Origin of the sequence: Dechloromonas sp. CZR5, assembly GCF_008711155.1 — a bacterium.
Lineage (GTDB): Bacteria > Pseudomonadota > Gammaproteobacteria > Burkholderiales > Rhodocyclaceae > Azonexus.
The window spans coordinates 396849-623790 of the sequence record NZ_VUYQ01000003.1 but is presented as its reverse complement, the minus strand read 5'-3'; the positions used below and the strand labels follow the sequence as shown (position 1 = coordinate 623790).

The 226942-nt window shown below is 58.8% G+C and carries 218 protein-coding genes, 8 tRNA genes and 1 pseudogene (2 of these 227 only partly in view); 117 read left to right on the top strand and 110 right to left on the bottom strand.

Going from position 1 to position 226942, the window contains the following annotated elements:
• The 4 genes from prsK to F1002_RS11840 all read right to left on the bottom strand — a co-directional run.
• On the bottom strand, nt 1-1307 hold the 5' portion of the coding sequence (gene prsK, locus F1002_RS11855) for an XrtA/PEP-CTERM system histidine kinase PrsK (RefSeq protein ID WP_150429219.1). 805 nt of this gene lie to the left of the window's left edge; 1307 of the gene's 2112 nt are visible here — the first part of the coding sequence; its start codon is at nt 1305-1307; its stop codon lies beyond the left edge, outside the window.
• Between the two features lie 41 nt (nt 1308-1348).
• Nucleotides 1349-2734 (bottom strand): TIGR03013 family XrtA/PEP-CTERM system glycosyltransferase, encoded by a 1386-nt coding sequence (locus tag F1002_RS11850; protein WP_150429218.1) that lies wholly within the window; start codon nt 2732-2734, stop codon nt 1349-1351.
• Between the two features lie 393 nt (nt 2735-3127).
• Complete coding sequence (locus tag F1002_RS11845) at nt 3128-4375, bottom strand: pyridoxal-dependent decarboxylase, exosortase A system-associated (RefSeq protein WP_150429217.1); 1248 nt, start codon at nt 4373-4375, stop codon at nt 3128-3130.
• 22 nt (nt 4376-4397) lie between these two features.
• Nucleotides 4398-5999, bottom strand: coding sequence for an acyl-CoA ligase (AMP-forming), exosortase A system-associated (locus F1002_RS11840; RefSeq protein WP_150429216.1), 1602 nt, complete (start codon nt 5997-5999; stop codon nt 4398-4400).
• A gap of 81 nt (nt 6000-6080) precedes the next feature.
• Here F1002_RS11840 and F1002_RS11835 point away from each other — a divergent pair, with 81 nt between their 5' ends.
• The 18 genes from F1002_RS11835 to F1002_RS11750 all read left to right on the top strand — a co-directional run bounded on the left by F1002_RS11835 (nt 6081) and on the right by F1002_RS11750 (nt 25415).
• Nucleotides 6081-6332: a phosphopantetheine-binding protein gene (locus F1002_RS11835; protein WP_191090382.1), complete on the top strand. Its 252-nt coding sequence runs from the start codon at nt 6081-6083 to the stop codon at nt 6330-6332.
• Between the two features lie 5 nt (nt 6333-6337).
• Entirely contained in the window at nt 6338-7165 is an 828-nt protein-coding gene (locus tag F1002_RS11830; RefSeq protein ID WP_223879561.1) for a hydrolase 2, exosortase A system-associated, read from the top strand.
• Nucleotides 7158-8000, top strand: a complete 843-nt coding sequence (locus F1002_RS11825) for a hydrolase 1, exosortase A system-associated (RefSeq protein WP_150429215.1) — start codon at nt 7158-7160, stop codon at nt 7998-8000. The genes F1002_RS11830 and F1002_RS11825 overlap by 8 nt, the downstream gene beginning before the upstream one ends.
• A complete protein-coding gene (locus tag F1002_RS11820) occupies nt 7970-9037 on the top strand; it encodes a GNAT family N-acetyltransferase (protein WP_150429214.1) in 1068 nt (355 codons plus the stop codon). Before F1002_RS11825 ends, F1002_RS11820 begins: the two co-directional genes overlap by 31 nt.
• Before the next feature lie 37 nt (nt 9038-9074).
• A complete protein-coding gene (locus F1002_RS11815; protein ID WP_150429213.1) occupies nt 9075-10520 on the top strand; it encodes a chondroitinase-B domain-containing protein in 1446 nt (481 codons plus the stop codon).
• Between the two features lie 115 nt (nt 10521-10635).
• The gene (locus F1002_RS11810; RefSeq protein ID WP_150429212.1) at nt 10636-11829 is read left to right on the top strand and encodes a glycosyltransferase; all 1194 of its coding nucleotides are present in this window, start codon (nt 10636-10638) and stop codon (nt 11827-11829) included.
• Entirely contained in the window at nt 11829-12008 is a 180-nt protein-coding gene (locus F1002_RS11805) for a hypothetical protein (RefSeq protein WP_150429211.1), read from the top strand. The genes F1002_RS11810 and F1002_RS11805 overlap by 1 nt, the downstream gene beginning before the upstream one ends.
• Entirely contained in the window at nt 12001-12813 is an 813-nt protein-coding gene (locus tag F1002_RS11800) for a glycosyltransferase family 2 protein (protein ID WP_223879560.1), read from the top strand. The genes F1002_RS11805 and F1002_RS11800 overlap by 8 nt, the downstream gene beginning before the upstream one ends.
• 10 nt (nt 12814-12823) lie before the next feature.
• Nucleotides 12824-14047: a TIGR04063 family PEP-CTERM/XrtA system glycosyltransferase gene (locus F1002_RS11795; protein ID WP_150429210.1), complete on the top strand. Its 1224-nt coding sequence runs from the start codon at nt 12824-12826 to the stop codon at nt 14045-14047.
• Nucleotides 14040-15392: a putative O-glycosylation ligase, exosortase A system-associated gene (locus F1002_RS11790; protein WP_150429209.1), complete on the top strand. Its 1353-nt coding sequence runs from the start codon at nt 14040-14042 to the stop codon at nt 15390-15392. The genes F1002_RS11795 and F1002_RS11790 overlap by 8 nt, the downstream gene beginning before the upstream one ends.
• Nucleotides 15385-16353, top strand: a complete 969-nt coding sequence (locus F1002_RS11785) for a polysaccharide deacetylase family protein (protein ID WP_150429208.1) — start codon at nt 15385-15387, stop codon at nt 16351-16353. Before F1002_RS11790 ends, F1002_RS11785 begins: the two co-directional genes overlap by 8 nt.
• A complete protein-coding gene (locus tag F1002_RS11780) occupies nt 16350-17600 on the top strand; it encodes a glycosyltransferase (protein WP_191090381.1) in 1251 nt (416 codons plus the stop codon). Before F1002_RS11785 ends, F1002_RS11780 begins: the two co-directional genes overlap by 4 nt.
• Nucleotides 17593-18678, top strand: coding sequence for an acyltransferase (locus tag F1002_RS11775; protein WP_150429206.1), 1086 nt, complete (start codon nt 17593-17595; stop codon nt 18676-18678). The genes F1002_RS11780 and F1002_RS11775 overlap by 8 nt, the downstream gene beginning before the upstream one ends.
• A 39-nt stretch (nt 18679-18717) precedes the next feature.
• Entirely contained in the window at nt 18718-20400 is a 1683-nt protein-coding gene (locus F1002_RS11770; protein WP_150429205.1) for a hypothetical protein, read from the top strand.
• 22 nt (nt 20401-20422) lie between these two features.
• Nucleotides 20423-21079 (top strand): GNAT family N-acetyltransferase, encoded by a 657-nt coding sequence (locus F1002_RS11765; RefSeq protein WP_150429204.1) that lies wholly within the window; start codon nt 20423-20425, stop codon nt 21077-21079.
• A gap of 12 nt (nt 21080-21091) precedes the next feature.
• Complete coding sequence (locus F1002_RS11760) at nt 21092-22555, top strand: oligosaccharide flippase family protein (RefSeq protein ID WP_191090380.1); 1464 nt, start codon at nt 21092-21094, stop codon at nt 22553-22555.
• The gene (locus tag F1002_RS11755) at nt 22552-24261 is read left to right on the top strand and encodes a hypothetical protein (RefSeq protein ID WP_150429202.1); all 1710 of its coding nucleotides are present in this window, start codon (nt 22552-22554) and stop codon (nt 24259-24261) included. Before F1002_RS11760 ends, F1002_RS11755 begins: the two co-directional genes overlap by 4 nt.
• Before the next feature lie 20 nt (nt 24262-24281).
• Complete coding sequence (locus F1002_RS11750) at nt 24282-25415, top strand: N(5)-(carboxyethyl)ornithine synthase (RefSeq protein WP_150429201.1); 1134 nt, start codon at nt 24282-24284, stop codon at nt 25413-25415.
• Nucleotides 25416-25418: 3 nt separating this feature from the next.
• Here F1002_RS11750 and F1002_RS11745 read toward each other — a convergent pair whose 3' ends face one another.
• The 17 genes from F1002_RS11745 to F1002_RS11665 form a co-directional block, all read right to left on the bottom strand.
• The gene (locus F1002_RS11745) at nt 25419-26351 is read right to left on the bottom strand and encodes an AAC(3) family N-acetyltransferase (RefSeq protein WP_191090379.1); all 933 of its coding nucleotides are present in this window, start codon (nt 26349-26351) and stop codon (nt 25419-25421) included.
• Nucleotides 26344-27537: a hypothetical protein gene (locus F1002_RS11740; protein WP_150429199.1), complete on the bottom strand. Its 1194-nt coding sequence runs from the start codon at nt 27535-27537 to the stop codon at nt 26344-26346. Before F1002_RS11740 ends, F1002_RS11745 begins: the two co-directional genes overlap by 8 nt.
• Before the next feature lie 66 nt (nt 27538-27603).
• On the bottom strand, nt 27604-28932 hold the full coding sequence (locus F1002_RS11735; RefSeq protein WP_150429198.1) for a right-handed parallel beta-helix repeat-containing protein: 1329 nt from the start codon (nt 28930-28932) through the stop codon (nt 27604-27606).
• Between the two features lie 17 nt (nt 28933-28949).
• Nucleotides 28950-30071: a TIGR03088 family PEP-CTERM/XrtA system glycosyltransferase gene (locus tag F1002_RS11730; RefSeq protein WP_150429197.1), complete on the bottom strand. Its 1122-nt coding sequence runs from the start codon at nt 30069-30071 to the stop codon at nt 28950-28952.
• A gap of 2 nt (nt 30072-30073) precedes the next feature.
• On the bottom strand, nt 30074-31966 hold the full coding sequence (locus F1002_RS11725; protein ID WP_150429196.1) for an XrtA/PEP-CTERM system amidotransferase: 1893 nt from the start codon (nt 31964-31966) through the stop codon (nt 30074-30076).
• Between the two features lie 2 nt (nt 31967-31968).
• Nucleotides 31969-33507: an exosortase A gene (xrtA, locus tag F1002_RS11720; RefSeq protein WP_150429195.1), complete on the bottom strand. Its 1539-nt coding sequence runs from the start codon at nt 33505-33507 to the stop codon at nt 31969-31971.
• Nucleotides 33508-33517: 10 nt separating this feature from the next.
• Nucleotides 33518-34714, bottom strand: coding sequence for a TIGR03087 family PEP-CTERM/XrtA system glycosyltransferase (locus F1002_RS11715; RefSeq protein WP_150429194.1), 1197 nt, complete (start codon nt 34712-34714; stop codon nt 33518-33520).
• A 2-nt stretch (nt 34715-34716) separates the two neighbouring features.
• Nucleotides 34717-35751 carry a FemAB family XrtA/PEP-CTERM system-associated protein gene (locus F1002_RS11710; protein WP_150429193.1) on the bottom strand — a complete coding sequence of 345 codons (1035 nt, stop codon included), beginning with the start codon at nt 35749-35751 and terminating at the stop codon, nt 34717-34719.
• A complete protein-coding gene (locus F1002_RS11705; RefSeq protein ID WP_150429192.1) occupies nt 35748-36593 on the bottom strand; it encodes an XrtA system polysaccharide deacetylase in 846 nt (281 codons plus the stop codon). The genes F1002_RS11710 and F1002_RS11705 overlap by 4 nt, the downstream gene beginning before the upstream one ends.
• Nucleotide 36594: 1 nt before the next feature.
• Entirely contained in the window at nt 36595-37764 is a 1170-nt protein-coding gene (gene wecB / locus F1002_RS11700) for a non-hydrolyzing UDP-N-acetylglucosamine 2-epimerase (protein WP_150429191.1), read from the bottom strand.
• Nucleotides 37751-38857 (bottom strand): XrtA/PEP-CTERM system-associated ATPase, encoded by a 1107-nt coding sequence (locus F1002_RS11695; protein WP_150429190.1) that lies wholly within the window; start codon nt 38855-38857, stop codon nt 37751-37753. The genes wecB and F1002_RS11695 overlap by 14 nt, the downstream gene beginning before the upstream one ends.
• 4 nt (nt 38858-38861) lie before the next feature.
• The gene (locus tag F1002_RS11690) at nt 38862-40502 is read right to left on the bottom strand and encodes a TIGR03016 family PEP-CTERM system-associated outer membrane protein (RefSeq protein WP_191090378.1); all 1641 of its coding nucleotides are present in this window, start codon (nt 40500-40502) and stop codon (nt 38862-38864) included.
• Complete coding sequence (locus tag F1002_RS11685; RefSeq protein WP_150429188.1) at nt 40474-41442, bottom strand: XrtA-associated tyrosine autokinase; 969 nt, start codon at nt 41440-41442, stop codon at nt 40474-40476. Before F1002_RS11685 ends, F1002_RS11690 begins: the two co-directional genes overlap by 29 nt.
• A 2-nt stretch (nt 41443-41444) precedes the next feature.
• Complete coding sequence (locus F1002_RS11680; RefSeq protein ID WP_150429187.1) at nt 41445-43004, bottom strand: XrtA system polysaccharide chain length determinant; 1560 nt, start codon at nt 43002-43004, stop codon at nt 41445-41447.
• Between the two features lie 66 nt (nt 43005-43070).
• A complete protein-coding gene (locus tag F1002_RS11675) occupies nt 43071-43673 on the bottom strand; it encodes an XrtA/PEP-CTERM system exopolysaccharide export protein (protein ID WP_150429292.1) in 603 nt (200 codons plus the stop codon).
• A 146-nt stretch (nt 43674-43819) separates the two neighbouring features.
• Nucleotides 43820-45046 (bottom strand): ABC transporter permease, encoded by a 1227-nt coding sequence (locus tag F1002_RS11670; protein ID WP_150429186.1) that lies wholly within the window; start codon nt 45044-45046, stop codon nt 43820-43822.
• Nucleotides 45046-46269, bottom strand: a complete 1224-nt coding sequence (locus F1002_RS11665; protein WP_150429185.1) for an FtsX-like permease family protein — start codon at nt 46267-46269, stop codon at nt 45046-45048. Before F1002_RS11665 ends, F1002_RS11670 begins: the two co-directional genes overlap by 1 nt.
• Before the next feature lie 109 nt (nt 46270-46378).
• Between F1002_RS11665 and F1002_RS11660 the strand changes: the two genes are divergently transcribed.
• Nucleotides 46379-47239, top strand: coding sequence for a ThiF family adenylyltransferase (locus F1002_RS11660; protein ID WP_150429184.1), 861 nt, complete (start codon nt 46379-46381; stop codon nt 47237-47239).
• Here F1002_RS11660 and F1002_RS11655 read toward each other — a convergent pair.
• The 4 genes from F1002_RS11655 to F1002_RS11640 all read right to left on the bottom strand — a co-directional run bounded on the left by F1002_RS11655 (nt 47228) and on the right by F1002_RS11640 (nt 51548).
• Nucleotides 47228-48265, bottom strand: a complete 1038-nt coding sequence (locus F1002_RS11655; RefSeq protein ID WP_150429183.1) for a hypothetical protein — start codon at nt 48263-48265, stop codon at nt 47228-47230. The genes F1002_RS11660 and F1002_RS11655 overlap by 12 nt on opposite strands.
• Nucleotides 48266-48349: 84 nt before the next feature.
• Entirely contained in the window at nt 48350-49201 is an 852-nt protein-coding gene (locus tag F1002_RS11650; protein WP_150429182.1) for a THxN family PEP-CTERM protein, read from the bottom strand.
• Nucleotides 49202-49370: 169 nt separating this feature from the next.
• Entirely contained in the window at nt 49371-50729 is a 1359-nt protein-coding gene (locus F1002_RS11645; protein WP_223879559.1) for a DUF1302 family protein, read from the bottom strand.
• Between the two features lie 6 nt (nt 50730-50735).
• Nucleotides 50736-51548 carry an ABC transporter ATP-binding protein gene (locus F1002_RS11640; protein ID WP_150429181.1) on the bottom strand — a complete coding sequence of 271 codons (813 nt, stop codon included), beginning with the start codon at nt 51546-51548 and terminating at the stop codon, nt 50736-50738.
• A 48-nt stretch (nt 51549-51596) separates the two neighbouring features.
• Between F1002_RS11640 and F1002_RS11635 the strand changes: the two genes are divergently transcribed.
• Together F1002_RS11635 and F1002_RS11630 are read left to right on the top strand one after the other, a co-directional pair.
• The gene (locus F1002_RS11635; RefSeq protein WP_150429180.1) at nt 51597-52391 is read left to right on the top strand and encodes an outer membrane lipoprotein-sorting protein; all 795 of its coding nucleotides are present in this window, start codon (nt 51597-51599) and stop codon (nt 52389-52391) included.
• A gap of 15 nt (nt 52392-52406) precedes the next feature.
• Complete coding sequence (locus F1002_RS11630) at nt 52407-53852, top strand: mannose-1-phosphate guanylyltransferase/mannose-6-phosphate isomerase (RefSeq protein ID WP_150429179.1); 1446 nt, start codon at nt 52407-52409, stop codon at nt 53850-53852.
• On the opposite strand, the gene F1002_RS11625 is transcribed toward F1002_RS11630, so the two are convergent.
• Entirely contained in the window at nt 53853-54224 is a 372-nt protein-coding gene (locus tag F1002_RS11625) for an Mth938-like domain-containing protein (RefSeq protein WP_150429178.1), read from the bottom strand.
• 108 nt (nt 54225-54332) lie between these two features.
• Here F1002_RS11625 and F1002_RS11620 point away from each other — a divergent pair, with 108 nt between their 5' ends.
• Nucleotides 54333-55580, top strand: a complete 1248-nt coding sequence (locus F1002_RS11620) for a pyridoxal phosphate-dependent aminotransferase (RefSeq protein WP_150429177.1) — start codon at nt 54333-54335, stop codon at nt 55578-55580.
• A 2-nt stretch (nt 55581-55582) separates the two neighbouring features.
• Entirely contained in the window at nt 55583-56893 is a 1311-nt protein-coding gene (locus tag F1002_RS11615; protein WP_150429176.1) for a homoserine dehydrogenase, read from the top strand.
• A gap of 63 nt (nt 56894-56956) precedes the next feature.
• Here the strand turns inward: F1002_RS11615 and F1002_RS11610 are convergent, their stop codons facing one another.
• Nucleotides 56957-58399, bottom strand: a complete 1443-nt coding sequence (locus tag F1002_RS11610; protein WP_150429175.1) for a PLP-dependent aminotransferase family protein — start codon at nt 58397-58399, stop codon at nt 56957-56959.
• Between the two features lie 190 nt (nt 58400-58589).
• Between F1002_RS11610 and F1002_RS11605 the strand changes: the two genes are divergently transcribed.
• From F1002_RS11605 to thrC, 4 genes are all read left to right on the top strand, one after another.
• On the top strand, nt 58590-58925 hold the full coding sequence (locus F1002_RS11605; RefSeq protein ID WP_150429174.1) for a hypothetical protein: 336 nt from the start codon (nt 58590-58592) through the stop codon (nt 58923-58925).
• 106 nt (nt 58926-59031) lie between these two features.
• A complete protein-coding gene (locus F1002_RS11600) occupies nt 59032-59307 on the top strand; it encodes a DUF2249 domain-containing protein (RefSeq protein ID WP_150429173.1) in 276 nt (91 codons plus the stop codon).
• Nucleotides 59308-60432: a hypothetical protein gene (locus tag F1002_RS11595; protein WP_150429172.1), complete on the top strand. Its 1125-nt coding sequence runs from the start codon at nt 59308-59310 to the stop codon at nt 60430-60432.
• A gap of 32 nt (nt 60433-60464) precedes the next feature.
• The gene (gene thrC, locus F1002_RS11590) at nt 60465-61892 is read left to right on the top strand and encodes a threonine synthase (RefSeq protein WP_150429171.1); all 1428 of its coding nucleotides are present in this window, start codon (nt 60465-60467) and stop codon (nt 61890-61892) included.
• A 172-nt stretch (nt 61893-62064) separates the two neighbouring features.
• Here the strand turns inward: thrC and F1002_RS20985 are convergent, their stop codons facing one another.
• From F1002_RS20985 to F1002_RS11525, 14 genes are all read right to left on the bottom strand, one after another.
• Nucleotides 62065-62202 (bottom strand): hypothetical protein, encoded by a 138-nt coding sequence (locus F1002_RS20985; protein WP_191090377.1) that lies wholly within the window; start codon nt 62200-62202, stop codon nt 62065-62067.
• Between the two features lie 66 nt (nt 62203-62268).
• Complete coding sequence (nadC, locus tag F1002_RS11585) at nt 62269-63132, bottom strand: carboxylating nicotinate-nucleotide diphosphorylase (protein WP_150429170.1); 864 nt, start codon at nt 63130-63132, stop codon at nt 62269-62271.
• A gap of 32 nt (nt 63133-63164) precedes the next feature.
• Nucleotides 63165-64661, bottom strand: a complete 1497-nt coding sequence (locus F1002_RS11580) for an NAD(P)H-hydrate dehydratase (protein ID WP_150429169.1) — start codon at nt 64659-64661, stop codon at nt 63165-63167.
• A gap of 9 nt (nt 64662-64670) precedes the next feature.
• Nucleotides 64671-65570 carry a histone deacetylase gene (locus tag F1002_RS11575; RefSeq protein ID WP_150429168.1) on the bottom strand — a complete coding sequence of 300 codons (900 nt, stop codon included), beginning with the start codon at nt 65568-65570 and terminating at the stop codon, nt 64671-64673.
• 24 nt (nt 65571-65594) lie between these two features.
• Nucleotides 65595-66452 carry a tetratricopeptide repeat protein gene (locus F1002_RS11570; protein WP_150429167.1) on the bottom strand — a complete coding sequence of 286 codons (858 nt, stop codon included), beginning with the start codon at nt 66450-66452 and terminating at the stop codon, nt 65595-65597.
• Between the two features lie 18 nt (nt 66453-66470).
• Nucleotides 66471-67145, bottom strand: coding sequence for a hypothetical protein (locus F1002_RS11565; RefSeq protein WP_150429166.1), 675 nt, complete (start codon nt 67143-67145; stop codon nt 66471-66473).
• Nucleotides 67145-68224, bottom strand: coding sequence for a beta-ketoacyl synthase N-terminal-like domain-containing protein (locus tag F1002_RS11560; RefSeq protein ID WP_150429165.1), 1080 nt, complete (start codon nt 68222-68224; stop codon nt 67145-67147). Before F1002_RS11560 ends, F1002_RS11565 begins: the two co-directional genes overlap by 1 nt.
• 8 nt (nt 68225-68232) lie before the next feature.
• Nucleotides 68233-68502: a phosphopantetheine-binding protein gene (locus tag F1002_RS11555; RefSeq protein WP_150429164.1), complete on the bottom strand. Its 270-nt coding sequence runs from the start codon at nt 68500-68502 to the stop codon at nt 68233-68235.
• Entirely contained in the window at nt 68499-69716 is a 1218-nt protein-coding gene (locus F1002_RS11550) for an ABC transporter permease (protein WP_150429163.1), read from the bottom strand. Before F1002_RS11550 ends, F1002_RS11555 begins: the two co-directional genes overlap by 4 nt.
• 3 nt (nt 69717-69719) lie before the next feature.
• On the bottom strand, nt 69720-70631 hold the full coding sequence (locus F1002_RS11545; RefSeq protein WP_150429162.1) for an ABC transporter ATP-binding protein: 912 nt from the start codon (nt 70629-70631) through the stop codon (nt 69720-69722).
• A complete protein-coding gene (locus F1002_RS11540) occupies nt 70631-71620 on the bottom strand; it encodes a BtrH N-terminal domain-containing protein (RefSeq protein ID WP_150429161.1) in 990 nt (329 codons plus the stop codon). Before F1002_RS11540 ends, F1002_RS11545 begins: the two co-directional genes overlap by 1 nt.
• Complete coding sequence (locus F1002_RS11535; RefSeq protein ID WP_150429160.1) at nt 71620-72015, bottom strand: hypothetical protein; 396 nt, start codon at nt 72013-72015, stop codon at nt 71620-71622. Before F1002_RS11535 ends, F1002_RS11540 begins: the two co-directional genes overlap by 1 nt.
• Nucleotides 72005-73156, bottom strand: a complete 1152-nt coding sequence (locus F1002_RS11530; protein ID WP_150429159.1) for a beta-ketoacyl-ACP synthase III — start codon at nt 73154-73156, stop codon at nt 72005-72007. Before F1002_RS11530 ends, F1002_RS11535 begins: the two co-directional genes overlap by 11 nt.
• Complete coding sequence (locus F1002_RS11525; RefSeq protein ID WP_150429158.1) at nt 73140-74090, bottom strand: dialkylrecorsinol condensing enzyme; 951 nt, start codon at nt 74088-74090, stop codon at nt 73140-73142. Before F1002_RS11525 ends, F1002_RS11530 begins: the two co-directional genes overlap by 17 nt.
• A gap of 158 nt (nt 74091-74248) precedes the next feature.
• Between F1002_RS11525 and F1002_RS11520 the strand changes: the two genes are divergently transcribed.
• From F1002_RS11520 to F1002_RS11485, 8 genes are all read left to right on the top strand, one after another.
• A complete protein-coding gene (locus F1002_RS11520) occupies nt 74249-75886 on the top strand; it encodes a CTP synthase (protein WP_150429157.1) in 1638 nt (545 codons plus the stop codon).
• Entirely contained in the window at nt 75886-76722 is an 837-nt protein-coding gene (kdsA, locus tag F1002_RS11515) for a 3-deoxy-8-phosphooctulonate synthase (RefSeq protein WP_150429156.1), read from the top strand. The genes F1002_RS11520 and kdsA overlap by 1 nt, the downstream gene beginning before the upstream one ends.
• Nucleotides 76722-77030, top strand: a complete 309-nt coding sequence (locus F1002_RS11510; protein WP_150429155.1) for a DUF1330 domain-containing protein — start codon at nt 76722-76724, stop codon at nt 77028-77030. Before kdsA ends, F1002_RS11510 begins: the two co-directional genes overlap by 1 nt.
• A gap of 36 nt (nt 77031-77066) precedes the next feature.
• Nucleotides 77067-78350, top strand: a complete 1284-nt coding sequence (gene eno / locus F1002_RS11505) for a phosphopyruvate hydratase (protein WP_150429154.1) — start codon at nt 77067-77069, stop codon at nt 78348-78350.
• Nucleotides 78351-78356: 6 nt separating this feature from the next.
• On the top strand, nt 78357-78641 hold the full coding sequence (gene ftsB / locus F1002_RS11500; protein WP_150429153.1) for a cell division protein FtsB: 285 nt from the start codon (nt 78357-78359) through the stop codon (nt 78639-78641).
• An 85-nt stretch (nt 78642-78726) separates the two neighbouring features.
• Nucleotides 78727-79197 (top strand): peroxiredoxin, encoded by a 471-nt coding sequence (locus F1002_RS11495; RefSeq protein WP_370452163.1) that lies wholly within the window; start codon nt 78727-78729, stop codon nt 79195-79197.
• Nucleotides 79198-79319: 122 nt separating this feature from the next.
• On the top strand, nt 79320-79814 hold the full coding sequence (locus F1002_RS11490) for a peptidylprolyl isomerase (protein ID WP_150429289.1): 495 nt from the start codon (nt 79320-79322) through the stop codon (nt 79812-79814).
• 271 nt (nt 79815-80085) lie between these two features.
• Nucleotides 80086-80826, top strand: coding sequence for a 3-ketoacyl-ACP reductase (locus tag F1002_RS11485; protein WP_150429152.1), 741 nt, complete (start codon nt 80086-80088; stop codon nt 80824-80826).
• A gap of 38 nt (nt 80827-80864) precedes the next feature.
• Here F1002_RS11485 and F1002_RS11480 read toward each other — a convergent pair whose 3' ends face one another.
• Both F1002_RS11480 and mutS read right to left on the bottom strand, forming a co-directional pair.
• Entirely contained in the window at nt 80865-81827 is a 963-nt protein-coding gene (locus F1002_RS11480) for a metallophosphoesterase (RefSeq protein WP_150429151.1), read from the bottom strand.
• Nucleotides 81824-84427 (bottom strand): DNA mismatch repair protein MutS, encoded by a 2604-nt coding sequence (gene mutS, locus F1002_RS11475; protein ID WP_223879557.1) that lies wholly within the window; start codon nt 84425-84427, stop codon nt 81824-81826. The genes F1002_RS11480 and mutS overlap by 4 nt, the downstream gene beginning before the upstream one ends.
• A 168-nt stretch (nt 84428-84595) precedes the next feature.
• Between mutS and F1002_RS21510 the strand changes: the two are divergent.
• Nucleotides 84596-84841, top strand: a pseudogene (locus F1002_RS21510) (integrase arm-type DNA-binding domain-containing protein); the annotation flags it as partial.
• 311 nt (nt 84842-85152) lie between these two features.
• Here F1002_RS21510 and rdgC read toward each other — a convergent pair.
• Nucleotides 85153-87573: a recombination-associated protein RdgC gene (rdgC, locus tag F1002_RS11470; RefSeq protein ID WP_223879575.1), complete on the bottom strand. Its 2421-nt coding sequence runs from the start codon at nt 87571-87573 to the stop codon at nt 85153-85155.
• Here rdgC and F1002_RS21235 point away from each other — a divergent pair.
• Entirely contained in the window at nt 87463-87693 is a 231-nt protein-coding gene (locus tag F1002_RS21235; RefSeq protein ID WP_223879577.1) for a hypothetical protein, read from the top strand. The genes rdgC and F1002_RS21235 overlap by 111 nt on opposite strands.
• Here the strand turns inward: F1002_RS21235 and F1002_RS11465 are convergent.
• The 5 genes from F1002_RS11465 to F1002_RS11445 form a co-directional block, all read right to left on the bottom strand.
• Nucleotides 87690-88841: a recombinase RecT gene (locus tag F1002_RS11465; protein ID WP_223879556.1), complete on the bottom strand. Its 1152-nt coding sequence runs from the start codon at nt 88839-88841 to the stop codon at nt 87690-87692. The two genes, F1002_RS21235 and F1002_RS11465, sit on opposite strands and share 4 nt — an antisense overlap.
• Nucleotides 88842-89007: 166 nt before the next feature.
• Complete coding sequence (locus F1002_RS11460; RefSeq protein WP_150429149.1) at nt 89008-89352, bottom strand: hypothetical protein; 345 nt, start codon at nt 89350-89352, stop codon at nt 89008-89010.
• Complete coding sequence (locus F1002_RS11455; RefSeq protein WP_150429148.1) at nt 89349-89639, bottom strand: hypothetical protein; 291 nt, start codon at nt 89637-89639, stop codon at nt 89349-89351. The genes F1002_RS11460 and F1002_RS11455 overlap by 4 nt, the downstream gene beginning before the upstream one ends.
• Before the next feature lie 620 nt (nt 89640-90259).
• Nucleotides 90260-90496, bottom strand: a complete 237-nt coding sequence (locus F1002_RS11450; protein WP_150429147.1) for a hypothetical protein — start codon at nt 90494-90496, stop codon at nt 90260-90262.
• 75 nt (nt 90497-90571) lie between these two features.
• Entirely contained in the window at nt 90572-91135 is a 564-nt protein-coding gene (locus tag F1002_RS11445; protein WP_150429146.1) for a hypothetical protein, read from the bottom strand.
• 98 nt (nt 91136-91233) lie between these two features.
• On the opposite strand from F1002_RS11445, the gene F1002_RS21505 reads away from it, so the two are divergent.
• Nucleotides 91234-91452 carry a helix-turn-helix domain-containing protein gene (locus F1002_RS21505; protein WP_150429145.1) on the top strand — a complete coding sequence of 73 codons (219 nt, stop codon included), beginning with the start codon at nt 91234-91236 and terminating at the stop codon, nt 91450-91452.
• Here F1002_RS21505 and F1002_RS20980 read toward each other — a convergent pair.
• The gene (locus tag F1002_RS20980; protein WP_191090387.1) at nt 91421-91792 is read right to left on the bottom strand and encodes a hypothetical protein; all 372 of its coding nucleotides are present in this window, start codon (nt 91790-91792) and stop codon (nt 91421-91423) included. The genes F1002_RS21505 and F1002_RS20980 overlap by 32 nt on opposite strands.
• 111 nt (nt 91793-91903) lie before the next feature.
• On the opposite strand from F1002_RS20980, the gene F1002_RS21230 reads away from it, so the two are divergent.
• The 9 genes from F1002_RS21230 to F1002_RS11400 all read left to right on the top strand — a co-directional run bounded on the left by F1002_RS21230 (nt 91904) and on the right by F1002_RS11400 (nt 98900).
• A complete protein-coding gene (locus tag F1002_RS21230; protein WP_223879555.1) occupies nt 91904-92920 on the top strand; it encodes a DUF1376 domain-containing protein in 1017 nt (338 codons plus the stop codon).
• Nucleotides 92917-93570 (top strand): DUF6475 domain-containing protein, encoded by a 654-nt coding sequence (locus F1002_RS11430; protein ID WP_150429144.1) that lies wholly within the window; start codon nt 92917-92919, stop codon nt 93568-93570. Before F1002_RS21230 ends, F1002_RS11430 begins: the two co-directional genes overlap by 4 nt.
• Complete coding sequence (locus tag F1002_RS20975) at nt 93571-93750, top strand: hypothetical protein (RefSeq protein ID WP_191090376.1); 180 nt, start codon at nt 93571-93573, stop codon at nt 93748-93750.
• Nucleotides 93732-94094, top strand: coding sequence for a helix-turn-helix domain-containing protein (locus tag F1002_RS11425; RefSeq protein ID WP_150429143.1), 363 nt, complete (start codon nt 93732-93734; stop codon nt 94092-94094). The genes F1002_RS20975 and F1002_RS11425 overlap by 19 nt, the downstream gene beginning before the upstream one ends.
• Before the next feature lie 13 nt (nt 94095-94107).
• The gene (locus F1002_RS11420; RefSeq protein ID WP_223879554.1) at nt 94108-94542 is read left to right on the top strand and encodes a DUF1064 domain-containing protein; all 435 of its coding nucleotides are present in this window, start codon (nt 94108-94110) and stop codon (nt 94540-94542) included.
• Nucleotides 94539-95066 carry a terminase small subunit gene (locus F1002_RS11415; RefSeq protein ID WP_191090375.1) on the top strand — a complete coding sequence of 176 codons (528 nt, stop codon included), beginning with the start codon at nt 94539-94541 and terminating at the stop codon, nt 95064-95066. Before F1002_RS11420 ends, F1002_RS11415 begins: the two co-directional genes overlap by 4 nt.
• Before the next feature lie 2 nt (nt 95067-95068).
• Nucleotides 95069-95821, top strand: coding sequence for a DNA replication initiation control protein YabA (locus F1002_RS11410; RefSeq protein WP_150429141.1), 753 nt, complete (start codon nt 95069-95071; stop codon nt 95819-95821).
• Nucleotides 95818-96225, top strand: coding sequence for a hypothetical protein (locus F1002_RS11405; protein ID WP_150429140.1), 408 nt, complete (start codon nt 95818-95820; stop codon nt 96223-96225). Before F1002_RS11410 ends, F1002_RS11405 begins: the two co-directional genes overlap by 4 nt.
• A 191-nt stretch (nt 96226-96416) precedes the next feature.
• Entirely contained in the window at nt 96417-98900 is a 2484-nt protein-coding gene (locus F1002_RS11400; RefSeq protein ID WP_150429139.1) for a hypothetical protein, read from the top strand.
• Nucleotides 98901-99424: 524 nt separating this feature from the next.
• On the opposite strand, the gene F1002_RS11395 is transcribed toward F1002_RS11400, so the two are convergent.
• From F1002_RS11395 to tig, 6 genes are all read right to left on the bottom strand, one after another.
• A tRNA-Val gene (locus tag F1002_RS11395) sits at nt 99425-99500 on the bottom strand.
• A gap of 61 nt (nt 99501-99561) precedes the next feature.
• Nucleotides 99562-99834, bottom strand: a complete 273-nt coding sequence (locus F1002_RS11390; RefSeq protein WP_150429138.1) for an HU family DNA-binding protein — start codon at nt 99832-99834, stop codon at nt 99562-99564.
• A 166-nt stretch (nt 99835-100000) separates the two neighbouring features.
• Nucleotides 100001-102415, bottom strand: coding sequence for an endopeptidase La (gene lon / locus F1002_RS11385; protein WP_150429137.1), 2415 nt, complete (start codon nt 102413-102415; stop codon nt 100001-100003).
• 70 nt (nt 102416-102485) lie between these two features.
• Entirely contained in the window at nt 102486-103736 is a 1251-nt protein-coding gene (clpX, locus tag F1002_RS11380) for an ATP-dependent Clp protease ATP-binding subunit ClpX (protein ID WP_150429136.1), read from the bottom strand.
• 13 nt (nt 103737-103749) lie between these two features.
• The gene (clpP, locus tag F1002_RS11375; protein WP_150429135.1) at nt 103750-104379 is read right to left on the bottom strand and encodes an ATP-dependent Clp endopeptidase proteolytic subunit ClpP; all 630 of its coding nucleotides are present in this window, start codon (nt 104377-104379) and stop codon (nt 103750-103752) included.
• A gap of 67 nt (nt 104380-104446) precedes the next feature.
• Entirely contained in the window at nt 104447-105751 is a 1305-nt protein-coding gene (tig, locus tag F1002_RS11370) for a trigger factor (RefSeq protein WP_150429134.1), read from the bottom strand.
• A 166-nt stretch (nt 105752-105917) separates the two neighbouring features.
• Here tig and F1002_RS11365 point away from each other — a divergent pair.
• Nucleotides 105918-105993 (top strand) — tRNA-His (locus F1002_RS11365).
• A 57-nt stretch (nt 105994-106050) separates the two neighbouring features.
• Nucleotides 106051-107520 carry an aminoacyl-histidine dipeptidase gene (locus F1002_RS11360; protein WP_150429133.1) on the top strand — a complete coding sequence of 490 codons (1470 nt, stop codon included), beginning with the start codon at nt 106051-106053 and terminating at the stop codon, nt 107518-107520.
• A gap of 9 nt (nt 107521-107529) precedes the next feature.
• On the opposite strand, the gene F1002_RS11355 is transcribed toward F1002_RS11360, so the two are convergent.
• From F1002_RS11355 to dapC, 6 genes are read right to left on the bottom strand one after another with little or no spacing between them, the layout of a single operon-like run.
• Nucleotides 107530-108399 carry a fused MFS/spermidine synthase gene (locus F1002_RS11355; protein WP_150429132.1) on the bottom strand — a complete coding sequence of 290 codons (870 nt, stop codon included), beginning with the start codon at nt 108397-108399 and terminating at the stop codon, nt 107530-107532.
• 9 nt (nt 108400-108408) lie between these two features.
• On the bottom strand, nt 108409-109305 hold the full coding sequence (prmB, locus tag F1002_RS11350) for a 50S ribosomal protein L3 N(5)-glutamine methyltransferase (protein WP_150429131.1): 897 nt from the start codon (nt 109303-109305) through the stop codon (nt 108409-108411).
• On the bottom strand, nt 109302-110435 hold the full coding sequence (gene dapE, locus F1002_RS11345; protein ID WP_150429130.1) for a succinyl-diaminopimelate desuccinylase: 1134 nt from the start codon (nt 110433-110435) through the stop codon (nt 109302-109304). The genes prmB and dapE overlap by 4 nt, the downstream gene beginning before the upstream one ends.
• Nucleotides 110436-111623, bottom strand: a complete 1188-nt coding sequence (locus F1002_RS11340; RefSeq protein WP_150429129.1) for a PilT/PilU family type 4a pilus ATPase — start codon at nt 111621-111623, stop codon at nt 110436-110438.
• A 27-nt stretch (nt 111624-111650) separates the two neighbouring features.
• Nucleotides 111651-112466 (bottom strand): 2,3,4,5-tetrahydropyridine-2,6-dicarboxylate N-succinyltransferase, encoded by an 816-nt coding sequence (dapD, locus tag F1002_RS11335; protein WP_150429128.1) that lies wholly within the window; start codon nt 112464-112466, stop codon nt 111651-111653.
• Between the two features lie 17 nt (nt 112467-112483).
• Nucleotides 112484-113674, bottom strand: a complete 1191-nt coding sequence (gene dapC / locus F1002_RS11330; RefSeq protein WP_150429127.1) for a succinyldiaminopimelate transaminase — start codon at nt 113672-113674, stop codon at nt 112484-112486.
• A 58-nt stretch (nt 113675-113732) separates the two neighbouring features.
• Here dapC and F1002_RS11325 point away from each other — a divergent pair, with 58 nt between their 5' ends.
• Both F1002_RS11325 and F1002_RS11320 read left to right on the top strand, forming a co-directional pair.
• The gene (locus F1002_RS11325) at nt 113733-114113 is read left to right on the top strand and encodes a hypothetical protein (RefSeq protein WP_150429126.1); all 381 of its coding nucleotides are present in this window, start codon (nt 113733-113735) and stop codon (nt 114111-114113) included.
• A 145-nt stretch (nt 114114-114258) separates the two neighbouring features.
• Complete coding sequence (locus F1002_RS11320; RefSeq protein ID WP_150429125.1) at nt 114259-114675, top strand: hemerythrin family protein; 417 nt, start codon at nt 114259-114261, stop codon at nt 114673-114675.
• A 9-nt stretch (nt 114676-114684) separates the two neighbouring features.
• Here the strand turns inward: F1002_RS11320 and F1002_RS11315 are convergent, their stop codons facing one another.
• Both F1002_RS11315 and F1002_RS11310 read right to left on the bottom strand, forming a co-directional pair.
• Nucleotides 114685-114999: a hypothetical protein gene (locus F1002_RS11315; protein WP_150429124.1), complete on the bottom strand. Its 315-nt coding sequence runs from the start codon at nt 114997-114999 to the stop codon at nt 114685-114687.
• Nucleotides 115000-115011: 12 nt separating this feature from the next.
• Nucleotides 115012-115485: a nucleoside deaminase gene (locus F1002_RS11310; RefSeq protein ID WP_150429123.1), complete on the bottom strand. Its 474-nt coding sequence runs from the start codon at nt 115483-115485 to the stop codon at nt 115012-115014.
• 109 nt (nt 115486-115594) lie between these two features.
• Here F1002_RS11310 and smc point away from each other — a divergent pair, with 109 nt between their 5' ends.
• From smc to F1002_RS11245, 13 genes are all read left to right on the top strand, one after another.
• Complete coding sequence (gene smc, locus F1002_RS11305) at nt 115595-119104, top strand: chromosome segregation protein SMC (RefSeq protein WP_150429122.1); 3510 nt, start codon at nt 115595-115597, stop codon at nt 119102-119104.
• A 23-nt stretch (nt 119105-119127) separates the two neighbouring features.
• Complete coding sequence (locus F1002_RS11300; protein ID WP_150429121.1) at nt 119128-120396, top strand: cell division protein ZipA C-terminal FtsZ-binding domain-containing protein; 1269 nt, start codon at nt 119128-119130, stop codon at nt 120394-120396.
• Nucleotides 120396-122783 (top strand): NAD-dependent DNA ligase LigA, encoded by a 2388-nt coding sequence (gene ligA / locus F1002_RS11295; RefSeq protein ID WP_150429120.1) that lies wholly within the window; start codon nt 120396-120398, stop codon nt 122781-122783. Before F1002_RS11300 ends, ligA begins: the two co-directional genes overlap by 1 nt.
• Entirely contained in the window at nt 122780-123649 is an 870-nt protein-coding gene (gene galU / locus F1002_RS11290; RefSeq protein ID WP_150429119.1) for a UTP--glucose-1-phosphate uridylyltransferase GalU, read from the top strand. Before ligA ends, galU begins: the two co-directional genes overlap by 4 nt.
• A complete protein-coding gene (locus F1002_RS11285) occupies nt 123650-124198 on the top strand; it encodes a hypoxanthine-guanine phosphoribosyltransferase (protein ID WP_150429118.1) in 549 nt (182 codons plus the stop codon).
• Nucleotides 124195-124899 carry a bifunctional 2-polyprenyl-6-hydroxyphenol methylase/3-demethylubiquinol 3-O-methyltransferase UbiG gene (locus tag F1002_RS11280; RefSeq protein ID WP_150429117.1) on the top strand — a complete coding sequence of 235 codons (705 nt, stop codon included), beginning with the start codon at nt 124195-124197 and terminating at the stop codon, nt 124897-124899. Before F1002_RS11285 ends, F1002_RS11280 begins: the two co-directional genes overlap by 4 nt.
• A gap of 1 nt (nt 124900) precedes the next feature.
• Complete coding sequence (locus F1002_RS11275) at nt 124901-125671, top strand: S-methyl-5'-thioinosine phosphorylase (RefSeq protein WP_150429116.1); 771 nt, start codon at nt 124901-124903, stop codon at nt 125669-125671.
• Between the two features lie 147 nt (nt 125672-125818).
• On the top strand, nt 125819-126058 hold the full coding sequence (locus F1002_RS11270; RefSeq protein ID WP_150429115.1) for a hypothetical protein: 240 nt from the start codon (nt 125819-125821) through the stop codon (nt 126056-126058).
• A gap of 15 nt (nt 126059-126073) precedes the next feature.
• Nucleotides 126074-126256 carry a hypothetical protein gene (locus F1002_RS11265; protein WP_150429114.1) on the top strand — a complete coding sequence of 61 codons (183 nt, stop codon included), beginning with the start codon at nt 126074-126076 and terminating at the stop codon, nt 126254-126256.
• Nucleotides 126253-126864, top strand: a complete 612-nt coding sequence (locus F1002_RS11260) for a paraquat-inducible protein A (protein ID WP_223879553.1) — start codon at nt 126253-126255, stop codon at nt 126862-126864. Before F1002_RS11265 ends, F1002_RS11260 begins: the two co-directional genes overlap by 4 nt.
• A complete protein-coding gene (locus F1002_RS11255) occupies nt 126861-127517 on the top strand; it encodes a paraquat-inducible protein A (protein WP_150429113.1) in 657 nt (218 codons plus the stop codon). The genes F1002_RS11260 and F1002_RS11255 overlap by 4 nt, the downstream gene beginning before the upstream one ends.
• A complete protein-coding gene (locus F1002_RS11250; protein WP_150429112.1) occupies nt 127489-129096 on the top strand; it encodes an intermembrane transport protein PqiB in 1608 nt (535 codons plus the stop codon). The genes F1002_RS11255 and F1002_RS11250 overlap by 29 nt, the downstream gene beginning before the upstream one ends.
• Complete coding sequence (locus F1002_RS11245; protein WP_150429111.1) at nt 129093-129683, top strand: membrane integrity-associated transporter subunit PqiC; 591 nt, start codon at nt 129093-129095, stop codon at nt 129681-129683. Before F1002_RS11250 ends, F1002_RS11245 begins: the two co-directional genes overlap by 4 nt.
• 34 nt (nt 129684-129717) lie before the next feature.
• Here the strand turns inward: F1002_RS11245 and F1002_RS11240 are convergent, their stop codons facing one another.
• On the bottom strand, nt 129718-132276 hold the full coding sequence (locus F1002_RS11240) for a [protein-PII] uridylyltransferase (protein ID WP_150429110.1): 2559 nt from the start codon (nt 132274-132276) through the stop codon (nt 129718-129720).
• Nucleotides 132276-133076, bottom strand: a complete 801-nt coding sequence (gene map, locus F1002_RS11235; RefSeq protein ID WP_150429109.1) for a type I methionyl aminopeptidase — start codon at nt 133074-133076, stop codon at nt 132276-132278. The genes F1002_RS11240 and map overlap by 1 nt, the downstream gene beginning before the upstream one ends.
• 114 nt (nt 133077-133190) lie before the next feature.
• On the opposite strand from map, the gene rfbD reads away from it, so the two are divergent.
• The 17 genes from rfbD (at nt 133191) to F1002_RS11150 (ending at nt 149002) form a co-directional block, all read left to right on the top strand.
• A complete protein-coding gene (gene rfbD, locus F1002_RS11230) occupies nt 133191-134102 on the top strand; it encodes a dTDP-4-dehydrorhamnose reductase (protein WP_150429284.1) in 912 nt (303 codons plus the stop codon).
• Nucleotides 134103-134293: 191 nt separating this feature from the next.
• The gene (rpsB, locus tag F1002_RS11225) at nt 134294-135040 is read left to right on the top strand and encodes a 30S ribosomal protein S2 (protein WP_150429108.1); all 747 of its coding nucleotides are present in this window, start codon (nt 134294-134296) and stop codon (nt 135038-135040) included.
• A 60-nt stretch (nt 135041-135100) separates the two neighbouring features.
• On the top strand, nt 135101-136000 hold the full coding sequence (gene tsf / locus F1002_RS11220) for a translation elongation factor Ts (RefSeq protein ID WP_150429107.1): 900 nt from the start codon (nt 135101-135103) through the stop codon (nt 135998-136000).
• Between the two features lie 15 nt (nt 136001-136015).
• The gene (gene pyrH / locus F1002_RS11215; protein WP_150429106.1) at nt 136016-136732 is read left to right on the top strand and encodes a UMP kinase; all 717 of its coding nucleotides are present in this window, start codon (nt 136016-136018) and stop codon (nt 136730-136732) included.
• A gap of 10 nt (nt 136733-136742) precedes the next feature.
• On the top strand, nt 136743-137300 hold the full coding sequence (frr, locus tag F1002_RS11210) for a ribosome recycling factor (RefSeq protein WP_150429105.1): 558 nt from the start codon (nt 136743-136745) through the stop codon (nt 137298-137300).
• Between the two features lie 27 nt (nt 137301-137327).
• A complete protein-coding gene (uppS, locus tag F1002_RS11205) occupies nt 137328-138086 on the top strand; it encodes a polyprenyl diphosphate synthase (RefSeq protein ID WP_150429104.1) in 759 nt (252 codons plus the stop codon).
• Complete coding sequence (locus F1002_RS11200) at nt 138079-138900, top strand: phosphatidate cytidylyltransferase (protein WP_150429103.1); 822 nt, start codon at nt 138079-138081, stop codon at nt 138898-138900. The genes uppS and F1002_RS11200 overlap by 8 nt, the downstream gene beginning before the upstream one ends.
• Complete coding sequence (gene ispC / locus F1002_RS11195) at nt 138897-140087, top strand: 1-deoxy-D-xylulose-5-phosphate reductoisomerase (RefSeq protein ID WP_150429102.1); 1191 nt, start codon at nt 138897-138899, stop codon at nt 140085-140087. Before F1002_RS11200 ends, ispC begins: the two co-directional genes overlap by 4 nt.
• Nucleotides 140084-141451: an RIP metalloprotease RseP gene (gene rseP / locus F1002_RS11190; protein WP_150429101.1), complete on the top strand. Its 1368-nt coding sequence runs from the start codon at nt 140084-140086 to the stop codon at nt 141449-141451. Before ispC ends, rseP begins: the two co-directional genes overlap by 4 nt.
• Nucleotides 141452-141454: 3 nt before the next feature.
• Nucleotides 141455-143740, top strand: coding sequence for an outer membrane protein assembly factor BamA (gene bamA / locus F1002_RS11185; protein ID WP_150429100.1), 2286 nt, complete (start codon nt 141455-141457; stop codon nt 143738-143740).
• A 9-nt stretch (nt 143741-143749) separates the two neighbouring features.
• Nucleotides 143750-144259: an OmpH family outer membrane protein gene (locus F1002_RS11180; protein ID WP_223879574.1), complete on the top strand. Its 510-nt coding sequence runs from the start codon at nt 143750-143752 to the stop codon at nt 144257-144259.
• Nucleotides 144259-145299 carry a UDP-3-O-(3-hydroxymyristoyl)glucosamine N-acyltransferase gene (lpxD, locus tag F1002_RS11175; RefSeq protein WP_150429282.1) on the top strand — a complete coding sequence of 347 codons (1041 nt, stop codon included), beginning with the start codon at nt 144259-144261 and terminating at the stop codon, nt 145297-145299. Before F1002_RS11180 ends, lpxD begins: the two co-directional genes overlap by 1 nt.
• Before the next feature lie 4 nt (nt 145300-145303).
• Nucleotides 145304-145738 (top strand): 3-hydroxyacyl-ACP dehydratase FabZ, encoded by a 435-nt coding sequence (gene fabZ, locus F1002_RS11170; RefSeq protein WP_150429099.1) that lies wholly within the window; start codon nt 145304-145306, stop codon nt 145736-145738.
• Between the two features lies 1 nt (nt 145739).
• Nucleotides 145740-146510 (top strand): acyl-ACP--UDP-N-acetylglucosamine O-acyltransferase, encoded by a 771-nt coding sequence (gene lpxA, locus F1002_RS11165; RefSeq protein WP_150429098.1) that lies wholly within the window; start codon nt 145740-145742, stop codon nt 146508-146510.
• 1 nt (nt 146511) lies between these two features.
• Complete coding sequence (lpxB, locus tag F1002_RS11160) at nt 146512-147660, top strand: lipid-A-disaccharide synthase (protein WP_150429097.1); 1149 nt, start codon at nt 146512-146514, stop codon at nt 147658-147660.
• On the top strand, nt 147648-148238 hold the full coding sequence (rnhB, locus tag F1002_RS11155) for a ribonuclease HII (RefSeq protein ID WP_150429096.1): 591 nt from the start codon (nt 147648-147650) through the stop codon (nt 148236-148238). Before lpxB ends, rnhB begins: the two co-directional genes overlap by 13 nt.
• On the top strand, nt 148235-149002 hold the full coding sequence (locus F1002_RS11150; RefSeq protein ID WP_150429095.1) for an RNA methyltransferase: 768 nt from the start codon (nt 148235-148237) through the stop codon (nt 149000-149002). Before rnhB ends, F1002_RS11150 begins: the two co-directional genes overlap by 4 nt.
• Nucleotides 149003-149090: 88 nt before the next feature.
• Here F1002_RS11150 and F1002_RS11145 read toward each other — a convergent pair whose 3' ends face one another.
• Nucleotides 149091-149639 (bottom strand): peroxiredoxin-like family protein, encoded by a 549-nt coding sequence (locus F1002_RS11145; RefSeq protein ID WP_150429094.1) that lies wholly within the window; start codon nt 149637-149639, stop codon nt 149091-149093.
• A gap of 145 nt (nt 149640-149784) precedes the next feature.
• Here F1002_RS11145 and F1002_RS11140 point away from each other — a divergent pair, with 145 nt between their 5' ends.
• From F1002_RS11140 to F1002_RS11130, 3 genes are all read left to right on the top strand, one after another.
• On the top strand, nt 149785-150627 hold the full coding sequence (locus tag F1002_RS11140; RefSeq protein ID WP_150429093.1) for an AraC family transcriptional regulator: 843 nt from the start codon (nt 149785-149787) through the stop codon (nt 150625-150627).
• Nucleotides 150628-150740: 113 nt separating this feature from the next.
• The gene (locus F1002_RS11135; RefSeq protein ID WP_150429092.1) at nt 150741-151121 is read left to right on the top strand and encodes a thioredoxin family protein; all 381 of its coding nucleotides are present in this window, start codon (nt 150741-150743) and stop codon (nt 151119-151121) included.
• 6 nt (nt 151122-151127) lie between these two features.
• Nucleotides 151128-151856 carry a cytochrome c biogenesis CcdA family protein gene (locus F1002_RS11130; RefSeq protein WP_150429091.1) on the top strand — a complete coding sequence of 243 codons (729 nt, stop codon included), beginning with the start codon at nt 151128-151130 and terminating at the stop codon, nt 151854-151856.
• Between the two features lie 78 nt (nt 151857-151934).
• Here the strand turns inward: F1002_RS11130 and F1002_RS11125 are convergent, their stop codons facing one another.
• The 8 genes from F1002_RS11125 to F1002_RS11090 form a co-directional block, all read right to left on the bottom strand.
• The gene (locus tag F1002_RS11125; protein WP_150429090.1) at nt 151935-152753 is read right to left on the bottom strand and encodes a pyruvate, water dikinase regulatory protein; all 819 of its coding nucleotides are present in this window, start codon (nt 152751-152753) and stop codon (nt 151935-151937) included.
• Nucleotides 152754-152764: 11 nt separating this feature from the next.
• On the bottom strand, nt 152765-155539 hold the full coding sequence (ppc, locus tag F1002_RS11120; protein ID WP_150429089.1) for a phosphoenolpyruvate carboxylase: 2775 nt from the start codon (nt 155537-155539) through the stop codon (nt 152765-152767).
• Nucleotides 155539-155985 (bottom strand): universal stress protein, encoded by a 447-nt coding sequence (locus F1002_RS11115; protein ID WP_150429088.1) that lies wholly within the window; start codon nt 155983-155985, stop codon nt 155539-155541. Before F1002_RS11115 ends, ppc begins: the two co-directional genes overlap by 1 nt.
• Nucleotides 155986-156113: 128 nt before the next feature.
• Complete coding sequence (locus tag F1002_RS11110; protein WP_150429087.1) at nt 156114-157934, bottom strand: L-lactate permease; 1821 nt, start codon at nt 157932-157934, stop codon at nt 156114-156116.
• A gap of 139 nt (nt 157935-158073) precedes the next feature.
• Nucleotides 158074-160845, bottom strand: a complete 2772-nt coding sequence (locus F1002_RS11105) for an FAD-binding and (Fe-S)-binding domain-containing protein (protein ID WP_150429086.1) — start codon at nt 160843-160845, stop codon at nt 158074-158076.
• Between the two features lie 98 nt (nt 160846-160943).
• A complete protein-coding gene (locus tag F1002_RS11100; protein ID WP_150429085.1) occupies nt 160944-162386 on the bottom strand; it encodes a LutB/LldF family L-lactate oxidation iron-sulfur protein in 1443 nt (480 codons plus the stop codon).
• On the bottom strand, nt 162386-163054 hold the full coding sequence (locus F1002_RS11095) for a lactate utilization protein (RefSeq protein ID WP_150429084.1): 669 nt from the start codon (nt 163052-163054) through the stop codon (nt 162386-162388). Before F1002_RS11095 ends, F1002_RS11100 begins: the two co-directional genes overlap by 1 nt.
• Nucleotides 163051-163836 (bottom strand): (Fe-S)-binding protein, encoded by a 786-nt coding sequence (locus tag F1002_RS11090; protein ID WP_150429083.1) that lies wholly within the window; start codon nt 163834-163836, stop codon nt 163051-163053. Before F1002_RS11090 ends, F1002_RS11095 begins: the two co-directional genes overlap by 4 nt.
• A gap of 176 nt (nt 163837-164012) precedes the next feature.
• Between F1002_RS11090 and F1002_RS11085 the strand changes: the two genes are divergently transcribed.
• Both F1002_RS11085 and ppsA read left to right on the top strand, forming a co-directional pair.
• Nucleotides 164013-164780 (top strand): FCD domain-containing protein, encoded by a 768-nt coding sequence (locus tag F1002_RS11085; protein ID WP_150429082.1) that lies wholly within the window; start codon nt 164013-164015, stop codon nt 164778-164780.
• Between the two features lie 34 nt (nt 164781-164814).
• Nucleotides 164815-167190, top strand: coding sequence for a phosphoenolpyruvate synthase (ppsA, locus tag F1002_RS11080; protein WP_150429081.1), 2376 nt, complete (start codon nt 164815-164817; stop codon nt 167188-167190).
• 79 nt (nt 167191-167269) lie between these two features.
• Here the strand turns inward: ppsA and F1002_RS11075 are convergent, their stop codons facing one another.
• Nucleotides 167270-169291: a tetratricopeptide repeat protein gene (locus F1002_RS11075; protein WP_150429080.1), complete on the bottom strand. Its 2022-nt coding sequence runs from the start codon at nt 169289-169291 to the stop codon at nt 167270-167272.
• A 266-nt stretch (nt 169292-169557) separates the two neighbouring features.
• Between F1002_RS11075 and F1002_RS11070 the strand changes: the two genes are divergently transcribed.
• Nucleotides 169558-169764 carry a hypothetical protein gene (locus tag F1002_RS11070; protein WP_150429079.1) on the top strand — a complete coding sequence of 69 codons (207 nt, stop codon included), beginning with the start codon at nt 169558-169560 and terminating at the stop codon, nt 169762-169764.
• On the opposite strand, the gene F1002_RS11065 is transcribed toward F1002_RS11070, so the two are convergent.
• A complete protein-coding gene (locus F1002_RS11065) occupies nt 169739-170761 on the bottom strand; it encodes a PEP-CTERM sorting domain-containing protein (RefSeq protein WP_150429078.1) in 1023 nt (340 codons plus the stop codon). The two genes, F1002_RS11070 and F1002_RS11065, sit on opposite strands and share 26 nt — an antisense overlap.
• 360 nt (nt 170762-171121) lie before the next feature.
• On the opposite strand from F1002_RS11065, the gene F1002_RS11060 reads away from it, so the two are divergent.
• Both F1002_RS11060 and F1002_RS11055 read left to right on the top strand, forming a co-directional pair.
• A complete protein-coding gene (locus F1002_RS11060) occupies nt 171122-171550 on the top strand; it encodes a DUF4160 domain-containing protein (protein ID WP_150429077.1) in 429 nt (142 codons plus the stop codon).
• A complete protein-coding gene (locus F1002_RS11055) occupies nt 171547-171996 on the top strand; it encodes a DUF2442 domain-containing protein (protein ID WP_150429076.1) in 450 nt (149 codons plus the stop codon). Before F1002_RS11060 ends, F1002_RS11055 begins: the two co-directional genes overlap by 4 nt.
• Nucleotides 171997-172078: 82 nt before the next feature.
• Here F1002_RS11055 and F1002_RS11050 read toward each other — a convergent pair whose 3' ends face one another.
• From F1002_RS11050 to F1002_RS11025, 6 genes are all read right to left on the bottom strand, one after another.
• The gene (locus F1002_RS11050; protein WP_150429075.1) at nt 172079-172405 is read right to left on the bottom strand and encodes an AzlD domain-containing protein; all 327 of its coding nucleotides are present in this window, start codon (nt 172403-172405) and stop codon (nt 172079-172081) included.
• Nucleotides 172402-173130: an AzlC family ABC transporter permease gene (locus F1002_RS11045; RefSeq protein ID WP_223879552.1), complete on the bottom strand. Its 729-nt coding sequence runs from the start codon at nt 173128-173130 to the stop codon at nt 172402-172404. The genes F1002_RS11050 and F1002_RS11045 overlap by 4 nt, the downstream gene beginning before the upstream one ends.
• A 33-nt stretch (nt 173131-173163) precedes the next feature.
• A complete protein-coding gene (locus F1002_RS11040; protein ID WP_150429074.1) occupies nt 173164-174393 on the bottom strand; it encodes a uracil-xanthine permease family protein in 1230 nt (409 codons plus the stop codon).
• Entirely contained in the window at nt 174393-175025 is a 633-nt protein-coding gene (upp, locus tag F1002_RS11035; protein WP_150429073.1) for a uracil phosphoribosyltransferase, read from the bottom strand. The genes F1002_RS11040 and upp overlap by 1 nt, the downstream gene beginning before the upstream one ends.
• Nucleotides 175026-175128: 103 nt before the next feature.
• Nucleotides 175129-175620 (bottom strand): flavodoxin family protein, encoded by a 492-nt coding sequence (locus F1002_RS11030; RefSeq protein ID WP_191090374.1) that lies wholly within the window; start codon nt 175618-175620, stop codon nt 175129-175131.
• 28 nt (nt 175621-175648) lie between these two features.
• On the bottom strand, nt 175649-176059 hold the full coding sequence (locus tag F1002_RS11025; protein ID WP_150429072.1) for an FKBP-type peptidyl-prolyl cis-trans isomerase: 411 nt from the start codon (nt 176057-176059) through the stop codon (nt 175649-175651).
• Nucleotides 176060-176236: 177 nt separating this feature from the next.
• On the opposite strand from F1002_RS11025, the gene F1002_RS11020 reads away from it, so the two are divergent.
• From F1002_RS11020 to def, 3 genes are all read left to right on the top strand, one after another.
• Nucleotides 176237-177499: a threonine/serine exporter family protein gene (locus F1002_RS11020; protein ID WP_191090373.1), complete on the top strand. Its 1263-nt coding sequence runs from the start codon at nt 176237-176239 to the stop codon at nt 177497-177499.
• Between the two features lie 152 nt (nt 177500-177651).
• Nucleotides 177652-178941, top strand: a complete 1290-nt coding sequence (locus F1002_RS11015) for a malonyl-CoA decarboxylase (RefSeq protein ID WP_223879573.1) — start codon at nt 177652-177654, stop codon at nt 178939-178941.
• 59 nt (nt 178942-179000) lie between these two features.
• Nucleotides 179001-179522: a peptide deformylase gene (gene def / locus F1002_RS11010; protein ID WP_150429069.1), complete on the top strand. Its 522-nt coding sequence runs from the start codon at nt 179001-179003 to the stop codon at nt 179520-179522.
• Between the two features lie 8 nt (nt 179523-179530).
• Here def and F1002_RS11005 read toward each other — a convergent pair whose 3' ends face one another.
• The gene (locus F1002_RS11005; protein WP_150429068.1) at nt 179531-180412 is read right to left on the bottom strand and encodes a DMT family transporter; all 882 of its coding nucleotides are present in this window, start codon (nt 180410-180412) and stop codon (nt 179531-179533) included.
• Nucleotides 180413-180575: 163 nt separating this feature from the next.
• Between F1002_RS11005 and F1002_RS11000 the strand changes: the two genes are divergently transcribed.
• The 9 genes from F1002_RS11000 (at nt 180576) to F1002_RS10960 (ending at nt 188787) form a co-directional block, all read left to right on the top strand.
• Complete coding sequence (locus F1002_RS11000) at nt 180576-182501, top strand: ATP-dependent DNA helicase (protein WP_223879551.1); 1926 nt, start codon at nt 180576-180578, stop codon at nt 182499-182501.
• Nucleotides 182498-183619, top strand: a complete 1122-nt coding sequence (locus F1002_RS10995) for a hypothetical protein (protein ID WP_150429067.1) — start codon at nt 182498-182500, stop codon at nt 183617-183619. Before F1002_RS11000 ends, F1002_RS10995 begins: the two co-directional genes overlap by 4 nt.
• 17 nt (nt 183620-183636) lie before the next feature.
• Nucleotides 183637-184143 (top strand): molybdopterin-guanine dinucleotide biosynthesis protein B, encoded by a 507-nt coding sequence (gene mobB / locus F1002_RS10990; protein ID WP_150429066.1) that lies wholly within the window; start codon nt 183637-183639, stop codon nt 184141-184143.
• On the top strand, nt 184137-185345 hold the full coding sequence (gene glp / locus F1002_RS10985; protein WP_191090372.1) for a gephyrin-like molybdotransferase Glp: 1209 nt from the start codon (nt 184137-184139) through the stop codon (nt 185343-185345). Before mobB ends, glp begins: the two co-directional genes overlap by 7 nt.
• On the top strand, nt 185342-185590 hold the full coding sequence (gene moaD / locus F1002_RS10980; protein WP_150429065.1) for a molybdopterin converting factor subunit 1: 249 nt from the start codon (nt 185342-185344) through the stop codon (nt 185588-185590). Before glp ends, moaD begins: the two co-directional genes overlap by 4 nt.
• A 14-nt stretch (nt 185591-185604) precedes the next feature.
• The gene (gene ylqF, locus F1002_RS10975) at nt 185605-186504 is read left to right on the top strand and encodes a ribosome biogenesis GTPase YlqF (RefSeq protein ID WP_150429064.1); all 900 of its coding nucleotides are present in this window, start codon (nt 185605-185607) and stop codon (nt 186502-186504) included.
• Nucleotides 186505-186605: 101 nt separating this feature from the next.
• Nucleotides 186606-186681: transfer RNA gene (locus F1002_RS10970), tRNA-Asn, on the top strand.
• Between the two features lie 350 nt (nt 186682-187031).
• Complete coding sequence (locus F1002_RS10965; protein WP_150429063.1) at nt 187032-187571, top strand: DUF2726 domain-containing protein; 540 nt, start codon at nt 187032-187034, stop codon at nt 187569-187571.
• 139 nt (nt 187572-187710) lie between these two features.
• Nucleotides 187711-188787 (top strand): DUF4062 domain-containing protein, encoded by a 1077-nt coding sequence (locus F1002_RS10960; protein ID WP_150429062.1) that lies wholly within the window; start codon nt 187711-187713, stop codon nt 188785-188787.
• A gap of 373 nt (nt 188788-189160) precedes the next feature.
• Here F1002_RS10960 and F1002_RS10955 read toward each other — a convergent pair whose 3' ends face one another.
• A complete protein-coding gene (locus F1002_RS10955) occupies nt 189161-189532 on the bottom strand; it encodes a hypothetical protein (RefSeq protein WP_150429061.1) in 372 nt (123 codons plus the stop codon).
• Between the two features lie 408 nt (nt 189533-189940).
• Between F1002_RS10955 and F1002_RS10950 the strand changes: the two genes are divergently transcribed.
• Together F1002_RS10950 and F1002_RS10945 are read left to right on the top strand one after the other, a co-directional pair.
• Nucleotides 189941-190972, top strand: a complete 1032-nt coding sequence (locus F1002_RS10950; RefSeq protein ID WP_191090371.1) for an ABC transporter substrate-binding protein — start codon at nt 189941-189943, stop codon at nt 190970-190972.
• A 13-nt stretch (nt 190973-190985) separates the two neighbouring features.
• Nucleotides 190986-194126: a PAS domain-containing hybrid sensor histidine kinase/response regulator gene (locus F1002_RS10945; protein WP_191090370.1), complete on the top strand. Its 3141-nt coding sequence runs from the start codon at nt 190986-190988 to the stop codon at nt 194124-194126.
• A gap of 44 nt (nt 194127-194170) precedes the next feature.
• Here F1002_RS10945 and F1002_RS10940 read toward each other — a convergent pair whose 3' ends face one another.
• Both F1002_RS10940 and F1002_RS10935 read right to left on the bottom strand, forming a co-directional pair.
• Nucleotides 194171-194413, bottom strand: a complete 243-nt coding sequence (locus F1002_RS10940; protein WP_223879550.1) for a hypothetical protein — start codon at nt 194411-194413, stop codon at nt 194171-194173.
• Nucleotides 194389-194829 (bottom strand): rhodanese-like domain-containing protein, encoded by a 441-nt coding sequence (locus F1002_RS10935; RefSeq protein ID WP_191090369.1) that lies wholly within the window; start codon nt 194827-194829, stop codon nt 194389-194391. The genes F1002_RS10940 and F1002_RS10935 overlap by 25 nt, the downstream gene beginning before the upstream one ends.
• Nucleotides 194830-194950: 121 nt before the next feature.
• On the opposite strand from F1002_RS10935, the gene F1002_RS10930 reads away from it, so the two are divergent.
• Nucleotides 194951-195502, top strand: a complete 552-nt coding sequence (locus F1002_RS10930; protein ID WP_150429057.1) for a YaeQ family protein — start codon at nt 194951-194953, stop codon at nt 195500-195502.
• Nucleotides 195503-195565: 63 nt separating this feature from the next.
• Here the strand turns inward: F1002_RS10930 and hflX are convergent, their stop codons facing one another.
• Together hflX and F1002_RS10920 are read right to left on the bottom strand one after the other, a co-directional pair.
• Nucleotides 195566-196909 (bottom strand): GTPase HflX, encoded by a 1344-nt coding sequence (hflX, locus tag F1002_RS10925; RefSeq protein WP_150429056.1) that lies wholly within the window; start codon nt 196907-196909, stop codon nt 195566-195568.
• A gap of 98 nt (nt 196910-197007) precedes the next feature.
• A complete protein-coding gene (locus F1002_RS10920; protein WP_150429055.1) occupies nt 197008-197724 on the bottom strand; it encodes a zf-TFIIB domain-containing protein in 717 nt (238 codons plus the stop codon).
• Nucleotides 197725-197885: 161 nt separating this feature from the next.
• On the opposite strand from F1002_RS10920, the gene F1002_RS10915 reads away from it, so the two are divergent.
• Nucleotides 197886-198596 (top strand): class I SAM-dependent methyltransferase, encoded by a 711-nt coding sequence (locus F1002_RS10915; RefSeq protein WP_150429054.1) that lies wholly within the window; start codon nt 197886-197888, stop codon nt 198594-198596.
• 6 nt (nt 198597-198602) lie between these two features.
• On the opposite strand, the gene F1002_RS10910 is transcribed toward F1002_RS10915, so the two are convergent.
• Nucleotides 198603-200501: a U32 family peptidase gene (locus F1002_RS10910; protein WP_150429053.1), complete on the bottom strand. Its 1899-nt coding sequence runs from the start codon at nt 200499-200501 to the stop codon at nt 198603-198605.
• A gap of 6 nt (nt 200502-200507) precedes the next feature.
• Nucleotides 200508-201329 carry an SAM-dependent methyltransferase gene (locus F1002_RS10905; protein ID WP_150429052.1) on the bottom strand — a complete coding sequence of 274 codons (822 nt, stop codon included), beginning with the start codon at nt 201327-201329 and terminating at the stop codon, nt 200508-200510.
• 111 nt (nt 201330-201440) lie between these two features.
• Here F1002_RS10905 and F1002_RS10900 point away from each other — a divergent pair, with 111 nt between their 5' ends.
• On the top strand, nt 201441-201719 hold the full coding sequence (locus F1002_RS10900; RefSeq protein WP_150429051.1) for a hypothetical protein: 279 nt from the start codon (nt 201441-201443) through the stop codon (nt 201717-201719).
• A 257-nt stretch (nt 201720-201976) separates the two neighbouring features.
• The gene (locus F1002_RS10895; RefSeq protein WP_150429050.1) at nt 201977-202369 is read left to right on the top strand and encodes a hypothetical protein; all 393 of its coding nucleotides are present in this window, start codon (nt 201977-201979) and stop codon (nt 202367-202369) included.
• 85 nt (nt 202370-202454) lie between these two features.
• Here the strand turns inward: F1002_RS10895 and ettA are convergent, their stop codons facing one another.
• The 3 genes from ettA to F1002_RS10880 all read right to left on the bottom strand — a co-directional run bounded on the left by ettA (nt 202455) and on the right by F1002_RS10880 (nt 205451).
• A complete protein-coding gene (ettA, locus tag F1002_RS10890; RefSeq protein WP_150429049.1) occupies nt 202455-204119 on the bottom strand; it encodes an energy-dependent translational throttle protein EttA in 1665 nt (554 codons plus the stop codon).
• Between the two features lie 109 nt (nt 204120-204228).
• Nucleotides 204229-204858, bottom strand: coding sequence for a hypothetical protein (locus F1002_RS10885; protein ID WP_150429048.1), 630 nt, complete (start codon nt 204856-204858; stop codon nt 204229-204231).
• Between the two features lie 32 nt (nt 204859-204890).
• Nucleotides 204891-205451, bottom strand: a complete 561-nt coding sequence (locus F1002_RS10880; protein WP_150429047.1) for a polymer-forming cytoskeletal protein — start codon at nt 205449-205451, stop codon at nt 204891-204893.
• A gap of 338 nt (nt 205452-205789) precedes the next feature.
• Here F1002_RS10880 and F1002_RS10875 point away from each other — a divergent pair, with 338 nt between their 5' ends.
• The 4 genes from F1002_RS10875 to F1002_RS10860 all read left to right on the top strand — a co-directional run bounded on the left by F1002_RS10875 (nt 205790) and on the right by F1002_RS10860 (nt 209649).
• The gene (locus tag F1002_RS10875) at nt 205790-207193 is read left to right on the top strand and encodes an ATP-binding protein (RefSeq protein ID WP_150429046.1); all 1404 of its coding nucleotides are present in this window, start codon (nt 205790-205792) and stop codon (nt 207191-207193) included.
• On the top strand, nt 207183-207725 hold the full coding sequence (locus tag F1002_RS10870) for a permease (RefSeq protein WP_150429045.1): 543 nt from the start codon (nt 207183-207185) through the stop codon (nt 207723-207725). The genes F1002_RS10875 and F1002_RS10870 overlap by 11 nt, the downstream gene beginning before the upstream one ends.
• Nucleotides 207722-209128, top strand: a complete 1407-nt coding sequence (locus tag F1002_RS10865) for a sigma 54-interacting transcriptional regulator (protein ID WP_304522907.1) — start codon at nt 207722-207724, stop codon at nt 209126-209128. Before F1002_RS10870 ends, F1002_RS10865 begins: the two co-directional genes overlap by 4 nt.
• 179 nt (nt 209129-209307) lie before the next feature.
• Nucleotides 209308-209649 (top strand): BON domain-containing protein, encoded by a 342-nt coding sequence (locus F1002_RS10860; protein WP_150429044.1) that lies wholly within the window; start codon nt 209308-209310, stop codon nt 209647-209649.
• Between the two features lie 36 nt (nt 209650-209685).
• Here the strand turns inward: F1002_RS10860 and F1002_RS10855 are convergent, their stop codons facing one another.
• The gene (locus F1002_RS10855) at nt 209686-209952 is read right to left on the bottom strand and encodes a biotin/lipoyl-containing protein (RefSeq protein ID WP_150429043.1); all 267 of its coding nucleotides are present in this window, start codon (nt 209950-209952) and stop codon (nt 209686-209688) included.
• A gap of 65 nt (nt 209953-210017) precedes the next feature.
• On the opposite strand from F1002_RS10855, the gene F1002_RS10850 reads away from it, so the two are divergent.
• From F1002_RS10850 to F1002_RS10835, 4 genes are all read left to right on the top strand, one after another.
• Nucleotides 210018-210094 (top strand) — tRNA-Arg (locus F1002_RS10850).
• Between the two features lie 45 nt (nt 210095-210139).
• A tRNA-Arg gene (locus tag F1002_RS10845) sits at nt 210140-210216 on the top strand.
• A gap of 45 nt (nt 210217-210261) precedes the next feature.
• Nucleotides 210262-210338, top strand: a tRNA-Arg gene (locus F1002_RS10840).
• A gap of 45 nt (nt 210339-210383) precedes the next feature.
• Nucleotides 210384-210460 (top strand) — tRNA-Arg (locus F1002_RS10835).
• Between the two features lie 713 nt (nt 210461-211173).
• On the opposite strand, the gene F1002_RS10825 is transcribed toward F1002_RS10835, so the two are convergent.
• From F1002_RS10825 to F1002_RS10810, 4 genes are all read right to left on the bottom strand, one after another.
• The gene (locus tag F1002_RS10825; protein WP_150429041.1) at nt 211174-211356 is read right to left on the bottom strand and encodes a hypothetical protein; all 183 of its coding nucleotides are present in this window, start codon (nt 211354-211356) and stop codon (nt 211174-211176) included.
• Nucleotides 211357-211513: 157 nt separating this feature from the next.
• On the bottom strand, nt 211514-212122 hold the full coding sequence (mobA, locus tag F1002_RS10820) for a molybdenum cofactor guanylyltransferase MobA (RefSeq protein WP_150429040.1): 609 nt from the start codon (nt 212120-212122) through the stop codon (nt 211514-211516).
• Complete coding sequence (locus tag F1002_RS10815; protein ID WP_223879549.1) at nt 212101-212475, bottom strand: DsrE family protein; 375 nt, start codon at nt 212473-212475, stop codon at nt 212101-212103. Before F1002_RS10815 ends, mobA begins: the two co-directional genes overlap by 22 nt.
• A complete protein-coding gene (locus F1002_RS10810; RefSeq protein WP_150429038.1) occupies nt 212468-212902 on the bottom strand; it encodes a glycine cleavage system protein H in 435 nt (144 codons plus the stop codon). Before F1002_RS10810 ends, F1002_RS10815 begins: the two co-directional genes overlap by 8 nt.
• A gap of 225 nt (nt 212903-213127) precedes the next feature.
• Between F1002_RS10810 and F1002_RS10805 the strand changes: the two genes are divergently transcribed.
• A complete protein-coding gene (locus tag F1002_RS10805; RefSeq protein ID WP_150429037.1) occupies nt 213128-213346 on the top strand; it encodes a YdcH family protein in 219 nt (72 codons plus the stop codon).
• 68 nt (nt 213347-213414) lie between these two features.
• Here F1002_RS10805 and F1002_RS10800 read toward each other — a convergent pair.
• The 11 genes from F1002_RS10800 to F1002_RS10750 all read right to left on the bottom strand — a co-directional run bounded on the left by F1002_RS10800 (nt 213415) and on the right by F1002_RS10750 (nt 226164).
• Nucleotides 213415-213510: transfer RNA gene (locus tag F1002_RS10800), tRNA-Sec, on the bottom strand.
• Nucleotides 213511-213515: 5 nt separating this feature from the next.
• Nucleotides 213516-215408 (bottom strand): selenocysteine-specific translation elongation factor, encoded by a 1893-nt coding sequence (gene selB / locus F1002_RS10795; RefSeq protein WP_150429036.1) that lies wholly within the window; start codon nt 215406-215408, stop codon nt 213516-213518.
• A gap of 4 nt (nt 215409-215412) precedes the next feature.
• The gene (locus F1002_RS10790) at nt 215413-215964 is read right to left on the bottom strand and encodes a flavodoxin family protein (protein ID WP_150429035.1); all 552 of its coding nucleotides are present in this window, start codon (nt 215962-215964) and stop codon (nt 215413-215415) included.
• Between the two features lie 38 nt (nt 215965-216002).
• Entirely contained in the window at nt 216003-216335 is a 333-nt protein-coding gene (locus tag F1002_RS10785; protein WP_150429034.1) for a YnfA family protein, read from the bottom strand.
• Nucleotides 216336-216392: 57 nt separating this feature from the next.
• Entirely contained in the window at nt 216393-217727 is a 1335-nt protein-coding gene (locus F1002_RS10780; RefSeq protein WP_150429033.1) for an NAD(P)/FAD-dependent oxidoreductase, read from the bottom strand.
• A gap of 118 nt (nt 217728-217845) precedes the next feature.
• The gene (selA, locus tag F1002_RS10775) at nt 217846-219243 is read right to left on the bottom strand and encodes an L-seryl-tRNA(Sec) selenium transferase (protein WP_150429032.1); all 1398 of its coding nucleotides are present in this window, start codon (nt 219241-219243) and stop codon (nt 217846-217848) included.
• A 45-nt stretch (nt 219244-219288) separates the two neighbouring features.
• Complete coding sequence (fdhE, locus tag F1002_RS10770; protein WP_150429031.1) at nt 219289-220200, bottom strand: formate dehydrogenase accessory protein FdhE; 912 nt, start codon at nt 220198-220200, stop codon at nt 219289-219291.
• A 148-nt stretch (nt 220201-220348) separates the two neighbouring features.
• Nucleotides 220349-220969, bottom strand: coding sequence for a formate dehydrogenase subunit gamma (locus F1002_RS10765; protein WP_150429030.1), 621 nt, complete (start codon nt 220967-220969; stop codon nt 220349-220351).
• Nucleotides 220966-221862: a formate dehydrogenase subunit beta gene (gene fdxH / locus F1002_RS10760; RefSeq protein WP_150429029.1), complete on the bottom strand. Its 897-nt coding sequence runs from the start codon at nt 221860-221862 to the stop codon at nt 220966-220968. Before fdxH ends, F1002_RS10765 begins: the two co-directional genes overlap by 4 nt.
• Before the next feature lie 12 nt (nt 221863-221874).
• The gene (fdnG, locus tag F1002_RS10755) at nt 221875-224940 is read right to left on the bottom strand and encodes a formate dehydrogenase-N subunit alpha (RefSeq protein ID WP_150429028.1); all 3066 of its coding nucleotides are present in this window, start codon (nt 224938-224940) and stop codon (nt 221875-221877) included.
• Nucleotides 224941-225183: 243 nt separating this feature from the next.
• On the bottom strand, nt 225184-226164 hold the full coding sequence (locus F1002_RS10750; protein WP_191090368.1) for a helix-turn-helix domain-containing protein: 981 nt from the start codon (nt 226162-226164) through the stop codon (nt 225184-225186).
• Between the two features lie 596 nt (nt 226165-226760).
• Between F1002_RS10750 and F1002_RS10745 the strand changes: the two genes are divergently transcribed.
• On the top strand, nt 226761-226942 hold the 5' portion of the coding sequence (locus F1002_RS10745) for an amine dehydrogenase large subunit (RefSeq protein WP_150429026.1). 964 nt of this gene lie beyond the right edge of the window; 182 of the gene's 1146 nt are visible here — the first part of the coding sequence; the start codon lies at nt 226761-226763; the stop codon falls past the right edge of the window.

Sequence of the window (226942 nt, the reverse complement as noted above, 5' to 3'; positions counted from 1 at the left end):
AGAATGACAAAGCCTTGCAACTCCGTGCCGACCGTCAGAGGAATGATGAGCCACGCGTTGGGTATGTCGGAGAGCCATGCCGGAATTTCCAAGTCGCCGTAACGGGCTGGGTAAGCACGAAACTCTTCCAGATTGACAACCCAGCCACTGTCCACAAGAAACCGGATAAAGGCGGTGTCGGTACCGGCTGTTCCTTCACTGGTGGGCAGGTTCCAGCGTGCCGCTTGGCGGAACATGCCCTGTGCATCGTGAAGCCATAGACTTCCCGCGGGACTTTCGACCATATAGGCCAACCCGCGAATAACCTGTTCTCCCATTGCCTGGGGATTGTCCTGTGCCGCAAGGGTTTGAGTAAAACGCAGCCATTCCTCACGGTAGTCGTAGCGGTAGGCAAAAAAATGCTTGCCAACCAATACGCGAATTTTCGCGCGCATCGACCCCGAAATCAGCATGATGCCCAGAGTCATCAGGCCTGCAAATACGAGCGCATATTGGAATGCGCGCCCCCATTCGCCACCAAAATAGCGGACGTAGTAACCAACCACAGACATCAGCAGCAGATAAAGACCTGCGGCCAGCAATGTGGCCGAATGGAAGGCTGCGCGCTGCGAGAGGCGGATTTTCGAAGTCCAGTCGCGGCCACGCTGTGACGCAATGAATAGCAGGGGCAGGGTAATGGTATGAACCAAGCCCTTCGCCATCGCTGCGTCTGTATCGATGCGCTGGAACATCAAGGCATCCGAATATAGATAGACATCGAACATCATTTGTCCAGCAAGAGCCAGACACAAGGGTTTGATATTCCAACGGGCGTCATCCGCAACATTGCGGAACAGTTGTTCAAGGAGAATCAGTCCGAGAACGGGTTTTGCCAAGCTGTGGAAGTAATAGATTCTGCTCCAGTCAGCACCTTCCAGCAGTCCGCCGATGAATAGTAGATGGAGTGTGAGACCGCCGATGATTGCCAGCGCGCAAGCGGGTATCAACCAGTTCGGCAACGATACGGCTATTGCCTTGTCTGTTGCTCCGGGAGTCAGCAGGAAATAGACAAAAGCATACCAAGCTGCGTACAGAGCGATGTCGGTTGCGGATGCAAGGAATAGGATGCCTGACTCTCGCGTTGTCAGGGCGACAAAGCTACTGCCAGCCCAGAGAGCTCCGAAAACAACCGCCACGAGCATGGCACGGGCACGGCGGCCAACGCGCCATTGCGCACCAAGTGAAACAAGGTAGCCTGCCAGGAGGCAATACCCTACGCCAGCTGTTCCGAAACTCCAGGCCAGCAAGGATGCGGTTTCGCTGTCCATACCTGTCTAGTGTGTTTCGAAATGGTGGGGCGAGAGCGAGACTATTGGGCACCCTTGCCGGTCAGAACTACGCCGACCGTTTCGAAAAGAACCAGTAGATCAAGGAACAGCGAGTGGTTCTTTACGTAGTAGAGGTCGTACTGCAGCTTTTCGGCAGAGTCTTCGACGGTGGCACCATAGTGGTAGCGCACCTGGGCCCAACCGGTGACCCCGGGTTTGACGCTGTGACGAACGGCGTAAAACGGGATTTCCTTTGTCAGCTGGTCGACAAAGAAAGGGCGTTCCGGACGTGGGCCAACCAAGCTCATGTCACCCTTTAGAACGCTGAAGAGTTGCGGCAACTCATCTACACGGATCTTCCGAATGATTCGGCCAACCTTGGTGACCCGATCGTCCTTGGCCTTGGCCCATACCGGCTTTCCATCCTTTTCCGCGTCGTTACGCATACTGCGGAATTTGATGACCTTGAACAGACGCCCATTCAGCCCAACACGTTCCTGACGATAGAGGATAGGGAAGCCATTCTCAATCACGATGGCAAGGGTTGCAATCAGCATGACCGGCAGGGCCAGGGTGATTAGGATCAAGGCACAGACGATATCGAAGAGACGTTTAACGACTGTGCGTAGTGTTCCTTGCTGAAAGCCATCTCCGAAGATAAGCCACCCAGCATAGAGGGAGTCCAATCGAATCTGGCCAAGGGTCTGCTCAAAATGGCTGGCCAGATCCAGTACCTTGATGCCATGAAGCTTGCAATCCAGCAGTTCGCGCAAGGGCATTGCACCGCCACGCCGCTCGGTGATCGCGACCACAATTTCATCGGCCTTGAGTTGTTTGGCAGTGTCTGTCAGTGACGTCGTGCGAGAAAGGACCAGATCGCTCGGAATTGCGTGCTCTTCTTCGACCGGGCTCGGGAAAAAGCCAACGATTTCTGCAGCCGGATCTGACTTGTTCAGTGCGCGCTTGACATCAAGGGCACGCATTCCAGTTCCAAAAACAAGGATTCGGCGGCTGATTGCCTTGGAGGCATTGGCACTATGAGTGGCGCTGACCCGCGTTACCAGCATGCCAAAAATGGCGGACATGGCAGACAGTTGAACGAATTCCTTGTTCAGCGAAGTCATCGGCAAGAGCGCAAAGATAGCGTAAGCCAAGGGGACGGCGAGGTAGAGCGAAAGCACTGCCCTGGCGCGGGTTTCACTGACATTACGGTTGTGGTGCCGTTCATAGAAGCCCAGCCATGCATTGACCAATAGCATGACAATCCCAAGTAAGCCGCCATAGACGACCACTTGCCTGAAATTCACAGGTAGCCCGTGACCAACCCACATGATAGCGATGATCAGACCGACGATAACAAATGACAGGTCGAATAGCATCTGCCCGACGACTCGGGCACGCATCCAGTGGTTAAAGATTCGAATCATATCGATTCTCTGACGTAGTGATTTGGCTGATTATATGGGGCACTGATCAAGATGCTCGTGGAGTATTTCACGCTGGGCTGACAGGTGATGATGGAAGCAGCGTACAGCGAGAAAGTTCTTGTTTACCGTGTTGGTGCGTTGCAGCAAAAATGAGGTCGCATTTTAGCCTGATCATTTCCCTTTGGCATTACAACTCTGTGTAGGTGTTCCTACAAACTGGGCCTGCTGGTACATGTTATCGGGGCGATTCAGCCTCCTGTTTCTCGAACTCCCTTGTCGAACAAGCCAGTAGAGTTGTGCCACCAGATCTGGTGTGGAGGAAAACTGTCATCGTGCCTTTCCGGGGGGCGCGACATGAAAAGCTGGAGTATCGATGATACTCACCGGTGTCAATTACACAACGACCTCAAGGACCGGTGGATGACCCAGAAACCCTTGGGGACTGGCGCTGGCGCCGTAGGCACCCGATTGGAAAATAACCACGAGATCGCCTATTTCGGCCTTGGGCAGCATTGCTCGGTCAGCCAATAGATCCAACGGTGTGCACAACGGGCCGACGATGCTGACGATCTCCCGAGCTTGGTTGGCCGTTCGATTGCCGATGGTCACCGGGTAGTTCTTGCGAAGCACCTGGCCGAAGTTACCCGAGGCAGAAAGGTGGTGATTGAGCCCGCCATCAACAACGAGATACGTCAGGCCGCGAGATTCCTTGCGGTCGATAACACGGGTGACATAGATACCAGCCTCGCCGACCAGATACCGTCCGAGTTCGAGCACGATTTCCGCTTGTGGCATCTCTTTGGCAGTGCGTTCCGCAAGATTGCTCAGATTATCCCCAATGCTTGCTAATCCCAGTCGCTGATCGCCGGGGAAGTAGGGAATGCCGAAACCACCACCCAGGTTCAGGAAACGCACGGGTGATGGCGCGTGGTCGGCCAAACAGCGGGCGAGTGTCCAGGATTTTTTCTGGGCTTCGCAGATGGCTTCTGCCTTGAGGTTTTGCGAGCCGGCGAAGAGGTGGAAACCTTCAAATTCGAGACCGGCAGCACCAATCTCCGCGAGCAGTTGCGGTACCCGTTCAGCGTCCACGCCGAATGGCTTTGGTCCTCCGCCCATCTTCATTCCCGAGCCTTTTAGCTCAAACTCGGGGTTGACTCTGACCGCTACGCGCGCCGGGTAGCCAAGTTCCTCCGATATGGCAGCAAGCAAGCCAACTTCCCGAAATGATTCGATATTGACCAGTATGCCGGCAGCGACCGCTTGTCGTAATTCAGTATCCCGCTTCCCTGGGCCGGCAAAGCTGATTTCATGCGGATTGGCTCCTGCATCGAGCGCGACCTTCAATTCTCCGGCGGAAGCGACGTCTATGCCATCCACCAGTCCCGCCATCAGGCCAACGACTGCGGGCATGGGATTGGCCTTCATGGCGTAATGCAGCTTGATGCCGTTGGGCAGCGCAGCGCGAAGTTCCGCCACACGTGCTTGCATTAAGCTTCGATCATAGGCATAGAACGGGGTTTGGCCGACGCGGGCGGCGACTCGCGAGAGGGGTAGCCCGTTGATCATTAACTCGCCATTGGCTTCGGCGAAATGTGTCATCGGTACGTGGGCCGGGGGAGGGAGGGTAGAGTTGTTGGTCATGGGGGGCTTGAGCGGGTGTCTGTTAGGAAGCGTTATTCTCTAGCCAGTCGATTTTCAGCGCTTTCCGGTCGATCTTGCCGTTAGCGTTTCGGGGCAACCGGTCCTCTTTGATCTCTATGCCGATAGGTACCATATATGCCGGCATACGCGATTTGCACTCGGCAAGCAGTGTTGCTTCATCCAGCTTTGTGCCGGTTGTCGGTGTGGCAACAACCCGGATGGCTTGGCCGAGGCGCTCATCATCTACACCGAAGGCGACGCACTCGCTGACGAGTTGGGTGGCATAAAGTACCTCCTCCACTTCGGTCGGGCTGACTCGATAGCCTGATGTCTTGATCATTTCATCCCGGCGACCGATGAAATATAGAAATCCCTCTTCGTCGGAACGCACGGTGTCGCCGGAAAAAACGGCAATCTCCGGAAGCACGAGTCCAGGTGCTCGTCCAGGAATGGCCATCGGCAGCGGCTTGAAACGCTCAGCCGTTTTTTCCGGGTCGTTCCAGTAACCCATGCTGACAAGGGCTCCCCGGTGAACGAGTTCTCCCGGCTCGTTTGGTGCACAAGAACTCCCATCCTCGCGGAGCACCAGGATTTCGGCATTCGGGATGGCCTTGCCAATCGAGTCCGGTCTGCGCTCGACCTCGGAGGGCGGCAAAAATGTCGAGCGGAAGGCTTCTGTCAGGCCATACATCAGGAAAGGCTTGCTGCTCGGCAATTGCCGCCGTAGGGCATTCAGTATTTCGAGCGGCATGCGCCCGCCGGTGTTTGCAAAATAGCGTAGTTGACTGGTGGCGCCTTCAGGCCAGGAGGTTTGTGCCAACTGGATATAAAGCGGAGGCACTGCTGTCAGTCCGGTGACTTTTTCGCGTTCGATGGTCTTCACTACGTCGCGGGGTAGCAAGTAATTCAGTAGCACGACCCGGGCGCCAACGTGGAAGGCAGTTGTGAGTTGGCTGAATCCTGCATCAAACGACAAGGGCAGTGCTGCGAGGAGGGTATCTCCGGCATGGTTCTCCAGATAGCTGGCCACACTTTGGGCACCGACCACCAGATTTCGGTGTGACAGGACCACGCCTTTGGGTTTGCCTGTGCTGCCAGATGTATACAGAATTGCTGCCATATCCGTGTCGATTACGCGATGCACAGATGTCTTCGGCTGCTTGATGAACGCCTGCCAAGGTAGAACAGTCAGCGTTTTTGGCAGTTCATCGATGGGGTCTGAGTATTCTGGAACGATCACGTGTCGTACCGAGGAGCAGGCATTTAACTGGTTAGCCAAAAGCGAAAGCCGTTGCGATGAGGTAACCAGGCACTGCGCTTCACAGTCTTTCAGAACGTGGGCAACCTGTTCGGGTTTCAGCAAGGGGTTGATCGGCACAAAAACGCAGCCGGCCGCTGCTGCCCCAAAGCAGGAGACTACCATTTGGGGGCATTTTTCCAGGTAGATCGCAATCCGGGCAGACCGAGGGATACCCAATGAAATCAGGCTGCTGGCGAATTGTTCCATTTGCCGGGCCAGATCCGCGTAGCAGACCGACTCGTTGCCGTAAGTCAAAGCGATTGAATCCGGGGAACGGCTGGCCGAAGCCAAAGGAAGGTGGTGTAGCAAGTTGGTCTCAAGCATGGCGAGGCGATGACCTGTGGCAGGACAAGCAGGTAATGGCCCTATAATGCCGCGTCTCAAACAAAATGTCTTGGAGCTGCCTTGAACATTGAGCAGGAAGTATTGGCCATACTTGACGATGCGATGAGCTTGAAAGGGCGGGGCTTGCAGTTCTCCCGCAACACAGTGCTGCTTGGGGCTCTTCCCGAGCTCGATTCCATGGCTGTGCTGGCCGTTGTCAGCGGACTTGAAGCGAGATTGGGCCTGACGATTGACGACGATGACATTGACGGTGCTGCATTCGCCACTGTCGGAACGCTGGTGGATTTCGTCCAGGGGCGTTTTTCGGGGTAAGTCCGTTGATACAGCGCCAAGCCTTTTTTCTCACCGCCGAAAAGGGGCAGCGCTTTTGTATTTTTACTCCATCGCTGCAGCAACCCGCGAGAGCGGCGGTGCTTTATCTGCATCCGTTCGCCGAGGAACTCAACAAGAGCCGGCGCATGGTCGCCCTGCAGGTTCGTGCCCTTGCCGCGGCGGGCTTCGATGTTCTGCAGATCGATTTGTTTGGTTGTGGCGACAGTTCCGGCGACTTCGCGGACGCAAACTGGGCGGATTGGTTGGCTGATGGCCAACTCGCGCTTGATTGGTTGCGGGAAAACTCCCGGGGGAGGCTGTGGTTATGGGGGGTGCGATGCGGAGCCCTCCTGGCTTCCGATATTGCACGCAGGCAGGGTTCCGAAACATCGTTGCTCTTCTGGCAGCCCGTTCTTTCAGGGGCAAATGTCGTCAGGGATTTTTTGCGTCTTGGCGTCGCTGGTGAGTTGATGTCCGGGCAAGGCAAGGAAAAACTCTCTGACATGCGGTCCCGACTGGCCGCAGGGCGAACTATAGAAGTAGCAGGGTATGGCTTATCCGCAGCGATGGCGGATCAATTGTCATCTGTCTCGCTGGCCTGCGGTTCAGACGGTCGGTCGAAGAGCGTTTTCTGGTTGGATATCGGCAGCGCCACCCAATTGTCGCCACCGCCTGCTGCCAAGGCTGCGCTCGAACAACTGCAAGCAGCCGGTACGGCTGTACGCTACCGTGCAATGCCGGGTGCGCCGTTTTGGCAGACCAGCGAAATAGAGCTTGTGCCTGCGCTGATCGGTGAAACGGTGGCGCTGATGACCGGAAGCGAAAATGCTTGAAGAGCGCCCGCTCGCGTTTCATTGTGGCAATGCCGAACTTCTCGGCATATTGTCCCAGCCGGGAAGCGTTACCCGGATTGGTGTATTGATCGTCGTTGGTGGGCCGCAGTATCGAGTCGGCAGTCATCGGCAGTTCACCCTGTTAGCGCGCGCATTGGCTGATGCTGGGTATGCGTGCCTGCGTTTCGATCATCGGGGGATGGGCGATAGCGATGGCGTACATCCAGGCTTCGATCAGATCGACGACGATGTACAGGCGGCCATCGACGCATTTTTTTTGGCGCTTCCGGCACTTGAACAGATTGTTCTGTGGGGGCTTTGCGATGCGGCATCTGCTAGTTTGCTGTATTTGCAGCGCAAAAATGATCCCCGAGTGGCGGGGGTGGTATTACTCAACCCTTGGGTGAGATCCGAGCAAACGCTGGCACGGACGAGAATTCGGCACTACTACGCCCAGCGTCTGCTGCAGCGTGAATTTTGGTCAAAACTGTTCAGCGGGAGGTTGTCGTTAGGTTCAACTCTGGCCGGTATTTGGTCGACGTTAAGTGCAGGATCGGGTGTTGAGGCAAAAGAGAGCGATAGCTTCCAGCAAAAAATGCGGAAAGCGTGGTGCAAGTATCGAGGTGAAACCTTGCTCCTTTTGAGCGGCGAGGATTTTACCGCGCGCGAATTCATGATTTGGTGGAATGCATTTCGTGCCGATATGCCGGGAAGGGATCGAGTAACACTGATCGAGCTGCCCGATGCCAACCACACTTTCTCGTCGCAAGCGCACCGGCAAAGTGTTGAGCAGGCAACAATCGCTTGGCTCGATACACGATTGGGCAGATCGTGAGTCCTCCAGCTTTTGTTACTCCCCTTGAGTTCTCAAACAACCTGGCTGCGCCTGACAGTTTGCGCGTCGCCAATGATCCTCATCTAACCACGGCGTGGTTTTCCTTGCTGGCGCAAACGGCTTTGCCCGAAGGTGCCGAGGTCACAAGTTTGGGTTGTCGGTCGTCGGAAAATCTGTTTTTGATGCGTACCCCGGCACAACCCGGAAAATTGCTTTCGCTGGCGACGTACTACAGCCCACTTTTCGGCTTGTGCGGTGATTCACCGGTTGATGAAGATGTTCTAAAGGAGCAGTTATCCAGCCTCCGTGGACGCAGATTCGGTTTCCATGAAGCGAGAATTCAACCGATGACGCCGGGGGCCCAGGATTGGGAGGTCGTATCCAAAAACCTGCAAGCAGCCGGCTGGATTGTTGATCGGTTCTTCTGCTTCGGAAACTGGTATCTCCCAGTGGGCGCCTTGAGTTATCAGGAATATCTCGCTCAACGGCCGGGGGCTTTACGCAGCACTATCCGCAGGGCGTACGCAAAGCTCAAAAGGCACTCGGGTTTCCAAATAGACATTATTACCGGAGGGCAAGACTTGTCCGCTGCAGTTTCGGACTACTCGACGGTATATCAAAAGAGTTGGAAGGTTCCCGAGCCGTATCCGGCGTTCATTCCTGGATTGTGTCAGCTTGCAGCCGAACAGGGGTGGCTGCGCCTCGGTATCGCGCGTCTTGACGGTAGGCCGATAGCCGCGCAGCTCTGGCTGGTAGCTTCCGGCAAGGCAATGATCGTGAAACTTGCTTACGACGGCGAATATGCCCATACGTCGGTCGGGACGGTACTCACGGCCCATTTGATGCGCCATGTGATTGACGTGGACAAGGTATCCGAAGTCGATTACCTGATGGGCGACGATCCTTACAAACGGGATTGGATGAGCCATCGTCGGGAGCGGTACGGTCTCATCGCGTTTAATCCCCGCTTTGTTGCCGGCATCGCAGGTTTGGTTCGGCATCGTTTGGGCATACTGAAAAAAGAACTTTTTCGGTAATGTGCTTGTCAGCCAACAATGCACCGGGGAGCAGCATATGATCAAGTCTCTGAGGCGATTCGCCGTTATCCTTTTCGCTAGCTTGTTTCTGCTGTTGGCGCTGATTTTTTCGGTATTTTCTTTTACCGATTTGGTGCCCAACGATATTCAGCGATACATAAAAGATGTCCTGATGCTGCGGGCGTCGCCAACGCTGGATCGTACTCCGGGAGAGCTGATTCGGCATGCGCGGCAACGATTGGCAGGGCATCCCAAGCTGGAGTTCATTGCCTTGCCGGTGCTCGACTTCGTGCAGCCATTCTACGAGCGCCCGATTCCGAACAGCATGCTGCCAATACTGGGAAAGGGCTGGAGTTCACAGGCTCGCATGGAGTCGGAGCGAGCTGATTTTCGCGTCGCCAGCGTTGCCGAGTTGCAGGGTGCGATGAAACAGGCGGTAGCCGGGCAGCGCATAGAGATTCTTCCCGGTACCTACCGCGTCAATGCAATTCTCGGGGTCAATAATCCGGGATCGGCGGAAAAGCCGATCCTAGTTTTTGCATCTCAAGCCGGTAGTGTCCTGATCGAGGTTGTTGTCAGCGAGGCATTCCAGCTCAATCAACCTTACTGGCACTTTGAGAATCTGCATATACGCGGTGTTTGCGATAACCATGACTACTGCGAGCATGCGTTCCATGTCACGGGTAAGGCCCGGAACTTCATCCTGCGAAACAACCTGATTGAAGATTTTGCAGCGCATGTCAAGGTCAATGGTTACCGCGACGACTGGCCCGACGATGGCTTGATCGAGTTGAACACCTTGCGCAATAGCGGGCCGCGTCACACCCAACGACCTGTGACCCCGATCGACATTGTGGGAGCGAGTCGCTGGCGGGTGCAGGATAACTATGTGGCGAATTTTGCAAAGAGTGATCCGCGAACGAGCAGTTTCGGTATTTTCATGAAGGGAGCAGGGTTTGGCGGGCGCATCGAGCGCAATCTGGTCGTTTGCAGTACCAGCGAGATATCAGCCCCGGGAACGAGGGTCGGGATTTCGTTCGGGGGCGGGGAGAGCGGGCAGGAATATTGTCGTGACAGGCAATGCGTTACCGAGCATGAAGGAGGACGGGCAATCAACAACATCGTGGCGCATTGCAATGACATGGGAATTGACATTAACCGAAGTGCCAACTCTTTCGTGGCACACAACACGTTGATCAATACTGGCGGGATCGATGTCCGCGGGGAGAAATCGAGCGCCATGCTGTTTGGGAATCTGTATGAGGGCTTGGTGCGAGCCAGGAAGGGCGGCAGCTTGCGCGAGGAATTCTCCGAACGCCGCAGCATGAGTGAAGTTTTTCGAAATCCCGACGCGCTCGATTTGAGCTGGGCGACACGCCCGGATCGTATCCCGAGGCACAAGCATGTTGCTGACGATTTTTGCCGAAAATCGCGCGCAGAAGGAACGCAACCGGGAGCTCTTGAAGATGGATCGGCCTGTTGATGCCGGCGTGGTTTTTTTCACGACGATTTGATCGTCATGAACGTACAATACGCCCTCGTTGCTTCAAACCTTCTGCAGGCCTGGCCGGGTATTTGGCAGGGAAACTCTATTGTTCATGGCATCAACGTTCAAAACCCTCCTGTTCTCGACCTTGTACCCCAGCAGTATTCGACCTGTTCACGGAGTGTTTGTTGAAACGCGTTTGCGCGAGTTGCTGAAGAGCGGTCGTGTCCAAAGCAAGGTTGTCGCACCGGTCCCATGGTTTCCCTCCTCAAATCCGGCTTTCGGCAGTTACGCGAAAATGGCCGCGACGCCTCGTTTCGAGCAGCGGAACGGGCTGGAGGTTTTCCACCCGAGATACTTTCTTCCTCCAAAAGTCGGGCAGAACATCGCGCCTTATGTGCTAGCCGCAGGCGCTTTGCCGACGATTCGGAAAATTATTCGCGACGGGTTTGATTTCGACCTGATCGACGCACATTTCTATTATCCCGATGGTGTCGCAGCATCAATCATTGCGGAGAAAATCGGAAAGCCGTTTATCTGCACCGCGCGAGGATCGGATATCAACCTCTATCGGCAGTTCAGGGCGCCTGCCAACTTTTTGCGCAGCACGATCACCAAGGCCAACGCCAACATTGGCGTGTGCCGAGATTTGGCCGAGCAGTTGATTGAACTCGGCGCTGATCGTGAACAGGTACACAGCATTCGGAATGGTGTCGATCTGCAGCGTTTTTTTCCGGTTAACCGCAGCGCGGCACGTCAAGCCTTGGGCATAAGGCATTCCGGGATGCTCTGGATTTCGGTAGGTAATTTGATCGAATTGAAGGGGCATCATCTGCTGGTCGATATGCTGGCAGCGCGTACTGACGCCCATCTGCTTATCGTCGGTGCAGGGCCGATGCACGCTGAACTCGAAGCGCGCGCGAAATTGCTCGGTGTTGAGGATCGTCTGCAACTTGTCGGGCAGCAGCCCAACGACAAGCTGCACTTGTGGTTTAGTGCCGCAGACGTGACCTTCCTTGCCTCCAGTCGGGAGGGCTGGGCCAATGTCCTGCTGGAGTCTATGGCATCCGGGACACCGGTCGTTGCAACGGCCGTTAACGGTACGCCGGAGGTCGTCGCCAGTGCGGATGCCGGCCAACTTGCCAAGTCGCGCGATGTGCCGGGCTTGATGGCAGCACTTGATCGACTGCTTGCGAACTATCCGGATCCTGCCGCAACACGACGCTATGCCGAGGGTTTTTCCTGGGAGGAAACCACACGGCAACAGTTGGCACTCTTCGACAAGGTTTGTGGGAGCAGGGATTAATGGAAGGCTTGCTTTACCTCATCGACGTAATCTGCGTGATTTGGCTACTGATTCTGGTTAATCGAAATGACCGTGATAATGAGGCGATGAAGCACGCCCAGTTGGGAATTTTCAGCATGAAACTGCCTGTCAACAAGACTGCTACGGTCAACGGTAACGGGGCCAAAAATAATGATTGACGTATCAGCCGTCGTTCTATCGTTCAATTCGAAGCGCTACATCGAAACCTGTGTTTGTAGTCTGATGGCAAGCTATGACGCTGCAAGCCTCAAGGGCGAGGTATTTGTCGTCGAAAATGGCTCAATCGATGGCAGTGTCGATATCCTCAAGGGCTTGCAGGCGCGGTTTGGTGAGCGTTTGAAGGTTTTTTACCTCACCGAGAATACCGGTACGACGCGCTCCCGCAATCTTGCCCTCCGTGCGGCCCAGGGTCGGTCCGTTCTCGTGCTCGATTCGGATGCCTATATGAATCCGGAGGCATTGCTTGCCATGCTGGCCTATCAGGCGGGTAACCCGAAAGCCGGACTCGTCGCGCCAAAGCTTATTTATCCGGATGGGCGTTTTCAATTGAGCGTCGACGTCTTTCCAACCGTATCGCGAAAGATCAAGCGGTACTTCGCCTTGCGTGAGCTTGAGAAGCGCGAATCGCCGGCGGAAGCCGGCCCGGTCGACTACGCCATTTCAGCCTGCTGGTTGCTGAGCAAGGCAGCCGTTGAAGCAACGGGGCTACTCGATGAACGCATCTTCTACTCACCCGAAGACGTCGATTATTGCATTCGCCTTTGGCGTGCCGGATATCAGGTTCACTACTACCCCGGGGTTTCTGTCGTCCATGACGCGCAGGAAATATCCCGGCCAAAGGGCCTGGCCGGGATAAACAAATTCACGATCCGACACGCCAAGGGGTTGTTGTATCTTTTCCTGAAGCACCGCTACGGGTTCGGGTTGAGCGCTCTGTACCGCCGGCTCCGGCGTTTTGCCTGATATCTATCCCATGAAAATTCTGCACGTTTTCGATCATTCGCTCCCTTTGCAGGATGGTTATTCCTCCCGTAGCTGGGCCATCCTCCAGCAACAACGAGCGCGTGGCTGGATTGTTTATCCGGTCACAGGTCCCCGACAAAACTCGACAGCCGACGCTGAAGAAGTTGTGAGCGGCATGACCTTTTACCGCACTGCAGATCGCCCCTCAATCTGGGGACGCTTGCCTGTCATCAAGCAATTCTGGACGATATGGCTGGTTTACGCCCGCTTGTGTCAGTTGATTCCGACTCTCAAGCCCGATGTGCTGCACGCACACTCGCCGGCATTGAATGGTGTTGCAGCCCATCTGGCGGCGAAGCGTTTTGGCTTGCCACTTGTTTATGAAGTGCGTGCTTTCTGGGAGGATGCTGCGGTAGACCAAGGTACCAGCAGCGAAGGCGGATTGCGTTATAAGCTGACCCGCGGCCTGGAAAACTATGTTTTCAAACGAGCCAACCGTGTTACGACAATTTGCGAAGGACTCAAGCGTGATATTGAAGCGCGTGGGCTTTGCAAGGCACCGATTACAGTCATCCCCAATGCTGTCGAATATGAGAGATTTTCCAAGGAAATGCCTCGGGATGAAGCTCTGGCCGCGCAATACGATTTTGTGGCCGGAAACACATTGGGATTTATCGGTTCCTTTTATGATTATGAAGGGCTGGATCTCCTGATCGCAGCCATGCCGGACCTCCTGCAGCAGAATCCGAACATCAAGTTGTTGCTTGTCGGTGGGGGCATGCAGGATCAGGTTCTACGCCAGCAAACTGAACGATTGGGGCTGCAGAGCGCAGTGATCTTTACCGGCAAAGTCCCCTTTGCCGAGGTTGAGCGCTATTACTCGGTGATCGATATTCTCGTGTATCCAAGAAAATCCCTCCGTCTCACTGAACTGGTGACACCGCTCAAACCATTGGAAGCCATGGCCCAACGCAAGGTGTTTATCGCATCTGATGTTGGTGGTCACCATGAACTGGTCGAGGATGGCGTGACCGGTGTGTTGTTCAAGGCTGACAACCGTGAAGCCTTGATCGAAGCGATTAATGGGCTCATTGGTCGGCCAGATTTTCAACAGACCCTCTGCGAAAATGGGCTGTCATTTGTTCGCAACGAGCGCAACTGGACAAATAGTGTTGCCAACTACGTACAGGTCTACGGCGGCGCTCGTCGAGTAATGGGGCGTGACGATGCGTGACATTGCGATGTTCTTCGCAATGCTAGCCTTGGTGCCACTCGCATTCAAGAACAGCTATAACGCTTATCTTTTGTGGGGTTGGACAGCGCTTTTGTCGCCTGTTTATTATCTATTCGGATTTATGCAGGGGCTGCGTTACAACCTGATTTTTGCAGCGATCGCAATCGGACTTTGGCTATTAGGGAAAGTGGATTTAAAGGGCAAGATCAGTGCCAATAGCTCTACGTTATTGTTAATTGCTTTCATGTTCCATGTGAGCCTTTCTGCTTTGTTTGGCTACGATAATAATCCGTGGAACATTCAGGTTTACGAAGGATTCATCAAGGCAATGTTTTTTGTGTTGATGATGCCAATTTTTGTCAGCACACGTCTTCGAATCCATGCATTAGTCCTGGTTATATGTTTGGCGTTGGGTTTTCATGGTGTAGTCGAAGGTCTAAAGCTTATTTCCAGCGGGGGGGCTCACAAGGTTCGTGGTATCGAAACTTCAATGTTGAGTGATAACAACCATTTTGCCGTTGGTATGGGAATGGTCCTGCCGTTGCTGATTTTTTTGATGATTCACCTCAAAACACAGATTGCAAAATATGCTGCCACTGCTGGGCTGGTTTTGACCGTACTTGCAATTGTTGCCACCCATTCTCGCGGAGGCTTTCTCTGTCTCTCCGTTGTCGGTTTATGGTATGCATTCACCGCGCGCAGAAAGGTGTTTTCCTTTTTTCTTCTGGCGGTTATTTCATTTCTGGCATTTCAAATGGCGCCTGAAGAGTGGTTCAGTCGTATAGAAACAATAAAGACTGCTGATGCTGACGAGTCATTCATGGGGCGAGTTATTGCATGGAAAGTCAGCACCGCTGTTGCACTTGCAAACCCGGTATTTGGTGGCGGCTTGCACGCAATTCAAGCTGCTCCAGTATGGCAGGAATTCATTTATAAACTGGATTTTCTTTCGTTTATATCAACACCTTTGCCGGATGCTCAGCATCCGAGAGCCGCTCACAGCATCTACTTTGAAATACTTGGTGATCTTGGTCTGGTTGGATTTTTAATTTTTATTTCAATAATCATAAATGGATTTTTGACTGCAGGTCGAATTCGGAAGCTTACGGCTGGAGAAGAGAATTTAATTTGGGCTCGAGATCTTGCCGATGCATTGAGATTGGCGCTTGTTGCTTACTGTATTGGTGGGGCTGGCGTCAGTCTGGGCTACCTGGAGTTGTTTTATGTTATTGTCATGCTGTTGGCTGTGCTCCACAAGCATATCCAGGTCTTTTCTGATGCGGCGTCGAAAAAAAGTGCCCAATCTAGTCTCTCATTGAACAGAAAAATAAATTTGGATGGTTGAGGCTATGTTCAATGCGGTAATTCGACGAAAGTTAAATAGTGCATCGAATGGTGCATTAACAATACTTCAGTACCATAAAGTCCCACTTTGCGCGCCAAAATATATTGAAGGGGAGGTACTGGCTAGCGATTTTTCCTGGGGGTTGGAGCAGTTCAAGGAGTGGTTTAATTTCCTGCCGCTTGAAGAAGCCATTCACCGTTTAAAGAGTCACGATTTACCACCGCGATCAGCGGTTCTTTCTTTTGATGATGGCTATGCTGATTGGTTCGATCATGTCGTACCAGCACTCTTGGCGCACAAAGTTCCAGCTACGTTTTTTGTAACCAGTGCTCAACTTAACTGTTCGAAGCCGTTCTGGCACGAGCGTGTCGCCGTTGCCTTGGCGAAGCGTGGGGTGGATAGGCTGCCTCATGGATTTAACTTCGCTACCGGCACAGGCGCGGAGATTGGTTTGGCTCAAACGATAATTGCAGTGCAGAACCAGCTCAAGTATTTACCCTTAGCAGAACGAGAGGCGGCAATTGCTGTACTTGAAGCCGACTTGCCATTGAGCGGAGACTATCGGCCTTTCAGATCGGCAGATCTGATTCGTCTACGCGACGCGGGCTTTCAAATCGGTGGACATTCTCGGCATCATCCTATTCTTACCTCTTGCGATGCCACTCAGGCCAAGGACGAAATTGGCGGCTGCAAAGAAGAGTTGGAAGGCATCCTCCGGGAGCCGGTAACGGCATTTGCGTATCCAAACGGCCGCCCGGACTGTGATTTCAACGCCAGTCACGTGGCGCTTGTTGAAGCTGTTGGCTACCGCTACGCAGTCACTACGGCCCCGGGCGTTTCTCGCAGCGATACAGACCTTTTTCAACTGCCACGCTTTACCCCTTGGGCGCGCTCTTCATGGAGAAGTGCATTGCAGTTTTTACGCAATATGCGTGTCTCACCCCAAATGGTGAAGGTATGAATAACAATAAAGTATTGATGATAGCTTTTCACTTCCCGCCTCAGGCTGGGAGCAGCGGGATTCAGAGGACACTCAATTTTGTCAAATATCTCCCAAAGAATAATTGGACTCCCTTGGTGCTCTCGGCACATCCCCGGGCTTACGAGAGTTGCAGTGATGATTTGCTGGCGAGTATTCCGCCTGAGGTTCAGGTCGTACGGGCATTTGCGCTGGATGCGGCCAAGCATTTTGGAATCAAACGCAAATATCCCGGGATTGTGGCCTTGCCGGATCGTTGGTCTGCATGGTGGATTGGTGGGGTGCTAAGTGGATTGCGGCAAATTCGCCATGAGAAACCCAGCGTTATTTGGAGCACTTATCCGATCAGTACTGCGCATCTGATCGGATTGACACTGAGTCGTTTGTCCGGTTTGCCTTGGGTTGCTGATTTCCGCGATCCGATGATCAATGGTGACTACCCAAGCAACCCGCTGCAGCGTCGTGTATGGCAGTGGCTGGAGCGAGAAGTGTTTCGCCATGCCAAACGCTGTGTATTCACGACCGAACGTGCTGCTGAAACCTATCGTCAGCGTTATCCGGATTTTGCTCAGAAATGTCACGTGATCGAGAATGGTTATGATGAAGAGGCATTTGCCGGGAACGTGGCCAAGAGAGATGGCGTGGGCAAAGGGCAGTTGCTGATGCTGCACAGCGGGATCATCTACCCTCGCGATCGAAATCCTGCTGCATTTTTCCAAGCCATTGCCCAGTCAATCAGTAGCCGTGCAGTTGAGCGTAGTCGATTGAAAATTCGATTTAGGGCACCGCATCACGGTAACGAAGTTGCGCAGTTGGCAGCAACTTTTGGTCTTTCGGATGTTGTCGAGATTGCTCCGCCGATCCCGTACAGGGAGGCTATCAGCGAGATGCTAGGGGCAGATCTCCTTCTGGTGTTTCAGGGAAAGCAGTTCAATGCCCAGATACCAGCCAAAATATATGAGTATCTTAGGACTGGGAAGCCAATTTTGGGCTTGGTTGATCCACAGGGAGACACGGCACGTATTCTTGGCGATTTCGATGCCTACATCGGTGCGAACATTGATTCAGCTGCCGAAATCCAACATTCTGTGGGCGTGTTCCTGGAAAGATCATCAAGCCCGGATTTCCAGCGCCAGGAAAGCGCCCGCGCATCAAGTGCATTCCGTTTCTCGAGAGGTAGCCAAGCGGTGACCTTGGCCTCCTGTTTCCAAGAGTTGGTTAGTGAATAGAACTGAAAGTAGTCCTGTTTTTCTGGACCGGAATTTATCCGTCTATCTTGACTTGGCGCGATTCATTGCTGCGATGGCAGTTCTGCTTGATCACATGAAGCAATTTGGACTTTATCCTGAGGATGGATTTTTTTCAGGATATGCACACAGTGCAGTAATCTATTTTTTTGTGTTGTCAGGATTGGTAATCGCGAATTCGACCGCAAAAGGATATGACGGGAAATCATATATTTCAGCAAGGGCTGCTCGAATATATTCTGTTGCAATCCCCGCTTTGCTTCTAAGTTTTATTTCAAAGGGGATTTTTAGTTACGGTTCTGGCCAATTTCCTGATTATTTGTCTCAGGATGTTACTTGGGTGAATTTTTTAGGCCCCATTTTGTTTTTGAATGAGTCTTGGGGGTTGGGGGCAAAGGTACCCTGGAATGGCCCCTATTGGTCGCTATGCTACGAAGTATGGTATTACATTCTGTTTGGGTGTTTCGTTTACTATAAAGGCGTTGCGCGTATTTACATTCTAGGCTTGGTATGTTTGATTGCTGGGCCAGCTATTCTGTTGCTCATGCCTATATGGTTGCTTGGGGTACGTTTGTCATCCTTAAGAAATAGCTGTTCATTGAAACGTCCGGTCTTGGTTGTGATCTTTTTTGGTAGCTTTTTCGCGGGTTATTTTATAATAAATTCAGGTGTGGATCATTTTATAAAAGATTATTTGCATAACAACATACCTGGCTTTTGGCGGTTAGGAAATTCGCAGCGGTTTGTTACCGATTATATTTTGGCGTTATGTGTTGCTGTAAACATATTTTCTACTCGATTTTTGATGGGAGGCAATTGTTTTTTTTCTGATCGCATGGTTCGATATGTTTCGGCAATTGCCGCTATGACATTCTCTCTATACATATATCACTTTCCGCTATTGAATATCCTGAAGAGAATGAATATTCATGTTGGTCAGAATGAATTTTCAGCAATTCCTGTTGTGATTTTTGTTCTAATGGCTTGCTTCGTGTTTTCGTTATTTACAGAGAAGAAATATTTGATTTTAAAGCGATGGATCGAGTCTAAGTTGGCGTAATAATATTATTAATGGCTGGTTAACCTTTTAAGTCATTCTATGCTCAATCATTTTTTTGGTTACTTTGATTTTTCAGGATCCGAAGATTGCCGCGGTAAAATAAAGGACGGGTTGCTGCGGGAAGCCACTCAAATAGTTGGCTGCTTTCAGATGGAATCCTGGCATCAGGACAGAGCATTTCTGGTTTCCAATGCGTTTACGTCTAGTAAGAAAAACTCCAAAGTCAGTGTTGCTCTCTGTGGTGATTTGGTAGACAGGGAGTCTCAAAAAGCGGTTACCGAACTTGCTTTGGGAGTAGCTGATCTTTCTGGCGAACTGATCAAATCGATGCTCAAGAAAGCAAATGGAACGTTTGCTTTCGCGGCATTAGGTGACGAGTTATGGTTAGCAACAGATTTTCTCGGAGGACGACCGCTTTTTCACACAGTTTATGAAGGAATACTAATCTTTAGTACTTCCTTTGAGCTGATAAGGTGTCTTATTCCAAAGCCTTGTACGCTGGATTTTCAGGCGGCTAGCGAAGATTTTTGCTTTGGGTATCCGTTGGCCGATAGAACGTTGGCTAAGGAGATCAAGGTTCTTCAGGGTGGAGAGTATATTCGCTGTTCTCGAGGAGAGTTTGAAGTTGCTTATTACGAGCGCTTTCCCGCAGAACTGGAGACATTTAAGACTGTCGAATCCAGCTTGGAAGCCAGTGCTTTGGCCATCAAGGCGGCTATCAATGATCGAATTCAACCAGGAGATACCCAAGCGGCCTTGCTCAGCGGGGGGTTGGACTCTCGTGTGATTGTCTCGGAGTTAGTTGATGCAGGTCATCAAGTGACTGCAGCGAATTACTCGCTTGCCGGGACATTGGATCGGATTTTCGCAGAAAAATTCTCGGAATTATCAGGTATTAATCTTCGTGTTAACGAATTCAAAAAACAATACCACTGCCTTTCTCAGGGTGAAACAACGTCATTTTCCCTGAACTCTGCCCAGCGTGGTTTGCCGCCCAAAAAAATTTTTTCCGGAGATGGTGGTGGAGAAATTTTTGGCTTTATCGAGATAAAGCCCCAGATTTTTCAGTGTACTGGTTTGAACGATTTCGTTAGTTTGATGATCCATCAGCAACCGTCCAAATATATCGCCGGCAACGAATTTAGAACTCAGGTTATAGATGCATGTCGAGATGGGTTGCGTGTTCAACTTGAGCATATTGGTTTGGAACGGGAAGTTAAGGCAGTCTATATTCTCTATATAATTAATGATCTCAGGCGACATTTGCACGAGTATTTTTCCGGGATGCTCGGTGAAACGAGGGAGTTGTTATTGCCCTATTATGATCGCCGAGTAATCAATGCAGCCCTCCGTATTCCAGTAATTAGTAAAGAAATGATCGGGCATGGTTATTATTATCGCTTATTGGGGCGTTTGTCACCTATTATAAAAATTGTTCCTTGGCAGTCCTACCCAGGTTCGATCGCTTGTCCAATCCCAGATGATGAGAATCGTGGAATTTCTCAGTGGGGATATGAGCGTGAAAATAACAAGCGTGATGCAGGCCGATGGGCGTTTTTTACCTTGAAATCAATTAATCTGTCGACGCGGAGGAATGGGGTTCATGGGATTATATTAATTATATTATGCTGTGGTGCGTTTCTTGGGTTGTATAAAAATAGTTATATATTTAAACAGCTTTTGAGAATTAATAGGTATTTTTCTTCATTCAGGTGGAAGTGATCTGTTTCTCTTGGTGAATTTTATGCTTAAGAATGTTTTTTATTACTTTAGTCGTCTTGGCTTTGTGTTTAAGATTGGCGGATATTCTTTTTTTTGTTTGGATAAAAAAATTGATTTAGTTCATGATTCGAATACTATGAATCTGCGCGAAGTTGAGAACGATGTTTCTGATAATGAGATTTTTGGATGGCTAACGATTAAAGAAGCGCGTCAGCTTATTAATAATCCGTTGCATCGCTTTTTCTTGCTTCAAGACAGTGGTGTTGTTGTTGCAAGTTGTTGGGCGCAATTCTGCGATATTGATCTAGAGTTTATTGATATCAAGGCGGCGATCCCGCAAAAATCTGTTTATTTATCGCATGTTATAGTGAAAAACGAATTCCGAGGAAAAGGCTATTCAAGCCGGTTATTGGAGCTTGTTTCGGATAAATTGCAGAGAGAAGGGTTTTGTCGGATATATATTTGTTGTGATAATCGTAATGTGTCCATCAGAAAAGTATTTGCTCGGCTTGGCTTTTATTATTATCTTGGCGTTAGATTTTTCAGACTTGGGTTGTTTCGTTTTTATACCTATTTTTCAGAGTCTGGCTGTAGCCATTCCTGCGCTAGCGTGAACCCTTTTCCGCTTGATGTTCGTTTTCTAGGTCGCACAGACAAACATGTTGCGGCTCGTGATTGAAGGGGCTGCATCTTGAAATTAGGGGATTCGCCTCTGAAGAGTGCCATTATTGTTGTTTCGTTGCGCTGGATTGATCGCCTGATCGGCTTTGTTAGTACCTTGATTCTCGCGCGATTATTGATGCCGGAGGATTTCGGACTCATTGCAATGGCATCCATAGTCATTGGTTTGGCTGAAGCGATGCTTGACGTCGGTGTCAATGTCTTTCTAATTCAAGCAAGAAATCCATCATCAGCTCACTACAATACAGGTTGGACGGTGAGAATTCTCCAAGGGTTTCTCCTGTTTTTACTTCTATCGTCGGCCTCTCCATTTGTAGCACAATATTTTGGTGACGAACGCGTTCAGTTTGTATTAATCGGTTTGGCTTTCGCAGGTTGGGTGGCTACATTTGAAAACGTTGGTGTAGTTAATTTTCAAAGGGAGATGCGTTTCTCTCAGGAGTTTCGCTACCTATTCACTAGGCGAATTTTCGGTTTTTTTGTCACCATCGGACTTGCGCTAGCGCTTCGTTCCTATTTTGCGCTTGTAATTGGTACGGTCACGATGCGTCTCTTTGGCGTCGCGTTGAGTTTTTGGATGCACCCGATGCGTCCACGGCTGAGTTTGGAAAAAGTATCGGAAATGATGGGGGTGTCGATATTTTTGATGCTTAAGAATATTTTTATGTACGTTGATGGCAATTTTCACAAGGTTCTTCTGGGAGGGGGAACAAACACGACTTCTATGGGAGGCTATACAGTCGCTTGCGAAGTGGCCGATTTACCAAGCTCGGAAGTATTGAGTCCTATCAATCGAGTCCTGTTTCCAATGCTCACCAGAGCGCGCGATGATATACACGAGCAGCTTAGAATAATGAACCTGACACAAGGGATTCATTTGTTAATCACGATTCCAGTTTCTATTGGTTTATGCTTGTTGGCCGATGAGACGGTGCGCATTCTTTTAGGTGAGAAATGGATTTTTGTCGTAGGGGCACTTCAGATCGTTGCATTTTTTAATATAACCTCTTCTGTTATTAGTGCGCCAAATTATCTGATGATGGCGAATGGTTTTTTTAAAGTAGTCATGTGGATTTCGTTTGTTCAGCTTTGTTTGTTTGGTTTTGCATTTTCGTTTAGCCCATGGCCGATTACGATGGAGAATGTCGCTTTGATGCGCTTGGTCTGTCTTGGACTTGGTACGATTTTTGGGTATTACGTATTCAAGAAGCTTGTTCCTCAAGCGCAAATAAAAGATCTTTTTGCCAATTCTATTCGTCCTGTTCTTGCGTCAATTGCAATGACGTTGTTTATCGTTTATTTTGTTTTTGGTGCTATTTCAGATCGCAACGAAGTTTCCAGATTTATGATTACAGCTTTAACCGGGGCGTTGGTATATGGTGTCACAGTAGTCTTTCTCTGGTTGCTGCAGTCAAGGCCGGCAGGGCCTGAGATGTATGTCTTTGAGCGCCTCAAGGAAAGGTTTGGCAAGTGAACACGAATGCATGCAATTTTGCTTGGCTTGAAAATAATTTCAAGGATGTTGAGTTTTTTTTCGTTGCCATGGCTATCGATGGCACGGAATTACAACTTGATATTGCAGACAATGCATGTATAGATTTAGTCAAAACGCCTGGTTTCGTTTGTTTGTCTTCGTTATCCAAACACCATTCGTCATCCTTGGCTATTGAATCAAGCGATGCTGTCACGATTTTTCGTGGCTACGAATTAGATGTTTGTATTTCGAGTTACGATGGTCGTATAACAGAAATTCATCCAAAATCGTTGGAGAATGGTGTTTTTGCCTTCATTCGTTACTGCAAGCATTCGAGATCGTTGATTGTACGATCAGATTTGTTTGGTGTATCACCTCTGTTTTATCGAATCGATAATGGCATATTTTTCCTGTCAAGCCACAACGTTCTTTTAAGGCAGCCTGGTGATGAGTTGGATACCAGTGGCGAGATTTCGCTACTCAATTATGGTTTTTCTTTTGATCAGCATACTTGCCATGTCGACATAAAACGCTTTCCTCCTGCTATGCAGGCTCGCATTGATGCGAGCGGCCGTGTTATCTGGCAGCCTTGGGGCAGTTGGAATGACTTGGGGCAAGGTGATCGTTTAATCGACGATGAGGCCGCTCAGGAGGTAGAGTCAGCTTTTCGAGAGTCCATGCAGCGTTGCATTGCGCTGACGCATGGCGATATTGTTTTGCCGCTGTCCAGTGGCTATGACTCAAGGCGGATATTCGGCTATTTGAATGAGTCGAATGTTGATTTTGAAACCATTACAGCTCAGGCCTTCAAGCGTATTGGCGACCGATACTTTGATATTGATGGCCGGTTTGGCCCCGAAGTGGCGAGGCGATTTGGACGACCAAATCGCTTGGTTCCTGCTCGGACTCCCGAAGGATTGGCGGCAGATTTGGCGCGGCGTGACCTCTTGATCGGTAGCGAAAGTCTCATGCATGGATGGTCCATGGCTCTCTTCGAGGCCTTGAGAGAGAATAGTACTGCTGCCTGTATTTACGACGGCTTGGGTGGCGACGCCTTGGGAAACTCTGGCTTCGTGTTTCCAAGGTTTCATGTCGACTATAAAAATAATATTGATATCCTGTTCAATGAGACGGCGAAGCCGGGCTTTGCTCGTGCCTTGGGATATCAGGGAGCGGTCTATGACGACTACAGAAAGGGGTATCGAGATTATTTGGATTCGCTCCCGTCGGGGCCGAATCAGTGTGAACTGGCGTTCTTGTTGCTCCGTACTCGCCGTTCGATTTCGCCTTGGATTTTAATGAACCAGGCACCTGGAAGTCTGGTTGTTTTTCCATATCTAGAACTTGGACATGTCAGAAAAACTCTGGAGTTTTATCCAGGAGAGAAATATCGGGTTTTTTTCCAAAAATATTGCCTAGAAAAATATTATCCCGATTGTTTTTCCATTCCGGGGTCACGGGCAATGCCTGCAGTCCTTCCTCCAGTTCCACAAGATTTCGCCAATCAACTTGATGCCGCCGAACGCCAATATTTATTTTCTGAAGAGATTATTGAATTAATTGGATCTCGTGTTAATGATAGAAATAAATTTTTCTTTTCTCTTTTCAGAAGCCGTTTAGCAACTAGATACAGTAAGCCGTGGCTGTTTGAGACGTTGGCGAGATATCTACGTTCAGAGACCAGAACAGGTTATTTCTTACAATAATTTATGTGGTAGAGGTGGATATGTTGCAGACAGGCATTGTCAAGACATCAAGAAAGTTATTCGAGCGGAGAGTACCCATATATCCCGAACACCTGCCATGGATAGCGCCTGAGCTACGGGAGTTTTTGGTGTTCGAGAGAGGGTATGGCCTTGATTTTGGTTATCCAGATGAATACTTTCTCGATTTGGGAGCCAAGATTGATTCTCGACAAAAAATATTGGTAAATTCGGATTTGCTGATATTTCCCAAGCCGCTTCCCGAGGATTTGCTGGAAATGCGTGAAGGGCAGGTTCTTTGGGGCTGGCCGCATTGTGTTCAGCAACATGCAATTGCCCAAGCAGCGATTGACCGAAAATTGACACTGATCGCATGGGAGGCTATGCACAGCTGGAGTCGTGGCAATGAAAAGCAGATGCACATTTTTTATAAAAATAATGAGCTAGCAGGTTATTGTGCCGTTCACCACGCACTGCAAATCAAAGGAATTGATGGTTTTTATGGGCCCAGGCGATTCGTTCTGATCCTGGGTTATGGTTCTGTGGCGCGTGGGGCAATTCACGCACTTCATAGCCGTGGTTTCAACAACATTCTGGTTTTAACGAGAAGACCTAGCCATCTGGTAGCGGACAAGCACCCGGATGTATATTTTTCAACACTCAAAAGTGTTGATGGAGTGCTTTACGCGGTTGATTCAAGCCAACAGCAGACCTTACTCAAAAAATTGATTTCGGAAGCGGACTTGATCTGCAACTGCGTGCTCCAGGATACCAATGACCCGATCATGTATGTTCAGGCCGATGAACTGGGGTTGTTCAAGAAAAATGCCATGATCGTCGATATAAGCTGCGACAAAGGGATGGGCTTCCCATTTGCGGAGCCAACTACCTTTGGCGATCCTGTCTTTACCGTTGGGGACGGGATTACCTATTATTCTGTCGATCACACACCAAGCTATCTTTGGAGCGCTGCATCGCGGGAGATTTCCAAGGCGCTTCTACCCTATCTACCGGCAGTGATGGCCGGACAAGCCGCTTGGGACGAGGTTAGCGAGCTAAGGAACGCTATTGAGATCAGAGATGGCAAGGTGTTAAACGAAAACATTCTGCGTTTTCAACACCGCGATGCGGAGTATCCCCATCGCTATCGAACCTGAAGACTATTGCACGATTGTGTCAGGTTTAATTCGAGCTAGAGTCTCTGGCGGCGTATAAATCGTGATTCCTTTTTGGGACAGCTTTTCAAGCTGTCCATAGAAATGTTCTGCTCGAATAAACCATGCTTTGGCTAGCCCAACTTGTCCGGAAAAGAGTAGCCCGCTGCACTTCAGGGACTCGTACATGAAAGACCGAAGATCGTCGCGCGATTTATAGTCGATACGGTGCGGAGTGACCTCGGGGCGATAGGGGCGTACCGGGACAAGGTAGTCCTCTCCGTTCCAGCCTTTACACGGGATTTGGTAGGTATTTTCCATCCAGACAGAAACAGGAAAGGCGTCGCCCAAGGTATCTTCAAGCAGGTGATAGAAGGTGACCGGCCCCATGGAAATTCCAATGCCGAGTACTTTGCCATTCAGCTCATGAAACCGTTGCCAAGGGGATCCTTTGCCGAAGACGGAGGGGGCCTGCTGGTGGGCTTCAGTCAGGTACTTTGCGTGCTTGCCGATGGCCGATACCGAGTGGGTCGGATGAATGCTGCGGTGAACGCCTGAAAACTGCAAAAATGCCTCAGGCAGCGCCCCCATGTTGGTGCCATGGATGCGTGGGTCAAAGACGTAGCTCTCCAGTTGGCAAGTGCCGAGGATAGAGCCGCCGGGCATGTAATAGGTCGGCAGGAGCAGTGTCCCCTCCGGGCCAACGGCATCCAGTAGCCCCTGAATGACGGCCTTTGGGCCACCGTCGACGTAGCCCAGACTTTTTAGGGACGAATGGATGAAGAGGATGTCGCCTGGTTCAATGCCCATCGTTTTCAGGTCGGCAGTGATCTGGGCGGCAGTAACGTGTGGCTGGCTTTGTTTGAGTTCTTCTTCACGACGCTTTTGCTGGACCTTGCCGATGATGCGCTTGATCGTCTTTTTCAGCCCATCAAGCATGGTCCTCTCCTTGTATGTCCATTTCGAGCAAATTGGCATCAATGAAGAATTTTGCTGCCCAGTTCAGATACTCCCACTGACCATAGTCTCCATTCACCGGGAAAGAGCCTTTGATCCCGCCCTTCTGGTCGGAAGCGCCGTCGAGTCTGATGGTGCTCCGGACGTATGCCGTGAGCTTGCGTCCAGCCTCCAGATAGGCTTGCTTGCCAGTTTCCCGGTATAGCAGGAAGAGACAGTGAGCAATCTGAACGGACCCAGTCAGACAGACGTAGTTGACCGCACCTTGCCATGATGCATCCAGCCGGCCGGGAAGACGGCCATCGGCCTGGATGGCCGGTAGCAGACCATCGGCCGTTTTTCTCGCTGCAGCCAGCAAGTCGGGACGACGGGAAAGCAGGTAGCCCTCGATGACGCCACGCAAAACGTATCCGATGGTGTGGGTCAGCGGTGCCTTTGGATTCGTCAGGCAATTGGATGCAAACCAGCCATTCGCAGCCTGTTTGGTGAGGGCCCAGTCGACTTGGCGCAGTCCCGCTTCGCCATAGCCCTGGCCAGGAGCAACCCGTTCAGCTTCAAAGAGCCCCCAGGCCACATGGGTCTCGTAGGCTTTTTCACCGGGTGCGGCAAACGGTGTCGGATGTTTGCGCCAGCAGCCGTCTGTATCGAGATCATCGCGCAGCCAGGCAGCAGCTTTGTGCATGGCTTGAAGATAGCTAGGCTCATCATATTGACGGGCGCCGGCGGCGAGTCCGAGCAGAATCTGGCCGGTGTTGAAGGTGACCGGAACCTTTGGTGTTGCATCGATCTTGCCACCTTGAAATCCACCTTCGGGAAACTGGATTTTTACGCACCAGTCGAGCATGCGACGGGCGCGTTCGTGCAGCGTTTCGTTGCCAGTACGTTTGGCAAGGTCAATGAAGGTAGGAATGATGTAGCCGGTTGTTTCGGGGTAGGAGGTTGCCCAGCCCTTGATCAGACTATAGTCGCGGGCCACGCCACCGTCGGCAGAAGCGGAGTTGTCCTGCGCGGTACAGAGCCAGGCCAGCGCCGCATTGATAGCCTCTTGATGATGAGGTGGAACGTCATGTGGCAAGCCTTGATGATCGAGTTTCTGCTCGGAAACGGCGAGTTCGGTCAATACAGGCTTGGCGGAACCGAAGAGGGCAGATTTGAGTTTGTTCAGCATGGGGGTACGGGGAAAATTGTTGAGTGGAATCTTGAGGTAGCCGGTCTGGATTTGGTAGGGGGTTTTTCACAGAGCGCTATTCTGATTCTGCGCGTTAGTATCAATCTGGATGGCCCCTGGATGGCGAACCGGCTTTGAAATATCCATCAGCCCCATGGGGTGCCGGTACTGCTGCTTTACAGTCAGGGCAGGTTTGCCTACCGCGATGGCTGTATTACGCAGGCGTGAGGCTGGTTTCAGGGCGTAATCATAGTTTTCGGGGTGGACGAACTCATCTAGCCTGACTCGCTGATTGTTCTCGTAGATGCCAGGTAGTTGGCCATCAGGTTTGGTTTTGGCGTTGGGGCGATCGGCGGGGTTCAGGGTATCGGGGCCGTGGAGAAGGTTGTTGACGGCATGGACGCTGGCCGGGCCGGATTTGAGTAGCAGGAACCAGCCGCCACTGGGACGGTTGTCGATGAGCGTATTGTTGATCAGGTAGAGGGTGTTCTCATTCCATTTGTAGCCTTCGACACCGAATGAGATCAAGTGCCCGTTGGTGGCGTTGGGGCCTTGTTGAATGATGTTGCCGATAACGTAAGCAATCCCGCCGCTGGGGAGATCGATTTCATAGCTGGCTCGACCGGTTTCGTCGGTGAGGCGATTGTAGACAATGTGGCTTTCACGGGCGCGGGATTTGACGAGCTGGCCTACATTTGCGTGATGGGAGTAGCTACCGGTCATGCGAAAGCGCTTGATACTGCCGACGTAAATATTGTGGGTCTGACCATCGCCATAGCCGTTGCGGGCAAATTCGCTATTTTCGATGTCGAGTTCCGACGTTTCGTCATTGTGGGTGAGGATGCCGTTCTCGTTGTCGAAGAATCCACAGTTGCGGATGATAAGGTGGCCTTTTTCAAAGCGGATACCGGCGCCGTTCCTGTGTTCGACCTTACTGTCGTGAAAGCTGAGATTCTCGACCGTGATGCGGCCACCGCGCACGATCCAGATTCCTTTGCGTTCAACGTGGCGCCCATTGGCAAAGAGACGGACGGGGCCGCCAACGCCGCGAATGATGAGGTTATCCTGATTCCAGATGGCGACGTCGCCTACATAGTCGCCACTGTCGATTTCGACGGTATCACCGTCACGGGCTGCACGGGCTGCAGCGGCAATCGTGGCGTAGGTTTGTCGGAGACCAACACGCAGGACTCGCTGGCCAGGGGCTTCAGCCGTACTGCTGTTGTCCGACGGAGTGACAGTGAGATTCCCATCGGTACCGCGCCGGATTTCACCCAGGTAGGCGGGCTCCGGCGGTAGACCACTGTGGGCGTTGGCCAGTTGCGGTGACAATGCAACGAAGCCAAGGGAAAACGTTAGCAGTAGGCGGGGAAGAAGTATGTCGGCAAGCCGCATGGAGGCCACATCAGGCGTCAGGAGAACAGGCGAGCATAGTCGCGCATCATGCCGTTTATGGCAAATGAATCGAGCGCTGTTTGACGCGCGGCGAGGCCGAACTGTCGCGCAAGGTCGGGTTGGCTGTGGAGTTGCCAAAGTGCGTTGGCAAGCGCCTGGTCGTCATCCGGAGAAATGAGGCGTCCGTTCTGGCCATCCTGGATGAGTTTGGGTGTGCCTCCGACAGCAGTGGCGATACAGGGTAAGCCGCTGGCCATCGCTTCTTGCAAGGTACAGGAGGTGCCTTCTGCTTGCGATGGCAGGACAAAACAATCGAGCTGGCGCAGGAGGTCGGGAATGTCATCACGTGGGCCGGGGAGCCACGCAGCGTCAAGGGCATTGCCTTCGCGCAGGATGCGTTCGACTTCACCTCGCAGGGGGCCTTCGCCGATGAGGACCAGGCGCAAGCGGTCGATGGCTTCAGGATGTTCGTGACGCAGCCGAATGAAGGCACGGGCGAGATAGGGTTGATTCTTGACGGTTTGCATGCGCCCGACGGTGCCGAGCAGCCAGTGTTTGCCGGGTTGAAAGGGGCACCCGCGAGCTGCCGGCGGTGTGCATTCGGCCGGTCGGAAGATATCCGTATCGACGCCATTGGCAATCAGCGAGCGGCGTGTGGCCGGGATGCCGATGGCGTGTTCCAGATAGTCGTTGAGATCCTTGGAGACGGCGATGTAATGGCTGACGAAAGGCTTGTAGAGTTTTCTGACCTTGATGTAACGGGGATTTGTGCCGTTCGGGTCGTGCGCATCCCAGCCATGTTCGGCGTGGATGCGTGACGGAATGCGAGCAAGCCAGCCGAGCGGAACGAGTTCAAGCGCAGCAAGGTTGCAGGTATGAAGGACGTCTGGTTTCAGTTGCCTAAGCAAGCGGTAGATCTTTGGGTACAGCGGAATGGCATGCCCCGGTTGCTTGTTCAGCGCAATGAACTGCACATCAGGACGTTCGATGCGGTCCTTGAAGTCGCTGATTGTCGTTAATGAGAGGACGATGTGCTCGTAGCGCTCTGCCGGGAGACGGTTGATGAGTTGAACGATGACGTTCTCCAACCCTCCGATGGCAAAGCTGTAGACGACGTGGACGATTCGGCGGCGCTTCATGTTCAGGCGAAGGAGTGACTCAGGAAGGCATCGAACATGAGCAGCGACCACAGCGGGGCCGAGAAGTCTCGTTGGCCGCTCTGGTGCTTTTCCAGCATGAAGCGGAGAGTTTGGGCGTTGAAGTAACCGGTTTCGGCGAGACGAGGGCCCAGAATGGCATTGCGTGCACGTTCTGCGAGCGGGCCGCGAAGCCATCGGGCAAGCGGAACCGAAAATCCCATTTTGGGGCGATACAGCACATCATTCGGCAAATGAGGCTCCATGGCTTTCTTGAGCATCCATTTTCCTTCTTGTCCCTTGATTTTCAGGCTCGATGGGAGCGTCGCCAACCATTCGACCAGGACATGGTCCATCAAAGGCTCGCGTACTTCGAGAGAGTGCGCCATGCTGGCTCGGTCTACCTTGGTGTTGATGTCACCAACAAGCCAGGTTTTGTAGTCCAGGTACTGGATGATGGCAAGCGGATCGTCCGTCTGAGCCTGATTTGCTTGTTGGCGAAACAAGTCCAAGGTGCTGTAGCCGGCCAGTTGCTGCTTGAATTCGGCGGTATAGAGCTGATCGCGCTGTTCGCTGCGCAGTAACGACACCGTACGCAAGTAAGCTTCCACAGGATCGCAGGCGAGGGACTGGAAGGTGGTTTTGGCCCGCAACGGCCGTGGAGCCCAATCGGCTTTGGGGTAGAGTCTTCCAAGCGTCCCGAACAATGGTCGACGCAGGGCAAGCGGCAAGGCACTGCGTGCGCGTTCTTCCATCATGTGCAGGCGGTATCGGCGGTAGCCACCAAAGCTTTCATCTCCGCCGTCCCCGGATAGGGCAACCGTGACATGTTGCCGGGCCAACTGGCAGACCCGATAGGTCGGAATTGCCGAGCTGTCCGCGTAAGGTTCGTCGTAAAGCCAGGCTAGATGATCAATGAGGTCGAAATCGTCGCTGTCGACAATGTCGAGATGATGTGCCGTGCGGTAGCGTTCCGCCACCATGGCAGCAAAACTGGACTCATTGAATTTGGGATCCTTGAATCCGATGGCGCAGGTGCGAACCGGGTGGGGCGAGATTTCAGCCATCATCGCAACCACCGTACTGGAGTCCACTCCTCCGGAAAGGAAGGCGCCCAGCGGCACGTCGGCAATCATCCTTAGCTGGATGGATTCCTTGAGATGTTGTTCCAGTTGGGCCAGCGCATCCGTTTCAGTGATGGGATTATCGAGGCTGAACCGGACATCCCAATAGGGACGAGGGGCCGGAATCGATTCGCCGCGTCGGATGGTGAGGGTATGGGCAGGCGGTAGCTTTTTGGCCGTCGTGTAGATACAGCGTGGGTCGGCAACATAGCCGAGGGTGAAGTATTCTTCCACCGCGAGAGGATCGATCTGACGGCGAAATGCCGGATGGGCAGTGACGACTTTCAGTTCCGAGCCGAAGATGAAGGTCCCATCGTCCAGGAGGGCATAGTGGAGCGGTTTGACACCCATGCGGTCACGGGCAAGAAATAAAGTCTCCTTGTTCCTGTCCCAAAGTGCAAAGGCAAACATGCCGCGAAAGCGATCAACGCAGGCTGGGCCCCAGCTTTCCCAAGCGTGTACGATGACTTCCGTGTCGCTTCGGGTGTGAAAACGATGGCCAAGTGCCTCGAGTTCTGGAACAAGCTGCTGGAAGTTGTAAATTTCGCCATTGAAAACGACGCAAATGCTGCCGTCTTCATTAAAGAGAGGTTGCTGCCCGGTTGCCAGGTCGATGATTGACAGGCGACGGTGACCAAGCGCAAGGCCTGGTTCCAGATGAACCCCCGCTTCGTCGGGGCCTCGATGCGATTGGATGTCGTTGATGCGGGAAATCAAGTCGCGTGAATAGTCTTGCTTGCCGCGTGTGTCGAAGAGACCGGAAATGCCGCACATGCTTATGGTGCTCCTGAGGCGTTTGCCATTTTTTTGATTTTTTCCGCGTTGGCCGTAGCAAAGCGGGTGAGACGTTCCAACGCAGTGGTGTCCATTGGGGTGTAAAGAACGACTACTGCGCCTTGATCACCTTGACCAAGAAGTTGATTGCGCGTGGTGAACAGTTTGCCTTTGACAGGACTGGCTGTGGCTTCGCCGCCGATCAGATACCAATAGATCGCCTTCAGCTTGATAGGGTTTCCGCTGGTTTGTTGGGTGAGATCTGCAATTTGAACCGGGAGGGTATTGTCACCCAACGCGATATCTCCAAGCGATTGCGAAGTGATTCGCCAATCAGGATTCTGGTAGGTTGCCAGCATGTTGGTGGAGGAGATCAGCTTTCGCTGCGGACTTTGATTCTTGTATTGGGCAATGTACAAGCCGAGAGACAGACCCTCAAACTCGACCTGTACGTTTCCTTCTGCACTTGGGTTTTGCCAGTCCGGTTTGAATTCGAAAGTCTTGGTGTTTGGAGTGGGAAACTCTGGAATGGAAAATTGCAGGGCACGGGTGGGGCGAGTATCGACATCAACCGTGAATTGACGGTAGGTCAGCGGCCCGATAACGACGAACGCTGCTAGCAGTATCGCTGTCTTGGCAAGTGCCAAAGAAGATTGCCGGGAGCGTGGCGTGGTGTTGTTTGTTATATCGGCTTCAGTCGCCATGGGGCGCACTTGTGCCCAGCGCATGGACAAGGCAAAAAGTGCCCCGATCACCAGTCCAAAAAATACCCAGCCATAGATCAGATGATCTACTCCGGCAGCCAATTTGTTACCGGAGATGTGACCCAGCATGACGATCAGGTACGCTCTGAGCCAATTAGCAATGATCGGAACGAGGAGTGCGGCCAGCATGAAAATGAGGCGGCGCTTGGTACTCGTGAAGTTAAGATAGGCAAAGAGAGTTCCAACCATGAGTGAGGCGATGATGTAGCGAATGCCGCTACAGGCTTCAACGACCGACCAGTTGCCGGAAGGAATAACAAACTGCAAACCTTCCCGGTAGACCGGAATGCCCGAGACTCGAAGGGCCAGAACGGTGAAGTCGGCAGTCCAATTCATGAGCTTTGGCATCATGAACTCGCCAAAGGGAATGGCGAACAGCAAAAAAAACAATGGGAAAGCAAGCCTTTTGGCAAGCGGTATACCAATCAGGGAGACGATGGTGACGATGACGATCAACCCGAGTGCTGGTTGGGTTACAGCGTTTACCGCTGCCAACTCCCCCAGCAGCCACAGAAAAACAAGCGGAATTGTGAGAAGCGTCAGGAGATGGCAGGGTTCGGGGGAATGCCTGGAAAGTTCCTTGCGCTCACTCCAGATCAGCCAAAGTGCGATGGGAAGTACTGCATAGCCATGCGCATAGGTATCCGAGGTATCCCAGAGGTTGACGATGCTACTGAAGGTATCCAGATACCAGTATCCCAGCCACAAAAAGAGCAACAGGGAAGTGGCAATGACTGGTGCCCAATTGAGGGAGCGAGGTCTGGCGGAAGAAGTCAACAGGGAATCCTCAAGGGAGCGGCAAGTAAGGCCCGATTATGCCAATCTGATGTTCCCAATTGTAGTTGCTACAGATGCGTAATCTGGCGTTTTCGCCGGCAACCTGAGCGGCCCCTGGCGATTGAATGAACTCGTCTATGATTTTTGCGTAGTCATCCGGAGTTGAGGCGCGCCGTAGCTCGGAATCGGGAAAGTCGCTGAATACTTCATCGCATTGTCTGTCCAAGACGACGGGTTTGCCCATGGCCAAAGCCTCAAGGACTTTGTTTTGCAGGCCGCGGGAGGTTTTGATCGGGGCGACGATGATCTTTGCGTGTTTCAAATAAGGGCGGACATCGTCAACTGTTCCCGTAACCGAGACATGCTGACTTTCCAGGGCTTGGAGTTGTGAAGTAGGGGAGCGCCCGACAATATAAAAGCGAATAGCCGGATGGCGACTGACCAACAGTGGCATAACTTGATATATGAACCACTGGGCTGCCTGATCGTTGATCCAATAACTCATGGTACCGGTGAATACGATCGGGATTTCATCTTCAGCGTAAGGCGATGGGAGTTCGTGCCTCGCGTCGAAGTAGGCGGTGTCAACGCCATTTCGAATTACATCAACGTGGAAAGCATTTTCTGGCGACAATCTGCAGAATGCGCGTTTTTCCTCTTCGCTGACGAAGAAGGTACGAGTCGATTTTGCAGAAATTCGGCGTTCGTAATTGAGCAGAACTTCACTTTCCCGGGAAAATAGCCATTTCATTACGCCACGCTGGGTTTTTGAATAGGCTTTCCATTTGAGCGAGTCAACATCGACGAGGTCCAGAAAGATTGGCAAGCGTGTCTTCGTTTCGACGTATTGAGCCATTCCTGAACAAAAAACGATTGCGGCTTCAATGTTGTGATTCTGGATCGTTTCGGATACCCAACGTTGCATTTTGGCATCACGAAAGTAACGGACTGTTAGAGGGTCGCCAGACAACAAGCCATTGAGTGCTCGTAGGCGGGCCGCTGCCGGGGACAATTGGATCGCCTTGATATCTGCGCAGAATTCCCGCAAGGCCGGGATATAGCTCAGATCGGCCGCATCGTCGACGAACGTCCCCAAAAATATCTTGTGATCTCGGGATAGGTATTTTAGAAGGTGAAAGGAGCGAAGCTTGTCACCTTTGTTCGGCGGATATGGAATACGGTGAACAAGGTACAGCAGATTTGCCATGTTCAGCCAAGATTACGCACAAGATACGGGCCAATGGCATTGGCAATGGGGATCGGCAAGCGTTGCCACAGGGCGATGAACAGACGATATTTAGGATTCATCGGATTGTTTTGGGGAATGCCATCACGATTCAGCAGCACATACTCGTAGTTCAGTTGCTCAGCTTCGAATTCCCACAGTCTTTTGAATTCGAAAGATCCTGTCCCTTTTTTGCTGCGTCCGAGATCGAAAATACGACATCCGCGTGTGGCTGCACGCTTCATGAGCTCCCAGTACTTGAGATCGTTAGCCGCCAGGTTTCGCGCTGACGCTTTTTCTCCCGCATAGTAGGCCATGACGCGATCCCGGAAATAGAACGAAAGAATGGCCGAGACAGGTGCTCCGTCCTTGCTGCGGATAGTCAGAATTTCGCACTTGTCCTGAAAAACCCGTTTCAGCTCGGAAAAGTAGCGTTTGGGTAGGGCGGGCGTTCCGTGGTCACGAACGTTTTCAGCGTAGACAGGGAAGAACTCATCGACGCTGTCATCCTGTGTGGCATACAAGCCAAGCTTGATAGCTTTTCGCACCATATTGCGGCGTTTCTGCGGGATACAGAGCATCTTTTCGTCAAGAACGCTCGGGATTGTCCTTACGAAGGTGACGTAAAGATCCTGCGTCGGCCAATCGGGATGCTTGGGCTGAATATTGCGAAACTCTATGTGCTCCACGCCAAGTTGATTACCCAGATCGATTGCAGCCTGCTCCAGTGCTTGCGATGCTTCAGGAGAAGTAGCTGCAACGCCACCGTAAACCGCAAAAGGCAGTGCAACGAGTGCATTTCCAAACAGTCGGCTATTGACGTGTGCCAGCGGGAGGACGCCCACAATTTGGCTCTCCGTTTCCGCATACAAGAAATAGCATCGATGGCGGAAAACGCCGGAAATCAATCGTTGCCACCCGGACAGATGAAAAAAGGTGGCATCGGGGCAGCTTTCTACGAAGCTATCCCAAATTTGCGCCTTGGCGGCGTCATCTTGCTGAAGTTGCCGGACAATCATTGGTGAGAGGTTGGGTCAAGATAGATATGATCCATCCTTCCCCATTCGAAATCAGCCAAGAGGCGACGTAGCTTCCCTTCCATTCTGTCCAGATTTACGTAATGACGAAACCTGGTTTTTGCGCTGACTCCCGGAACACGGGGTTGGTGGGCATCGATTTCCCAAGGGTGGAAGTAAAACACAGCGGATAGATTCTCCGTGGTGTTTATGCGCCGTATCATCCAGGCAGAGAGGTTGTAGGGCAGAAGCCGGAAAAAGCCGCCTCCGCTGGCTGGCCAGTTTTTTTCAAACATCCTCAGCGTGGTGGGAGGTATCTCCAACAGGCTGCCCCTTTTGTGGGCCTGCCGAGGCGCATCGGGCATGCCATAGTGGTCATGCTTGACCGGGTAGATGCTTGAACTGTACAGGTAACCGGCACGCTCCAGACATTCGAATGCCCAAAGGTTCTTTTCCCCAATTGAGAAGCTCGGGGCGCGATAACCCTTCACGACGACACCCGACAAGTCCTCAAGAACAAGTTTTGCGACGTGGATATCGGAGTAGAAGCTCTCGGGGGTTTGGTCACTTGCTCGTTCATGACCATAACCATGACTGGCTATTTCATGACCGGCAGAAACGATCTGGCGAACGATGCCTGGATAGCGCTCCGCAATCCATCCAAGCGTAAAAAAAGTCGCTTTGGTTGCGTGCTCATCGAGCATGGCGAGAATGCGGTCAATATTCTGCTCAACGCGGCATTCCCTGCTATTCCATTCGCTTTTGGGAATGTGAGGTGCCAACGCCGATACCTGGAAATAATCCTCGACATCGATCGTCAGCGCATTGACAGGGGAGGCTGACATGTCAGGCGGTTGCGACAGATCTGGCCAACAGCCAATTACTTAGATCTTCTGCAATACGTTGCGCAGCACGGCCATCCCAAAGTTCCGGGATACGTCCGCGCTTGCCGTGTCCAGAGAGGGTTTCTTCGGTCATGCGACGAATGAGCGGAATGTCACGCCCGACCATGGTATTGGTGCCCTGTTCGACCGTGATCGGCCGTTCCGTATTCTCGCGCATGGTGAGGCAGGGAACCCCTAGCGCAGTGGTTTCTTCTTGCAGGCCGCCAGAGTCCGTAAGCACAATCCGGGCTGAGGCCATCAGGCCAAGCATTTCAAGATAGCCCTGTGGTGGCAGCATGATCATGCTGGGCGTATCAATCAGCTGCTGCAGGCCAAAACGCTCAATGTTGGTCTTGGTACGCGGGTGTAGGGCGAAGACCAACGGTAGTTTCTCGGAAATCCTTCGCAGTTCGGTCAGAAGCGATGAAAGGGTATCTGCGTGATCGACATTGGATGGGCGATGCAGCGTCACCAGCCCATAACCTTCAGATGTTGCGATGCATTCCGGGTCAATGCCATGCTCTTGTAAAGTGTTCGCAGGATCTCGCGCGAATTTCTTGTTCTCCAAGAGTGAGTCAATCATGACGTTGCCGACGAAACGAACCCTGTCAGCGGAAACTCCCTCAAGCTTGAGATTGCCTTCGGCACTACGTTCCGTGGTGTATAGAAGGTCGGCGATCTGGTCGGTTAGAACGCGGTTGATTTCTTCCGGCATCCCGCGGTCATAGCTACGTAGTCCGGCTTCGACGTGAACGACGGGAATGTTTTTCTTCACTGCAACCAAAGTGCAGGCAAGCGTCGAATTGACGTCACCTACGACCAGAATGCAGGAGGGTTTCCTCTCATCGATAACAGGTTCAAACCGCTTCATCACTTCAGCTGTTTGAACAGCGTGAGACCCCGACCCGACTTCCAGATTGATATCCGGCTTGGGCAGTCGGAGGTCATCGAAAAGCTTGTCGTTCATGTCTTTGTCGTAATGCTGGCCGGTGTGAACCAACAGCGTCGGAATGGCGGGCACATTCTCCGAAAAGGCTCTCAGGATTGGGGCCATTTTCATGAAGTTGGGACGGGCTCCGACTACACAGATAACGGGGCCCAAGCCTTGGGGCCACTGGTCAGGTTTCGACATTTTCTTTGACTTTCAAATTATCGGCAGAAAGGTTGCCGCTATGAAGCAGCCTCTCCATCAGATTCAGGGTGGCGCTATTGATTCTTTCGAGTTGCAGCAGACTTTGCTCGAGACGGGCAAGCCGTTCCGCAACATGCTCGGCATTGAGGACAGCCAGCAATTGTTCGGGGGGGAGGGCTGCCGACATGCCTGATCCGAGCGACGCGTTGTTGACGAACTGCGCGTTGGTGCTGGATGGCGAAACCAGATTGGCTTGTGGGGAAATCTGGGTTTCCCCGCCGATTGTCTCCTCAAAAATCTCTCTGGCTACTTCTTCTACATCCAGAGCATTGAAACTGTCTTGCTGGTTGAGGAAACCAAACAACAACAGGCGGTCGCACACGGAATTGATACGACGCGGAATGCCACTGCTGGCCTTGAAAATTGCCTCGAAGGCCGAGGTGGCAATCTTTGGACTTTCCTTGGCACCTGCTAATTTGAGGCGATGCTCGATGTATGCTTGGGTCTCAATGACATCCAGAGGGCCGATATGGCAGGCTGCGATGACGCGTTGACGAAATTGCATCATGTGCGGACTTTGCAGAATCTGACGAAATTCCGGCTGGCCGATCAAGAAGCTTTGCAGTAATGCCTGATTGCCGTACTGGAAATTGGACAGCATGCGAAGTTCTTCGACCGCACGGGTAGTGAGATTCTGTGCTTCATCCACAACCAGCAAGCATCGCTTTCCCTTTGTCGCCATGCTGATTAGGAAGGCTTCCAGCGACATCAGGACGTCCGATTTGGCTACATCCTTGGTACGTAGCCCAAATGCCGCACCAACCAGACGCAATGTATCGTCAGCATCCAGTTGGGTACTGACCAGTTGAGCCGCGACCACTTTCTCCGGATCCAGACTTTCGAGCAATCCACGGACGATAGTCGTTTTTCCGGCGCCCACTTCACCAGTAATTACAATGAATCCTTCATTTTGGTGCATGCCGTATTCGAGATAAGCCTGCGCCCGGCGATGCTGCTTGCTGCCAAAGTAGAAAGTGGGATCTGGATTCAGCTGAAAGGGTTTGCTGTTCAGGCCGTAAAAAGCTTCGTACATGCGTTCAGTAGGTGTAGGTCACGGTACCGATCAGAGCGTTTTCCTTGAAGGAAATTGTCCCATCGGATTGTGTGTGGCGAATACTCACGGAGCCAGTGGTTTTTGCGCCGAGTTTAGTAGCCAGATTCAACTGGTATTGGTTAGTTTTTGTTCTGAGAGAGTTGCTACCTATCCCTGTGCTTTCCTGGCGAGACAACAACGCATTCAGCGTGGATAGCGAACTGACCTGGTGGGAATAATTGATGATGAAACCCTCCTGCCGAATCTCCGATGCACGGGAGAAGTCGTCAGTCGTTGCCGCGGCAGCCAAGGTTGATTGGCTCAGGTTACGATTTAACAAGAGGGTGATGGAGTTGCGTGCGCCGAGAAGAACAAGCGCCAATTGTTGCCGACGCTGGATGGTGGCCCGTGAAGCCAGAAAACTGCTGGTGACCTGCGCATTGGGGTCGAGCGTTGGACGTGTCAGGAAGAAACTCTGAATTGCAGCAGTTCGAGCAGGTTCCGGCAGGCCGGCATATTGCGCAGCAATCACGCTGTAGAGGCTACCGTAGCCTTGGCTGGCAAACTGGTTGGGTAGCACCGAAACATCGCGTGTATCGCTGAACTGAATGCTACTCTGCGGGAAACGGTGCGAGATGTTGATGTTATGACCATCACCGAAAAAGCGCCGTTCCTTGAATGCGGAAAGCTGGGTTCGTTCGGTGGGATTCCAGTCAAATCCGTAACCGTGCGTGGTTCGGTCCTGTTGATCGATTGAAGCGTAGTTGTTTTGTTCCCAGCCACCAGAGCCAACGATACGGAACTGCGGTGTGATTGCGTAGGTAAGTCGAGCGTTCAGGCGACTGGCATCGGTTTGGCGTCCAGTGCTGTAATCGACGCTCTGAGTACTAGCGTCTCCAGACCACTGTAGGTTACTGAATGGTGTGCTTCCCTTGACTTGGCCGGCCCACTCGGAGACATCGATGTTTGCAACCCTGCTGGCATCGGAACGGGTGGTTGATCGGTTGTAGCGCAGCGAATAATCAACCATGCCTCCAAGTTGGCCTCGCAAAGACGGGGTGAGGCCGAACGTTCGGGTTTCTGTCGAATTAGCGTTGACTGTGGTGGTGCCGGGCGATTGTGCGCCGAACGCCGATATCGATTGTTGCGCAATCCGGGCATTGGCGTCTATGAACACCCAGTTGTCGACCGCCTCCAAGGTGGCGAAACTGTTCAGGTTATTCTGTGTGCGACTGTGATCCGATTTGGCATACATCTGGGCATTTAGGGCGTAATCCAGATAAGCCTTGAGCCGAGCCGATTGACCCTCAATGCGTATTCCTGGGGTCAGCTGAGTAATCAGGTCCCCTTCCTTGTTTCCCTGGGCTCGATTGAGGGCTGCATTGTCGGTTAGCGTTTCCGTCAAACCAATTCTCGGTTTGATCGACCATGCACGAGTCAAGGTGCCGGTCTCATTGGTCTCCGATGCCGGCGCGCCAATGGTCTGATTGGTCTGTGGGGCACTACCAGCGGGGATTCCACCACCGAGGTTGGTAATTGTTCCTGGGGTGGTTTGTGCAAAAACCGAAGTTGTTACAACGCCAAGTACCAGCACGGTAAGCTGATTGATTTTTGTGCTAACCATTCTGACCATATCCGTAGCCATACCCATACTCATACCCGTAGCCAGCAGAAGCACTCTCTCTGGATTGATTGAGGACCATCATTTTGACCGGACAGGATTCAATCGTCCCTACAGCCTCCCTGACAGCAGATTGGGCTGTCTGGCCGGCATGAACAACCAGGACCACTTGCCCCATATGAGTTGCCAATGCCCTGGCTTCGGTTGTCAGGAGCAGAGGAGGGGAGTCGAAAATGATAATCCGGTCCGGATAGCGATTGGCCATGTCATGCAGCAGTCTGACCATGGCAGCACTGGCAAGCAATTCTGTCGCCCGCTGGTGTTGAGTGCCACTAGGGAGAAGAGAGAGTTTTTCAATGTTGGTCCGGAGCAGGACGTCAGAGATGTCAACCGAGTCCTGGTCAACAACATCCAGCAAACCAGAAGCGGGTGGGAGTCCGAGCATGTTTAGGACTGACGGGCGAGCAACGTCAGCGTCGACCAGCATGACCGTATTGTCCAGTTCCATCGCGATACTGATGGCAAGGTTGATGGCCGTAAAGCTCTTGCCCTCCCCAGGTAGTGCACTCGTTACCATGATCAGGTTGCCATTTGGGACACGCGGTACACCCTTGCCCATGGCGTTGGCGATCAGTGGCCGCTTGATTACCCGATACTCATCGGCCATCTTGCTGCGAGTTGCATTGGGAACCAGAAGTCCTGCGCTGGCGATGGCGTCGAGATTGATATCGACTTTCTTTCTGAGGCTGGCTTTAGGGGGGGGCGAAGGAAGAGGGGGCTCCGGAGCCTTTTGAGGCTTGAACAGCGGAGAATCCGGTCTGTTTGGCGAACCATCTTCTAGCCGATAGCGGTCAGGGCGATCGACCGGAAGTGGTGCATTGATTTTTTGCGGCTGCTCTGGAAATTCGGCGCCTGCCTGACGCAGTTGTTCCAGACGTTTCGCAGCTTGTTCAATGAGGCTCATGGTCAGGCTCCTGCTGCGCGCTTGGCAAGAAAGCTCAGGGCGGCAACGCCAGCGCCATAGCTGACGAACAATCCGGCCGTGGCCGCGATGAAGCGGCGGAGACTTGCACGCTCCTGCTTGATACGAGCCTCATTGGGTAGGAGTGAAACAGTACCGAGGACCTGTAGTCCTGTCGCATCACGAAGGGTTTTGGCGTCGAAAAATACTGGTCGAATCTGGCTGGCAGCAAAGGCGGCAAACAGTCCTGCAACAAGGGCAGCTACCAACCCTCCCGGAAAAAGAAGCATACGGTTGGGAGCAACAGGGTTATTCGATGCACGCGGTGGGTCAATCAGGCGGAAATCTGCTACAGAGCCGGTAGAGTCGAGATCGCCAGAAAGCTCGGCACTTTCTCGCCGGCTTACCAGTTGTTCATAGTTTTTCTTATGCACGTCGTAATCGCGATTTAGCTGAACGTATTCAGCTTCGATCTGGGGGGCTGTCTTCATCATTTCTTTCTGACGTGATGCCCGACCTTCGTATTCGCTGACACGGGCACGAAGCGATGCAACGGCTGCTTCTGAGGTTGCTAGTGAGCGCTTCAGTTCCATACTGGCAGCACCACTACCGGCGAGAAGAGAAGGATTCGTCGCGGCAGCCTTGCGTAATTCAGCTACTTCTCGGCGCTTTTGATCCTCGAGTTCCTTGATCACGCGGCGGGTGTTCAGTACATCGGGGTGCTGCTCGGTATATTTCTGTAGGAGCGTGTCCAGATTCCGCTTTTGAGTTTCAATGCGGCCATCCAATTCAGGCATCGATACTCCTGCACCATCGGAGTCTCCGCCACGCCCCATACTGTCGCCGAGAATTTGTCGTTTTAAGGCGTCGCGGGACTGTTCTGCTTCGCGCAATTCGAGTTTGGCCTGGGTCAGCAGATTGTTCGTTTCCGCAAAGCGACCCAACGAGTCCTTGCCTTCTGTCGTCTGAAACTCGATGTTCTTGACCTTGAACTCTTTGAGGCGTGTCTCGGCTTCCGTCAGCTTGGCTTCAACGGACTTGATCTGATCATCAATGAACTTGCGTGCCGACTCGGAATCCTGGCGCTTGTTTCCCAGACTCGACTCGACAAAAATCGAAACTAGCGCTTGTACGACTCTTTGCGCACGCGCCGGGTCGGTATCGCGATATGAGAGGGTGTACAGGTTATCGCGGCCTACACCCTGAATCTTCAAGGATTGGGTGAGCGACTCGATGAGTTCCTCCTGCTCCGCTTTCCCTTTGATGTTCAGATCGAGATCCGCCATCCGGATAACTTTCTCAACGTTGGGTCGGCTGATCAGGGTGCGGCTAAGCATCATAATCTGCTGGTCAACGTTTGGCTGTACAGCTAGACCAGCCATCAGCGGCTTCAGAATCGACTGAGTATCGACAAAAATTCGTGCAGAGGCTTCATAGCGGTCGGGAATGCGGAGGATGACGCCGGCGGCTACTGCTCCGACAATCCAGGCTGCCAGCATTCCAAGCCGACGATGTTTCCAGGTCGCACGCAATATCGCCGATAGCTGGCGAAGAATCTCATCCATCTAGATGTCCAGAATCAAAGCCGCTCTCGATCACGTGATCGGAGCGGCAAATTTAATAACTGAGAGTTAGAACCAGCTTTGCGGAATGATCAGGACATCGCCCGGCTTCATCTCCACGTTGGCAGACACATCGCCACGTTTGACGAGGTCTTTCAGTCGAACGCTGTATTGGGCGTTGTTCTCAGAGGTACGCAGGATGGAAGCCTTGTTTCCGTCAGCAAAATCGGTAATGCCGCCCACGGCAATCATGACATCCAGGAGGGTCATCTTCTGCTTGTACGGGAGAATTTGCGGTTTGGTAGCTTCGCCAATAACGCGAATCTGCTCGCTGTAGGGGCCGACAAAGCCAGTGACAATCACAGTTACCACTGGGTCACGGATGAACTTCGCAAGTTCCTTTTCGATTTCCCGGGCGAGGGTGGTGGAGTCCTTGCCCATGGCATTCAGATCGTCGATCAGCGGTGAAGAAATCTTTCCGTCGGGGCGAACCGGAACCGACATCGACAACTCGGGGTTGCGCCATACGACAATATTCAAATTGTCACCGGGGCCGATTTTGTAGCTGTAATCGGCGGATGCCGCTGCAGATGGTGCTGCCGGGTGAGAACCGCAGCCGACAATTGCAAGTGATGCGGCAGCGATCGCCAGCCATTTGAGTACATTTTTCATGGGATTCATCGTATTGGACATTTCATTTTCCCGGGCAAAGATGATCGTTAAGCTGGATCAGGCAACCAACAGGCATAATGATAGCGGAACTCCGCTAGGTTGTAGTGAGGGTAAAACGATTCAATCGGAAGTATTTCACGATCATGTTAGATGCCGTGACGCAGTGCTTCGACGATGTCCGCCTTGGCGGCTCGTCGTGCAGGAATGATGGCGGCAAGCATGGAAGCGATAAAACCGACGGCACCAGCGGTTAGCACCGAGGTCGAATCCAGTCGAATCAGTGCGGTATAGCCGAGATTTGCATTCGGTGGGGGCGGCATTGGAATGCCAATTGCCGAAATGCCTAACGCAGCAAGGCAACCCAGGATGATGCCCAGGAGGCCGCCGAGAAGGCCCAGCCAGAAACTTTCAATCATGATCAATCGGAACACCCAATCGGAACGGTCCCCAATCGCCCGCATGGTGCCAAACTCCCGTGTTCTCTCAAAAAGGGTCATGTTCATGCTGTTTATGACGCTGAGCAGGACCATGATCAGGATGATCAGGCGCAAGACACCAAACTGCCGGTCATACAGATCGACTGTTTTTTCGTAGAAGTCGGAAAGCGCATACCAAGGGGTTACGTCAAGCCCCTGATTGGCTAGTTGTTGCTTCATTGACGCCACAGTAGAGCTTGTTGACTCCGTATCGCTTAACTGAACCACCAGCAAATGTATGCCGTCGGTATCCATGAGTGTCTTGGCGACGTCGAGTGGAATACGTACTGCGCGGGAATCAAATTCTTTGGAGAAACTCTGAAAAATACCGACAAGCTCGAAATCCAGTGTGTTCACTGCCCCGGCTGCCAAAGTCATAACGATGGTGACGCGGTCACCGATTTTCAGGCCCAGAGACTTTGCAACTCCGTCGCCGACGACAATGCCATCATGGTCGGTGCCGGTAAGTGCCCGTCCCTCAATGTAGTTCAGGAATGTGCCGAGCTTCGCTTCGCCATCCGGTTCTATTCCTTCGCCGACAATACCCAGGTCGCGCCGCCCATTATTGATTACTCCAGTAAAGCCAAGTCGTGAAATGGCTTGATCAATTCCCGGTATCTGGCTTGTCAGTTTTGATTTGAGTTCATCACCATCCTTGATCAGGAATTTTTCCGGTGCCCGCGTTTTGTTCTCGCTGTAGCCGACGCGTGTAATCTGAATATGACCTGTTTGGGAATGGATAATCGCCTTGCCCAGTTGAACGAAGATATCGTTGACGAAGCCACCGGCCAGGATTAACCCTGAGACGCCAATGGCAATTGCTGCCAAGGTGGCAGCGGTGCGCACTTTCTGGCGAAAGATATTGCGGAGAGCTAAAGAGAAAAGAGTTTTTTGCACTACTGATTTGTGCGCAATGCGTCAACAATATTTAAGCGGCTCGCTTTCCATGCAGGCATGAGACTGGCAAGCAAGGTGGTAATGGTCGAGAGGGCAAGGGCATCAAGTACTAACTGTGTGGTTATTATGATTTGGCCGGTAAATCCCCGGGCCATCCCGGGCGGTGGGGGCATTGGTATGCCAATGAACGAAATCAATTCTGCCAAAAAAATAGCCGACATAACACCAATCAAGCCGCCTGCAATACCAAGCAATAAACCTTCAAGCAAAAATTGCATCCATATCTCGCGACTGCGCACACCAACGGCAAGGATGGTGCCGATCTCTGTTGTGCGCTCAAGTACGCTCATGGTCTGGATATTGGATATCGTCAGTACGATAATGAGCCCGATAATGATTTTGATGATCTCTACCTGTTTGCTGAACAGCACCACGGTTTTGTTATAAAAATCAGCTAAATCACTCCATGGGACCAGTTGAAAGGTTTCTGAAGGCAAAACCGATCTGATTTTCTTGATTGTGGTTGCAGTGCCATCGGTATCTTCCAGAAGTCCCACCCAGGAAGTTGCACCATCTACACGCATTAATTTTCGAGCTAAAGGAATCGGAATACGCAGAGCGTAATTGTCGAATTCTTTGTTGATCGTGTAAAAAATCCCTGCGACGGTAACTTCAATTGCGTTGGCGCCACCGTTGGCAGCGGTAGCCAAGAGCACAATCTGTGAGCCTGGCTTGGCTCCCAGGTTTTTGGCTAACCCCTCCCCAAGAATGACCGATTTGTCCTCCAAGCCACTCAGATCATTGCCTTCGGAGATAGTTATTCGGCTACTAATCGGTCGCTCACGAACCGGATCAATTCCTTCTCCGGAGAAGGTTACGGTTGTATCACCGAGACTGGCAAGTCCAAAAAAAACAAGGCGCGGTGTCAGGCTTGTTAATCCTGGGTGCGCAGCTACCAATGATTCCTGTTCCGACTGGGCTGGTAACAGGAAATTGTAGGGATCAGACAGGCCTTTTTCAAAATAGCCTGGACGTACAATTTGAAAATGTCCGAGTTGGGAGTGAATTGTCGCCTCCCGCATGTCCTGGAAAATCCAGTTGATAAATCCCCCTGCTAGCAGAAAGGCTACTACGCCCCCGGCGACCGTTAAGGCAGCCACGGTTGTCCGGCTGCGATTCCGGAGTAAATTCAGAACTGCAAGACGAATAAGTGTCTGGAGCACGGACGCAGCCTGCGATTAAGGGTAAGGCGATTGTATCGTGGTAGAGATAGAATGCCAGTGTTCGGATTGAATTTGATTCTTTTGTGATGCTTGAGCAGAGGGGGATTGCATGAGCAACTTTGATTACGCGCAGGCTTTTTCCAGAAATATTGGTTGGGTTACTGAGGCGGAGCAAGCGCGTCTCCGAGAAACGCGGGTTGCCATCGGTGGTCTTGGCGGTGTCGGCGGGGTGCATTTGTTGACTCTTGCCCGCTTGGGTATCGGCAAGTTTTCAATCGCGGACTTCGATGTCTTTGATATCGTTAATTTCAATCGCCAGGTTGGTGCGCTGACCTCGACCATTGGCCGGTCGAAACTGGAGGTCCTTTCGGAAATGCTTCGCGACATTAATCCGGAGGTCGATCTCAAAGTATTTCCCGACGGTATCAATCAGAGCAATATCGATAGCTTTCTCGAGGGGGTTGATGTCTACGTCGATGGTTTGGATTTCTTTGTTTTTGACGCTAGGCGTGCCACTTTTTCTGCTTGTGAGTCGAAGGGGATTCCGGTTGTAACGGCTGCACCGCTTGGCTTGGGGGCTGCGCTGGTTGTTTTTGGTCCGGGGAGTATGTCTTATGAGGAGTATTTCGGTTTCAAGAGCTGCCGAAATGAGCTTGACCTTGCAATAAATTTTCTCATTGGATTATCTCCCGCGATGCTGCAGCGAGGCTATGTTGCTGACATGAGTCGAATCAACCTTCGGGAGCGGCGAGGCCCATCATGCATTGCTGCTTGCCAGCTCTGTGCGGGCGTGGCGGCGGTTGAGGTCCTCAAGCTGGCGTTGAGGCGTCCTGGTATTCGGATGGCACCTTGGGCAAGCCAATTCGATTCATATCGAATGAAATATATTCGTACATGGCGTCCGTGGGGGGCTAAAAACCCCATTCAGCGGCTAATGGGTTTTCTGGTCAGGCGGCAGTTAGGGCTGTAACGAATCGAACTGGGATTCGAGTATGAACGAGTCTGCGTTCTTGCGCTTCGAGCGCTCGGGATGGGCGGTGGGGTATCCGATACGCAGGACGATATGTGGTAGTTCATCAGCCTCAAGATTCAAACCATTGCGAGAGAGAGCGAGAGCTTTCTTCGCAAGTCCAACGGCCGTTTCGTCAAGTTCGCTTCTTTGCAAGCGGTGCGCAATGTCAGTGATGACATAGTAAGGGTGTACCGCCAGGCCTGCTTGGTTGAGAGTTGTCCAAATCTCGGCCAGCGTATGGCCCGCTTGCCAAGTTAGCGCCGGTTCTTGTTTGCTGGAGATTACGATCAGAGCGGGTGCGTTTCGCACTGGCAGGCTATCGATAAAGGCCATGATCTTTGAAATCCCCAGCAAATTCAGGGCTGACATTCGCGGCCAAGAGGAAATAAATTTCATGAACGCCTTTCCGCCGGGGGGAAGATGTAGCGTCCTCAGATCTAGGCCATCGCCTGTTTCGACTTCAGATGGTGACCACCGTAGGCTGGAAAACAACCATTTGTGAAGTTCTTCGTTTTTGAAGCGAAGTTCTGAACAGATTTTTATTGCCTCAGCAATTTTCCGGATAGAGGCGGGCTCAGAGATGAATTGGAGTCTGATTTGATTGTCAGCTGCAATTTGCTCGATGGGTGAGTTGTTTATCGAGCCGATAAAAGGGTGTCGGTTGGTGTGTCGCTGGCGAAGTGCACTTTCCGTTGACTCATTAATCCAGTCTGGTGGTGCAAACGATAGCCGCCAGTTTCCGGCTGTATCAATTGATGACAATGTGTTATTCGTTCCACAGATTTGCTCAAGGTTGTAGCTGAGGGCACCGGTGCTCAACAAGGTTGCATGGCCTGTCGGACCGAACAAATCCTTCGAGCCTGCGTGGTGATAGACAACCTCCCAGTGGTCGCCAGCGTTTACAAATCGCCAGGGTTGCGAGTTGTCTGCTGACGGTGCGGTCACTGCCAGATCAATGGTGCGCTTGACGATTTCAGAGATCATGGCCCATTGTATTCAACGTACTGATAAAGAAAAACCCCCTGTGTTTGCACAGGGGGTCTTGATAAAGCCAGGCGGTAGTTGGGATTATTGTTGCTTGCGGCGGCGCGTTGCAACAAAGCCCAGCAGGCTGGCGCCAAGAAGACCCAGCATTCCCGGCTCAGGAACCTTCTGAATAGACAGAGAGGCGCCTTTTGTCGTGACTTGATTTTCCTCGGTGGTGAAGCCGAGGCAACCATTGGCGGCACCAGCTGCAGCACACTCTGCGTTGGTGAGCAAACCAAATCCATCGAGCTGCAACTTCACGTTGTACCAGTCGTCAGGAGAGGCGGTCAGTTTGATCAATTGGTTGAGGCTGTAGTCGGCGCCAATTGTCAAACCGGTTCCTGTAATGTCAAGCGTAAAGATATCGCGGCAAGGAATGGCACTTGCCGATGCGCAGGTGCCGGCAACGTTTTCCGTTTCCTTGAAGTGGATTGCAAAAGAGAGCGAGGTGCCGAGGTTCGGGCCAACAAACGGGCTAATCGGCTGCAGCGTGATGACATCGAACAGCGTCGCTTGCTTGAGGTATGCGCCGGTAACGGGCATGTTGGTATGGCTGAATTCCACAGTCTGAACCGGAGCTGCTCCTGTGTTCAGGTTGCCTGCCCATTGGCCGTTGGTTCCACCGGACACCGAAATCGAACTGGGGGTGTACGGTGCATTCCAGTTGCGGCCCCAAGACAACGTGGAGGGCATGTTCAATACCGGATTGATGTCGGATGAGTCGGTCGGGGTGACGCCATTCTCCCATGTCCAGCTCTGGAAGCCGGAGTTTACGGATGCAGACCAGGTTGTAATAGCGGGTAGCGCGTGTGCGCTCATGGCAGCAAACAAGCCTGCCAGCAACGAAGTGCCGATTGCGATGCGCTTCAGGGGGGTGGAAGAATTCCGGATCATGATCGCTCCTTAATGTTGTTTAAAGCCGACTTAGTCAGTCTGTGCTCTGGTCTCTATTAAGCAATCGGCATGCCATGTTTTTATTTTATTGATTTTAAAAGAATAATTTGTTTGTTTTTGGAGGTGGTGTGGTGTGGTGTAAAAAAAATCGACACTTACCGCTATGTCTTCAGAAAGAGTGGCGAACCTCTGAGTAGACTCTATCTTTTTGGTCATATCGCCCGAACAAGCCCGTGGCGGCCCCGTTAAAAACGTCAGCACCAAATACCCAACGCCAGTTACGTTGGAAGTTCCAGGTCATTCTCGGTCGGAAAAGCCAGTCGGTCCGGTTCAGGCTGGAGATGAAAAGGGCCTGAGCTTCCCAGTTGGGCACGACCTTGGTATTTACCAGCAGGCTGTAACCGTTTTCGCGCTTGTCTGAAACGATGGTTTCGTTGAAGCCGAAATACTGACGCTGGAAGATCTGAACGTTTAGGCGGCTTTCTGCGGGTAAGGTGAAATCAAGTCCGGTCGCCCAATCAAGGGTGTTCTGTTGGACAACGCCATCGCTGTCCAATGGATTTAGCGAAGTGAAACTGCGGCCACGGGTGTATACGCCTTCGGCCTTCCAGACGATATCGCCAAAGTCCTTGGCGAGTGTGCTGCCGTACTGGTGAATACGGTCGTGGCGGGCTTCGTAAATGAAGGTCTGCGACGACAAGTCGATGTTGCGATAGAAAGTCGCGTTGTTGTCAGTGCTGCGGTAATAGAACGCCGAAACGTCCCAGCCGTTCTTGAGTGTGGAAATGCGCGCTCCGTAGTTCATATTGTCGGCAGCATTTCCCGAGCGTCGTTGTTCCGGGAGGTATTTGGCTCTGAAGCCCGGCGCAACAGGTTGGTTCGGGAAAAACTCCGCCCCGGGTTTGCCGATGTTATCTACCGTCGCAACAGGAATCCACAGCAGTTCGGCATGAATGTCATTGACGAAGTACTCTGCGCGGGCGGCCCACTGCGGGGTTCTCAGCTGATCGAATTCCGGCAGGATGAATTCACGCATGTCACGTGCAGAGACAACGTCTGCAAAGAAGAGACCAACCATTTCACCCCAGACAACATGCTGGCGGCCAAGGCGAAAATCCCAGTTGCCGGCGCTGAAATCTACATAGTTTTCACGCAGCTGCACGTCCCAACGCTGGTTTTTTGCAACGTCCGGGTTGTAGAAATCGTTGATGCCGTAGGCGAAGTCGTAATCAAGACGAACGCCCAGTTTCCATTTGAGGTCGCTACCGAATTTTCCGTTGCTGTTGAGATCGGCTCGGGTACGTAATTTGGACCAGTGGGCTGGGTCCGGGGTGGTTCGTGCACCTTCGAATTGGACGAAGCCCTTGATGCCGCTACCGGCATCCTTGGCTTTGGCACCGGGGTTTGGCAAGTCGTCGCCAAACAGTGCGTCCCGGCTGAGGAGGTCGTCCTCGGCGGCTGTTGCGCCTAGGGAAAGGCAAAATGCAGCAATCAGGGTCAGATAGCGTGGTGGCATTGAGGAAGTCACGATTGTTCAGTTCCGTGCAACAGAGGAGGGGTTGAGGGGCGTTGACTGAGAATGCGGGAGTTCCGGCAGTGGGTCATCCGGGGGCTCTGGCAGGGTACGAATCCTGGCTATGTTCCAGGTTTTTTCTACTGCGTCACGGACCCCGAAGGCGGTAATGTAGCCATCTTCAATCTTCACCAAGCGATCCGCCTGATCGATCACTTTCTGGTCGTGGGTCGAGAAGATGAAGGTGGTTTTCAGGTGGCGGTTGATTTGCTTCATCAAGCGCAGGATTTCTATGCCGGTTGCCTTGTCTAGGTTGGCGGTTGGCTCGTCTGCCAATACGATGGTCGGCTTAACTGCCAGCGCGCGCGCTATGGCGACCCGTTGGCGCTGACCGCCGCTCAGTTGGTTGGGGCGACTGTTGGCGCGGTCGCTCAGACCAACGATATCGAGAAAGTATTTGACCCGTTTTTTTCGCTCGTCCGCCGAGATATCCTTGCGGCGCAGCAGGGGGTATTCAACGTTCTCTGCTGCGGTGAGTACCGGCAGCAGGTTGAAGGTCTGGAAAATGAAGCCTATCGAATGCGAACGCAGGTCGGCGAGCTGATTCTCCGTCATGTTGGAGACGTCCTGGTCGTTGATGTAGATTTTCCCCTTGTTGGGGCGATCAATGCAGCCGATGAGGTTGAGGAGTGTTGTCTTGCCGCTGCCCGATGGGCCGGAGATTGCCAGAAACACGCCAGGGTCGAATGAGCATGTAATATCATGCAAAGCCTGCACAGTCTGTTCGCCGAGCTTGAAATCCTTATATACGTGTTCGATGCGGACAACGCTCATTGGCAGTCCCCCTCGGGTGGATTTGGCAGATATTTTGGGAGAATGCACATGATTCGCTTAGGCCATCGTCGGGTGTCAACTTGGGTGTGGGTGTTGGCTTCCGGCATTCTGTTTTTGCTCCAGTCAGGGGCTGGTCTGGCGCAGGATACTACCGCTGCGTCAGCGGATGAGGCTCTTGCCCGCAGTATAGTGGATAAGGCGGACAAGGTTCGCTTTCCGGCTGAAGGCTTTCAGGTTGACATTGTAATTAATTCGCTCAAATCGGACAAAGATGCCGAGATGAGGAAATACCGTGTGCTATCGAAAGGAAATGAGAACACGGTTGTTCAGGTGACGGAACCGGCGGCGGAGCGCGGGCAGATCATTCTGATGAAGGGTCGAGATCTGTGGGTTTTCATGCCGGAGGTTTCTCAGCCTGTGCGTATTTCCCTGGCGCAGCGCTTGACCGGCCAAGTTGCGAACGGCGACTTGGCGCGAGCTAATTTTGCCGGTGACTACAACCCCAAAATTCTACGTAGCGAAACGATCGGTACCGAGCGCTATCACGTTCTTGAGCTGACGGCAGTTGATCGCAGTGTGACTTATCAACGAGTCATTTATTGGGTAAATGAAAAATCTGGGTGGCCTTTGAAGGCCGAGTTTTATTCCCTGTCGAATCGTTTGTTGAAGAAGTGCAGCTACGAAAATTTCCAGACGCTGGCAGGTCGCCTTCGTCCGACGCGTTTGGTCATGGAGGATGCCTTGCGCAACGGCGATAAATCGATTCTGGAATATAGCGAAATGAAGCTGCGTGAGTTGCCTGACAAGATTTTTACCAAGGAATATTTGAAAAAAATCGATTAATTGATTTTTTAGTTGATGGGTTTTCTCAAGGTGATTCCGGTCGTTCTTTCCGGTGGTTCGGGAACCAGGCTTTGGCCTTTGTCGCGCGAGAACCATCCCAAGCAGCTACTGCCGTTGGTGGGCGAAAGAACTATGCTGCAGGAAACGGTGGCCCGTCTTGACGGGGTGCCCGGCTTGGGCGAGCCGTTTCTGGTGTGCAACGAAGAGCATCGTTTTGCCGTGGCGGAGCAGTTGCGGCTGCTCGGCAAGCGGGGGCAGATACTGCTCGAGCCATACGGCCGTAATACGGCGCCTGCCTTGACGTTGGCGGCGCTGTGGGCGCAACGAGACGGCGATGACCCGGTTCTGGTGGTGATGCCGGCCGATCACGTCATTGTCGAGCGCGCTGCGTTCAGGGCTGCCGTTGTTCGTGCGGTTGCGCTTGCAGATCGAGGCGTAGCGGTCACCTTCGGTATTACGCCGGATTGCCCGGAGACCGGCTATGGCTACATCCAGCGAGGTGAGAGGAGTACGCTCGACGACGCGGCCTATGCCTTGGCTCGTTTCGTCGAAAAACCCGATCGCGATACTGCCCAGGCGTATCTCGATGCTGGCGACTACCTGTGGAACAGCGGAATTTTCGTGATGAAGGCGTCAGTCTGGCTCTCGGCGCTATCCGTGTGCCGTCCGGATATTCTGGCGGCTTGCCGGAAGGCATTGGGCGCGGTCAGCCAGGATGGCGATTTCGTGCGCGTTGATCGTGCAGCCTTCGAGCTGTGTCCCCCTGATTCGATTGACTATGCGGTTATGGAACGTTTGTCGGCAGGTCTGCCGGGGCTTCCCGGGGCTGCCGTGATTCCGCTGTCGGCTGGCTGGTCGGATGTTGGAGCATGGGATGCCTTGTGGAAGGTTCTGCCCAAGAGCGGCACAGGGAATGCTTGGCGGGGCGATGTCCTGCTGGAAGGGTGCTCCAACACTTTGGCTGTGTCGGAAAGCAGGCTGGTTGCCTGTGTGGGGTTGAAAGATGTCGTTGTCGTCGAAACCGATGATGCGGTTCTGGTGGCCCATCACTCGGCAACTCAGAATGTCAAGAAAATCGTCGATCGCCTGAAGGCCGAAAAGCGTGCCGTGGCGCAGTGGCACCGCAAGGTGCATCGGCCCTGGGGCTGGTATGACGGAGTCGATGCCGGCGAGCGTTTCCAGGTCAAGCGAATCTGTGTCAAGCCCGGGGCTTCGCTGTCCCTGCAAATGCATCATCATCGTGCCGAGCACTGGATCGTGGTGACGGGTACTGCCAAGGTCGTCAGGGGCGATGAAACATTCCTGGTTTCGGAGAACCAGTCGACTTACATTCCGCTTGGCGTGAAGCATCGCCTGGAGAACCCGGGCATTGCCGTCCTCGAGATGATCGAGGTGCAATCCGGGAGCTATCTGGGCGAGGACGACATCGTGCGCTTCGAGGATACCTACGGGCGCGGCTGATCAGTCGAAGAGCAGGGCGGCGGCGACCTTGCGACCCTCGGCGGCCAGGATGTTGTAGGTGCGGCAGGCAGCCTTGAGGTCCATGACGTCAAGTCCGATACCGGCGGTGGCAAAGGGGCGGAGCAGGTTGCCCGCGGGGAAGCGCAGGCGCTTGCCGGTGCCGAGCAGAATGATTTCCGTTTTCAGTGCCAGCAGTTTTTCCATGTCGGCTTCCGTGAGCGTGGCAAGCGTTGTCGACGTCCACGCCGGAACGATGGCGTCGGGCAGAAGAACCACGTTTTCGAAATATTTTTCCTGGTTGATGGTCACGAAATCGTCGCCATAGGCCGAGAAGAGGTTGATGCCGTCGGTGGTCGAAGTATGAAGTTTCACAGCTCAGGATTCCGGAAAGCCCGCTCAAATTGCGGTGCACCATGGGTATAAAGTAGGATTATACCTTTGGCCTGAATGGCCTATACGCCGCTTCGCGGGAACCATCATATGAAACACGTCAAGAAGTCCGCCAAACTCGCCAACGTCTGCTATGACATTCGCGGCCCCGTGCTGCAGAAAGCCAAGCAGATGGAGGAAGAGGGCCACAAGATCATCAAACTGAACATCGGCAACCTGGCCGCGTTCGGTTTCGATTCGCCCGAGGAAATCCAGCAGGACATGATCCGCAACCTGCCCAACGCGGCTGGTTATACCGATTCGAAGGGGATTTTTGCGGCGCGCAAGGCGATCATGCATTACACCCAGCAAAAAGGCATCAAGGGTGTGACGCTGGATGATATCTACGTGGGTAACGGCGTTTCCGAACTGATCGTGATGGCGATGAATGCGCTGCTCGATGCGGGCGACGAGGTGCTCGTGCCTGCACCGGATTATCCGTTGTGGACGGCTGCGATCAGCCTGTCCGGCGGTACGCCGAAACATTATCTGTGCAACGAGGAAAAGGGCTGGCTGCCCGATCTCGACGACATCCGGAGCAAGATCAACGCCCATACCAAGGCGATCGTGCTGATCAACCCGAACAATCCGACCGGTGCGCTGTATCCGGACGACCTGCTGTGCGAGATCATCGACATCGCCCGCCAGCATCACCTGACCATCTACGCCGACGAGGTGTACGACAAGGTGTTGTACGAGGGCGCCACGCACACATCGATCGCCTCGCTGTCGGAAGACGTGTTGACGATTACCTTCAACGGCCTGTCGAAGAACTATCGGTCCTGCGGCTACCGTGCCGGATGGATGGTCGTTTCGGGCGACAAGCGCCACGCCAAGGATTACATCGAAGGCCTCGACATGCTGGCATCGATGCGCCTGTGCGCCAATGCGCCGGGTCAGCACGGCATCCAGACCGCGCTTGGGGGCTATCAGAGCATTGACGACCTGATCAAGGAAGGCGGGCGCCTGCGTCGCCAGCGCGACATCGCACATGAACTGATCACCGCCATTCCCGGAGTCTCCTGCGTCAAGCCGAAGGCGGCGCTGTACATGTTCCCGAAACTCGATCCGAAGATCTATCCGATCAAGAACGATCAGCAGTTCATCTCCGAACTCCTGCAGGAAGAGAAGGTTCTGCTGGTGCAGGGAACAGGCTTCAACTGGGTCAATCCCGACCATTTCCGGCTCGTCTTCCTGCCGCATGAAGACGATCTGCGCGAGGCGATCGGACGCGTCGCCCGCTTCCTGGAAAACTATCGCAAGCGTCACAACACCAACCATCTCGTTAGCAAAGACTGAACATGAAACCCATCAATGTTGGCCTTATCGGCATCGGCACCGTCGGCGGCGGCACCTGGACCGTTCTCAATCGCAATGCGGAAGAAATTACCCGTCGCGCCGGCCGTCCGATTCGCATCACGGCCGTGGCCGACAAGAATGTGGAACTGGCCAAGCAGGTAACGGGCGGCACCGCCCGCGTCACCGACGATGCTTTTTCGCTGGTCAATGACCCGGAAATCGACATCATCGTCGAACTGATCGGCGGCTATGGCGTGGCCAAGGAAGTGGTCATGCAATCCATCGCCAACGGCAAGCATGTCGTCACCGCCAACAAGGCGCTGCTCGCCGTGCATGGCACCGAGATTTTCACCGCTGCCCAGCAAAAGGGCGTCATGGTGGCCTTCGAAGCCGCCGTGGCCGGTGGCATCCCCATCATCAAGGCGCTGCGCGAAGGCCTGACCGCCAACCGCATCGAATGGGCGGCCGGCATCATCAACGGCACGACCAACTTCATCCTGTCCGAAATGCGCGACAAGGGTCTGTCCTTCGACGACGTGCTGAAGGAAGCCCAGCGTCTGGGCTACGCCGAAGCCGATCCAACCTTCGATATCGAAGGCGTCGATGCCGCCCACAAGGCCACCCTGATCGCTTCCATCGCTTACGGCATTCCGGTCCAGTTCGATAAGGCCTACGTCGAGGGCATCACTAAGCTGGAAGCCTCCGACATCAAGTACGCTGAGCAGTTGGGCTACCGTATCAAACTACTCGGTATCGCTAAGCGTCGCGAGAAGGGCATCGAGCTGCGCGTGCATCCGACCCTGATTCCGGCCAAGCGCCTGATTGCCAACGTCGAAGGTGCGATGAACGCCGTCGTCGTCAAGGGCGATGCCGTCGGCACCACGCTGTACTACGGCAAGGGTGCCGGCGCCGAGCCGACCGCCTCGGCCGTGATTGCCGACCTGGTCGACGTCACCCGCCTGGCCACGGCTGATGCCGAACATCGCGTGCCGCACCTGGCTTTCCAGCCGGATGCCATGTCCAGTCTGCCGGTCCTGCCGATGAGCGAGATCGAAACCGGTTACTACCTGCGCCTGCGTGTCGAGGACAAGCCGGGCGTGCTGGCCGACATCACCCGCATCCTGGCCGATCAGGGCATCTCCATCGATGCGCTGCTGCAGCGTGAGCCGGAAGAGGGCGAGGGCGAAACCGACATCATCATCCTGACCCATGTCTGCCAGGAAAGCGCTGCCGATGCGGCGATTGCCAAGATCGAAGGCTTGCCGGCCCAGAAGGGCAAGGTCAAGCGCATTCGTCTGGAAGAGTTGCAGTAAGCGAGTCGCTTCCTGTCGATCCAACGGGCGCTGCGGCGCCCGTTTTGTTTTGCGGCTACCGGCTCAATGGCTGGCCAACTGTGCGCACAGCTCGCCGAGGCGTTTGATGGCCGCGTCGATCTCGGCGGTGTGGGGCCAGCCGCAATTCAGGCGGATGAAATGTTCGTAGCGGTTTGAATTGGAAAACATCAGTCCCGGCGCCAGCAGGATGCCTTCCGGCAAGGCTGCATCGAACAGGTGCTGCGATGAGAGGCGATCAGGCAATTCGACCCATAGCGCCAAGCCGCCATCAGGGCTGTTCATCCGGGTGCCGGGCGGGAAATAGGCCGTGATCGCTTCGCTCATCTGCTGGCGCTGTACCCTGAGTGCGCTACGCAGGCGGCGCAGGTGGCGGTCGTAAGCGCTGGAGCCGATGATCTCGGCAACGGCAAGTTGCGGCAGTTCCTCGTTGTAGTGGGTCTGGGCATGCTTGAACATCTCGACACGCGCCTGCCAGCGTCCACCGGAAATCCACCCAAGGCGCAGGCCGGGAGCCAGAACCTTGTGGAATGAGGCGCAATGGATGACGTTGCCGGTCTTGTCCCAGGATTTGAGCGCCCGCCGCGGGGTGTCCCCTTCGCAGAGCGCGCTGTAGGTATCGTCCTCGATCAGCGGGATGGCCTGCTGTTCGCAGAAATCAACCAGCCGGGCCTTGTGGCTGTCGGGCATGATGCTGCCAAGCGGATTCTGGAGATGAGGAACGACGATCATCGCCTTGATGCCGGGATGGGTTTGAACAGCCAGCTCCAGTGCTTCGAGCGATATGCCGGTGTGCGGGCTGGTGGGGATTTCCAGTGCCCGCAAGCCCAGGCTTTCGAGGATTTGCAGGATGCCGAAGAAGGTCGGCGATTCGACGGCGACGATGTCGCCTGCCTGGGTCACCGCCCGCAAGGCAAGGTTCAGTGCTTCGGTACAGCCTTGGGTGACGACGATATCGTCCGGAACGATCAGCATGCCGGCGCCCAGCGCACGCTTGGCGAGAATACCGCGAAAGCCCGCATTGCCTTGATGCGGGCCGCTATTGACCAGCAAGTCGGGGTTGCGACGCAAGGCCCGGGTGGCGGCATTCTTCAGGGCTTCGCCGGGATACAGGCCGGGTGCGCCCCGAGCCCGGGAAAAATTGGCCTTGACCGGACCTTGGCGCGTACGAGCGATGAATTCCGAGACCCGGGTATGGACACCGACATACTGGGCCGGATCGATCGGCAGGCCGGGTAGTGGCTCGGCAAGCGGCCGGCTGGCCGTTCGTTGCGGCTGCCGCACGAAGTTGCCGGAGCGCGGGCGGGATTCGAGCCAGCCCTCGCTTTCCAACTGACGGCAGACTTGCAGCGCGGTACTCAGGCTGACCGAATGGCGATCCATCAGCGTACGCACTGCCGGAAAGCGGTCGCCCTGGGCGAGCGTCCGGCTCTCGATTGCATCGCGATAGTGATTTGCCAGGCGGCGGTAGAGCGGTAGTGGGTCCATGTTTCATTTTCCTTCGGGCTGCGTCTCGCCGACAGATATAGATTCAGGAAAAATGAACCATAACAGATGTGGAATACAGGTATTTGTTTCGGTTCAGATTGCTCATTTCTGTGGCTGTTACGGTGCTCCTGCCGCGCCTACGATAGACCTGTCTCCTGGCGTTTCGGGAATCTGGACAAGGAGAGCGGAAATGGAGGACAGGCGGATGATCGGGCTGTCGGTCGGTCGAGGTGAAACAAGGCAATTCCTGCTCGAGGCCGGAAGCATGGTTATGGTCGTATCCGGGGAGGTGAACGTCGGGCAGACGACGGGCTGGCTGTGCGGCCAGGCGGTGCGGGTGAGCCAACGCCTTGTCGGCGAGGAGGTGTGGGTCGCCGAGTCTGGCGGCTGGGTTGATATTGTCGGGAACCGGAGCAGCGAACTGGCCGTCATCCCGCCAGATCGAATTTCCTTCTGGTGCAAGGCGGGGGCTTGCCTTGAGTCCTGGATTGCCCGCGTGCGGACGCGACAGCGGTCGGCGGGATAACCTCTGGCGCGGTAAGCCTATTGCGATACGGATCAAGGAATTAGCCTGCGATCCTCGGCAGAATCGCTACCGATTGCCATTCCGGCAAGCCACTCAAGGAGTTATGATGCAAACCATTCATCCCGTTCATGCCTGTGACCGTCCCACTGCCGAAGCTCTCTATCCGTTCGACGCACGCGGTATCGCCAAGCGCTTCCGTCATGCCGCCATCTTTGGCGCCCTGGATGCGCTGATGCCGGGCGAAACCATGCGTTTCTGCAACGATCACGACCCGCTGCCGCTGCTCGCCCAACTGCAGCAGCGTTATGGCCAGCACCTGAGCATCGAATACCAGCAGCGCGAGCCGGGCGCCATCGTCATCGACTTCAAAGTCATTGCCTGAGTGATACGGACAGCGAGCCTCAGCCTTCTTGCCCTGATCGCCAGCGTTGTGCTGGCACTGAGCGGCTGGGGATCGCCTCTGGCGGTGGCGCATCTGGCGTTCGCCGTCGGCATCGTGCCGCTGATCTTCGCGGCCATGATGCATTTCGTACCGGTGCTGACGCGTACCGGTGATATCGATTTCCGCATGTCCCGGCTGCCTACCGTGGTGCAGCTTGTCGGCCTGCTTGCCGTCAGCGGCATGCAGGGTTGGCTGCCCTACGATGCCGTATATGTCGCGGCGGCGTGCGATGTTGCGGCAGCGGCTGTGTTGATCCACTGGATCGCTCTGCGGGTCAGGGCGACCCTGGGTACGCCGCATCCCGGCTGGCGGTGGTACGGCGTTGCAATCGGCTGCCTGATTCTGGCGCTGGCCAGCATCCTGCTGATCCCGCTTTGGCCCAATTACTGGCATGCCCTGCGGATATTCCACCTTCACCTCAATACCTTGGGGCTGATTGGGCTCGCCGCGCTGGGGACCTTGCCGGTGCTGCTGCCGACCGCGTTGGGAAAGCCCGACCCGGAGGCTGCCGGCTGGTTGCGCCGCCGCTTGTGGCTGGTTGCTTCCGGGGCCCTGGTGGTGGCGACCGGTGCAGTGATCACCTGGCCTTTTTCGGCACCCGGCGCCATGCTGATTTTTGTCAGTGTGCTGGGTCTGGCAGGTCAGTGGGTTAGACGTTTCGGCATGCGAGCGTTGTTGAATGACGGGGTTGCCGCATCGTTGCTGGCTTCCCTGTTCGGCTTGCTGCTGGCGCTGCTGGCCGGGCTGCTGCATGGTGCCGGTTTCTTGTCGGCGCGTGCGTCTTTGTTGGCTTGGGGGGCGGGCTTTTTGTTGCCGCTGGTCAGCGGGGCGCTCAGCCAACTGCTGCCGGTCTGGCGGTGGCCCGGGCCTTCGACTCCGGAGCGCTTGGCCATGCGGCAGCGCCTGGCAGCCACCGGAGCGCTGCGCGGTGCGTTGTTCATCGCTGCGGCGCTGGCCTTGCTGGCTGGATTTCAACGTCTGGGTGGCGGATTGTTGCTGATCGCTGTTGGCCTGTTTGCCGTCGCGTTGCTGCAAGCCGTGCGCGTCCAGCGTTCAACGCGGTAAAATCGCCGTTTTTCGCTTTTCAGGTTTTCGCCATGCGCTATATCTCGACTCGCGGTCATGCCGCACCCCAGGCTTTCTGCGACATCCTCCTCGGCGGCCTGGCCCCGGATGGCGGCCTCTACCTGCCGGAAAGCTATCCGCAGATCACCCGCGCCGAACTCGATGCCTGGCGAAAGCTGTCGTATGCCGACCTAGCCTACGAAATCCTGTCCAAGTTCATCACCGACATTCCGGCTGCCGACCTGAAGGCGCTGGTTGCCAAGACCTATGCGGCGCAGGTGTATTGCCATACCCGCAACGGTGGCGATGCTGCCCAGATCACGCCGCTGACCAAGCTGGAAGACGGGCTGTATACGCAGGAACTGTCGAATGGGCCGACGCTCGCCTTCAAGGACATGGCGATGCAGTTGCTCGGCAACCTGTTCGAGTACGTGCTCGACAAGCGCGGTCAGTCGATCAACATCCTCGGTGCCACCTCGGGCGATACCGGCTCGGCCGCCGAGTACGCGATGCGCGGCAAGCATAACGTCAAGGTCTTCATGTTGTCGCCGGATGGCAAGATGAGTGCTTTCCAGCGCGCCCAGATGTATTCGCTGCAGGATGCCAATATCTTCAACATTGCCGTCACCGGCATGTTCGATGATGCGCAGGACATCGTGAAAGCAGTCTCCAACGATGCCGAGTTCAAGGCCAAGTACAAGATCGGTGCCGTCAATTCGATCAACTGGGCACGCGTCGCGGCTCAGATCGTCTATTACTTCCAGGGCTATTTCCTGGCGACCAAGTCAAACGACGAACAGGTTGCCTTCTGCGTGCCGTCCGGCAACTTCGGCAATATCTGCGCCGGCCACATCGCCCGCATGATGGGTTTGCCGATCGCCAAGCTGGTCCTGGCCACCAACGAAAACGACGTGCTTGACGAGTTCTTCCGCACCGGCGTCTATCGCCCGCGTACCTCGGTCGAAACCAGCGTCACGTCCAGCCCGTCCATGGATATTTCCAAGGCCTCCAATTTCGAACGCTTCGTGTTCGATCTGGTGGGGCGCGATCCGGCTGTCGTCAGCGAACTGTGGGCCAAGGTCGACAAGGGGCAGTCCTTCGACCTGTCTGCAACGCCGCACTGGGCCAAGATGCCGGAATTTGCCTTCATCTCGGGCAAGAGCACGCACAACGACCGCATCAAGACCATCCGCTTCGCCCAGGGGCGCTACAACGTGATGCTGGATACCCACACCGCCGATGGCCTGAAAGTGGCCATGGAGAATCGCCAGGAAGGCATTCCGATGATCGTTCTCGAAACCGCCCAGCCGGCCAAGTTCGAGGAAACCATCCGCGAGGCGCTGGGTACCGAGCCGGTCCGTCCCGCCGATCTCAAGGGGATCGAGAACCTGCCGCAACGCGTTGTGGTCATGGCGCCGGACGTTGCCGCCATCAAGCAGTTTATCGTCGAACGCGTCTGACCCTCGACTGAAACAATACCGAATCGCCCGCCATGATCTGGTGGGCGATTTTTTTTGTGCCTCGCAGGAAGTAGGGGAAGGTCAGCCGGACAAAAGTGAAGTCACACCGTTCAAAGGAAATGGCGTAACGGTATCCGGGATGGGGCGACGTTGGTCGATCGGCTGCTGCGAATTACAGGTAGATAACGGCAGGGAAAACGGCTACGGCGAGAACCAGCACTAGCCATTCGAGGTTGTGACGGGCCAGGAAGCCCGTGAAATGCAACACCAGAATCGAGATCGCGACGACATAGAACAACGCGAACAGCATGTGGTTACCCCTGAGTTTTTATATTCGATTGTCCCGGGCAATTATGACGGCAATTGCCTGAAATGCCTAGCCGACGAAGCGCATCGACAAGTCGAGGGCCTTGATGTCCTTGGTCAGGGCGCCAACGGAGATGCGATCCACGCCGGTTTCGGCGATACCGCGAATCGTTTCGAGCGTGACATTGCCGGAGGCTTCCAGAATCGCGCGGCCGGCATTGATGCGCGACGCCTCGCGCATCATGTCGAGGCTGAAATTGTCGAGCAGGATCATCGTGGCACCCGCGTTCAGCGCCACATTCAGCTCATCCAGACTTTCGACTTCGATCTGGATGAATTTGCAGCGATCCTTGGCCTGTTCGGCAACCCGCTTCGCTGCGGCCATGGCCTCGGCAATGCCACCCGCCGCGTGAATATGGTTTTCCTTGATCAGAATCGCGTCCCACAGCGCCAGGCGATGATTGCCGCCACCGCCGGCACGAACGGCGTATTTCTGGGCAATGCGCAGGCCGGGCAGCGTTTTGCGGGTATCGACGACTTGCGCCTTGGTTCCGGCAATGGCGTCCGAGTAGATGCGAGCCTTGCTGGCAACGGCGGAAAGCAGTTGCAGGAAGTTCAGGGCACTGCGTTCGGCGGTCAGCAGGGCGCGGCCGTTGCCATCGATTTCGCACAGTAGCTGGTTGGGGGCGATGCGGTCGCCATCGACACCGTGCCAGGTAACCGTTGCCGTCGGATCGCAGCGGCGCACGCATTCGTCGAACCAGGCCGTGCCGCACAGGACGCCTGCTTCCCGGGAAATCACGGTGGCCTTGACACGGCGTTCGCCCGGAACAAGGCTGGCAGTCAGGTCGCCGGCACCGACATCCTCGGTCAGGGAGGCGTCTACGTTGCGATTGATTTCGGAGGTGAGCGGGTAGTCGAATTCAATGGTCATGTCGGGCAATCGGCGGCAATGGAGGCCGCATTTTACAGGCTGTTGCCCGGGCTGACCCAGGCGTTGTAGAGATGACGGGCCGCGTCGACGACTTCCCCGGCGGTCATGCCGACCGGACCAATGCCTTGCGCGACGAGGTGGTCGGCAGCAGCGCCGTGCAGATGGACGGCAGCGAGCAGTGCAGTTTCTGCAGGCCAGTTCTGGGCCAGGAGCGCGACGATCAGGCCGCACAGGACATCCCCCATGCCGGCGGTCGCCATGCCGGGGTTGCCGGTCGTGTTGATCCACCAGCGACCGTCGGGCGCCGCGATGACGGTGCCGCAACCCTTGAGCGCAATGTAGCTGCGATAGCGATCGGCCAGATCGAGTGCGGCCTTGATGCGGTCGTTCTGTATGTCGCGCACCGAGCAGCCCAGCAGGCGGCCAGCCTCGGCCGGATGCGGCGTCAGGATGGCGGGGCCGACCCGGTTGTAAAGATTTCCTTCGAGGCGACCGTCCTCTGCCAGCAGGTTCAGCGCGTCGGCATCGAGGACCAGTTGCACGGGCGCCTTGAGCGATTGTTCGAGCAGGCGCAGCGCCTCGGATGAACGTCCGAGGCCCGGACCACAGGCCAGGGCCTGAAGATCGGCGTGCAGTAAGCTATCGGCACGGCGCAGCATCAATTCAGGCTGCTGCAGGTCAACGGCCGGGGCGTCGGAATCGAGCATGCCGAGGTAGACGCGGCCCGCCCCCAGTTTGAGGGCTGCTCGTCCGGCGAGGAAAATGGCGCCGACCATGGACTTGCCGCCGCCAAGAATGCCGGCACTACCGAAACTGCCTTTGTGGGTATTCAGGCGACGCGGCCGGAGACGGTCGGCAAAGTGACCGCGATGCAGAAGGTAGCCATCGGGTGTCGCTTCCGCAGGCGCATCGAGATCGAGGCTGGCGACACGGATTTCGCCGCAGTGATCCGGACCGTCGCCGGTGTGCAGGCCCGGCTTGTCGGCGATGAAGCTCAGGGTATGGCTGGCCTCGATACAAGGGGCATGGCCGATCCCGGTGTCGGCATTCAGCCCGGAAGGGCAGTCAAGTGCCAGCAGGGGGCAGGCATCGCGCTCGGCCAGTCGATTGGCGGATGCTATCCAGGCGGCGTACAGCCCTTCGGGCGCGCGGGCCAGCCCGATTCCGAACAGGCCATCGACGATCAGCGACCAGTGCCGGTCAGTCGGTATTTCGTCGCACGTTGTTCCACCTTCATCCGTGAAGCGCCTGTAGGCAGCCAGTGCATCGTCGGGCAGGCGCTCAGGGTTTGCGGCAAAGGCGACGCACACGTCGAAGAAGCGCTGGCGGAGCAGGCGGGCCATTTCCAGTGCGTCGCCCCCGTTGTTTCCGGGCCCGGCCAGAACCAGTATCGGACGGTTCCTGGTACTCGCCAGTTGACCGGCCCAGTCGGCAGCTGCGGCACCCGCTCTCTGCATGAGCGGCAGGTCGGCATGCCGGGCTTCGAACTGGCGTAGCGCCGGCGAGCGATAGAGGGCATCGGAAGTCATGCCCGGATTCTATCCCCAAGTGCGTTTGGCATGACGGATGGTCGATGCATGAATCCGCACCGTGTCGTCGATCTGGCGGGCATAGCCACCCGCCATGGCGATGGCGACCGCTACGCCCTCGGCGCGGCAACGGGAGAATACGCGGCGATCCCGTTCTTCCAGTCCTTCGAAAGTCAAGGCGAGGCGCCCCAGGCGATCGTCGTGATAGGGGTCGGCGCCAGCCAGGTAGATGACGAGGTCGGGGCGCGCCAGGTCGAAGGCGGTATTCAGCCCCTCGTCGAGGCGCAGCAGGTAGGCGTCATCGGTGCAGCCATCCGGCAGTTCGATGTCGAGGTCGCTTTCCTCCTTGTCGAAGGGGAAGTTGCGGGCGCCGTGCATCGAGAAGGTGAAAACGCTGTCGTCGTTGCGCAGGATGCTGGCCGTGCCGTTGCCCTGATGGACGTCGCAATCGACGATCAGCACACGCTGTGCTTTGCCCTCGGCCTGCATGGTGCGGGCGGCAACGGCGGCATCGTTGAAGACACAAAAACCTTCGCCACGGTCGCGGAAGGCATGGTGGGTGCCGCCCGCCAGATTGGCTGAAACGCCATCTAGCAGCGCTGCGCGGCAGGCGCAGATGGTGGCTCCAGCCGAGCGGCGGGAACGTTCGACCATGCCGGCGCTCCACGGAAACCCGATGGCCTTCAGGGCTTTGTCCGGCAGCTGGCCGTTGGTGATGGCCTCGATATAGGCGAAATCGTGGGCCCGCCCCAATTCCTCGTCGGTCGCGGCATGCGGCAGGTGGAAATCCGCTGCGCTGAATTCGCCGCTGGCGAGCAGGCTTTCGCGCAGCCGGGAATATTTTTCCATCGGGAAACGATGGCCGGACGGCAGCGGCAGGACGAAGACATCGGTGTAGAACAGCTGCACTGCCGATGCCTTGGCCGGGCGAAATCAGTTCAGGGTAGCGGACAGCTTGCGACGGAATTCGCGGACCAGATCGTCATACTGTTCGCCGGAAAGCGCTTCGAAGAGGGCCAGGATGGCCTTGCGGGCAGCACCTTCGTTGAAGAAGCGGTCGCGGCGAGCAACTTCGAGGGCTGCCTCCAGCGCTTCGCGGAAGCGGCTCTGGGCGGCGTAGGCCTTCGATAGTTCGAGGCGGGTGGCGTGATCGTCTGGGTTGGCTTCCAGCTTGGCTTCCAGCGGCGCTGTATCGGCGGCGCCATCAAGCAGCGCGAGGCGGGCACGCAGGGCATTGGCGCGATCGGGTTCGTTGGCGTATTCGCCGCCCAGCAGCTGCTTCGCTTCGTCATTGCGGCCGAGTTGCATCAAGACATCGACGGCATCGAGCTGAATCGCCTGATCCTGGGGATTGGCCTGGCTGGCCTGCACCAGCACTGCCAGTGCTTCTTCCAGCTTGCCTTCGGCGACAAGGGCGGCAGCCTGCTCGCGCAGATTGATCTGTTCGGGGCCTTCCGGCAGAGCGATTCGGTCAAGGAAGGCGCGAATCTGGCTTTCCGGAATGGCGCCGTTGAATTCGTCGACCAATTGGCCCTGGAAAAGCACCTTGACCGACGGAATGCTGCGCACGCCGAAGTGCTGGGCCAGTTCCGGGTTCTCGTCGGAGTTGACCTTGGCCAGGATGAAGCGGCCCTTGTATTCCTCGGCGAGCTTCTCCAGCATCGGCTTCAGCACCTTGCACGGTTCGCACCATGGTGCCCAGAAATCGACGACGACTGGCACGGTATCCGCCTGGACGAGGACTTTGGCTTCGAAATCTTGTAGGGAAACGTCAAATGCAAACTCGGACATGGTGAAGGCCTGAAAAAATTATAGTCGGGCGAATTCTACCGCCAGTCGGGGAAGGGCGGCGGATTGCAGGGTGAGGTGTGGAGATCGGCCGTCATTCAGCCATTCCCTTAAGCCTGCTGGAAAATCCGCATTATCCAGCGCGGTGGCTGTCGCATCCTCTCTCGCTATCTGGAGGCTGGCGAGTGCGGTTTCAAGAGGCCGGTCGGTGACGGTCAGCCATTGACCGCTGGCTGAATCGGACCAGTGGTCGAGTTGGGCGCAAAGCACTTGCGCGCAGCGTCCCTGATCAAGCCAGGTACAGGCCAGGCCGAGCATCAAGGCCCAGTGGCTGGCCAATTCGTTATCCAGTGGCAGGTGCGTTGCTGATCGGAGCCCCGGCAGGAATGGCTGAATCTGGGCTGCAGCAAGGGCCGGTTGGGTGGCCAGGAAGTCGTAGGGCATCGGTTCGCCGCCACCCAGGCAAACTTCATCCAGCAGGTTCTGCGTTTCCTGTCGCGGGCCGCTGATCGATTGCCAGAGCAGCAGGGTGGGGTGCTCGCGTTGCGCCTCGGGCAGGCTGGCGCAGGCGCCGACCAGTGCCAGTTGGGTCAGCGCGGCTGCGCGGCGAAGGGGTTTTCCAATGGCCGAACGGACAGCCGCGGGTATGGCATCCGGTGCGAACTGCTGGGTGACGAGGGCATTGAGGAATGCCATTAGCAGCGCTCCACGACCAAGCTGGCCAGGCCGCCACCAAAACCGATCAGATTGAGTAGCGCACGTCGCACGTCGGCGTTGCTGCGGACGGTGGTGGGGGCCAGTCCGATATCGGCATCCAGGTCCTCGTAGTTGGTAGTGGCCGGAATTTGTCCGGCGTCGAGGCTCGCCAGCAAAGTAGCCAGTTCGGCGATCCCGCTGGCGCCGAGCGTATGACCAAGGGCTGGCTTCAGCGACAGCAGGGGGGGCATGGCCTCGGTAAAGACCTGACGTAGCGCGTTGGCTTCGGCCAGGTCGCTACCCGGCGAACCGGCTGCTTGCAGCTTGATCAGCTCGATGTCGGCTGGATGGGCGCCGGCTACGCGCAGGCAATCGGATATCACGCCGGCAATCGGCCCGCCTTCCGGATCGGGGCCGGTGGTCGAATAGGCATCCAGACCATTGGCGACGCCGGCGATTTTCCATGGGCCAGTCGCGGCAGACAGCTTGATGGCGGCAACCGCTTCACCCAGCACCAGGCCATCGCGCCGGGCGTCGAAGGGCCGGCAGGCGGTGCGGGAGAGTAGTTCCATGGCGGCAAAGCCGGCCAGTGTGCTGTTGTTGGCCAGTTCGATGCCGAGGACGATGGCGTCGTCGATCAATCCAGCCGAGATCAAGGTGGCGGCCGCATCGATGGCCGAAAAGCCGGAGGTACAGGCTGTCGAGAAGCTGGTGCGCGGACCGGAGAGGACCATCCAGTCGGCGATCTGCCGGCTGAATGAGGCGCTGCCGATGGGCATGTCGAACGGGGCGCTGCGTTGTTCGAAAAGCCCGATCTGGAAGGATGACGAGGCGACAAAGAGTGGCGTATTGGGCGCGTATGGGCCGAGTTGTGCTCCGACGTGGCGTACCGCCTGCTCGGCGCGTGAGGACCAGTCATGTCCATCCAAGGGCAGGGCGAAATAGGGAAAGTGCCGTTCACCCAGCTGACGCGGGTCGGAAGAGCATTCGCCTGCCCACAGCGCCTCGCCGACGGTGCTCGGCGATGTGCCGCGAGCGCAGAGCAGGCCGCTGGCGACGATGTGGACCGCTCGCTTCATCGTTGCGTTCAGCCCCGGCTGGCCAGCCAGCCTTCCAGATGTTCGGCCAGGTTGGCGACGTTGGTCAGGATCCGCCGGGTTTCCTTGCTGTCCGGCAGGCGCAGGCCGTATTGCTTCTTGATCGCCATCGAGACTTGCAGGGCGTCGAGCGAATCGAGCTGTAGCGGTGCTTCCGGGCCGAACAGCACTTCGTCGTCGGTGATGCTAGATGGGTCGCAATCCTTGTCGCAGGCTTCGACGATCAGGGCTTTCAAGGCAAGACGGAGTTCGGCGCTCATGCGGATTGACGATGGTTGAGCCAGGTTGCGGCGGCCAGGGCGGCCACGGCGAAGGCGAGCAGTTGGAGAACGGGAGGCAGGATGGCGGCGAACCCGCCATGGCGCAGCATGACCGTGTGGAAGCCCTGCAGCCCCCAGGCCATGGGCGAAAACTCGGCCAGTGTTTGCATGGCGGCCGGCATCATGAACTTGGGCACCATGATGCCGCCGATGGCGCCCATCAGGATGTTGCCGACACCGCCGATGATCGTCGCCTGCTGGGTTGTTCTGGCCAGGCTGGCGACGAGCAGGGCGCAGGCGACGGCCGCCAGGCTGACCGCCATCGATACCAGCCACCAGTTCAACAGGCCGATGCCCTGTGGCATGACCAGTGCTTCGCCACCGAACAGCGGCACGACATAGAGCCCGACACCGACCATCAGCGCTGCCTGGATCTGGTTGACGATGAAGAAGGGCAGCAGCTTGCCGAGCAGTACCAGGCGGAAGGGCAGGCCCATGGCGGCCAGACGGCTCAGGGTGCCTTGCTGGCGTTCGACGATCAGGATGGCGGAAATCGGGATGACCACGAAGAACATGGCGAAGACCAGCCAGGCCGGCACGTTCTGCTGCACGGACGACGGCGGACGGATGCTGTGCTCGTTCTGCACGGCGACGGTGACGATCTCGTCCGGCCAGTCGCGGTCCGGTGCGTTGGCGGCGCTGGGCAGGCCGAACAGCTTGCCGGCCTGGCGCGTCAGTTCGTCGGCGCGCAGGGTGCCCAGTGCAGCGCTGGTCTGGGTTCGGAAAGCCAGTTGCAGGACGGGGTTCAGGGTCGGGTCGACGAGCAGGCCGAGCGGCTCGGTCGGCTGGCCATCGGCGCCCGCCGGGGCGAGCAGGCGTTCGCCGAAACCCTTGGGCAGTACCAGGACCAGGGCGTAGCGCCCGTCGCGAATGGCTTGCCGTGCCGTGTCAGGGTTATCGACACTGGCGATGTGGCGGAAACTGCCGGCCTTGTTCAGGCGTCGGATCAAGGATTGCGAATGCGGGCTGTTGTCGAGATCGACGATGGCGTAGCCGACATCGATGGCCGCACCGGGCATGAAGGCGTCGTGCAGCGCCATGGTCATGACCAGGATGAAAATCACCGGCATCACGAACAGGGCGGCCAGGCCGTGCCGGTCGCGCAGCAGGGCCAGGGTTTCCTTGCGCCACAGTGCCTTGAGTCGGGTCATCATCGCTTAGTCCCGAAGCGAGCGCTTGGTGAGGCGCATGAAGAGGTGTTCGAGGTTTTCTCGACCGACTTTCAGTTGCTGTACGGAGCAACCCGCATCGGCCAGGGCGTCGAGCAGGCCGGAGAGGGCCGTCGGTGTGGCCAGTTGCAGGCGGTATTTCAGGTTGCCTTCGGCGATGGCGGCATGTCGGGCAGCCAACTCCGCTGGCAGTTCGGCGCCCAGTTCCAGTTCGACGATCGATTCCTCGCAGCGCAGCAGGGCATCCAGCGCGCCTTCGGTCAGGACCTTTCCCTGATCAATGATGGCCACCCGCTGGCAGATGGCTTCGACCTCTTCCATGTAGTGGCTGGTGTAGATCACGGTGGTGCCGCTGGCCGGCAGGCCGGCGATGGCGTCGAGCAGGAAGCGGCGCGATTGCGGGTCGACGCCAACCGTGGGCTCGTCGAGGAGCAGAACCTGTGGTCGGCCGAGCAGGCCGATAGCCAGGTTCAGGCGCCGGCGCAGGCCACCGGACAGTTGTTCGGCCGGTTTGCCGGTGACTTGTTCAAGGCGGGCGAAGGCAATGGCCGCGGCGATCTGCGCCTGCCGTTCGCGTTGCGCCAGGCCCAGCGCGCCGCTGAAGAAATCGAGGTTTTCGGCGACGGTCAGCATCGGGTAGAACGCGTAATCCTGTGGTACCAGCGCAATGGCGCGCGGCTCGGCGGCACGGGCTTCGGTCAGCGGACGGCCGTTGAAGGTGATGCTGCCGCTGGTTGCTGTCTGCAGGCCGGCGAGGATGGAGATCAGGGTCGTCTTGCCGGCGCCATTGGGGCCGAGCAGGCCGAAGACGCCGCCGGCGGGGATGTCCAGGGTGACGCCATCGAGTGCCGGCGTGTCGGCATCCCGGTAGGAAAAGGAAACGCCTTCGATGCGCAGCATCACGCGGCGCGGCGCAAGTCGCGGAAGAAGGCCTGCTCGCGATCGGCGATGGCACGCAGCTTGTCGGCCAGTTTCGGTGGGTACAGCGGGTCGCGGTCGCGGATCATGCGCGCCGTGGCCAGCGCGAATTCACGCCATTCATCGCCGATGTCGATCAGTTGTTCGGCGAGCTCACCCAGCGCCGGGCGGCCGAGCAGGTCAGCCGCCTCTTGCAGGAAGCTGGCATAGATGAAGCGGAAGCCACCGCCGCCGGTGCCAATTTCTTCCTGCATGCGGACGACCTGGCCGATGAACATCTTGCTGTGGGCGGCATCGGCACCCGTATCAAGCTTCTCGATGGCCTTGGCCAGCCAGCGGATGCCACGCACGCCGATGATGGGCAACGGCGCATCGAGCATGATGCGCGTCGTCTTCGTGATGGCGGCCGGCAAGACCTTCTGCCAATCCGGCGTCTGAGGCGTACCCACCGGGTAGTAAAGCAGTCCCTTCGGCGCCAGCGCCCCCTTGGCAAAGCGGGCGCGTTGCAGGTCAGCCGGCGGGCAGGTGACGACTGTTTCGGCCACCGGGTCGGAGAGGCGGTAGTCGCCCGACGCCTCGCGGCCAAAGGCCAGAACGTTGTGGGCGTTGAAGTGGAAGCGCAGGTCTTCCGGCAGGTAGGGTAGCCAGAAGACGGAGGTCTGCAGGCCAACCAGCTTGCCTTGGTCGAGCAGTTCGTTCAGACGGGTGACGCCGGCGGCCGGGTTGCCAAAGGTCTCGAAGCGCATTTTCAGGCCGAGCGGCTTTTGCAGCCCCTTGATGATGGCTTTGGGCGGCATCCGGTAGGCGACCAGCGGCAGGCCGTTGATCTTGATGATCGGCAGGTAGGCGAAGGAAAGCGCCGAGGACAGCCCGAAGGTCATCGGCTCGGAGAGTGGCAGCCCATGGTGGCGCAACATCGCCGACATGACGCCGCTTTCGCAGTGGGAGGCCTGGCTGTGCTGGAATTCCATCAATCAACCTTCTTCAATTGCTCGACGCTGAGTCCCATGGCATCGGCGTAGGTCGCCAGCAGGGCCGGCGAGAGCCTGGCGAAAATGGCCGGGCGGAAATGGCGGCGGATGCGCCATTGCCAGATGCCGCTGGCCTGCGCCAGTAGCGGCACGTCCATGCGCACCCGGTACATGTGGTATTCGAGTGGCGAGGTCTGGCCAGCCAGCACACGCTGGCGGGCCTCTTCGGTCAGGCGCAGCAGGTCGTCGACGGCCTGTTTGGTGACGATTTCCTCGACTTCCCAGCCGGCCGACTGGACGATGTGCAGCTTGCCGTCGGCACCGCGGGCGTACATCGCCTTGCGGTGGCCGCCGAGGGTACTGTTGCCTTCCTGGGGGACTTCGCTATCCAGCATGGTCGACGGCCGTCAGGTGCATCAGCGAACCGGTGAAACGGCCGCTCTCGGGGACGAAGCAGAGCAGGCGGTCGCCGGCCTGCAGGCGACCGCTGCGGAAGAGTTCGTCGAGGATGATGAAGATCGATGCCGAGCCGGTATTGCCCTTGGTTTGCAGGTTGGTGAACCATTTTTCCGCATCGATGGCGAAGCCGGCATCGGCCATGTAGGCGGCCAGCGGCTGCCGGAAGTATTCGGAAGACATGTGCGGCAGGAACCAGTCGATCGCTTCGGCAGCCAGGTCGCGTTCTGCCCGCGCCTTGGCCAGCGGCTTGCCGAAGGTCTGCTCGACGATGGCTTCGTTGAGCAGACGGACATCCTGCTTGACCATGAAGATGGACTGTTCGGTCCATTCGTTGGCGGCGAATTCCTGCCAGCCGCGGAAGCGACCGTCGGGTGTTTTGTCGCCACCGGCATACATGCATACCGGCATGCTGTCGGCCTGCGACTGGATGTCGATCCAGTCGATGCGCAGCGACAGGCTCTCGCGACGCGGTGCGTTCTCGACCAGGAAGGCACCGGCACCGTCGGACAGCATCCAGCGCAGGAAGTCCTTCTCGAAGGCGATCTCCGGGTTGTCTTCCAGCTCGGCCACCCGATGCGTCGATTCCGGTTCGTAGTGGCGGGCAAGGAGGCCGCCAGAGGCGCGTTCCGATCCGCTGGCCACCGCTTTGCTGGCCAGCCCTGCCATGACCGCCATCGCCGCATATTTCAGGGCGCTGATTCCAGCCGCGCAGATGCCGGCCGTCGATACCACCTCGCAAGGTGGAATACGCAACTCGCCGTGCACCATCACCGCATGGCTGGGCATCAGCTGGTCGGGGCAAGAGGTGCCGCAGGCCAGCACATCCGGCGCGCCGGCGTCCAGGCGGCGAATGGCCTCGGCCGCGAGCGCCGCGTTCGAGTGGGTGAAGGTGCCGGTGGCCGGGTCGATGGCGTAGTGCCGGCTGCGGATGCCGTTGTTGCGCAGCACGACGCGCCGGGCGCGCGACGGCTTGCCGGCGATCAAGCCAAGCACCTGTTCGATCTCGTCGTTGCCTACCGGCGCGTTGGGCAAAAAGGAAGATGTGCCGGTTATATAGGCACTACCGCGACTCGTCATATTTTTCTAGATTGAATTCCTCGGACCCGCTCGGTAGTTCCAGCTGAGCGCGCAGCCCCTCCAGGCGCGATTTCAGCAGCGGGGAAAGCAACCATTGTAACAATAGGCTGGTGGGAACGACCGTCAAAACCATCACAATCAGATAAACGGAAAATACCAGCAGGATGGGGCGTCGCTGCCAACTGCCGCGTTGGCCGAAGGCGCGGATCAGCCGCGACCAGACGCCGAAGGCGCGCCGTCCGGCGCGTTCGCTGATTGCCAGCCGGGGATTGACGGTGACGGCGCGCAAGCCGGCAAGCATGGGTTGGCCGGATTTTTCGGCATTCCGGTCCAGCGCATCGGCCATGGCGCGGCCAAAACGGCTGGCGCGCCGGATTTCGGCCGGGGCGATGCCGGCGGGCGGCATCCCGAGAAAAGAGTCGCGCTTGCCGGTCAGCACCCAGCGCGGCGTCGTGATGAATGTGGCCAATGGATGCCCGCGGTCGATCAAGGCAATATGGTCGCGCAAGTTGCCGTCGGCTTCGGCAATTAGCTTCTGCATGGTTTCCTGCGCCGACAGCCACATGTTGCGGCAGGCGACCAGCGTGACGACCGGTTTGCCACGGATCAGGCATCTGCCGGCCTCGCTGCGCAGGAAGGCTGTCATCGGCAGCGCGGGGGACAGGAACCACACCTGGTAGCACAGGATGACCAGATCGAAGTCGGTGTCGGCAGCAACGCTCAATGGTTTGAGCGGCGGTGCGTCGAGTTGCACGCATTCGGGCATGGCGTCGACAAAGTCGACGATGGGCCATGGGAAGGGGTAGGGTGTGGCCGGAACCAGTGTTTCCAGATGCACGCGATGGCCGGCTTCGCGCAGTGGGCCGATCACTTGCGCGGCGATGTCGGAAAGCTGTCCGGTTTGCGAGTAATTGACGACGAGAACGTGCTTCAAGTTGGCTTCTGGCGGTGGATTCAGGGCGGATTCTAACAAACGGAAAGGGGGCGTTGTCGCTCGGTATCTATTCGATTTGAATGCCACGAAAAGTCGACGTGCTTGGGGATTTCCGAGCTTATCGGCTATGATTCTGCTTTCCCGCAGCCTGTCTTTCCATGACCAAATTTGTTTTCGTTACGGGTGGTGTCGTGTCCTCTCTGGGCAAAGGCATCGCCGCCGCGTCGCTCGGGGCCATTCTGGAATCCCGCGGCATCAAAGTTACCCACCTCAAGCTCGACCCCTACATCAACGTCGACCCCGGCACGATGAGTCCTTTCCAGCACGGCGAAGTGTTCGTGACGGAAGATGGCGCCGAGACCGATCTTGATCTTGGCCACTACGAGCGCTTCACCAGCGCCAAGATGACCAAGCGCAACAACTTCACGACCGGCCAGGTCTACGACACCGTGCTCAAGAAAGAGCGTCGTGGCGAGTACCTCGGCAAGACGGTGCAGGTCATCCCGCACATCACCGACGAAATCAAGGGCAAGGTCAAGGCCGGTGCCGAAGGTGCCGACGTGGCCATCGTCGAAGTCGGCGGTACGGTCGGCGACATCGAGTCCCTGCCGTTCCTCGAAGCCATCCGTCAGATGGGTATCGAGGAAGGCCGCAACAATGTCTGCTACATGCATCTGACGCTGCTGCCCTACATCCCGACCGCCGGCGAACTGAAGACCAAGCCGACCCAGCACTCCGTCAAGGAATTGCGTGAAATCGGTATCCAGCCGGACATCCTGCTCTGCCGCGCCGACCGTTCCATCCCGGTCGAGGAACGCCGCAAGATCGCCTTGTTCTGTAACGTGATGCCGGAAGCCGTCATCGAATGTCTCGATGCCGACTCCATCTACAAGATTCCGGGCATGCTGCACGAACAGATGCTCGACGAGATCGTCTGCCACAAGCTGAACATCCTGGCCAAGGCGGCTGATCTGACCGTCTGGGAAAACCTGATCGTTGCCCTGGAGCACCCGCTGCATCAGGTGAAGATCGCCTTCGTCGGCAAGTATGTCGATCTGACCGAGTCGTACAAGTCACTGATCGAAGCGATCAAGCACGCCGGCATCCATACCCGTAGCCAGGTCGATATCGTCTATCTCGATTCGGAAGAAATCGAAAAGAACGGTACCGGCGTTCTTGAAGATCTCGATGCCATTCTTGTTCCGGGCGGTTTCGGCCGTCGCGGCACGGAAGGCAAGATTGAGGCGATTCGTTACGCTCGCGAAAACAAGGTGCCGTATCTGGGTATCTGTCTCGGCATGCAGATGGCCGTCGTCGAATTTGCCCGTAATGTGGCCGGTCTGAAAGATGCTCATTCAACGGAATTCGTTGCCGATACGCCTTACCCGGTCATCGGCCTGATCACCGAATGGCTGGACGCTTCCGGCAAGGTGGAAAAGCGCGGCGAGGATTCGGATCTTGGCGGAACCATGCGCCTGGGGGCACAGGTCTGCAAGTTGAAGGAGGGTAGCAAGGCACGCGAGATTTACGGCGCCGCCGAAATTACCGAGCGTCATCGTCACCGCTACGAGGTGAACAACACGCTGCTTGCCCAACTGGAAGAAAAGGGCCTGATCGTTGCCGGCCGTGCACCGGGCACCGAGCTGTGCGAAATGGTCGAACTGCCGGCCGAGATCCATCCATGGTTCGTCGCTTGCCAGTTCCACCCGGAATTCACCTCCAACCCGCGTCAGGGTCACCCGCTGTTTACGTCCTACGTGAAGGCGGCGCTGGCCAATAAACAGGGCAAGAAATAATGAAACTTTGCGGTTTCGAGGCTGGTCTTGACCAGCCTTTTTTCCTGATTGCCGGCCCTTGTACCGCTGAATCCGAGCAGCTTTGCCTGGATGTGGCCGGGTATATGAAGGAAGTTTGTGCCCGGTTGGGTATCAACTACATCTTCAAGGCTTCCTACGACAAGGCCAATCGCAGCGCCGGCACCTCGGTGCGCGGTCTGGGTCTCAACGAAGGCCTGCGCATCTTTTCGGAAGTGCAGCGCCAGATCGGCGTGCCGGTGTTGACCGATGTCCATGACATCGACCAGATCGCCCCGGTGGCGGCAGTCGTCGATGTTCTGCAGACCCCGGCCTTCCTGTGTAGGCAGACCGATTTCATCCATGCCGTGGCCTCCTGCGGCAAGCCGGTGAATATCAAGAAGGGCCAGTTCCTGGCGCCGGGCGACATGAAGAACGTCGTCGCCAAGGCGCGCGAAGTGAACAATGGTGCCGACAACATCCTGGTCTGCGAGCGCGGCGCGTCGTTCGGCTACAACAATCTCGTGTCCGACATGCGCTCGCTGGCGATCATGCGTGAAACCGCTTGTCCGGTGGTGTTCGATGCCACTCACAGCGTCCAGTTGCCGGGCGGGCAGGGTACCTCTTCCGGTGGGCAGCGCGAATTCGTTCCGGTTCTGGCGCGCGCTGCCGTTGCTGTCGGCATTTCCGGACTGTTCATGGAAACCCACCCGTGTCCTGAAAAGGCATGGTCGGATGGTCCGAACAGCTGGCCTCTGGATCGCATGGAAAGTTTGCTCGCTACCCTGGTTGCATTGGATAAGGCGGTGAAATCAGCTGGATTCGAGGAACTGAAGTAATGTCGGCCAAGGGCTATGTCGTGGCTGAGGTGAAGGTGCATGACGCCGACGCCATTGCCCGATATCGCCAGTTGTCTACCGCCGCCGTCGAACAGTACGGCGGTCATTTCTTGGTCCGTGGAGGCGCTTCCGAGATTCTCGAAGGAAAGTGGTCGCCGCCCGAGCGGATGATCGTTGTTGAGTTCGAGTCGGTAGCGCAGGCCAAGCGCTTCTACGATTCGGCCGAGTATCAGGCGGCCCGCAAGGTCCGCGAACATATTGCCGAAATGAACATGCTGGTCATTTCCGGTGTTGATAATCAAGTTTAATTTGTTCTTTCAACCTTCTGAAAATAAGGAAGAAATATGAGTTCTATCGTTGATGTTGTTGCCCGCGAGATTCTGGATTCCCGCGGCAATCCCACTGTCGAAGCCGACGTTCTGCTCGAATCAGGCGTCATGGGCCGTGCGGCGGTTCCGTCCGGTGCCTCCACCGGCACCCGCGAAGCCATCGAACTGCGTGACGGCGATGCCGGTCGTTACCTCGGCAAGGGCGTGATGCAGGCTGTCGAGAACATCAACACCGAGATCTCCGAAGCCATCATCGGCCTCGATGCTCAGGAACAGGCTTTCATTGATCAAACCATGATCGATCTCGACGGCACCGACAACAAGTCGCGTCTCGGCGCCAATGCCATCCTGGCTGTCTCCATGGCCGTTGCCAAGGCCGCTGCCGAAGAATCCGGCCTGCCGCTGTACCGCTACTTCGGTGGCATGAGCCCGATGCAGATGCCGGTGCCGATGATGAACATCATCAACGGTGGCGAGCACGCCAACAACAGCCTGGATATCCAGGAATTCATGGTCATGCCGGTCGGTGCCGCCAACATTCGCGAAGCCATCCGTTGCGGCGCTGAAATCTTCCACGCACTGAAGAAGCTGCTGAACAAGAAGGGCCACTCGACCGCCGTTGGCGACGAAGGCGGTTTCGCCCCGAACCTGGGCAGCCACGCCGAAGCCCTGCAGATCATCATGGAAGCCATCGAAATGGCCGGTTACGTGCCGGGTCAGGACGTGCTGCTGGCGCTCGACTGCGCCGCTTCCGAGTTCTACAAGGACGGCAAGTACAAGTTGGCTGGCGAAGGCCTGGAGCTGACTTCCGCTCAGTTCGTCGATTACCTGGCCAACCTGGCCGATCAGTTCCCGATCGTTTCCATCGAAGACGGCATGTCCGAAGCCGACTGGGACGGCTGGAAGCTGCTGACCGACCGTCTGGGTGACAAGGTGCAGATCGTCGGCGACGACGTTTTTGTCACCAACACCAAGATCTTCAAGGAAGGCATCAAGAAGGGCATCGGTAACTCGATCCTGATCAAGATCAACCAGATCGGCACCCTGTCCGAAACCTTTGCTGCCGTTGAAATGGCCAAGCGCGCCGGCTACACCGCCGTGATCTCGCACCGCTCCGGTGAAACCGAAGACAGCACCATCGCCGACATCGCCGTCGGCCTCAATGCTGGCCAGATCAAGACCGGCTCGCTGTCGCGTTCCGACCGTATCGCCAAGTACAACCAGTTGATCCGCATCGAAGAAGACCTGGGCGATACCGCTTCCTACCCGGGCCGCGAAACCTTCTACAACCTGCGTTAATCGCGCATGCGTTGGCTGACGGTCGGCCTTCTCGCAGCCATCGGCCTGCTCCAGTACCCCCTATGGGTGGGTAAGGGGGGCTGGCTGAAGGTGTGGGAATACGACCGTCAGTTGCAGCAGCAAAAGGAAGTCACCCGCAAACTGGAAATCCGGAATGCGGGTCTCGATGCCGAAGTCCGTGACCTGAAACAAGGCTACGACGCCATCGAGGAGCGTGCCCGCTTCGAGCTGGGCATGATCAAGCAGGACGAAACCTTCGTCCAGATTCCGGAAAAAATTTCCGGGAAATAATTCTCGAATTCCCGCCAGACGCAGTAGCCACCGGTATTTGCCTCCGCTAGAATCGTTCTCAGCCGTCCCCCCCGAGGAGAACAAAATGGTGCTCAAGGTTGGCGAACAAGCCCCTGTGTTTTCATTGCCGGATGCCGACATGGAGACGATTGACCTGGCACGGTATCAAGGCAAGCACATCGTTATTTTCTTCTATCCCAAGGATGGAACGCCTTGCTGCACAAAGGAAGTCACTGATTTTTCGGATCATGAAGACGACTTTCTTCGTCATGATTGCGTTCTGCTCGGCATCAGTCGGGACGATTGCCTGAAACATGCAGAGTTCCGGGACAAGGAGGGCATCGGAATTGAGTTGTTGTCGGATACCGAAGGCATCGTCTGCAAGCAGTACGGTGTCTGGCAGGCCAAGGAAGTCGATGGCCATAAGAAATTCGGCGTTTGCCGCTCCACCTTCGTGATTGACCGCGCCGGAACCATCCGGCACGCGCTGTATAACGTCAATTACAAGGGACATGCCCTTGATGTTCTGCGTCTGGTCAAGGAGCTCAACGCCTGAGCTTTTTGGGGGCAATGTTAAAATACGCCATTAGCGCAGATTCAAGGCTTGGCAGAAGCAGGTTGCAAGACTGGCGAGTTGCCGAGAATATCCATCAATACTAGGAAAGCCACAGAATGAACATGCTGGTTGCGAAGAACACCGTTATTACGCTCGATTACCACGTCAAGGATCCAGATGGCGAGGTGGTTGATGAAGGCCGCGAGCCGCTGGTTTACCTGCATGGTGGTTATGACGATATCTTCCCGAAAATCGAGGAAGCGTTGCAGGGCAAGAAGGTCGGCGAGTCGGTTCAGGTCAAGCTGCAACCGGACGAGGCATTCGGCGAATACGATGCCGAGATGGTCCAGATCGAGCCGCGCAAGGATTTTCCGAAGGAGCTCCAGGTCGGCATGCAGTTCGAAGGAGGCCCGGAAGACGGTGGCGAAGACGATTTCGTGATCTATCGTGTGACCGATATTGCCGACGACAAGGTCGTGCTCGATGGCAATCATCCGCTGGCTGGCATGGCGTTGTTGTTTACCTGTACCGTGACAGCGATTCGCCCTGCCAGCGAGGAAGAAATCGAGCATGGGCATGTTCACCATCCGGACGAGGACGGTGAAACCTGCCACTAAGGCTGCTTTTGGGCTGGCAGAAATACCCGCTGCGGCGGGTATTTTTTTGTCTGCGATTTGTCCAGCATGCATGTGTTTGGCAGCAGGGAAATATTGCATCAGAATTATTTATTGATAAATCAATTTAACAATATGTGATTATGTATTTTGCGTTATCTATTCGCGTTATAGTCTCTGGGCGTTGTTTAACGCCTTTCCACGGATGTCCCAACACGGCATCCGTTGTTTTTGCCAGTATGTAATTAATAATTATGTGCAAGGAGCGGTAATCATGAGCAAAAAAGTTGCCTACGTGACCGGTGGCATGGGGGGGATCGGAACGTCGATTTGCCAGCAGTTGGCACGGGATGGTTTTACCGTTGTAGCCGGCTGTGGCCCGAACTCGACGCGCAAGGACAAATGGCTCCAGGATCAGAGAGCCCAGGGGTTCGATTTCATCGCCTCCGAAGGGAATGTTTCCGACTGGGATAGCACCAAGGCGGCGTTCGACAAGGTCAAGGCCGAGGTTGGCGAGATCGATGTCCTGGTCAACAATGCCGGCATAACCAAAGATGGCGTTTTCCGCAAAATGAGTGTCCAGGATTGGATGGCGGTGATCGATACCAACCTGAATTCCCTGTTCTTCGTAACCAAGCAGGTTGTCGACGGCATGATGGATCGTGGCTGGGGGCGCATCGTCAATATTTCGTCAATGAACGGCCAGCGCGGCCAGTTCGGGCAAACCAACTATTCGACTGCCAAGGCCGGCATGCATGGGTTCACCATGGCTTTGGCACAGGAAGTCGCCAGCAAGGGCGTCACCGTCAACACGGTCTCGCCGGGTTATGTCGGGACCGACATGGTGCGCGCGATTCGTGAAGATGTGCTGGAAAAGATCGTCGCCACCATTCCGGTCAAGCGCCTCGGTGAGCCGGAAGAGATTGCCTCGATCATCGGCTGGCTCGCTTCCGACAAGGCTGGTTTTACGACAGGTGCCAATTTCGCCTGCAACGGCGGAAATTACATGAGCTGATGCCTGATCCGGCGCGGCGTTCCGCTGTGGATGCCGCGCTATTCGTGCCTTGCCGGCCAGGGATGGTTTTCGAAGCGGATCGAGGCGGGCGAGTCGGAATCGATGATTCCGGTAGTCCACCCCATGAAGGGCGAGCCGAAGGTTTCCACGCGAACGAAATTGCTCAGCAGCCGACCGGTTTGATCGCGCATCGGCTGATCGATCCGGTTCATGTGCGTATCGCCATGAACGGCGACCACCTGCCCCTGGAAACCTACTGTCTCGTCGCGCAGCGTATCGAGAAATTCGCGGTATGCGCGATGCGCCAAGCCTTGCGTATGGTGCTTGAAGCCGGGATTGGCTTGAAACAACAGGACCAGGCTTCGCATATTTTCGCGTCGGGCCAGCGCAAAGTTTTCCTTGAGCCAGGCGATGGTGGCTGGATGGCGGGCTGCATAGTCGGCACGCGGTATGTCGGTCATTCCCCAGTTATTGTTGCCGCCTGGCAGATTGAAGGTGACAAAGAGCGTCGGTCCCAGGCGAAAGCGGGCGTGCTCCGGGTAGGCGCCGGGTTGCCGTTCGAGTGTCAGCGTTGTCCGGCCAAGCGATTGATTCTTGCTCCAGAACAGACTGCGCAGCTTTGCCAGTCGTTCCTGCGGGTCGTAGCCACCGTTGCTGAGACGCTCGCAGTCTGTCCATTCGTTGTCCCCGGGAACGAAAAAGAAGGGCGCGCGACTGCTGTCGAATAGCTGGAAACGATCCGTGAATACCTCATCCGAGCACGGGCTCGAGCCGGACTTGAAGTCGCCGATATGTACGATTGCGTCGACCTTGCTGTCGGCAATGGCGGAGAGCATCTTCGGCAATTCCCCCCGCTCGTGGCTGTTGTAGGGCGTATCGCCGATCAGCGCGAATCGCCAGGTTTCGGCGACGGTGGGCAAGGAGATGGTGGCAAACGCCAACGCCGGCAGCAGTCTGCGGATGATCGATCCACCAGTCTTTGCCCGGCGATTGCCGATCAACGCAGTAGCCCTTTCAAGGCGTACAGGGCGTCGAGGGCTTCGCGCGGGGTCAGGCTGTCAGGGTCGATCGTCGCCAACCGGTCGACGACCGGATGCGGTTCGGGCTCTACCGGTTCCGGCTCGCCCTGGGAAAAGAGGTCGGGCTGCAGCGGATCGATGGCGGCGCGCTGTTCGAATTCGCGCAGCTGCTTGCGGGCGGTGCGGACGACGGCAGCGGGGATACCGGCCAGTGCGGCGACCTGTATCCCGTAACTCTGGTTGGCCGGGCCTTCTTCGACGGCATGCATGAAAACGATGCGGTCGTTATGCTCGACCGCGCCGAGGTGGACGTTGGCAAGTTCCGAATACTCGTGCGACAGCCGGGTAAGCTCGAAATAGTGCGTGGCGAACAAGGTCAGGCTGCGGTTTTTCTCGATCAGATGGCGCAGGATGGCGAAGGCGAGCGCCATGCCGTCGAACGTCGAGGTGCCGCGGCCGATTTCGTCCATCAGCACCAGGCTTTGGTGTGTTGCGTGGTGCAGGATGGCTGCGGCCTCGGTCATTTCGACCATGAAGGTCGAACGCCCGGAAGCGAGGTCGTCGGAAGCGCCAATGCGGGTGAAAATACGGTCGAGCGGACCCAGAACACATGATTCGGCCGGCACGTAGCTGCCAATGTGGGCAAGCAGGGCGATCAGCGCCACCTGGCGCATGTAGGTCGACTTACCACCCATGTTCGGACCGGTGATCAGCAGCAGGCGGCGGTTGTCGGCGAGCAGGCAATCGTTGGCAATGAAGGTTTCGGCCTGATTCACCAGTTCGCCCTCGACCACGGGGTGGCGACCATTGACGATATTCAACTGCGTTTCGACGGCAAATTCGGGCTTGCACCAGTTGCGCTTCAGGGCCGATTCTGCGAATCCGGCCAGCAGGTCGAGCTGGGCCACCGCGCGGGCAATGCCTTGCAGGGCCGGGACGACCGGCAGCAGGGCATCCAGAATCGCCTCGTAGAGCAGTTTTTCCCGCGCCAGCGACCGCTCCTGGGCTGACAGGGCTTTGTCCTCGAAGGTCTTCAGCTCGGGGGTGATGTAGCGCTCGGCGTTTTTCAAGGTCTGGCGGCGGCGGTAGTCGTCAGGAATCTTGTCAACATTGGCGTGGGTGACCTCGATGTAGAAGCCATGCACCTTGTTGAATTCGACCTTGAGACTGGAAATACCGGTCCGCTCACGCTCGCGAGCTTCCATGTCAACGAGGAAGGCGCCGCAGTTGTCGTTCAGCGAGCGCAGTTCATCAAGATCGGGGTCGTAGCCCGAGGCGATGACGCCACCGTCGCGCACCTGGGCACCGGGTTCGGCGGCGATGGCACGGACCAGCAATGCGAGTGCGGTGGTGGGTACTTCCAGTTCGCCGAACAGGTGCTCAAGCAATGGCGCTGATTGTTCAGCCAGGGGGGCGCGTAGTTCCGGCAGACGAGTCAGCGACTCACGCAAGCTGGCGAGGTCGCGCGGCCGAGCATTGCGCAAGGCGATGCGCCCGGCGATACGCTCTATATCGGCCATGCCGCGTAGTGACCTGCGAACGTCGCCGGCGAGTCGGCCATAATCTTCGAGCAGCCCTTCGACCGCGCCATGCCGCAATGCAGGGATATCCCGGTCGCGCAGCGGGTGGTGCAGGGTATGCCGCAGCAGTCGCGACCCCATGCTGGTCACGCAGTTGTCGAGGAGCGAGTAGAGGGTCGGGGAGGGCTGCCCGCGCAGGGTTTCGGTCAGTTCCAGGTTGCGTCGGGTGGCGAGGTCCAGGCCCAGGAAGGCACCTTCCAGTTCGACCGTTAGCCCGCGCAAATGCGTCAGCTTTCCGGATTGCGTGGCCTGGGCATACTGCAGAAGCGCCCCGGCGGCAGCGATGGCCGGCCTTAGGCCCTCGGCACCGAAACCTGCCAGCGAGGCGACTTCGAACTGGTCGCATAGCAGGCGTCGTGCGGAGTCGAAATCAAAATACCAGTCCGGTTGCCGGGTCCGGGCCGCGTCGCTGGCGAAATTCGGCGTCCAGCTTTCGGGATAGAGAATTTCCGCTGGACGTATGCGTTCGAGCGTCGCGGGAAGCTGCTCGGCTGCTACCTCAATTAGGATGAATTCACCGCTGGCCAGGTTCAGCCGTGCAATCCCGGCTGTATTCCGGTGTGTGGTGAGGGCAAGCAGCCAGATATCCTGCTTGTCGTCGATCAGGGCAGCATCGGTCAGCGTACCGGGCGTCACGATGCGCGCAACAGCGCGTTCGACCGGCCCCTTGCTGGTGGCCGGATCACCTATCTGCTCGCAGATCACCGCCGATTCGCCCATCTTGACCAGGCGCGCCAGGTAGGGTTCCAGAGAATGAAAGGGAACACCGCACATCTTGATCGGTACGCCAGCAGACTGGCCACGCGTGGTCAGTGTAATGTCGAGCAGTCGCGCGGCCTTTTCGGCATCTTCATAGAACAGTTCGTAGAAATCACCCATCCGGTAGAACAGCAGGGTATTCGGATGGTTTGCCTTGAGCGCCAAGTACTGCTGCATCATCGGGGTATGCTTGGGTTTTTGTGTTCCTCCAAGATCCTGATTTGCGGTGGTTTTTTTATTCATTGCTCTGATCTTATTGTCTTATTTCCTGATTTCTTATTGTCAGGATTTCTTTTCCGCTCTTGTCTGCACATGACTAAACTTGCTTGTTGAGTGTAGGTTTTTCGGTGTATTTTTCGCAACCTATACCGTTGTTTCGGGTTGTGGTTAAAAACTATACCGGAGAAGCCTATGACGTTCGATGCCAGGGCAATCAAGTTGCTCTTGCCTGGCCAGCATATTACCAGTTCAGATTTTCCAGGCCTGCGCATTATTGCCGGGGCTGATGATTTGCGCACTTGGATCTATCGCTACCGCTCTCCGGTCGATGGCAAGTTGCGCCAAGTGAAAATTGGAAATTGGCCGGCTAAGTCTCTTCATCTAGCCATTGCGGATTGGGACGGTCTGAAGAAACGGCGCGATGCTGGAGAAGATCCTGCGCTTCAATCCAGGATTGCGCGGAATGAACGTCGCCTTGAGGAACAAGCCAGGCTAGAAAATGTCAGGCTGTCATCCTATACCGTGCGCGATGTTGCCCTCGACTATTGGGAGGGTCATGTCCTCAAGACCAGGAAGCAAAAAGGGGCGACAGAGGTAAAGCGCATGTTCGACAAGATGCTTGGTGAAACCGGAAATCTCCCGGCTGCCGAGATCACGCGCGCCCAGGCATTCGACCTGATCAGCGAACACGGTGCGGTAAAGCCCGTTGTGGCCGGATATCTGCGATCAGAGTTGGGGGCGGCGTGGGATTATGCTATCGACGCCGGCCGGCTGCCTGGTGAAACTCCAAACTGGTGGCGGGTTATTCTGCGCGGAAAATTGAAATCTAAGGGAAAGCGCATAGGCGGTGAGAACATTGGTACCAAGAAGCGCGTATTGACGCCGGAAGAGACTGGAAAGCTGATCAATTGGCTCCCCAATTTCACGCGCTTGATTGATGACACTCTGACGCTATACCTATGGACAGCATGTCGCGGTGTTGAAATCCTGGGGGCGGAGGGAAAGGACATCATCCAGGAGTCTGACGGCCTGCATTGGTGGGTGATAAGCGCCAGCTTGGTCGGCAGCTTGCCGGCTGCCAGGTGCGATTTGATTTCGGCATGAACTTCATCGCCGAGCGGGTGACGCTTGAAGGCGACGACGGCCTTTTCCTCGCCGCAGGCCTTCAGTTCGCAGTCGCGATCGATGGTGAATCCTTGCGGCGCATCGCCGCCAGCCAGCCAGTCGGCCATCGCCGACATCGGCGATATCTGCGTGTGCAACGGCTTGAGCGGGAATACATCAAGGCAATGCCGCAGTTGTTCGATGACTTCTTCTGCCTTGGCCTGGCTACCGGCATCGACGACAAACCATCCATTCGTCTGGTCGATCCAGACAAACGCGGTGCGCTTCTTTGTGAAGGCGCGCGGCATCAGTTCTTCGGTGACGCGCTCCTTGAGTTCGCGCATGGCTTTTCGGCCAGGCTTGAATCCTTGCTCTTCTTCCAGCTTGTCGGCGCGCTCGCGCACTTCGTCATTGACCACGGACGAGGGCAGGATGCGTTCTTCTACCTGAAGCGCGATCATGATCTGGCGGTTTCCGGAATACACAAGGGCGCCGTCGTTACGCGGCGCTATCCATCCGCGCGACATCGGCTGGTTGCTGGCGCATTTCTCGAATGCACCGCGCGCCAGTTGTTCTTCCAATTCAGCGATGCTGATATTCCAGCCGGCATGCAGGCGGTAGATTTGCAGGTTCTTGAACCACATTTTCTTGATCCTGTTTTGATGGGGTGGGGCTACTGACGGCGGGGGTGTGGAGGGAGGAGGTTTGCCGCGTTCGCCCCGTTGATCATTAATTAAGATTTTGAAATTCGAGAATCTTTGCGAGGACGTTTGTTGCTGTTCTGCTCTTTGATGGTTGACCGCCTTCGCTGCTTCAGCCTGGGAGGCTACGATCTGCTCATTCGCCTTGGCCTTGGCCTTGGCCGCGGCCTCCGCTTCGATCTTCTGGCGGTGCTCGGCAACGCGCAGCTTAATGATGGCGGAGAAGGCTTCCGGTTCCTTGGTGACGATGTGCTTCAGGTCATAGAACAGGACGTCGCCGAACTCATCAATGAATGGCGTGGCGAATTCGATATTGGTCGCGATCAGGGCAGCAAAGCGATCTGCTTCGACCTTCCCATTGGCCAGCGCCGTTTCCATTGCATCGCGCAGCGTGGCGACGGTGCGCTTACCCTTCATGCGGCCGAAGAAGTCAGCCTTGATGATGGGCATGTAGCCTCCGACCTTGACATTCAGTTTCGCTACGTAGGCGGCAAGGGCCTGCTGTCCTTCCTGCTCGATTTCGTTGCGGATGGATTGCTTCTTGTTTTCGACGGTGCGACCCAGCTCCAGGCGCTTGCTACGCATTTCCGCCTTGATGTTGTCGATCGTGCGGAACAGTTCGTCGATAGTCGATGTCTGAGCTAGTGCTTGAGACTTGACCAGTTCGAGCGTCTTCTCGCCGTTCTCCAGGAACTTGACCATGTTTTCGGCATCGGCGAAATCCTGGTCCGTCTTCAGTTCGGTGTTGATGGACTGGATACGATAGGTGACGACGGCCTGCCAATCCGTGAGGTTGGTATTGGTCACCTGGCCGACCAGTTCAACAGTCAGCGCCGGCAGGTCAGCAATGGGGGCAGCGACAGGCTTGGGCGGTTCGACGGTCGGGACGTAGTCAACCAGGTCATTCTCGAACTGATTCCAGCCTGCATCGAGGCGTTCAAACCATTCGGTATCAGGACGAATTTCAAGCCATTCGAAGTTGTCCGTAGTGCCATCGGAGCATACGAAGATCACGCGCTTGGCCCCTGTCACTTTCATGATCTGCTGGCACTGCGGCTGATGTTCTTCGGGGAGGACGCCATTGCGGAGCGACTGAGCCAGTTCGGAATTCCATTGCTTATGCTCAAACGCAGTTTCGCCATCCATCGTCAAGCCATCGCAGGAGGCCGACTGCTTGCCGAGCGAATAGGTTTCCGGGTACAAATCGTCGCCAATCATCTTTTCGACAATGGGGCGAGCCATGGCTTCAACGGCATGGCCGCGATCGAGTACGTGTTCCTGAACCCAATCGCTGAATTCCTTGGCGAGGCCGGTGTGCTTGATGCGCAGCAGTTCGCTGCGTTTCACCTTGGAGGAAAGCCCCAGCATGGCGGCTGCTTCGCTGGCGCCGTTATGTTCGAGGCGGAACTGATGCCATTCGGCAGTTCCTTGGGTGAGTGCGTGACAAATGCGTTCCATTTTGGACTCCGTAGTGGGTGGCGTTAGCCGGCGAGCTCAGCCCGGCGTTGCTTGTAGAGATTGCCGAGTTCGGCGCGCTGTTGCGGGTCTGCGACTTCGCCGATCAGGTCCGCCGCTGCATCGAGCAGATCGATATCGCCGGCCTTGTTCAACTTGTCGGATACCTGGGCGTAGGTGACGACGATTTCACCGCTGGATTGCGCGGACGGACCGGGGAATTCGAGAATCTTTTTCTGCTGATCGGCGGTCAGTGGTGCCTTGGAGTTGGCTGTAGCAATCACCTGTTGCGGTGTTTTCTTGCCCTCGGCGATCAACTTCTTCCAGCCCGGCAGGTTGCGATTGAAATCATCATCCGAGTAGCACAGCGTCTGCTCTTCGCGCATTTCCGGCTCGGTATCCAGAACGATGCCGTTTTCAATGATGGCGGCGCGGCCGGCCTCGCTGGCATGGCTGATAGCGATAGCATTGGATAGCTCGATCGACTGCGGCATGTACTTCAGCACCTGGAGCAACGGGATTTTTCTGGCGTACATTTCCCAGTCACGGAAGCTGTAGTGGCTCTTGCCAACCTTGTTGTATTTGTCGCGGTGCTTGACGATTTTAGAAACACGCCAAAGCTCGATAATCGGCATAGAGGAATCCTTTACCCAGCCGATTGAATAGGCATGCGTGATGTCATCCGGATCATCAAGGTCAGTTTCGTTATGAATGATCAGGTCGCGGCGAGCCCCATCCAGCCATGTATATTCCTGATCCTTGAAGATCACGCCGGTATATACCGTTCCACGACCAGAGCGTGACACCAGGTCGACCAGACCTTTCCAGCCTGGGACGAAGGTGCATGTGCGGCCATAGGGAACGAGAAATCCCTGGCCATTAACGCCGGGTTCCAGGCCAAGCTGGCCAGCCGTCATGATCGATGCGGCGATGCTCTTCGGATCGCACTCCTGCAGCTTTGAATTCGTGCTGAAGGAGGTGAGTGCCAGGCGTGACATGCGATCAGCGGAAAGGTGCTTGGGAATGGCCAGGGCAAGTTGGGGCTTGAACTTGTCCATGAAGCCGCTGAATGCGGCAATGGGGTTTTGGGTTGCGACACTGTTACTCATATGTTCCTCGCTGGTTGATTTTCCGATTGATCCATTTGAGGGAATCGTTTGTTGCGTTCCTTTTCCCACTCTTCAGGTGTTTGCATCCTGAAACCATTGCCAAGACGACTCGCCGGCATGGTCAGCATCGCTACCTGACCAAGCATTTCGTCCCATGACAGACCGTTGCAGCACTTTCCGTTTTCGTGAACGTCGTATCCGCACGCCCCATCTTCTACGGTGATAGTTATTGTTCTCATGATCTGGCTGCCATCGCGGAGGCCTTGATTTCCGCCCTGGCAAAACGCGCGGCGGTATCCGTGTTGGTGTAGATGCTGTACAGCGCCCGGGTCATCGCCATGTCGACGCGCTCGTCCAGACTGGCAACGTCGGAAACCCCGAACGACTTCTTCTTGCGCAGGTTGGTCAGTTGATGACCTTCCGGGGGGCGGCGAGTGGCAATCGCATAGGCTACGGTGCGGTTCGGCGCTTCGATCTCTTTGCGTACCAGGCCGAAACCATCGGAGTAGGTCGCGGTATAGACCGCTACCCGGGAAACGCAGGGGGCGCTCAACATGCCGGTGAAGTTGCAGACCATCACGCGATCCTCCACACGTTGCAGCTACGCTTCAGTTCCAGGTAGCGACCGCGAACACGATGCCATTCGCGGCGGCAGGCGATGCGGGCCAGGGTGATACGGTTGATGGTTTCCGGATCCCGAACGACGGCAAGCGCTTCTTCTTGACCGTACATCGTCACTTCGAGAGCGCGAAGTTGGAGCAATAGAAAAAACAGGGTGATCAATTTCATGACTTCCTCCTGATAGGCGCCGGATACGACCCCCGGCCTATTGGCACCTTCACGCGTGCCGTTAGCGTTGTGAGACATGGGTTACTCGCCGGTGATGCTTAGGTTGCTGCCCACAGTGATCTCCTTGGCGGGTGACTTCGGAATCAAGTTTATAAAACACTTAACCGACAAGTCAAGTGTTTGTTAAACATTTTGTGATGGGCGAAAAAAAACCGCCGAAGCGGGTTTTGGTTTTTGCGACTGGCAGGGATAATGCCAATGACACATTCAGGAGGTTGCTATGAAGTTAATCCCATTGGTCTTTGCTGTCTTACTCGCAGGGTGCGCATCTGCCACAGTTGTTCAGTCGACCCATAAGGGCGTTGTTATCAAGCACGGAAACTCGCAACCCGGGATGGATTCTGCCTTTTCCAAGGCGGCTGAAGAGTGCGGGCGTTATGGGAAAACGCCGTTCATGGTCAGTCAGTCTTGCCGAGGTCAGTGCAATACGCAATTCCGGTGTGAAGACTGATCGATATGCATATATACTTAGGCGTCTATGCCTTTAGTCTAATTGCATGTCATTCAACTATGATGTAAAAAGCAATAAAAACCCCGCATAAGCGGGGTGGGGGAGGGGAACGTACCGTCGTACATTCCGGAGTGTGATGTCGCACACTCAGGGCCGAGTGTTCTTAGCTCCTCGGAATTTCCCAGTTTTAATCGTCAAGCGCCATTTTGAGTTTGAGTTTAAAAAGCTCAAGGTTTGCTCGCTCATGTTTGACGGCATTGCCGGCCATGATAACCGATGAATGACCGTCATTGCGCTTTGTCAAAATGACTATTGCACCTTCAAATTCCCTGTCTTTTGCCTGCCGCAACGCATCTCTGATTGCATCTTTGGTTGCTTCGTGATTTGCGCGCGATAGATCGTACAACTTGACGTTCGAGGCCATTTAACAGCTCGCAGTATATTACCTAGGTAATATACCACGCGCCAAAATATTTGTGTTTTTGTTACATTTCGAGAATTATATCTTTCGTCTGTCACTTTTCCGGCGATCTGTAGATACGTCGCTGCTTTCATATTTTTTGACCAGCCCAAGGAACTCATTTTTCCCTTCCTTGTTGACGTCTTCTGGTTCGGTGTCGGATTGATCTTGCGAGCCGTTAGATTCGTTTTTGCTCGCGTATAGGTCTAGGCCAAGAATTCCATTGAGCGCATCCGGCCCTAGAGCGGATTCGTTAGACGGAAGCGATTTTCGTAATAGCAACTCCGCAGCGGTTAACACATCCTCCATGCCGCCGGCCTGATCAAGTCTTGAAATCACGGATATGAGTTTTATGGCCTGGGGCGACAGTGAATAGCTGTTTTCGGTGCCGCCTCCTGTGACTGCGTTATCAACGTCCTTGTCGAGATAACCATCACCCATCCCGTATTGATTCTCAAGCCGCCTAGCGGCTTTTTCTCCGAACGGTGCCTTACCTCTGATCAGTTGCGATAGGTAGCTCTTTTCGGCAGCCGGAATAGGCCTCTTCGAGAACCATTTTGCAAGGTTATTCCTGCGGGTGGCGGCGATTAGTTGCTTGGTCATGGGGCAAGTTTGGTTAGTGATTTCTAAACAAGCAAACACTTGACTCCGCGTTTAGTGTTTAATAAACTCCGTGGCATCTGATACGGAGCGTACATTCCATGGACTTGAAGAGCCATTTTTCGAATCTAGAACGTGGTGAAGCAGCACGAATCGCCCGAGAAATGGGTATCTCAGCATCGTATTTGTCGCAGATGGTTTCCGGTGACGCGCCGATTTCTCCTCAACGTGCTGTGACGTTTGAGAGGGTTCTTGGGGGAGCAGTCACCCGCAAGGACATTTACCCGGTTAGCCAAGGAGGCCGGAATGCCGCTCGCTGAATGGGTGCGCAACCTGGTCATGATTCGTGTGTGGGGCGTTGATCGTGTGGCCAGTATGCACGCCGATCGACTGCGCGTCGTTGCCGGAATCGGGAGAGATTGAGGCGTGACGAAACCCCGTAAAAGCCACGGCTATACCGAAGAGGAATTGCAGCGCATGTGCCAGGGAAAGCATCGCTGGCCGGATGCTATGTCCGCGCGTGCTGGTGCCATGCAATCCCTCGAGCGCCGTCCGGAAACCAAGCGCCTGTTTCACTATCGCTGCCCTGCGTGCGGCGGGTACCACCTGACGCGCACAAAGCAGTTCAACCAAGAGCCCGTCGTGGCGGAGAAATAGCATGGGTTTCGATATCGCAAAGCGCGTGCTTGTTACGCTATTCGACAGGGTTCATGTCTTGATCCTGGTGCTGTTTTCAGTTCACCCGGATGGTCGGTTTGAAGGGGCGGGTGAGTGACAACTGAACCACTGACGCCCAGCGGTTGCGACTTGCGTGGGTTCCCGTTCATGCCTCTTGATGTGGTCAGGCTTCGAGACAGCGACATTGCCGCCATTTCGTCAGGCGATGAATTCCGCTGTGCCGTGCTGTTGTGGTGCGCTTCATGGCACCAGATCCCGGCCGCTAGCCTTCCGGACGACGACATTATCCTGGCGCAACTCGCCGGTTTTGGTCGCGTCGTCAAGGAATGGAAGAAAGTCCGCGAGGGAAGTCTGCGCGGCTGGGTGAAGTGCAGCGATGGACGACTATATCACCCCGTTGTTGCGGAAAAAGCCAATGAAGCATGGGCTAGAAAGCTCGAGCAGGCCTGGAATACCGAGTGCGCGCGGATCAAGAAAATCAACCAAAGACATGAACTGACGGGCGATTCAGCCATTCCGTACCCAACTATCGAACAGTATTTGTCCCCCAACTATGAGCCTCCGAAGGCACCGTTCAAAACAACGGCGTCCCCAGGGACAAAGAAGGAATGTCCCGAGGGACAAGGTGCCGATGTCCCGGATACGTCCCTCGGGAAACGCAATCCAATAGACAGAGACAGTGGACAGAGACAGGGACAGGGAGAATTAAGTAAACAATCATCACCCGAACTTCAACCATTGGAGGGGCAGCTTGAGCCGGATGTGACGAACATTCCGGACCCGCCCCGGGCAGAAAGCCAGTGGATGATATGGTTCAATCGCGTGGCCGGTACCAGCTTCGATGCCGGCAGCCGTTTCGATCGGGAATCGTTGTGGCCGATCTTCAGGCGCTGGTGCGATAGCGGCATCACCCAGCAGCAGATGCGCGATGCGCTGACCAAGGCGCATGCCGAGGCGACTGAGCCCATTGCCTGCCTTCCGAAGTACGTCGATCGCGTCCTGGCGAACAGCCAGGCACCCAAACGTCAATCCGTACAGCGTCAATCACCAGGGCAGAAGACTGCCGAGGCGGCTGAACGTTGGCTGGCATCCCAAGGAGTCACCCCATGACGCAAGCCCGTAGCTCCGTGCGCTTTGCGCGAGCCCTCGCTGCCCTGGCCGAGTATTACGTCCGCGACCTGTCCGAAGGCGTGATCGCGCTTTACTGGCAAGGCTTGAGCAAGTATCCGGTTGAGGATATCGAAGCCGCGATCATGCGCCATCTGCAAAATCCGGACAGCGGACAGTGGATGCCGAAGATCGCCGATATCGTTCGGATGATCGAAGGGACGACGCAGAGCGCGGCAGCCCTGGCGTGGGCCAAGGTGATGCGTGCGGTTGGTGCGGTCGGTATGCACCAGTCCATTGTCTTCGATGACCCGGTGATTCACCTGGCGATTGATGACCTGGGCGGATGGCCGAAGCTGTGCCAGTGCCGCGACGATGAATTGCCGTTTTTGCAGAAGCGGTTTGAAACGAACTTCAGGGCGTACAAGACGCGCGGCGATGATATCCCGCCACACCCTCGTTACCTGTGCGGATTGAGCGATGGGGAGAATCGCATTGCCGGCTTCCCGGTGGATCCTCCGCGCCTGGTCGGTGACTTGCAGAAGGCCAAGCAGGTTTTCAGCGGTGGATCCGATGCGTCACGGCTTGCCGTCCATGTCTCGGAAGTACCGGCCTCTACGTTGTTGCGCTTGGTCGGTAAATCGGCGGCATGAATGACCGAGTATCGATCACGGAATCCGACCTTCAAGGAGGCGGTGGAGATCATCACGAATTGCTCGAGCCGGCGCGAGCAGATCAGGCAACTTCAGTTCATGGAACAAACGCAGGGCAGAGAGTTTGCCGAAGGGGTAGCGGCAAAGGTGAAGGCTTCCGGGTGGGTAAAAAAGTCGTGAATCAATCGATTTCGTTTTCCGTGGTGTCGATGTTGAGCGATATCGCCGAGTCCAGGCAGCCATCGAAGAAATCTCAGAAGTTCAACCCAAGGCCGGCCGGCGTCATCCAGCCAGGCAGCGCAACGGAAGCCGTGCTTGGTTTCCTGAAAGACTCACCGGGACTGAAGACGGAAGCGCAGATCATTTGGGCCACGAAGTTTTCCCATTCCGCTGTGTCGTGGGCGCTGCTCCGCTTGCGGGCCTGGGGAATGATCGATGCTATTGCCGATCCATCGCGGAATTCACGCTACCTGCGCTACAAAGCCACGGCCGAAGCGTCGAACCAGGTGAAATCCAATGGGTAGAAACGCGATACGCATGTCTCCCGAGCAGCTTCTGAACGTCAGGGAGCGTATCGCGGGTCGAATGACGGCGATCCAGATGCGCGACACGCCAGCCGAGAAGGTGCAGCGCAAGGGCCAGAAATACGGAAACGAGAAGGTCATCGATCGCGGACAGAAATTTGACTCGAAAGCCGAGCATCGCCGCTTTCTGCACCTCGAGCTACTTCAACGGGCCGGCGAGATTTCCGACCTTAAGTCACAGGTTGAGTTCTTGCTGATCCCCGAATTGGAAAAGCCAAGCGGCGGAAAGGAGCGGCCGACGAAATACCTGGCCGACTTCACCTACAACGACCGCCAGGGGCGATTGATTGTCGAGGATGTGAAGGGCGCTGTGACGCCTGAGTTTCGGCTGAAGCGAAAGCTGATGCTGCACGTTCATGGGATTGAGATTCAGGAGATTCGATCGTGAGTGCGAAGAACGAACACGGACTTACGCCGCAGCAGGAGAAGTTCGCTCATGAGGTAGCCAAGGGGAAGAGCCTGGCCGATGCGTATCGGGCGAGCTACAAGGCCGAGCGAATGAAGGCGGAAACCATCTATGCCAGGTCTTCCGAGCTTGCCGCCGACAGTAAGGTTTCGGTAAGGGTGCGCGAAATTCAGGCAGCCGCCGCCGATCGCGCCGAGTTGGATTCGGCCGAGATCATCCGCGAGATTCGCCGGGTAGCGATCTCCGATATCGCTGGGATCATGCACCAAGACGGCCGCGTGAAACTACCGCACGAACTGGACCCGGTAACGCGCGCCGCCGTCGCATCCTTCGAGATCGATGAATACGGGCGGATCAAGTACAAGTTTTGGGACAAGGGAAACGCCTTGGAGAAGGCGGCGAAGATCCTCGGGCTATTCGAGAAGGACAACAAGCAGAAAACCGATCCGCTCGCCGATTTGCTGGCTTCGTTGAGCGGGAATGTATTGGGACCAGTCAAGGAGTGAAAATGAACATTAGCAGAGAGCAAATACTGGCGCTTGCCGAGGTCAAGACGACCAACGTAAGCGTTGAGCTCTATGTAGCAGGCGTGAAAGCCCGTGAGTGGCTGGGTTGCGGAGACTGGAATGTTGATGCCGCACAGAAGATTGCGGATGAAATCAACGGGAAGGCTGTGATCCGCGATGAAGCGGCTATCGAAGCCTACAAGGCGGAATTGCTGAAGGGAGCCGGGGAGCCGGTTGCTTGGCTTTGCTGGTTGGACGGCGATGATGAAATGCGGATACCGGACGCCGCAATAACTGGCTACGAGCCGAAAGCGTATAAAAACAGGACTCCGTTATTCACATCCGACCAAGTAGCCACAGCAGTAGCAAGGGCAACTAAGCCGCTGGTAAGTGAGATTGAGCGGTTGAAGCGTGCGTTGAAAATTGCAAACGAACTGCTTGATCTTGACGGCCCGAGGGACGCCTTCGACGTAATAGCCGAACTCCGCACCCAACTCGCCGCCGCGCAGGAAGAAATAGCCGAGATGCGTGCCGACCATCTGAAACTTGTCGAAGAAAACCACTCTCTACGGGATCAACTCGCCAAGGCAGAGCAGCGAGTCGCTGAGGCTTGCGCTTTGACCTATCTGGAAGATTACGACCTAACAGATATTGCTGAGCGCGTCAGAGCCGGCGAATACCGCAAGTTCATGAAGGGAGTCTATCTTATCGCCGGCAATGGTCAGTATGTACGGTTTGACAAGGTGAAGCCGTGAGCAAACGCATCAAGCCTCGTTGGCTCGATCGCGCCCTGGTTATTTCGTCGCATTACCTCACGCTCTGCACGACAGAACGCGGATACCGAAAAGTGCTGAAGCACTTGAAAATCCCAAAGGAAAGCCGCCCGGCATTCGTCATCAACGACCATTCTCATGCGTCGGTTCATTTCTTCTGCGGACCTCAAGGCAAGCAAGCTGCCGTCGTCTGCATCCGTGACTTCGATGGCAAGGATACGGAAGCGGTTCAGGCCTTGATCGTCCATGAAGCCGTGCATATCTGGCAGGAGATTCGGGAACACTACGGTGAGAAGGCGCCGAGTAGCGAATTCGAGGCATACGCGATCCAGGCGCTGACCTTGAACCTGCTGACTGAATTCAACCGGCAGACGCGGGGTAAGTGATGGCCGTTTGTACCTATGACAATCCGGCGACGATGGCCAGGGAATGCTGGGAAGACGGTGTATTGCTATGCCACTACCAGTTTGATCTTCTGCGCCCATTTGCAAAAAATCCGATTCCGGCCAAAAACTTCTTCTTCGGCGCAAATATTGGTCCTTGGAAGTTGGGTCAGATGGTTGGCGATCCTGAAGCAATGGTTGGGTACCAGCTGTTCGAAAAGCTGGCCGCACTGTGGCGGGAAAAGAATCCGGCCGATGCGCTGCTGTCGCGCAATATCAATCAACAATCGGCTTCCCAGCGCGCCGAAGAAATCATCCAGAAACCGTCGGCTACCTGGCGTCCTGTCGACGCCGTGTTGCGTACCGTGACGCATGCTGTTCGCCTCGATGCGATGACTGGCACGCTCTACGACAAGGCCGGCGCGCTGATCGATCGTTTGACGCCGGAGATCGTCAAGGCCGGCGTGATCTCCGATTACGGGCTGCCTGAAGCGGTAGTTGACCGGCGTGTGATGATGCAGGGAAAGATGCGCGTTCAGTTGCGCCAGACCGGCGAACTGCTTGAAAACCTCTCGACGCTGACGCGCGCCGAAAGCCGGGTTGCCTATGAGTGGATGAACAACGCAGATCCACAAGCTGCCGCCTATTTTGAGGCGCAACTGCCGCCTGAATCGCTCAAGGTCATGGAAGAAGTAAAAGGCATGATCGATAACCTGTCCGAAGAGGCTGTCAGCCTTGGCCAACTGGATCAGGAAACGTTCAACCGCAACCGCTTTGAATACCTGCGCCGTTCCTATATCAAACACACGGCAGAACTGACCAAGAGCGAAACGGCCAGCCGCAAGCGCGCGATTGCCATCATGGGCGATCAATACAAGGGTCGCGGCATGACCGATGCCGTGGACATGGCCAAGTTCAAGAACATCGCGCCGGAATGGTGGAATCGCAAGCTGAAGAATGGCCAGGCCGACAAGCAACTGCGCGGCGAGAAGTTCGTCCGCCTGGAGCGTCGTCAAGCGTTCGGTGCCGGCGTGATGGATCTCGAGCAGGCTGCAGGTCCAGGGGAAACTAATCGTCAGCAAAAGGGCAGGCTGTTGGAGGTGATCTATTGGCCGGCGAATGAGGCTATTCCGGCCAAGTTCTCTACCTGGGAGCATGCCGGAACTTGGGAGGTGCGCGATACCAAAGGCGGAAAGCTGGTGGTGTGGCGCGACTTCACGAAGCAGGAGCGGGTGACGATGGGCGAGATTGACGAGGCGCGCTACGCGATCGCCAAGACGCTGCATGGCATGATTCACGACGTTGAAACAGGTCGTTACCTGGAATGGCTGGCCAACACCTACAGCAAGCAACTGGCTTCCGATGTGCCTGGCGATCTCGTTGAGGCATCCGAGCGCATGCGCGATACCTTCAAGCCTGGCGAGTGGGTTCAAGTCCCTGAAACCAAGATCGCCGGGACTCAGGTGCTGAAATACGGCAAGCTGGCCGGCCGCTACATTCCGGGTCCGATCTGGAATGATGTCCGTCAGACAGTTGGTTTCCGCTTCAAGCCGCTGGGAGAAACCTACGCCGCTATCCTGAGTGCCTGGAAGACGGCCAAGACGGCGCTCTCGCCGGCCGTGCATACAAACAACGTCATGGCCAACTTCGTCATGGCGGATTGGCATGATGTGACGGCCGGCCATATCGCCAAGGCCTTGCGCATCATCCTGGGGGCCAGCCAGCGCGAAGGGCGCGGGTTGATCGGACGTACAGGAAACGGACTATCGCGTGCCGGCATGCGTGATGCCGAAGCTGCGCGCGAGATCATCAACCGTTACCAAGAATCCGGGGCCAATCTCGGTAGCTGGGTTACGGCCGAAATCCAGAAGGATCAACTCGAGCCCTTGCTGGAAGCGATGGAAAAGGAACTCGGCACGCTGGGCGAAACGCAGGGCGGGCAGGTTGGGGTAATGGTTGCTCTGCAGAAGGCGCTACAACTACGCTTCCCGTCAGCCTGGGAGGCGTTCAAGCCGACCGCGGCCGGCAAGGCGATTCGGACCGAAGCAGGCTCCCTGATCGATCTCTACGAGGCCGAGGACCAGGTATTTCGCTTGGCTGCCTGGCTGCGCGCCAAGGAAGAAGGGGCCAGCGATATCGCAGCCGGCAAGGTGGCTCGTCGGTCGTTCCTGGATTACCACATCAATGCGCCGTGGGTTCAGGCTATGCGCAACACGGCATTCCCATTCATCAGCTTCACCTATCGCAGTATTCCGATGCTGCTCGAGGTCGCAGCCAAGAAGCCGCACAAGATACTGAAGCTGGTCGATCATCTGTACAAGGCTTTCGCGCCGAACATCATCATCCTGCCGGGCACCTACGCATTCTCTGGCGTGGTTGATGCCGGGTCGGGGCGTACCGATTCGTTCGGGCGTGAGCAGTCGGTACCGCAGGCGATCGGTGCCGGGTTTGGTATCAAAGTCGGCAGCTATCCAGATGATGTGCTAACGCTGAATGCTAAACGCGCCGCTGAAGCAAAGATGATGGAGATTGAGTCCAACATCACGCAACTGAAGCGCGAGTATGCCCGTAACGGCATGACGGCTGATGAATTCGCCCGCAAGGTGGATGATCAGAACCAGAAGAAGCTGAAGATCGCAAACGAGTTGCAGGAAAAATTCACCCCAACACGGAGGTAGTTGCCATGCCTGGACAAGTCATTAATCTCAACGAGTGGAAGGCCGGTCATCATCCAGTAGTGCGTTGTGCGAACGCCATGATTCGCTGCTGGTGGAGTTGGGCAAATTTATTTTGTTCGCCCTGGTACCTGAAATATAGAGGTATAGGAATTGGTGTAGGTTTTGACTTACACCGTCCTGAAACGACCATATAACGGCGTTAAGCACTCATGCATCATGGGGGTATGCTTGGGCTGCTCTTTTGATTCTTTAACCATTTGATTTTATGTAATAGTTTTTATGTTTTCCTGTGGTTTCCGGAGGGCTTCCTGAAACCAGGAAAATCTTAACGAAGATGTCTTTCTGGAATAGGGTGATTATCCCTTCAATACAGGCATCGCCCAAGTTTTGGCGGTGATTTTAAGGGCTGATCCCGGCTACAGGGGAAGCAATGGACGTTGTTTCATGTCAGTGGGAGGCGGAAAAAGAAAAACCCTGCCGGAGCAGGGTTTCGAGACTTCGTTGTACTTTGGGAGAGGACCGCTTGGTGGGTGCTGACGGGGTCGAACCGCCGACATTCGCCTTGTAAGGGCGACGCTCTACCAACTGAGCTAAGCACCCGCTCCATCAACGCAATACGTAGCCGGCTTTGTCCCGTCTTTGCGTATTGCGCCGGTGACGATTAGTTGCAGGCGTCCTTCAGGCCCTTGCCGGCGCGGAACTTCGGCGACTTGGCGGCCTTGATTTCCAGGGTCTTGCCGGTTTGCGGGTTGCGGCCGGTGCGGGCAGCGCGCTCACCGACGTAGAAGGTGCCGAAACCGATCAGGCTGACCGAGTCGCCCTTCTTCAGTGCACCGGTGATGGCTTCAACAGCGGCATCCAGAGCACGGCCAGCGGCAGCCTTGGAGATGTCGGCTTGGGTGGCGATGGCGTCGATCAGTTCAGATTTGTTCATATTGAAGTCCCCTAAAAATAGGATTTGGAGTGGTGAAAACTTTGCGAGGACGGATTTATATCTCTCGCGAAATCCTTGTGTCAAGCGGATTTTCGGTCATTTCACCGCGGGGAGGAAGGAGGGAAAGCTGCCAGAGCGCACGCCGCTGGCATCCTTCCCTTCAAAATCAATGAGTAACGACGGTCGAGGCCGCAACCGCATCGGTGGCGGCCTGGACGCCTGAATTGGCGTCGCTTTCGGCCGGCAGCGCTTCCGGCTTGTGTTCCAGTGCTCTTTCCAGAACCTGGTCGATCCACTTGACCGGTACGATCTCGATCTTGTTCTTGATGTTGTCGGGGATCTCGGTGAGATCCTTGACGTTCTCTTCCGGTATCAATGCCGTCTTCAAGCCACCACGCACGGCCGCCAGCAGCTTTTCCTTGAGGCCGCCGATGGCCAGTACCTCGCCGCGCAGGGTAATCTCCCCGGTCATGCAGACGTCGCAGCGGACCGGGATGCCGGTGTACGAGGAAACCAGCGCGGTGGTCATGGCGATGCCGGCGGACGGGCCATCCTTCGGGGTGGCTCCTTCCGGAACGTGGATGTGGATGTCGGTCTTCTCGAACGCCTCGTCCTTGATGCCCAGGCGGTGCGAGCGGGCTCGAACCACCGAGCGGGCCGCTTCGACCGATTCCTTCATCACGTCGCCCAGCGAGCCGGTGCGGATGATGTTGCCCTTGCCCGGCATGTTGGCGCATTCGATGGTCAGCAGTTCGCCGCCGACTTCGGTCCACGCCAGCCCGGTGACCTGGCCGACCTGGTTTTCCTTCTCGGCCATGCCGAAGCTGTAGCGACGGACGCCGAGGAACTTGTCGAGATTCTTGGCGTTGACGGCGATCTTCGAATCCCGTTTCTTGAGCACGAGCGTCTTGACGATCTTGCGGCAAATCTTGGAAATCTCGCGCTCGAGCGCACGAACGCCGGCCTCGCGGGTGTAGTAGCGGACGATGTCGCGAATGGCGCTCTCGGCGACCATGGCTTCCGTCTTCTTGACGCCATTGTTCTTCAGCTGCTTGGGCAGCAGGTAGCGCATGGCGATGTTGACCTTCTCGTCCTCGGTATAGCCGGACAGGCGGATCACTTCCATGCGGTCGAGCAGCGGCGCCGGGATGTTCAGGGTATTGGCCGTGGCCACGAACATCACGTCGGACAGGTCGAAATCGACTTCGACGTAATGATCCTGGAAGGTGTTGTTCTGCTCCGGGTCGAGTACTTCGAGCAAGGCAGATGATGGGTCGCCACGGAAGTCCTGGCCGAGCTTGTCGACTTCGTCGAGCAGGAACAGCGGGTTGCGGACGCCGATCTTGGTCAGGCTCTGCAGGATCTTGCCCGGCATGGAGCCAATGTAAGTGCGACGGTGGCCGCGGATTTCAGCCTCGTCACGTACACCGCCCAGGGCCATGCGGACGAACTTGCGGTTCGTCGCCTTGGCGATGGACTGGCCGAGCGAAGTCTTGCCGACACCCGGGGGGCCAACCAGACACAGGATGGGGGCCTTGACCTTCTCGACGCGCTGTTGCACGGCGAGGTACTCGACGATGCGTTCCTTGACCTTGTCGAGACCGTAGTGGTCCTGGTCGAGAATCGACTCGGCGGCGCGCAGATCCTTGCTGATACGCGTCTTCTTGCGCCACGGCAGGCCGATCAGCGTTTCGATGAAGTTGCGGACGACGGTGGCTTCGGCCGACATCGGCGACATCAGGCGCAGCTTCTTCAGCTCACTCTGCGCCTTGGCCAGGCCTTCCTTGCTCATGCCGGCGGCGGTGATCTTCTTGTCCAGTTCCTCGAGATCGGCACCTTCCTCGCCTTCACCGAGTTCCTTCTGGATGGCCTTGACCTGTTCGTTCAGGTAGTACTCGCGCTGGCTCTTTTCCATCTGGCGCTTGACGCGGCCCCGGATGCGCTTTTCGACCTGCAGGATGTCGATTTCGGCTTCGAGTTGGGAGAGCAAGCGGTCGATACGGTCGCGGATGCTCTCCATCTCGAGCACTTCCTGCTTCTGCTCGAGCTTGAGCGGCAGGTGGGCGGCAATGGTGTCGGCCAGGCGGCCGGCGTCCTCGATGCCGGCGATGGAGGAGAGAACCTCCGGCGGAATCTTCTTGTTCAGCTTGACGAACTGGTCGAACTGGGCGACCACGGCGCGGCGCATGGCCTCGATCTCGTGATCCTCGATGCCCGGCTGGACGAGCGGGGTAGCGGTGGCCATGAACACCGAAGCCTGGACGTCGATGGCTTCGACGTGGGCACGCTGGGTGCCTTCAACCAGCACCTTGACGGTGCCGTCGGGCAACTTGAGCATCTGTAGGATATTGGCCAGGCAGCCGATACGGTACAGGTCGTCGGGTTCCGGCTCATCCTTGGCGGCGGATTTTTGGGCCAGCAGCAGGATGTTCTTGCCCGACTCCATGGCCATTTCGAGGGCCTTGATCGACTTCGGACGGCCGACGAAGAGCGGGATGACCATGTGCGGAAACACGACGACATCGCGCAACGGCAGCAGCGGCAGTTCGACGGTTTCCGGGAGGGTGTTGGGGTTCGACATTACGAAGCCTTTGAAATAGGTATGTTCCCCCTAAGTGGGGGCGGGAAACCGGGTTTCAAGAGCCCCCGGCTCAGTTCGAGCCGGAAACCTTGGGCTGGTCAGCGTAAATGAGCAGTGGCGGGGTATCGCCGGTAATCATGTTCTCATCGATGACGACCTTTTCGACATTCTCCATGCCGGGGAGTTCGTACATCGTGTCCAGAAGGGCATGTTCGATGATCGAGCGCAGGCCGCGCGCGCCCGTCTTGCGTTCCAGCGCCTTCTTGGCGATGGCCGAGAGGGCGGGCGGACGGATTTCGAGCTCGACATCTTCCATTGCGAACAGCTTTTGGTACTGCTTGACCAGTGCGTTCTTCGGCTCGGTCAGAATCTGGACGAGAGCGGATTCTTCCAGCTCCTGCAGCGTGGCGACGACCGGCAGGCGGCCGATCAGCTCCGGAATCAGACCGAACTTGATCAGGTCTTCCGGCTCGGCGTCGAGCAGGATCTTGCCGTCGTCCTTGCTCTTCACTTCGGCGCCGAAGCCGATGCCGCCGCGTTCCGAGCGGTTCTGGATGACTTTTTCCAGGCCGGCGAAGGCGCCGCCGCAAATGAACAGGATGTTGGTGGTGTCGACCTGCACGAAGTCCTGGTTCGGGTGCTTACGACCGCCCTGCGGCGGAATCGAAGCGGTGGTGCCTTCGATCAGCTTGAGCAGGGCCTGCTGCACGCCTTCACCAGAAACGTCGCGGGTGATCGACGGGTTGTCGGACTTGCGCGAAATCTTGTCGATTTCGTCGATATAGACGATGCCCTGCTGCGCTTTTTCGACATCGTAGTCGCACTTCTGCAGCAGCTTCTGGATGATGTTCTCGACGTCCTCGCCGACGTAGCCGGCTTCGGTCAGCGTGGTGGCATCGGCCATCACGAAGGGGACGTTGAGCAGACGGGCCAGCGTCTGGGCGAGCAGGGTCTTGCCCGAGCCGGTCGGGCCGATGAGCAGGATATTGCTCTTCGACAGCTCGACATCGCCGGCATTCTTGGCGGTGTGGCGCAGGCGCTTGTAGTGGTTGTACACGGCGACGGACAGGATACGCTTGGCGACTTCCTGGCCGATCACGTACTGGTCGAGAATCGAACTGATCTCGCGCGGCGTCGGCAGGTCCGAACGGCCGGCCTTGGCCGCTTCTTCCGGCAGCTCATCGCGAATGATGTCGTTGCACAGCGCGATGCACTCGTCACAGATGAACACCGACGGGCCGGCGATCAGCTTCTTGACCTCATGCTGGCTCTTGCCGCAGAAGGAGCAGTAGAGCAGTTTTTCCTGGCTGCCTTTGGTCATCTGTCGTTCTCCGTTAAGCCGCTTCGCGGCGGGTCAGAACCTTGTCGATCAGGCCGTATTCGGCCGCTTCGGCCGACGACATGAAATTGTCGCGGTCGGTGTCGCGTTCCAGGCGTTCCAGCGGCTGGCCGGTGTGCTCGGCCATGATCCGATTGAGCTTATCCTTGATCGACAGGATTTCCTTGGCGTGGATGGCGATATCCGAAGCCTGGCCCTGGAAGCCGCCCAGCGGCTGGTGGATCATCACGCGCGAGTTGGGCAGGGCGAAACGCTTGCCCTTGGCGCCGGCGCAGAGCAGGAAGGCACCCATCGAGGCGGCCTGGCCGATACACAGCGTCGACACGTCCGGCTTGATGAACTGCATGGTGTCGTAGATCGACATGCCTGCCGTCACGGAACCACCCGGCGAGTTGATGTAGAAATAGATGTCCTTGTCCGGGTTTTCGGCTTCAAGGAACAGCAATTGGGCAACGACCAGATTGGCGCTGGCGTCGTTCACCGGGCCGACAAGAAAGATCACCCGCTCTTTCAACAGGCGCGAATAGATGTCGTACGCGCGTTCGCCGCGTCCGCTCTGTTCCACCACCATCGGGACGAGGCCCAGAGCCTGCGGATCCCAGTTGCCTGCGTTGTCGATATTCATGTCAGCCCTTGTGTGTTGCTTGTTGATTACGTTCAGGACGCTTGCCGCATTTGCGACAAGGTCGAGATTACTGCTTTTGGCCCATCAGTTCATCAAAAACGGCAACCTTGTCGGACACCTTGGCCTTGCTCAGTACCCAGGTGACCACGTTGTTCTCGATGGCGACGCCTTCGACTTCCTGCAGGCGTTGCGGTTGCGCGTAGTACCAGCGGATGACTTCTTCCGGCTGCTCGTAGGAGGCTGCGGTTTCCTCGACCATCGCACGAACCTGCTCCGGGGTTGCCTGGAGCTTTTCGGTCTTGACCACTTCGGCCAGGATCAGGCCCAGGGTGACACGGCGCTTGGCCTGGTCGGCAAACCATTCCGGCTGGATCGGCAGATCCTTGACCTTCATGCCGCGCTGTTCCATGTCCTGGCGGGCAGCCTGCATCAGGCGCTGGATTTCCATGTCGACCAGCGCGACCGGTACGGTGATCGGGTTGGTGGCGAGCAGGGCTTCCATGACCTGGTCCTTGATCTTGCCTTCGATACGGCGCTTCACTTCGCGCTTCAGGTTGGCTTCGATCTCGGCGCGCATCTTGGTCACGTCGCCGTCGGCGATGCCCATGCCCTTGGCAAATTCGGCGTCGACTTCCGGCAGTTGCGGGGCTTGAATCTGCTTGACGGTGATCTCGAACTGAACTGTCTGGCCTGCCAGGTCCTTGGCGTGGTAGTCAGCCGGGAAGGTCAGGTCGAACGTCTTGGATTCACCAACCTTGGAGCCCTCGACGGCGTTTTCGAAGTCCGGCAACATCATGCCTTGGCCGAGAACGAACGGGTAATCATTGGCCTGGCCGCCCTGGAACGGCACGCCGTCCTTCTTGCCGAGAAAATCGATGACGACGCGGTCTTCCTTGGCGGCGGCACGGTCGGCGTCGACGTAGGAAACGCGTTGCTTGCGCAGGATGTCGAGGGTCTTGTCCACTTCGGCGGCGCTGACTTCCAGCGTCGGACGCTCGATGTCGGAGGCGGACAGATCACCAATGGCGAATTCCGGGTAGGTTTCGAAAATCGCGGTGAATTCGAGGTGAGTGGTGCTTTCGGTGGTCTTCGGCTCGATGCGCGGATAGCCGGCAACACGGGTCTTCTGGGCGGTGACGGTCTCGCCGAAGACGCGGTCGAGTTCCTCGGACAGGACTTCGTGGCGGGCCTGGTCGCCATACTGCTGCTTGACGATGTTGAACGGCACCTTGCCCGGACGGAAGCCAGGCATCTTCATATTCTTGCCCATGCGCTTCAGGCGTTGTTCCATTTCCTTCTCGACATCGGCGATGGCGATGGAGAGATCGACGCGGCGTTCGAGTTCGTTAGCTTGTGCAGTGGTTGCTTCCATGAGTATTCCTTGTGACTACGGAGCCGAGAAAAAAATTAAGCCGATAATAATATCACGGTCGATCAAATGCCGCGCTGCCGGCGCCAATTCGGATAAATGTCGATTTTCTGCAAAAGCCTGTAGACAGAAGCGAATGAGCATCGTACAATGCGCGCCTTCTTCGACGGCGGCATTAGCTCAGTCGGTAGAGCACTGGATTGTGATTCCAGGTGTCACCGGTTCGATCCCGGTATGTCGCCCCAGATTTAAACCCCCGAAAGTCGAAAGACTCTCGGGGGTTTTCTCTTTGGAGTTTGGCGATGCCTCAGTCCTCAACTGTACCCCCGGTATTTGCCGGACTTCAGCCCGCTGCCGTGTGGGCGCATTTCGCTACCCTCTGCCGCATTCCACGGGCTTCCAAGCATGAGGCGGCCTTGCGCGCCGAGTTGCTGGCCTGGGCGCATGAGCGAGGATTGGCGGCGGAGGTCGATGCGGCAGGTAATCTGCTTGTTCGCAAGCCGGCAACGGCGGGGCGAGAACATGCTCCGGACGTAGTGTTGCAGGCGCATCTGGATATGGTTTGCCAGAAAAACAGTGACAGCGCTCACGATTTCCTGCGCGATCCGATTGTTCCGGTTCTCGAGGATGGCTGGCTGCTGGCTGAGAAAACCACACTGGGGGCCGATAACGGGATTGGTGTGGCACTGATTCTGGCCGTTCTCGACAGCCGGGATATAGCGCACGGCCCGATCGATGCCTTGTTGACGGTCGATGAAGAGGCCGGCATGGGCGGTGCGCGCGGCTTGGCCCAAGGGGTATTGCGGGGCCGCTTGATGCTGAATCTGGACACCGAGGAATGGGGTGAGTTTTATCTCGGCTGCGCCGGCGGACTGGATGTCAACGTCGAGCGTCCGGGCCGGCCGGATGCGATGCCTGACGGCTATCAGGGTTGGCAGATCGCGTTGAACGGCTTGCGCGGCGGGCATTCCGGTGTCGATATCCATGAGGGGCGCGGCAACGCGATCAAGCTGCTGGTGCGCGTGCTGCGCCGGCTGGAATCGGATTTTCCCCTGCGACTGGCGGAGTTGCGGGGTGGTACGGCACGCAATGCCTTGCCGCGCGAGGCGGCCGCTTCATTTGCGCTGCCCCGGGGGATGGGCGATAGTCTGGCTGTTGCCGTGGCGGAACTTCAGGCGCAGCTGCGCAGCGAGCTGCAAGGGATTGAGGATGAGCTGGTGCTCGCTGTTTCGCCGTGTATGCCGGATTCGCTGTTGATGCCTGACGAACAAGCGCTCTGGCTGGCGAGCTTGCATGCGGCACCGCACGGCGTGCGCTCGATGAGCCGGCAGGTGCCTGGCGTGGTCGAAACGTCGAACAATCTTGGTATGGTCAATCTGGGGCCGGCGGGCGGTTCATGCAATTTCATGGTGCGCTCGTTGCGCGATAGCTGCAGTTTGGCCCTGGCCGACGAGATCGCCAGTCTGTGGGCGCTGGGCGGTACGGCGGCGGTGAAGGATGGCTACTATCCCGGATGGGCACCGAATCCGGTGTCAGCGTTGTTGAAGGTTTGTCAGGCTGTCTATAAGCGCGATTTCGCTGCCGATTCGAGCGTTCAGGTGATTCATGCCGGCCTGGAGTGCGGCATCATCGGCGCCAAATATCCCGGGCTGGACATTGTTTCCTTCGGGCCGACCATACGCGGTGCGCATGCGCCGGGTGAGCGGGTCGAGGTGGCGTCGGTGGCCCGCTGCTGGCAACTGCTGACGGCTATCCTGGCCGAATTGCGCTGAACGGAGCGTTCAGCGCCGCCGGATGGCTTCGCGGCGGGCGAGGCCCAGCTTGCTGGAACGTTCCATCTTTTGCACGAAAGCCGGAAAGTCCAGGCCGAACTTGGCGCGCAGTTCCTTGGCGTAATTGTGCAACCAGCGCCAGCGTGGCTCGAAGTAGCTTTCCTTGAAGGCATATAGCACGTGGTTGCCGTCGTCCGGCACCGAAATGACGATTACTTGGTCGTCAAAAACGTGCATGACCTCGCCGATCAGTCCGGTGTAGCTTTCCTTTTCGCCGGCCAGGTTGATCACCAGCACCCCGTTGCCGGCCAGCTTGGCGTAAGCGTTCTCGAAGAATTCGCGGTTGGCCAGGCCGGGTGCGAAACCGGTCCTGTCGAAAGCATCGACAAGCAGGACATCGAGGCCCTTGTCGGCTGTTTCGAGAAACTCGGCACCGTCCCCGTTGATGATCTGCAGGCGGTCATTGTCCGCTGGCACCAGGAAGGTATCGCGGAAGGCAATCACCTCAGGGTCGAGTTCGACGGCGGTCATGTGCGTGCCGGGCATGCGGTGGTAGCAGAACTTGACCAGCGAGCCACCGCCCAGGCCAATCAGCGCAATGCGTTTCGGACGTGGCTGAAAGAGCAGGAAGGCCATCATCTTTTGCGTGTAGCGGATGGCCAGGTCGTTCGGTGCCTTGAGCGACATTTCGCTCTGCATCAGGCGGACGTTGAAATACAGGAAGCGCGATTTCCCGTCGTCGATGACAAAAGGCTTGGGATAGCTTTCGTCGAGCAGCTGGGCGCGCAACTCGCCAGCCCGTGCCCAAGGCGGTTCGTGCAGCAGCACCGTGCCCGTTTCGACTTCGAACGGGCTGGGCAGTTCGTACAGCTTGCTCAAGCGGCGAACTTAATCGGGCAAGTCCGCGGCGTGGAGCAGAAAGACGTATTCGTCACCGGCGGCCGTATCGAGCCAGGTAAAGGGCAGGGTCGGGTAGGCAGCTTCCAGGGCGTCGCGGTTGTGACCGATTTCGACAATCAGGATGCCGTTCTCGGTGAGATGCTTCTTTGCCTCGCGCAGGATGATGCGCGTGAAATCGAGACCGTCTTCACCCGAGCCCAGTGCCAGTTCCGGCTCGTGCAGGTATTCCGGCGGCAACGCGGCCACCGATTCGGCATTGACGTACGGCGGATTCGAGATGATCAGGTCGAACTTGCGTCCATCCAGATTCTTGAATGCGTCGGAGCGAATCAGCTCGATGCGTTCGTAAAGCCCGTAATCGGCGACATTGCGTTCGGCGACGGCAATGGCATCCGGAGACAGGTCGACGGCGGCGACTTCGGCGTTGGGGAAAGCGATGGCCGTCAGAATGGCCAGGCACCCCGAACCGGTGCATAGATCGAGGGCTGATTCGATGGCCCACGGATCGTCGATCCACGGAGCCAATTGTTCCTCAAGCAGTTCAGCGATAAAGGAGCGCGGGACGATGACTCGGTCGTCGACATAGAAACGGTGTTCGCCGAGCCAGGCTTCGTGCGTCAGGTAGGCTGCCGGCAGGCGATCCTGGCAGCGGCGATGGTAGATGTCGAGCAGTGCCTCGCGCTCATGGGGGAGCAGCCTGGCATCGAGGAAGGGTTCCAGGCGGTCGAGCGGAAGATTCAAGGTATGGAGCGTCAGGTAGACCGCCTCGTCCCAGGCGTTGTCGCTGCCATGGCCAAAGAACAGCTTGGCGGCGGTGAAACGACTGACCGCGTAGCGGAGATAGTCGCGGACGGTGATCAGTTCGGTGGTGGCGGTGGTGCTCATGCGCTCAGCGTTTGTTCGAGAATGCGCCGATAGACGGCAGATAGCTTGGGATAAGAGTCGACGGTGATGCACTCGTCGATTTTGTGGCTGGTGGCGTTGACCGGACCGATCTCCAGCATTTGCTTGCAGATGTCGGCGATGAAGCGTCCATCGGAGGTGCCGCCCGTCGTCGATAGCTCGGTTTCGATACCGCAGACCTCGCGGATGGCGGTCGAGGCGGCATCGGCCAACGGTCCGCGTCCGGTGAGGAAGGGGCGGGCGCCGAGCGTCCATTTGATCTCGTAGTCCAGCTTGTGCTTTTCCAGAATGGCGCACAGACGGGCTTGCAGCCCTTCCGGCGTGCTCGCCGTCGAGAAGCGGAAGTTGAACTTGACCTCGACGCTACCGGGCACGACGTTGGTGGCTCCGGTACCGCCGTGGATGTTGGAAATCTGCCAGGTGGTCGGCTGGTAGTACTCATTGCCCCGATCCCATTCGGTGGCGGCCAGTTCCGCCAGGGCTGGCGCAGCTTCATGGATGGGGTTGCGACCTTTTTCCGGGTAGGCGATGTGGCACTGGATGCCCTTGACGGTCAGTACGCCCGACAGTGAGCCGCGACGGCCATTCTTGATCATGTCGCCGAGGGTGTCGACCGACGTGGGTTCGCCAATGATGCAGAAATCGATGGTTTCGCCGCGTGCCTTCAGGGCTTCAACAACGATGACGGTGCCGTCGGTGGCATCGCCTTCTTCATCGGAGGTCAGCAGGAAACCAAGCGAGCCCGGAAAGTCCGGGTTGGCGGCGAGGAAAGCTTCCACGGCGGTCACCGAAGCAGCCAGCGAGGACTTCATGTCGGCCGTGCCGCGGCCATAGAGCATGCCGTCACGGATTTCCGGAGCAAAGGGTGGCGAGGTCCATTTTTCCAGCGGGCCAGTCGGTACCACATCGGTGTGGCCGGCGAAGACGAAGAGTGGTGCCTGGGTACCGCGTCGTGCCCACAGGTTGGTGACGCCATTACGGTTGATGTATTCGAGGGTAAAGCCCAGCGGTTTCAGGTGGGCACCGATGATCTCCATGCAACCGCCATCTTCGGGCGTGACGGAGTGACAGGCGATCAGATTTTTCGCCAGCTCAAGTGTGGGGTCGGACATTTATCGGGTTTCTTCGTCGTGATCGGCGAGGCTGAGCGTGAACTCCTTGAACGATGCGCCGCCTTCGTTGGTGCTGTCGAATTCCAGCGCAACGTCGGATTTCTTGTCATCCTTGCCGTTGGCCGATCCGAACTCGGAGTTGTTGATGAGCCATGACAGGTTGGTCGGCGAATCGGCATTGGCCAAGGCTTCGTCGATGGTAATGGTGCCGGCACTGTACAGATTGAACAGGTCCTGCTCGAAGGTCTGCGATCCCGGCGCGAGTGTTTGTTCCATCGCATCCTTGATGCCCTGGACTTCGCCACGCTCGATCAACTCGCTGATGTGGCGGGTGTTGAGCATGATTTCGCAGGTCGGGATACGCTTGCCGTCGGGTTTCTTGACCAGGCGCTGCGAGACGATGGCACGCAGGGCTACCGAGAGATCGAGGAATAGTGCCGGGCGGTTCTCGGCCGGAAAGAAACTGATGATGCGGTTCAGCGCATGGTAGCTGTTGTTGGCGTGCAGCGTGGCCAGGCAGAGGTGGCCGGTTTGTGCATAGGCGATGGCCGCCTGCATGGTGTCCTTGTCCCGGATTTCGCCGATCAGGATGCAGTCCGGTGCCTGGCGCATGGCGTTCTTCAGCGCCGAATGCCAGTCCTGCGTATCCATGCCGATTTCGCGCTGGTTGACGATCGATTTCTTGTGCTTGAACAGGAATTCGATCGGGTCTTCGACGGTCAGGATGTGCCCTGAGCGGTTTGCATTGCGATGGTCGAGCATGGAGGCGAGGGTGGTCGACTTGCCCGAGCCGGTGGCGCCGACGATCAGGATCAGGCCGCGCTTTTCCATGATCAGCTCGCCGAGGATGTTCGGCAGGCCGAGTTCGTCGAGGGCCGGGATATTGCCCAGGATAAAGCGGACGACAATGCTGGTCGAGCCGCGCTGGCGGAAGATGTTGACACGGAAGTTGCCAACGTTGGGGACGCCGAAGGAGAGGTTCATCTCCCAGTTCGTCTCGAAGGTCTTGATCTGGTCCGGCGACATCAGTTCGTAGGCAATCTTCTCGATCATGTCCGGCAGCATGATCTGCTGATTGACCGGGATCGTATTGCCCTGAATCTTGATGTGGATCGGCGCGCCTGCGGAAATGAAGATATCCGAGGCCTGCTTTTCGGCCATCAGCTGGAACAGTTTGTCGAGGATCATGACAAGACCTTCGTGGATTGACGGAACTTAGGCGCGCAGCAACTCGTTGATGCTGGTCTTGGAGCGGGTCTGGGCGTCGACCTTCTTGACGATGATCGCGGCGTACAGGCTGTACTTGCCGCCATCCTTCGGCAGGTTGCCGCTGATCACGACGGAGCCCGGCGGGATCTTGCCGTAGGTGATTTCGCCAGTTTCGCGGTCGTAAATCGGGGTGCTCTGGCCGATGTAAACGCCCATCGAGATAACCGAGTTCTCACCGACGATCACGCCTTCGACGACTTCCGAGCGGGCGCCAATGAAGCAGTTGTCTTCGATGATGACCGGGCCGGCCTGGATCGGCTCGAGCACGCCGCCGATACCGACGCCGCCGGACAGGTGAACGTTCTTGCCGATCTGGGCACAGGAGCCGACGGTGGCCCAAGCATCGACCATGGTGCCTTCATCGACATAGGCGCCGATATTGACGAATGAGGGCATCAGCACGGCATTCTTCGCGATGAACGCACCTTTGCGGGCGAAGGCGCCCGGCACGACACGGAAGCCGCCGGCCTTGAACTGCTCTTCGGTCCAGCCCTGGAACTTGGTATCGACCTTGTCGTAGAAGCGGACGTCGCCGGCTTCCTGGACGCGGTTATCGCGGGTGCGGAAGGAGAGCAGCACGGCTTTCTTGGCCCACTGGTTGACGACCCATTCGCCGTTGACCTTTTCAGCGATGCGCAGCTTGCCGGCGTCGAGGTCGGCAATGACCGATTCGATGATCTTGATAGCGTCGGTCGATTGGGTGGTCAGCTCGGTGCGCTTTTCCCAAAGTTCGTCGATGGTGGCTTGCAGCGGATGGCTCATGTGAAGTTCTCTCTTGGTTACAGTTGTTGTGCGAATTGGCGGATGCGCTGGGTTGCTTCGAGGCACTCAGCCAGCGAGGCAACCAGTGCAATGCGGATGAAATTGGCGCCCGGATTGACACCCTGCGATTCGCGGGCGAGGAAGCTGCCGGGTAGAACCACGACATTATAGTGTTCGAGCAAGCCGCGGGCGAACTCGGTGTCGGTGATCGGGGTTCTTGCCCACAAGTAGAAGCTGGCGTCCGGCATGCCGGTATCCAGTACCTCGGAAACCAGCGGCGTGCACGCCGCAAATTTCTCGCGATACTGGTTGCGGTTGTCTAGGACGTGGGCTTCGTCGTTCCAGGCAGCCATCGAGGCGGTCTGCACCGGGGGCGACATGGCACAGCCCTGATAGGTGCGGAACAGCAGGTATTTCTTGAGAATGGCCGCATCGCCGGCGACAAAGCCGGAGCGCATGCCCGGCACGTTCGAGCGCTTGGACAGGCTGGAGAACATGACCAGGCGTTCGTTTCCACGGCCAAGCAGCTTCGCGGCCTGCAGCCCGCCAATCGGCGGGTTGGCTTCGTTGAAGTAAATTTCCGAATAGCACTCGTCGGAGGCAATCACGAAACCATATTTGTCGGACAGCGCAAACAGCGTTTTCCAGTCCTCCAGCGACAGCACCTTGCCGGTCGGATTGCCCGGCGAGCAGACGTAGAACAACTGGACGCGCGCCCATTCGGCTTCGCTCAGCTGGCCGTAGTCGAAGGCAAAGTCGTTTTCCGGCAGGTTGTTCAGGAAGCGGGGCTCGGCACCGGAGAGGTAGGCAGCCCCCTCGTAGATCTGGTAGAACGGGTTCGGACTCACGATGAGCGGAACGTGTCCGCGACTGGGGTCAATCACCGTTTGTGCAAAAGAAAAGAGGGCTTCGCGGGAGCCGTTGACCGGGAGAATCTCCGTTTCGGGATTCAGATCGAGGCCGTATCGGCGCTGGCACCAGCCGGCAATGGCCTGGCGCAATGCCGGCAAGCCCTGGGTGGTCGGATAGTTGGCCAGGCCTTTGAGGCCGCCAGCCAGTGCGTCCATGATGAAAGCAGGGGTGGCGTGCTGGGGCTCGCCGATGGATAGCTTGATTTCCTTGTGTTGCGGGTTCGGCGTTACACCGGCAAACAAGGCACGCAGCTTTTCGAAGGGATAGGGCTGGAGTTGGGCGAGATGCGGATTCACGTCGGACATCGAATAGGTGTAAAAAGCCGATTATCGCCGAAAACGACTTGCCTGCCTCATGAACCGACGCGTTATGCTTTCCGTTGTCCTGCCGCTGCTTTTGGCGGCTTGCGCCTTTGGTTATCACGCCCGCGGCACGCTCAGCGGCATTTCCGGCGAGTTGCGCGGCAAGGCGTTTCCGGGCAATGCGCAGGGCGGCGGGCGCTTTGCGCTGGCCGATCCGGAAGGGCGACTTCGCTGCGAGGGCGAGATGGCGCCGTCGCAATCCGCAACGCCTTCAGGGAGCTGCGAGGGCGAGACGGGGCATGGGATTGTCCGCTGTAGCGACGGGCGCGTGATGGCTGCACGCTGGACTGCCATTTCGTGTCGGGCTTTTCGGGGAGATGCCGAGGATGAACAGGGCAATCGCCTTGAGTTTCGCGTTGAACGTCGGCGGTGAGGCTATCCCTAAAGGAATATTGTCAAAATTGTAATATTCGTCTAGATTTGGCATGAATCTGGCCGCGTATATAGGCGGAATTCGGGATTGCTAGCTGGGGAGGAGCATGCGTAGTTCATCACTGTCTTATTTGCCAAGCACGCTGGTGATCGATGTCCCGGAAATCGACGAGCAGCACGCGGGTCTTTTCGAGCAGCTCGAAACATTCAAGGTCTCCTGCATCGACCATAACGCCTATCAAGCCGACGAGGCCGAGGCGCTTTTTGCGACGCTGGAGGCCCATTGCCGGACCGAGGAGCGGCTCGCTCGCCAGTCGGGACTCGATTTTAGCGGGCATGGCGAAAAGCACCGGCTCATGCTGCGCGGTATCCGGAAAATGCTCAATGACATGGAAAAACCGGGGGCCGACGTGTTCAGCCTGATCCGCTATGTTGATTACTGGTTTGAAAGGCACATCCAAGAAGAGGACAGGAATCTCGGCATCAACCTGAGGCAGGTGGCATTTGCCGAGGTCGGGGAGCAGTTTGCGGATGAACTCCTGGAGCAGCGCGTCTCGGGATGAGCGCTGCCGTCAGCCGAGCAAGGTGACGCGTATTTTCTGGAACAGGCTCAGACTCGCCCACCAGAGCAGCCCCTTTTCACGAAACAGATCGCCGCTGGGCGTAAGGGTCAGTTTGCGTGCCCCGAACTCGGTGCGGCCCGTTTCGGCGATAAAGCCCGATTCCATGAGGTAACGGGCGATGGCGGGCTGGATCTGCTGCCCGCCCAGCGTCCAGCGCGACCCGTATCCTTCGTCGTCGCCGCTCAGCATCAGCATTGGTTCGCGGGCAATGAAACGCAGGACTTGCAGGGTTTCTGCGCGATGAGGGATGGTTTCGGGCAGCATCGGAATGCTGGCTCAGTAGGTAATGCGTGTCGGGTTTGCAGACCAGGCGATCAGCGGTTCCAGGGCACCCGGTAGCGGACGGTGTTCCATGACGATGCTGCGCTCGGAGAAATGCCGGTTCAACTCACCATATAAAGTGTCATCGCAAAAACCGACGGATGCGGCTTCGATCCGGCTGTTGGCGAAAACCACGCGGCCGATGCGCGCCCAATAGGTGGCCGCCAGGCACATCGGGCAGGGTTCGCTGGAGGCGTAGAGGGTGCAGCCGGTCAGGTGAAAATTGCCCAATTGCGCGCAAGCCGAGCGGATCGCGGAAACTTCGGCATGAGCGGTGGGATCATGGCTGGCGACGACCCGGTTCCAGCTTTCCGCGATGATCCGGCCGTCGCGGACAATGACCGCACCGAAGGGGCCGCCTTCGCCGGCTTCGCTGCCAAGTCGCGCCAGTTCGATGGCACGGGTGAGGAAAACATCGTCGGAGTGCATGCGCTTGCCCTCGGGGTGGCGACCGTGAAGCGTTTAAGGCGTCGGTGTCATGGATGCTATCATATGGCCCCCGCTGCGGTGCAGCATGGTGCCCCGGGCGGAATAATTCATGCGTCTGACAAAACTCAAACTCGCCGGTTTCAAGTCCTTCGTCGATCCGACTTCCGTTGCCCTGCCGGGGCAGCTGGTCGGGGTCGTCGGTCCCAATGGCTGCGGCAAATCCAACATCATGGATGCCGTGCGCTGGGTGCTGGGCGAATCCAAAGCCTCGGAACTGCGCGGCGAGTCGATGCAGGATGTCATCTTCAACGGCTCGACCAACCGCAAGCCGGTGTCGCGGGCCTCGGTGGAACTGATTTTCGACAACTCGCTGGGCCGCGCCATGGGGCAGTGGTCGCAGTACGCCGAACTGTCGGTCAAGCGCGTGCTGACACGGACCGGCCAGTCGGACTATTTCATCAACAACCTGAAGGTCCGCCGCAAGGACATCACCGATCTTTTCCTGGGGACCGGCCTCGGGCCGCGTGCCTACGCCATCATTGGCCAAGGCATGATCTCGCGCATCATCGAAGCCAAGCCGGACGACCTGCGCGTCTTTCTTGAGGAGGCTGCCGGCGTCACCCGCTACAAGGAGCGGCGCAAGGAAACGCAGGGTCGCCTGGAAGATACCCGCGAAAACCTGCTGCGCGTCGAGGATATCCGCGAGGAACTCGGTCACCAGATCGGTCGCCTGGAGGCGCAGGCCGAAGTGGCGCGCCGCTATCAGGGGCTCAATGAACAACTGGTTCGGCGCCAGCAGCTGCTCTGGCTGCTGAAGAAGCGCGAAGCGGAGGCGGAACGCCAGCGTCTGGCGCTCGAAGTCGAACGCGCGACAACCGACCTTGAAGCGCAGAGTGCGGCATTGCGCGAAACCGAGGCGCGTGCCGAGGAGACCCGCGAGGCGCATTTTTCTGCCGGCGATGCGCTGCATGCGGCACAGAGCGAGATGTATGCGGCCAATGCCGAGGTGGCGCGTATCGAGGCCGAGATTCGCCATCGCCGCGAGTCGCGCAGCCAGCTCGAAGCGCGCCTGGTGCAGTTGGAAGGTGAGTTGGCGCATTGGACGGCGACCGCCGAAAAGCTGGCCGAAGATCGCCTGCGCTGGGAGGAGCAGCAGGAGATGAACCGGCTGCGCGTCGACGAGGCCGAGGAACGTCTTCATCAGCAAATGAATCTGGCGCCGCAGGTCGAGGAAGATCACGCCCAGGCCCAGGAGGAACTGCAGCGACTGAAAACGCGCACGACGAACGGCGAGCAGAAGCTGGAAGTCGAGTTGACCAACAAGTCCCACGCGCAGCGCGCCCTGCAGGCCATCACCCAGCGCCGCGAACGCCTCCGTGAGGAAACCTTTGGCGATGCGCCGGACGAGCTCGAGCTCGCCGAGAAGGAAGAAGAACTGTCGCTGTTGCGCGAGGAACTTGCCGGCGACCAGGACCAGTTGCAGCAACTGCAGCAGGAGATGCCACAGCTTGAGGCGCGCCGCCGTGAAGCCCAGGCCGAATTGCAGCGCATCGAACGGGAGCTGGCTGCCGGCCAGGCCCGCCGTGCCGCCTTGGAACAGATGCAGGTCAAGACCCAGGCGGCCGGCAAGCTGCCGGAATGGCTGCGCCGCCATGGTCTGGAGACCGCGCCGCCCCTGTGGCAGAAAATTCATGTCGAGGCCGGCTGGGAGGATGCCGTCGAGGCAGTGCTGCGCGAACGCCTGTCGGCCATTGCCTGCGGCGACCCGGCGAAGCTCGACGAATGGCTGCACGACCGTCCCGAGGCGCGGCTGGCCGTGGCCTTGCCGGGGGGCGTGGATACGGAGCGGATTTTCCGGGCGACCGGCGGGTGTCTTGCCGAACGCATACGCTGCGTCGATGCGGGCTTGTCGGCCGTCCTCGCCGATTGGTTGTCGCCGGTGCGTACCGCCGAAACGCTGGCCGACGCGTTGGCCGGGCGTGCCGGGTTGGAGGCCGGGACGGCGATCGTGACCCGGGGCGGCGATCTGGTGACGGCGACCAGCGTCACCTTCTTTGCACCCGATGCCGGCGAACACGGCCTCCTCGAACGGCAGCGCGAGATCGAAACGCTGGCCGAGGGCATTGCCCAGGCCGAGGATCGTTCCGAGTCGCTGCGTGAGCAGCTGGCGATGTTCGACGAGCAGGTTGGCGACAAGCAGGAGGAGATGGACGAGATCCGCCAGTACGTGACGGATCGCCAGCAGCGCGTGCATGTCGTGCAGATGGATGTGTTGAAGATGACGCAGGCCATCGAGCGCTACAAGGAGCAGAAGGAAAGAATCAGCGAGCAGCTGGCCGAACTTGCCGAGGAGGAAGAGGGTGAGCGTGAGCGCGAAATGTCGGCCGACGAGCGTATCGAGGAAATCCGCGACGGTTTGAGTCGCATTCGTGTGCTGGTATCCGGTGCGCAGTCGCGCCTCGATGAGTGCGAACGGGCGGTTCGCGCCGAACGCGAACGCAATGCCGATCTCGACCGGGCACTGCGCGAGGCACAGTTCTCGCTGCGCGAGGCGGACGGCAAGCTGCAGGATGTCTTTGCCCAGCAGGCCGTGGCCCAGCGCGAGCTGACCCGCATCGAGAAGGACCGCACCCTGTGCGCCGAGCAGGTCGAGGCGGCGCCGCCGGATGTCATGGAAGGCCAGCTTCAGTCTGCGCTGGAAGCACGGCAGGCTGCCGAACTGATTCTGGCCGGAAAGCGGGACGAACTCGAAAATGCCACCAATGCCTTGCGCGCCCTCGATGAGCAGCGACTGAAGATCGAGCAGGGGCTGGAGCCGCTGCGCGTGCGTATCGGCGACCTGAAGCTGAAGGAGCAGGCGGCGGCGCTCAATACCGAGCAGTTTGCCTTGCAGTTGCTGGAGGCCGGGGCCGATGAGGGCTTGCTGCAAGCGGAGCTTGGCACGGCGCGCGCGCCCGCACTGCAGGGCGAAATCACCCGCCTGACCAATGCCATCGCCGAGCTGGGGGCGGTCAACATGGCTGCCTTGCAGGAACTGGAGACGGCCACCGAGCGCAAGGGCTACCTCGACATGCAGGCGGCCGACCTGAACGAGGCGATGGAAACGCTGGAAAACGCCATCCGCCGCATCGACCGCGAGACCCGCGATCTGTTGCAAAACACCTTCGATACGGTCAATGGGCATTTCGGTCAGCTTTTCCCGGAGCTGTTCGGCGGTGGCCGTGCCGAGTTGGTGATGACCGGTGACGAGATTCTCGACGCCGGCGTTCAGGTTATCGCGCAGCCGCCGGGCAAGAAGAACTCGACCATTCACTTGCTGTCGGGTGGTGAGAAGGCGCTGACCGCCATCGCGTTGGTCTTCTCGATGTTCCAGCTCAATCCGGCACCGTTCTGCCTGCTCGACGAGGTCGATGCGCCGCTCGACGACACCAATACCGAGCGTTTCTGCGGCATGGTCAAGAAAATGTCGGGAGCAACCCAATTCCTGTTCATTTCCCATAATAAAATCGCGATGGAAATGGCCGAGCAGCTGGTCGGCGTCACCATGCAGGAATCCGGTGTTTCGCGCGTGGTGGAAGTGGATATCGAAGAAGCCTTGAAGATGAGGGATGCTGCCTGAGGCGCTCCCGGGAAGAGATCGAGATGACCGAATTGCAGATGGGTTTGATTGGCCTGGGCGTTGCCGCGGTGGCGGGCGTGTTTGGCTACAACAAGTGGCAGGAATTCCGGCAGCGCAAGATTGCCGAGGCGATCATGAAGCCGCAGCACGACGATGTGCTGCTCGCCAGGAGCGCCAAGGCGGAGCAGGCGTCGCCGGCAGCCCAACCCACGGCGCGCAGCGAGCCGGAAATCAGGATCGACGAACCGGAGACCGCGACGCCGGCCGCGCGAGTCGAACCGATGTTCATCGATCCGACGCCGACGGAACCGTGTGACGACATGCTGCAAGCTTCGGCGGCGGATCCGATGCCCGAGCCCCCGGTGATCGATACCCCGGCCGAAACGGTCGTCGTGCCGCCTGCGCCTGTCGCCGCCGAGCCTGCCGCACCGGTCGAGGTCATCCAGGAAGTGGACGCCGGCGACGTGCCCGCCGAACTGCTCGACTCCCGCCTTGAATACATCGTGGCCATGGAGTTGGTCGAGCCGGTGTCGTCGCTCCAGATCCTGCATTCCCAGCGTTCGGCACTGCAGCGTTTGAACAAGCCAGTTCTTTGGGTCGGCTTCAACGAGAAGGCCCGCGAATGGCAGCGTCTTTCGCCGGACAGCGAACTCGATGTGCGTCGCCTGCGTGTCGGACTGCAGCTGGTCAATCGTCTCGGTCCCGTCTCCGAAGGCGATATGGTGATTTTCAGCAACGCCATGCAGGCGCTGGCCGATGAGCTGATGGCGGTGGCCGACTTGCCGCCGTCGCGCGTGCTCGATCAGGCTGCTGAAATTGATCGCTTCTGCGCCGCCGTCGATCTGGAAATAGGCCTGAACCTGGTCAGCCGCGGGGCTGCCTTTCCGGGAACCAAGATTCGCGCCCTTTCCGAGGCTGCCGGCATGGTGCTTGGCGTCGATGGTCTGTTTACGCGCTACGACGATGCGGGCCGTGCCCAGTTCAGCCTGCAGAATTTCGAGAGCACGCCATTCTCAGCCGAGGCCTTGCGTGGCATGACCACGCATGGCCTGACCTTCCTGCTTGACGTGCCGCGCGTCGATCATGGCGAACGCGTGTTCATGCAGATGGGGGAGGTTGCCAAGCGCTTTGCCGATACCTTGCACGGGGCGCTGGTCGATGACAATCGCCAGCCGTTGTCCGATTCGCAACTGGACCATATTCGTCGCGAATTCATCGGCAAGCCGCAGGCCACGATGGCCGGCTTCGGTCTGGCCGCCGGTTCGCCCCAGGCGCTACGGCTGTTTTCCTGATGGCGGCACCGCTTGCGGCAGCCGAGCGGGCAGCCTGGCTGCGCGCCGAACTGGAACGGCACAATCACGCCTACTACGTCCTCGATGCGCCGACCATTCCGGACGCCGAGTACGACAGCCTGTTCGGCGAGCTGCAGGAACTCGAGCGGCAATACCCGGTCCTGCAGGGGGCGGATTCGCCCACCTTGCGCGTCGGTGGTATGCCGCTGCCGGAATTCGCTTCGGTTCGGCATGAAGTGCCGATGCTGTCGATCCAGACTGAAACCGATACGCAGGCAAGCGGAGCGGGCAATTTCGATGCACGGGTACGGCGCGAACTCGAGTTGCCGGAGTCGGCGCCACCCATTGAGTATGCGGCAGAACTGAAATTTGACGGCCTCGCCGTCAGCCTGCGTTATGAACAGGGCGTTTTCGTGCGGGGAGCGACGCGTGGCGACGGTTCGACCGGCGAGGACGTGACGCAGAACCTGCGCACCTTGCGGCAGATTCCCCTGCGTCTCGACGGCGATGTGCCGCCGGTGCTCGAGGTGCGTGGCGAGGTCTATATGCGGCGCGACGATCTGGCTCGATACAACGCCCTGGCCGAGTCACGCGGTGACAAAACACTGGTCAATCCGCGCAATGCGGCGGCCGGCAGCATTCGCCAGCTCGACCCCGCCATCGCCGCGAGCCGGCCGCTGCGCTTTTTCGCCTATGGGGTTGGGGCTGTCGAAGGCTGGGACATGCCGCAGACCCACGCTGGCGTACTCGATGCGCTGGCCGCTTTCGGTCTGCCGGTCTGCGAACACCGAGCCGTGCTGTGCGGGGCGGATGCGTTGGCGGATTTTCATCGCCGCGTGGCGGCCATGCGTGACAGCCTGGGGTTCGATATCGACGGCGTCGTCTACAAGGTCAATAGCCTGGCCTTGCAGCGTCGCCTGGGCTTTCGCACCCGCGAACCGCGCTGGGCGGTGGCCCACAAATACCCGCCGCAAGAGGCACGGACCGTGGTCGAGGCCATCGATATCCAGGTTGGCCGGACCGGCGCGCTGACACCGGTAGCCCGTCTGGCACCGGTTTTCGTCGGCGGCGTCACGGTGACCAACGCGACGCTGCACAATGCCGACGAGGTTGCGCGCAAGGGCGGACTTTGCGTCGGCGATACGGTGATCGTGCGGCGCGCCGGCGACGTGATTCCCGAAGTGGTCGGCGTCGTTGCCGAGCGGCGACCGGCTGCCGCCCGGCCTTTCACGATGCCGGACGCTTGCCCGGTGTGCGGCGCCCACGTCGTCCGCGAGCCGGGCGAGGCGGTCACCCGCTGCTCGGGCGGTTTTTCCTGCAGCGCCCAGCGTATCCAGGCCATCCTGCACTTTGCCAGCCGGCGAATGATGGATATCGACGGTCTGGGCGAGCGCTATGTCGAGCGCCTGGTCGAGTTCGGCTATGTTCATGGGGTTGCCGATCTCTACCGGCTGACGCTGGACGACCTGCTGGAAATGAAGCGCCGGGCCGACGAGCGCGACGGGACGGTGCCGGAAACGGCGAAGGCCGGCCAGGTGCCGACGCGCTGGGCGGAGAACCTGCTGGAGGGCATCGCCGCCAGTCGGCGGCCGAGCCTGGCCCGGCTGCTTTTTGCCCTGGGAATTCGCCATGTCGGCGAATCGACCGCCAAGACTCTGGCCGACTGGCTGGGTAGCGTCGAGCGCGTGCGCCGGGCACCGGCGCCGCTGCTGGCGGTATTGCCGGACATCGGCGCAACGGTGGCGACGGCCATTGCCGATTTTTTTGCCGAAGAGCGCAACGCGCGCGCGGTGGACGATCTGCTGTGCCCGGAAGTCGGCGTGGCGCCTGCCGACGAGCATCCGCCGCACCCCGGCCTGGGCGAAAAACTGGCCTGGCGCGAACTTTATGCCGCGCTCGGCGTGCATCGCCTGACGCCCGTGCGAGCCAGACAATTGGCGGCCGTGGTCGACGGGGATACGCTGGCGGCAGAGGGAATCGATACGGCGGCTTTGTCGAGCGCCGGCATTTCCGGGGATGTCATCGATGCCTTGGCTGGATGGTTGAAAGAGCAAGGCAACCGCGGCTTGCTGGCGGCGCTGGCACGGCGTCGCAGCGAATTGCTGTCGGCCTTGCCGGCGACCCCGGCGGGGGGCGTGGCGGAGGCGCTTCTGGCCGGCAAGACCTTCGTGCTGACCGGCACCTTGCCGACCCTGAAACGCGACGAGGCGAAGGATTTGATCGAGGCAGCCGGCGGCAAGGTGGCCGGCTCAGTGTCGAAGAAGACGAATTATGTGGTGGCCGGCGAGGAAGCCGGCTCGAAGCTGGAAAAAGCCGTCGAACTGGGTGTTGCCGTGATCGATGAAGCGCAATTGAAAAAAATGCTTGAAGAGGGAGTCGAACCATGAAAAGAGTAAGAAAAGCGGTGTTTCCCGTCGCCGGTATGGGGACCCGTTTCCTGCCTGCCACCAAGGCCAGCCCCAAGGAGATGTTGCCCATTGTCGACAAGCCCTTGATCCAGTATGCCGTCGAAGAGGCGGTTGCCGCCGGCATTACGGACATGGTTTTCGTGACCGGGCGCTCGAAGCGGGCCATCGAGGATCATTTCGACAAGGCCTACGAGCTGGAAAGCGAACTGGAAGCGCGCGGCAAGAACGAGATGCTCGACTTCGTGCGCAACATGATCCCCAAGAACATCAACTGCATTTATATCCGTCAGGCCGAGGCGCTCGGTCTGGGGCATGCCGTGCTGTGCGCCAAGCCGGTGATCGGCGACGAGCCTTTCGCAGTCCTGCTCGCCGACGACCTGCTCGACGGCACGCCGCCCGTCATGAAGCAGATGACCGATACCTACGATTACTACCGTTGCTCGGTGCTGGGCGTGCAGGATGTGCCGCGCAGCGATACCAAGAGCTACGGCATCGTCGATGCGCGTCCGGTCGCCGAACGGGTGGAGCAGATCAACGCCATCGTCGAGAAGCCGAAGCCCGAGGAGGCACCGTCCACGCTCGCCGTCGTCGGCCGCTACATCCTGACGCCGCGTATCTTCCATCACCTGGAAAACATCAAGCCCGGCGCCGGGGGCGAAATCCAGCTGACCGATGGCATTGCCTCGCTGCTCAGCGAAGAGCAGGTTCTCGCCTATCGCTATCAGGGTACGCGTTACGATTGCGGTTCCAAGCTGGGTTACCTGCAAGCGACGGTGGTCTTCGGCCAGCGCCACCCCGAGGTCGGCCCGGCTTTCGACGCGTATCTGAAGAGCCTGGAGCGCTGAATGGACCTGCAAAAAGCCAGAACGATGCTGGAAAACGCCGAAGTCATCCACGACGAAGCGACGGTACAGCGTGCGGTTGATGAAGTGGCGGCGGCGATCTGCGCGCGTTTATCCGACAAGTATCCGCTGGTCCTGTGCGTGATGACCGGCGGCATCGTGTTCTGCGGCCAGTTGATGACCCGGCTGGGTTTCCCGATGGATTTCGACTACCTGCATGCGACGCGCTACGGTCCGGAAACGCAGGGCGGCAAGATTTCCTGGCGCACGGCGCCGTGGACTTCGGTCAAGGGACGATCCGTCCTCGTTGTCGACGACATCCTCGATGAGGGGGTGACCCTGGCTGCGGTCAAGGAAAGCCTGACCCGCATGGGCGCGGCGGAGGTTCTGACGGCCGTTTTCGCCGACAAGGCCAATGGCAAGAAGAAACCGATCAGCGCCGATTTTGTCGGCCTGAGCGTTCCCGATCGTTTCGTGTTCGGTTATGGCATGGATGCCGGGGGTGTCTGGCGTAACCTGCCGGCTGTCTATGCCATGAAGGATGCGGTGTGAGCGGCAAGAGCGTCGCTGAATTCCTGGCCTATTGGGAAGCCGAAGGCCAGGCCTGTGTGCGACGCGGAGATTACGACTGGATGGCCGCCCAGCTGCCTGGCCGGCGGGTTTTGGAAATCGGTTGCGGGGTCGGTTATTCGACGGCGGCACTGATCGCCCGTGGTCTCGCCGTGCTGGCGCTGGATTCGCTACCCGAATGCCTGGCGGCGACACGGGGACGCACATCGTCCAACGAACTCACCTTGATGGAGGCCGACTTGTCGGCCCTGTCCGACAGCCAGAAGGACGATATCGCGCAGTTCCTGCCCGATACGGTCGTCTGCTGGCTGATGGGGGCGCCGGCCGAGGTAACCGGCGCGACGCCGAGCGCGGCGGGGCAGCAGGCTGTGGCCGCTTATCGCGAAAGGATGCATCGTCTGGTGGCCGAACTGGCTGCCGGGTTGCCGACGGTACGCTATCTGCACTTCGTCGATCGAACGGCCATTGCCTGGCAGGCCAAGGATATCGGGCGCGACACGCTGGTTCGCTATCACAATGACAAAACCTTGGGCGGACTGCCGTTCGCAGGCGAGCGGCGTCTTGCGCTGTATCGAAAAATCGAGGAGGGCGCCGCCGGCGTGGCGCTTCTCCGCAAACCGCACCCCTCGCTGAAGAGCGTGGTGCCGACGCTGGCTTCGTTGCTGGCGGAAAGGAAGAAATAACATGTTGGCAATCATTGGTGGCAGCGGACTGACCACGCTGTCCAATCTCGACGTTTCGCATCGGGAAGTCGTGCGCACGCCGTACGGGGAGGCCTCCGGCGCTTTGGTGTTTGGACAGATCTGCGGCCAGTCGGCGGTTTTCCTGCCGCGCCACGGGTACGGTCACACGATTCCGCCGCATAAGGTCAATTACCGGGCGAATTTGTGGGCCTTGCAGCATCACAAGGTTTCCGGCGTGATTTCAGTGGCATCCGTGGGGGGGATACGGGGCGACCTGCAGCCCGGCGATATCGTCCTGCCGCACCAGATACTCGACTACACCTGGGGGCGAAATTCGACCTTTTTTGACGGTAACGGAACGCCGGTTCACCACGTCGATTTCACCGAGCCCTACGATGCCGAATTGCGTCGGCGGATTCTCGAAGCGGCGCGGGAACTGAGTATCGAGATGAAGCTCGATGCCGTCTATGCGGCAACGCAAGGGCCTCGCCTCGAAACGGCCGCCGAAATCAATCGCCTCGAGCGGGACGGTGCCGATGTGGTGGGCATGACCGGCATGCCGGAAGCGGTGCTGGCGCGCGAACTGGGCTTGCCTTATGCGGCGATCAACGTCGTTGCCAATCATGCGGCGGGTCGCGGCGACAGCGTCAACGGCATCCATTTCGAAAGCCTCGAACATGTCCTGCACGAGGCCATGGGGCGAGTGCGGACCATCATCGAACGCCTGGTCGGCTGCCAGGAGAACTGCCCGCCGATCGGCTTGTCCGTTTAGCCTTTGCGATGTTCCGGCGCACGTCCCGGCGGTGGCAAGCGTTGACGCGGCATCACCGCATAGCCCGGAGCGCCTGGAAGTCACCGGTCATTTTTCTCTATACTGTCAGCGGTGCTTCGGCATCGACACAGCGCGGAGGATCGAACGATGAAGAAAATCATGTTCACCGGTATAAAGCCGGAGGTGACCGTAGAAGCCATCGCCGCGGGCTTGGAGAAAGTCGGGCCGGTGGCCGGCGTCTCCATTATCCGCGACGGTGATCCGCAGGCGCCGGTCGTGATCGTTGAAATGGACATCAGCGACGTGCGGGCCTATCAGTTGACCACCCGGGTAACCGATCTGTGGCACGACGGCCGCATGATCAACGCCACCCTGCTGTTGCATTGATCGGCAGCCGAGCGCGTGCGCTGCCCTGAATTCTCGCCGATCAGCCTTGGCCGGCAGGCGATCTGCCCGTTGGCGCAGCGCTCTGCAGGCTTTGCCCAGGCTCAGTTTGCCTTGCCCGGTGGCGCCCGGGCCAAGGCGCCGGCGGAAAGCCCGTTGAGCGAAACGCGGCGCCGGTGCCAGGCCGAGGTGGCGGGGTGAGTACATTGCCCATCGCCTGTCATGAATGCGATCTGCTCCTGCACAAGGCAGAAGTGCCGGATGCTCGGGGCGTCATGCTGTGCCCGCGCTGCGGCGCCGAGTTGTGCCGGGTCGGCCCGGACAATTTGCAGTTCTTGCTGGCGCTGACTTGTACGGCCTTGATCCTGCTTTTGCTGGCCAACCTGTTTCCCGTCGTCGGCCTGAATATCCAAGGCCATCATGTAGACACGACGGTTTTCGGGGCTGCGCGGCAGTTGTGGCGTGACGACACGCCGATCGTTGCCGGCTTGCTCGTCGCCACGACGGTCCTGGTGCCGCTGGTCGAGTTGTCGGTTCTCGCCTGGTTGCTCTTCCCGCTCTGCTCGGGACGACGGCCGGTCGCTTTCGTGCCGCTTTTCCGCAGCCTGCAGTTGGCGCGTCCGTGGGCGATGGTCGAGGTATTCATCCTCGGCGTATTGGTCTCGCTGGTCAAACTGTCGCACATGGCCGATGTGCTGCTCGGCACCGCCATCTGGTGCTTTGGCGGCTTGATGCTGGTGCTCGCCGTGCTCAGCACGGCCTTCGATCATCGCGCCCTGTGGCAGGCCTGGGAGGAGGCGCGGGTATGAGCTGGGTGACCGCCGCCGACCGGGGCCTCGCCGTATGCGAGGTGTGCGGGAAAGTGGGGGAAATGGCGGAGAATGCCCGTTGCTCACGCTGCCAGGTACGCTTGCACAGCCGCAAGCCGCACAGCATCGAACGAGCCTGGGCCTTGCTACTGGCTGCCTTCGTGCTCTATCTGCCGGCCAATCTGCTGCCGATCATGGAAACGCGCTCCTTGTTCGGCGTGCAGCGCGATACGATCCTCAGCGGCGTGGTTTACCTGTGGGGTTCGGGCTCGTGGGTGCTGGCGATCATCGTATTCATTGCCAGTATCGCCGTGCCGCTGCTCAAATTGTTGTCGCTGAGCCTGATTCTGCTCGGCGTGCAGCGTCGGTCGCCGGAGCAGTCCCTGCAAAGCGCCCGCCTGTATCGGCTGCTCGAACTGATCGGTCGCTGGTCGATGCTCGATGTCTATGTCGTTGCCATACTGGTTGCGCTGGTCCAGGCCCAGTCCCTGGCGACGGTGGCGCCCGGCCCCGGTGTGGTGGCTTTCGCCGCCGTCGTCGTGCTGAGCATGCTGGCCACCATGGCTTTCGACCCTCGTCTGATCTGGGACGCCGGGTCCGCCCAACAACCTTCGGAAAGAACTTGTGAATCCAAGCCAAGCACAACCTCCTGAAGAACTGCCCAATGCCAGGCTCGTCCAGCGCTCGCGCTGGCACTTCGGCGTGATCTGGATCGTTCCGCTGCTCGCCATCCTCGTCGGCATTGGCTTGGCCGTGCAGGCAGTCCGCGCCCGCGGGCCGGAGGTGACGCTGCAATTCGTTGCGGCGGAGGGGCTTGAAGCGAACAAGACCCGCGTCAAATTCAAGGATGTCGCAATCGGGACAGTAACGAGCATCGCGCTGAGCGAGGATCGCAAGTCGGTGCGTGTCGTCGTGCAGATGGACAGGCAGGCGGAAGAGTTGTTGGTGGCGGACAGCCAATTCTGGGTGGTCCGCCCACGCGTCGCGGCGGGCACCATCTCCGGTCTGGCCACCTTGTTGTCAGGGGCCTATATTGCCATCGACCCCGGCAAATCCGGACAAAAGCAGCTGGATTTCATCGGCTTGGAAGTGCCGCCGCTGGTCACTTCCAATACGCCGGGTCGCCAATACGTGTTGACGGCCGACGAACTTGGCTCGCTGGACATCGGCACGCCGGTATATTTCCGGCGCATCCCGGTTGGCCGGGTGGTCGGCTACGCCATGCGCCAGGACGGCAGCGGCGTGGACGTCAGGGTATTCGTCGATTCACCTTACGATGCCTTCGTGACCAAGGCATCACGTTTCTGGCACGCCAGCGGCATGGACGTTTCCTTGAACGCCGATGGCGTCAAGTTCGACATGCAATCGCTGCTCAGCCTGGCCTTGGGTGGCGTCGCCTTTTCGTCGCCGAACGACGAGGACGACCGGCCTGCTCCACGCGCCGAAGCCGAGGCTTTGTTTACGCTGCACGCCGACCAGGCCGCTGCGTCGCGTAAACCGGAAACGCGGGTCGAGAAATATGTGCTCCTCTTCAACGAATCAGTGCGCGGCCTGACCGTGGGGGCGCCGGTCGATTTCCGTGGCTTGGTGGCTGGCGAGGTGTCGCGCATCGACCTCAACTTCGACAAGAAAAAGGCCGATTTCTACATGCAAGTCGAACTGAGCATGTATCCCGATCGTTTTGCGCCGCCGACCAGCAACAATGGGGGAGGGGTGAAGGGAGAGCCGATACGGGAGGAGATCATCGATCGCATGGTGGCGCGCGGCTTCCGCGCCCAGTTGCGCACCGGCAACTTGCTGACCGGCCAGCGCTACGTCGCGCTTGATTTCTTCAACAACGCCAAGCCGGCCCGCGTGGACTGGAGCCGGCGGCGGCCTGAGTTGCCGGTGCAGCCGGGTACCTTGGATTCGATGCAGGACCAGCTGCTGACCGTCGTCGAAACGCTGCGTACGACCTTGCAGCATGTCGATCAACTGATCGTCAAAGTCGACCGCGAAGTGGCGCCCGAGTTGACGAACACCCTGCGCGATGCGCGCAAGACGCTGGATAGCGCCGATCGCATGCTTGGCTCGGCGGACAAACTGATGGTCAACGACGCGCCCTTGCAACTGGAAATGCGCGATGCCTTGCGTGAAGTCGGCAAGGCGGCGACCGCCGTGCGCAATCTGGCCGATTTGCTGGAGCGCCAGCCGGAGGCCCTGCTGAAGGGCAAGAAGGGAGAGGACAATTGAAGCTTGAGCGCATCGCCTTGGCCGCTGGCATGCTGGCCCTCTTGGTCGGCTGCGGCACATCGCCGGCTCCGCGTTATTTCACGCTGGGCGATAGCAGTCTGCTGAGCGTTCCGCAGGGGCAGACACCGAGCATCGTCATCGCGCAGACCAACTTGCCGGAGTTGATCGACCGGCCGCAACTGGTGCTGCGGCAAGCCGACAACCGTGTCCGTATCGACGAGTGGATGCGCTGGGCCGAACCGCTCCGCCGCGATATTCCGCGCGTACTGGCCGACGAATTGGGGCGCCTGCTCGATTCGGGCCGCGTGTTGTCGTTGCCCGTGGACGGCCAGGGCTTCGATGCCGATTTCCGCTTGCTGCTCGACGTCCAGCGCCTGGAAGCGGTCGAAGGGCAGGGCGCACAGGTCGATATCGTGTGGCGCCTGCTTCCGCGGCAGGGAAAGCCTATTTTCGGACGTAGCACGTTACGCGAGAGCAGCGTGTCAAACGAGCCGGAGCAATTGGTGGCCGCTCAGCGGCGCGCCTTGAAGGCGGTGGCCGAGGATATCGCCCGGCAGGTGCGGCTGACGACGGCAAATAAATCCTGAGCCGTGCCGGCGGCGCCATTAACCCGATGCGGGGCTAGATCTTGAGCCGCTCCATCAATTCGGTTTCCAGGCGTATCCGGTTGTTGGTGTCCCGCAGATCGCCGCCGCTGATCAGAAAGACGTCCTCGGCGCGTTCGCCGAGCGTCGTGATCTTGGCGGTCTGCAGGTTGGCTCCATGTTCGGCCAGGGTGTTGGCGACCGTGTAAAGAAGGCCGGGACGGTCGGCGGCAATCAGCGAGAGGATGAAGTGTGTTCCCTTTTCATCGCTGCGGATGCTGACGTCCGGCTTGATCGGGAAATGCTTGACCTGGCGCGAGAGACGACCGGCGGACGGGATGTCGGGCGGTGACTGATGCAGCAGGCGCTGCTCCAGTTCGTGTTCGATGAACGGAACCATTTCGCGTTCGTTTTCCCGATTCTCGACATCGAGGACGACAAAGCTGTCCAGTGCGTAACCATGTGCCGTGGTGTGAATCTTGGCGTCGACGATGCTGTAGCCGGCACGGGCGAAAAAGCCGACGATGCGGGCGAACAGGTCGGGCTGGTCCTGCGTGTAAACCATGACCTGCAGGCCCTGACCTTCCTGATAGGGGCGGGCGCGGACAACGGGCTGGTTGTTGAATATCCGGTAATGCAGCGAACGGGTATGCCAGGCGATTTCCTCGGCGGAATGGCGCAGGAAATAGACGGTATCGAGCTGTTTCCACAGCCGTTCATGCACGGTGTCGGATAGCGCGAAGAAGCGCAGCAGGCGCATCGCCTCAGCCTGCCGGTCGGCAATGACACCGTGCGCTTCCGGAGTCTTGCCCTGCGTGATGTGGTGTTGGGCCTGGTAGTAGAGATCGGCGAGCAGCTTGCCTTTCCAGTGATTCCAGACCTTCGGGCTGGTGCCGCGGATGTCGGCATGGGTCAGCAGGTAGAGCGCCTGCAGGTGGCGCATGTCGCCGACCAGCTTGACGAAGCGGGCTATCACCTCCGGGTCGGTGAGGTCTTCCTTCTGTGCGACCTGCGACATGACCAGATGGTTCCGGACCAGCCAGACCACCAGTTCGGTATCTTCTTCGCTCAGTCCGTGATCGACACAGAATTCGCGGGCATCGACCGTTCCGAGTTCGGAATGGTCTCCTCCCCGTCCCTTGGCGATGTCGTGGAACAGGGCCGCGACATAGAGCAGCCAGGGGCGTTCCAGTTCGCTGACGATACGCGAGCACATCGGGTACTCGTGCGCGAATTCGCTCATCGTGAAGCGGCGGATGTTGCGCATGACCTGCAGGATGTGCTGATCCACAGTGTAGACATGGAAAAGATCATGCTGCATCTGGCCGACGATGCGTCCGAAATTCGGCAGGTAACTGCCCAGTATGTCGAGCTGGTTCATGCGCCGGAACTCGTGCACGATGCCGCGCTCGCTGGTCAGCAGCTTCAGGAAATTCGCCCGGTTGTCCGGATCGGCGCGGAATTCCGGCGTGATCAGGTCGCGTGATCGCCACAGCGCCCTGAGTGTCCGTGTCGTCATGCCGGAGAGCTCATGGCTCTCCTGCATGGCCAGGAAGCAATCCAGAATGGCCGCCGGGGTGCGCTCAAAGAGCTTGTCGTCGCGAATGTCGAGCAGGTTTCCCACCATCTGGAAATTGTCGTCGAGCGGCTGCGGTACGAGATCGATTTCCGGTGTCAGCGCCGCACCGATGTTCTGCACGATCAGGGTATTGAGCACGGTGACCGATTTTGCGTGCCGGTAATACACCTGCATCAGTTGTTCCGACGCGCGCTTCGCTTCGTTCGTGACAAAACCGAATTTCTCGGCCAGGTTGTTCTGGTAGTCGAACAGCAGGCGGTCATCGCGACGGCCGAGCATGAAATGAAGGCGGATGCGCAGGTGTCTCAGATAGTCTTCGCAGGCATCGGTCAGGCGCATGCCTTCTTCGCTGATGACGCCGTTCTGTTGAAGTTCTGCCCAGCTGGAGCCAAGCCCGGCCGCTTTTGCCATCCAGAAGATGACCTGCATGTCGCGCAGGCCGCCGGGAGATTCCTTGCAGTTCGGCTCCAGGCTGTAGGGCGTTTCGTTGAAGCGCAGGTAGCGCTCCTGTTGCTCCAGTCGCTTGGCTTCGAAGAATACCAGCGGGTCGAGGTTGCCGTGCAGGCGCTTCTGGAAGGTGGCGAACAGCTTCGCATTACCGGTCAGCAGGCGGGCTTCGAGCAATGCCGTCTGAACGGTGATGTCGCGCGCCGCTTCATCCAGGCACTCCTGGACGGTACGAACGCTGTGGCCGATCTCCAGACCGATGTCCCAGAAATGTCCGACCAGTTGCTCAAGCTTTTCCTGGGTGGTCTTGCTGACTTCCTGAGGCAGGAGGATCAGCAAATCGATGTCGGAGGCGGGAAAAAGTTCTCCCCGGCCATAGCCGCCAACGGCAGCCAGGGTCATCGAGACGGGAAAGTTGAAGGAGCGCCAGAGCTTTTCCAGGATGACGTCGACCTGGGCGCATCGGTCGCGAAGCAGGGCACGTGCGTCGTGGGTGAGTTCGTATTGTTGCTGAAGCTGCTGCTGGGTGGCCTTGACTTCCGCGCGCAGGGCAGCGACATCGCAGTTCATCAGGCGATCCAATCGGGCTTTGCCCGGCAGGCCGCCGATAGCGTCAGGACTTCGTAACCCGTCTCGGTGACCAGGATGGTGTGTTCCCACTGCGCCGACAGGCTGCGGTCCTTGGTGACGATGGTCCAACCGTCGGCCATTTCGCGAATGGCCGCCTTGCCGGCATTCACCATCGGTTCGATGGTGAAGATCATGCCCGGTTCCAAACGTGGTCCGGTGCCTGCCTTTCCGTAGTGCAGAACCTGCGGGTCTTCATGGAACTTCTTGCCGATGCCGTGCCCGCAGAATTCGCGAACGATGGAGTAGCCGTTCTTTTCGGCATGCTTCTGGATGATGGCGCCAATGTCCCCCAGGAATCCGCCGGGTCGAACTACTGAAATGCCCAGCCACATGCACTCGAAGGTGATCTCGCACAGCCGGTTGGCCTGGATTGAGCCTTCGCCGACCACGAACATGCGGCTGGTGTCGCCGTGGTAATCATCCTTGATGGTCGTGATGTCGAGATTGATGATGTCGCCGTTCTTCAGGACGCGTTCGCCGGGGACGCCGTGGCAAACCTGCTGGTTGACCGAGGTACAGATCGATTTCGGGTAAGGGTCGTAGCCCGACGGGGCATAGTTGAGCGGGGCCGGAATGCAGCCTTGGACATCGACCATGTAGTCGTGACAGAGCTTGTCGAGTTCGTCGGTGGTGATGCCGGCCTTGACGAAGGGTTCGATGTAATCGAGAACCTCTCCGGCGAGACGCCCGGCAATGCGCATTTTTTCGATTTCTTCCGGGGTCTTGATGGTGATACTCATGGTTTTTTTTCGGTACGTTAGGGATAAAGAAGGATAAATGATGGGGCTGGTTTCGCAAAGCGCAAGCCCGTGGAGATGGCATACTGTGCGGGTTTTCAGCCCATCGGGATCATGATGAGGATTCTCCTGCTCGGTAAGGATGGCCAGGTCGGCTGGCAGTTGCAGCGTTCGCTGGCGCCGCATGGCGAGGTTATCGCCTGCGGGCGTGCGCAGTGTGATTTGGCCGACTTGGGGCGTATTCGTTCCATCGTTCGCGAGTTGCGCCCCACCATCATCGTCAATGCGGCGGCGTACACCGCGGTAGACAGGGCCGAGTCCGAGCCGGATCTGGCGCATCGGATCAATGCCGAGGCACCGGGCGTGCTGGCCGAGGAGGCGGCGCGTCTTGGTGCTTTGCTGCTGCATTACTCGACAGATTATATTTTTGACGGTGCCAAGGCGGTGCCCTATGTCGAAGGCGATCTGACCGGGCCGCTGAGTGTCTATGGGCGCACCAAGCTGGAGGGCGAGGCGGCGATACAGGCCGCGGGCGGAAAATCGGTGATTTTCCGCACCAGCTGGGTATTCGGTGCGCGCGGCAACAATTTCGTCAAAACCATCCTTCGCCTGGCGCGCGAGAAAGAGACGCTGAGCGTGGTCGACGACCAGATCGGTTCGCCGACGCCGGCCGCCATGCTGGCGACCGTTACCGGTGTCGGGCTCGCCATGTTGCGCCACGGTGCTGCTCTGGAAGAGGGAGAAAGCCGTCTGTATCACCTGGCGGCGGCACGACCGGTAAGCTGGTGTGAGTTCGCCCGCACCATCGTTGCGCTGGCCGGGCAGGCCCCGGGCTTCGATCTGCGCCTGAGGCCGGAAGCGATCAATGCCATCGGCTCTGCCGACTATCCGACTCCGGCGCGTCGCCCGATGAATTCACGGCTCGACTGCCGTCGCCTGGAAAAGGACTTCGGGTTGCAAATGCCCGACTGGCAGCCCTATCTGGAGCGCATGCTGCAGTTGCTCGCCTTGAAGCAAAATGGTTATTGAGGCTTTTGGCTTCTCCGTTCTCCTGCTATAATCCGCAGGTTTTTCTCGGTCGTTTCGGCTGCGAAAAACGGTTGTCTGCATGGTGCAGGCAACCAAAATCCACACATCCGCCGATTAAGGGTGTCCGTCAAAACTCAATAATGACGGGCGTTTCCGGCGGGTGGCGGTTCAACCCTTAAAAGGAAATTGCTATGTCCGTTACCATGCGCGAAATGCTGGAAGCCGGTGTTCACTTCGGCCACCAGACCCGTTTCTGGTCCCCCAAGATGGCCCCGTACATCTTCGGCGCCCGCAACAAGATTCACATCGTCAACCTCGAAAAGACCCTGGTCAAGTACAACGAAGCCATGGCTTTCGTGAAGAAGCTGGCCTCCAATCGCGGCACCATCCTGTTCGTCGGCACCAAGCGTCAAGCCCGCGAAATCATCGGTGAAGAAGCGCTGCGCGCCGGCGCTCCTTACGTCGACCAGCGCTGGCTGGGTGGCATGCTGACCAACTTCAAGACCGTCAAGACCTCCATCAAGCGCCTGAAGGACATGGAGCTGGCTGTTGAGGCCGGCGAACTCGAGCGCATGCCGAAGAAGGAAGCGCTGACCTTCCGTCGCGAACTGGAAAAGCTGCAGAAATCCATTGGCGGCATCAAGGATATGGGCGGCCTGCCGGATGCCATCTTCGTTGTCGACGTCGGCTATCACAAGATCGCCATCACCGAAGCCGAAAAGCTGGGTATCCCGGTCATCGGTGTGGTCGATACTAACCACTCTCCGGAAGGCGTTTCCTACGTCATCCCGGGTAACGATGACTCTTCCCGCGCCATTCAGCTGTACGCCCGCGGCGTCGCTGATGCCATCCTCGAAGGTCGCAGCCAGGTGGTTGCCGACATCGTGGCAGCCGGCGGTGACGACGAGTTCGTCGAAGTTCAGGAAGCGGCTGAATAAATAAAGATGTAACGGCGGAGCTCAGGCTCCGCCAGTTTTATAAGCTCAGGAGAAAGAAATATGGCGGCAATTACCGCAGGTATGGTTGCAGAGCTGCGCGGCAAGACCGACGCACCGATGATGGAATGCAAGAAGGCGCTGACGGAGGCTGATGGCGACATGGCCAAGGCCGAGGAAATCCTCCGCGTCAAGCTGGGCAACAAAGCCTCCAAGGCCGCGGCCCGTATCGCTGCCGAAGGTATCGTTGCAGTCAGCATCTCTGCCGATGGCAAGACCGGCGCGATCATCGAAGTGAACTCCGAAACCGACTTCGTTGCCAAGAACGACGAATTCATCGCGCTGGCCAATGGCTGTGCCGCACTGGTTGCCAATCAGGGTCCGGCTGATGTCGCCGCTCTGTCTGCCCTGCCGATGGGCGAAGGTACCGTCGAATCGACCCGTTCTGCTCTGGTTGGCAAGATCGGCGAGAACATGTCCATTCGTCGCTTTACCCGCTTCGAAGCCAAGGGCAAGCTGGTTCCCTACATCCACGGTGGTGCCAAGGTTGGTGTCGTGGTCGACGTGATCGGTGGCGACGAGCAGCTTGGCAAGGATTTGGCCATGCACATCGCTGCTTCCAAGCCGAAGGCCCTGGATGCTTCCGGTGTTTCCGCCGAACTGCTCGACACCGAGCGTCGTGTCGCCATCGAGAAGGCGCGCGCCGACAACAAGCCGGAAGCCATGCTGGAAAAGATCGCCGAAGGTACCGTCCAGAAGTACCTGAAGGACGTCACCCTTTTGGCGCAAGTCTTCGTCAAGGCTGAAGACGGCAAGCAAACCATCGAACAGCTGCTGAAGGCCAAGGGCGCATCCGTCGCCGGCTTCACACTGTACATGGTTGGTGAAGGCATCGAGAAGAAGGTTGACGACTTCGCTGCCGAAGTGGCCGCCCAGGCTGCTGCTGCCGCTGCCAAGAAGTAATTGAAAGGAAAGCCGATGACCACACCCAAATACAAGCGCATCCTCCTGAAACTCTCCGGCGAGGCCCTGATGGGCAATGACGCCTACGGCATCAATCCGCAGACCATCGCGGCGATTTGCGGGGAGATCAAGGCGGTCGCCGATCTGGGCGTAGAAATCGGTGTCGTGATCGGCGGTGGCAACATCTTCCGTGGCATGGCCGGTACGGCCACCGGGATGGATCGCGCTACCGCGGATTACATGGGCATGCTCGCCACGGTGATGAACGCCATGGCACTGTCCGACGCGATGCGTCAATGCGGCCTGAATGCCCGTGTGCAGTCGGCCCTGAATATCGAGCAGGTGATCGAGCCGTACATTCGCGGCAAGGCCATCCGCTACCTCGAAGAAGGTAAGATCGTGATCTTCGGTGCCGGAACCGGCAACCCCTTCTTCACCACCGATACTGCTGCAGCACTGCGCGGTTCGGAAATCGGCGCCGAAATCGTGTTGAAGGCGACCAAGGTCGATGGTATCTACACGGCTGATCCCAAGAAGGATCCTTCGGCGACGCGCTATGACAAGATCAGCTTCAATGAAGCGATCTCGAAGAATCTCGCGGTCATGGATGCGACGGCTTTTGCCTTGTGTCGCGACCAGAAACTGCCGATCAACGTGTTTTCGATCTTCACGGCCGGCGCGCTGAAGCGCGTGGTCTGTGGTGAAGACGAAGGCACGCTGGTCTATTGCTGAGGAGAGCCAAATGATTGCAGAACTGAAGAAAAACGCCGAAAACAAGATGCAGAAATCGCTGGAGGCGTTGAAGAACGACCTCCTGAAGGTTCGCACTGGCCGTGCTCACACCGGCCTGCTCGATCATGTTCAGGTCGACTACTACGGTTCCATGGTGCCGGTGAACCAGGTCGCCAACATCACCCTGGTCGATGCCCGCACCATCGGCGTCCAGCCGTGGGAAAAGAATATGGCGCAGAAGGTCGAGAAGGCGATTCGCGACTCCGATCTTGGCCTTAATCCTGCTTCACAGGGCGAACTGATCCGCGTGCCGATGCCGGCTCTGACCGAAGAGCGGCGCAAGGAAATGATCAAGGTCGTCAAGCATGAAGGCGAGGGCGCCAAGGTTGCCATCCGCAACCTGCGTCGCGACGCCAACACCCATCTCAAGGATGCGCTGAAGAAGGGCGAAATTCCTGAGGACGACGAGCGCAAGGCGCAGGATGACATCCAGAAGCTGACCGACAAGTTCATCGTTGAAGTCGACAAGATGCTCGCCACGAAAGAGGCCGAGCTGATGCAGGTTTAAGCGGTTTCTGTCTAGATAACCGGCTGCATGGCCTTTTTTTCGAGTTCAACGCGAGACGTACCGCAAGAGGTTGTCATGCCTCGGCACGTCGCTGTCATCATGGACGGTAACGGCCGCTGGGCGAAAAAACGCTTTCTCCCTCGCGTGGCCGGCCACGTCAAGGGTGTCGAGCTGGTCCGCGAGATGGTTCGCACCTGTCTCGAACACGGTATCCAGTACCTGACCCTGTTTGCTTTTTCGTCCGAAAATTGGCGGCGTCCTCAGGATGAAGTGACGCTGTTGATGCAACTTTTCGTCAAGGCGCTTGAGCAGGAGGTAGAAAAGCTCGATCGCAATGGCGTTCGTCTGCGTGTGATTGGCGATCTTTCACGTTTCGAGCCGCGTCTGCAGGAACTGATCGACAAGGCTCAGGAGCAGACAGCAGGCAATGCGCGACTGGATTTGACCATTGCGGCCAATTACGGCGGTCGCTGGGACGTCATGCAGGCGGTTAATCAGATGGTGACGGCGCAACCCGACAAGCGCGATGGCTGGCAGGAGTCTGACCTCGAGCCCTATTTGTCGATGAACTTCGCTCCAGAGCCGGATTTGTTCATCAGAACCGGCGGTGAAGAGCGGATCAGTAATTTCCTGCTCTGGCAGCTAGCCTATACCGAACTGTACTTTACTTCGACACTGTGGCCAGACTTCGATTCCGCAGAATTTGGCAAGGCCATTGCCTCCTTTCAGCAGCGGGAACGCCGCTTTGGCCGGACCAGTGAGCAACTGGTGAAGCCGCATGCTTAAGACCCGCGTCATTACGGCGCTTGTGCTGGTGTCGTTTCTGTTGCCCAGCTTGTTCTGGTTGTCGCAATCGGCCTGGGCCTTGCTGGTTGCGGTCTTTATCGGCATTGCTGCATGGGAGTGGGGGGCGTTGCTTGGCTGGAAGTCTCCATCCCGGATTGTTCTCGGCGTGCTGTGCGGGGCGACCTGTGCGGGGCTTTCGCTGCTCGATCCGGCCGCTTTGGAGTTTCGTCTGGGGTCGGCCTGGATAGCCACGGCCTACGGACTTTCTGCCGCCTTCTGGCTCGTCCTCATGCCATTCTGGCTGAGAAGCAAGTGGGCTATCGGCGGCGTGAGCGGACTGTTGGTCGGCGCTGTCGTCCTGATTCCAACGTGGCTTGCCATGGTCCAATTGCGGGCGTTGGGTGCTGCGGCCTTGCTCGGTATCTTTGCCGTGGTCTGGATGGCGGATATTGCTGCCTATTTCTCGGGTCGAGCCTTCGGTAAACACAAGCTGGCGCCCACGATCAGCCCCGGAAAAACCTGGGAAGGTGCCGTCGGTGCCGGTATCGGTGTTGTTGTCTATGGCTTGGTGGTTCGCCAGATTTTCGATATTCAGGTACTGTCGCTGCCGCTCTGGATTGCCCTTCTCTTTGTCGTCACTGGCGTCAGCATCGTGGGCGACCTGTTCGAGTCGCTGCTCAAGCGCAAGGCAGGTATCAAGGACAGTAGCAACATCCTGCCGGGGCATGGCGGGGTGCTCGACCGTATCGACAGCCTGACGTCCACGCTGCCGGTCGCTGCGCTCTTTTTGCTGCTGCTTCAGCGTTCGGCATGACAGTTCAGAACATCACAGTTCTGGGTTCGACCGGATCGATTGGCGTCAGTACCCTGGATGTCATACGCCGGCATCCCGAGCGCTATAGGGCCTTTGCCCTGTGCGCGCATAGCCAGGTCGACAAGCTGTACGAGCAATGTCTTGAGTTCCGCCCGCATTTTGCGGTGTTGCGCGATGTCTCTTTGGCGACGCAGCTGGCAGAGCGTTGCCGTGCTGCCGGCTTGCCGACAGAGGTGCGCCATGGTGTCGAGTCGCTGGTCGAATTGTCTGCTTTGCCGGAGGTCGATTCGGTCATGGCGGCCATTGTCGGCGCTGCGGGTCTTGAGCCTACGCTGGCCGCGGCGAGAGCCGGTAAACGGGTCATGCTGGCCAACAAGGAAGTCCTGGTGATGGCGGGCGAGCTGTTCATGCACGCGGTGCGCGAGCATGGTGCCCGCTTGCTGCCGGTTGATAGTGAGCACAACGCCATCTTTCAATCCTTGCCACCGGATTTTTCTCACGGCTTGCAGGCCTGCGGTGTCCAGAAAATCTTGCTGACTGCTTCGGGAGGACCGTTCAGGAACGTGGCGCTTGCCGATCTGGAACACGTCACGCCCGAGCAGGCTTGTGCCCACCCGAATTGGGTCATGGGACGGAAGATTTCGGTCGACTCGGCAACCATGATGAACAAGGGGCTGGAGGTCATTGAGGCGCGCTGGCTCTTTGATGCGCCGCCCGAGATGATCCAGGTCGTCGTACATCCGCAAAGCGTCATCCACTCTGCGGTTCAGTATCAAGATGGCTCGGTGTTGGCGCAGTTGGGCAATCCGGACATGCGGACGCCGATTGCCTATGCCATGGCGTGGCCTGAGCGAATCGCTGCCGGCGTGGAACCTTTGGATCTGTTCAAGATTGCCCGTCTGGATTTCCAGGCGCCTGATTTCGAGCGCTTCCGTTGCCTGCAACTGGCTTACGACGCATTGCGTGCGGGAGGCACGGCACCGGCTATTCTGAACGCTGCCAACGAAGTGGCGGTGGCGGAGTTTTTGGCAGGTAAGCTATCGTTCCGCGGTATTGCCCGCCTGAACGATCAGGTTCTGCAATCGCTTCCGGCCGGGCCGGAGGGGAGCCTGGCGGATGTGATCAGTGCCGATGCCGAGGCGCGCCATCTCGCCGCCCGTCTGATACGGGAACGTAGCTTCGCGTGAACGACGTTCCGTTCTATTTGGCCGCGTTTGCGGTTGTCCTGGGTGTGCTGATCGTTGTCCACGAGTTGGGCCATTATCTTGTTGCTCGGTGGTGCGGTGTCAAGGTGCTCCGTTTCTCTGTCGGCTTCGGACGTATTCTGTGGAAGAGGCGTCTCGGCAGGGATCGTACGGAATGGGCGGTAAGCATTTTTCCGTTGGGCGGCTATGTCAAGATGCTCGACGAAAGAGAGGGGGCCGTTCCTGCGGATGAGGTGCATCGAGCATTCAACCGCCAGGGTGTGGGCAAGCGCAGCCTGATCGTGGCGGCCGGGCCGCTCGCCAATTTTGCGTTGGCCATCCTGCTCTACTGGGCCGTGTTCATGCACGGCAGCGACGAATTGTTGCCTGTTCTGGGCTCGCCCCCCGACGGGTCGCCGGCGGCCATGGCGGCCATCCATAACGGAGAGCAGGTTCGCCGGGTTGATGGACAGCAGGTTGCCACCTGGAACGATTTGCGCTGGCTGTTGCTGCAAAAGGCAGCCGATCAGTCGAGCGTCGAGCTTGAGGTGATCAACGCCAAGGAGGAGATTTCATTCCGTCGCCTCGATTTGGGGGCCGTGGCCGAGCAGGGCTGGGAGGGCGATGCGCTGGAAAGACTGGGTATTCGCTTTTATCGTCCGGATACACCGCCGGTGTTCGGCGAGGTCATTCCCGGTGGGCCGGCCGCGCGTGCCGGGCTCCAGTCCGCAGATCGGGTGTTGCGCATCGACGGTCGCGAAATCGACTTGTGGCTTGACTTTGTTGCCGTCATCCGTGAATCGGCGGGCAGGGCCGTTCAACTGGAGGTGCGCCGGGGCGATGAGATTCTCGTCGTTGAACTGGTTCCCGATCCGGTCTCCGAAAAGGGGCGAACGGTCGGCAAGATCGGTGTTGCAGTCAAGGTGGATTCGGGAAGCAGACGCGAACTACGCACTTTTGTTCGTCATGATTTCTTCGAGTCGGGCCGTCTTGCGCTGATCGAGACTTGGGACAAGTCGGTATTCAGTCTGGTCATGATGGGCAAGATGCTTACCGGGGAGGTGTCGTGGAAGAACCTCTCGGGACCGGTCACGATTGCCGACTATGCAGGGCAATCGGCCCGACTGGGCCTCGACTATTATCTCAAGTTCATGGCGCTGGTGAGCATCAGTCTGGGCGTCCTGAATCTGCTGCCCATCCCGGTGCTGGACGGTGGGCATTTGTTGTATCATATGCTAGAAGTCGTCAGGCGCAGGCCGCTCTCCGAGCGCGCAATGGAAATCGGCCAGCAGATTGGCATGTCCATTCTCTTCGCTCTGATGGCTTTCGCCTTTTTTAACGATATCTCTCGCCTGCTCCACGGCTGAATAATGAAGAAAACCCTGTTGTCCGTCATGATTGCCAGCGTGTTTGCCTCGCCGGTGCTGGCATTCGAACCCTTTACGGTCAAGGACATCCGGGTTGAGGGCATCCAGCGCACCGAAGCGGGCACCGTATTCGGCTATCTGCCGGTCAAGGTTGGCGAAACGCTGAATGACGAAAAGGCTGCACAGTCAATCAAGGCCTTGTTTGCTACCGGGTTTTTCAAGGACGTCAGGGTTGAAGTCGAAAAGGACGTGATGGTCGTCGTTGTTCAGGAACGACCAGCTATCGCAACCATCAACTTTGTCGGCCTGAAAGAATTCGACAAGGATGTCATTATCAAGGCACTGAAGGAAACCGGTATCGCCGACGGGCGGATTTTCGACCGGGCATTGCTCGAAAAGGCCGAGCAGGAATTGAAACGGCAGTATCTGACGCGCGGCAAGTACGCTGCGAATATTACGACCACCGTTACGCCGCTGGAACGAAATCGCGTCGGCATCAACTTCAATATTGAAGAAGGTTCTGCTGCCAAGATCAAGCAGATCAACATCATCGGAGCCAAGTCCTTCCGCGAAAAGGAGTTGCTTGGCCAGTTCGAATTGACCACGCCGGGTTTCCTGACGTGGTATACCAAGAACGATCAGTATTCTCGGCAGAAACTTTCGGCAGATCTCGAGAAGCTCAAATCCTTCTACATGAACCAGGGCTATCTGGAGTTTGCTGTCGAATCGACTCAGGTCTCGATCTCTCCTGACAAGCAGGATGTCTATATCACGGTGAACATTGCCGAAGGGGAGCGCTATCAGGTTTCGTCGGTCAAGGTGGCCGGAGATTTCACCCTTTCCGAAGAAGAGCTGAAAAAGCTGCTCAAGATCAAGACGGGTGACGTGTTTTCGCGTGAAAAACTGAACGAATCCACCAAGGCCATCAGCGACCGGCTTGGCAAGGAAGGTTATGCGTTTGCCAACGTCAACGCAGCACCGGAGATCGACAAGGAAAAGAACAAGGTCGCCTTCACGATTTTTGTCGATCCGGGCAAGCGGGTCTATGTGCGTCGCGTCAATGTGACCGGCAACACCAAGACGCGCGACGAGGTGATTCGCCGCGAAATTCGCCAGATGGAAGGCGGATGGTATGATGCAGACAAGGTGACGGCATCCAAGCAACGCGTGGATAAACTGGGCTTTTTCTCCGAAGTGGCCGTGGAGACACCGGCCGTCAGTGGCACCTCAGACCAGCTCGATGTCAATCTTAATGTCACTGAAAAGCCGACGGGGAACCTGATGCTTGGCTTGGGTACATCCAGTACCGACAAGGTCATCCTCTCCGGTTCGATCGCACAAAACAACTTCATGGGCAGCGGGAACAACGTTGCGATCCAGGTCAATTCGGCCAAGACTTACCGGACCTACGTATTCTCGTATACCAACCCCTACTTCACGCAGGATGGGGTCAGCCAAGGCTTCGACGTCTACCATCGCACATTCAATACCACCTCGACGACCTTGGCATATTATTCGTCATCGTCGACGGGCGGGGCGATCCGTTTCGGTTTTCCGATCGGTGAAAAGGAGTCGATCGGCGTCGGCTTGGGTCTCGACTCGACCAGCATCAAGACGTATACGCAAACGCCGCAGTATTACAAGGATTACGTCACCAAATTCGGGGAAACCAATCTGTCGGTCCCTCTGACACTGAGTTGGGCCAGCGACGGCAAGGACAGCTTCTTCTTCCCGACCAAGGGTACTTTCCAGCGTGCTTCGCTGGAGGTTGCCCTGCCGGGTGGCGATCTGACGTATTACCGCGCCAGTTACCAGCTCCAGCATTTTGTGCCGCTCAATTCGAAGTTCACCCTGATGCTCAATGGTGAATATGGCATGGCAAATGGTTACGGCGCATCCGGCCTGCCTTTCTTCAAGAACTACTACGCAGGCGGTGTGACCTCGGTTCGCGGCTACAAGGCCTCATCCCTTGGCCCGATCTATACCGATCCTTCGACGACGACCCAATACCGCTTGGGGGGTAATCGTCGCGTTATCGGCAATGCCGAGTTGCTGTGGAGTTTGCCCGGCATGGACAAGTCGTTCAGAATGGGATGGTTTGTTGACGGTGGTCAAGTATATGGCAGTGATGAGAAAGTCGACTTTGCCGATCTGCGCTATTCGACGGGCTTGTCTGCTGCCTGGATTTCGCCGATTGGTCCGCTTAAGTTCAGTATCGGCAAGCCGTTGAACAAGAAGGATACCGACAAGACCGAAGTCTTCCAGTTCCAGATGGGCACTACGTTTTAATTCAGGAGTATCAAGTTGAAAGTCAAATCCGTTGTCCTGGCATCGCTGATGTCTGCATTGTTCGTGACGGGTGCTTACGCCGCCGAACTGAAAGTGGGTTATGTGAACACGCAGCGTATCTTCCGCGACGCGCCGGCTGCGCAGAAGGCTGCCAAAAAGCTGGAAGGTGAGTTCGCCAAGCGTGATCAGGATTTGCAGCGCATGGCGAAGCAATTGCAGGGGCTGCAGGAAAACCTGGAAAAAAATTCCGTGACCATGGCGGAGAGCGAGCGTCGTTCCAAGGAAAAGGAATTCGGCGAGCTTTCTCGTGAATTCCAGCGTCGCCAGCGTGAGTTCCGCGAAGACCTGAACCTGCGCCAGAACGAAGAAAACGCTGCAGTCATCGAAAAGGCCAACAAGGCCATCAAGCAGATTGCCGAAGCAGACAAGTATGATCTGATTCTGCAGGATGTGGTGTGGGTCAGTCCGCGCCTGGATATTACCGAGCGCGTTATCAAGGCACTGTCGGAAGCGAAGTAATGGGTGTGAACGGCATATCGTTCACGCTCGCCGATATCGCCGCCCGTTTGGGCGGCGATGTGCTTGGGGATGCGCAAACACGCATCGATCAGGTCGCTTCGGTAGGCAACGCCGAGGCTGGCGATATCACTTTCCTGTCCAATCCTAAGTTCAGGGGGCAGTTGGCGAGTTGCAAGGCATCGGCAGTCATCCTGCGCGCCGATGCGGTCGACGATTTTGGCGGCGCACGCATCGTTACCGCCAACCCCTATGCCTATTATGCGCGGGTGGCGACCCTGCTGAATCCCTATCGGGCAGGTTTCTCCGGCATCCATCCTTCGGTGATTGCCGAATCGCCCATTCCGCAGAGTGCATCGCTGGGTCCGAATGTCGTGATCGGCAAGGGCGTAACCCTGGGTGAAAGCGTCGTGCTCGGTGCAGGATGTGTCGTGGGTGACGGGGTGAGCATTGGCGATGGAACGGTGTTCCATCCACGGGTGACTGTCTATGAAGACTGTCAGGTCGGCGCTCGCTGCATCGTTCATTCCGGTGCGGTGATTGGCTCCGATGGCTTTGGATTTGCTCCCGATGGACAGGATTGGGTAAAAATTCCCCAGATCGGTCGCGTGCGGGTCGGTAACGATGTCGAAATCGGCGCCAATACCACCATCGACCGGGGAGCGATCGACGATACCGTTATCGAGGATGGCTGCAAGCTTGATAATCTGGTTCACATCGGACACAACTGCGTCATTGGACGGAATTCGGTGTTGGCTGGCTGCGTTGGGGTTGCCGGCAGTACGGTCTTCGGGGAGCATTGCATCGTCGGCGGTGCCGGGATGATTTCCGGGCATCTGAACATCGTCTCGGGAACGACGATTTCCGGCGGATCGACGCTGATGAAGAGCATTGCCAAGCCCGGTGTATATACCAGCGTGTTCCCGATCGATACGCACGAGGAATGGTTGCGCAACGCATCGCATCTTCGCCGCCTGTCAAAGCTCGCAGATCGCATTTCCGATCTTGAGAAACAACTTAAACAAAAAGACATAGAGGGTTGATTAAATGGATATTCATGAAATTCTTGATCATTTGCCGCATCGCTACCCGTTTCTACTGATCGACCGTGTGGTCGAAGTCGTGCCTGGCAAATCGATTCATGCTTACAAGAACGTGACTATCAACGAGCCCTTTTTTGTCGGCCATTTCCCGCACCATCCGGTCATGCCGGGCGTGCTGATCATGGAAGCGCTGGCCCAGGCTGCTGGCATCCTGTCGTTCAAGACTGAAGGCAAGAAGCCGACCGAAAGCGACGTTTTTTACTTTGCCGGTATCGATGAGGCCCGCTTCAAGCGCCCGGTCATGCCGGGCGATCAGCTGCATCTGCATGTCGAGATCGAGCGCCAGATGCGCGGCATCTGGAAGTTCAAGGGCGAGGCCAGGGTCGATGGCCAATTGGCGGCCGAGGCCCGCCTGATGTGTGCCAAGCGGGATCTGTAACATGATCCACCCGACTGCCATTGTCGATCCGGGCGCCAGGATTGGCGCCAATGTCGAGATCGGCCCCTATTCGATTGTCGGCCCTCACGTCGAGATCGGCGACAACACGGTCATCGGTCCGCATTGCGTAATTCGCGGCCATACGCGGATCGGTCGCGACAATCGCATCTTCCAGTTCTGTTCGCTTGGTGAAGTGCCGCAGGACAAGAAATACGCCGGCGAGCCGACCCGCCTGGAAATTGGCGACCGCAACACTGTTCGCGAGTTCTGTACCTTCAATCTGGGTACTGTTCAGGATCGGGGGGTGACGTCGATTGGCGACGACAACTGGATCATGGCGTATGTGCATATTGCCCATGATTGCCAGGTCGGCCACAAGGTCACCTTTGCCAACAACGCCTCGCTGGCGGGACATGTGGTGGTCGATGACTGGGCGATTCTCGGCGGTTTTACCGGCGTTCACCAGTTCTGCCGCATTGGCGCGCACGTCATGACGGCGGTCAGCACGGTCATCCTTCAGGACGTTCCGCCGTACCTGATGGCGGCCGGCAACACGGCCCAACCCTACGGCATCAACGTCGAGGGGCTGAAGCGACGCGGTTTCAATGCCGATGCGATCACCTCGCTCAAGCGCGCCTACCGGACGCTCTACAAGTCGGGGCTGCTGCTTGAGGAAGCCAAGGCCAAGCTGGTCGAAGACGCCAAGACCCAGCCGGATGTTCAGCGTTTCGTCGATTTCCTCGAGGTCTCGAAGCGCGGCATCATTCGCTGACATGGGTAAAGCAGTAAGAATTGCCGTGGTGGCCGGGGAGGCCTCCGGGGATCTCCTCGCCAGCCATCTGATCGCGGCGTTGAAAAAGCATCTGCCGGATGCCGTCTTCTACGGTATCGGTGGGCCGAAAATGCAGGCGCAAGGGTTCGATGCCTGGTGGCTGATGGACAAGCTGTCGGTCATGGGTTATTGGGATGCGCTGAAGCACTACCGGGAAATTGCCGGTATTCGCCGCCAGCTGAAGAAGCGTCTGCTCGAATTGCGGCCGGATGTCTTCATCGGCGTCGATGCGCCGGATTTCAATCTGGGGCTGGAGACCGATCTCAAGGCGGCCGGTGTGCGTACCATTCACTACGTCAGTCCGTCGATCTGGGCGTGGCGAGGCGGGCGCATCAAGAAGATTGCCCGTGCCGTCAATCGCGTGCTGGCGCTGTTCCCGATGGAGCCGCCGCTTTACGAAAAGGAGCGGATCCCGGTGACCTACGTCGGGCATCCGCTGGCCGACATCATTCCACTGGAAACCAGCAAGGTCGCCATACGCGAAAAGCTCTCGTTGCCGAGGGATTATCCGGTCTTCGGCATGCTGCCGGGCAGCCGCCGCGGCGAGTTGGAGATGATGGCCGACACGTTTGTTCAGACCGCCAGGATCATTCGCGAGCGCTTCCTGCCGCAGGCGATCTTTGTCGTCCCGCTGGCCACCCGCGAAACGCGGCTTCAGTTCGAGGCTGCCATCTATCGGCAGCAGGCTGGCGATGTACCGTTCCGCCTGCTGTTCGGCCATGCCCAGGATGCGCTGGGTGCGGCCGACGTATCGCTTGTTGCCAGCGGCACGGCAACGCTCGAGGCGGCGTTGATCAAGCGTCCGATGGTGATCACCTACAAGATCGCCAAGTTCTCCTACTGGCTGATGAAGCGGATGGCCTACCTGCCGTATGTCGGCCTGCCCAACGTGCTGGCCGGGCGCTTTGTCGTGCCGGAAATCATTCAGGACGAGGCAACTCCGGAGAATCTTGCGGAAGCGCTGGTCAAGTTGTATGGCGACAAGGAAAACGCGGAAGCCGTTGAAGAGGCGTTTACCGATATCCATCTGCAACTGCGCCAGAATACGGCCGACAAGGCGGCGCGGGCGGTTATCGAATGCCTGAACTGATCGTTCCCGAGGGGCTCGTCTGCGGCATTGATGAAGCGGGGCGCGGACCCTTGGCCGGCCCGGTGGTGGCGGCCGCAGTCATTCTCGACCCGGCGCGCCCCATTGCAGGCTTGAACGACTCGAAGAAACTGAGCGAAAAGAAGCGCGACGCGCTGGCCGTGTTGATCCGCGAAAACGCGCTGGCCTGGTGCGTTGCCGAGGCCACGGTCGAGGAGATTGACCGCCTCAACATCCTGCATGCCACGATGCTGGCCATGCAGCGTGCGGTTGCCGGTCTGGTGCCGAGGGCGGAGCGTGCGCTGGTCGACGGCAATCGTTGCCCCCGGCTCGACATTCCAGCCGAGGCCGTGGTCAAGGGTGACGGCAAGATCGCGTCGATCGCCGCTGCATCTATCCTGGCCAAGACCGTTCGCGATGCCGGCATGCTGGCCTTGCATGCGGCGTATCCGCAGTACGGTTTCGACCGCCACATGGGCTATCCCACCGCCGCGCACTTTGCCGCACTGGAGGCGCATGGTGCGTCGCCGGTGCATCGCACGAGCTTCGGGCCGGTGGCAAGGCAGCTTTCCCTGCTGTGAAACACATCCAGTCGCGCGACAACGCTCTGTTCAAGCAGCTCAGGAAGCTGGCGGAATCCGGGCGCGAGCGCCGCAAGTCAGGCCTGACGCTGCTCGATGGCGTACATCTCGTTCAGGCCTACGAGGCTGCCTTCGGTCGTCTGGAACCCTTGATTGTCGCCGAGTCGGCGACAAGCGGCGAAGTGGCCGACTATGCCGCCGGCCGGGAAGTCGTCGTTCTGGCGGATGCCCTGATGCGCGATCTGGGTTTGGTGGATACGCCGAGCGGTCTGTTGGCCATGGCTCCGATCCCCGCTGCCCGCGAGGGTTTCCGCCCGGATCGCGATGCGATTCTGCTCGATGGCGTGCAGGATCCGGGCAATCTCGGCACGCTGCTGCGTACCGCTGCTGCCGCCGGTATCCGGCAGGCCGTGCTCTCACCGGGGTGCGCTTCGGCCTGGTCGCCCAAGGTGCTGCGTGCAGGGCAGGGCGCCCACTTTGCCCTGAGCATCCATGAGGAAGCCGATCTCCAGGCGGTGATGTCCGACTATGCCGGAACGACGGCCGTCACTTGCCTTGACGGCGCGACGTCGCTCTACGAGGCCGCCTGGTCGGGGCCTGTCGCCTGGGTATTCGGCGCCGAGGGGCAGGGCGTCAGCCTGCCGTTGATTGAATCAGCAGGCTTGCGCATTCGCATACCGATGCCGGGGGATGTCGAGTCGCTCAATGTCGCTGCCGCTGCGGCGATCTGTCTGTTTGAAGCGGTACGCCGACGGCTTGCCTGAACAGGTGTGGTGCCAGTGTTTCCGGGCTTGTTGACGATTCTTCCGGCAGTGCCGGGAAATCCTGCCTTCCCGGCACTGCCGATCGGAATCACAAGCTGTTCGGGTACTCGCCGCGCGCCGGATAATCGTTGGCGATGACGAAATCGACGGCACCCAGAAGGTCGGCGAACTGGGGGCGCGCGAAGGGCATGGTCTGCACGGCACCGTAATACAGCGTTCCATCCGGGCGGACAAGGAATACGCCGGGTTCGCTGAACAATGCAGGCTCCTCGAGTCCAATCGAGGTCTTTCCCCGCGATTCGCTGATATAGAGGCCCCACTGGCGGGCGCTCGCCATCGTCAATCCATATCCGAATTGCAGGGCGGTGGCATGGACCTTGTCAGCCATTGCCAGGCCGCGTTCCTGATCGTCGCTGCTGACTGCAATGACCTGTACCCCGCGTTTGTTGAATTCCGGGGCAAGCCGTTCCAGCTCCATCAGATATTTCGCGCAAATCGGGCAATGCAGGCCGCGATAAAACACGATCAGATCAAAGCGCTCGCCGGGATGGGCGCCGAGGACGAAACGTCCGCCCGTTGTGAGCGGGACGTTCAAGGCGGGAACTGGCTTGCGGGGCATGAGGGCTTGTGCGTTCATGATGTTTCCTTTGTGAGTGGTCGCGGTGAGTGAAGGTCTTGTCGACAGGCCCCGGGTTGGCGGACAACCCGGGGTCTTGATCGTCAGGCGTAGTGTGACGTACGATTTGATGTAATATGTTCAAAATAATTTGCAGATCGTACAAATGTCCGTTTCCTCCCGCCTCGACCGCTTGTCGGCCCTGCTTGAAGCCCTGGCTCCCCGGGTCGAACTGATCCGGGCAGAAGAATGTCCTGCCGATCCAGGCGGGGCAGCCGATCGATCGGCAACGCGCTTTCTGCAACTATACCTGCTGACCCGGGGGGAGTTGGTCCTGACCCTGCCGAATGCCGTTCGCAGCATTCCTGCCCCATCGCTCGTCATTTGTCGTTCGGATATCCGGCACCAGGTGTCAGCTGGCGAAGGAGAGGATTCCGGGCATCTGGTACGCGCCAAGGTTGTTATCGAAGGACCGGCAGGCGTATTGCTGTTCAACGAATTTGCCGAACCGGTCGTCCTGTCGCTGGCGCAGACGGATACGGCACTGAGCCAGGCTGTTGCGCTGATTTCGTCCGAGCTGGCGGCGCCGCGCTGCGGTCAGCCCGCGCTGCTGAACCGGGCCGGGGATATTCTGTTCATCGGACTGCTGCGCCACCTTGTCGCCCATCCGGCCACCGACAGCGGCCTGTTCAACGGACTGGCCGACCCGCGTATTGCACGGTCGCTGGTGGCGCTGCATAGCGCGCCACAGGAGGCCTGGACGCTGGAACGGATGGCCGCCGAGGCCGGCATGTCCCGCACGGCGTTTGCCAATACGTTTCGCGATGCCATGAACCTGACGCCAGGCAAGTATCTCGGGATACTGCGTCTGGCCATCGCGCGATCCGCCGTGGAGTCCGGGTACGGTTTGAAGAGGGCCGCCAGGGAATCCGGGTATGCCAGTTCGTCGGCGCTTTCCCGGGCGCTGTCGCGTGCGATGGATGAGGAATCCGCAAGCAGCCCGGCCTGAGCCAGCCTTGCTTCGGCACAACGGCGGGGCGGTGGCCGGTTGTGAGTGTAAGAAATTCATGCGTCGAACGACTGATTGTCGACGCTGTGTCTTTTACCTCACGGAGAAACCTCATGACCCTGTGCAAATCCCTACTCGCCATCTCGTTGCTGGCATCGGTCAATCTGGCTGCGGCGCTGGAAATAAAACCCTATTCGGCCCCTGAGCTGGCCGATCTTCAGGGAGCCGGCAAACCGGTGGCCCTGCATTTTCATGCCGACTGGTGTCCCACCTGCCGAGCCCAGGAAAAGGTCTTCAACGGCTGGAAGGGCGATCCGGCGGTGCCCGGTACGCTGCTCGTCGTCAATTATGACAACGAACGCGAGTTGAGAAAGAGCATGGGCGTGCGCAGCCAGTCCACCTTGATAGTTTTCAAGGGCAAGGCCGAAACGGCACGACTGGCCGGCGAGACCGATCCCAAGGCGCTGGCGAACGCGCTTGGCAGCGCACGGTAAGCGGTCATGGATATTTCCGTCGGCCATCTGGGACTCAGTGTGCTGGCAGGCAGCCTGACCACGCTGTCGCCCTGTGTCTTTCCGTTGTTGCCCCTGGTGGTCGGCGGGGCGGTGCAGAACAACCGTCTGGCGCCCGTCGCCATGGGCCTTGGCATGGCCACCTCGTTCGCCCTGATCGGCATCTTTCTGGGCGCCCTGGGGCCGGCGCTCGATATCGACTCGGAGAGTGTGCGCCTGTTCGGCGCCTGGATGTTGATCGTCTTCGGTCTGGCGATGCTCGTTCCCGCGCTCAATGAACGCTTTACGCAGTGGCTGGCACCCATCGCTTCCCGTGCCAACAGCGCTTCGGCCACACTGGACGGCGGGTCGCTGGGTGGTGCGCTGCTGCTTGGGGCGCTTCTCGGACTGGTCTGGAGCCCGTGTTCAGGGCCGCTTCTTGCCTCGGCGCTGACGCTGGTGGCCAGCGAAGGCGGGGCAACGCGCGGCGGGATCGTCCTCGGGTTGTTCGGGATTGGTGCGGCCATACCGCTGGTTGCCGTCGCCTACGCCTCGCAGCGGGGATTCAATGCGGCGAGGGCCTGGGTGCTGAGCCGAATCGACGGCGTCAAGAAGGCTTTCGGGGGCTTGATCCTGGCCACCGGCCTGGCGATCCTGAGCGGTGCCGACAAGTGGCTGGAGGCCAGGGTGGTGGCCATGCTGCCCGATGCCTGGGTGCGCGCGACGACGCTGTTTTGATCGCTCCGCCCCGGTTTCGGCATAAAAAAGGCGCAGTCAATGCGCCTTTTTTGTCTGATGCGGCCAGCAACGGCTCGCTTATCTCAGTTTCAGTTCCTGCAGGATGGTCGTCGAAATTTCCTCGATCGACTTGCTGGAGGAGTCGAGCCAGCGGATGCCTTCGCGGCGCATCATCTTCTCGGCTTCGGCGACTTCGAAGCGGCAATTGGCCAGCGAAGCGTACTTGCTGCCGGCGCGGCGTTCCTCGCGAATCTGGGCCAGGCGCTCCGGCTGGATGGTCAGGCCGAACAGCTTGGCGCGGTGCTTCTCCAGCGTGCCCGGCAGGCGGCCGCGGTCGAAGTCTTCCGGAATGAGCGGGAAATTGGCCGCCTTCAGGCCGAATTGCATGGCCAGGTAGAGCGAGGTTGGCGTCTTGCCGCAGCGCGACACGGCGACCAGGATGACATCGGCTTCCTCCAGGTCGCGGTCGGTGATCCCGTCGTCGTGGGCCAGCGTGTAGTTGATCGACTCGATGCGCTTCTTGTAGTCCGAGCTGTCGGCCGAGCCGTGCGAGCGGCCGACGGTGTGGTTGGACTTGCGCCCCAGCTCGGCTTCGAGCGGCGCCAGAAAGGAATCGAAATAGGACAGGCAGAAGGCGTCGGCCTGGTGCACGATGCCGGACAGGTCGGGATTGACCAGCGTCGTGAACACGATCGGGCGCATGCCGTCGGCCTCGCCCTGGGCATTGATGCGGACTACGGCATCCTGCGCCTTTTCCACGTTGTCGAGAAAGGGGATGCGAATCTGCTTGAATTCGACATCCTCGAACTGGGTCATCAGGCTGTGGCCCAAGGCTTCGACCGTCAGGCCGGTGCCGTCCGAGACGAAAAATACGGTGCGTTTGATGGGGGTAGGCATGGTGATGGATTTTAACCGCTGTTGCGCAATCCGGAGGCGATGCCGTTGATGGCCAGGTGGATGCCGCGGGCCACGCGCTCGTCGGTTTCGCCGGCGCGATAGCGCTTGAGCAGTTCGACCTGCAGGTGGTTCAGCGGGTCCATGTACGGCGCGCGCAGCTTGAGCGAATTGCGCAGCATGGCGTTGTCGGCCAGCAGTTCATCCCGTTCCTCGATGGCCAGCAGATGCTTGCGGGTGAGTTCCCATTCGGCCTTGATACGGCTGAAGATGCGCTCGCGCAACGCCGCATCGCTGACCAGCTCGGCGTAGCGCGAGGCGATGGCGAGGTCGGTCTTGGCCAGCACCATGTCCATGTTCGACAGCAGGGTGCGGAAGAAGGGCCACGACTTGAGCATCCGGCGCAGGGTGGCAAGGCCGTCGGGGTTGGCTTGCAGGTAGCCATCGACGGCCGAGCCGAAGCCGAACCAGCCCGGCAGCATCAGGCGGCACTGCGCCCAGCTGAAGACCCAGGGAATGGCCCGCAGGTCCTCGATGCGGTCGGACGCCTTGCGCGAGGCCGGGCGGCTGCCGATGTTCAGCGAGGCGATTTCGGAAACGACCGTCGATTGGCGGAAATAGGTGGTGAAGCCTGGTGTTTCATAGACCAGCCCGCGATAGGCGTTGAAGGCGCGGGCCGACAGGTCGTCCATCACGGCATGGAAGGGCTGGGCCGGCTCGATCTGGTTCTCGTGATCGGTCAGGCTGGCTTCCAGCGTGGCGGCAAGCAGGACTTCCAGGTTGCGGCGGCCGGTGTCCGGGTTGCCGTACTTGGTCGAGATGACTTCGCCCTGTTCGGTCAGGCGGATCTGGCCGGACACCGCGCCGGCCGGCTGGGCGAGGATGGCATGATAGGTCGGGCCGCCACCGCGGCCGACCGAGCCGCCGCGGCCATGGAACAGGCGCAGGCGGACGCCGTGCTGCTGGAAGACGCGGGTCAGTTCGATCTCGGCCTTGTACAGTTCCCAGCCCGAGGTCAGGAAGCCGCCATCCTTGTTGGAATCGGAATATCCGAGCATGACTTCGTGCTCGTCGCCGCGCCCGGCGATCAGTTCGCGGTAGGCCGGCAGCTGGAAGATGCCGTCCATGGTGGCGGCGCTCTTCTGCAAGTCCTCGATGGTTTCGAACAGCGGGATGATGTTGACGTCGAGGCGCGGCTTGGTTTGCGTGCCATGGCCGGGCAACAGGAGGCCGGATTCCTTGAGCAGCAGCGCGAGTTCGAGCAGGTCGGAAACGCCATCGGTCTTCGAGATGATGCAGTTGGGCAGGGCGGCGGCACCGTACTTGCCCCGCAGTTCCCGGGCGGCGAAGAAGATGTCGAGTTCGCCACGGGTTTCCTCGCTGTAGTCGATGTACGGCGAATACAGCGGGCGCGGGGTGGCGATTTCCTCGGTCAGCAGCCGGATGCGATCGCTTTCCGACAGCGCCTCGTAGTCGGGGCAACGGCCGGCCTTGAGCAGCAGTTCGGCAACCGAGCGGGCGTGCACGTCGGAGTTCTGGCGCAGGTCGATCGGTGCCAAATGGAAGCCGAAGACCTGCACGGCGCGCAGCAGGCGGCGCAGCCGGCCGCCGGCCAGCGAGGCGCTGCCGTTCAGCTTGAGCGAGATGTTGAGCACCTTGAGGTCGGCACGCAGGGCATCCGGCGTGACGTAAGGCTCGGCGCTGCCGATTTCGTGGCGGACCGGTTCGATGCCGTCGAGGAAGCGCGCCGTTGCGGCGAGGCGGGCGTAGATGCCGGACAGGGCGCGGCGGTAGGGTTCGTCCGAACGCTGCGGGGAGTGGTCGGTCGAGTGTTCGGCCAGCGCCAGCAGTTCCGGGCTCACCTTGACCAGCAGGTCGGAGAGCGGCAGTTCGCCACCCAGTTCGTGAACTTCATCGAGGTAGTGGTTCAGCGTGGCGGCCGATTGCAGGCGCAAGGCTTCGCGCAGGATGCCGGCGGTGACGAAGGGATTGCCGTCGCGGTCGCCGCCGATCCAGGAGCCGACGCGGAAGAAGGGCGGCAGCGCCCATCTTCTTTCCGGGTAGCGCTTCTGCAGCTGCTGGGTGGCCTGGATGTAGAGGCGCGGCAGTTCGGTGAAGAAGGTTTCCTTGAAGTAGGTGATGCCGTTCTTGACCTCATCGATGACCTTGAGGCGGACCGGCCGCAGCATGCGCGACTGCCACAGGGTGAGGATGGCGTTGGCCAGGGCCAGGTCGTTGTCGGCTTCCTCGTCGGGCGTCATTTGCAGCCGTTCGCGCTGGTCGAGCAGGCGGGCGACGTCGCGGTGGTTGCGGATCAGGCTCTGGCGCTGGACTTCGGTCGGGTGGGCGGTGAGTACCGGAGCGACGACGGCGTGGGCAAAGAAATCGGCAATGGTCTCCGGCGACACATCGGCGCCGGCGAGCGCGTCGAGGGCATGGACCAGGCTGCCTTCGCGCGGCGGCGAACCGGCCAGGTCGTGGGCGCGGCGCCGACGGATGTGATGCTCGTCCTCGGCGATGTTGGCCAGTTGCAGGAAGTACGAAAAGGCGCGGACGACGGATTGGGTTGTCTCGCGCGGCAGCGGGTCGAGCAGGGCGGCGAGTTCGGCCCGGGCGGCCGGATCGTTGTCGCGGGCGAAGCGTACCGCCGTCTGGCGAACGCGCTCGACAATGTCAAAAACGGCTTCGCCTTCCTGTTCGCGCACCGTATCGCCGAGGATGCGGCCCAGCAGGCGGATGTCTTGGCGAAGGGGTTCGTCCTTATTGGTGTCGAGCGCGTTCTGGGGCATTAGTGTTTCCTGACGAGAAGTACGGAGGCGTTGGAGATCTTGGCGAGTTGTTCGGCGACCGAGCCCAGCAGCAGGGTGGCCAGGCCGCGTTGGCCGTGACGGCCGATGACGATCAGGTCGACGTTCAGTTCCTTGCCTTTGTCGGCCAGGGTTTCGGAGATGCGGCGTTTCTGCGCTTCGAGCAGCAGCGCTTCGGCGTTGATGTCGCCGATATCCTTCATGGCGCTGTCGAGCAGCGACTGCCCGGCCCGCAGCAGATTGGCGATGGCCGATTCTGCACCGCCCATGTCGATCATCGCATGGCCGTGCATGTTGAGGAGCACTTCATCGACCACGTGGACAATGTAAAGCTTGGCCTGGCTGGTCTTGGCGATATGCTTGGCTTCGGCCAGTGCGCAACGCGAGGTTTCGCTATCGTCAATGGCGACCATAATGTTCTTGTACATGGCGATACTCCTTGGAAAGATGTTTAACAGGATAAAGGTACCAAGTCGTACCCTTCGGCGCAGTTAGGGAAATCCTGAGGTCAGCAGGTCGGTTCGGGGCCGGCGAGCCCCGAACCGATGTTCCCGCTTTAGTGGAAATGTACCTCGTCGTGCCCTTCGACCGGCGCTTCGAGGTCGGCGCCGACGCGACGGGCCACCAACGTGACGCAGGTGATGATGCCGACGAAGATGCCCAGCCACATCAGGCCATCCGGATTGATCGCGGCCTTGGCACCGGCGGCGACGGCAGCCGCCGCCGCGGCGACCGGCTTGACGTAGGCCGGCACGATGCCCGGGAAGACGTAGGCCCACAGCAGGTGCAGCACGCCGACGATACAGGCCATGATGATGGAGTGCTTGAAGGTGAAGCGGAAGATTTCCGATTCACGACCAACCATGCCGGTGGCGCCCGTGGCGACCGAGATGGACTGCGGCGAGATCATCTTGCCGCACACGCCGCCGCAGGTATTGGCGGACATGGCGATGACCGGGTCGATGCCCAGCTTTTCGGCGGTGACGGCTTGCAGCTTGCCGAACAGCGCGTTGGTCGAGGTGTCGGAACCGGTCATGAACACGCCCAGCCAGCCGAGGATCGCGGCGAAGAACGGGAAGGCGACGCCGGTGGTGGCGACGGCATAACCCAGCGTGATCGCCATGCCGGAGAAGTTCATGATGTAGGCGAAGCCGAGGATGGTGGCGATGGTGACGATCGGCCACTTCAGCGTCTTCAGGGTGTCGCGGGCGACGCCGCCGGCAGTCTTCAGCGAAGCGCCCATGACGACGATGGAGAAGAACCAGGCGAACAGGATCGCGGTGCCGGCAGCGGACAGCACGTTAAACTTGTAGGCGGCCGGCTTGGCCTTGCCAACCTGGTCGATGACCATCTTGTCGAGACCGGCGATCGGGAAGGTGAAGTCGAAGACCGTCTTGGTGATCTGGTCGAGAGCCTGATTGACCGGCTTGATGCCCCAGGCGCAGACGAACAGCGACAGGATGATGAACGGCGCCCAGGCACGGAAGACCTGGCCGCCGGTGTACATCAGCTTGGCCTTGCCTTCGCGTTTCGGTTCATGGTCGAAGTGCCAGCTTTCCTTCGGGTGCCAGAATTTCAGGAAGGCGACGGTGCAGATGATGGAGGCGATCGAGGCGATCAAGTCCGGCAGCAACGGGGCGGTCAGCGGCGAGTTGGCGGAGAAATACTGGGCGATGGCGAAAGAACCGCCGGAAACCAGACAGGCCGGCCAGACTTCCAGACCCTTCTTCCAGCCAGCCATCAGGACGACCAGGTAGAGCGGGACGAAGACCGAGAGAATCGGCAGGGTGCGGCCGACCATCTGGCTCAGCGCCAGATCGGGGATGCCCGATACCTGGCCGCCGACGACGATGGGGATGCCGATGGCGCCCCAGGCGACCGGCGCGGTGTTGGCCAGCAGACAGATCGAGGCGGCGTACAGCGGGTTGAAGCCGAGACCGGCGAGCATGGCGGAGGTGATGGCGACCGGGGTACCGAAGCCGGCCGCGCCTTCGATGAAGGCACCGAAGGAGAAGGCGATCAGCAGGGCCTGCAGGCGGCGGTCGTCGGAAATCGAGGCCAGCGAGTTCTTGATGACCTCGAACTGGCCGGTCTTGACCGACATGTTGTAAATGAACAACGCGGTGATGACGATCCAGCACACCGGGAAGAGGCCGAAGGCACCGCCGTACAGGGTGGCCAGACCGGCCAGTTCGAGCGGCATGCCGTAGACGAAAACGGCGATCAGAATGGCCAGGCCGGTACCGCCGAGTGCGGCGAAGTGGCCCTTCATGTGCTTGATGGCCAGGGCCCAGAACAGGAAAAGAATAGGAATGGCCGCGACCAGCGCGGACAGGCCGATGTTGCCGAGCGGGTCGACATTCATTTGCCAAGTCATACAATACACCTCATAACAAAAATGGTCAGGTTGCCGTCAGCAAGATTTGCCGATCCCTGGCGGCGACCGAGAGTTGTCACTTCTTTTTCCGGCCTTGAGTTCGCAGCTCAGGGCCGGAGTTTCTTTTGCCGCCCCCTCCTCAACAGGCCATGACGTCCTCCTTGCGCGAGCACGCTTCGAGCAGGTAGGCCACCGAACGGTAGGTCCGGCCGGTTTCGGCCGTCAGTCCGATTTCGCAGGTGCGGTTGGTGGAAACGCCGCAGGCACAATTGGCCGGCAACTCTTCGTGGATATGGCGCAGGGCGTGCTGGTTCAGTTCCGGCACGGCAAACCCGCGGTCGCCGCCAAAGCCGCAGCAGGAGGTGCTGGATGGCTCGACCACTTCCTTGACGCAAGCCTTGAGCAGGGCACGCAGCTTGCCGTCGGCACCGGTGCGCTTGACGCTGCAATTCACGTGCAGGGCGACCGGACCGGGTTGCTGGGTGATCATCAGGCGTGGCAGCAGGGCATCGTGGGCGAATTCGTGGAAGTCGTAGACCTTCAGTCGCTCGGCCAGATGTTTCTGCATGCGGGTCGAGCAGGCGCTGGCGTCCATGATGACCGGGATGCGGCCGTTGTCGGAGGACTTCATCAGCGCAGCTTCCAGCGTGTTCGACAGGTCTTCGGCTTCTTCGAGCATGCCCTTGCTGGCCAGCATCTGGCCGCAGCACAGCTTGTCGAATCCCTCCGGCAGGATGGGGGCGTAGCCGGCCCGGATCAGCAACTCCTGGACGACGTCGCCCAGTTGCTGGTCGGCACTGTCGGCCGGTCCGAAGATGCGGGCGCCGCACGTCGGGAAATAGACCACGGGATCGCCTTTGGCCATGCGCGGCGTCGGATTCTTGGCGGGCGGCGGCATTTCCTTGCGCCATGCGCCGCCGGTTACCCGGTTGACCAGGTTGTCGCCGAGGACGCCGGAAACTGCGTGGCCGATTTTCAGACCGGTACGGCTCAGGCCGGCAAAGGTGCCGAAGTAGTCGCCGGTCCACTTGTGCAGGCTGCGGGCGCGGTCGCTCAACTTGCGGCCACGCAGGCGGCGAGTCAGGTCGCCGGTGTCGATGCCGACCGGGCAGGCTGTCGAGCACATGCCGCAACCGGCGCAGGTATCGAGGCCCATGTAGGCGTAGGCTTCGCTCAGGGCTTCGGCATGTTCGCCGGCGGCAGCGCGGCGCGACAGTTCGCGCACGCTGGTGATGCGCTGGCGGGGCGAAAGGGTCAGGCGGTGAGAGGGGCACAGCGGTTCGCAGAAGCCGCATTCGATGCAACGGTCGACGATGTCTTCGGCGGCCGGCATCGGCTTCAGGTTTTCCAGGTGGGCGTGCGGATTGTCGTTGATGATCACGCCGGGGTTGAGCAAGCCGGTCGGATCGAACAGCGCCTTGATATGGCGCATCAGGTCGGTGGCCTCCTTGCCCCATTCCATTTCGACGAAAGGCGCCATGTTGCGGCCGGTGCCGTGCTCGGCCTTCAGCGAGCCGTCGTACTTGTCGACCACCAGCTTGCACAGGTCGTCCATGAAGCGGGCGTAGCGGTCGATCTCGGCCTTGTCGCCGAAATCCTGGGTGATGACGAAGTGCAGGTTGCCCTCCAGCGCATGGCCGAAGATGATGCCTTCGTGGTAGCCGTGGTGGCGCATCAGGGCCTGCAGGTCGAGGGTGGCGTCGGCCAGCGAGGCAATGGGGAAGGCGACGTCCTCGATCAGCACGGTGGTGCCGGTGCGGCGCATGGCGCCGACGGCCGGGAAGGTGCCCTTGCGTACCTTCCAGTACATCTCGCAGGTGGCCGGATCGGTCGAGAACTGTACCGGTTCGACGGTGGCGATGCCGTCCATGGCCGCCAGCACGGTGGCGATCTTTTCCTGCAGCCCGGCCGGGTTCGGTGAGCGTACTTCGATCAGCAGCGCCGCGGCTTCCTCGCCCAGTTCACGCATGATGCTCGGCAGGCCCGGCTTGTTTTCGACGGAATGGATGGCCGGACGGTCGAGCAGTTCGACGGCGGCGACCGGCTGCGGCTTGAGGCGGATCACCGCCTCGCAGGCCGAGCGGATATCCGGGAAGAAAACCAGCGCCGAGGCCTTGCACGGGTCTTCGACCACCGTCTGGTAGGTGATGCGGGTCATGAAGCCGAGGGTGCCTTCGGAGCCGATCATCAGGTGCGACAGGATGTCGATCGGGTCTTCGAAGTCGACCAGGGCGTTGAGGCTGTAGCCGGTGGTGTTCTTGATCTTGAACTTGTGGCGGATGCGGTTGGCCAGCGGGATATTGGCCCGTGTGTCGCGGCCCAGGCGCTCCAGTTCGCCGAGCAGCACGGCGTGCGATTTGGAGAAGGCGGCAATGCTGAGCGGGTCTTCGGTATCGAGCAGGGTACCGTCGGCGAGCATGACGCGCAGACCGGCCAGCGTCTTGTAGCTGTTCTGCGCCGTGCCGCAGCACATGCCGGAGGCGTTGTTGGCAGCGATGCCGCCGATCTTGGCCGCGCCGATGGAAGCGGGGTCGGGGCCAATCTTCTTGCCGAGCGGGGCCAGGCGGCGATTGACCTCGCCGCCGACCATGCCGGGGCCGACGCGGACCTGGCTGGCATCGTCGGCCAGCTCGAAGGTGGCAAACCCCTCGCCGATCAGGGCCAGTACGCCATCCGAAAGGGCCTGCCCGGAGAGGCTGGTGCCGGCGGCACGGAAGGTGATCGGCGTCTTGTGTTGACGGGCGGCAGCGAGGACCTTGCGCGCCTGGTCCTCATTTTCGATCAGCGCGATGACCTGGGGTATCAGGCGATAGAAGCTGGCGTCGGTGCCATAGGCGAGACGGCGCAGATCGTCAGCCATCACCTGGCGGTCGGGCAGGGTAGCTTGGAGGGTTTGGATCAATGCGTTCATTTCTCTTGTGTCTTATAGAGGACTTGCGGTTGCGAGCGGCGTCGCCGAGACAAAAAAATCCCGGAGGCCGGTGGTGCCGGCGCTCCGGGTAAGAGGGATTAGGGACGTTCCTTGATCAGGTCGCGCAGACGCTTGGGGGCGGGCTGCAACGGGGTGCGGACCGAAGTCCAGCCGGCCTGCCGGCGCGGGGTAAGCCAGCGGAAGCGGCTGGCCAGCCAGGAAGCGGCGCGGTACAGCGCGGGGGAGGCGTAGATTGCACTCCAGGCGCGCCAGATCGCCGAGATTCGCGCATTGTGACCGGCGCCCTGGCCACGCATCGTGGGATTGGCATGCGGTGCGGTGAAGGACTCTTCACGCAGACGGATGAGCAGTTCGGGAATGGGAATCTTGACCGGGCATACTTCGCCGCAGGCGCCGCACAACGACGAGGCGGTGGCCATGTTGGCCGTCGCTTCCAGGCCGAGCATGTGCGGCGAAATGATCTTGCCGATCGGGCCGGGGTAGGTCGTGCCGTAGGCGTGGCCGCCGATGCGGGTGTAGACCGGACAATGATTCATGCAGGCGCCGCAGCGGATGCATTGCAGCGTCTTGCGCAACTGTTCGTCGGCGTAGGCCTGGCTGCGGCCATTGTCGAGCAGCACCAGGTGTACCTCGCCCGGACCGTCCTTCTCGCCCGGCTTGCGCGGGCTGGAGATCATGTTGAAGTAGGTCGAGATGTTCTGGCCGGTGGCCGAACGGGTGAGCAGCGAGAGCAGCGGCGGCACGTGTTCGAGCTTTTCGACGATCTTCTCGATGCCGGTGATGGCGATATGGACCGGCGGTGCCGTGGTGCACATGCGGCCATTGCCTTCGTTTTCCACCAGGCACAGGGTGCCGGTTTCGGCGACGGCGAAATTGACGCCGGAGAGTCCGATGTCGGCTTCCAGGAATTTCTGGCGCAACACGTTGCGGCCGATCTGGATCAGTGCATCGACATTGTCGGTGTAGTCGACGCCCGGCACGTTTTCGTGGAACAGCTTGGCGATCTGTTCCTTGGTCTTGTGAATCGCCGGCATGATGATGTGCGACGGCTTTTCATGCGCCAGCTGGACGATGTATTCGCCCATGTCCGATTCCAGCGCGCCGATGCCGGCGGCTTCGGCGGCGTGGTTCAGCTCGATTTCCTCGCTGACCATGGACTTGCCCTTGACCATCAGCTTGGCCGAGTGCTTCTGGCAAATGCCGAGGATGATGGCGTTGGCTTCTTCCGGCGTTTCGGCCCAGTGCACCTGGATGCCGTTGCGGGTCAGGTTGCTTTCCAGCTGGACGAGCAAGTCGGGCAGCTTGGCCAGGTTGTACTGGCGGATGCGTTCGCCGAGGCGACGCAGGCTTTCCAGTTCCTCCGGATCGGGGAACTGGGCGGCGCGCTTGCTCATCAGGAAGTCCATTGCGCCTCGGAAGCTCTGGCGCAGGAACGGGTTCTCGACGACATCCTTGGCGCGGGCGCGGAAGCCGGCCGACGGCATGAAATGCAGGGCGTGCGGGGTCTGGGGGGCGTTCATCAAACGTTCTCCTCGATCATCAGCACGACCAGCTCTTTCGGGCCGTGGGCGCCGTAGGCCAGCGTCTGCTGGATGTCGGCGGTTTTCGACGGGCCCGAGATGAGCAGGGAATTGGTCGGCAGGCCGTCTTGCCAGCCTTCGGTCTGCATGGCTTCGTGGAAGGTGTTGTAAATATTGGCGGCGTCGAGCAGCACGATGTGTACTGGCGGTACCAGCGACATCAGGCGCGGCTCGTCGGCGTTCGGCCACAGGATCAGCGTGCCGGTCTCGGCAATGGCGCCACGGGCCGCGGTGAAACCGGCCGGGGTGTCGTTGAACATCGCCGGTTTCCAGTTTTCGATGGGCGTGTCGTAGCCGGGGCAGGCGATACCCAGCGGCGGCAGATCACTCTGGGCGCGGGCGCCATGCACCGTTCCCGGGGCGACCAGCAACTTGTCGATCTGCTTGGCGCTGAGCACCTCGTACAGCTTCTGCAGCCAGCCGCCGCGCGATACCGAATACACCTCGGCGTGGGCGAGCTCGATGAAGTGACGGAAGCGCTTGGCCTTGTCGGCCGTGCTTTCCTGGGTGCGGTGGTCGGCGTACCAGCCGCCGACATCGGGCAGGTCACCGGCGCTTTCGGGGGCTGTGGCCTTCAACTTGGCCAGGATACGGTCACGGGCGCTCATTGGGTGTTCTCCTTGGCGGTGCGACGGAGCAGGAAGGTGGCAATGTGTTCGCCGGGCAGGCTCGGCGTCTTGCGGCCTTCCTGCTGGTCCTTCCAGGCAGCGTGGCCGAGAATGTTCATCAGGCAGCCGCAATCGGCGCTGACCACGCGCTCGGCGCCGGTGGCCTTGAGTGCCTTGACCTTGTCCTCGACCATGGCGGCGGAGATTTCCGGCTGCTTGACCGAGAAGGTGCCGCCGAAGCCGCAGCATTCGGATTCGTGATCCTGCTGGGCCAGCTTGACCTTGGCCAGATCGCCGATCAGCTTGCGACCGGTGACATGGACGCCCATTTCGCGGCGGGCGGAGCAGGAGGTATGCAGAACGACCGTGCAGTCGCTGCCGCAGTCTTCCGGCTTGAAATTCAGGACGTCGACCAGGAACTGGGTCAGTTCATAGACGCGGGCCGACAGCTTTTCGGCGGCCGCCTTGCGTGCGGGATCGTCGGCGAAGAGCGTCGGGTAATGGTGTTTCATCATGCCGGCACAGGAGCCGGAGGGAACGACGACAGGCCAGTCGTTCGGGAACAGCGACAACTGCAGTGCGGCAACCTTGCGTGCCTCATCGGGAAATCCGCTGGTATAGGCCGGCTGGCCGCAGCAGGTTTGCTCTTCTGGAAAATGCACGCGGATACCCTGGCGTTCGAGCAGGGTGATCGCGTCCATGCCGGCGCCGGGGAAAAACTGGTCGACGACGCAGGTTGCGAAGAAATAGACGTCAGTAGGGTATGCAGATCGGCTATGCATCTTGTCTCCGTTAAAATTATTTACCGGTCAAATGGTAAGACCAGTTTTTGATCTTGGCGAAATTTTGCGTGAATACCGGTACTTAGTCAATCCTGAATAGGGAAATCCCTAGGCTTGCACTTTGTCGGATCGATGATTAGAATGCGCTGGTCTTACCAATCAATGTGGTCTTACCAATGCCGAGCAAGCTGCAGGTCCCACGCATTTCCGATGCCATCGCTGCCACGCTGGAGCGTCGCATCCTCGAAGGCTCGCTGAAGCCCGGCGATCGCCTGCCGCCGGAGCGTGAACTGGCGGTCGATCTGGGGGTGTCGCGGCCGAGCCTGCGCGAAGCGATCCAGAAGCTGGCCTCGAAGGGCATGGTGACCAGCCGCCAGGGGGGCGGAACCTATGTGACCGATGTGCTGGAGTCGAGTTTTTCCGACCCGTGGCAGGACATGATGGGCAAGCACCCGAACCTGCGCGAGGACATGCTCGAATTTCGCCGCATGCTGGAGGGTCAGGCCGCTGAGTGGGCCGCCGAACGAGCCACCGAGGCCGATCTGCAGCGCCTGGAACAGACCTTCGGCACCCTGATGGGGGCCTTCGAGTCCGATGATGCGCAGAAGCGTTCGGATGCCGACATCGCCTTCCATCAGGCCATCGGCGATGCCGCCCACAATGTGCTGATTGGCCACCTGTCCGGTGCCTTGCTCAGTCTGATGCACGACAATATCCGCCTCAACCTGGGTGAGCTGAAGAGCGTGCCGGCCGCCAACCGCCTGCTGATGAGCCAGCACGAGGCGATCTACAAGAATATTCGCGAGAACAAGCCGCAGGCCGCCCGTTCCGCTGCCGAAACGCACATCGATTTCGTCCGCGAGACCCTGGCCCAGACCCTGCGTTCCGTCGCCCGGCGCGAGACAGCCGAGCGCCGCCTGAGTACCGATTTCTCTGCTTCCTGATTTTTTGATTCGACCCCCGAAAGGACCTCTCCTCATGGAACAGCTTGTCATCCCCTTTGAAAAACTGCGCATGACCGACGTTGAACAAGTCGGCGGCAAGAATGCTTCGCTTGGCGAAATGATCAGCCAGCTGGCCGATACCGGCGTTCGCGTACCGGGTGGTTTTGCCACCACGGCGCACGCGTACCGGGTTTTCCTGGGCCAATCCGGTCTGGATGCCAAGATCAATGCGGCGCTTGACGCGCTCGACGTCGAGGACGTCAACGCCCTGGTCAAGACCGGTGCTGAAATCCGTCAATGGGTGCTCGACACGCCGTTCCCGATGGAACTGACCATCGCCATCACCGAGCAGTACCAGCGCCTGGTGGCCGAATCCAATGCCGACATGTCCTTCGCCGTGCGCTCGTCCGCCACCGCTGAAGACTTGCCGGATGCTTCCTTTGCCGGTCAGCAGGAAACCTTCCTGAACATCGTCGGCCTGGAAAACATCATGCACGCCATCAAGGAAGTGTTTGCTTCCCTGTATAACGACCGCGCCATCTCCTACCGCGTCCACAAGGGCTTCCTGCACGCCGACGTCGCGCTGTCCGCCGGTATCCAGCGCATGGTCCGCTCCGACAAGGGCGCTGCCGGCGTGATGTTCACGCTCGACACCGAATCCGGTTTCCGCGATGCCGTCTTCGTCACCTCCAGCTACGGTCTGGGCGAAACGGTGGTGCAGGGCGCCGTCAATCCGGACGAGTTCTACGTGCACAAGCCGATGCTGGAAGCCGGCAAGAAGGCCGTCGTCCGCCGCAACCTCGGTTCCAAGATGATCAAGATGACCTTCTCGCCCGAGAAGGTCGCCGGCAAGTCCACGATCACCGAGGATGTCGAAGAGTCCCTGCGCCATCAGTTTTCGATCAATGACGAAGAAGTCATGGAACTGGCCCGTTACGCCCAGATCATCGAAAAGCACTACGCTCGTCCGATGGACATCGAGTGGGGCAAGGACGGTGTCGACGGCAAGCTGTACATCCTCCAGGCCCGTCCGGAAACCGTGCAGTCCCAGGCTCACGCCGGCAAGCAGGAAAAGTTCAAGCTGAAGTCCTTCTCCAAGGTGCTCGCCTCCGGCCGCGCCATCGGCCAGAAGATCGGTGTCGGCCCGGTCCGCATCGTCAAGGATCCGAAGGAAATGGATCAGGTCAAGCCGGGCGACGTGCTGGTTGCCGACATGACCGACCCGAACTGGGAACCGGTGATGAAGCGTGCCTCTGCCATCGTCACCAACCGTGGCGGCCGTACCTGCCACGCCGCGATCATCGCCCGCGAACTGGGCATCCCGGCCATCGTCGGTTGCGGTGACGCCACCGAAACCCTGAACGAAGGCGAAGTGGTCACCGTCTCCTGCACCGAAGGCGATACCGGCCACGTCTATCGCGGCAGCCTCGATTTCGAAGTGACTACCCGTGACATCTCCGCCATGCCGGATGTCCCGGTCAAGGTCATGATGAACGTCGGCAACCCGGAACTGGCCTTTGAGTTCGCCCAACTGCCGAACGCCGGCGTCGGTCTGGCCCGTGTCGAGTTCATCATCAACAACGTCATCGGTATCCACCCGAAGGCCATCCTCGATGTCGAGCGCCTGCCGGCCTCGAAGCGCGAGGAAATCAAGCGCCGCGCCCGCGGCTACGCTTCGCCGAAGGCCTTCTTCGAAGAGAAGCTGGTCGAAGGCGTGTCCACCATCGCCGCCGCCTTCTGGCCGAACCCGGTCATCGTCCGTCTGTCCGACTTCAAGTCCAACGAATACCGCAAGCTGCTCGGCGGCGAACTGTACGAGCCGGAAGAGGAAAACCCGATGCTCGGCTTCCGTGGCGCCTCCCGCTACATCGCCCACACCTTCGAAGACTGCTTCGAAATGGAGTGCCGCGCGATGAAGAAGGTGCGCGAGGAAATGGGCCTGACCAACGTGCAGCTGATGGTGCCGTTCGTCCGTACCGTCGGCGAAGGCAAGGCCGTTGTCGAACTGCTGGCCGAACATGGCCTGAAGCAGGGCGAGCACGACCTGAAGTTGATCATGATGTGCGAAATCCCGTCCAACGCCCTGTTGGCCGATGATTTCCTGAAGATCTTCGACGGTTTCTCCATCGGCTCCAACGACCTGACCCAGCTGACGCTGGGCCTCGACCGCGACTCCGGTCTGGTCGCCAACCTGTTCGACGAACGCGACCCGGCCGTCAAGATGCTGCTCGCCATGGCTATTTCGTCCGCCAACAAGGCTGGCAAGTACATCGGTATCTGCGGCCAGGGCCCGTCCGACCACCCGGATCTGGCCGAATGGCTGATGGATCAGGGCATCGACAGTATTTCGCTGAACCCGGATACCGTGGTCGACACTTGGACTCGTCTGGCGAGCCATAAGAAGGCGTGATTGGTAGCTGACCGGATAATCCGGTTCAAATGAAAAGGCCGGGATCGCTCCCGGCCTTTGTCTTTCCAGCGTTTGCGTGTCAGCGTTTTTCCAATGAAGTACTGCCGGTGTATTCCTGCCACAGTCGCTCGACCATGGCCTTGAATGCCGTATCTTCGGGAATGGTGTGCAGGGCGATGTCGTCAAGCGTTGCCTTGTACAACTGCTCGCCCCCGTCGTCCGTACTCTTGAGTGCAGCGCGAAAAACGGTTTCCGACTCAGCAGGGTGTAGCAACAGCCACCGTACATAAGCCAGATTTCCCAGGGCCATGCCCCAGTGTGGCCGGCGGGCCAGGCAGGTTTGCAGATCTGCCTCAGCACGTTTCAAGGCATCGAGTGCTTGATCACGATTCGACCAGCCTTGCTTGGCCGTCATCAGGCGAGTAAAGCCGGCTCCATTCACTGCGTTGGCTACTATTTCGATGATTGCTGGGGCGGTGTCATCGGCGTAGGCGGCGATCAACTGGTCGTAGAGGGCGATTTCCTCGTCGTTTCTCCCCATTTTTCCGATCGTGATCGCCTTATTAAGCATAGCTCTGGCAACCGGTTCGCATAGGGCGGTGGCCTTGTCGTCGGCGTATGCAGCGATCAACTGGTCGTAGAGGGCGATTTCCTCGTCGTTTTTCCCCATTTGTCCGAGCCTGACCGCTTTGTTGCCCATGGCCTTGGCAACCTGTTCGCGGAACGCTTGTGTCTTATCGTCGGCGTAGGCGGCGATCAACTGGTCGTAGAGGGCGATTTCCTCGTCGTTTTTCCCCATTTGTCCGAGCCTAACCGCCTTGTTGCCCATGGCCTTGGCAACCTGTTCGCGGAACGCTTGTGTCTTATCGTCGGCGTAGGCGGCGATCAACTGGTCGTAGAGGGCGATTTCCTCGTCGTTTTTCCCCATTTGTCCGAGCCTAACCGCCTTGTTGCCCATGGCCTTGGCAACCTGTTCGCGGAACGCTTGTGTCTTATCGTCGGCGTAGGCGGCGATCAACTGGTCGTAGAGGGCGATTTCCTCGTCGTTTTTCCCCATTTGTCCGAGCCTGACCGCTTTGTTGAGTATGGCCTTGGCAACCTGTTCGCGGAGCGCTTGCGTCTTATCGTCGGCGTAGGCGGCGATCAACTGGTCGTAGAGGGCGATTGCCTCGTCGTTTTCCCCCATTTGTCCTAGCGTGACCGCCTTGTTGAGTATGGTTCTGGCGACCCAAGTGCGTAGGGCGGGTGCCTTGTCGTTAGCGTAAGCGGCGATCAGTTGGTCGTATAGGGCGATTGCTTCTTCGTCTCGCTTGAGGTCGCTCAGTGCCACGGCGCGATTGAATAGGGCCTGGGCCGTATTTGCTGCCCCGGCGTTGGGGACCTCGGCGGCGTATTTCCAGAATAGGGCGGCATCTTCAGATTGCTGAGCTTGGTATGCGGCAAAGGCGCGTGTGTTCCAGTCGTCAAACGAGTAATTGGCTTCTGGCTTGTCCTTGAGTTGTTTGACGCTTGCGCGTAGGCCTTCCTCATCTTCTGGACTAAGTTTGGGATTGCTGTCGGTGCCCGAGGAAATGCCGTTTTGTATGGTGTTGATGGCGGATTGGCGATGCATCTCGACATCGGCCACCGAATGAGCAATTTTTTCGAGAGCTTGCGCCACGGCATTCTCAAGGTCTCGAATTCGCTCGCTCAGTTTCTGATGGTTGTCGTCAAACCACTTTTTGCTGGTGGTTTCCGAGACGACCTCTGCTTCTTCGCGGGCTTTTTTGGTGACGGATAAATAACCAAGCAAGCCACCCAGGGCGAGAACGCCGGTGATCAGAATAGCAATCCAGCCGGTGACGACAGAAAAACGATCGACTGCGTTGCCAATGTCGCTGACCCGGCTGACCTGATCGTCAATTCGTTTGTCGAGGGCATCGAGGCGCTTTCCTTGGGCTTCGATATCTTTCTGCGCCAACTCCTTTCCGCTGTCGATCTTCAGTAGCAGCCATTCCTTCTGTGCGTCGAGTTCATCTTTGCCTATGCCGTTGCCAGAAATGGCCGGGAGGGAGAGATGGAGGAGCAGACAAAGAGCTAAAAAGCGGAGGAGCGGGGCCATGATTGCGGGTGGGCTATGACAATGGCTGCGGATTATGCCAGTCGTTCCTGGCGTTCGGATTGTCTTGGTGCAAAAGCTGCGCGGTTTGCCTTGATGGCGCGGTGATCGCCGGGATTGTTGCGTTGCTCTGGCGACGGCCATGGTCCAAGAGGGGGGGCACTTTCGGGGCGGTGCGTATGTCTGCCTTCTTCTGTATGACGGCGGTTTCGTCCTTGTTTGGGACAAAGTGTAAGTTGGACCTACGGCTAGGAAGCCTTGTAATCGTCGTGGCAATTCTTGCTGGTTGTTTGTCTGATGGAAACGAAAAGGCCGAGATCAATCCCGGCCTTTTTTTGAATGATCTTCTGATGGATCTGTTTGACTCGGGATGTCAACTTCTGGTGGTGCGGGGCAGCGAAAAAAAAGCCAAGACAGCGCGTCTTGGCTTTTTCTTTGGAAAAATTGCGGTCAGGCGACAGCGTATTTTTGTTTGAGTTTGCTGTTTGCGCCGAGCCCGATGAATGCCAAGGCAAGCAGAGCCAGGGTGCCGGGTTCCGGTACGTTGTTGTCATCACGCGTGCCAAACGGTTGAATCCAGGCGGTCTCGCCGCCCCCATTGATGTAGGCCATTTGCCAATCAATTTGCAGGGTGTCGAAAATCGTATTCTTGTTGTGAATTTCGTCATCCAGCTGCTGGTTATATATCGCGAAGGCCGCATTGTTCTGGCCGGTGTTGGTCTGTGCTTTCGGCTGACCGACTGCGCAAACCCCGTTGGCGTCCGGGAAGCCGGTAAAAACGCCACCGTTCATGCAGATAGAGCCGTGAACGTAGGCCCATGGTCCGGTATCGCCAAAGCCGGTCGCATTGGATGGCGGGAGCGGATTGGCGAGAGGATCATTGCTCAGCGCGGATCCGGTTGGCTGGAGGTAGAACGACTTGTTGTTCAGGGTGTTCTGAATGTCAACCAAGGTTATCTTTGCCCAGACGAGCAAATCAGGACCACCGTCAAGCAAGTTGGTCGCGGTACTTCCGCCCTGTGTTCCCGTTTCATTGAAGGCAAAGAAACCGACAAACTTGCTTCCGACAAACTGGGAAGCCAAGGTGCTGATGCTGGCTTGCCAACTGTTCCCATCACCGCTGGCCGGACCGTTGGTGGTATCCGTGGTCATATTGGTGAAGGTTTTGATATTGTTGGCCGACGGGGTGTTGTAGGCGTTGTCAACGCCTGCAATGTTTGTTTGGGCCTGTCCGCCGTTATTGACCCCGACGACGACGTAGTCCTTGATGCTGCCCGGTGTGGCGTCAACCGCGTAAGGGCCGGAGTTGGAGGAGCCGCCGTTCAGTAGTGTCAGGGAGTAAACCTGAAAGTCGGTGAATTGCAGGCAGTTTTGCCCATTGCAGGGGCCGGTCGGCAGGTTGATGGCGAATGCAGCTTGTGACGCCAATGCCAGTGCGCTCATCACGATGCTTTTGTTCAGGAAATTTTTCATGGAGTTCACCGTTCAAGTGATTTTTGATTGCAGATGACCAAGTGAATGCAAATACTGAACCACTTTTACAATGCATTGAATTCAAATAATAAATTAATTTCATATATTTCAAATTCGTGTTGACTGTAAGGAAATCCGACAAATGTGACATAAATTCGTAAACCGGTTACTGAGTGTTGGGTGGTCAGATTACCGTGCGTGGCAAAAAAGCGGCGTAGTTGGCCTTGAACCGAACGAGATTTTCCAGATGCGACCGAGATGGGCTTTCTTGCCGGCTCTGGCTATTTCAAGTTTCAGAGATAACCCCCGGGGAACTTCTAGGGGTAGAATCATTCAAATAAACCCAACGGTTGGATTATCTTGAAAGTCTGCACACACGACGGGCTGGACATTGCGGTATTGACCCGGAACGAGCACTGTCCGCCGCATGTCCATGTGGGAACGGAAAAATGGGACGCACGTTTCGAGTTCAGTTTCTGGCACGACGGCGTACGGCTTTGGGACGTGACGCCGGAACAGAACGAACCGAAGGCGGCAATCCTCGAGGATTTGCGGCAAGCACTCAAATTGCCGGCGAATCTGCGTCGAGCCCGAGAGCATTGGTGGTACAGCCGTTCAACGGTGTGCCTGGACAATCAATTGTGGGATACGAAGGACGACGAGATTGTGGCGCCGAAAGATAAACGCCCGAATGCGAAGAAGATTTTGTCGGCACGTTTCGACGAGCAGCGCTACAGAACGGTGTTGTGCTTGGCAGGAGAAGGAACCCCCTTGGAGATTGAGCTATGAAGACGATCAAGGCGAAAGTCCGGTTCGACGAACCGGTGACGGAGGAGGTCCTCACGCAGGCAATCGAACGCGGCCGCTTGCGGCGCAGTGCCGGCTTGCATGCCACGGGCGTGCATTACCTGCAGGCGCACCGGTCGCTGATGGTCAGTTTTGCCGATGACAGTGCGGTGGTTTTGCCGGTCAGCAATTATCCGGAACTGGCTGCGCTGAAGCTCGCCGAGTTGAAGCATCTGTCAGTCGGTTTTGGCGGTTCGGCACTCTGCCTGGCGGAACGTGACTTGCATGTTTCTATTGCCGGCCTGGTGTCGGCCAGCAAGCCGCTGATGGAGATGGCGGTTTCCATGGTTGCCGTTCAGAATGGCGGCAGCCGTAGCGAAGCCAAGACCCGTGCTTCCCGCGAAAACGGTCTGCTGGGTGGTCGTCCGCGCAAGCTCGCTGTTTCCTGAACATCCCGTACGCCTTGCCGCCGCGAAACAGGCTTGATTGTGGCCAGCACAGGGGGCATCTGCACGGATTTGTCGGTGTGCCTCAGGACGGAAAGATCGCTTTCAGACCAAGCAGCACCGCCATGCCAACGATGAACGGCAGCCACGGATTGCGCCAGCGGGTAGCGACAAGGATGGCGGCGATAGCGGCGGCGAGTTTGGGGTTGATCGGCTCGACACTGCCGCCGACCAGCAAAACATCGGGCACGACGATGGCGGCCAGTGCGGCGGCCGGGGCGTAGCGCAGTGCACGTTGCAGCGTCGGTGGCAGGCTGAAGCGGTTGCCGAGGACGATGAAGCCGGCGCGGGGCAGGGTGGTGGCCAGCCCAAGCAGGATGAAAATCAGCCACAACGACGCGTCGTAGTTCATGCGGTCTTCTTCTCCTGCCAGTGTTCGGCGGCAAATCCGGCGGCAATGCCGAGGCAGATCGCGGTGACGACACCCAGGCGCAGCGGCATGCTGCGCAGCAGCACGGCGCTGCCGCCGCCGACGATGGCAGCGACGAGCATGGGGCGTGCTTTTGCCATCGGTACCAGCAGCACGATCAGCGCGATGGTCGCCATGAACTCCAGCGACCAGCTCTTGGGAACGATACCGGCTGCGAAGATGCCGGCCAGCGTAAAGGTCTGCCACAGCAGCCAGGTCCAGACGCCGGTAACCAGATAGAAGCCGAGGCGCCAGCGCGGGTTGTCGACCTGCATCAGCTTGTCGTAACAGACCGCGAAGCTGCCGTCGGTCAACAAGTGCCCGCACAGCCAGCGCCAGCCGGTGCCGATACCGCGAAACCCCGGTGCGATGCCGGCGCTGAAGATCAGGAAACGCAGGTTGAGTGCCAGGCCGGTGGTGACGATCAGCCACAGCGGGGCGTTATCGACGATCAGCGGCAGGGTGCCGAGTTGGGCGGTGCCGGCGAAGACGATAATGTTCATGCCCATCGCCTGCAGGGGCGTGAAGCCGGCGCTGGTCATCGCCATGCCGACCACCAGCGCCCAGGGAATCAACCCGACGGATACCGGCAGGAAGGCGACAAAGCCTTCCCGCATGCCGGCGGCGAAGCCGTGGCGTTCAAAGTCCGACGGCTGCATGGGTGACATGTTTGGTATTCAAGGGCAGGGGGCGGCAGAAAGTCAGTGCGCATCAGACGATTTCGGCAGCAGGAAGTTCAGCGCCACCGCCAGCACGCCGCACAGGCTGATGCCTTGCAGCGAGAAACTGCCGATATGCACGCCCAGGCCGCCGATGCCGGTGACCAGCGTCACCGAGACGATGCACAGGTTACGCGGGCTGGCCAGGTCGACCCTGGCGTCCATCAGCGTCTTCAGGCCGATACCGGCGATGGAGCCGAAGAGCAGAACCATGATGCCGCCCATCACCGGCAGCGGGATGGTTTGCAGCAAGGCGCCGAATTTGCCGACGAAGGCCATCAGGATGGCGAAGCCGGCGGCCCAGGTCATGATCGCCGGGTTGTAGTTCTTGGTCAGCATGACCGCGCCGGTGACTTCGCCGTAGGTGGTGACCGGCGGGCCGCCGAACAGGCCGACGACGTTGACCGCCAGGCCGTCGCCGAACAGCGTGCGATGCAGGCCGGGGTTTTCGGTGTAGTCCTTGCCGGAGACCGAGCCGATGGCGAGGATGCCGCCGACGTGTTCGACAATCGGGGCAATCGCCACCGGGATCATGAACAGGATGGCGGCGAGGTTGAACTCCGGCTTGCCGAATTCCGGCACGGCGATCCAGGCGGCGTCGCGCACCTTGCTGAAATCGACGATACCGACGAACAGCGAGGCGATGTAGCCAACCGCCACACCGACCAGAATCGGCACCAGCTTGAGCAGGCCCCTGGCGCGAATGGCGGTGAGCATGGTTGCCAGCAGCGAGATCGCGGCAATGGCGATGGCGGTTTCGTAGGGGACGACCTGGGTCTCGCCCGCCTTGCCGGTCGCCATGCCGACTGCGACCTGGGCCAGACCGAGGCCGATGACCATGACCACGGGGCCGATGACGACCGGCGGCAGCAGGCGGTGGATGAAATCGACGCCACGCCATTTCACCAGCCCGGCCGCGACGTAATAGAAAAAGCTCGCCGAAGCCAGCGCACCGAGGGTCGCCGGCATGCCCCAGGTCTGCACCGAGTAGATCACCGGAGCGATAAAGGCAAAGCTGGACCCCAGATAGATCGGCACCTGGCGCTTGGTGCACAGCTGGAAAAGCAGGGTGCCGACGCCGGCGCCGAGCAGCGCTAGGCTGGGGTTGAGTCCGGTGAGCAGCGGCACCAGCACGGTGGCGCCGAAGGCGACGAAGAGGATTTGCGCGCCGGACAGCGCGGTGCGCCAGGTGGGTTCGTGGGCCTGGCTCATCACGCTTCCTTGGTGCCGAAGATCTTGTCGCCGGCGTCGCCGAGGCCGGGGATGATGTAGCCGACCTCGTTGAGGTGGCTGTCGACGGCGGCGGTATACAACTGCACGTCCGGATGGGCGGCTTCCAGCGCCTTGATGCCTTCCGGCGCGGCGACCAGCACCAGCGCCTTGATGTGCTTGCAGCCGTTGCGCTTGAGCATGTCGATGGTGGCGATCAGCGAGCCGCCGGTGGCCAGCATCGGATCGATGATCATCGCCAGGCGCTCGTCGAGCTGGCCGACGAAGCGCTCGAAATAGGGCTCGGGCATCAGCGTGTCGTGGTTGCGGGCGATGCCGACGACGCTGACCTTGGCGTTGGGGATCAGGTCGAGCACGCCGTCGAGCATGCCCAGGCCGGCGCGCAGGATGGGCACGACAGTGACCTTCTTGCCCTTGATCTGGTCGATTTCAACCGGCCCGGCCCAGCCGGCGATGGTGGTTTTTTCCAGCTCGAAATCGGCGCAGGCTTCGTAGCTGAGCAGGCGGGCGACCTCGGCGGTCAACTCGCGGAATTTCTTGGTGCTGATGTCGCCTTCGCGCATCAGGCCGATTTTGTGTTTGACGAGGGGGTGCTGCAGTTCGATGACGGGCATGGCTGTTCCCGGGCGGAAGAATAACCGCGCGAGCTTAGCCGATTCGCCTTGTCCTGCCTATGCGGGAAATCGTCAGGTGGCGCATGCGACGAACGTCGGCCGGTCAGAAAACGCCCAGCGCCAGGCCGGCGGCGATGGCACTGCCGAGTTCGGCGCAACGCGCCAGCTCATCGTCGGCGATGATCTTGGGAGCGAGGATGGCCGACGGTGTCTGGGCGTGGGTGCATACGATGAGTGGCGGTGCCACCGGCTTGAGACGCCAGCCGGTGGCGATGCGCTCGATCTGCCGGGCGGCACCGGCGCCGTCGCTGCCGGCGCAGATCAATGTGGCATAGGGCCGGCCGTTCACGCGGTCGAGCGCCGCGTAGTAGGTTCGGTCGAAGAAATCCTTGAGCATCCCGGCCATGCTGGCCAGGTTTTCCGGCGTCGCGAAGAGGAATCCATCGGCTGCCAGAACGTCATCCGCCACCGCATCGGCCGCCTTGCACAGACGCACGGCGACGCCGGGTTCCGCGCCGGCGGCATCGGCGGCGGCACGGGCCATCTGCAGCGTGCCGCCGGTGTGCGTGTGATAGACGATCAGCAGGGTCTTCACGGGCGCTTGTCTTCGTCCGGCAACGCGATCAGCGGACGACCTTCAGCAGTTCGACCTCGAAGGTCAGCGTCGCGTTGGGCGGCACGGCCGAACCGGCGCCGCGGCTGCCATAGGCGATTTCCGGCGGGCAGGTGAGCTTGGCCTTGCTGCCTTCGCGCATCTTGGCAACGCCTTCGGTCCAGCACGGAATCACCCGGTTGAGCGGGAAGGTTGCCGGCTCGCCGCGCTTGTAGGAGCTGTCGAACTCGCGGCCGTCGGCCAGCGTGCCACGGTAGTGGACCTGGACGTTGGACTGGGCGTTCGGCTGTGCGCCGGTGCCGTCCTTCAGCGATTCGTAGACCAGTCCGCTGGGCGTGCGTTCGCTGGAACCGGCGAAGGCGGAACAAGCGGCGAGGGCGATCAGGCTGCCGAAGGCAAGGGTGTGCAGGGTGTTTTTCATGGGATTTTTTCGCTATGAGGTCATGGTTACGCCGCTTTGATGGCCTGGCGCAACGCCGTGGTTAATGCGGACGCACGTTTTAACACGTCCGGCGGCTGGCTGGATATCCCTTGTCGTCCCGATGGCAGGGAATCGGTTAGAGTGTTGCCCCGATCAGATTCCCCTTCGTGCCTGACCATGTCTTCGTCCGACGATCAATCCCTTGCGCGGCTGTCCGCTTTTTTACGCGACCTGGGGCTGGCGCTTCATGTCAGCGGCGCGCCGGCGCATGATCTGGAACGCAACCTGAAAACGATAGGCGCGCGTCTCGGCGTACGGGTCGAGGGCTTTGCCGTACTCACCTTCCTCGCGCTGACCGTGGTGGCCAGCGACGGAACGCGACGAGTCGAGATGCTCCGCCTGCCAGCCTACGATTTCAACATGGCGCGCCTGATCGCCTTGCAGTCACTGGCCCGCGACATCAAGTCGGCGGAAGGGATCGACCACTACGCGGCCCGTCTCGGCGACATCATGCGCCAGCCGTCGCCCTGGTCGGGCTGGGGCATGGCGGCGATGGGTTTTTTGCTCTCGGGAGCGGTCGCGCTGCTGTTGCGCGGCGCCTGGTGGGAGATGCTCTGCGGCGGCTTCATCGGCATCCTGTTTGTCGGCGGCTACATCGGTTTCTCGCGTTACCCGCGCCTCGCGCCTGCCGTGCCGGTCATCCTGAGTGCGCTGGCGGCATTCCTGGCGCAGGCGCTGGCGCTGGTCTTTCCGCAGCAGGTGCCCTTCGTTTCGGCCGTGGCCGGCATTGTGTTCCTGTTGCCCGGCTTCATGCTGACGGTGGCCATGTCGGAGTTGGCAACCCAGAACTACCTGGCCGGCACCGGCCGCCTGACCGGGGCTTTCGTCCTGCTCTTCCTGCTGGGGGCCGGATTGGCCATCGGCACCCAGGTCGCGCTGGCTTGCCTGCCGGTCCAGGCGCAGGGGGTGCCATTGCCGCTTGCCCCGTGGGTAATCTGGGTGGCTATTGCCGCACTCGGGGTTTCCCTGCTGGCTGTGCTGCAGGCGCCGGCCTCGGCAGTGCTGGTTTCGGTTGGCGCCTGCCTGCTGGCCTGGGCCGTATTTTCGCTGCTCGACTCCCGCATGGGCGGCGTTGTCGCCGCCTTCGCGGCCGCACTGGCGGTGGCCTGCGCCGGCCATCTCTACGAATACCTGAGCCAGCGGCCGGCGGCACTCGTCCAGATACCGGGACTGATCACGCTGGTGCCCGGCAGCATGGGGTTTCGCGGAGTGCACGCCCTGATGCAGCAGGACAGCGTGGCCGGCATCGGACTGGTCACCGATATGGTGATCACCGGCGCCGTGCTGGCCGTGGGCTTGCTCCTGGCCGACAACATCATGCCGGCGCTGTTCGAGCGGTCGAGCAATGAACGGGAAACAGCCATCCCGGAAAAACCTTGATGCGTGGAGAGCCGTCGCAGCCGCCCATTCGCCGGGATTTCGCCTGACGGGATCATGGCCCGGCGCTGATTTTCCGCGTTGCTTGGGGCAAAATGACGGCACGGAGGTGAATCATGGTGGCTGGAAATCTGGTCGACAAGCTGCGCTCCCTGATGGGCGGCGGCGCTGAACGTATCGCCCTGACCGCGCGGGGTATCGAGCAATTGCGCGCGCAGTTGCGCGAATGCGCCGAAAGCCTCGGCGGCGAGGTGTCGGCAAGGAGTCGGGCGGCACGTCTGGCCGAAACTTACCTGCGCCTCAACGATGAAGGCCGGCAGCGTTTCCTGAAGCTGATCGCCCTCGAGTTCGGCCCCGATCCGGCCAAGGTGGCGAATGCTCACAAGGAGTACCAGAAGGCGGTCGGCACGCCGGACCAATGGAAGGCCGAGGCCGCCCTGCGCGGCGCCATGCGCTCGTCGCGCATCCGCATCCTGACGCAGTTCAACGCCATGCCGCAGGGGGTCAAATTCCTCGTCGATCTGCGCGCCGATCTGCTGGGCTACCTGGAAAAGGACCGGGAACTGGCGGTGCTCGACCGCGAGCTGGAATCGCGCCTGTCGGCCTGGTTCGATGTCGGCTTCCTCGAACTGCAGCGCATCACCTGGAATTCGCCGGCTGCCTTGCTGGAAAAGCTGATCGAGTACGAGGCGGTGCACGAAATTCGCTCATGGACCGACCTGAAGAATCGCCTCGATTCCGACCGCCGCCTGTATGCCTTCTTCCACCCCCGCATGCCGGCCGAGCCGTTGATCTTCGTCGAGGTGGCGCTGACCGATCACCTGGCCGACAACGTCCAGGCGCTGCTCGACGAGAGCGCGCCGGTGTTCGACAACCGCAAGGCCGATACGGCGATCTTCTATTCGATTTCCAATACCCAGATCGGCCTGCGCGGCGTGTCCTTCGGCAATTTCCTGCTCAAGCGGGTGATCGACGACCTGAAGCGCGACTTTCCCAAACTGGCCAATTTCGCCACGCTGTCGCCGATGCCCGGCCTGGCAGCCTGGGTGCGCAGGAACCCGCAGGTGCTGGCCGACATCGGTATCGAGCACTCGCTCGACGAATTGTCGAATGGCGCCTGGGCACAGGACAAGAAGCTGGTGCGCAGCCTGCGCGATCCGCTCAACCGGCTCGGCGCCCGTTATCTGGCCACCGCCAAGCAGGGCGGCGCGGAAAGCGGGCCGCCGCTCGACCCGGTATCGCGTTTCCACCTCGGCAACGGCGCCCGCATCGAGCGTCTGAACTACCTGGGCGACAGCTCCGCCAAGGGATTGCGGCAATCCTTCGGACTGATGGTCAATTACCTGTACAGTCCGGAAGAAATCGAGACCAATCTGGAAGCCTTTGCCGGCCAGGGCACGATCGCCATGTCGGCCACGGTGCGGCGCCTGGCCAGGGCCAAGTAAGCGGTGCCGGGCCGTCGTCGCTACAATCGGTGCTTGAGCTTGCACACGAGGAAGAAATAATGGCTGTTCGCGACATCCTGCGCATGGGCGATCCACGTTTGCTGGTGCCCGCCGAACCGGTTGCGGCTTTCGATACCCCCGGGTTGCACAACCTGATTGCCGACATGCTGGACACGATGGCCGCCGCCGGCGGCGTCGGCCTGGCCGCTCCGCAGATCGGCGTGGGCCTGCAGGTGGTGATTTTCGGCTTCGAGCGCAGCGTGCGCTACCCGGATGCCCCGGCGGTGCCGATGACCGTGCTGATCAATCCGTGCATCGTGCCGCTCGGCAGCGACGAGGCGCTGGCCTGGGAAGGCTGCCTGTCGGTGCCCGGCCTGCGCGGCGAAGTGCCCCGGCCCGAGCGTATCCGCTACAGCGGCTACGACCCGCTGGGCAATCGGATCGAGCGCGAGGTGGATGGCTTTCATGCGCGCGTCGTCCAGCACGAGTGCGATCATCTCAACGGGGTTCTCTACCCGATGCGCGTGCGCGATTTCTCGCGCTTCGGCTTTACCGACGTGCTTTTCCCCGAGCTGGCTTAGAGGGCCACTCAGGGCGATGGCTGGCTGAATAGCGCCAGGGCGACCACGCCGGCGATCATGAAGAGGGTCCCGATCAGCCGCGACGGGAGCAGGGTTTCGCGCAGCAGCCGCGTGCCCAGGTAAACGCCGATCAACATCGACAACTCGCGCATCGGCGCGACGTAGCTGAGCGGGGCGCGCTGCACGGCGAAGAGCACGAGCAGATAGGCCAGCGGCGACAGCAGGCCGACGGCGATGATGTACCGGCGGCTGCGCAGCCATTCGGCGTGCAGCGCCGGCAGGTTGCGCAATGCCTGCGGCGCGAGGATGACGGTGCGCAGGCCAAGGCACAGCACGTAGAAAAGCAGCGGCGATAGGCCAAGCACCTTGATGGCCCAGCCGTCGAGAACCGTATAGGCCGCGATGCACAGGCCGGTCAGCGAGCCCCAGAACAGTCCGGCGCGGGCACGTTCCGTCGCGGCGCGATGAATGCGGTGGGCGCCGGAGATCAGGAATATTCCCGTCAGTAGCGCCAGGATGCCGATCCAGCCGGCCCGGTTCGGCATTTCGCCGAGCAGCAGGATGGCTGCGGCGACCGAGAAAAGCGGCCCGGTGCCGCGCGCCAGCGGATAGACCACCGAGAAGTCGCTGTTGCGGTAGCCCTGTTGCAGCACCAGCGAATACACCGCATGCATCAGCGCACTTCCGGCGATGGCTGCCCAGGCCAGCCATGTCAGCGGCACCTGATTCTCGTGCCAGGCCCAGACCGCGAACGGCAGGGCGCCTACGCTGCTGACCACGCCGAACAGGAACACGAAGGGCAGGCCGCCCGAGGCCTTCTTGGCGAGCAGGTTCCAGGCGGCATGGCACAAGGCGCCGGTAATGACGAGGAGGAGGGCGATCGAATCCACGAAGGGGGCAGGCAGGGCAAAACGGCAGGGTAGCAAATGCAGCGATAACCGGCACCGGGAAAAGCACGCGGGCCTATGCCGGACAGAACGGGGGGCGGTGGGAAAAGCCTCGCCGGCAGGGGCCATCTGCTAGAATTGCGCCTGCTTTTTTCGGCCTTTTTCCTTGTCCTCCCTCCTCGAAATCTTCTCGCCCGACGGGCCGTTTGCCCGTGCCATCGGCGGCTATCGCGTCCGTCAGCAGCAGGTCGACATGGCCGAGCGCATCGCGGCCGCCATTCACGGCAATTCGGTCTTCATCGCCGAGGCGGGGACCGGCACGGGCAAGACTTTCGCCTACCTGGTGCCGGCGCTCAACTCGAACGGCAAGGTCATCGTATCCACGGGTACCAAGACCCTGCAGGACCAGTTGTTCAACAAGGACCTGCCGATGGTCCGCGACATCCTCAAGGTGCCGGTCAAGATCGCCCTGCTCAAGGGGCGCGCCAATTACGTCTGCCCGTATCACCTGAACCGGGCGCTGGCCGACGGCCGTTTCCTGACCCGCGAGGATGCCGCCGATGCCCGCCGCATCTCGGTCTTCACCAAGACCTCGCAGACCGGCGACAAGGCCGAGTGTGTCGAGGTCAACGAAAACTCGCCGGTGTGGAACAGCGCCACCTCGACGCGCGATAACTGCCTGGGTCAGGACTGCCCGGACTACAAGGAATGCTTCGTCATGCAGGCGCGCAAGGAGGCGATGGCGGCCGATCTGGTGGTAGTCAATCACCACCTGTTCTTCGCCGACGTGATGCTGCGCGACGAAGGCATGGCCGAACTGCTCCCCGCCTGCAACACGGTCATCTTCGACGAAGCGCACCAGTTGCCGGAAGTGGCGACCCTGTTCTTCGGCGACAGCGTGTCGACCGCCCAGGTCGTCGATCTGGCGCGCGACGCCAAGGCCGAGGGCCTGACCAGCGCCCGCGATTGCCTCGATATCCAGAGCGGCGCCAAGGCCATGGAAAAGGCGGCGCGTGACCTGCGCCTGTCGGTCGGCGTCGATGCCGGGCGCTTCTCCTACGACCAGTTGCAGGAGCGGCCGGAATTCGCCCCGGCGTTGAAACAGCTCGATGAGGAAGTGGCCAAATTCGCCGCCATCCTCGAAACCCAGGCCCAGCGGGCCGAAGGTATCGAGAAATGCTGGCAACGTGCGGTCGAACTGCAACAGCGCCTCGCCCAGTGGCAGAACCTGGCCGATCTCGGCTACGTGCGCTGGGGGGAGGCCTTCAGCCAGTCACTGCAACTGAATTCGACCCCGCTCAAGGTCGCCGACATTTTCCGCAAACAGATGGGTGGCCATCCGCGGGCCTGGATATTCACGTCGGCCACCCTGGCGGTGCAGGGCAAGTTCCACCACTACTGCGCCGAACTCGGCCTCGGCGATCCCGATTCCGCCTGCTGGCACAGTCCCTTCGACTATGGCGAGCAGGCCGTGCTCTACGTGCCGCTCGGCATGCCCGACCCGAACGCCTGGAACTACACCGAGTCCGTGGTCGACGCCGCCTGGCCTGCCGTCAAGGCGGCCAACGGCGGCGCCTTCTTCCTGTGCACCAGCCTGCGTGCCATGCGCCGTACCCACGAGCTGCTCAAGGCCAAGATCGAGGATGAGGGGCTGGACATTCCGCTGCTGGTCCAGGGTGAGGGCAGCAAGAACGACTTGCTGCAACGCTTCCGCAGTCATGGCAACTCCATCCTGGTCGGCAGTCAGAGCTTCTGGGAAGGCGTCGATGTGCGCGGCGAGGCGTTGTCGCTGGTCGTCATCGACAAGATTCCTTTCGCGCCGCCCGACGATCCAGTGCTGTCGGCGCGCATCGAGCAGATGAAGCGCGAAGGCCGCAATGCCTTCATCGAATATCAGTTGCCGCGCGCGGTGATCAACGTCAAGCAGGGTGCCGGTCGCCTGATCCGCGACGAAAGCGACAAGGGCGTGCTGATGATGTGCGATCCGCGACTCATATCAAAGCCGTATGGCCGCAAGGTCTGGCAAAGTCTCCCTCCGATGAAACGGACCCGCGAACTGCAGGTCGTCCTCGACTTTTTCGCCAATCGATGAAAACCACTTTCGATCAACTTCGCGAACGCCAGCCACAATTGTTCTCGGCGTCGGCGATCACCATCGACTCCCGTGCGATGCAGGCGATGGCCGACCTCATCGTCGCCATCGAGTCGGTCATCGCGCTGCCCGCCTTCCAGGCCCATGCGCTGGCCCAGTCGCCGGAAATCGCCCGGTTGCCGGTTGCGCCGCACAGCGTTTTCATGGGCTACGACTTCCATCTGACCGCCAGCGGCCCCAAGCTCATCGAAATCAACACCAATGCCGGCGGCGGCCTGCTCAACGCCTACCTGTTGGCGGCCCATGGCAAGGCGTCCGAGGGAGCGCGCATCCGCGATGAGTTCGTCGCCATGTTCCGCGAGGAATGGCGTTTGGCGCGTGGCGATGTTCCGTTGCGCCGCATCGCCATCGTCGATGAAAAACCTGCCGAGCAGTTCCTGGCACCGGAATTCATCCTGTTCAAGGAACTGTTCGAACAGCACGGCATCGCCGCCGTGGTGTGCGACCCGGCCGAACTGGTGCGTGACGGCAATGGCCTGAGCCACGCCGGCCAGCCCGTCGACCTGATCTACAACCGGATGACCGATTTCGCCCTTGACGCCACGGAAACCGCGACCATCCGCGCCGTGTTCGAGCAGGGCGGCGTCGTGCTGACGCCGCATCCGCGCGCCCACGCCCTGTATGCCGACAAGCGCAATCTGATGCAGCTGTCCGACGATGCGGCGCTGCAGGCGCTGGGCGTCGGTGAAACAACGCGAAACATCCTGCTCGCCGGCATTCCGCAAACCGTGGCGGTGACGCCCGAGCAGGGCGAAGCCTTCTGGGCCGAGCGCAAGCGCTGGTTCTTCAAGCCGCCGGCCGGTTTCGGCAGCCGCGCCGCCTATCGTGGCGACAAGCTGACCAAGCGGGTTTTTGAGGAAGTCCTGCATGGCGGCTATATCGCGCAGGAAATTGCGCCGCCTTCGGAGCATACGGTGGGTGAAACCATCATGAAGGCCGACATCCGCTGCTACGTCTACAACGGTCGTATCCAGCTGGTTGCCGCCCGGCTTTACCAGGGACAGACCACCAATTTCCGGACGCCGGGGGGCGGATTTGCCCCGGTCTTTACCGTTTGAACGAGTAAAATCGCGCCATGAAAGTTTTTGGCATCGCCGGTTATTCCGGTTCCGGCAAGACGACCTTGCTGGAAAAACTCATTCCCCAGCTAACGGCCCGCGGCCTCAAGGTATCGGTGATCAAGCACGCCCACCACGGCTTCGACATCGACCGACCGGGCAAGGATTCCTATCGCCACCGCGAGGCCGGTGCCAGCGAGGTGCTGCTGTCCTGCGGCGACCGCTGGGCCTTGATGCACGAGCGGCGCGAGGAGCCGGAGCCGACGCTCGGCGAACTGCTCGGCCACCTGTCGCCGTGCGATCTAGTGCTGATCGAAGGCTTCAAGCAGGAACCGGTGCCCAAGCTGGAGGTCTATCGGCCGGAAAACGGCAAGCCGCTGCTCTTTCCCGAGCGTGCGGATATCGTCGCCATCGCGACCGACGCCGATCTCGCCACCGATCTGCCGAAATTGCCGCTGAGCGATTACGCGGCGATTGCCGATTTCGTCATGAACACCATGCAATTGCAGGAACGCCCATGCTGACCTACGAACAAGCCTTGGAAAAACTTCTGGCCGCCGCCCAGCCCGTCGAGGAGGTGCGCCGCGTCCCGCTGCTCGCCGCCAGCGGCCGCGTGCTCGCCATTGCCCAGCATTCGACCGTTGCCGTGCCGCCGCTCGACAACTCGGCGATGGATGGCTATGCCCTGCGCTCCGCCGACGTGACGGCCGCCGGCGTTTGCCTGCCGGTCAGCCAGCGTATTCCGGCCGGTACGGTCGGCGTTGCGCTGCAGCCGGGAACGGCCGCCCGCATCTTCACCGGGGCGCCGATTCCGGTCGGGGCCGACGCCGTGGTCATGCAGGAGCGCTGCGAGCAGGGCGAGGGCGGTGTGGTCGTCAATCAGGTACCGCACTCCGGCGAGAATATTCGTCGGGCCGGCGAGGATATCTCCATCGGCGCCGAAATCCTGGCCGCCGGCCTCAAGCTGCGTCCGCAAGACATCGCCCTGGCCGCCTCGGCGGGGCTGCCGGAGCTGCCGGTGTATCGCCGCTTGCGCGTCGGCATGTTCTTTACCGGCGATGAGCTGGTGCAGCCGGGCGAACCCCTGCCGCCCGGCGCCATCTATAACTCCAACCGTTATGCGCTGCGCACCCTGCTCGAAGGCATGGGCTGCGAAGTGCGCGATCTGGGCGCCGTCGAGGACACGCTCGACGCCACCCGCGATGCCCTGCGCCGGGCCGCAGCCGAGAATGATCTGGTCATCACCAGCGGCGGCGTTTCCGTCGGCGAGGAAGACCATGTCAAGCCAGCTGTCGAGGTCGAAGGCGAGCTCGATATGTGGAAGATCGCCATCAAGCCCGGCAAGCCGCTGGCTTTCGGCAAGGTTCGGAAAGAGGGCGGCCATGCCTGGTTCCTCGGCCTGCCGGGGAATCCGGTGGCAGCCTTTGTGACCTGCCTGACGATGGTGCGGCCCTTCGTTCTGCGCCTGCAAGGCGTCGCCCACGTCGCGCCGCGCGTGCTGAACCTGCCCTGCGCTTCGGCGTGGACCAAGGCCGACGGCGCCCGCCTGGAATTCCTGCGCGCGCGCATCAACGAAGCCGGCGCCGTCGATCTGTATCGCAACCAGGGGTCGGCCGTGGTCACCTCGCTGTGCACCAGCGACGGCCTCGTGCTCAATCCGCCGGGTAACGTCATTGCGGCGGGCGACACCGTGCGTTTCGTCTCCTTCGCGGAGTTGCTGGCATGAGCCTCAAGATTCTGTATTTCGCCGGCCTGAAGGAAAAGCTCGGCATGCCCGGCGAAAGCATCGACTTGCCGGCCGACGTGGCGACAGTTGGCGCCTTGCGTGACTGGCTGGTCGGGCAGGGACGCGCGGCGCTGGGGACTGCCAAGAACCTGCGCTGTGCCGTCAATCAGGACATGGCGAAGCTTGATGCAGCCATCAAGGATGGCGACGAAATCGCCTTCTTCCCGCCGGTGACCGGCGGCTAATTTCAGGAACAACAATGTCCATCCAATGGTATCCGGGGCACATGACCTCGGCGCGCAAGAAGGCGGCCGAGACGCTGGCCGTGGCCGACGTGGTCGTCGAGGTGCTTGACGCCCGCCTGCCGCAGGCAAGCAGCAACCCGATGATCCACGAACTGCGCAGCTTCCGTCAGCGCCCCTGCCTGAAGCTGCTCAACAAGGCCGATCTGGCCGACCCCGAGGCGACCAAGGCCTGGCTGGCCTATTTCGACGCCCAGCCCAACGTCAAGGCCGTCGCCATTTCGTGCAAGAAGCCGGGCGATGTGGCCAGGATTCCGGCGCTCGCCCAGAAACTGGCGCCGCACCGCAACGATGCTGTCAAGCCGCTGCGCCTGATGATCATGGGCATACCCAACGTCGGCAAATCGACGCTGATGAACGCGCTGGTCAAGAAGAAGGTCGCCGCCGTTGGCGACCAGCCGGCCGTGACCAAGAGCCAGCAGCGCATCGACATCAGCAACCGCCTGACGATCTACGATACCCCCGGCATGCTGTGGCCGAAGATCGATCACCCCATCGACGGCCTGATGCTCGCCGCCAGCCACGCCGTCGGCGTCAACGCCTACATCGGCGAAGACGTCGCCACCTGGCTCGCCGGTTTCTTGCTCGAGCAATACCCGGCCCTGCTCAAGGCGCGCTACGGATTCACCATCGACGACATGGATGCCGTCGCAGTCCTCGAAGGCGTAGCGAAGAAGCGTGGCTGCATCATCAAGGGGCGGGGCGGCGAACTCGATCTCGAAAAGGCTTCTGGCATCCTGCTCACCGACTACCGTAGCGGTACCCTGGGGCGGATCAGCCTCGAAACCCCGAGCCTGCGTGCCCGACGTTCAGAGGAACTCGCCAGGCAAGCCCCCGTGGAGCCAGACGAGGCCTGAGTCTTCATTGTTTCGTGCGGGTAGATGCTTGTCGTTGCATCATCTCCAAAGTTTTGTATATAATGCGCGCCCTGTCAGCAGCAATTGCCGACAGTACCGATTCCCCGATAGCTCAGTCGGTAGAGCGCCGGACTGTTAATCCGTAGGTCCCTGGTTCGAGCCCAGGTCGGGGAGCCAACCCAATACAGATTTGGGCACTTCGCAAGAAGTGCCCTTTTTTGTTTCTGCGATAACCGCAGCCAAGGCTGCATTACCGCCAGCCATCGCCACCTGATTGCCGGTCACGCCAATCACGCTCACGAAGTGGCGCAGATACTGTTTGGCAAATCCCGCTATTCCTTCTTTCCGCTTCATGCGCAAGGCCAGGCAGAACACGTCGATTCGCTTTGGCTTGATCGTCGGTGCCGGCATTTTTCTGACGGCGCTTGTAGTCTGCCATTAGCCTTTTTGATGCTTTTCCCTTGAGGATGGAATGCAAACAGGGTACTCTTTTGTCCTAAATTAATTCCAAAACTATCGAGAGTTTCATGCGCTGGTTGCTGCTTCTAATCTTTGTTATTGTTGTTATTGGCTTTTTTGCCCTCAAGCGCCGCAACCAGTCTTCATCTGGGCAGGATGTTGAATTGCCCTATGTCTTGGGCGATAGATTGTTTACCCCGGCAGAACGCTCTTTTCTCGGCGTTCTCGATCAATCGGTCGGCTCGGACTTCCGGGTGTTCGGCAAGGTGCGCGTGGCCGATGTCATCGGTGTGGAAAAAGGAAAGCCGAAATCCGTCTGGCAACGCGCGTTCAACCGGATCAATGCCAAGCACTTCGATTTTGTCTTGTGCAGTCCAACCGACCTCAAGCCAGTCTGTGCCATTGAATTGAATGACAGGTCACATGCCCAGGAAGCCCGGAAGGGCCGCGACCAGTTTCTCGAAGATGTCTGCAGGAAGGCCGGATTGCCGCTGGTGTTCTTCCCCGCGCAACATACCTACTCATCCGTTGACGTGTGTGGAGCGATTGCATCGGCGATGCGTGGCAATGTGGAATTATCACTCGTAGAAAATCAAGCAAAGCCTTAAGGAGGGCTGGTACGGTTTTATTAAAGATCATTATTAATCCTATAGCCCCCCGTGTTACTTAGATGGGGAGCTCGAAGCTCTCTGCAGACACTATGCTAAGGAGGGTTGACTGATTACTCTTAAATAAGCGGGGCTCTAGTTGAAAAGAAAGCTACAAGTATTTATCTCTAGTACATACAGTGACTTACTAGAGGAACGCCAAGCCGCTGTCAGTGCGATATTGAAGTCAGGCCACATACCTGCCGGCATGGAGCTTTTTACTTCTGGGGATCGTTCCCAGATGTCCACCATCAAAGAGTGGATTGATGAGTCAGATGTTTACATGCTAATTCTGGGCGGACGCTACGGTTCAGTTGAAAAAACGTCTGGAATTAGCTACACCGAACTCGAATATGACTATGCACAGGAACAAGGAAAGCCGTCTTTCGCTGTCGTTATTACCGAATCAGCCTTAGAAGCTAAGATTTGTAGCAATGGCACCAGATGGGGGGAAAAAGAAAATCCAAAGGAGCTATCGCTTTTCCGCGAAAAAGTACTAAGCAATATCTCGTCATTCTTTGAAGATCACAAGGATATAAAACTGTGCGTCCACGAAAGTTTGGCAGACTTCGCAGCGAATCGGGATTTAAAGGGGTGGGTGTCAGCAGATGAGATTATTGATACAAAGCCACTCTTTGATGAGATAAAAAAATTATCGGACGAAAACAAAGCTTTAAAAGAGACTATAGCGAATTTAGAACGACGTGCTGCTACGGTTAACAAACAGGATGTCCAATCCGAAAAATTTACCGAATTGCAGAAAGTTCTAAACAAGATTGACATTAAAATTCCCGCAAACCTAGCAGACGGTGAGGAAAGAACTGTAGATCTGCTTTCTCTTTTCTTTAAAAACAAAGAGGCGATCGTAAACGGTGTCACTAACTCAGGCCAAGCATCTGAAGCGGAGTCGTTCATGTATCACAACGTCTGTCCAAAGTTGCAGGTTCATGGTCTCACCATTAACGAAAAGGTATCTGGCGTGCGGTATCGACGGAGTTGTGTATCTGCGTTGGGAAATGCATTCTTGGCGCAGATGGAACGTAAAATCGTTCTTGCAGAAAAAAAGACCGAAGCAGCGGAAGAAAAAACGTTGAATTCAGGAGAAAACGAACCTCTAGTAAATGCGCCAACCAAGAAAAAGGTGGCGAGAAAAGCCAAAATAACTCCAAAAGCATAAATTAAATTGCTGCCTTACATGAGTTATTGATGATTCTTATCATTGCCTCTTCATCTTGCGCGCCCTACAAAACTGTATGAGTTGGCGACCCAAAGTATCAATGATCTAGACCGCCCAGGCGGTCTAGATCATTTCTGGCTATGTGGGAATTTGGCTCGCATAAAAATATCTTTCAGCCATCAAGCTGAGAGCAAGATCCCGAATCCGCTCAACCCTCGTCATGCGAATGCGCGATGGCTGTTTGACGGTATTTGACCCTAGGCGGAAATTGCAGGACCCATAACAGGCGACTGCGTTTGCCTTGCTAATCGATGGAGATCAGGATCGGGTTGGCTCAAGACATGCCGGCCTGCTATGAGGTATTCCAAAGTCGTTAGCAGGCAATTGCTCCGAGCCATGCACGCGCTTCTTGCTCACTCGTGAAAAATCTCATTGGCCTGCTCTTCATCAGAGAGGAATTGCGATGAAGCTCGATCAACTCCAGATCTTCGGGGCGTTGCTGGGAGTAGATGACGGCTAGAGGAACCGATTTGAGGACCGAATCGGTTGCGGCAGCAAATAAAACGTCAGAGCGTTTTACGGTATGGTCTTCGATAGCTGTGAAATCAGAGATTTGATAGCTGAGTTTCGAAACCCGCGGATCATTGCCGATGCGTTTCGCATGCGCCAGCACATCTTCGCCGGTAACTACGCCGAAGAATCTTGAATAAACTCCGCGCTCTTCCCATTTCATTTCGTATGGCATCGATAACTCCTAAAGGATGGCAAGTTCCTTGGCTACCTTTCCAGATTCACGGCGAATCAATGTCGATGGTGCTGCTTGATTGATGAAGCATACTCTGGAGGTATCCGTGTTGTCAGGTAGTGGCTACGGCAAGTGTTTGAGCTGTGCAGGGCAGTTGCCGCTACCGGTTTGCCCTCCGGTGTTCGCATCGTCAACTTTCGCTTTTGGCTGCCGTTGCCGAATCCTGTCCCGGTGAAATTGCACTGATTGGATTGTTTTTGGTCGGGTGAGGCCAGATTTATGCCATTTGCTTGCTGTTATCGCTTGTTCAATGTCTTGCATGCTTGTAATCTGATAAAAATTCCAGAAGGAGCGTGCATGGGCGTTTTTGGTGATGGCCGATGGTTTATTGCGATAATGGCGTTTGTGATGTTTTTGCCATGTTCGCAGGCTTTCGAGTCCTATGTCGACAAATATGGCCTGAATCGGAATTCGCCGGCCATCGACATGGGCGTGCAGCCACTTGGCGTGCCTTCCGGTGTCTTGAGTTCAGTCATGCGACGGGATCGGATTCTGCTCGAGAAGCTCAAGGGCATGGGGAATCCGCTGCTGACCTACCCTTTCCAGCGTGGGGCCGACATGTTGCCCGCGCTGGCCGACGGCCGTCTCGATGCCGCCTTGCTGGGTGACATGCCGACCTTGATGTCCGCCGCTTCCGGCAAGGTGTTGATCGTCGGGCTGGTCAAACAGTCGCCGACCGCGATTGTGGCGCGTGGCAGGGCGCAAGTCGGTGCATTGGCCGGCAAGCGTATTGCTTATGTCGAGGCCTCCAGTGCGCATCAGACGTTGTTGCAGGGCCTGTCTTCTGCCGGGTTGTCGGAAAAGGATGTCAAGTTGGTTCCGATGCGCGTGGATGAGATGCCGGCGGCGCTGGAACGCGGCGAGATCGAAGCGTTTGCCGCCTGGGAGCCTGCCCCGTCTGTCGCGCTTGCCAATAGTGGCGCCAATCGGATCGTTTTTCGAGGTTCCAGTACCGACTATTTCGTGATTTCCAGGGTGGCTGCCCAGCGCTCGCCGCAGGCTGTGAACGTCTTGGTTGCGGCCTATGTTCGCGCCATCGAATGGTTGCGTGTCTCTCGGCATAACCAGGAAAAGGCGGCGCAATGGGTCAAGGACGATGCCGAGGCGTTCTCCGGAAAGAAGAGTGACATTTCCCTTGAGCAGATTGCCGGAATTACCCGAAAAGAGTTGTTGAGCATTCCCTCGGCGCCGCGCATCATCGTCAATCCGCGTGCACAACCGCCGTTGAAGGTTGCCTTCGATTTCCTGAAGGGCTTGGGTAAACTGCCGGCCGATGCCAGTTGGGCCAATGTCGAGTCGGCCATGGACAACGATATCCTGCCCAACATCATGGCCGATGCCCGTTTGTCCGAAACAGGGCGTTTCGATTATCCGGAGTAAGCGGCGAGTTTCGATGCAACAATCTTTCTCGGTACGTATCACACGATATTTTGGCGCGCTGTTTGTCGTGCTGATGGGCTGTACCCTGATGTTGTGGTACTTCGGATTCCCATTGCTCGGCATGAACGGTGCCAGTACGCAGCGCCTGATCGAGGCCAGCCGCTTGCTGGAGATTTCAGCTGACCATGCACAGCGGAGTTTCGGCAGCAAGCTGATGGAGCGACGCGGTGACATGATGGTGTTGTCGGAGAATTCCGGGCTTGGCCAGCAGTTTACCCAGGGCTCCCCGAACATTCAGGCAACTCTCGACCGGTTGTTCGACCGTTTGCAGCGCGCCTATCCGGACCGCTACGTCGAGTTGTACGCGATTGATCCTGCCAGCCTGGAGGTAGTCGGCTCCGGTTCCGGAAAGGGGCTGGGTGAGGTTTTCTTCGATCCGGAGCTGGCTCGTTCGGTTACTCAGGTGGGTATTAGCGAACTGATCGATCAGGTCATGTGGAACGGGCGCAGCCATCTGATCATCATGCGGCAGGTTCGGGGTGTACAGAGCGATGGACCGAATACCGGCCACCCGGTGGGCATTCTGGTTGCCATCCTCGATGCGGCCTATTTGATTTCCGGTAGCGAAGAGGCTGTTTCGACCCTGCAAGGCAGCGAAACCATCGTATTCGACGGTCAAGGGCAGCCTATTGTTCACGCTCGGAAACACACGAACCTGGTTGAGGCGATTTCCCGCGTGGCGCCCGGTTTCGAGGGCAGTCTGACGCTGACCGATGCGAAAGGAAATGACTATCTGGCGGCGTTCAGGTTTTTACCGCTCAGCGGAACGCAGGGAAACACGTTGGTCATGGTCCAGAGCAAGGCGCAAGCCCTGGCTGGTTTGAAAGGCGGAGCGATCAACCTGGGCATAGCCGGGTTATTGCTGTGCCTTGGGGCGCTGCTTCTGGTGCGGATAGTGGCGCAGCGGATGGCCGCACCCATCGCCCAGCTCGCGACGGACGCCCATCGCTTGGGCGGTGGCGAATTGGCAGTACGCACGAACGTCAATTCCGGCGATACAGCCGAAATCCATCAGCTGTCGTCGGCATTCAACCAGATGGCAGAAGCGATCCAGCGGTCGCATGCGTCGCTTGAGGGGAAAATCCACGAGCGCACGGAGGCGCTGCGGCACGAGCGCGATAACGCCCAGCGTTATCTGGATGTCGTCGATGTGCTGATTCTCGCTCTCGACGTCAATGGCCGGATCGCGATGATCAACCGCAAGGGTGCCCAGATGCTCGGCCTGCCGGCGGAGGATCTGGTCGGCATGGACTGGTTCGAACACTTCCTGGCGAACGATCATTCGGCAGCGCCCCGTTTGGCCTTTGATCGGCTGATCTCCGGCAAAGGGGTTTTGCTCGAGCAGTATGAGAACAGGATTGTCGATAGCCAGGGTCGGGAAATCCTGGTTGCCTGGCGTAGCGTCCTGCTGCATAGCGAATCGGGAGAAATCGTCGGTGCGTTGTCGTCAGGCGAAGACATCACCGCCCGTCGGGCAGCCGAGGAAGCCTTGCGGGAGAGCGAGCAGCATTTCCGTAACCTTGCCAACAGCGGTTCGGCGCTGATCTGGACGTCGACGCGTGACAAACTGTGCGATTACTTCAACGATTCGTGGTTGCGCTTTACCGGCCGAACCTTGGAGCAGGAGCTCGGGTACGGTTGGGCAGAGGGGGTTCACGCGGAGGATTACCAGCGCTGCGTGGATAGCTATGTCACGCACTTTGACCAGCGATTGCCGTTTTCGATGGAATATCGCTTGCGTCACGCCGATGGCAGTTATCGCTGGCTGGCCGATCTGGGGAGTCCGCGCTTCAACAGCCGGGGCGATTTCATCGGCTATATCGGGTTCTGTTACGACATTACCGAGCAAAAGGCGGCCGGCGAGGAACTGGAGCGCTACCGGCATCATCTGGAGATACTGGTCGAGGAGCGGACGGCCGAATTGGTTCGAGCCAGGGATGCGGCCGAATCGGCCAGCCGCGCCAAGAGCACCTTCCTCACCAACATGAGTCACGAGTTGCGCACGCCACTCAACGGCATCATGGGCATGATTACGCTCGCCAGGTCGCACATGATCGATCCGGTTGGCAGGGAGCAATTGGACAAGGCCAAGGTCGCAGCGGACCATCTGCTGTTGGTGATCGGCGATATCCTCGATATTTCAAAGATCGAAGCCGAGCGCATGACCCTGGAGCGGGTCGATTTCAAGCTGATACCGGTGTTCGAGAACCTGATCAGCCTGATGGGCCACAAGGCGCGGGCGAAGGGCTTGGAGATGCTGACCCATGTGCCGACGGAGCTGTCCGACCAGGTGTTGCAGGGCGATCCCCTGAGGTTGGGGCAGGTGCTGATCAACCTTTCCGGCAATGCGGTCAAATTCACCGAACAGGGATCGATCTCCATTGATGTGACTATTCTCGACAACACACCCGACGACATGCTGTTGCGCTTTGCCGTGCGGGACACCGGGATCGGCATTTCGGAGGCGGACAAGGGGCGGCTGTTCTCGGCGTTCGAGCAGGCCGACAGCTCGATGACGAGGCTGTATGGAGGTACCGGGCTGGGGCTCGCCATCAGCCAGCACCTGGTCAATCTGATGGGGGGGCAGATCGAGGTTGAGAGTACGCGCGGGAAAGGCAGCGTATTCCAGTTCGCGGTCCGTTTTCCCAAAGGTAGCCAGATGCCGGAGAAGGGCGGGAGCGACGAAACCGCGGCCCTCGATCGTCTGCGCCGCGATTATTCAGGCACCTCGTTGCTGCTCGTCGAGGATGAACCGATCAATCAGGAGGTCGCCAGAATTCTGCTTGAAGAGGCGGGAATGCGCGTGGACATTGCCGAAGATGGCCGGCAGGCTGTCGATATGGCAGGAAAGCATGCTTACGCTGCGATCCTGATGGATATGCAGATGCCGAAGATGAGCGGGGTGGAGGCAGCGATCGCGATTCGCGAGCAGGGAGGAAAGGTGCCCATTGTCGCGATGACCGCCAATGCCTTTGCCGAAGACCGCGCGCAGTGCCTGGAGGCGGGCATGAACGATTTCCTGACCAAGCCCGTCGATCCGGAACATTTTTACGAAATCTTGCTGAAATGGCTGGCCGCTGACCGGGAGGCGTAAGCCCGGTCGGTGGCAGTGCCGCTAGCAAGCCCGGGGAGGGCTCGTCAGGCGGGTGCCGTGGCGATGCTGGCGGCCGGCAGCCAGCATTGCCAATGACCGCAGGCGGAACGTGCGCGGCGTTCCGAGCCATTCCAGGGGCCGCCCTGGCAGAGTCCGGTGCTGGTTTCGGATTCGATGAGGACGATATCCGGTGTCTGTCCGGGGTAGCGCAGGCCGCTCCAGCGTTGGCAACTGGCGCAGCGCTTGCGTTCGACAGCCTGGGCTAGCAGGTCTTTGCCGTCTTGCATGAGGCAATCGTCGGCGCAGCCGGCGAAACCGGACCGCCGGCCCCGATCCAGCCCTTGATCCCCTGCTTTACGTTGTAGACGGTGGCGTAGCCGGCTTGCTGCGACAGGAATTGGCTTACTGGCTTGGTACGGTTGCCGGTGCGGCAGATGACGATGACCGGTTCGTTCGGCTTGGCGATGGGTTTGACCTTTTCCAGCCAGGCTGCGGCGTCGTAGCGCCCCTTGTCGTCGAAGAAGGTGAGGAGCTTGCTGCCGGCCACAATGCCGGTCTCCTCCCATTCGCTCTGCAGGCGAATGTCGATGACCGGTACTCCGCTACGGCTCAGTTGTTCGAGCTGGGCGTTGTCGATGTCGATCACCTCGGCGCGGGCAATCGTGCAGAAGGCGAGCAGGCAGGCAAGAATCGACAGGCGCATGGAAAAACCCTTTTCATCAGGAAACGCTGATTGTACCGGTTTCCATCCTCTTTCCATTGAGTCGTTTTTGCCTGCCAGGTTCCCGGCTCGTGGGATAATCCGCCCTTTTTCCGGGGCTGGCATGGCGCTCAAATCCACGATTTTCAAGGTAGAACTTCAACTGGCAGACCTTGATCGCTCGCATTTCGGCGACTATTCGCTGACCATCGCCCGTCACCCCTCGGAAACCGACGAGCGGATGATGGTTCGTCTTCTTGCCTTTGCCCTGAATGCCTCGGAGGCGCTGGTTTTCGGGCGCGGTCTGTCGACGGAGGATGAGGCCGATCTCTGGGAAATGGATCCCACGGGTGCCATCGAGCGCTGGATCGATGTCGGGCTGCCCGATGAAAAGGATGTTCGCCGCGCCTGCAACCGTTCGCGCCATGTGGTCGTGCTCAGCTATGGCGGCCGTTCCGCCGAAATCTGGTGGCAGCAGACTTCCGGCAAGGTTTCGGGCCAGAAAAACCTGCGCGTCCTGGCGCTCTCGGTCGAGGAAGGGCAGGCACTGGCTGCACTGGCCGAGCGCACCATGCGCCTGCAGTGCACCATTCAGGATGGGATCGTCTGGCTGGGCGGCGACGAAGGCCATGTCGAACTGAAGCCGAAAGTCCTGCTGGCACCCGAAGCGGCCTAGCGCATCTGGGAGGCTTTCTGCTGATTCTTGCCATGGCCTTCATGGCCGTAGCGTTATCTGCAGTCAGTTCCTCGGCGGGAGTTTCTCGCTCACTTCCTTAAGGACCGAGGCTTCACCACGGACCCGGAAATAGGCGCCGTCGGCGTCGGCCCGTTCCTCAAGTACCTCGCATTGCGCGTAGATCTGCCCGCGCAACTGCTGGGCCGACCAAGGCAGGAAGAGTTCCGCCTCGACCAGGTCTTGCTGGAAAAAAGCGACGATGGCGGCCCGCAGCCTGGCTACTTCGTCAGGGCGCCGGGCGCTCATCACGATGCAGTCGGGGTATTTTTCGCGCAAGGTGGCCGTGCATTCCGCCTGTGCAGCCTCGTCGCCGACATGGTCGATCTTGTTGAAGACGCGAAGGCGCGGCACGTCATCGGCGCCGATCTCGGCCAGGACGGCGTTGGTGACTTCCAGCTGGCGTTCGAAACCGGGGTCGCTGGCATCGATGACATGCAGCAGCAGGGCTGCATCCAGCGCTTCGTCGAGGGTCGATTTGAACGAGGCAACCAGACCGTGCGGCAGGTTCTTGATGAATCCGACCGTATCGCTGACCAGTACGCGCGGTACGCTTTCCGGGTGCAGCGCGCGTACCGTGGTGTCCAGGGTGGCGAACAGTTTGTTGGCGACGAGCACTTCGCTGCCGGTGAGCGCGCGCATCAACGTGGATTTGCCGGCATTGGTGTAGCCGACCAGCGCTACGCCGGCCAGGCCCTGGCGTTCCTGGCGTCGGGCGCGTTGCGTCTTGCGCTCGACTTCCATGGCAGCTATTTCAAGCTGCAATTCGGCGATACGGTCGCGAATCTTGCGGCGATCCATTTCCGTGTGCGATTCGCCGGCCCCGCGACCGCCGACACCACTGCGTTGCCGGCCTTGCGGTCCCGCCAGCTTGGCCATTTCGCGCAGGCGCGGCGCCATGTAGCCGAGACGGGCAATCTCCACCTGGGCCTTTGCCGCGCGCGAACGGGCATTGCGATGAAAGATCTCGAGGATGACCATGGTCCGGTCCATGACCTCGCAACCGGCTTCCAGTTCGAGGTTGCGTGCTTGCGACGGCGAAATTTCGTGATCGACCAGGATGGCTTCGATGGGCCCCAGGTGCGGCGTGGGCGGGTAGGAGGTGTCGCCGATGGCGGCTTCGCCGCGAATGAAGTGATGTATTTCCTGGCGCTTGCCGATGCCGAGGTAGCCGGTGGTGTCGAAGCTGCCGCGTTTTTGCGTGAAGGTGTGGATGACCTTGTAGCCGAGCGTCTTGGCCAGTTCGCGCAGTTCGGCAATCGATGCCTCGAACTCGGTATCGCTGACGTGGGGCAACTGTACCGCTGCCACAACAGCGTAGATGGGTTTTTCCTGGACTTCTTTTTGCATGCGGGGATGGCTGTGCCGAAAAAGGTAAGGGCGGAGTGTAACCGCCATTCCCCGGCTTTCCGCATTTGTTGGCGCCGGGTGCCGTCAGGCACGCGGGGTCAGCGTCGAATCACCTGCCAGACCAGCTCGAAACCGGCCGATACCAGGTCGATCACATCGACGAGCCCGGTTTCCGTCTCGGCATTCTGTCTTCGCTGGCGCGATTCAGCCCGTTCGCGCATCACGATGGCGTCACCCAGGGCCTCGACATCGCGTGTCGTGCGTCGCGTTTCGGCATGCTGGAGGCGAGCCAGCGCCTTTTCGACGGCATCGGCATCGAGAATCGCAATCGGGGCGGAGCAGTGCCTGCACGCGTGATCCTGGCGGATATCGACCGGTGCGCCGCAGCCGGTGCAGCGCACCACGCCCACCTTGGCCGACAGCTCGTTCACCTCGGCAGGCGACAATTGACGGACAAAACCCTTCTCGATCATGAATTGCGCGAAGGTCGTGAAGCGCCCATGCTTTTGCAGGCAGCGATGGTAGTTGAATTTGCCGCCATGCTTGGCGACATCCAGCCCGTGCAGCAGCTTGTCGTCGCAACGCGGGCAATTCAAGGGCGCACGCAACGGCAGGCGTTGATCGTCGCGATGCTGATGGATCAGCTTGAACAGTTCGACGATGCCCCCCGGCGTCAACTGCACGCTCTCGAATTCATCGAACCAGATGCCCTGGCAGGGGAAGCACAGATCGATCGTCACTTCGCCATGGTGCATCCGCTCGAAGCGGTGCTTGGTCATGGTTTGGCGGCAGGAGGGGCAGGGTAGCGGTTTCATGGTGACGGCAAAACGGTTAGCGGCGGGGCTTGCGCCATTCGGGAGCGAGATCGTGACTATAACGCAAGCATATGGCCGGCTTGTCGCCAATGAAAATGGACGGAATACTCAGGATCATCATCCGTTAATATTCCGGTTCATCTCTCCCGTATGGAAATACCATGAAAATCGCCGATCCCGACCAGGCCGACTTGGTCAACGAAATCAGACTGATGCTCGATGAACTGCCGTTCGATGCAGCGACGGTTCTCGAATTGGGCTGCGGTCGGGCCGAGAAGACCCGCTTGCTGGCGGAAACCGGCCGACCGCGCGAGGTCGTGGCGCTGGAGGTCGATAACATCCAGCATGCCCGCAATCTGGAAATCACCGACCTGCCTACGGTGAGTTTCCGCCACGGCGGTGCCGAGGCCATTCCGGCCGACGACAACAGTGTCGATATCGTGCTGATGTTCAAGTCGCTGCATCACGTGCCGATGGAACATATGGATCAGGCCCTGAGCGAAATCGCCCGTGTGCTCAAGCCCGGCGGCATGGCCTGGATTTCCGAGCCGGTCTATGCCGGCGATCTGAACGAGGTTTTCCGGCTGTTCCACGACGAGAAGATTGTGCGCGAGGCCGCATTCGCAGCCATCTGTCGCGCCGTGGAGGAGGGTCGCCTGCTGCTGGAAAAGGAATTGTTCTTCAACACCCGCAGCTTCTTTGAAAACTTTGCGCAGTTCGACCAGCGCATGATTCAGGTTACCCACTCCAACCATCGGCTTTCCCCGGCCCTCTACCAGCAGGTCCGGGAAAAGTTCGAAAGCTACCTGACGCCCGAAGGCGCGACCTTCCTCAATCCGCAGCGGGTGGACCTGCTGCGCAAGCCAGGCTGAGCGCCGTTAGCCGCAGGAAGCCTGGCGGATGGCGCCGAGGTTGAGCTTGACGCCTTTCTTCATCTTGCCGATGACGTGCATCTCGCAGGCCTTGCAGTCGAACTTGAGGATCAGCTTCTCGCTGCCGTTCATCAGCGTCATCGGGTCCGGCTTCAGGTGCTTCACTTCCTTCGGGCACAGGTTGAAGCTGTAGCGCAGGCAGTGGCGGGTGATCATCAGCGACACCATGCCCTTCTCGTTGCCAGCCTCGTAGGCTTCCTCGATCAGCTTGACGCCATGCTTCTCGTAGAACTGGCGGGCCTTGGTATTGAACACGTTGCCGAGGTAGGTCAGTTCATCCTGCGGGTAGGGCACCGGGTCGGCTGCCGGTTGGGCGCGCGGCGGGCGCTGGTAGCCGGCTTGGCGGGCGGCTTCGAGCTTCTCGGTGGCCTCCCGGCGTAGTGCGTTCACGGCACCGACCGGCAGGAACCAGGCCTGGGTCAGATCCAGTTTGACCGGCTCGGCGACAAACATGGTGTTGCCGAACTTGCCGAGGTTTTCCTGTAGCTTGGCCAAGGCCTGTTCCGGATTCTGGGCCAGTTCGCTACCGATCTTCTCGCTGCGCGGCAGTTCGGCAGTGGCACTTACGCCGTCCTCATCGGTCAGGGTCAGGACGAAGGTGGTGTCGGTTTCCGACAGCACCGGCTTCACCGACACGCGACGGTCAGCCGAATTCTTCTCCAGTGCGCGTTCGAACTCCTGGTCGCGGTTGCGGAACAGGGTCGCGCCTTCAGTTAGCTCTTCCGGAATTTCAGCCGGGAAGAGCTTGTCGCCCTCCGCACGGTTGATGCGCATGCCCATCACGTCGCCGTTGGCATCGTGGAAGCAGACGCCATCGCCGTTGTGGAACGCCTGTTCGCTATTGACGACGATCCAGCCGTCGCCGATTTCGACAACTTCGCCGATCAGTTCGCCGACGAAGGCCGGCGTGTCGAAGGCGCCGATATCGTCCTGGCGGCCACCAGCGAAGTAGTCGGTGTAGCCGCGGTTGAAGGTCTTGTCCGGCTGCGGTTCGAAAGTGTAGGTGCTGCGGCCACTGGAGGCACGGCAGTATTGCGGGTTGGCGGAGATGATTTCGTCGAGCAGCTGGCGGTAATGTGCCGTGATGTTCTTGACGTAGGAGAGGTCCTTCAGGCGGCCCTCGATCTTGAACGAGCTGACGCCGGCCTCCACCAGGGCGAGCAGGTTCTCGGTCTGGTTGTTGTCCTTCATCGACAGCAGGTGCTGGTTCTCGGTGATGACCTTGCCTTTTTCGTCGACCAGCGTGTAGGGCAGGCGGCAGGCCTGCGAGCACTCGCCGCGATTGGCGCTGCGTCCGGTATGGGCATGGCTGATGAAGCACTGGCCGGAATACGCGACACAGAGCGCGCCGTGCACGAAATACTCGAGGGCCAGCGTCGTTGCATCGGCCACTTTCCCGATTTCGTCGATGCTCATCTCGCGGGCCAGCACGATCTGCGAGAAACCCGCGTCTTCGAGGAACTTCGCCTTGGCCGGGTTGCGGATGTCGGTCTGCGTGCTGGCATGCAGCTGGATGGGCGGCAGATCGAGTTCGAGCAGGCCCATGTCCTGGATGATCAGCGCATCGGCGCCGGCCTCGTAGAGTTGCCAGGCCAGTTGCCGGCTATCTTCGAGTTCCGAGTCGTGCAGGATGGTGTTGAGCGCGACGAAGACCCTGGCGCGATAGCGGTGGGCGAAATCGCACAGGCGTTTGATTTCGGCGACATCGTTGCCGGCACCGTAGCGGGCGCCGAAAGACGGGCCGCCGATATAGACGGCGTCGGCGCCGTGCTTGATGGCCTCGATGCCGAAGTCGGCGTTCTTGGCAGGGGCGAGGAGTTCGAGCGGGTGTTGAATGCGAGTCATGGCGCCTTAGTACGTAAAACGCGGGGCAAGTTCTTGAATATTGAACTCGCGCAAGATGGCTTCGGCGCGTTCGCGGGCATTTTTCCGGGGATGGTTGCGCTTCGAGGCGATGATTAGTTCGTTCTTCATCGAATGCTCCCAGCCGACCAGTTCGGTGACGGTGACGTCGTAGCCGTGCGACTCGAGCAGCAGGCAGCGCAACACGTTGGTCAGGTGGCTGCCCAGTTCGCGCGTATGGATGGGGTGTCGCCAAAGTTCGGAGAGCGGAGTTTTGCCCAGCGAATCGTTCTTTTTGGCCCGCATCGTGGCGGCCACTTCGGCCTGGCAGCAAGGGACGAGGACGATATGGCGGGCATTGCGCGTCAGGGCGAAACGGATGGCATCGTCGGTCGCCGTGTTGCAGGCGTGTAGCGCGGTGACGACATCCACGGCGCCCGGCAGCTCGGTCGACGACAGCGAATCCTCGACTGTACAGGCCATGAAGCGCATTCGTGGAAAGCCAAGCCTGGCGGCCAATTCGCGGGATTTTTCGACCAGTTCGGCACGTGTTTCGATGCCGACGATCTCGCCGCTGGCACGTTCCTTGAAGTAGAGGTCATACAGGATGAACCCGAGATAGGATTTTCCGGCACCGTGATCGACCAAGGTTTCCGCATTTTCGAGCAGTGGCTCGATGAACTGATAGAGGTGATAAACCTGCTTCAGCTTGCGGCGCGTGTCCTGGTTGAGCTTGCCGTCGCGCGTCAGGATGTGCAATTCCTTCAGCAAATCAATGGATTGGCCGGCGCGGATTTCCGGAATGTCGGCGGGGGTGTTCTGCTTTTTCATAGGCGTGATTATCGCATTTCGAAAGCTATAACTTTTGTGTCAACCGAATCGAAATTGCGTCGTTATTAGGCTCATGGTGATCAAACACCGCATACCTACGGAGATAGTCAAATGGGCAGTCTGAGCAACGAATCCTTCGAACAATTCCTGGATTCCCTGAAGAAAGCCGGTATCACGATTTCCAACGAAGCCGAGCTGCGTGAGCGCCTGGCTGAAGCACAACGCTGGCGTTTCGCCTTCCAGACTCTGGCTGCCAATGGCAAGACCATCGGTATCTGCTTCGAGGATCATTCCGAAGGCCGCAACGGCGCCGAGATCGATCGCGCGTTCAGCGAGTTCCAGTTTTCCGAAAAGACCAAGGCAGTTTTCTCTGCCAGCTTGAAGCACTAATAAAAACTTAGTACATTCCCATACGCAGCTTTCGCTCTTCGCGATGGCGGGGAGCAAAAAAGGACGGGCGCCGAAACGGCGCCCGTTTTGCGTTCTGCCGCCGCTGTTCTGCGAACCGTACATCAAGCCGGCATGTCCGACAGGCAAGCGATGCCTTCAGTTTGTGGCAAGTATGCATAAACCGGCAACGCCCTCGGGATTCGATTGAGTGACGCACCGGGCGGTTCGTTCTGATCCATGAGAGGATTTCGTCTTTGATGGAGGAAGAAGCGATGAGTGACGAATCGAAAGAGGCCACGGATGCGAAAGCTGAATCCAAATCCAAAGGGGCCATCCATAACCTCGAAAAACCGACCCTGATCATTGCGGCGGCAGCTCTCGTTTTTTCGCTCGCCAATACAGTCCTGCTGGTGTTGAATCCGACCGCCAAGAAAGTCGAGCAGTTCAACGAGGAAATGAAGACGGAGGTGGCGGATAGCATCAATACTGTCCACAAGAAAATCGACGGGTTGCGCAGTGCGGAAGTGGAATGGCAGTCGGTGCTGAAAAAAGCCAGTGCCAATCCCGACGCGGTCTACAAGATCGTGAATACCAAGGACGGCTATCTGACGCTGACCGAGATCAGTTCGCCGGCGGGCGAGGGCAAGTAGCCTGAGCGCTTCGGATGACACAAAGCAAACAGGGCGCCGGAGGGCGCCCTGTTTGTTTGAAGCCTGATTATCCCGCAGGCGAGGGTCAGCGCGTGATCGGCTTGTAGCGGATGCGCTTCGGCTTGGCACCTTCCTCGCCCAGGCGCTTGCGCTTGTCTTCCTCGTATTCCTGGTAATTGCCCGGGAAGAAGGTCCATTGCGATTCGCCTTCGGCGGCCAGGATGTGCGTACAGATACGGTCGAGGAACCAGCGATCGTGCGAGATGACCAGTGCGCAACCTGGGAATTCGAGCAGGGCGTCTTCCAGCGCGCGCAGGGTTTCGACGTCGAGGTCGTTCGACGGTTCGTCGAGCAGCAGGACGTTGCCGCCGGCCATCAGCGTCTTGGCCAGGTGCAGGCGGCCACGTTCGCCGCCGGAGAGGTTGCCGACCAGCTTGCCCTGATCGGCGCCCTTGAAGTTGAAGCGGCCGATATAGGCGCGCGACGGCATCTCGAACTTGCCAATCTGCAGGATGTCGCTGCCCTGGGCCAGTTCGTCGAAGACCGTTTTCGAGCCGTCGAGGCAGTCGCGCGACTGGTCGACGTAGGCCATCTTGACCGTCTGACCGATCTTGACTTCGCCGGAGTCCGGTTGCTGCTGGCCGGTGATCATCTTGAACAGGGTCGATTTACCGGCGCCGTTCGGACCGATGATGCCGACGATGGCGCCCGGCGGGATGCTGAAGCTCAGGTTGTCCATCAGCAGCTTGTCGCCGAAGGACTTGGTGACGCCGTCGAATTCGATGACCTGGTCGCCCAGGCGCTCGCCGACCGGAATGAAGATTTCCTGGGTCTCGTTGCGCTTCTGATATTCGTGGCTGGACATTTCTTCGAAGCGGGACAGACGGGCCTTGGACTTGGCCTGGCGTGCCTTCGGATTGGAGCGAACCCACTCCAGTTCCTGTTTCATCGCCTTCATATGGGCGTCGATCTGCTTGTTTTCGGTTTCCAGGCGGGCTTCCTTCTGCTCCAGCCAGGAAGAGTAGTTGCCCTTCCAGGGGATGCCGTGGCCGCGGTCGAGTTCGAGAATCCACTCGGCAGCGTTGTCGAGGAAGTAGCGGTCGTGGGTAACGGCGACGACGGTGCCCGGGAAGCGGACGAGGAACTGTTCCAGCCATTCGACCGATTCGGCGTCGAGGTGGTTGGTCGGTTCGTCGAGCAGCAGCATGTCGGGTTTTTCGAGCAGCAGCTTGGCCAGCGCGACGCGGCGCTTTTCACCGCCGGACAGGTTGCCGATCACGGCATCCCAAGGCGGCAGGCGCAGTGCATCGGCGGCGATTTCCATCTGGTGCTCGGTATCCGAGCCGGCGGTGGCGATGATCGCCTCCAGGCGGGCCTGTTCCTCGGCCAGTTTGTCGAAGTCGGCGTTCTCGTCGGCGTAGGCGGCATAGACCTCGTCCAGCTTGGCCTGTGCCTGCATGACTTCGCCGAGGGCGGATTCGACTTCTTCCTTGACCGTCTTGGCCGCGTCGAGTTGCGGTTCCTGCGGCAGGTAGCCGATGGAGACGCCAGCCAGGTGCTGGACCTCGCCGTCGTATTCCTTGTCCACGCCGGCCATGATGCGGAGCACGGTCGATTTGCCGGCGCCGTTCAGGCCGAGCAGGCCGATCTTGGCACCGGGGAAGAAGGACAGGGAAATGTCCTTGATGATCTGACGCTTGGGCGGGACGATCTTGCTGACCCGCAGCATGGACATGACGTATTGAGCCATTTGCGCTTGCCTGAAAGGAAAATAATCAAAGGGCGAAGTCTACGGGGCTTCAGCGCAAATAACCAGCCTTCGTTCAACGAAGGCTGGTGATACAAGGGCGGTAGGCGGGTCAGTAGTGGAAGTTGGCGAGCGTACGATGGAGAAGTACGGCAGGCGCATCGACGCGGGGACAGGTGCGCAGGCTACCGATATGCTGGAAGCCCATGGTTCGCCGGTAGTAGCCGGCGTGGCGCGGATTGACTTCGATGACCACTTCGGTGCCGCCAAAAACTGCGCGTACGTACTGGTAGGTGGCTTTGAACAGGGCATTGAGCAGTTCGGGGTCGTGACAGTCGAGGTCTACCGCCAGGCGAGTGACTTCGCAGACCACCCGCGACGGACCGCGCAAGCGGGTCAGTTCGTCCTGGTAGAGGCCATCGGCGAGCAGGCCCGCGGCCGAGTCGCGGGAAGCGGTCGCCGTGGCGACCAGTTCGCCAGCGAGCCAGGCACCGATGGTGACATGGTTGGGGTCGGCTGGCTGCAGGCGGTTGGGCGCGAGGCGGTAGCCGCGCCAGGTATACATACGACGGACCAGACTGCTGCAGGCGCGAAGTTGGGCGTAGGTGACGGCGGGTGCGATGATCAACTCCGGTACGGCGACCGGAACTGCGATGTCGGAAGAGGGGCCTGCTTCGTCTGCCAGGAGCTGGGTGCCCAACAGATTGGGAAGCAGGGTGTGGAAGGATAATGCATCATGCATAGCGGTCATTCTATGGGGAGCCTATAAAGTAATCAACCGGCGACTGCGCTGAGCGGCAGGACCGGTTCGTCGCGCTGCTGGCGCTGGGAGGATCTTTCGGAGGAGAGCGCGTTGATGTCGCCGCACAGCTCGCCGCCTTCGTCGATGACCAGCTTGCCGTAGCGAATCTTGCCGCTAACCTTGCCGGTGGCGTGGATGATCAGTTGCGAGCGTGCCGTCAGTTCGCCTTCGAAGCTGCCGTGAATCTCGGCTACGTCGATGCTCACCTTGCCGGAGAAGGCGCCTTTGTCGGCGATGCGGATGACCCGGCTGTCCATGGTGGCTTCGACGCGGCCTTCAACGACCAGTGTGTCGCAGTCGAGTATTTCTGCGCCCTTGAGCTTGACCTCGGGGCCGACGATCAGGCGGGCAGCTACCGGCGTTTCGGTTTCGCCGGCGGTCGTTTTTCCGTCCTCGGAGGCGGCGGGAGCATCGGTAACAACCTTGGGCTCGGGCACGGCACCGGCGAGACCGTTGCCCGATCCAAGAACGCTACGGACGTCCTTGCGGGTGATGCTGTCGTTGCGGGTGGTGATGGTCGGTTTGCTGAACATGGAAACTCCCGTGATGAGGTTTTTGACAAAAAATCGTCCCGACCTCCATTGCGATATCCGTGCCATGTCAATAAATTTCAAATAAAACAGTTGATTAGGTTGTTTAATTAAACTCGATTCAAGAAAAAAACGGTGTGGATGTCGGCAAATGGCGACAGTTTTTTTTGGCCTTTCCCGGAAAGTCGTCTAGGCTTGAAAAATGTCTTGTCGTTAAAATGCGACACGATCTTAGTTATTTGATTCGTATAAGAAATTTTTCTGTGTTTCAAGGCTTTGTCCAAGTCGGGCAAGCGCTGTCGGCCGCTAAACTGGGTGGGAGTTTTCAAATCAACACACAAATGAATCGCATTTCCTTCCGCCAGGGCATGTTGCTCGGCTTCACGCTGATCGTCCTGCTGCTGGGCGGGGTGGCGATACAAAGCTGGCTGGTTGTCGAAAGACTGGTCGACCAGAGCCGGCGCAGCAGCGATCAGGCCATACAGCTCACTGCGGCCATTCAGGAATTGGGCGAACGGACAGTCGATATCGAACGGAGCGCCCGCCAGTATCTTGTTCTCGACAATCCGGTATTTCGCCAGCGTTTCGACGAGTATCTGGCGCAGTCGTTGACGCTGGTCGATCGGCTCGACGGCATGGCTGCCGAACCCCTGCCGCCCTTGCTCGGCGGCTGGCGCATGGTGGCCGAGGCGCTGCGCAGCGGGCTGGAGCAGAGCATTCCACAGGGCGAGATCATTCCCCTGTTGTCGCGCATGGCCGAATTGAACGGGTTGCTCAAGCAGGCGGGGCAGCGCTGGGTCGAGGAGCAGAACCGCAGGACGCTGGATGAACTGGATGCGGCTCGTCTCAAGCTGGGAGGGCGTATCGGGCTGGCACTGCTCGGCGCGCTGTTGGTCGCGCTGGCCATGGGCTGGTGGCTGGTGCGCCCGGTGCGCCATCTTGAACAGGCCATCGTGCGCCTCGGTGCCAGCCGGTTCGATGCGCCGATCACTGTTGGCGGTCCGGACGACTTGCGCCAGCTCGGCAAGCGCCTCGACTGGTTGCGCCAGCGTCTTGCCGAGCTGGAGGCTGATCGCGAGCGCGCCTTGCGCCACGTGTCGCATGAACTCAAGACCCCGCTCACCGCATTGAAGGAGGGCGTTTCTCTGTTGCGAGAGGAGGTCCCGGGGCCGCTCGAGGAAGCGCAGCGCGAGGTGGTCGATATCCTGCAGCATAACGTGCGGGGCCTGCAGGAGCAGATCGAAAGCCTGCTCACCCTGAATGCCGCGGCCTTCGAGGCGCGCCGCCTGCAGTTGGCGCCAGTCAAGCCCAGAAAGCTGCTGGCCGGTGTCGTTCAGCGTCGGGAGCTGCACAGCCAAGCGCGCCAGTTGAAAGTTGTGGTGGAGGCGTCCGAGCAGGCGGTGACGCTGGATGCCGAGAAAATGGCTGTCGTTCTCGACAACCTGTTGTCGAATGCCATCGACTTTAGCCCGGACAATGGCGAAATCCGCCTCGTGGTCACTCGCGCCGACGGCCTGTGCCGCTTCGAGTGCATCGATCAGGGGCCGGGGATTGCGGAAGAGGACCGCCAGCGAATCTTCGATCCGTTTGTTCAGGGCCAGCGTGTTGCTCCGGCGCCGCGTCAGGGTAGCGGGGTGGGCCTGTCCATCGTGCGCGAACTGGTGCGTGCGATGGGGGGCAGGGTATATCTGGTGCCGCAGGAAAGCGGTGCCCATTTTTGTGTGGAAATTCCCGATGAGCAGTAAAACCGAATTGATGCGTCGCGGGCTGTGTGGCCTGTCGATGGCCGCCCTGCTGGCAGGTTGCATGGCATTGCCGATCAATGCCAAGAAGACGGCCCGTGCCGACGAACCCACCCTGGAAGCGGCTCTTGGCTATTACCAGGGACTCGCCAGAATGACGCCGGCCGAACTAGGGCGTGAGCGCTCCATCCTCGTCGCCGTACCGCAAACGCCTTATACCCAGGTCCGCATGGCCATGCTGCTCGGCCATCCCCGTGTGCAGCAGGACCTCAACAGAGGGCTGGCATTGCTCGACAGCGTACTCAAATCCAGTGATCCGGCAGCAGCCCCTTTCCAGCCTCTGGCTCGGCAGGTGGCGGACAATTATCTTGAACGCCTGAAACTCGAGAACCAGATCGACAGGCAGGGGCAGCAATTGAAGGACAGCCAGCGCAAGGCCGGTGAGCTGCAGGACAAGCTCGACAGCCTAGCCGACATCGAGCGTACCCTGACGCCTCGGCAGCGTTCCGGCAAACCGGACGGGAGCAAGCGATGAGGCAGGTATTGCGCGGCGAAGGGGCCCATGTGCTGGTTGTCGACGATGACGAGGATATTCTCCGCTTGCTCACCATGCGCCTGAAGGCGCGCGGCTTCAGGGTGACAGCGGTTGGTTCGGCCGAACAGGCGTTGGCGCGGGTGGCTGTCGATTCACCGCGCGTCGTGGTCAGCGATATCCGCCTGCCGGGGCAGGATGGCCTGGCACTATTCGAGGAGATCCGCCGCACGCGGCCGACCTTGCCGGTCATCCTGCTTACTGCACACGGCAATATTCCGGATGCGGTCGATGCGACCTCGCGCGGTGTTTTTGGCTACCTGACCAAACCCTTCGACAGCCAGATACTGCTTGAAAAGATCGACCGTGCCCTGCAGCTCTCCGAGCCGACACAGCCGGTCGGCGAGGCGGCGATGGCGGCCGGCGAGGGGGGCGATGCGTGGATGGAGGGCGTCATATTCCGCAGCAGCCGAATGGCCGCCCTGATGGCCGATGCGCGCATGGTCGCCACTTCGGATGCCAGCGTGCTGATCCGCGGTGAAAGCGGTTCCGGCAAGGAGGTGCTGGCGCGCGCCATCCACCGGGCCAGTCCGCGCGCCAAGGGGCCGTTTGTCGCCATCAACTGTGGCGCCATTCCGGAACAATTGCTGGAGTCCGAACTCTTCGGTCATGCCAAGGGCGCCTTCACCGGTGCTGCCACCAGCCGCGTCGGCCTGTTCCAGACCGCCAACGGCGGCACGCTCTTTCTCGACGAAATCGGCGACATGCCGCTCGCCCTGCAGGTCAAGCTGCTGCGCGTGCTGCAGGAGCGTGTCGTACGTCCGGTCGGCACGACCAAGGCCGAGCCGGTCGATGTCCGCCTGCTCTCGGCAACCCATCGCGACCTCGATAGCGCCATGGCGCAGGGCTTGTTTCGCGAGGACCTCTATTACCGTCTCGATGTCGTGTCGTTGACCCTGCCCCGGCTGGAGGAGCGGCGTGAGGATATTCCGCTGCTGGCGGCCCATTTTGCCGGCCTGCTCGCCGTCAAGTACGGCAAGCCGATCAACGGTTTCGCGCCGGATGCCCTGGAGGCGCTGGCCACCGCTTCGTGGCCCGGCAATGTCCGGCAACTGTTCAACGTCGTCGAACAAAGCTGCGCGCTGACGTCGACGCCGCTGATCCCTGCCGCGCTGGTCCAGCGTGCGCTGCGTGTGCCGGCCATGGATGCATTGACCTACGCCGACGCCAAGCAGCGTTTCGAGCGCAACTACCTTGTTCAGCTGCTCAAGCTGACCGATGGCAATGTCGCCGATGCCGCCCGTATTGCCGAGCGCAACAGGACCGAGTTCTACCGCTTGTTGCAAAAGCACGACCTGACTCCGGCCATGTTCCGTAGCGAAGGCGACTCCCAAGCCGAGCGCTGATTTCGCCGCTGCACCCTTGTCGAGAAAAAACGCCGTGCGGCGATATGTCGCCGGCGCACGACGCCAGGTGCGTCTTGTTACCCTCAAATATTTCACTACCTATTGAATTTATTGAGTAATTTTATTCTGGCACGAAGATCGCGATAGGGCTGGGTACTCACTACAAAAAGGGAATCAATATGCTCAAATCCAACATCTATGTCGTCGCGCTGGTTGCCGCAGCGACTTTCGCCGGGCTCGGCCTGTCATCCGCAGCAACCGATGATCCGCAAGTGCTCGCCGCGATGGTGGCCAATAACGAAGCGCAGGACGCCGCACTGGGCGAGCGGGTCGAAACCCTGTTGCGTACCGACATCGGCCTTGCCGGTTCGAAAATACGCGTCTTCTCCAATGCGGCTGTGATCACCGTGGCCGGCACGGTTCCCGATGAACACGCCTTGCGTCGGGCGCTCGATCTGGCCAGCGGAGTGCGGGGCGTGCGCGAAGTACGCAACGCGATGGAGGTCTACGTCCCAAAGTGAAGAAAGAGGGTGGGACGGGGTGGCTGGCCGCGTTGTTCAGGCAGTTTCCAGCGTTATTAGCAGCGCGTCCTCATCGACCGTATCGCCCTCTGTAACGTGAATCGCCACGACGCGACCGGCGTAGGGGGTAGGAATGTCCAGTGCCACCTTGCCGGTCTCCAGCGTCAGGATGTTGTCGTCGCGCTGGACTTCTTCGCCCACGGTAACCAGCAATTCCAGAATGAACACGTTGCCGCTGGCGCACGAACCGCAACTTGACCAGCATTCGGGGTACTTCGGCATTCGGACTGAAATGGTGGACATCGGCTTTTTTCCCGAAAACCCTTGCATTCTACGCCTGGCCACGTATAATGCGCCGCTCTGTCAGCGCGCCCGTAGCTCAGTTGGATAGAGTATCTGGCTACGAACCAGAGGGTCGGGCGTTCGAATCGCTCCGGGCGCGCCACAGAACCTTTTCAAGCCGATCTTGTTCGGTTTGATTTTTGGCAGCGCGCCCGTAGCTCAGTTGGATAGAGTATCTGGCTACGAACCAGAGGGTCGGGCGTTCGAATCGCTCCGGGCGCGCCACAGAACCTTTTCAAGCCGATCTTGTTCGGATTGATTTTTGTCAGCGCGCCCGTAGCTCAGTTGGATAGAGTATCTGGCTACGAACCAGAGGGTCGGGCGTTCGAATCGCTCCGGGCGCGCCACAGAACCTTTTCAAGCCGATCTTGTTCGGTTTGATTTTTGGCAGCGCGCCCGTAGCTCAGTTGGATAGAGTATCTGGCTACGAACCAGAGGGTCGGGCGTTCGAATCGCTCCGGGCGCGCCAAACCAAGATGAAATAAGCCACTTCGATTGAAGTGGCTTTTTCATTTGTGCGGCTGGATTGTTCGCGTTCGCGGCTATTCAGGCATTCCGGGCTTCCGGCAATGCGAGTCCTGAAACGGCCCCTTGACGATTTCCCAGCCATCGCCGGGAGAGGTTTGGGAGCATATGTCGTAGTCGGCCGAGTTGCTATGCCATTTGTACCAGGGGGCGGGGCCGGCCCAGAGGGCGAACGAACTGCATAGCGCAGCGAAAAATACGGCGATCTTCATGGGCTCTTCTCTGGTGGTCAATATCTGGGCGGGAACTATAGTGTGCCAGATTGTTTTCTGGCTTGCGTGTTGCTCAGGTTTTGCCACGCCAGGCGAGGCGATCGATGCTTGTCGGCCGCCGAGCGAGAGAAAGCCAGCTGCTGAGGCTGTTGCTGCGCTTGCTGGCGCGGTTGCTGGCGACGATCGAATGACACTTTTCCCATGCGGTCTCCCAAATACTTTTTGAGTGTAGATCGTCACGACAAGTTTGCAAGCTTACCGTCGTACGATGCTAACAGCGGAGACAGCCGTTCCCGGCGACAATCAACAATCCGTGGCGGCGTAGATGTCGCTTCGTATCGGGTTGCTCAACGGACTCGGGCCAGCTGCCATACCGAGCAGCGATCAAAGTCAGCCGAGCAACGCTTGTTGGCGCAGACCGATCAGACGATCCCGCGCGTCGCGATCAAGCTTCGATGCGGGAGATGACGACAGCGCTTTGCGGAATCTGGTAGTCGGCCGCCAGCTGGGTGCGGGCGATATCCTCGATAGCCTGGTCTTCGCAGGCGATGAAGTGGCGGGCGCCGCAGAAATCCTGCGGAATGCCGGCGCGATCCTGGGTGATGCGGTAGTGCACCTTGACGTTCATTTGCTGTTTACCTTTTATGTCTGTTTTTTGATCCTGCGCGCGCAGTTTAGGCGCGATTTTTTGCGACACAATAAGGGTTTTCCACAGGTTGGAGAGTCGTTTATGCGACGTGCTTGCACGGTCCTTGGCAAGTGTTGTGTACTTGCATTTCCGTCGCTTAGCGCGGGGCGTCGAAACGCTGCAATTCTTCGCGGGTATTGATGTTTTCGAAGGCCGAGGCAGCGTCGTCGAAGGGAACTTCGACGGTCTTCAGGGTGGCGTACCAACGATCGAATTTACGCTCGCCACTTTGCAAATAGGCCGTCAGGTGCGGTAGAACGTCACGCTTGCACAAGCAGAACACCGGGTGTGGCTGGTCGAAGGTGCGGGCAACGGCCAGGTCGGCATCGGCGGTTCGCATCGCTGCGGCGAGCCGCGACACCAGATCGCTCGGTAGAAATGGGGAGTCGCAGGGGGCGGTGGCAACCCAGGGGTGACTGGCTGCCGACAGGGCCGCATGCAGGCCTGCCAATGGGCCGGCGAAGTCAGGAATCTTGTCGGCGACGACACGGTAGCCAAATTCGGTGTAGCGTTCAGCATTCCGGTTGGCATTGATGAGCAGTTCATCGACCTGGGGCGCCAGGCGTTCGACCACCCAGGCGCTCATCGGGCGCCCCTGGAGTTCCTGCAGTCCTTTGTCGACGCCGCCCATGCGGCGCCCCTGTCCGCCGGCGAGAACAACACCGGTGATGGGCGGGCAGGTCATCAATAGATCAGCGTGCGCCATGCCGGGTCGAGTGCGCGGGCAACGAAGGCGGTGGCGCCGGCAGCCCGCGCCTGCGGAATCAGCGCCTCATTCTCGGCTATCCATCCGGCACGGGCCATGCCGCAGGCGAAGAGCGGGATGTCTTCGGCGATGACCTCGCGCAGGAATTCGCCGATCGATTTTTCACGGGCTGCCGTGGGATAGAGCGTGTCGGCCACACCGTCAGACAGCAGGCGTACCGCCGGGCCGGCGAAATGGATTTCGACCTTGGCATCGAGGGCGCGCGCAGCCAAGGCGTGGACCAGCGGTGTCGAATACAGCTCGGGGCGTTCGGTGCTGGCTGTGCAGATCAGGATGGCCAGCTGGTCACTCAAAGCAGGCATCCGGCTCGATCTTGAGGATGTGTCGGCGATAGGCTGCCGCATCGACGAGGGTTGCCTTTTCGGCTTCCCAGTCGGTTGGCTGGGCGCGCACCATCCAGCCGTCGCCGTAAGGCTGCTTGTCCACCAGGGCCGGATGTTCTTCGGCGGCCTCGTTGCCCTCAAGCAGGATGAAGGAGATGGGGGCGTGGACGGCGAGCACGGTCTTGCGGCATTCGACCGTGCCCAGGCCCTTGCCGAGGGCAACCTGCGCGCCTTTCGGCTTGGCGGTAAATGCGATGATTTCGCCCGCGATAAAGATGCCGAAACTGGTCGCTCCGATCAGTACCTCGCCGTTTTCCTCTTCCCGGACCCACATATCGTGGGCGGGGCAGTAAAGACGATCGTCGGGCACGCTGCCGTGGAAGGGATGGTGAGCCATTGGCGAAAGGGAATTGGATGGATGCGGAAGTTTAACCTTACTGCAGCCTGCCACGCAGCTTTCCAGCGCTAGAAACGGACACCCGCAGTCGGGGTGGCAGTGATTTTCGCGAGAACGAACCGTTGTCGAGCAAGCAGAATGTTGACGCAGCGCAATACGTCACCCCGAGTTGCCTGCTAGGGTGAGGCTGTCTGTTTCGAAATCATCAACCATGAGAGTTAGCCTATGTTTCCTGAGTATCGTGATCTGATTACCCAACTGAAAACAACTGACCGCCACTTCCTCAACCTGTTTGAGCGGCACAACGATCTGGATCAGAAGATCAAGAATCTGGAGGCGCATATCGAACATGCGACGCAACTGGAAATCGAGGCGCTGAAGAAGGAAAAACTGGCGCTGAAGGACGAACTGTACGGCCTGTTACGTCGGGCCGCTACGGCCTGATGCATCCGAAACCCCGCTGCGGCGGGGTTTTTCTTTTATGTACCGGCAAATTACCGGTGCATGGTTATTGGCGGAAGAGAGCAGGAGTCGAACCTACCCAAACCTGTTTGACAGGTCCTGCCGGTTTTGAAGACCGGCCGCCCCACCGGGGAACGATCTCTTCCGTTGTTCATGCGCCGAATTGCTGCGGATTGCCGCGCAATACGTGGGTATCGCGGACCCGGCGAGTGTAGCCGATACGATCGAAAAATTCGAGGATGTGGATGGCGACTTTTCGGCCGCCGCCGATTTCGTCGCGCAAGGGAGCGGCGCGGGCCATTCCGTCCCGGGCATTGATGGCGGCGACCCGTTTCGCCAGGTCGGCGACCGCGGTTGCGGTGAAATAGTGATCGTGCGCTACCGGGTAAGCCTCGCCGATGCGGGCGACGCGCTTGAACAGGGCGCGTACGGTGTCTTCCGGCACGCCGGTGGCCTTGGCCACGTCGCGTACGCGCGGCGGGCCATAGGGGGTGGCATCGAGGAGCGGCTTGAGCGCTTGCCACAGGTCGCGGTCGGTGGCGGCCATCTGAACGCGGTGCTCCGGAAGGTGCAGCCAGGCGTTCGTCTGGGCGATACGCGCTTCGGCCAGCGGAGCGGCGAGCAGTGCATCGAAGGCCGGACGGCCGAGGGTGGGCAAGGTCAGGCGGCGCAGGCGGTCGCGCTCGACACCGGGCATGTCGGGAGCGCGCTCGTGCTCGGCGGCGAGGGCGGCCAGCAGGCGCTCCTCCAGGGCTTGCCAGTTGCTTGCCGAGAAGGCGGTGTTGCCGACCAGGCGGAGACCCAAATCATCGGCCAGGATATGCAACGCGGCCGCGTCGAGATTGCGGTTCTGTGCGTAGGCCGAGAGTTCGACGCCGGCTGCTTGCTGGCTGGTGGCCAATTGCAGGGCGGTCGCCGGATTGTCGTCGGCCAGTGCGGCAAGCATGGCCAGGCGTTCCGGGCTGCGTTTCTTGCGATGGGGCGGGAAGATGTCGAGAACGCGGCCGCCACCGATGGTGTGGCGGGCGGAGGCGTCGCGCAGGATGAAGCGGTCGCCGGACAGCGCGCCGATATCGCGCTCCAGCGTGATTTGCGCCCAGTGTTCGCTGCCGGGCCGAATCTCGTCAGCGCCAAGCAGGGCGATACGAGCAGGTACGTCTTCGGCGCCGAGATGGAAGTGGACTTGCGTCCAATGCTTGAGCGGCGGCTGACCGGGGAGGATGCGGATCGTCGCGTCGAGACGATGGGTCGGCGCATGCAGCGGAGGCGCGAGCAGCCACATGCCGCGTTCGACCTCGGCCTTTTCGATGCCGGCCAGGGCCAGCGCTATGCGTTGGCCAGCGTGGCCCGATTCGGCGGGCGCGTCCTGAACGCGCAGGCTGCGGACGCGAGCCGCCTTGCCCGGTGGTGAGAGCAGCAGTTGATCGCCGACTTTTACCGCGCCGGAAAAAGCGGTGCCGGTGACGACGGTGCCGGCGCCGGAGAGTGTGAAACAGCGGTCGATGGCAAGGCGGAAGCCGCCTTGACGGGTACGTTCTCCGATTTCCGCGGCCACCTCGTCAAGATGGCCGCGTAGCGCTGCGATCCCCTGGCCGGTGACGGCGGCGACCGGGAAGAGCGGTGCTTCGGCCAGCGTCGTGCCGGCGAGCAGGTCGGCAATTTCGGCCATGGCCTGCGCCTGGCGTTCGGGCGACACGCCATCGATCTTGGTCAGGGCCACCGCACCCCGGCGGATGCCGAGCAGCTCGATGATGTCGAGGTGCTCGCGGGTCTGCGGCATGGGGCCGTCGTCGGCGGCGATGACGAGCAGTGCGAAATCGATGCCGGTGGCGCCGGCGAGCATGTTGTGGATCAGCTTTTCATGGCCGGGAACGTCGATAAAGCCGAGCGTGCCGCCCGTCGGCAACGGGGTGTAGGCATAGCCAAGGTCGAGCGTGATGCCGCGAGCCTTCTCTTCCTTGAGCCGGTCGCAGTCGACACCGGTCAGTGCCTTGACCAGCGTGGTCTTGCCATGGTCGATGTGGCCGGCGGTGCCGATGATCATGGGTTCAGGTGGCCTGGAAGAAGGTGCCGGCGGCAGCGAGCGCGGCTTCGTCAGCCAATACGGCGTCCGGCGCGCCTCCCTTGCCCCAGAGCGGTTCCTGCCACTGCATGCCGAGGAATTCGGCGCACAGGCGGTAGCTGTCGAGCATCGGTTGTGCCTTTTCGCGGTTTCCACTGGTGGCGATGACCCACAGGCGCTTGCCGGCCATGCCTTCCTTGAAATTGAGGCCGGGTATGCGTAGCCAGGCGCTCCAGTGGTCGAGGTAGGTCTTCAGCGGCGAGGGCGCGGAAAACCAGTAGACCGGTGAGACGAAGACCAGATCGGTCGCCGCCAGCGTAAGGTCGAGTAGCGGCTTGGCCTCGCCGACAGGCATCGGGTAGGTGCCGGCGGTGTGGCGCAGGTCTATGAAAGGGGGAAGTTCCAGATCGGCGAGCTTGCACCAGGTTTGCTGCGCGTCGGCGGAGAGCGCTTTGGCGGCGTGTCTGGCCAGTTTCTCGGTATTGCCGATATGACCGGGTTCGCGGGTGCTGGCGTTGAGAAAGAGAAAGTGGGACATGATGGAAGGAGGGGAGGGCTGGCGTGGGCTCTATTGTGTCAGCTTGTTGCCGGTTGTAGTGCGATGATCGCCATGCCGCACAGGGCGACGACGGCCCCGGCGATATCCCAGCGCGTCGGCGTCAAGCCGTCGACGCAATACAGCCAGGCCAGCGCAACGGCGATATACATGCCGCCATAGGCCGCGTAGGTGCGTCCGGCGGCGGTCGGATGCAGGGTCAGCAGCCAGGCGAAGACGGCCAGCGAGAGCGCCGCCGGGAGCAGCAGCAACGCGCTCTTTCCTTGTCGCAGCACGAGCCAGGGCAGGTAGCAGCCGACGATCTCGGCCAGGGCAGTGACGGCGAAGAGGCCGGCGATGCGCAGCAATTCCACGGTTTTCTCCATAAGGCGGGGCGACGGTGGAAAGACCGCCGCCCGCGGCCCGGGTTCTCAGCCAAACATGTCCTCGTACATGCGTCCGGCCCAGGCAAAATCCTCGGTGACCAGTTCGTCGCGACGCAGGTTGTCGTCGTCCTGATCCTGAATGATGACGCCCTTGTCGTTGACGTAGTACTTGAAGCGGACGGCAATATCTTCGCGCGGTTCGGTATTGACCATCATGAAACAGAGGTTGTCCGGCAGATCGTACTTCGGCGTACGGCCCTTCACCCGTTCGGCGATGTACTTGGCCACGATCCGGGCGTGGGCGTTGGCGACGTGCCCGGCCTTCGGATAGAAACGGAACTGGGGCGACACGATGCCGACCGAGTCGCCGATCACGTAGACGTCCGGATCGTCCTTCATGTTCAGGAAGAAGGGATCGACGCCGGCCCAGCCCGTTGGCTTGCCTTCCTCGTTCTTGCCGATGACGCCGGCCTTCCAGGCCATGTCGCCAGCCTGGTGCGGGGCCATCAGGATGGCGTGGTCGAATCTGAAGTCGCCGGCGGCGGTCTTGATCTTCTTGTTGAACGGATCGACTTCGCTGATCGTTGCCTTGGGCACGTAGACGATCTGGTCCTTGTAGAGGTTGGCAAAGGCTTCCTGGAAACCGCCGGTAATCGGCGCCGGGCTGGGTTTCGGATCGAGGATGATGACCTTTCCGTTGATCTTGCGCTGCTTGAACAGGCCGGCGATCAGGCAGGCGCGCTCGTAGGGCGATGGCGGGCAACGATGGGGCGGCGGTGGCAGCGTCATCACCAGGTCGCCGCCCTGGAAGTTCTGGATGCTCTGCTTGAGCCGGAAGTGCTCGGCGCTCGGAATGTAGGCCGCCGGGAACATCGCCTTGGTGTAGTCAGCCGCCTTGCGGTCGTTGCCGAACCAGGTTTCGTAGTTGTAGCGGATGCCGCTGCCGAGGATCAGGTAATCGTAGTCGATCCAGCCCTGGGCGGTGATCACGCGCTTTTTCTCACGCTCGAAAGCGGTGACTTCGGTCTGGATGAAGGTGTAGCCGTACTTCTGGGCGACCGGCAGGTAGCTGAAGGTGAGGAACTGGGCGTCGACGACATCGACCAGCCATTTGTTGCTCATCGGGCAGGAGAAGAAGACCGGATTGCGCTCGAGGAGAACCACATCCAGGCTCGAGTCGAGCTTGCGCAGGTGCTTGGCCGCGGTGACGCCGCCCCAGCCGCCGCCGCAGATGACGACGCGCTTGCCGGTGGCTTTCGGCAACAGCGGGTCGGACTGCATCTGGATCAGGAAGGGCAGCGGGCTGGTCGGCGCGGCAATGCTTGCCGTTGCGCCCAGCGCCGCACCGGCGGCGAGGAACTGTCGTCGATTGATGGTCATGATGTCGTCTCCATTGGTTGAACCATCCGGGCACGGAGATGCCAGGATTTACAGGTGCGCCGTTGCCGACGCGGGTGAGGACGGCAGGCGGTACGCAGACCGCCGTGCGAGGCCGTACTCAGAATTGCAGCGCTTGCAGCTGGGCGACGAAGCGCGCTTCGTCCTTCGCCTCCAGGCAACGCAGGTCGAGATGATAAGCGTCGTTGCGGATATAGCCGATGACCGGGGTCGGCAGGCCACGGAAGGCGGCTTCGATGGCGATCAGCGCCTTGCCCGGTTTTTTGGCCGTTGGCCGGCAAACCAGTGCGGCGGAGGGCAGGCGTTCGACAGGCAATGCACCGCTGCCGATCTGACTGCTGCACGCGTCGATAGCGACCACGGCCTGGCCGGCGAGGGCGGCTTGCATGGCGGGGAGTACCCGTTCGGCGAGCGCCGTGATGTCCGGCAGCGGCCGGGTGAGCAGGCGCAGCGTCGGCAAGCGCTCGGCCAGGCGATCGGGGTCGCGATAGAGGCGCAGGGTGGCTTCCAGCGCGGCCAGCGTTGTTTTGCCGACACGCAGGGCGCGCTTCAGCGGATTCTTCTTGATCTTGGCGATCAGGTCCTTGCGACCAACAATCAGCCCGGCCTGAGGTCCGCCGAGCAACTTGTCGCCGGAGAAGGTGACAATGTCGGCCCCGGCGGCCAGGGCCTGTTGCGGCGTCGGCTCCGGGGGCAGGCCGTAGGCGGCGAAGTCGGTCAGGGTGCCGCTACCCAGGTCAACGACAAAAGGTAGGCCGGCCGCGTGGGCGATGTCGGCTACGGCCTTTTCATCGACCGACTTGGTGAAACCGGTCACTGCATAGTTGCTGGTGTGGATCTTCATCAGCAGGGCGGTTTTCGGGCCGATGGCTTCGGCGTAGTCCTTGTCGTGCGTGCGGTTGGTGGTGCCGATTTCGTGCAGGCGGACCTGGGCACGGCGCATCACGTCAGGGATGCGGAAGGCACCGCCGATCTCGACCAGTTCGCCGCGCGAGACAACGGCTTCCTTGCCCTGGGCCAGCGCGTTCAGGCACAGCAGAACCGCCGCCGCGTTGTTGTTGACGATGGTGGCAGCGACGTTCGGGTCGCCGCCGGCCACCAGCTCGGCGAGCAGGCCGGAGACGAGGTCGTCTCGGTCGCCGCGACCGCCGGAGGCAAGGTCGTATTCCAGCGCGCAGGGCGCTCGGGCAGCGTCGACCATCAGGGCGATGGCTTCCTCGGCCAGTTGGGCTCGGCCGAGGTTGGTATGGAGCACGGTACCGGTCAGATTGAAGACCGGGCGCAGATTGGCACGGCCGGCATCGCCGGCCCGGCGCCTGATGGCGGCGAGCAGGGTGCTCTCTTCGGGTAGCGGCAGGCCGTGTTTCAAGCCTTCGCGGGCGGCGGCCAGTTCGGCGCGGACGCAGCCGGTGACCAGCTGGCGGCCGTGGATTTCGATCAGTTCAGGGATTTGCTGCAGGACGCGGTCGACCGCGGGAAGGCGTTTATTGTCGTTCATGGCTTTCACCCGAACCGGGCAGAAAGGTTAAGAAAATGGCCGTGGTCAGCCGCTATGGGCGCCGATCAGCAGCAGGTTGGGGCCGGAGCGCTCGTACCCCGCTTCGTCGACCAGCATGTCGAGGGGCAGGGTGGCAAGGTCGTCGGCGACCGGATCGACATTCGGGTCTTTTTCCTGATAGACGATCTTCAGGTAGCTCTTGCAGGCGTCGCAGGTTTCGGCGCGGACGGCGCCCTTGCTGCCTTCGATCTCGTGCAGGGAGACTTCCTTGTCGGTATCACAGGTTGTGCAGGTAGCGCGTGGCACGTTCCATTCGGTGTTGCACAACGAACAGTGCAAGTAGCGCAGGTTGTTGATGGTGGCGCCGAGGCGAACGACGCTGGCTACCGGCAGGCTGCCGCAGCAGGGGCAGACGCCATGGGCATCGAGTTTCTGCAAATGGCGGGCGTCGAGCTGGCTGGCCATTTGGGTGAAAACGACTTGCAAGGCCGCGGCAACGAAGGGCAATTCCGCAGCATGGGCCATGTCGGGTTCGCCCTTGAGCAGCATGTCGGCCAGCTGTTCAAGTTCGGCTTCCGAGGCGGCAAAAATTTTCTTCAGCGTCGCTTGGGCGCCTTCCGGGGCATCGGCCTCCAGGCGTTGCACGATTTGCTGCAGGGCAAAGCGCCAGGCAGCGGGGCGGACCAGCGAAGCGGCGTTCAGGGGCGGCATGCCATGCGTGCGCGATTGTTCGAGCGCTGCGGCGTCGGGCAGGGCGATGGTGGGCAGACCTTTGAGGACTTCGTGCTGGGCCTGGCTCAGGTCGCCCAGAAACAGCAGCCAGTCGGCGAGGCTGTGCTGGTCGGCCAGCGCGTTGAAGCGGGCTGCCCGGTCGGCGAACAGGGTGGTGGTGACCGGTAGCAGGATGGGAGCGGCTTCTTCCGCCGGGGGATGGAAATCGATCGGTTGGCTGTGCATGGGGTCGTTTTGTTCTGTTTATCCGGTCAGTACCGAAAGGGAGTATTTCAAAAAAACCGGGGGATGCGAATTGTTTTTCGCAGAGCCCCCAAAACGCAAGGTAAAACGGTAAGGTCTCTCCCGTCTGGGCGGGAGAGACCGGTGTGGCTTATTTGCCGGTGACCTGGCGGTACCAGCCACGGTGATGTTGCTTGGCCCAAGCGCGGGTGACCGTGCCGTACCACATGGCGCGGATGGTGCCCTTGACCCAGATGGCGGCATAGACGTGGACCATGATCAGGGCGATCATGACGGCGCCGGCAGCGGCATGCACGACGGCACCGAGGCGAACCAGGGTGATGTCGAAGCCGAACCAGGCACGCCAGATGAACAGGCCGGAGACCGTCATCAGCAGCATGCACACGGCCAATGCCCAGAACATGACTTTCTGGCCGCCGTTGTACTTGCCCTGTTCCGGCATGTCGTGGTCGTTGCCGTCCACCATGTTCTTCGCCTTGGCCAGCCATTCCTTGTCCGCCGGGGTCATCTTGTTCAGATGCTTGAAGCGGATGAACAGCCCGAGGAAGGACAGCGCCATCAGCACCCCGAGGTAGGGGTGGATGATGCGGGCCCAGGTCGGGCCGCCGAACAGCTGGGTCAGCGGGAAGAACGCCGGGTGGAAGAAGGCCAGTCCGGAGAGGGCGAGCAGGATGAAGCTGATGCCCACCACCCAGTGATTGGCCCGTTCCTTGGGCTCATAGCGCTTGAGGTCTTTCGGATCGCGGATCATTTTGCTTCCTCCTTGTCTTCAGCCTCGATCTCGTCCTCGATCTCCTTCGAGACCTCGTTCGGACCCTTGGTGACGTAGTGGAACAGGCTGCCCAGTGCAACGCCGGCCAGGGCCAGCGTGGCGAGCGGCTTGGCGAAGCCCTTCCACAGGGAGACGAGCGGGCTGATCGACGGATTTTCCGGCAGGCCGGCATACAGGTTCGGCTTGTCCGCGTGGTGCAGCACGTACATGACGTGCGTACCGCCCACCCCTTGCGGGTCGTACAGGCCGGCCTGGTCGTAGCCACGTTCCTTGAGGTCGGTGACGCGCTTGGCCGCGTAGTCCTTCATGTCCTCCTTCGAACCGAACTGGATCGCTCCCGTCGGGCAGGCCTTGGCGCAGGCCGGAGCCTGGTTGACGGCCACACGGTCGGAGCACAGCGAGCACTTGTAGGCCTTGCTGTCTTCCTTCGAAATGCGGGGGACATTGAACGGACAGCCGGTCACGCAGTAGCCGCAGCCGATGCAGTTTTCCTGATGGAAATCCACGATGCCGTTGCTGTACTGGATGATCGCGCCCGGGGCCGGGCAGGCCTTCAGGCAGCCGGGGTCGGCGCAGTGCATGCAGCCGTCCTTGCGGATCAGCCACTCGAGCTTGTTGTTCTGCTCGACCTCGGTGTAGCGCATGACCGTCCACGACTTGGCCGACAGGTCCATCGGGTTGTCGTACACCCCGTGGCAGTTGCCGACTTCGTCGCGAATGTCGTTCCACTCCGAACACGCTACCTGGCAGGCCTTGCAGCCGATGCAGGCGGACACGTCGATGAGCTTGGCGATTTCGATGGTCTCCCGCACGTGCGTGGAGGGCGTCGTCGTCGCGGAGCGCTGTTTGATATCTAGCGATTGCAGTGCCATATCAGCTCTCCCTTACGCTTTCTCGATGTTGACCAGGAACGCCTTGTACTCCGGCGTCTGCGTATTGGCGTCGCCCACGAACGGTGTCAGGGTGTTGGTGATGAAGCCGGGCTTCGTCGCTCCCTTGAAACCGTAGTGGATCGGAATGCCGATGGTGTGCACCTTCTTGCCATCGACATCGAGCGCCTTGATGCGCTTGGTCACTACCGCCACACCCTTGATGAAGCCACGGTTGGAGCGGATCTTGACCTTGTCGCCGACCGCGATACCCTTTTCCTTGGCCAGTTCCTCGCCGATTTCCACGAACTGTTCCGGCTGCATGATCGCGTTGATCTTGCTCTGCTTGGTCCAGTAGTGGAAATGCTCGGTCAGGCGGTAGGTGGTCGCTACGTACGGGAAGTCCTTGGCCGTGCCGAACGCTTCCATGTCGCCCTTGTACACGCGGGCCGCGGGGTTGGCGCGGGCTTTCGGGTTCTTCGGGTGCATCGGGTTGGTGTCGAGCGGGCTTTCGAATGGCTCGTAGTGCTCGGGGAAGGGGCCTTCGGCCATCAGCCCGAGACTGAACAGGCGGCCGACGCCTTCACCGGTCATGATGAACGGCATGACATTCTGGTCGGGCGCGGCATCCGGACGCATGTCGGGGATGTCGTTGCCCCCCCACTTGTCGCCCAGCCACTTGAGTACGGTGCGCTTCGGATCCCACGGCTTTCCGGAGAGGTCGGCCGAGGCGCGGTTGTACAGGATGCGGCGGTTGACCGGCCAGGCGAAGCCCCAGTTCAGCGTCTGGCCGAGGCCGGACGGATCGCTGTTGTCGCGGCGGGCCGAGTTGTTGCCGGCCTGCGACCAGACTCCGCAGTAGATCCAGTTGCCACAGGTGGTCGAACCGTCGTCGCGCAGCATGGCGAAGCTCGGCAACTGCTCGCCGGCCTTGACCAGCACCTTGGTCGGATCCTTCGGGTCGAGCACGTCGGCCAGCGCCTTGCCGTTGAACTCCATCATCAGTTCTTCCGGAGACGGCTTGGTCGGGATGCGGTAGGCCCAGGTCAGCTTCTGGATCGGCTCCGAGTAGGCGCCGCCATCCTTGGCATACATCTCCTTCAGCTTCAGGAACAGGTTGGCCAGGATTTCGGTATCGTCCTTGGCGTCACCCGGACCGTCGGCAGCCTTCCAGCGCCACTGGATGACACGGCCGGAGTTGGTGAAGCTGCCGGTCGTTTCGGCAAACAGCGTGGCCGGCAGGCGGAACACCTCGGTCTTAATTTCCTCGGGCTTGACGTCGTTGAACTCGCCGTGCGGCTTCCAGAACTCGGAGGTATCGGTCGCCAGCGGATCCATCACCACCATGTACTTCAGCCTGGCCAGCGCGTCGCCGACCTTCTTCTTGTTGGCGACGGAGGCGAGGGGGTTGAAGCCCTGGCACAGGAAACCGTTGATCTTGCCCTGGTACATCTGGTCGAAGATCGACAGCACGTCGGAAGCACCGCCCAGCTTGGGCATGAAGTCGTAGGCGAAGCCGTTGTCCTTGTTGGCTGCATCGCCCCACCAGGCCTTGTGCAGGCTGACGTACCACTTCGACAGGTTCTGGCCGAAATTCATCTGGCCCGGACGCAAGAGCTTCGGCGTCTTCTTGTCGAGGAAGGTCTTCAGGTCGGGTTCGGCATCGGTCGGCACCGCCAGGTAGCCCGGCAGATTCTGGGCGTACAGCGCGAAGTCGGTGATGCCCTGGACGTTGGCGTGGCCGCGCAGTGCGTTGATGCCGCCACCGGCCATGCCCATGTTGCCGAGCAGCAGCTGGATGATCGCCATGCAGCGGATGTTCTGGGAACCGACGGAGTGCTCGGTCCAGCCCAGCGCATACAGGTTGGTCATCGTCTTGTTCGGCGCAGCCGTTTCGGCGATGTACTCGCAGACTTTCAGGAAGGCTTCCTTCGGCGTGCCGCAGACCTGTTGCACGACGTCCGGCGTGTAGCGGGCGTAATGGGCCTTGAGCATCTGGAAGGCGCAACGCGGATCCTGCAGCGTTTCATCGACCTTGACGAAGCCGTCGGCGCCCATCTGGTAGGACCAGGTGGCCTTGTCGTAGCTGCGTTTTTCCTCGTTGTAGCCGGCGAAGATGCCATCGTCGAAGGTAAAGCCTTCGTTGATCAGGAAGGACGCGTTGGTGTACGCCTTCACGTAATCGTGATGGATCTTGTCGTTGGTCAACAGGTAATTGATGACGCCACCGAGGAAGGCGATGTCGGAACCCGGACGGACCGGCGCATAGAAGTCGGCCACCGATGCGGTGCGGTTGAAGCGCGGGTCGACGACCACGAGCTTGGCCTTGCGGTTTTTCTTGGCTTCAATTGCCCACTTGAAGCCGCAGGGATGCGCTTCAGCGGGGTTGCCGCCCATGACGAAAATCAAGTCAGCGTTCTTGATGTCCACCCAGTGGTTGGTCATCGAACCACGCCCAAAACTCGGAGCCAGACTGGCCACCGTGGGAGCGTGTCAAATGCGCGCCTGGGTATCGATCGAGGTCATGCCCAACGCACGGGCCATTTTTACGGTCAGGTAACCGGCCTCGTTGGGGGCTGCCGACGATGCGAGCAGTGCGGTGCTGGTCCAGCGGTTGACGGTCACGCCATCCTTGTTCTGGGCCATGAAATTGGCATCGCGGTCCGCCTTCATATGCTTGGCGATGCGGTCGAGGGCTTCCATCCAGGAAATCTTCTTCCACTCGTTGCTGCCGGCTTCGCGCACTTCCGGCCACTTCAGGCGATTGGCGCTCTGCACCATGTCGCGCAGACCGGCGCCTTTCGGGCACAGGGTGCCACGGTTCACCGGATTGTCCGGGTCGCCTTCGATGTGGATGATCTCAGCCGGGGTGTTCTTGGACTTGTCCCCCGTCGAATAGATGAGTACGCCGCAGGACACCGAGCAGTACGGACAGATGTTCCGTGTCTCGGTGGCGCGGGCCAGCTTGAAGGTGCGTACTTCCGCCTGGGCTGCTGTCGGCGAGAAGCCCATCAATGCGATGGACGACCCACTGAGCCCGGCGGAGCAGACCTTGAAAAACTGCCGCCTGTTCATGTTCATTTAGGTTTTTCCTCCTTATGCGACTCCGTGTCGCAATGGGAACAAGCAGCAAGGAGCAGGCCAGTTTTTGTAAGTCATTGAACGATGGGAAATCGGCTTGCCATGACTCCACCAAGAGGTGGGACATTTTGTCCTTTTTGTTGTTGGGTGGGACATTTTGTCCCTTTTTTTTGGAATGCCATAAGTCAATACCGATGGCCGGCATCGTACAGGCACGAAAATGGGGAGCTGTCAGTGGTGTGCTTACTGGTGCGTCTGGCGCAAGGTGTCGGAGGGTAGTTCGCCGAACAGGGCTCGGTATTCGGCGGCAAAGCGCGGCAGGTGCCAGAACCCCCACTTGGCGGCGATATCCCTGATCTGCTGGCCGCTGCCATCGGGGTCGCGCAATGCACGCCGGACGCCATTAAGACGCAGCGAGCGCAAGTACTGGACAGGGTTGATGTCCAGTGCGTCCTGAAAGCAGTAATTGAGCATGCGCCGGCTGATATTCAGCTTCTGGCAGAGCTCGGCGACCGTGATCGGTTCGGATGTATGGGTCATCGCATAATCGGTCGCCTCGCGGACCACCTGGAAGCGTCCGGCAAAGGAGCGGGTGGGCAAGGGGGCACGGTTGGAGGCCTGCAATACTTCGGTGAGATGGCCGATGATGGCCGAGCTCATCGCCCTCTGTACCTGCGGGTAGCGGAGCAGCGACGGCTCGAAGCTGGCCGGGTCGAAGATGGCGAGCAGGCAGTTACGCAACTCGCTGAGCCGATTCTGGTCGGCAACCATTACGGTCGGGGTGTTCGAAAAAAGGCTGGGCAGGCTTTCCTGGCCTTCTGGGTACATCGTATCGAGCAGTGCTTCCTTGCGGATGGCGAGGGCGACGATGTCGAATTCCTCGGGGGAGGTCAGGGAGAATTCCTGGCCACTATGGAAGGTCAGCATCGAGTCGCGGGTCAGGACTTGCCGGGAAAACAGGCAGCCTCCCCTCATGGTGACCGGAATCCCGACGACGAAACAGCCATCCCATGAGATACCACTCTGCGCTATTGAGCGATTGGTTGTCTCGCGAAAGATTTGCAGGCCCTTGAACCGGATATCGACGACTCGCCCTTCAAAGTTGCCCGGCGACAGCTGGTTGTAGGTTTGTTCCCAGCCTAGCAATGATTCGGCGTGCTCATCCGAATCACGGGTTGTGCGATTGAAAAACGAGTAAGTCGTCGACGAGGCTGAAAGGGGCATGGATACACCTGGTATGAATGGCTGGGCCAACGTCGTCATGACTGATTGGAGCGGCCTCTATGCGGTTCAGGATAGTTCAGAATTTCGCATTGGGAAATAGGTTTTGATTGGTGACATCCGGATTTTTCCAATTTCGGCTACGGCTTGTTTTCGGGTCGAGACTGTGGATTGCTCGATATGCACCACATCGGGGCATTTTTATGGGTTGATGCACACATTTCCGGTTCGTTCGGTTGTTTAAAAATCATTTAAAAACAATTGGATAATTTATTTTATCGATCGCTTGTGGAACACACTCAAAGTCCATGTCTCTTTATGCAAAACCGATGCCAGTCGCTGTGACGGGCAAACGACCTCAGCTCTTCAGGAAATTGCCGCGAGTAAGCGCGAGATGATCATCGCCGCTTTGATTTAAGTCGTGTTTTTTCAGGTTTTCTATCGTCTTTTCCGAAAATGGATATCAAACCGGGGTTTTGAACGGTTTCGGTTCCGATTTCGGATACCGCTTTCCAGTTCTCCGCCAACACAATTTGAGCCATCGAACGGGACAGTTTTTTGTTCCGCTCCCGATTCAAATAGAAAAAAGGAGGTCGCTGGTGATACCCAAGAGAATTGCATTACTTACCGTCGTCGCCGCCCTGGGGGGCAGCCTGACGGCTCACGCTGAACTGCCGCTCGACCAGATCACGGTCGCGAAGATGCCGGCTCCGCATCCGTACCGTTTGTACTTCACGGATGTGAACATTCCCTCGTTGCTCGACGGCAAGATGACCATCAT

What these genes read in the sequence shown, in the direction of transcription:
- kdsA (WP_150429156.1), top strand. Translation starts at nt 75,886, where the DNA reads ATGAAACTTTGCGGTTTCGAGGCTGGTCTTGACCAGCCTTTTTTCCTG.
- F1002_RS11040 (WP_150429074.1), bottom strand. Translation starts at nt 174,393, where the DNA reads ATGAGCCAGGCCCACGAACCCACCTGGCGCACCGCGCTGTCCGGCGCG.
- F1002_RS11630 (WP_150429179.1), top strand. Translation starts at nt 52,407, where the DNA reads ATGGGTTTTCTCAAGGTGATTCCGGTCGTTCTTTCCGGTGGTTCGGGA.
- F1002_RS11565 (WP_150429166.1), bottom strand. Translation starts at nt 67,145, where the DNA reads ATGGCATTCCTCAATGCCCTCGTCACCCAGCAGTTCGCACCGGATGCC.
- F1002_RS11315 (WP_150429124.1), bottom strand. Translation starts at nt 114,999, where the DNA reads ATGCTGCCCGAAACCATCCCTCATCGCGCAGAAACCCTGCAAGTCCTG.
- fdhE (WP_150429031.1), bottom strand. Translation starts at nt 220,200, where the DNA reads ATGCACAGCCAACCGATCGATTTCCATCCCCCGGCGGAAGAAGCCGCT.
- F1002_RS11805 (WP_150429211.1), top strand. Translation starts at nt 11,829, where the DNA reads ATGGAAGGCTTGCTTTACCTCATCGACGTAATCTGCGTGATTTGGCTA.
- F1002_RS11745 (WP_191090379.1), bottom strand. Translation starts at nt 26,351, where the DNA reads ATGCTTGATGGGCTGAAAAAGACGATCAAGCGCATCATCGGCAAGGTC.
- F1002_RS11495 (WP_370452163.1), top strand. Translation starts at nt 78,727, where the DNA reads ATGGTGCTCAAGGTTGGCGAACAAGCCCCTGTGTTTTCATTGCCGGAT.
- F1002_RS11800 (WP_223879560.1), top strand. Translation starts at nt 12,001, where the DNA reads ATGATTGACGTATCAGCCGTCGTTCTATCGTTCAATTCGAAGCGCTAC.
- fdxH (WP_150429029.1), bottom strand. Translation starts at nt 221,862, where the DNA reads ATGGCACTGCAATCGCTAGATATCAAACAGCGCTCCGCGACGACGACG.
- F1002_RS10945 (WP_191090370.1), top strand. Translation starts at nt 190,986, where the DNA reads ATGCAACAATCTTTCTCGGTACGTATCACACGATATTTTGGCGCGCTG.
- mutS (WP_223879557.1), bottom strand. Translation starts at nt 84,427, where the DNA reads ATGAATAAAAAAACCACCGCAAATCAGGATCTTGGAGGAACACAAAAA.
- F1002_RS11050 (WP_150429075.1), bottom strand. Translation starts at nt 172,405, where the DNA reads ATGAACTACGACGCGTCGTTGTGGCTGATTTTCATCCTGCTTGGGCTG.
- F1002_RS11705 (WP_150429192.1), bottom strand. Translation starts at nt 36,593, where the DNA reads ATGTCAGCCTCCCCTGTCAATGCGCTGACGATCGATGTCGAGGATTAT.
- F1002_RS11455 (WP_150429148.1), bottom strand. Translation starts at nt 89,639, where the DNA reads ATGTCTCACAACGCTAACGGCACGCGTGAAGGTGCCAATAGGCCGGGG.
- F1002_RS11390 (WP_150429138.1), bottom strand. Translation starts at nt 99,834, where the DNA reads ATGAACAAATCTGAACTGATCGACGCCATCGCCACCCAAGCCGACATC.
- ftsB (WP_150429153.1), top strand. Translation starts at nt 78,357, where the DNA reads ATGCGTTGGCTGACGGTCGGCCTTCTCGCAGCCATCGGCCTGCTCCAG.
- F1002_RS10930 (WP_150429057.1), top strand. Translation starts at nt 194,951, where the DNA reads ATGGCGCTCAAATCCACGATTTTCAAGGTAGAACTTCAACTGGCAGAC.
- F1002_RS11145 (WP_150429094.1), bottom strand. Translation starts at nt 149,639, where the DNA reads ATGAACGCACAAGCCCTCATGCCCCGCAAGCCAGTTCCCGCCTTGAAC.
- F1002_RS10825 (WP_150429041.1), bottom strand. Translation starts at nt 211,356, where the DNA reads ATGAACGTCAAGGTGCACTACCGCATCACCCAGGATCGCGCCGGCATT.
- F1002_RS11090 (WP_150429083.1), bottom strand. Translation starts at nt 163,836, where the DNA reads ATGCATAGCCGATCTGCATACCCTACTGACGTCTATTTCTTCGCAACC.
- F1002_RS11730 (WP_150429197.1), bottom strand. Translation starts at nt 30,071, where the DNA reads ATGAAGCGCCGCCGAATCGTCCACGTCGTCTACAGCTTTGCCATCGGA.
- hflX (WP_150429056.1), bottom strand. Translation starts at nt 196,909, where the DNA reads ATGCAAAAAGAAGTCCAGGAAAAACCCATCTACGCTGTTGTGGCAGCG.
- pyrH (WP_150429106.1), top strand. Translation starts at nt 136,016, where the DNA reads ATGACCACACCCAAATACAAGCGCATCCTCCTGAAACTCTCCGGCGAG.
- F1002_RS10920 (WP_150429055.1), bottom strand. Translation starts at nt 197,724, where the DNA reads ATGAAACCGCTACCCTGCCCCTCCTGCCGCCAAACCATGACCAAGCAC.
- F1002_RS11725 (WP_150429196.1), bottom strand. Translation starts at nt 31,966, where the DNA reads ATGTGCGGCATTTCCGGTCTCTTCGACACACGCGGCAAGCAAGACTAT.
- F1002_RS11600 (WP_150429173.1), top strand. Translation starts at nt 59,032, where the DNA reads ATGCAAACCATTCATCCCGTTCATGCCTGTGACCGTCCCACTGCCGAA.
- F1002_RS11310 (WP_150429123.1), bottom strand. Translation starts at nt 115,485, where the DNA reads ATGCACTCCGACGATGTTTTCCTCACCCGTGCCATCGAACTGGCGCGA.
- tsf (WP_150429107.1), top strand. Translation starts at nt 135,101, where the DNA reads ATGGCGGCAATTACCGCAGGTATGGTTGCAGAGCTGCGCGGCAAGACC.
- bamA (WP_150429100.1), top strand. Translation starts at nt 141,455, where the DNA reads ATGAAGAAAACCCTGTTGTCCGTCATGATTGCCAGCGTGTTTGCCTCG.
- F1002_RS11615 (WP_150429176.1), top strand. Translation starts at nt 55,583, where the DNA reads ATGAAACCCATCAATGTTGGCCTTATCGGCATCGGCACCGTCGGCGGC.
- fabZ (WP_150429099.1), top strand. Translation starts at nt 145,304, where the DNA reads ATGGATATTCATGAAATTCTTGATCATTTGCCGCATCGCTACCCGTTT.
- F1002_RS11270 (WP_150429115.1), top strand. Translation starts at nt 125,819, where the DNA reads ATGAAGAAAATCATGTTCACCGGTATAAAGCCGGAGGTGACCGTAGAA.
- ylqF (WP_150429064.1), top strand. Translation starts at nt 185,605, where the DNA reads ATGTCCATCCAATGGTATCCGGGGCACATGACCTCGGCGCGCAAGAAG.
- F1002_RS10940 (WP_223879550.1), bottom strand. Translation starts at nt 194,413, where the DNA reads ATGCAAGACGGCAAAGACCTGCTAGCCCAGGCTGTCGAACGCAAGCGC.
- F1002_RS10965 (WP_150429063.1), top strand. Translation starts at nt 187,032, where the DNA reads ATGCGCTGGTTGCTGCTTCTAATCTTTGTTATTGTTGTTATTGGCTTT.
- F1002_RS11610 (WP_150429175.1), bottom strand. Translation starts at nt 58,399, where the DNA reads ATGGACCCACTACCGCTCTACCGCCGCCTGGCAAATCACTATCGCGAT.
- F1002_RS11410 (WP_150429141.1), top strand. Translation starts at nt 95,069, where the DNA reads ATGAACATTAGCAGAGAGCAAATACTGGCGCTTGCCGAGGTCAAGACG.
- F1002_RS11110 (WP_150429087.1), bottom strand. Translation starts at nt 157,934, where the DNA reads ATGACTTGGCAAATGAATGTCGACCCGCTCGGCAACATCGGCCTGTCC.
- ettA (WP_150429049.1), bottom strand. Translation starts at nt 204,119, where the DNA reads ATGGCTCAATACGTCATGTCCATGCTGCGGGTCAGCAAGATCGTCCCG.
- F1002_RS10910 (WP_150429053.1), bottom strand. Translation starts at nt 200,501, where the DNA reads ATGACTCGCATTCAACACCCGCTCGAACTCCTCGCCCCTGCCAAGAAC.
- F1002_RS11695 (WP_150429190.1), bottom strand. Translation starts at nt 38,857, where the DNA reads ATGTACGAAGCTTTTTACGGCCTGAACAGCAAACCCTTTCAGCTGAAT.
- F1002_RS11580 (WP_150429169.1), bottom strand. Translation starts at nt 64,661, where the DNA reads ATGACTTCCGATGCCCTCTATCGCTCGCCGGCGCTACGCCAGTTCGAA.
- F1002_RS11560 (WP_150429165.1), bottom strand. Translation starts at nt 68,224, where the DNA reads ATGAAGCGAGCGGTCCACATCGTCGCCAGCGGCCTGCTCTGCGCTCGC.
- lpxA (WP_150429098.1), top strand. Translation starts at nt 145,740, where the DNA reads ATGATCCACCCGACTGCCATTGTCGATCCGGGCGCCAGGATTGGCGCC.
- F1002_RS21505 (WP_150429145.1), top strand. Translation starts at nt 91,234, where the DNA reads ATGGACTTGAAGAGCCATTTTTCGAATCTAGAACGTGGTGAAGCAGCA.
- F1002_RS10750 (WP_191090368.1), bottom strand. Translation starts at nt 226,164, where the DNA reads ATGCCCCTTTCAGCCTCGTCGACGACTTACTCGTTTTTCAATCGCACA.
- F1002_RS10765 (WP_150429030.1), bottom strand. Translation starts at nt 220,969, where the DNA reads ATGATCCGCGATCCGAAAGACCTCAAGCGCTATGAGCCCAAGGAACGG.
- F1002_RS10780 (WP_150429033.1), bottom strand. Translation starts at nt 217,727, where the DNA reads ATGACCATCAATCGACGACAGTTCCTCGCCGCCGGTGCGGCGCTGGGC.
- F1002_RS10915 (WP_150429054.1), top strand. Translation starts at nt 197,886, where the DNA reads ATGAAAATCGCCGATCCCGACCAGGCCGACTTGGTCAACGAAATCAGA.
- smc (WP_150429122.1), top strand. Translation starts at nt 115,595, where the DNA reads ATGCGTCTGACAAAACTCAAACTCGCCGGTTTCAAGTCCTTCGTCGAT.
- map (WP_150429109.1), bottom strand. Translation starts at nt 133,076, where the DNA reads ATGAGTATCACCATCAAGACCCCGGAAGAAATCGAAAAAATGCGCATT.
- F1002_RS10905 (WP_150429052.1), bottom strand. Translation starts at nt 201,329, where the DNA reads ATGAAAAAGCAGAACACCCCCGCCGACATTCCGGAAATCCGCGCCGGC.
- rfbD (WP_150429284.1), top strand. Translation starts at nt 133,191, where the DNA reads ATGAGGATTCTCCTGCTCGGTAAGGATGGCCAGGTCGGCTGGCAGTTG.
- clpP (WP_150429135.1), bottom strand. Translation starts at nt 104,379, where the DNA reads ATGAATATCGACAACGCAGGCAACTGGGATCCGCAGGCTCTGGGCCTC.
- F1002_RS10950 (WP_191090371.1), top strand. Translation starts at nt 189,941, where the DNA reads ATGTTTTTGCCATGTTCGCAGGCTTTCGAGTCCTATGTCGACAAATAT.
- F1002_RS11845 (WP_150429217.1), bottom strand. Translation starts at nt 4,375, where the DNA reads ATGACCAACAACTCTACCCTCCCTCCCCCGGCCCACGTACCGATGACA.
- F1002_RS11085 (WP_150429082.1), top strand. Translation starts at nt 164,013, where the DNA reads ATGCCGAGCAAGCTGCAGGTCCCACGCATTTCCGATGCCATCGCTGCC.
- F1002_RS11750 (WP_150429201.1), top strand. Translation starts at nt 24,282, where the DNA reads ATGTTGCAGACAGGCATTGTCAAGACATCAAGAAAGTTATTCGAGCGG.
- lon (WP_150429137.1), bottom strand. Translation starts at nt 102,415, where the DNA reads ATGTCGAACCCCAACACCCTCCCGGAAACCGTCGAACTGCCGCTGCTG.
- ligA (WP_150429120.1), top strand. Translation starts at nt 120,396, where the DNA reads ATGGCGGCACCGCTTGCGGCAGCCGAGCGGGCAGCCTGGCTGCGCGCC.
- F1002_RS11445 (WP_150429146.1), bottom strand. Translation starts at nt 91,135, where the DNA reads ATGACCAAGCAACTAATCGCCGCCACCCGCAGGAATAACCTTGCAAAA.
- F1002_RS11025 (WP_150429072.1), bottom strand. Translation starts at nt 176,059, where the DNA reads ATGAAAAACACCCTGCACACCCTTGCCTTCGGCAGCCTGATCGCCCTC.
- F1002_RS11400 (WP_150429139.1), top strand. Translation starts at nt 96,417, where the DNA reads ATGGTTGGGTACCAGCTGTTCGAAAAGCTGGCCGCACTGTGGCGGGAA.
- F1002_RS11340 (WP_150429129.1), bottom strand. Translation starts at nt 111,623, where the DNA reads ATGATCCTCGACAAACTGTTCCAGCTGATGGCCGAAAAGCAGGCCTCG.
- F1002_RS11685 (WP_150429188.1), bottom strand. Translation starts at nt 41,442, where the DNA reads ATGAGCCTCATTGAACAAGCTGCGAAACGTCTGGAACAACTGCGTCAG.
- F1002_RS11765 (WP_150429204.1), top strand. Translation starts at nt 20,423, where the DNA reads ATGCTTAAGAATGTTTTTTATTACTTTAGTCGTCTTGGCTTTGTGTTT.
- lpxD (WP_150429282.1), top strand. Translation starts at nt 144,259, where the DNA reads ATGGGTGTGAACGGCATATCGTTCACGCTCGCCGATATCGCCGCCCGT.
- F1002_RS11075 (WP_150429080.1), bottom strand. Translation starts at nt 169,291, where the DNA reads ATGGCCCCGCTCCTCCGCTTTTTAGCTCTTTGTCTGCTCCTCCATCTC.
- F1002_RS11570 (WP_150429167.1), bottom strand. Translation starts at nt 66,452, where the DNA reads ATGTCCGAGTTTGCATTTGACGTTTCCCTACAAGATTTCGAAGCCAAA.
- F1002_RS11095 (WP_150429084.1), bottom strand. Translation starts at nt 163,054, where the DNA reads ATGAGCGCCCGTGACCGTATCCTGGCCAAGTTGAAGGCCACAGCCCCC.
- eno (WP_150429154.1), top strand. Translation starts at nt 77,067, where the DNA reads ATGAGTTCTATCGTTGATGTTGTTGCCCGCGAGATTCTGGATTCCCGC.
- F1002_RS11285 (WP_150429118.1), top strand. Translation starts at nt 123,650, where the DNA reads ATGGACCTGCAAAAAGCCAGAACGATGCTGGAAAACGCCGAAGTCATC.
- F1002_RS11555 (WP_150429164.1), bottom strand. Translation starts at nt 68,502, where the DNA reads ATGAGCGCCGAACTCCGTCTTGCCTTGAAAGCCCTGATCGTCGAAGCC.
- upp (WP_150429073.1), bottom strand. Translation starts at nt 175,025, where the DNA reads ATGCCCGTCATCGAACTGCAGCACCCCCTCGTCAAACACAAAATCGGC.
- F1002_RS10865 (WP_304522907.1), top strand. Translation starts at nt 207,722, where the DNA reads ATGAGGCAGGTATTGCGCGGCGAAGGGGCCCATGTGCTGGTTGTCGAC.
- F1002_RS11520 (WP_150429157.1), top strand. Translation starts at nt 74,249, where the DNA reads ATGACCAAATTTGTTTTCGTTACGGGTGGTGTCGTGTCCTCTCTGGGC.
- F1002_RS11795 (WP_150429210.1), top strand. Translation starts at nt 12,824, where the DNA reads ATGAAAATTCTGCACGTTTTCGATCATTCGCTCCCTTTGCAGGATGGT.
- F1002_RS11055 (WP_150429076.1), top strand. Translation starts at nt 171,547, where the DNA reads ATGAAGACGATCAAGGCGAAAGTCCGGTTCGACGAACCGGTGACGGAG.
- F1002_RS11200 (WP_150429103.1), top strand. Translation starts at nt 138,079, where the DNA reads ATGCTTAAGACCCGCGTCATTACGGCGCTTGTGCTGGTGTCGTTTCTG.
- F1002_RS10885 (WP_150429048.1), bottom strand. Translation starts at nt 204,858, where the DNA reads ATGCATGATGCATTATCCTTCCACACCCTGCTTCCCAATCTGTTGGGC.
- prmB (WP_150429131.1), bottom strand. Translation starts at nt 109,305, where the DNA reads ATGAGCACCACCGCCACCACCGAACTGATCACCGTCCGCGACTATCTC.
- F1002_RS11825 (WP_150429215.1), top strand. Translation starts at nt 7,158, where the DNA reads ATGCTTGAAGAGCGCCCGCTCGCGTTTCATTGTGGCAATGCCGAACTT.
- F1002_RS11300 (WP_150429121.1), top strand. Translation starts at nt 119,128, where the DNA reads ATGACCGAATTGCAGATGGGTTTGATTGGCCTGGGCGTTGCCGCGGTG.
- F1002_RS10935 (WP_191090369.1), bottom strand. Translation starts at nt 194,829, where the DNA reads ATGCGCCTGTCGATTCTTGCCTGCCTGCTCGCCTTCTGCACGATTGCC.
- F1002_RS10955 (WP_150429061.1), bottom strand. Translation starts at nt 189,532, where the DNA reads ATGCCATACGAAATGAAATGGGAAGAGCGCGGAGTTTATTCAAGATTC.
- galU (WP_150429119.1), top strand. Translation starts at nt 122,780, where the DNA reads ATGAAAAGAGTAAGAAAAGCGGTGTTTCCCGTCGCCGGTATGGGGACC.
- F1002_RS20980 (WP_191090387.1), bottom strand. Translation starts at nt 91,792, where the DNA reads ATGCTATTTCTCCGCCACGACGGGCTCTTGGTTGAACTGCTTTGTGCG.
- moaD (WP_150429065.1), top strand. Translation starts at nt 185,342, where the DNA reads ATGAGCCTCAAGATTCTGTATTTCGCCGGCCTGAAGGAAAAGCTCGGC.
- F1002_RS11790 (WP_150429209.1), top strand. Translation starts at nt 14,040, where the DNA reads ATGCGTGACATTGCGATGTTCTTCGCAATGCTAGCCTTGGTGCCACTC.
- F1002_RS11105 (WP_150429086.1), bottom strand. Translation starts at nt 160,845, where the DNA reads ATGAACGCATTGATCCAAACCCTCCAAGCTACCCTGCCCGACCGCCAG.
- F1002_RS11450 (WP_150429147.1), bottom strand. Translation starts at nt 90,496, where the DNA reads ATGGCCTCGAACGTCAAGTTGTACGATCTATCGCGCGCAAATCACGAA.
- F1002_RS11490 (WP_150429289.1), top strand. Translation starts at nt 79,320, where the DNA reads ATGCTGGTTGCGAAGAACACCGTTATTACGCTCGATTACCACGTCAAG.
- F1002_RS10790 (WP_150429035.1), bottom strand. Translation starts at nt 215,964, where the DNA reads ATGTCCCACTTTCTCTTTCTCAACGCCAGCACCCGCGAACCCGGTCAT.
- F1002_RS11020 (WP_191090373.1), top strand. Translation starts at nt 176,237, where the DNA reads ATGTCTTCGTCCGACGATCAATCCCTTGCGCGGCTGTCCGCTTTTTTA.
- frr (WP_150429105.1), top strand. Translation starts at nt 136,743, where the DNA reads ATGATTGCAGAACTGAAGAAAAACGCCGAAAACAAGATGCAGAAATCG.
- selA (WP_150429032.1), bottom strand. Translation starts at nt 219,243, where the DNA reads ATGAACGACAATAAACGCCTTCCCGCGGTCGACCGCGTCCTGCAGCAA.
- F1002_RS11065 (WP_150429078.1), bottom strand. Translation starts at nt 170,761, where the DNA reads ATGAAAAATTTCCTGAACAAAAGCATCGTGATGAGCGCACTGGCATTG.
- dapD (WP_150429128.1), bottom strand. Translation starts at nt 112,466, where the DNA reads ATGAGCCATCCGCTGCAAGCCACCATCGACGAACTTTGGGAAAAGCGC.
- F1002_RS10875 (WP_150429046.1), top strand. Translation starts at nt 205,790, where the DNA reads ATGAATCGCATTTCCTTCCGCCAGGGCATGTTGCTCGGCTTCACGCTG.
- F1002_RS11810 (WP_150429212.1), top strand. Translation starts at nt 10,636, where the DNA reads ATGGCATCAACGTTCAAAACCCTCCTGTTCTCGACCTTGTACCCCAGC.
- F1002_RS10880 (WP_150429047.1), bottom strand. Translation starts at nt 205,451, where the DNA reads ATGTTCAGCAAACCGACCATCACCACCCGCAACGACAGCATCACCCGC.
- F1002_RS10860 (WP_150429044.1), top strand. Translation starts at nt 209,308, where the DNA reads ATGCTCAAATCCAACATCTATGTCGTCGCGCTGGTTGCCGCAGCGACT.
- nadC (WP_150429170.1), bottom strand. Translation starts at nt 63,132, where the DNA reads ATGACCATTGAATTCGACTACCCGCTCACCTCCGAAATCAATCGCAAC.
- F1002_RS10870 (WP_150429045.1), top strand. Translation starts at nt 207,183, where the DNA reads ATGAGCAGTAAAACCGAATTGATGCGTCGCGGGCTGTGTGGCCTGTCG.
- selB (WP_150429036.1), bottom strand. Translation starts at nt 215,408, where the DNA reads ATGATCATCGGCACCGCCGGCCACATCGACCATGGCAAGACCACGCTG.
- F1002_RS11485 (WP_150429152.1), top strand. Translation starts at nt 80,086, where the DNA reads ATGAGCAAAAAAGTTGCCTACGTGACCGGTGGCATGGGGGGGATCGGA.
- thrC (WP_150429171.1), top strand. Translation starts at nt 60,465, where the DNA reads ATGCGCTATATCTCGACTCGCGGTCATGCCGCACCCCAGGCTTTCTGC.
- F1002_RS11605 (WP_150429174.1), top strand. Translation starts at nt 58,590, where the DNA reads ATGGAGGACAGGCGGATGATCGGGCTGTCGGTCGGTCGAGGTGAAACA.
- F1002_RS11530 (WP_150429159.1), bottom strand. Translation starts at nt 73,156, where the DNA reads ATGACGAGTCGCGGTAGTGCCTATATAACCGGCACATCTTCCTTTTTG.
- F1002_RS11655 (WP_150429183.1), bottom strand. Translation starts at nt 48,265, where the DNA reads ATGATCTCTGAAATCGTCAAGCGCACCATTGATCTGGCAGTGACCGCA.
- F1002_RS11680 (WP_150429187.1), bottom strand. Translation starts at nt 43,004, where the DNA reads ATGGATGAGATTCTTCGCCAGCTATCGGCGATATTGCGTGCGACCTGG.
- F1002_RS11550 (WP_150429163.1), bottom strand. Translation starts at nt 69,716, where the DNA reads ATGATGACCCGACTCAAGGCACTGTGGCGCAAGGAAACCCTGGCCCTG.
- F1002_RS11690 (WP_191090378.1), bottom strand. Translation starts at nt 40,502, where the DNA reads ATGGCTACGGATATGGTCAGAATGGTTAGCACAAAAATCAATCAGCTT.
- F1002_RS21235 (WP_223879577.1), top strand. Translation starts at nt 87,463, where the DNA reads ATGGCCGCGATCGAGTACGTGTTCCTGAACCCAATCGCTGAATTCCTT.
- F1002_RS11620 (WP_150429177.1), top strand. Translation starts at nt 54,333, where the DNA reads ATGAAACACGTCAAGAAGTCCGCCAAACTCGCCAACGTCTGCTATGAC.
- F1002_RS11140 (WP_150429093.1), top strand. Translation starts at nt 149,785, where the DNA reads ATGTCCGTTTCCTCCCGCCTCGACCGCTTGTCGGCCCTGCTTGAAGCC.
- F1002_RS11650 (WP_150429182.1), bottom strand. Translation starts at nt 49,201, where the DNA reads ATGATCCGGAATTCTTCCACCCCCCTGAAGCGCATCGCAATCGGCACT.
- F1002_RS11785 (WP_150429208.1), top strand. Translation starts at nt 15,385, where the DNA reads ATGGTTGAGGCTATGTTCAATGCGGTAATTCGACGAAAGTTAAATAGT.
- F1002_RS11510 (WP_150429155.1), top strand. Translation starts at nt 76,722, where the DNA reads ATGTCGGCCAAGGGCTATGTCGTGGCTGAGGTGAAGGTGCATGACGCC.
- F1002_RS11255 (WP_150429113.1), top strand. Translation starts at nt 126,861, where the DNA reads ATGAGCTGGGTGACCGCCGCCGACCGGGGCCTCGCCGTATGCGAGGTG.
- glp (WP_191090372.1), top strand. Translation starts at nt 184,137, where the DNA reads ATGCTGACCTACGAACAAGCCTTGGAAAAACTTCTGGCCGCCGCCCAG.
- F1002_RS11045 (WP_223879552.1), bottom strand. Translation starts at nt 173,130, where the DNA reads ATGTCACCCATGCAGCCGTCGGACTTTGAACGCCACGGCTTCGCCGCC.
- F1002_RS11815 (WP_150429213.1), top strand. Translation starts at nt 9,075, where the DNA reads ATGATCAAGTCTCTGAGGCGATTCGCCGTTATCCTTTTCGCTAGCTTG.
- F1002_RS20975 (WP_191090376.1), top strand. Translation starts at nt 93,571, where the DNA reads ATGACCGAGTATCGATCACGGAATCCGACCTTCAAGGAGGCGGTGGAG.
- mobA (WP_150429040.1), bottom strand. Translation starts at nt 212,122, where the DNA reads ATGGCGCACGCTGATCTATTGATGACCTGCCCGCCCATCACCGGTGTT.
- dapE (WP_150429130.1), bottom strand. Translation starts at nt 110,435, where the DNA reads ATGTCCGACCCCACACTTGAGCTGGCGAAAAATCTGATCGCCTGTCAC.
- F1002_RS11275 (WP_150429116.1), top strand. Translation starts at nt 124,901, where the DNA reads ATGTTGGCAATCATTGGTGGCAGCGGACTGACCACGCTGTCCAATCTC.
- F1002_RS11100 (WP_150429085.1), bottom strand. Translation starts at nt 162,386, where the DNA reads ATGAACGCCCCCCAGACCCCGCACGCCCTGCATTTCATGCCGTCGGCC.
- F1002_RS11635 (WP_150429180.1), top strand. Translation starts at nt 51,597, where the DNA reads ATGATTCGCTTAGGCCATCGTCGGGTGTCAACTTGGGTGTGGGTGTTG.
- F1002_RS11780 (WP_191090381.1), top strand. Translation starts at nt 16,350, where the DNA reads ATGAATAACAATAAAGTATTGATGATAGCTTTTCACTTCCCGCCTCAG.
- F1002_RS10895 (WP_150429050.1), top strand. Translation starts at nt 201,977, where the DNA reads ATGGAGGAAGAAGCGATGAGTGACGAATCGAAAGAGGCCACGGATGCG.
- F1002_RS10900 (WP_150429051.1), top strand. Translation starts at nt 201,441, where the DNA reads ATGGGCAGTCTGAGCAACGAATCCTTCGAACAATTCCTGGATTCCCTG.
- F1002_RS11735 (WP_150429198.1), bottom strand. Translation starts at nt 28,932, where the DNA reads ATGCGGCTTGCCGACATACTTCTTCCCCGCCTACTGCTAACGTTTTCC.
- F1002_RS11740 (WP_150429199.1), bottom strand. Translation starts at nt 27,537, where the DNA reads ATGCTGAACAAACTCAAATCTGCCCTCTTCGGTTCCGCCAAGCCTGTA.
- F1002_RS11640 (WP_150429181.1), bottom strand. Translation starts at nt 51,548, where the DNA reads ATGAGCGTTGTCCGCATCGAACACGTATATAAGGATTTCAAGCTCGGC.
- F1002_RS11715 (WP_150429194.1), bottom strand. Translation starts at nt 34,714, where the DNA reads ATGGCAAATCTGCTGTACCTTGTTCACCGTATTCCATATCCGCCGAAC.
- ispC (WP_150429102.1), top strand. Translation starts at nt 138,897, where the DNA reads ATGACAGTTCAGAACATCACAGTTCTGGGTTCGACCGGATCGATTGGC.
- F1002_RS11850 (WP_150429218.1), bottom strand. Translation starts at nt 2,734, where the DNA reads ATGATTCGAATCTTTAACCACTGGATGCGTGCCCGAGTCGTCGGGCAG.
- F1002_RS11430 (WP_150429144.1), top strand. Translation starts at nt 92,917, where the DNA reads ATGACGCAAGCCCGTAGCTCCGTGCGCTTTGCGCGAGCCCTCGCTGCC.
- F1002_RS11115 (WP_150429088.1), bottom strand. Translation starts at nt 155,985, where the DNA reads ATGTACAAGAACATTATGGTCGCCATTGACGATAGCGAAACCTCGCGT.
- uppS (WP_150429104.1), top strand. Translation starts at nt 137,328, where the DNA reads ATGGCCTTTTTTTCGAGTTCAACGCGAGACGTACCGCAAGAGGTTGTC.
- F1002_RS11770 (WP_150429205.1), top strand. Translation starts at nt 18,718, where the DNA reads ATGCTCAATCATTTTTTTGGTTACTTTGATTTTTCAGGATCCGAAGAT.
- clpX (WP_150429136.1), bottom strand. Translation starts at nt 103,736, where the DNA reads ATGACCAAAGGCAGCCAGGAAAAACTGCTCTACTGCTCCTTCTGCGGC.
- F1002_RS11360 (WP_150429133.1), top strand. Translation starts at nt 106,051, where the DNA reads ATGCCTCAGTCCTCAACTGTACCCCCGGTATTTGCCGGACTTCAGCCC.
- F1002_RS11540 (WP_150429161.1), bottom strand. Translation starts at nt 71,620, where the DNA reads ATGGAATTCCAGCACAGCCAGGCCTCCCACTGCGAAAGCGGCGTCATG.
- ppc (WP_150429089.1), bottom strand. Translation starts at nt 155,539, where the DNA reads ATGCCCCAGAACGCGCTCGACACCAATAAGGACGAACCCCTTCGCCAA.
- mobB (WP_150429066.1), top strand. Translation starts at nt 183,637, where the DNA reads ATGAAAGTTTTTGGCATCGCCGGTTATTCCGGTTCCGGCAAGACGACC.
- F1002_RS10855 (WP_150429043.1), bottom strand. Translation starts at nt 209,952, where the DNA reads ATGTCCACCATTTCAGTCCGAATGCCGAAGTACCCCGAATGCTGGTCA.
- F1002_RS11015 (WP_223879573.1), top strand. Translation starts at nt 177,652, where the DNA reads ATGGGCGGCGGCGCTGAACGTATCGCCCTGACCGCGCGGGGTATCGAG.
- wecB (WP_150429191.1), bottom strand. Translation starts at nt 37,764, where the DNA reads ATGTCGAAACCTGACCAGTGGCCCCAAGGCTTGGGCCCCGTTATCTGT.
- F1002_RS11125 (WP_150429090.1), bottom strand. Translation starts at nt 152,753, where the DNA reads ATGCCTACCCCCATCAAACGCACCGTATTTTTCGTCTCGGACGGCACC.
- F1002_RS11240 (WP_150429110.1), bottom strand. Translation starts at nt 132,276, where the DNA reads ATGAACTGCGATGTCGCTGCCCTGCGCGCGGAAGTCAAGGCCACCCAG.
- F1002_RS11130 (WP_150429091.1), top strand. Translation starts at nt 151,128, where the DNA reads ATGGATATTTCCGTCGGCCATCTGGGACTCAGTGTGCTGGCAGGCAGC.
- rnhB (WP_150429096.1), top strand. Translation starts at nt 147,648, where the DNA reads ATGCCTGAACTGATCGTTCCCGAGGGGCTCGTCTGCGGCATTGATGAA.
- F1002_RS11545 (WP_150429162.1), bottom strand. Translation starts at nt 70,631, where the DNA reads ATGCTGCGCATCGAAGGCGTTTCCTTTTCCTACCGGGATGCCGACACG.
- F1002_RS10995 (WP_150429067.1), top strand. Translation starts at nt 182,498, where the DNA reads ATGAAAACCACTTTCGATCAACTTCGCGAACGCCAGCCACAATTGTTC.
- F1002_RS11535 (WP_150429160.1), bottom strand. Translation starts at nt 72,015, where the DNA reads ATGCTGGATAGCGAAGTCCCCCAGGAAGGCAACAGTACCCTCGGCGGC.
- lpxB (WP_150429097.1), top strand. Translation starts at nt 146,512, where the DNA reads ATGGGTAAAGCAGTAAGAATTGCCGTGGTGGCCGGGGAGGCCTCCGGG.
- tig (WP_150429134.1), bottom strand. Translation starts at nt 105,751, where the DNA reads ATGGAAGCAACCACTGCACAAGCTAACGAACTCGAACGCCGCGTCGAT.
- F1002_RS11135 (WP_150429092.1), top strand. Translation starts at nt 150,741, where the DNA reads ATGACCCTGTGCAAATCCCTACTCGCCATCTCGTTGCTGGCATCGGTC.
- def (WP_150429069.1), top strand. Translation starts at nt 179,001, where the DNA reads ATGGCTGTTCGCGACATCCTGCGCATGGGCGATCCACGTTTGCTGGTG.
- F1002_RS11420 (WP_223879554.1), top strand. Translation starts at nt 94,108, where the DNA reads ATGTCTCCCGAGCAGCTTCTGAACGTCAGGGAGCGTATCGCGGGTCGA.
- F1002_RS11660 (WP_150429184.1), top strand. Translation starts at nt 46,379, where the DNA reads ATGAGCAACTTTGATTACGCGCAGGCTTTTTCCAGAAATATTGGTTGG.
- F1002_RS10810 (WP_150429038.1), bottom strand. Translation starts at nt 212,902, where the DNA reads ATGGCTCACCATCCCTTCCACGGCAGCGTGCCCGACGATCGTCTTTAC.
- ppsA (WP_150429081.1), top strand. Translation starts at nt 164,815, where the DNA reads ATGGAACAGCTTGTCATCCCCTTTGAAAAACTGCGCATGACCGACGTT.
- F1002_RS10805 (WP_150429037.1), top strand. Translation starts at nt 213,128, where the DNA reads ATGTTTCCTGAGTATCGTGATCTGATTACCCAACTGAAAACAACTGAC.
- F1002_RS11710 (WP_150429193.1), bottom strand. Translation starts at nt 35,751, where the DNA reads ATGATTGTCCGGCAACTTCAGCAAGATGACGCCGCCAAGGCGCAAATT.
- F1002_RS11840 (WP_150429216.1), bottom strand. Translation starts at nt 5,999, where the DNA reads ATGCTTGAGACCAACTTGCTACACCACCTTCCTTTGGCTTCGGCCAGC.
- F1002_RS20985 (WP_191090377.1), bottom strand. Translation starts at nt 62,202, where the DNA reads ATGCTGTTCGCGTTGTTCTATGTCGTCGCGATCTCGATTCTGGTGTTG.
- rpsB (WP_150429108.1), top strand. Translation starts at nt 134,294, where the DNA reads ATGTCCGTTACCATGCGCGAAATGCTGGAAGCCGGTGTTCACTTCGGC.
- F1002_RS11675 (WP_150429292.1), bottom strand. Translation starts at nt 43,673, where the DNA reads ATGAAAAATGTACTCAAATGGCTGGCGATCGCTGCCGCATCACTTGCA.
- F1002_RS11325 (WP_150429126.1), top strand. Translation starts at nt 113,733, where the DNA reads ATGAACCGACGCGTTATGCTTTCCGTTGTCCTGCCGCTGCTTTTGGCG.